General features: G+C 56.6%; 195 protein-coding genes, 2 tRNA genes, 3 rRNA genes and 1 riboswitch (1 of these 201 running past the window's edge). Of the genes, 111 read left to right on the top strand and 89 right to left on the bottom strand.

Annotated elements, in window-relative coordinates; translation table 11 throughout:
• From JYB85_RS11460 to JYB85_RS11400, 13 genes are all read right to left on the bottom strand, one after another.
• Nucleotides 1-220: the start of an efflux RND transporter periplasmic adaptor subunit gene (locus tag JYB85_RS11460; protein ID WP_407695892.1), read on the bottom strand. The gene continues 734 nt to the left of window position 1, outside the view; the window shows 220 of its 954 coding nt (coding positions 1-220); the start codon lies at nucleotides 218-220; its stop codon lies off the left edge, out of view.
• Nucleotides 221-436: 216 nt separating this feature from the next.
• The gene (locus tag JYB85_RS11455) at nucleotides 437-1,153 is read right to left on the bottom strand and encodes an SIMPL domain-containing protein (protein ID WP_207379409.1); all 717 of its coding nucleotides are present in this window, start codon (nucleotides 1,151-1,153) and stop codon (nucleotides 437-439) included.
• A 55-nt stretch (nucleotides 1,154-1,208) separates the two neighbouring features.
• The gene (locus JYB85_RS11450) at nucleotides 1,209-1,595 is read right to left on the bottom strand and encodes a VOC family protein (protein WP_207382052.1); all 387 of its coding nucleotides are present in this window, start codon (nucleotides 1,593-1,595) and stop codon (nucleotides 1,209-1,211) included.
• 116 nt (nucleotides 1,596-1,711) lie between these two features.
• On the bottom strand, nucleotides 1,712-3,016 hold the full coding sequence (locus tag JYB85_RS11445; protein WP_207379408.1) for an OmpP1/FadL family transporter: 1,305 nt from the start codon (nucleotides 3,014-3,016) through the stop codon (nucleotides 1,712-1,714).
• Nucleotides 3,017-3,355: 339 nt separating this feature from the next.
• Nucleotides 3,356-4,807 carry a sodium/proline symporter PutP gene (gene putP / locus JYB85_RS11440; protein WP_207382051.1) on the bottom strand — a complete coding sequence of 484 codons (1,452 nt, stop codon included), beginning with the start codon at nucleotides 4,805-4,807 and terminating at the stop codon, nucleotides 3,356-3,358.
• Nucleotides 4,808-4,998: 191 nt separating this feature from the next.
• On the bottom strand, nucleotides 4,999-5,703 hold the full coding sequence (locus JYB85_RS11435) for a DUF3379 domain-containing protein (protein ID WP_207379407.1): 705 nt from the start codon (nucleotides 5,701-5,703) through the stop codon (nucleotides 4,999-5,001).
• Complete coding sequence (locus tag JYB85_RS11430) at nucleotides 5,696-6,259, bottom strand: sigma-70 family RNA polymerase sigma factor (protein WP_207320152.1); 564 nt, start codon at nucleotides 6,257-6,259, stop codon at nucleotides 5,696-5,698. The genes JYB85_RS11435 and JYB85_RS11430 overlap by 8 nt, the downstream gene beginning before the upstream one ends.
• Nucleotides 6,260-6,272: 13 nt before the next feature.
• Complete coding sequence (locus JYB85_RS11425; RefSeq protein WP_207379406.1) at nucleotides 6,273-7,883, bottom strand: BatD family protein; 1,611 nt, start codon at nucleotides 7,881-7,883, stop codon at nucleotides 6,273-6,275.
• Nucleotides 7,877-9,862 carry a vWA domain-containing protein gene (locus tag JYB85_RS11420; RefSeq protein WP_207379405.1) on the bottom strand — a complete coding sequence of 662 codons (1,986 nt, stop codon included), beginning with the start codon at nucleotides 9,860-9,862 and terminating at the stop codon, nucleotides 7,877-7,879. The genes JYB85_RS11425 and JYB85_RS11420 overlap by 7 nt, the downstream gene beginning before the upstream one ends.
• Nucleotides 9,859-10,836, bottom strand: a complete 978-nt coding sequence (locus JYB85_RS11415; RefSeq protein ID WP_207379404.1) for a vWA domain-containing protein — start codon at nucleotides 10,834-10,836, stop codon at nucleotides 9,859-9,861. The genes JYB85_RS11420 and JYB85_RS11415 overlap by 4 nt, the downstream gene beginning before the upstream one ends.
• Nucleotides 10,830-11,336, bottom strand: coding sequence for a DUF4381 domain-containing protein (locus JYB85_RS11410; protein WP_207379403.1), 507 nt, complete (start codon nucleotides 11,334-11,336; stop codon nucleotides 10,830-10,832). Before JYB85_RS11410 ends, JYB85_RS11415 begins: the two co-directional genes overlap by 7 nt.
• Nucleotides 11,333-12,256, bottom strand: a complete 924-nt coding sequence (locus JYB85_RS11405; protein WP_207379402.1) for a DUF58 domain-containing protein — start codon at nucleotides 12,254-12,256, stop codon at nucleotides 11,333-11,335. The genes JYB85_RS11410 and JYB85_RS11405 overlap by 4 nt, the downstream gene beginning before the upstream one ends.
• Complete coding sequence (locus JYB85_RS11400) at nucleotides 12,253-13,209, bottom strand: AAA family ATPase (protein ID WP_207324176.1); 957 nt, start codon at nucleotides 13,207-13,209, stop codon at nucleotides 12,253-12,255. Before JYB85_RS11400 ends, JYB85_RS11405 begins: the two co-directional genes overlap by 4 nt.
• Before the next feature lie 227 nt (nucleotides 13,210-13,436).
• Here JYB85_RS11400 and fadI point away from each other — a divergent pair, with 227 nt between their 5' ends.
• From fadI to JYB85_RS11385, 3 genes are all read left to right on the top strand, one after another.
• Complete coding sequence (fadI, locus tag JYB85_RS11395; protein ID WP_207379401.1) at nucleotides 13,437-14,747, top strand: acetyl-CoA C-acyltransferase FadI; 1,311 nt, start codon at nucleotides 13,437-13,439, stop codon at nucleotides 14,745-14,747.
• Between the two features lie 6 nt (nucleotides 14,748-14,753).
• The gene (gene fadJ / locus JYB85_RS11390) at nucleotides 14,754-16,874 is read left to right on the top strand and encodes a fatty acid oxidation complex subunit alpha FadJ (RefSeq protein WP_207379400.1); all 2,121 of its coding nucleotides are present in this window, start codon (nucleotides 14,754-14,756) and stop codon (nucleotides 16,872-16,874) included.
• 166 nt (nucleotides 16,875-17,040) lie between these two features.
• On the top strand, nucleotides 17,041-17,244 hold the full coding sequence (locus JYB85_RS11385) for a hypothetical protein (RefSeq protein ID WP_207379399.1): 204 nt from the start codon (nucleotides 17,041-17,043) through the stop codon (nucleotides 17,242-17,244).
• Between the two features lie 195 nt (nucleotides 17,245-17,439).
• Here the strand turns inward: JYB85_RS11385 and JYB85_RS11380 are convergent, their stop codons facing one another.
• The 4 genes from JYB85_RS11380 to JYB85_RS11365 form a co-directional block, all read right to left on the bottom strand.
• Nucleotides 17,440-17,754, bottom strand: a complete 315-nt coding sequence (locus JYB85_RS11380; protein ID WP_207379398.1) for a hypothetical protein — start codon at nucleotides 17,752-17,754, stop codon at nucleotides 17,440-17,442.
• An 84-nt stretch (nucleotides 17,755-17,838) separates the two neighbouring features.
• On the bottom strand, nucleotides 17,839-22,134 hold the full coding sequence (locus JYB85_RS11375; protein ID WP_207379397.1) for an EAL domain-containing protein: 4,296 nt from the start codon (nucleotides 22,132-22,134) through the stop codon (nucleotides 17,839-17,841).
• A 231-nt stretch (nucleotides 22,135-22,365) separates the two neighbouring features.
• A protein-coding gene (locus JYB85_RS11370; protein ID WP_207379396.1) for an IS3 family transposase occupies nucleotides 22,366-23,441 on the bottom strand; the annotation gives its coding sequence in 2 pieces (ribosomal slippage) (nucleotides 22,366-23,192 and nucleotides 23,192-23,441; 1,077 coding nt in all).
• A 140-nt stretch (nucleotides 23,442-23,581) separates the two neighbouring features.
• Entirely contained in the window at nucleotides 23,582-26,371 is a 2,790-nt protein-coding gene (locus JYB85_RS11365; protein ID WP_207379395.1) for an insulinase family protein, read from the bottom strand.
• A 172-nt stretch (nucleotides 26,372-26,543) separates the two neighbouring features.
• Between JYB85_RS11365 and sixA the strand changes: the two genes are divergently transcribed.
• The gene (gene sixA, locus JYB85_RS11360) at nucleotides 26,544-27,014 is read left to right on the top strand and encodes a phosphohistidine phosphatase SixA (RefSeq protein ID WP_207379394.1); all 471 of its coding nucleotides are present in this window, start codon (nucleotides 26,544-26,546) and stop codon (nucleotides 27,012-27,014) included.
• 67 nt (nucleotides 27,015-27,081) lie between these two features.
• Here sixA and smrB read toward each other — a convergent pair whose 3' ends face one another.
• Nucleotides 27,082-27,612: an endonuclease SmrB gene (smrB, locus tag JYB85_RS11355; protein WP_207379393.1), complete on the bottom strand. Its 531-nt coding sequence runs from the start codon at nucleotides 27,610-27,612 to the stop codon at nucleotides 27,082-27,084.
• An 80-nt stretch (nucleotides 27,613-27,692) separates the two neighbouring features.
• Here smrB and prmB point away from each other — a divergent pair, with 80 nt between their 5' ends.
• The 5 genes from prmB to JYB85_RS11330 all read left to right on the top strand — a co-directional run bounded on the left by prmB (nucleotide 27,693) and on the right by JYB85_RS11330 (nucleotide 32,388).
• Complete coding sequence (prmB, locus tag JYB85_RS11350) at nucleotides 27,693-28,637, top strand: 50S ribosomal protein L3 N(5)-glutamine methyltransferase (protein WP_207320137.1); 945 nt, start codon at nucleotides 27,693-27,695, stop codon at nucleotides 28,635-28,637.
• Between the two features lie 93 nt (nucleotides 28,638-28,730).
• On the top strand, nucleotides 28,731-29,825 hold the full coding sequence (gene aroC / locus JYB85_RS11345; protein ID WP_207379392.1) for a chorismate synthase: 1,095 nt from the start codon (nucleotides 28,731-28,733) through the stop codon (nucleotides 29,823-29,825).
• Nucleotides 29,825-30,976, top strand: coding sequence for an MFS transporter (locus JYB85_RS11340; RefSeq protein ID WP_207379391.1), 1,152 nt, complete (start codon nucleotides 29,825-29,827; stop codon nucleotides 30,974-30,976). Before aroC ends, JYB85_RS11340 begins: the two co-directional genes overlap by 1 nt.
• A gap of 20 nt (nucleotides 30,977-30,996) precedes the next feature.
• Nucleotides 30,997-32,115, top strand: a complete 1,119-nt coding sequence (locus JYB85_RS11335) for an ATP-NAD kinase family protein (RefSeq protein ID WP_207379390.1) — start codon at nucleotides 30,997-30,999, stop codon at nucleotides 32,113-32,115.
• 3 nt (nucleotides 32,116-32,118) lie between these two features.
• Nucleotides 32,119-32,388, top strand: a complete 270-nt coding sequence (locus JYB85_RS11330; protein ID WP_207320133.1) for a YfcL family protein — start codon at nucleotides 32,119-32,121, stop codon at nucleotides 32,386-32,388.
• A 38-nt stretch (nucleotides 32,389-32,426) separates the two neighbouring features.
• Here JYB85_RS11330 and mnmC read toward each other — a convergent pair whose 3' ends face one another.
• Nucleotides 32,427-34,268, bottom strand: coding sequence for an FAD-dependent 5-carboxymethylaminomethyl-2-thiouridine(34) oxidoreductase MnmC (gene mnmC / locus JYB85_RS11325; RefSeq protein WP_207379389.1), 1,842 nt, complete (start codon nucleotides 34,266-34,268; stop codon nucleotides 32,427-32,429).
• Nucleotides 34,269-34,380: 112 nt separating this feature from the next.
• Here mnmC and fabB point away from each other — a divergent pair, with 112 nt between their 5' ends.
• The 10 genes from fabB (at nucleotide 34,381) to JYB85_RS11275 (ending at nucleotide 47,664) form a co-directional block, all read left to right on the top strand.
• The gene (gene fabB / locus JYB85_RS11320; protein WP_207379388.1) at nucleotides 34,381-35,592 is read left to right on the top strand and encodes a beta-ketoacyl-ACP synthase I; all 1,212 of its coding nucleotides are present in this window, start codon (nucleotides 34,381-34,383) and stop codon (nucleotides 35,590-35,592) included.
• Between the two features lie 97 nt (nucleotides 35,593-35,689).
• On the top strand, nucleotides 35,690-36,820 hold the full coding sequence (locus tag JYB85_RS11315) for a 4-phosphoerythronate dehydrogenase (RefSeq protein ID WP_207379387.1): 1,131 nt from the start codon (nucleotides 35,690-35,692) through the stop codon (nucleotides 36,818-36,820).
• Nucleotides 36,821-36,822: 2 nt separating this feature from the next.
• Entirely contained in the window at nucleotides 36,823-37,839 is a 1,017-nt protein-coding gene (locus JYB85_RS11310) for an aspartate-semialdehyde dehydrogenase (protein WP_207379386.1), read from the top strand.
• A 177-nt stretch (nucleotides 37,840-38,016) separates the two neighbouring features.
• Nucleotides 38,017-40,452: a FimV/HubP family polar landmark protein gene (locus JYB85_RS11305; protein WP_207379385.1), complete on the top strand. Its 2,436-nt coding sequence runs from the start codon at nucleotides 38,017-38,019 to the stop codon at nucleotides 40,450-40,452.
• A 108-nt stretch (nucleotides 40,453-40,560) separates the two neighbouring features.
• Complete coding sequence (gene truA, locus JYB85_RS11300; RefSeq protein WP_207379384.1) at nucleotides 40,561-41,346, top strand: tRNA pseudouridine(38-40) synthase TruA; 786 nt, start codon at nucleotides 40,561-40,563, stop codon at nucleotides 41,344-41,346.
• Between the two features lie 101 nt (nucleotides 41,347-41,447).
• On the top strand, nucleotides 41,448-42,704 hold the full coding sequence (gene folC / locus JYB85_RS11295; protein WP_207379383.1) for a bifunctional tetrahydrofolate synthase/dihydrofolate synthase: 1,257 nt from the start codon (nucleotides 41,448-41,450) through the stop codon (nucleotides 42,702-42,704).
• 2 nt (nucleotides 42,705-42,706) lie between these two features.
• Nucleotides 42,707-43,318, top strand: a complete 612-nt coding sequence (locus JYB85_RS11290) for an SPOR domain-containing protein (RefSeq protein ID WP_207379382.1) — start codon at nucleotides 42,707-42,709, stop codon at nucleotides 43,316-43,318.
• A gap of 105 nt (nucleotides 43,319-43,423) precedes the next feature.
• Nucleotides 43,424-43,912 carry a CvpA family protein gene (locus JYB85_RS11285; protein ID WP_207379381.1) on the top strand — a complete coding sequence of 163 codons (489 nt, stop codon included), beginning with the start codon at nucleotides 43,424-43,426 and terminating at the stop codon, nucleotides 43,910-43,912.
• Nucleotides 43,913-43,950: 38 nt separating this feature from the next.
• Nucleotides 43,951-45,465: an amidophosphoribosyltransferase gene (gene purF / locus JYB85_RS11280; protein ID WP_207379380.1), complete on the top strand. Its 1,515-nt coding sequence runs from the start codon at nucleotides 43,951-43,953 to the stop codon at nucleotides 45,463-45,465.
• A gap of 135 nt (nucleotides 45,466-45,600) precedes the next feature.
• Complete coding sequence (locus JYB85_RS11275; protein ID WP_207379379.1) at nucleotides 45,601-47,664, top strand: DNA topoisomerase III; 2,064 nt, start codon at nucleotides 45,601-45,603, stop codon at nucleotides 47,662-47,664.
• A 6-nt stretch (nucleotides 47,665-47,670) separates the two neighbouring features.
• Here the strand turns inward: JYB85_RS11275 and JYB85_RS11270 are convergent, their stop codons facing one another.
• Both JYB85_RS11270 and JYB85_RS11265 read right to left on the bottom strand, forming a co-directional pair.
• Nucleotides 47,671-47,865, bottom strand: coding sequence for a DUF4250 domain-containing protein (locus JYB85_RS11270; RefSeq protein WP_207379378.1), 195 nt, complete (start codon nucleotides 47,863-47,865; stop codon nucleotides 47,671-47,673).
• Nucleotides 47,866-48,130: 265 nt separating this feature from the next.
• Nucleotides 48,131-49,420 (bottom strand): alpha/beta fold hydrolase, encoded by a 1,290-nt coding sequence (locus JYB85_RS11265; protein WP_207379377.1) that lies wholly within the window; start codon nucleotides 49,418-49,420, stop codon nucleotides 48,131-48,133.
• Between the two features lie 203 nt (nucleotides 49,421-49,623).
• Here JYB85_RS11265 and JYB85_RS11260 point away from each other — a divergent pair, with 203 nt between their 5' ends.
• From JYB85_RS11260 to JYB85_RS11250, 3 genes are all read left to right on the top strand, one after another.
• Nucleotides 49,624-50,265 carry an MBL fold metallo-hydrolase gene (locus JYB85_RS11260; RefSeq protein ID WP_207379376.1) on the top strand — a complete coding sequence of 214 codons (642 nt, stop codon included), beginning with the start codon at nucleotides 49,624-49,626 and terminating at the stop codon, nucleotides 50,263-50,265.
• A gap of 105 nt (nucleotides 50,266-50,370) precedes the next feature.
• On the top strand, nucleotides 50,371-50,847 hold the full coding sequence (locus JYB85_RS11255; RefSeq protein WP_207320118.1) for a DUF1097 domain-containing protein: 477 nt from the start codon (nucleotides 50,371-50,373) through the stop codon (nucleotides 50,845-50,847).
• A gap of 85 nt (nucleotides 50,848-50,932) precedes the next feature.
• A complete protein-coding gene (locus JYB85_RS11250) occupies nucleotides 50,933-52,366 on the top strand; it encodes a methyl-accepting chemotaxis protein (protein ID WP_207379375.1) in 1,434 nt (477 codons plus the stop codon).
• Between the two features lie 89 nt (nucleotides 52,367-52,455).
• On the opposite strand, the gene xthA is transcribed toward JYB85_RS11250, so the two are convergent.
• The 10 genes from xthA to JYB85_RS11200 all read right to left on the bottom strand — a co-directional run bounded on the left by xthA (nucleotide 52,456) and on the right by JYB85_RS11200 (nucleotide 61,806).
• Nucleotides 52,456-53,268, bottom strand: a complete 813-nt coding sequence (xthA, locus tag JYB85_RS11245; protein WP_207379374.1) for an exodeoxyribonuclease III — start codon at nucleotides 53,266-53,268, stop codon at nucleotides 52,456-52,458.
• A complete protein-coding gene (locus JYB85_RS11240) occupies nucleotides 53,268-53,567 on the bottom strand; it encodes a YciI family protein (protein ID WP_207323194.1) in 300 nt (99 codons plus the stop codon). Before JYB85_RS11240 ends, xthA begins: the two co-directional genes overlap by 1 nt.
• The gene (locus JYB85_RS11235; RefSeq protein WP_207379373.1) at nucleotides 53,567-54,112 is read right to left on the bottom strand and encodes a septation protein A; all 546 of its coding nucleotides are present in this window, start codon (nucleotides 54,110-54,112) and stop codon (nucleotides 53,567-53,569) included. The genes JYB85_RS11240 and JYB85_RS11235 overlap by 1 nt, the downstream gene beginning before the upstream one ends.
• A gap of 86 nt (nucleotides 54,113-54,198) precedes the next feature.
• Nucleotides 54,199-54,765 (bottom strand): cysteine hydrolase family protein, encoded by a 567-nt coding sequence (locus JYB85_RS11230; RefSeq protein ID WP_228730090.1) that lies wholly within the window; start codon nucleotides 54,763-54,765, stop codon nucleotides 54,199-54,201.
• 214 nt (nucleotides 54,766-54,979) lie between these two features.
• Nucleotides 54,980-55,780 carry a tryptophan synthase subunit alpha gene (gene trpA / locus JYB85_RS11225; RefSeq protein ID WP_207379372.1) on the bottom strand — a complete coding sequence of 267 codons (801 nt, stop codon included), beginning with the start codon at nucleotides 55,778-55,780 and terminating at the stop codon, nucleotides 54,980-54,982.
• Complete coding sequence (trpB, locus tag JYB85_RS11220; protein WP_207379371.1) at nucleotides 55,777-57,009, bottom strand: tryptophan synthase subunit beta; 1,233 nt, start codon at nucleotides 57,007-57,009, stop codon at nucleotides 55,777-55,779. The genes trpA and trpB overlap by 4 nt, the downstream gene beginning before the upstream one ends.
• 78 nt (nucleotides 57,010-57,087) lie before the next feature.
• Nucleotides 57,088-58,488 carry a bifunctional indole-3-glycerol-phosphate synthase TrpC/phosphoribosylanthranilate isomerase TrpF gene (gene trpCF / locus JYB85_RS11215; RefSeq protein WP_207379370.1) on the bottom strand — a complete coding sequence of 467 codons (1,401 nt, stop codon included), beginning with the start codon at nucleotides 58,486-58,488 and terminating at the stop codon, nucleotides 57,088-57,090.
• Nucleotides 58,485-59,573, bottom strand: a complete 1,089-nt coding sequence (gene trpD, locus JYB85_RS11210; protein ID WP_207379369.1) for an anthranilate phosphoribosyltransferase — start codon at nucleotides 59,571-59,573, stop codon at nucleotides 58,485-58,487. The genes trpCF and trpD overlap by 4 nt, the downstream gene beginning before the upstream one ends.
• Nucleotides 59,570-60,199: an aminodeoxychorismate/anthranilate synthase component II gene (locus tag JYB85_RS11205; protein ID WP_207324149.1), complete on the bottom strand. Its 630-nt coding sequence runs from the start codon at nucleotides 60,197-60,199 to the stop codon at nucleotides 59,570-59,572. Before JYB85_RS11205 ends, trpD begins: the two co-directional genes overlap by 4 nt.
• Nucleotides 60,196-61,806: an anthranilate synthase component 1 gene (locus JYB85_RS11200; RefSeq protein WP_228730089.1), complete on the bottom strand. Its 1,611-nt coding sequence runs from the start codon at nucleotides 61,804-61,806 to the stop codon at nucleotides 60,196-60,198. Before JYB85_RS11200 ends, JYB85_RS11205 begins: the two co-directional genes overlap by 4 nt.
• 353 nt (nucleotides 61,807-62,159) lie before the next feature.
• On the opposite strand from JYB85_RS11200, the gene rnm reads away from it, so the two are divergent.
• The 6 genes from rnm (at nucleotide 62,160) to JYB85_RS11170 (ending at nucleotide 67,053) form a co-directional block, all read left to right on the top strand.
• A complete protein-coding gene (rnm, locus tag JYB85_RS11195) occupies nucleotides 62,160-63,020 on the top strand; it encodes an RNase RNM (RefSeq protein WP_207379368.1) in 861 nt (286 codons plus the stop codon).
• Nucleotides 63,017-63,637 carry an L-threonylcarbamoyladenylate synthase gene (locus JYB85_RS11190; RefSeq protein WP_207379367.1) on the top strand — a complete coding sequence of 207 codons (621 nt, stop codon included), beginning with the start codon at nucleotides 63,017-63,019 and terminating at the stop codon, nucleotides 63,635-63,637. Before rnm ends, JYB85_RS11190 begins: the two co-directional genes overlap by 4 nt.
• Nucleotides 63,638-63,725: 88 nt before the next feature.
• Nucleotides 63,726-64,514 (top strand): segregation and condensation protein A, encoded by a 789-nt coding sequence (locus tag JYB85_RS11185; RefSeq protein ID WP_207379366.1) that lies wholly within the window; start codon nucleotides 63,726-63,728, stop codon nucleotides 64,512-64,514.
• Between the two features lie 37 nt (nucleotides 64,515-64,551).
• Nucleotides 64,552-65,145 (top strand): SMC-Scp complex subunit ScpB, encoded by a 594-nt coding sequence (scpB, locus tag JYB85_RS11180; RefSeq protein WP_207379365.1) that lies wholly within the window; start codon nucleotides 64,552-64,554, stop codon nucleotides 65,143-65,145.
• A complete protein-coding gene (gene rluB, locus JYB85_RS11175) occupies nucleotides 65,138-66,016 on the top strand; it encodes a 23S rRNA pseudouridine(2605) synthase RluB (RefSeq protein WP_207379364.1) in 879 nt (292 codons plus the stop codon). The genes scpB and rluB overlap by 8 nt, the downstream gene beginning before the upstream one ends.
• Before the next feature lie 113 nt (nucleotides 66,017-66,129).
• A complete protein-coding gene (locus JYB85_RS11170; protein WP_207379363.1) occupies nucleotides 66,130-67,053 on the top strand; it encodes an exo-alpha-sialidase in 924 nt (307 codons plus the stop codon).
• 93 nt (nucleotides 67,054-67,146) lie between these two features.
• Here JYB85_RS11170 and JYB85_RS11165 read toward each other — a convergent pair whose 3' ends face one another.
• Nucleotides 67,147-68,052 carry a M14 family metallopeptidase gene (locus JYB85_RS11165; RefSeq protein ID WP_207379362.1) on the bottom strand — a complete coding sequence of 302 codons (906 nt, stop codon included), beginning with the start codon at nucleotides 68,050-68,052 and terminating at the stop codon, nucleotides 67,147-67,149.
• Between the two features lie 43 nt (nucleotides 68,053-68,095).
• A complete protein-coding gene (locus JYB85_RS11160) occupies nucleotides 68,096-68,833 on the bottom strand; it encodes a YciK family oxidoreductase (RefSeq protein WP_207379361.1) in 738 nt (245 codons plus the stop codon).
• A 260-nt stretch (nucleotides 68,834-69,093) separates the two neighbouring features.
• Here JYB85_RS11160 and JYB85_RS11155 point away from each other — a divergent pair, with 260 nt between their 5' ends.
• The gene (locus tag JYB85_RS11155) at nucleotides 69,094-71,598 is read left to right on the top strand and encodes a VolA/Pla-1 family phospholipase (protein WP_207379360.1); all 2,505 of its coding nucleotides are present in this window, start codon (nucleotides 69,094-69,096) and stop codon (nucleotides 71,596-71,598) included.
• A 128-nt stretch (nucleotides 71,599-71,726) separates the two neighbouring features.
• Nucleotides 71,727-72,740 carry a protease SohB gene (gene sohB, locus JYB85_RS11150; RefSeq protein ID WP_207379359.1) on the top strand — a complete coding sequence of 338 codons (1,014 nt, stop codon included), beginning with the start codon at nucleotides 71,727-71,729 and terminating at the stop codon, nucleotides 72,738-72,740.
• A gap of 124 nt (nucleotides 72,741-72,864) precedes the next feature.
• Here sohB and JYB85_RS11145 read toward each other — a convergent pair whose 3' ends face one another.
• The 3 genes from JYB85_RS11145 to JYB85_RS11135 form a co-directional block, all read right to left on the bottom strand.
• Nucleotides 72,865-73,284, bottom strand: a complete 420-nt coding sequence (locus JYB85_RS11145; protein WP_207320099.1) for an Hsp20/alpha crystallin family protein — start codon at nucleotides 73,282-73,284, stop codon at nucleotides 72,865-72,867.
• A 246-nt stretch (nucleotides 73,285-73,530) separates the two neighbouring features.
• Nucleotides 73,531-74,601 (bottom strand): DUF3083 family protein, encoded by a 1,071-nt coding sequence (locus tag JYB85_RS11140; protein WP_207379358.1) that lies wholly within the window; start codon nucleotides 74,599-74,601, stop codon nucleotides 73,531-73,533.
• Nucleotides 74,602-74,751: 150 nt separating this feature from the next.
• On the bottom strand, nucleotides 74,752-75,333 hold the full coding sequence (locus tag JYB85_RS11135) for an arylesterase (RefSeq protein WP_207382048.1): 582 nt from the start codon (nucleotides 75,331-75,333) through the stop codon (nucleotides 74,752-74,754).
• Between the two features lie 61 nt (nucleotides 75,334-75,394).
• Between JYB85_RS11135 and JYB85_RS11130 the strand changes: the two genes are divergently transcribed.
• Both JYB85_RS11130 and JYB85_RS11125 read left to right on the top strand, forming a co-directional pair.
• Nucleotides 75,395-76,120 (top strand): ABC transporter ATP-binding protein, encoded by a 726-nt coding sequence (locus JYB85_RS11130; protein WP_207379357.1) that lies wholly within the window; start codon nucleotides 75,395-75,397, stop codon nucleotides 76,118-76,120.
• Entirely contained in the window at nucleotides 76,111-78,561 is a 2,451-nt protein-coding gene (locus tag JYB85_RS11125; protein ID WP_207379356.1) for an ABC transporter permease, read from the top strand. The genes JYB85_RS11130 and JYB85_RS11125 overlap by 10 nt, the downstream gene beginning before the upstream one ends.
• Before the next feature lie 36 nt (nucleotides 78,562-78,597).
• On the opposite strand, the gene JYB85_RS11120 is transcribed toward JYB85_RS11125, so the two are convergent.
• A complete protein-coding gene (locus tag JYB85_RS11120; protein ID WP_207379355.1) occupies nucleotides 78,598-79,491 on the bottom strand; it encodes a TIGR01777 family oxidoreductase in 894 nt (297 codons plus the stop codon).
• A gap of 71 nt (nucleotides 79,492-79,562) precedes the next feature.
• Entirely contained in the window at nucleotides 79,563-79,931 is a 369-nt protein-coding gene (gene folX / locus JYB85_RS11115) for a dihydroneopterin triphosphate 2'-epimerase (RefSeq protein WP_207379354.1), read from the bottom strand.
• 77 nt (nucleotides 79,932-80,008) lie between these two features.
• Here folX and JYB85_RS11110 point away from each other — a divergent pair, with 77 nt between their 5' ends.
• Both JYB85_RS11110 and JYB85_RS11105 read left to right on the top strand, forming a co-directional pair.
• A complete protein-coding gene (locus tag JYB85_RS11110; RefSeq protein ID WP_207379353.1) occupies nucleotides 80,009-81,085 on the top strand; it encodes an AI-2E family transporter in 1,077 nt (358 codons plus the stop codon).
• A gap of 4 nt (nucleotides 81,086-81,089) precedes the next feature.
• Nucleotides 81,090-82,007: a class I SAM-dependent methyltransferase gene (locus JYB85_RS11105; RefSeq protein WP_207379352.1), complete on the top strand. Its 918-nt coding sequence runs from the start codon at nucleotides 81,090-81,092 to the stop codon at nucleotides 82,005-82,007.
• 89 nt (nucleotides 82,008-82,096) lie between these two features.
• Here JYB85_RS11105 and JYB85_RS11100 read toward each other — a convergent pair whose 3' ends face one another.
• Together JYB85_RS11100 and JYB85_RS11095 are read right to left on the bottom strand one after the other, a co-directional pair.
• A complete protein-coding gene (locus tag JYB85_RS11100; protein WP_207320091.1) occupies nucleotides 82,097-82,318 on the bottom strand; it encodes a hypothetical protein in 222 nt (73 codons plus the stop codon).
• A 573-nt stretch (nucleotides 82,319-82,891) separates the two neighbouring features.
• A complete protein-coding gene (locus JYB85_RS11095) occupies nucleotides 82,892-83,323 on the bottom strand; it encodes a hypothetical protein (RefSeq protein ID WP_207382047.1) in 432 nt (143 codons plus the stop codon).
• Nucleotides 83,324-83,764: 441 nt separating this feature from the next.
• On the opposite strand from JYB85_RS11095, the gene tnpA reads away from it, so the two are divergent.
• On the top strand, nucleotides 83,765-84,211 hold the full coding sequence (gene tnpA, locus JYB85_RS11090; RefSeq protein ID WP_207381945.1) for an IS200/IS605 family transposase: 447 nt from the start codon (nucleotides 83,765-83,767) through the stop codon (nucleotides 84,209-84,211).
• An 86-nt stretch (nucleotides 84,212-84,297) separates the two neighbouring features.
• On the opposite strand, the gene pta is transcribed toward tnpA, so the two are convergent.
• Entirely contained in the window at nucleotides 84,298-86,454 is a 2,157-nt protein-coding gene (gene pta, locus JYB85_RS11085) for a phosphate acetyltransferase (protein ID WP_207379351.1), read from the bottom strand.
• Nucleotides 86,455-86,549: 95 nt separating this feature from the next.
• Nucleotides 86,550-87,752, bottom strand: coding sequence for an acetate kinase (gene ackA, locus JYB85_RS11080; protein WP_207379350.1), 1,203 nt, complete (start codon nucleotides 87,750-87,752; stop codon nucleotides 86,550-86,552).
• Between the two features lie 149 nt (nucleotides 87,753-87,901).
• Between ackA and yfbV the strand changes: the two genes are divergently transcribed.
• Nucleotides 87,902-88,342: a terminus macrodomain insulation protein YfbV gene (gene yfbV, locus JYB85_RS11075; protein WP_207320088.1), complete on the top strand. Its 441-nt coding sequence runs from the start codon at nucleotides 87,902-87,904 to the stop codon at nucleotides 88,340-88,342.
• Between the two features lie 3 nt (nucleotides 88,343-88,345).
• On the opposite strand, the gene pflA is transcribed toward yfbV, so the two are convergent.
• Together pflA and pflB are read right to left on the bottom strand one after the other, a co-directional pair.
• Nucleotides 88,346-89,086 (bottom strand): pyruvate formate lyase 1-activating protein, encoded by a 741-nt coding sequence (pflA, locus tag JYB85_RS11070; protein ID WP_207379349.1) that lies wholly within the window; start codon nucleotides 89,084-89,086, stop codon nucleotides 88,346-88,348.
• Nucleotides 89,087-89,203: 117 nt separating this feature from the next.
• Nucleotides 89,204-91,486 carry a formate C-acetyltransferase gene (pflB, locus tag JYB85_RS11065; protein WP_207379348.1) on the bottom strand — a complete coding sequence of 761 codons (2,283 nt, stop codon included), beginning with the start codon at nucleotides 91,484-91,486 and terminating at the stop codon, nucleotides 89,204-89,206.
• A gap of 614 nt (nucleotides 91,487-92,100) precedes the next feature.
• Between pflB and focA the strand changes: the two genes are divergently transcribed.
• The gene (gene focA, locus JYB85_RS11060) at nucleotides 92,101-93,027 is read left to right on the top strand and encodes a formate transporter FocA (protein WP_228730088.1); all 927 of its coding nucleotides are present in this window, start codon (nucleotides 92,101-92,103) and stop codon (nucleotides 93,025-93,027) included.
• Between the two features lie 375 nt (nucleotides 93,028-93,402).
• Here focA and JYB85_RS11055 read toward each other — a convergent pair whose 3' ends face one another.
• Entirely contained in the window at nucleotides 93,403-93,894 is a 492-nt protein-coding gene (locus JYB85_RS11055) for a MarR family transcriptional regulator (RefSeq protein WP_207379347.1), read from the bottom strand.
• Between the two features lie 229 nt (nucleotides 93,895-94,123).
• Here JYB85_RS11055 and JYB85_RS11050 point away from each other — a divergent pair, with 229 nt between their 5' ends.
• The gene (locus tag JYB85_RS11050; RefSeq protein WP_207379346.1) at nucleotides 94,124-94,519 is read left to right on the top strand and encodes a hypothetical protein; all 396 of its coding nucleotides are present in this window, start codon (nucleotides 94,124-94,126) and stop codon (nucleotides 94,517-94,519) included.
• Between the two features lie 240 nt (nucleotides 94,520-94,759).
• Nucleotides 94,760-96,274, top strand: a complete 1,515-nt coding sequence (yfcC, locus tag JYB85_RS11045; protein ID WP_228730087.1) for a putative basic amino acid antiporter YfcC — start codon at nucleotides 94,760-94,762, stop codon at nucleotides 96,272-96,274.
• A 59-nt stretch (nucleotides 96,275-96,333) separates the two neighbouring features.
• On the opposite strand, the gene JYB85_RS11040 is transcribed toward yfcC, so the two are convergent.
• The 3 genes from JYB85_RS11040 to JYB85_RS11030 form a co-directional block, all read right to left on the bottom strand.
• Nucleotides 96,334-99,117 (bottom strand): TonB-dependent receptor domain-containing protein, encoded by a 2,784-nt coding sequence (locus tag JYB85_RS11040; RefSeq protein WP_207379345.1) that lies wholly within the window; start codon nucleotides 99,115-99,117, stop codon nucleotides 96,334-96,336.
• A gap of 709 nt (nucleotides 99,118-99,826) precedes the next feature.
• Nucleotides 99,827-100,813 (bottom strand): TDT family transporter, encoded by a 987-nt coding sequence (locus JYB85_RS11035; protein WP_207379344.1) that lies wholly within the window; start codon nucleotides 100,811-100,813, stop codon nucleotides 99,827-99,829.
• Nucleotides 100,814-100,979: 166 nt separating this feature from the next.
• Nucleotides 100,980-103,208 carry an aminotransferase class V-fold PLP-dependent enzyme gene (locus JYB85_RS11030; RefSeq protein WP_207379343.1) on the bottom strand — a complete coding sequence of 743 codons (2,229 nt, stop codon included), beginning with the start codon at nucleotides 103,206-103,208 and terminating at the stop codon, nucleotides 100,980-100,982.
• A 218-nt stretch (nucleotides 103,209-103,426) separates the two neighbouring features.
• Between JYB85_RS11030 and JYB85_RS11025 the strand changes: the two genes are divergently transcribed.
• Complete coding sequence (locus JYB85_RS11025; RefSeq protein WP_207379342.1) at nucleotides 103,427-104,095, top strand: TetR/AcrR family transcriptional regulator; 669 nt, start codon at nucleotides 103,427-103,429, stop codon at nucleotides 104,093-104,095.
• A 63-nt stretch (nucleotides 104,096-104,158) separates the two neighbouring features.
• On the opposite strand, the gene cysK is transcribed toward JYB85_RS11025, so the two are convergent.
• The gene (gene cysK, locus JYB85_RS11020) at nucleotides 104,159-105,127 is read right to left on the bottom strand and encodes a cysteine synthase A (RefSeq protein WP_207379341.1); all 969 of its coding nucleotides are present in this window, start codon (nucleotides 105,125-105,127) and stop codon (nucleotides 104,159-104,161) included.
• A gap of 210 nt (nucleotides 105,128-105,337) precedes the next feature.
• Here cysK and JYB85_RS11015 point away from each other — a divergent pair, with 210 nt between their 5' ends.
• Together JYB85_RS11015 and JYB85_RS11010 are read left to right on the top strand one after the other, a co-directional pair.
• The gene (locus JYB85_RS11015; protein WP_228730086.1) at nucleotides 105,338-106,438 is read left to right on the top strand and encodes an RDD family protein; all 1,101 of its coding nucleotides are present in this window, start codon (nucleotides 105,338-105,340) and stop codon (nucleotides 106,436-106,438) included.
• A gap of 14 nt (nucleotides 106,439-106,452) precedes the next feature.
• The gene (locus tag JYB85_RS11010; protein ID WP_207379339.1) at nucleotides 106,453-107,574 is read left to right on the top strand and encodes a beta-ketoacyl-ACP synthase III; all 1,122 of its coding nucleotides are present in this window, start codon (nucleotides 106,453-106,455) and stop codon (nucleotides 107,572-107,574) included.
• Between the two features lie 62 nt (nucleotides 107,575-107,636).
• On the opposite strand, the gene JYB85_RS11005 is transcribed toward JYB85_RS11010, so the two are convergent.
• Complete coding sequence (locus tag JYB85_RS11005) at nucleotides 107,637-109,991, bottom strand: carbohydrate binding family 9 domain-containing protein (RefSeq protein ID WP_207379338.1); 2,355 nt, start codon at nucleotides 109,989-109,991, stop codon at nucleotides 107,637-107,639.
• 209 nt (nucleotides 109,992-110,200) lie between these two features.
• On the bottom strand, nucleotides 110,201-110,974 hold the full coding sequence (cysZ, locus tag JYB85_RS11000) for a sulfate transporter CysZ (RefSeq protein ID WP_207379337.1): 774 nt from the start codon (nucleotides 110,972-110,974) through the stop codon (nucleotides 110,201-110,203).
• Nucleotides 110,975-111,198: 224 nt separating this feature from the next.
• Here cysZ and JYB85_RS10995 point away from each other — a divergent pair, with 224 nt between their 5' ends.
• From JYB85_RS10995 to JYB85_RS10935, 13 genes are all read left to right on the top strand, one after another.
• Nucleotides 111,199-114,588, top strand: a complete 3,390-nt coding sequence (locus tag JYB85_RS10995; protein ID WP_207379336.1) for a chromosome segregation protein SMC — start codon at nucleotides 111,199-111,201, stop codon at nucleotides 114,586-114,588.
• A 23-nt stretch (nucleotides 114,589-114,611) separates the two neighbouring features.
• Entirely contained in the window at nucleotides 114,612-115,547 is a 936-nt protein-coding gene (gene zipA, locus JYB85_RS10990) for a cell division protein ZipA (protein ID WP_207379335.1), read from the top strand.
• An 83-nt stretch (nucleotides 115,548-115,630) separates the two neighbouring features.
• A complete protein-coding gene (gene ligA / locus JYB85_RS10985) occupies nucleotides 115,631-117,655 on the top strand; it encodes an NAD-dependent DNA ligase LigA (protein WP_207379334.1) in 2,025 nt (674 codons plus the stop codon).
• Between the two features lie 168 nt (nucleotides 117,656-117,823).
• A complete protein-coding gene (locus tag JYB85_RS10980; RefSeq protein ID WP_207379333.1) occupies nucleotides 117,824-118,783 on the top strand; it encodes a collagenase in 960 nt (319 codons plus the stop codon).
• 225 nt (nucleotides 118,784-119,008) lie between these two features.
• A complete protein-coding gene (locus JYB85_RS10975; RefSeq protein ID WP_207382044.1) occupies nucleotides 119,009-119,425 on the top strand; it encodes a DUF2919 family protein in 417 nt (138 codons plus the stop codon).
• Between the two features lie 470 nt (nucleotides 119,426-119,895).
• On the top strand, nucleotides 119,896-121,107 hold the full coding sequence (locus tag JYB85_RS10970) for an HD-GYP domain-containing protein (protein ID WP_207379332.1): 1,212 nt from the start codon (nucleotides 119,896-119,898) through the stop codon (nucleotides 121,105-121,107).
• A 23-nt stretch (nucleotides 121,108-121,130) separates the two neighbouring features.
• Nucleotides 121,131-121,952 carry an SDR family oxidoreductase gene (locus JYB85_RS10965; protein ID WP_207379331.1) on the top strand — a complete coding sequence of 274 codons (822 nt, stop codon included), beginning with the start codon at nucleotides 121,131-121,133 and terminating at the stop codon, nucleotides 121,950-121,952.
• Between the two features lie 27 nt (nucleotides 121,953-121,979).
• Nucleotides 121,980-122,591 carry a thiol:disulfide interchange protein DsbA/DsbL gene (locus JYB85_RS10960; RefSeq protein WP_228730084.1) on the top strand — a complete coding sequence of 204 codons (612 nt, stop codon included), beginning with the start codon at nucleotides 121,980-121,982 and terminating at the stop codon, nucleotides 122,589-122,591.
• A gap of 249 nt (nucleotides 122,592-122,840) precedes the next feature.
• The gene (locus JYB85_RS10955) at nucleotides 122,841-123,107 is read left to right on the top strand and encodes a DUF4212 domain-containing protein (RefSeq protein ID WP_207320066.1); all 267 of its coding nucleotides are present in this window, start codon (nucleotides 122,841-122,843) and stop codon (nucleotides 123,105-123,107) included.
• An 11-nt stretch (nucleotides 123,108-123,118) separates the two neighbouring features.
• Entirely contained in the window at nucleotides 123,119-124,837 is a 1,719-nt protein-coding gene (locus JYB85_RS10950) for a sodium:solute symporter family protein (RefSeq protein ID WP_207379330.1), read from the top strand.
• A gap of 128 nt (nucleotides 124,838-124,965) precedes the next feature.
• On the top strand, nucleotides 124,966-126,813 hold the full coding sequence (locus JYB85_RS10945) for a DUF294 nucleotidyltransferase-like domain-containing protein (protein WP_207379329.1): 1,848 nt from the start codon (nucleotides 124,966-124,968) through the stop codon (nucleotides 126,811-126,813).
• Between the two features lie 11 nt (nucleotides 126,814-126,824).
• On the top strand, nucleotides 126,825-127,505 hold the full coding sequence (locus tag JYB85_RS10940; protein WP_207382042.1) for an exonuclease domain-containing protein: 681 nt from the start codon (nucleotides 126,825-126,827) through the stop codon (nucleotides 127,503-127,505).
• 120 nt (nucleotides 127,506-127,625) lie between these two features.
• Nucleotides 127,626-128,195, top strand: coding sequence for a lecithin retinol acyltransferase family protein (locus tag JYB85_RS10935; protein ID WP_207379328.1), 570 nt, complete (start codon nucleotides 127,626-127,628; stop codon nucleotides 128,193-128,195).
• A 79-nt stretch (nucleotides 128,196-128,274) separates the two neighbouring features.
• Here JYB85_RS10935 and JYB85_RS10930 read toward each other — a convergent pair whose 3' ends face one another.
• The 5 genes from JYB85_RS10930 to dapA all read right to left on the bottom strand — a co-directional run bounded on the left by JYB85_RS10930 (nucleotide 128,275) and on the right by dapA (nucleotide 133,728).
• Nucleotides 128,275-129,339 (bottom strand): ketoacyl-ACP synthase III, encoded by a 1,065-nt coding sequence (locus JYB85_RS10930; RefSeq protein ID WP_207324111.1) that lies wholly within the window; start codon nucleotides 129,337-129,339, stop codon nucleotides 128,275-128,277.
• Nucleotides 129,340-129,429: 90 nt separating this feature from the next.
• Entirely contained in the window at nucleotides 129,430-130,101 is a 672-nt protein-coding gene (locus tag JYB85_RS10925) for a GntR family transcriptional regulator (protein WP_207320061.1), read from the bottom strand.
• Between the two features lie 104 nt (nucleotides 130,102-130,205).
• Nucleotides 130,206-131,753 carry an aldehyde dehydrogenase (NADP(+)) gene (locus tag JYB85_RS10920; protein WP_207379327.1) on the bottom strand — a complete coding sequence of 516 codons (1,548 nt, stop codon included), beginning with the start codon at nucleotides 131,751-131,753 and terminating at the stop codon, nucleotides 130,206-130,208.
• A 34-nt stretch (nucleotides 131,754-131,787) separates the two neighbouring features.
• Nucleotides 131,788-132,789 (bottom strand): 4-hydroxyproline epimerase, encoded by a 1,002-nt coding sequence (locus JYB85_RS10915; RefSeq protein WP_207379326.1) that lies wholly within the window; start codon nucleotides 132,787-132,789, stop codon nucleotides 131,788-131,790.
• A 24-nt stretch (nucleotides 132,790-132,813) separates the two neighbouring features.
• A complete protein-coding gene (gene dapA / locus JYB85_RS10910; protein WP_207379325.1) occupies nucleotides 132,814-133,728 on the bottom strand; it encodes a 4-hydroxy-tetrahydrodipicolinate synthase in 915 nt (304 codons plus the stop codon).
• Between the two features lie 215 nt (nucleotides 133,729-133,943).
• Between dapA and JYB85_RS10905 the strand changes: the two genes are divergently transcribed.
• Both JYB85_RS10905 and JYB85_RS10900 read left to right on the top strand, forming a co-directional pair.
• Complete coding sequence (locus tag JYB85_RS10905) at nucleotides 133,944-134,984, top strand: proline racemase family protein (protein ID WP_207379324.1); 1,041 nt, start codon at nucleotides 133,944-133,946, stop codon at nucleotides 134,982-134,984.
• Nucleotides 134,985-134,987: 3 nt separating this feature from the next.
• A complete protein-coding gene (locus tag JYB85_RS10900) occupies nucleotides 134,988-136,271 on the top strand; it encodes an NAD(P)/FAD-dependent oxidoreductase (protein WP_228730083.1) in 1,284 nt (427 codons plus the stop codon).
• Nucleotides 136,272-136,381: 110 nt separating this feature from the next.
• Here JYB85_RS10900 and JYB85_RS10895 read toward each other — a convergent pair whose 3' ends face one another.
• The gene (locus JYB85_RS10895; protein WP_207379323.1) at nucleotides 136,382-137,725 is read right to left on the bottom strand and encodes an aminopeptidase P N-terminal domain-containing protein; all 1,344 of its coding nucleotides are present in this window, start codon (nucleotides 137,723-137,725) and stop codon (nucleotides 136,382-136,384) included.
• A gap of 174 nt (nucleotides 137,726-137,899) precedes the next feature.
• Between JYB85_RS10895 and gmhB the strand changes: the two genes are divergently transcribed.
• The 6 genes from gmhB to rrf all read left to right on the top strand — a co-directional run bounded on the left by gmhB (nucleotide 137,900) and on the right by rrf (nucleotide 144,319).
• Nucleotides 137,900-138,454: a D-glycero-beta-D-manno-heptose 1,7-bisphosphate 7-phosphatase gene (gene gmhB / locus JYB85_RS10890; protein ID WP_207379322.1), complete on the top strand. Its 555-nt coding sequence runs from the start codon at nucleotides 137,900-137,902 to the stop codon at nucleotides 138,452-138,454.
• Nucleotides 138,455-138,851: 397 nt separating this feature from the next.
• Nucleotides 138,852-140,394: ribosomal RNA gene (locus JYB85_RS10885) — 16S ribosomal RNA — on the top strand.
• Nucleotides 140,395-140,465: 71 nt separating this feature from the next.
• Nucleotides 140,466-140,542: transfer RNA gene (locus JYB85_RS10880), tRNA-Ile, on the top strand.
• A 130-nt stretch (nucleotides 140,543-140,672) separates the two neighbouring features.
• A tRNA-Ala gene (locus JYB85_RS10875) sits at nucleotides 140,673-140,748 on the top strand.
• Nucleotides 140,749-141,031: 283 nt separating this feature from the next.
• Nucleotides 141,032-143,924, top strand: a 23S ribosomal RNA gene (locus JYB85_RS10870).
• A 279-nt stretch (nucleotides 143,925-144,203) separates the two neighbouring features.
• Nucleotides 144,204-144,319: ribosomal RNA gene (gene rrf / locus JYB85_RS10865) — 5S ribosomal RNA — on the top strand.
• The 16S, 23S and 5S rRNA genes sit together here with 2 tRNA genes alongside, the layout of an rRNA operon.
• 198 nt (nucleotides 144,320-144,517) lie before the next feature.
• Here rrf and JYB85_RS10860 read toward each other — a convergent pair.
• Nucleotides 144,518-145,593, bottom strand: a protein-coding gene (locus JYB85_RS10860) for an IS3 family transposase (RefSeq protein ID WP_207379321.1) whose coding sequence is annotated in 2 segments (ribosomal slippage) — nucleotides 144,518-145,344 and nucleotides 145,344-145,593 — 1,077 coding nt in all. Because the reading frame shifts where the segments join, the coding sequence is not laid out codon by codon here.
• A gap of 412 nt (nucleotides 145,594-146,005) precedes the next feature.
• Between JYB85_RS10860 and corA the strand changes: the two genes are divergently transcribed.
• Nucleotides 146,006-146,953 carry a magnesium/cobalt transporter CorA gene (gene corA, locus JYB85_RS10855; RefSeq protein ID WP_207379320.1) on the top strand — a complete coding sequence of 316 codons (948 nt, stop codon included), beginning with the start codon at nucleotides 146,006-146,008 and terminating at the stop codon, nucleotides 146,951-146,953.
• Nucleotides 146,954-146,974: 21 nt separating this feature from the next.
• Here corA and JYB85_RS10850 read toward each other — a convergent pair whose 3' ends face one another.
• The gene (locus tag JYB85_RS10850; RefSeq protein WP_207379319.1) at nucleotides 146,975-147,289 is read right to left on the bottom strand and encodes a DUF3135 domain-containing protein; all 315 of its coding nucleotides are present in this window, start codon (nucleotides 147,287-147,289) and stop codon (nucleotides 146,975-146,977) included.
• A gap of 122 nt (nucleotides 147,290-147,411) precedes the next feature.
• Nucleotides 147,412-148,668, bottom strand: coding sequence for an HD-GYP domain-containing protein (locus JYB85_RS10845; protein ID WP_207379318.1), 1,257 nt, complete (start codon nucleotides 148,666-148,668; stop codon nucleotides 147,412-147,414).
• A 117-nt stretch (nucleotides 148,669-148,785) separates the two neighbouring features.
• Between JYB85_RS10845 and JYB85_RS10840 the strand changes: the two genes are divergently transcribed.
• On the top strand, nucleotides 148,786-149,481 hold the full coding sequence (locus JYB85_RS10840) for a 2OG-Fe(II) oxygenase (protein ID WP_207379317.1): 696 nt from the start codon (nucleotides 148,786-148,788) through the stop codon (nucleotides 149,479-149,481).
• Between the two features lies 1 nt (nucleotide 149,482).
• Here JYB85_RS10840 and JYB85_RS10835 read toward each other — a convergent pair whose 3' ends face one another.
• The gene (locus JYB85_RS10835) at nucleotides 149,483-150,826 is read right to left on the bottom strand and encodes an ATP-binding protein (protein WP_207379316.1); all 1,344 of its coding nucleotides are present in this window, start codon (nucleotides 150,824-150,826) and stop codon (nucleotides 149,483-149,485) included.
• Nucleotides 150,817-151,491, bottom strand: coding sequence for a response regulator (locus JYB85_RS10830; RefSeq protein WP_207320049.1), 675 nt, complete (start codon nucleotides 151,489-151,491; stop codon nucleotides 150,817-150,819). Before JYB85_RS10830 ends, JYB85_RS10835 begins: the two co-directional genes overlap by 10 nt.
• Before the next feature lie 172 nt (nucleotides 151,492-151,663).
• Here JYB85_RS10830 and JYB85_RS10825 point away from each other — a divergent pair, with 172 nt between their 5' ends.
• Genes JYB85_RS10825 through JYB85_RS10815 form a run of 3 tightly spaced genes read left to right on the top strand, consistent with a single transcriptional unit; the run spans nucleotide 151,664 to nucleotide 154,742 of the window.
• Nucleotides 151,664-152,518 carry a putative selenate ABC transporter substrate-binding protein gene (locus JYB85_RS10825; protein WP_207379315.1) on the top strand — a complete coding sequence of 285 codons (855 nt, stop codon included), beginning with the start codon at nucleotides 151,664-151,666 and terminating at the stop codon, nucleotides 152,516-152,518.
• Between the two features lie 2 nt (nucleotides 152,519-152,520).
• Nucleotides 152,521-153,192, top strand: a complete 672-nt coding sequence (locus JYB85_RS10820; RefSeq protein ID WP_207379314.1) for an ATP-binding cassette domain-containing protein — start codon at nucleotides 152,521-152,523, stop codon at nucleotides 153,190-153,192.
• Nucleotides 153,189-154,742, top strand: a complete 1,554-nt coding sequence (locus JYB85_RS10815; protein ID WP_207379313.1) for a PhnE/PtxC family ABC transporter permease — start codon at nucleotides 153,189-153,191, stop codon at nucleotides 154,740-154,742. Before JYB85_RS10820 ends, JYB85_RS10815 begins: the two co-directional genes overlap by 4 nt.
• Before the next feature lie 4 nt (nucleotides 154,743-154,746).
• Here the strand turns inward: JYB85_RS10815 and JYB85_RS10810 are convergent, their stop codons facing one another.
• Complete coding sequence (locus tag JYB85_RS10810; RefSeq protein ID WP_207379312.1) at nucleotides 154,747-155,085, bottom strand: hypothetical protein; 339 nt, start codon at nucleotides 155,083-155,085, stop codon at nucleotides 154,747-154,749.
• Between the two features lie 196 nt (nucleotides 155,086-155,281).
• A complete protein-coding gene (locus tag JYB85_RS10805) occupies nucleotides 155,282-155,938 on the bottom strand; it encodes a hypothetical protein (RefSeq protein WP_207379311.1) in 657 nt (218 codons plus the stop codon).
• Between the two features lie 379 nt (nucleotides 155,939-156,317).
• On the opposite strand from JYB85_RS10805, the gene JYB85_RS10800 reads away from it, so the two are divergent.
• Nucleotides 156,318-157,970 (top strand): sensor histidine kinase, encoded by a 1,653-nt coding sequence (locus JYB85_RS10800; RefSeq protein ID WP_207379310.1) that lies wholly within the window; start codon nucleotides 156,318-156,320, stop codon nucleotides 157,968-157,970.
• A 37-nt stretch (nucleotides 157,971-158,007) separates the two neighbouring features.
• Entirely contained in the window at nucleotides 158,008-159,354 is a 1,347-nt protein-coding gene (locus tag JYB85_RS10795; RefSeq protein ID WP_207379309.1) for a sigma-54-dependent transcriptional regulator, read from the top strand.
• Nucleotide 159,355: 1 nt separating this feature from the next.
• Here JYB85_RS10795 and JYB85_RS10790 read toward each other — a convergent pair whose 3' ends face one another.
• Nucleotides 159,356-160,009 (bottom strand): LysE family transporter, encoded by a 654-nt coding sequence (locus JYB85_RS10790; RefSeq protein WP_207382040.1) that lies wholly within the window; start codon nucleotides 160,007-160,009, stop codon nucleotides 159,356-159,358.
• A 223-nt stretch (nucleotides 160,010-160,232) separates the two neighbouring features.
• On the opposite strand from JYB85_RS10790, the gene nadE reads away from it, so the two are divergent.
• The gene (nadE, locus tag JYB85_RS10785; protein WP_207379308.1) at nucleotides 160,233-161,063 is read left to right on the top strand and encodes an ammonia-dependent NAD(+) synthetase; all 831 of its coding nucleotides are present in this window, start codon (nucleotides 160,233-160,235) and stop codon (nucleotides 161,061-161,063) included.
• 70 nt (nucleotides 161,064-161,133) lie between these two features.
• Here nadE and JYB85_RS10780 read toward each other — a convergent pair whose 3' ends face one another.
• Complete coding sequence (locus JYB85_RS10780) at nucleotides 161,134-163,332, bottom strand: sensor domain-containing diguanylate cyclase (RefSeq protein ID WP_207379307.1); 2,199 nt, start codon at nucleotides 163,330-163,332, stop codon at nucleotides 161,134-161,136.
• Nucleotides 163,333-163,707: 375 nt separating this feature from the next.
• Here JYB85_RS10780 and JYB85_RS10775 point away from each other — a divergent pair, with 375 nt between their 5' ends.
• The 13 genes from JYB85_RS10775 (at nucleotide 163,708) to JYB85_RS10715 (ending at nucleotide 182,580) form a co-directional block, all read left to right on the top strand.
• Nucleotides 163,708-164,424, top strand: a complete 717-nt coding sequence (locus tag JYB85_RS10775; protein ID WP_228730082.1) for an ABC transporter ATP-binding protein — start codon at nucleotides 163,708-163,710, stop codon at nucleotides 164,422-164,424.
• A gap of 6 nt (nucleotides 164,425-164,430) precedes the next feature.
• The gene (locus JYB85_RS10770) at nucleotides 164,431-166,800 is read left to right on the top strand and encodes an ABC transporter permease (RefSeq protein WP_207379306.1); all 2,370 of its coding nucleotides are present in this window, start codon (nucleotides 164,431-164,433) and stop codon (nucleotides 166,798-166,800) included.
• 51 nt (nucleotides 166,801-166,851) lie between these two features.
• Nucleotides 166,852-168,081 (top strand): efflux RND transporter periplasmic adaptor subunit, encoded by a 1,230-nt coding sequence (locus JYB85_RS10765; RefSeq protein WP_207379305.1) that lies wholly within the window; start codon nucleotides 166,852-166,854, stop codon nucleotides 168,079-168,081.
• Between the two features lie 627 nt (nucleotides 168,082-168,708).
• Nucleotides 168,709-169,188: a group I truncated hemoglobin gene (locus JYB85_RS10760; protein WP_207379304.1), complete on the top strand. Its 480-nt coding sequence runs from the start codon at nucleotides 168,709-168,711 to the stop codon at nucleotides 169,186-169,188.
• A gap of 398 nt (nucleotides 169,189-169,586) precedes the next feature.
• Entirely contained in the window at nucleotides 169,587-169,940 is a 354-nt protein-coding gene (locus tag JYB85_RS10755) for a cytochrome c3 family protein (RefSeq protein ID WP_207379303.1), read from the top strand.
• A gap of 117 nt (nucleotides 169,941-170,057) precedes the next feature.
• The gene (locus JYB85_RS10750) at nucleotides 170,058-171,266 is read left to right on the top strand and encodes a tetratricopeptide repeat protein (RefSeq protein WP_207379302.1); all 1,209 of its coding nucleotides are present in this window, start codon (nucleotides 170,058-170,060) and stop codon (nucleotides 171,264-171,266) included.
• A gap of 138 nt (nucleotides 171,267-171,404) precedes the next feature.
• Nucleotides 171,405-174,143, top strand: coding sequence for a nitrate reductase (locus JYB85_RS10745; RefSeq protein ID WP_207379301.1), 2,739 nt, complete (start codon nucleotides 171,405-171,407; stop codon nucleotides 174,141-174,143).
• Nucleotides 174,136-174,960, top strand: a complete 825-nt coding sequence (gene cobA, locus JYB85_RS10740) for a uroporphyrinogen-III C-methyltransferase (protein WP_207379300.1) — start codon at nucleotides 174,136-174,138, stop codon at nucleotides 174,958-174,960. The genes JYB85_RS10745 and cobA overlap by 8 nt, the downstream gene beginning before the upstream one ends.
• Entirely contained in the window at nucleotides 174,953-176,191 is a 1,239-nt protein-coding gene (locus JYB85_RS10735; RefSeq protein ID WP_207379299.1) for an ANTAR domain-containing protein, read from the top strand. The genes cobA and JYB85_RS10735 overlap by 8 nt, the downstream gene beginning before the upstream one ends.
• A gap of 232 nt (nucleotides 176,192-176,423) precedes the next feature.
• Nucleotides 176,424-178,973 (top strand): nitrite reductase large subunit NirB, encoded by a 2,550-nt coding sequence (nirB, locus tag JYB85_RS10730; RefSeq protein WP_207379298.1) that lies wholly within the window; start codon nucleotides 176,424-176,426, stop codon nucleotides 178,971-178,973.
• Nucleotides 178,970-179,299 carry a nitrite reductase small subunit NirD gene (nirD, locus tag JYB85_RS10725; protein ID WP_207379297.1) on the top strand — a complete coding sequence of 110 codons (330 nt, stop codon included), beginning with the start codon at nucleotides 178,970-178,972 and terminating at the stop codon, nucleotides 179,297-179,299. The genes nirB and nirD overlap by 4 nt, the downstream gene beginning before the upstream one ends.
• A complete protein-coding gene (locus tag JYB85_RS10720; protein ID WP_207379296.1) occupies nucleotides 179,299-180,762 on the top strand; it encodes a NarK family nitrate/nitrite MFS transporter in 1,464 nt (487 codons plus the stop codon). Before nirD ends, JYB85_RS10720 begins: the two co-directional genes overlap by 1 nt.
• A gap of 30 nt (nucleotides 180,763-180,792) precedes the next feature.
• Complete coding sequence (locus tag JYB85_RS10715) at nucleotides 180,793-182,580, top strand: bifunctional protein-serine/threonine kinase/phosphatase (RefSeq protein ID WP_207379295.1); 1,788 nt, start codon at nucleotides 180,793-180,795, stop codon at nucleotides 182,578-182,580.
• Here JYB85_RS10715 and JYB85_RS10710 read toward each other — a convergent pair.
• Nucleotides 182,563-183,402 (bottom strand): cytochrome b/b6 domain-containing protein, encoded by an 840-nt coding sequence (locus JYB85_RS10710; RefSeq protein ID WP_228730081.1) that lies wholly within the window; start codon nucleotides 183,400-183,402, stop codon nucleotides 182,563-182,565. The two genes, JYB85_RS10715 and JYB85_RS10710, sit on opposite strands and share 18 nt — an antisense overlap.
• A 265-nt stretch (nucleotides 183,403-183,667) precedes the next feature.
• Here JYB85_RS10710 and JYB85_RS10705 point away from each other — a divergent pair, with 265 nt between their 5' ends.
• Nucleotides 183,668-184,297, top strand: coding sequence for a LuxR C-terminal-related transcriptional regulator (locus tag JYB85_RS10705; protein WP_207322715.1), 630 nt, complete (start codon nucleotides 183,668-183,670; stop codon nucleotides 184,295-184,297).
• Between the two features lie 138 nt (nucleotides 184,298-184,435).
• On the opposite strand, the gene JYB85_RS10700 is transcribed toward JYB85_RS10705, so the two are convergent.
• The gene (locus JYB85_RS10700; RefSeq protein ID WP_207379294.1) at nucleotides 184,436-186,196 is read right to left on the bottom strand and encodes a M61 family metallopeptidase; all 1,761 of its coding nucleotides are present in this window, start codon (nucleotides 186,194-186,196) and stop codon (nucleotides 184,436-184,438) included.
• A gap of 225 nt (nucleotides 186,197-186,421) precedes the next feature.
• Here JYB85_RS10700 and hinT point away from each other — a divergent pair, with 225 nt between their 5' ends.
• The 9 genes from hinT (at nucleotide 186,422) to JYB85_RS10655 (ending at nucleotide 194,693) form a co-directional block, all read left to right on the top strand.
• Nucleotides 186,422-186,775, top strand: coding sequence for a purine nucleoside phosphoramidase (hinT, locus tag JYB85_RS10695; protein ID WP_207322717.1), 354 nt, complete (start codon nucleotides 186,422-186,424; stop codon nucleotides 186,773-186,775).
• Nucleotides 186,775-187,770, top strand: coding sequence for a PaaI family thioesterase (locus tag JYB85_RS19070; protein ID WP_207322718.1), 996 nt, complete (start codon nucleotides 186,775-186,777; stop codon nucleotides 187,768-187,770). Before hinT ends, JYB85_RS19070 begins: the two co-directional genes overlap by 1 nt.
• Before the next feature lie 103 nt (nucleotides 187,771-187,873).
• A riboswitch (TPP riboswitch) is annotated at nucleotides 187,874-187,979 on the top strand.
• Nucleotides 187,980-188,029: 50 nt separating this feature from the next.
• On the top strand, nucleotides 188,030-190,261 hold the full coding sequence (locus JYB85_RS10685; protein WP_207382037.1) for a TonB-dependent receptor: 2,232 nt from the start codon (nucleotides 188,030-188,032) through the stop codon (nucleotides 190,259-190,261).
• Between the two features lie 56 nt (nucleotides 190,262-190,317).
• The gene (locus JYB85_RS10680; RefSeq protein ID WP_207379293.1) at nucleotides 190,318-190,578 is read left to right on the top strand and encodes a YkoF family thiamine/hydroxymethylpyrimidine-binding protein; all 261 of its coding nucleotides are present in this window, start codon (nucleotides 190,318-190,320) and stop codon (nucleotides 190,576-190,578) included.
• A 17-nt stretch (nucleotides 190,579-190,595) separates the two neighbouring features.
• On the top strand, nucleotides 190,596-191,237 hold the full coding sequence (pnuC, locus tag JYB85_RS10675) for a nicotinamide riboside transporter PnuC (RefSeq protein ID WP_207382036.1): 642 nt from the start codon (nucleotides 190,596-190,598) through the stop codon (nucleotides 191,235-191,237).
• Entirely contained in the window at nucleotides 191,234-192,184 is a 951-nt protein-coding gene (locus tag JYB85_RS10670) for a phosphotransferase (protein WP_207379292.1), read from the top strand. Before pnuC ends, JYB85_RS10670 begins: the two co-directional genes overlap by 4 nt.
• 359 nt (nucleotides 192,185-192,543) lie before the next feature.
• Nucleotides 192,544-193,386, top strand: a complete 843-nt coding sequence (locus JYB85_RS10665) for a DUF6279 family lipoprotein (RefSeq protein WP_207379291.1) — start codon at nucleotides 192,544-192,546, stop codon at nucleotides 193,384-193,386.
• Between the two features lie 56 nt (nucleotides 193,387-193,442).
• Entirely contained in the window at nucleotides 193,443-194,051 is a 609-nt protein-coding gene (locus tag JYB85_RS10660) for an HvfX family Cu-binding RiPP maturation protein (RefSeq protein WP_207379290.1), read from the top strand.
• Nucleotides 194,052-194,144: 93 nt separating this feature from the next.
• Complete coding sequence (locus tag JYB85_RS10655) at nucleotides 194,145-194,693, top strand: NAD(P)H nitroreductase (protein ID WP_207379289.1); 549 nt, start codon at nucleotides 194,145-194,147, stop codon at nucleotides 194,691-194,693.
• On the opposite strand, the gene JYB85_RS10650 is transcribed toward JYB85_RS10655, so the two are convergent.
• On the bottom strand, nucleotides 194,690-195,421 hold the full coding sequence (locus JYB85_RS10650) for an oxygen-binding di-iron domain-containing protein (RefSeq protein ID WP_207379288.1): 732 nt from the start codon (nucleotides 195,419-195,421) through the stop codon (nucleotides 194,690-194,692). The two genes, JYB85_RS10655 and JYB85_RS10650, sit on opposite strands and share 4 nt — an antisense overlap.
• A gap of 20 nt (nucleotides 195,422-195,441) precedes the next feature.
• A complete protein-coding gene (locus JYB85_RS10645) occupies nucleotides 195,442-196,053 on the bottom strand; it encodes a chemotaxis protein (protein WP_207379287.1) in 612 nt (203 codons plus the stop codon).
• A gap of 103 nt (nucleotides 196,054-196,156) precedes the next feature.
• Here JYB85_RS10645 and JYB85_RS10640 point away from each other — a divergent pair, with 103 nt between their 5' ends.
• From JYB85_RS10640 to JYB85_RS10620, 5 genes are all read left to right on the top strand, one after another.
• A complete protein-coding gene (locus JYB85_RS10640; protein ID WP_207379286.1) occupies nucleotides 196,157-196,654 on the top strand; it encodes a GNAT family N-acetyltransferase in 498 nt (165 codons plus the stop codon).
• 204 nt (nucleotides 196,655-196,858) lie between these two features.
• Nucleotides 196,859-197,473 (top strand): 2OG-Fe(II) oxygenase, encoded by a 615-nt coding sequence (locus JYB85_RS10635; RefSeq protein WP_207379285.1) that lies wholly within the window; start codon nucleotides 196,859-196,861, stop codon nucleotides 197,471-197,473.
• A gap of 129 nt (nucleotides 197,474-197,602) precedes the next feature.
• A complete protein-coding gene (locus JYB85_RS10630; protein WP_207379284.1) occupies nucleotides 197,603-198,202 on the top strand; it encodes a GNAT family N-acetyltransferase in 600 nt (199 codons plus the stop codon).
• Between the two features lie 33 nt (nucleotides 198,203-198,235).
• Nucleotides 198,236-198,688, top strand: coding sequence for a GNAT family N-acetyltransferase (locus JYB85_RS10625; RefSeq protein WP_207379283.1), 453 nt, complete (start codon nucleotides 198,236-198,238; stop codon nucleotides 198,686-198,688).
• 44 nt (nucleotides 198,689-198,732) lie between these two features.
• Complete coding sequence (locus tag JYB85_RS10620) at nucleotides 198,733-199,134, top strand: hypothetical protein (RefSeq protein WP_207379282.1); 402 nt, start codon at nucleotides 198,733-198,735, stop codon at nucleotides 199,132-199,134.
• Nucleotides 199,135-199,191: 57 nt separating this feature from the next.
• On the opposite strand, the gene JYB85_RS10615 is transcribed toward JYB85_RS10620, so the two are convergent.
• On the bottom strand, nucleotides 199,192-200,010 hold the full coding sequence (locus JYB85_RS10615) for a substrate-binding periplasmic protein (protein WP_207379281.1): 819 nt from the start codon (nucleotides 200,008-200,010) through the stop codon (nucleotides 199,192-199,194).
• A gap of 338 nt (nucleotides 200,011-200,348) precedes the next feature.
• On the opposite strand from JYB85_RS10615, the gene JYB85_RS10610 reads away from it, so the two are divergent.
• A complete protein-coding gene (locus tag JYB85_RS10610) occupies nucleotides 200,349-203,177 on the top strand; it encodes an ExeM/NucH family extracellular endonuclease (RefSeq protein WP_207379280.1) in 2,829 nt (942 codons plus the stop codon).
• A 57-nt stretch (nucleotides 203,178-203,234) separates the two neighbouring features.
• Here JYB85_RS10610 and JYB85_RS10605 read toward each other — a convergent pair whose 3' ends face one another.
• The 4 genes from JYB85_RS10605 to JYB85_RS10590 form a co-directional block, all read right to left on the bottom strand.
• Nucleotides 203,235-203,555 carry a YdbL family protein gene (locus JYB85_RS10605; protein ID WP_207322733.1) on the bottom strand — a complete coding sequence of 107 codons (321 nt, stop codon included), beginning with the start codon at nucleotides 203,553-203,555 and terminating at the stop codon, nucleotides 203,235-203,237.
• 9 nt (nucleotides 203,556-203,564) lie between these two features.
• Nucleotides 203,565-203,753 (bottom strand): YnbE family lipoprotein, encoded by a 189-nt coding sequence (locus JYB85_RS10600; RefSeq protein WP_228730080.1) that lies wholly within the window; start codon nucleotides 203,751-203,753, stop codon nucleotides 203,565-203,567.
• A 14-nt stretch (nucleotides 203,754-203,767) separates the two neighbouring features.
• Nucleotides 203,768-206,860, bottom strand: a complete 3,093-nt coding sequence (locus JYB85_RS10595) for an intermembrane phospholipid transport protein YdbH family protein (RefSeq protein ID WP_207379279.1) — start codon at nucleotides 206,858-206,860, stop codon at nucleotides 203,768-203,770.
• 119 nt (nucleotides 206,861-206,979) lie between these two features.
• Nucleotides 206,980-208,083, bottom strand: coding sequence for an MBL fold metallo-hydrolase (locus tag JYB85_RS10590; RefSeq protein WP_228730079.1), 1,104 nt, complete (start codon nucleotides 208,081-208,083; stop codon nucleotides 206,980-206,982).
• Nucleotides 208,084-208,212: 129 nt separating this feature from the next.
• Here JYB85_RS10590 and JYB85_RS10585 point away from each other — a divergent pair, with 129 nt between their 5' ends.
• The gene (locus JYB85_RS10585; protein WP_207379278.1) at nucleotides 208,213-208,824 is read left to right on the top strand and encodes a TetR/AcrR family transcriptional regulator; all 612 of its coding nucleotides are present in this window, start codon (nucleotides 208,213-208,215) and stop codon (nucleotides 208,822-208,824) included.
• Between the two features lie 133 nt (nucleotides 208,825-208,957).
• Here the strand turns inward: JYB85_RS10585 and JYB85_RS10580 are convergent, their stop codons facing one another.
• The 4 genes from JYB85_RS10580 to JYB85_RS10565 all read right to left on the bottom strand — a co-directional run bounded on the left by JYB85_RS10580 (nucleotide 208,958) and on the right by JYB85_RS10565 (nucleotide 211,644).
• Nucleotides 208,958-209,803: a D-hexose-6-phosphate mutarotase gene (locus JYB85_RS10580; RefSeq protein ID WP_207379277.1), complete on the bottom strand. Its 846-nt coding sequence runs from the start codon at nucleotides 209,801-209,803 to the stop codon at nucleotides 208,958-208,960.
• A 131-nt stretch (nucleotides 209,804-209,934) separates the two neighbouring features.
• Entirely contained in the window at nucleotides 209,935-210,543 is a 609-nt protein-coding gene (locus tag JYB85_RS10575; protein WP_207379276.1) for a DUF938 domain-containing protein, read from the bottom strand.
• The gene (locus tag JYB85_RS10570; protein ID WP_207379275.1) at nucleotides 210,540-211,154 is read right to left on the bottom strand and encodes a VOC family protein; all 615 of its coding nucleotides are present in this window, start codon (nucleotides 211,152-211,154) and stop codon (nucleotides 210,540-210,542) included. The genes JYB85_RS10575 and JYB85_RS10570 overlap by 4 nt, the downstream gene beginning before the upstream one ends.
• A 10-nt stretch (nucleotides 211,155-211,164) precedes the next feature.
• Nucleotides 211,165-211,644, bottom strand: coding sequence for a L,D-transpeptidase family protein (locus tag JYB85_RS10565; protein WP_228289742.1), 480 nt, complete (start codon nucleotides 211,642-211,644; stop codon nucleotides 211,165-211,167).
• A gap of 259 nt (nucleotides 211,645-211,903) precedes the next feature.
• Between JYB85_RS10565 and JYB85_RS10560 the strand changes: the two genes are divergently transcribed.
• Both JYB85_RS10560 and JYB85_RS10555 read left to right on the top strand, forming a co-directional pair.
• Nucleotides 211,904-212,743, top strand: coding sequence for an ion transporter (locus JYB85_RS10560; RefSeq protein ID WP_207379274.1), 840 nt, complete (start codon nucleotides 211,904-211,906; stop codon nucleotides 212,741-212,743).
• A 9-nt stretch (nucleotides 212,744-212,752) separates the two neighbouring features.
• Nucleotides 212,753-214,231, top strand: coding sequence for an MATE family efflux transporter (locus JYB85_RS10555; protein WP_207379273.1), 1,479 nt, complete (start codon nucleotides 212,753-212,755; stop codon nucleotides 214,229-214,231).
• 2 nt (nucleotides 214,232-214,233) lie between these two features.
• Here JYB85_RS10555 and JYB85_RS10550 read toward each other — a convergent pair whose 3' ends face one another.
• The gene (locus tag JYB85_RS10550) at nucleotides 214,234-214,425 is read right to left on the bottom strand and encodes a DUF2986 domain-containing protein (RefSeq protein WP_207379272.1); all 192 of its coding nucleotides are present in this window, start codon (nucleotides 214,423-214,425) and stop codon (nucleotides 214,234-214,236) included.
• A gap of 187 nt (nucleotides 214,426-214,612) precedes the next feature.
• Between JYB85_RS10550 and yqfB the strand changes: the two genes are divergently transcribed.
• Complete coding sequence (gene yqfB, locus JYB85_RS10545; protein WP_207379271.1) at nucleotides 214,613-214,933, top strand: N(4)-acetylcytidine aminohydrolase; 321 nt, start codon at nucleotides 214,613-214,615, stop codon at nucleotides 214,931-214,933.
• A 52-nt stretch (nucleotides 214,934-214,985) separates the two neighbouring features.
• Here the strand turns inward: yqfB and JYB85_RS10540 are convergent, their stop codons facing one another.
• Complete coding sequence (locus JYB85_RS10540) at nucleotides 214,986-215,435, bottom strand: hypothetical protein (RefSeq protein ID WP_207379270.1); 450 nt, start codon at nucleotides 215,433-215,435, stop codon at nucleotides 214,986-214,988.
• Between the two features lie 90 nt (nucleotides 215,436-215,525).
• Between JYB85_RS10540 and JYB85_RS10535 the strand changes: the two genes are divergently transcribed.
• Nucleotides 215,526-216,215 (top strand): hypothetical protein, encoded by a 690-nt coding sequence (locus JYB85_RS10535; RefSeq protein WP_207382033.1) that lies wholly within the window; start codon nucleotides 215,526-215,528, stop codon nucleotides 216,213-216,215.
• Between the two features lie 134 nt (nucleotides 216,216-216,349).
• On the opposite strand, the gene JYB85_RS10530 is transcribed toward JYB85_RS10535, so the two are convergent.
• Together JYB85_RS10530 and JYB85_RS10525 are read right to left on the bottom strand one after the other, a co-directional pair.
• Entirely contained in the window at nucleotides 216,350-216,706 is a 357-nt protein-coding gene (locus JYB85_RS10530) for a glutaredoxin family protein (RefSeq protein WP_207379269.1), read from the bottom strand.
• Nucleotides 216,707-216,862: 156 nt separating this feature from the next.
• Nucleotides 216,863-219,919, bottom strand: coding sequence for a DUF748 domain-containing protein (locus tag JYB85_RS10525; protein WP_207379268.1), 3,057 nt, complete (start codon nucleotides 219,917-219,919; stop codon nucleotides 216,863-216,865).
• Between the two features lie 210 nt (nucleotides 219,920-220,129).
• Between JYB85_RS10525 and JYB85_RS10520 the strand changes: the two genes are divergently transcribed.
• Nucleotides 220,130-221,125 carry a 2Fe-2S iron-sulfur cluster-binding protein gene (locus JYB85_RS10520; protein WP_207379267.1) on the top strand — a complete coding sequence of 332 codons (996 nt, stop codon included), beginning with the start codon at nucleotides 220,130-220,132 and terminating at the stop codon, nucleotides 221,123-221,125.
• A gap of 61 nt (nucleotides 221,126-221,186) precedes the next feature.
• Here JYB85_RS10520 and JYB85_RS10515 read toward each other — a convergent pair whose 3' ends face one another.
• Entirely contained in the window at nucleotides 221,187-221,564 is a 378-nt protein-coding gene (locus JYB85_RS10515) for a VOC family protein (protein WP_207379266.1), read from the bottom strand.
• A gap of 189 nt (nucleotides 221,565-221,753) precedes the next feature.
• Here JYB85_RS10515 and JYB85_RS10510 point away from each other — a divergent pair, with 189 nt between their 5' ends.
• The 5 genes from JYB85_RS10510 to JYB85_RS10490 all read left to right on the top strand — a co-directional run bounded on the left by JYB85_RS10510 (nucleotide 221,754) and on the right by JYB85_RS10490 (nucleotide 223,918).
• Entirely contained in the window at nucleotides 221,754-222,182 is a 429-nt protein-coding gene (locus tag JYB85_RS10510) for a GNAT family N-acetyltransferase (protein ID WP_207379265.1), read from the top strand.
• Between the two features lie 70 nt (nucleotides 222,183-222,252).
• Entirely contained in the window at nucleotides 222,253-222,957 is a 705-nt protein-coding gene (locus JYB85_RS10505; protein ID WP_207379264.1) for a DUF445 domain-containing protein, read from the top strand.
• Between the two features lie 32 nt (nucleotides 222,958-222,989).
• On the top strand, nucleotides 222,990-223,340 hold the full coding sequence (locus tag JYB85_RS10500) for a VOC family protein (protein ID WP_207379263.1): 351 nt from the start codon (nucleotides 222,990-222,992) through the stop codon (nucleotides 223,338-223,340).
• Between the two features lie 2 nt (nucleotides 223,341-223,342).
• Nucleotides 223,343-223,687 (top strand): 5-carboxymethyl-2-hydroxymuconate Delta-isomerase, encoded by a 345-nt coding sequence (locus JYB85_RS10495; protein WP_207379262.1) that lies wholly within the window; start codon nucleotides 223,343-223,345, stop codon nucleotides 223,685-223,687.
• A 30-nt stretch (nucleotides 223,688-223,717) separates the two neighbouring features.
• The gene (locus tag JYB85_RS10490) at nucleotides 223,718-223,918 is read left to right on the top strand and encodes a DUF1289 domain-containing protein (RefSeq protein WP_207322756.1); all 201 of its coding nucleotides are present in this window, start codon (nucleotides 223,718-223,720) and stop codon (nucleotides 223,916-223,918) included.
• Between the two features lie 98 nt (nucleotides 223,919-224,016).
• Here JYB85_RS10490 and asnB read toward each other — a convergent pair whose 3' ends face one another.
• The 5 genes from asnB to purM form a co-directional block, all read right to left on the bottom strand.
• Entirely contained in the window at nucleotides 224,017-225,681 is a 1,665-nt protein-coding gene (asnB, locus tag JYB85_RS10485; RefSeq protein ID WP_207379261.1) for an asparagine synthase B, read from the bottom strand.
• A gap of 384 nt (nucleotides 225,682-226,065) precedes the next feature.
• The gene (locus JYB85_RS10480) at nucleotides 226,066-227,697 is read right to left on the bottom strand and encodes a M28 family metallopeptidase (RefSeq protein WP_207379260.1); all 1,632 of its coding nucleotides are present in this window, start codon (nucleotides 227,695-227,697) and stop codon (nucleotides 226,066-226,068) included.
• A gap of 158 nt (nucleotides 227,698-227,855) precedes the next feature.
• Nucleotides 227,856-228,602 carry an HAD-IIA family hydrolase gene (locus JYB85_RS10475; protein WP_207379259.1) on the bottom strand — a complete coding sequence of 249 codons (747 nt, stop codon included), beginning with the start codon at nucleotides 228,600-228,602 and terminating at the stop codon, nucleotides 227,856-227,858.
• 202 nt (nucleotides 228,603-228,804) lie between these two features.
• A complete protein-coding gene (purN, locus tag JYB85_RS10470; RefSeq protein ID WP_207379258.1) occupies nucleotides 228,805-229,449 on the bottom strand; it encodes a phosphoribosylglycinamide formyltransferase in 645 nt (214 codons plus the stop codon).
• Nucleotides 229,450-230,487 (bottom strand): phosphoribosylformylglycinamidine cyclo-ligase, encoded by a 1,038-nt coding sequence (gene purM, locus JYB85_RS10465; protein ID WP_207379257.1) that lies wholly within the window; start codon nucleotides 230,485-230,487, stop codon nucleotides 229,450-229,452.
• Between the last annotated feature and the right edge of the window lie 199 nt (nucleotides 230,488-230,686).

Genomic DNA, 230,686 nt, shown 5'->3' with positions numbered 1-230,686 from the left:
CGAGACCGGCGCCCTGTTCCTTGCTGGTGATTTCCAGCAGGGCAGCGCCGGCCGGAACCTTATCATTGACATCGAAATTGAGTTTGATGATCCGTCCCGAGGTTTGCGCCGACACGGTTGCAGCGCGCACCGGCTCAATGACCGCATCCAGTGTCAGGTACTGGGGGTGCACCTCGGCCTTCAGGATCTGAGTTTGTGGTTCGGCCGCGTAGGCAGCCATACTTGTGGGCAATGCGCTCAGGGTCCAGGCACCCAGGGTTAAGGTGCTTTGTGCCAGCAGGGTCAGCAAGAGTGAATTAGCCTTCATGGGGAACTCCAATTAAATCCATGAGAAAATTCTAATGGAATGTGGTGTATCCAGCAATCCATTTCATTAGAAAAAATTAATGGATTGTGGCCCAGCGCAAAAAAATGAAGGCGCATCAGCGCCTTCTTTTCAGTCTGTCAGGTAGTAGGTGACAGTGGAAACCACCCTGATGCGCTTTATTTGGGGGCTGTTACTGTCACGGTCACTGATGGTGAATTGTCCCTGGCTGGCACTCTTTATCTTGCCCAGGTGGGAGCCCGAATCATGGGCGAACTTGTCCGCCACTTCGCGGGCATTCTCTGTGGCCAGCTGAACCATGGCCGGCTTGACTGCGTTCAGGTCCGTGTACAGGAATTCGGTGCGGTTTTCGTAGTCATTGCCGCCAATGGCTATGCCTTCCCGGGCCAGGGTCGCCAGTTGTCTGCGGGTTTCCAATACCCTGGCCACCTGGCTGCTGTAGAGGGAGATGGTGACCTTGGCGGTGTATCGGTACTTGAGGTTGGGATCGGCATACCCCTGGGCCTGCCTGTCTTCTATGGCGGGTAAGCCCAGACTGATCTCGCTGTCATCAAACCCCTGTTGTTTGAGAAAGTCGAGCACCTTGGCACTTTTTTGCTCCAGGGTGTCGTACAGGCGGGGCAAATCGTTATCGACTTCGGTAAAGCGGATCGGCCAGATGGCGATATTGGCGTCGACGTCCTGTTCGGCCAGACCTTTGACGGTCACGGTACGCTCACTGGCCTTGAGTGCCAGTGCGGTTTGTTTGAGATATAAGCCGGTGGCCAACAGACCTGCGCTGAGACTCAGACCCAGTGCAAGGGCCGGCAAGGTAAGGGACTTTTCCATGTAAACTCCTGTAATCAACCGGGCTTCAGCATAACCTGTTGCCGCCTGGCAGGCATCAGTCCTGTTGACTATTCCCGGGCGCTTGCCAGAGTTCCACCTTGTTACCGTCTGGGTCGATAAACCAGCCAAAACGCCCCAATTCAGAGTCCTCGGTATTATTCAGCACCTGGGCTCCAGCCGCACGCAGCTGCGCCAGGGCTCCGGCCAGGTCATCCACCATCAGGTTGAACATGAACCCCTTGTTTGAGGGAGCGAAATAGTCGCTGTCGGCGTTGAATGGACTCCAGACATGGTAGCTGCCACTTGGCAATTGCGCGGTATGAAAAGCGCAACCGCCCCAGTGTTCTATATCCAGACCAAGATGTTGTTGATACCAGTTTGCCAGCGCTGCCGGATCGGGGCTTTTGAAGAAGATCCCCCCAAGACCTATGACTCGTGCCATTTCCATTATCGCAATGTGATTATTGTTTGCTTAAATGTAGGCAAGAAATTGAGTGGATACAAAAAAGCCGCCCCGGGGCAAGGGAGTCCCGGGGCGGCATTGTTGTCAGCAGGCTATCAGAAACTGCGACTGTACTGCATGGAGTAGTAAACGGCGTTGGAGCGGGTGTGGGCTATGACCTCACCAATCAGGGCGCTCATTTCGTGCACTTCCACATCTTCGCCGCGGACAAATGCCAGGCCAAAGTCGACGCTGGACTGCTTGTCCAAAGCAAAGGTGGTGCCGACCGTGTACCAGTTGCGGTCAGAATCAGGAATTGACAGTGAGCTCAATTGATCCACCACACCCTGATCGTGCATGTAACCGGCACGCAGGCTCCAGTCGGCGTTCAGTTTGTAGGTGCCGCCGACGCTGAACAACCAGGAATTGTCCCAGGCGTAGTGCTTGAGCTGGGCGTTGCCCACGGCCATGCCGTTTGGCAATGAGCCGTCCTTGACCGTGATTTCTTTAAAGTCGCCCCAACTGGTGTACTGCGCCGTGTAGTGCAGGGCAAAGCTGTCGCTCAGCTGATGGAAGCCGGCAACCTGGAAGATATCGGGCATGGGGATGGCAATTTCATCGAAGCTGACATTGGCCATGGCCTGGGTATTGAACACATTGATGTCACCGGAGGCGGTGAACTCGGGGCTCAGGCGGTAACTGGCGCCGATGCGGTGCTCGGCATTGAACTCGTACACCAGGCCGACAATCCCGCCCAGGGCCCAGCCATCGGCATCCACGTCAACCAGCTTGGCGTTCACCAGGGCACCATTGGGACCCAGCGGCAGGGTACCTTCGCGGCTCAGTTTGCCCTGACCATAGATAATGTCGATACCGGCACCGATACTCAGGTGCTCGTCGAAACGGTAAGACAGGCTGGTGTTGAGGTTGACCGTGGTGACCTCGGTGTTGCCGAGCAAATCAACGGGTGCCGGCACAGTGCCCAGACCCGGGATGGTCACCGCGTTGTTGGCCAGGGCCGTGGTGTCGGTGCCGGTGCCGAAGTTGCTGAAGGCGGCCATGCCAAAGGCCAGCTTGTCGCTGAGTGGGCGAATGTAATAAAAGTTGGGAATGAATTTGGCGTCGGCGGCATCATGTTCGCTGCCAAAGTCCAGCGGCATGCCGGCTGCCTGTACGTCTTTGACCTTGACGTCGATATCGGCGTAGGTCATGCCCAGTGACAGGGCGGCCTTGTCAAACATGGCCATGGCGGCAGGGTTACGGGCCAGTACCGAGGCATTATCGGCGATAACGGCATCACCGGCGAAGGCGCGGCCGATACCCGTGGCGGATTGGCTGTTCAGTTGAAATCCGGCAGCCATTGTCTGGCCACAGGCCAGGGCGAGGGCAGAAACCAAAAGTGTCTTGTTGAAATACGTCATTATTTTCATCTCTTGCTGGTTGTCCCGGCCCAAGCGGCGCAGGAAGTTGCTGCGGCATCTTAGGGAGTACAGTTGTATGCAACAAGTCCGACCAGAGCTAAAGCTCCATCGCAAGTGGTGAAAAGATAAACGGATTTTTGTACGGTATCTGGAAGTGTTGACTGCGGAGCGCTTGAATTCTGCGCCCGGGTGCCCGTGGTCAGGGTGTTTGCCGCGCGACAGTCATTTGAATTTGCCATTTGAATCAGGCAGGGCACCTTGGAGGTTTTAGGAGCGGACAAGCGGATAAATAAAAAGCGTACATATGTACGCTTTTTCTCTGGCTATTTTCAGCCGTGGTTAGAGGCTGTTGTGGAAGCGATCAAACTCCTGTTCCACCCGCTCACAGGGCTTGGCAAGCTTGCTGGCCAGCATACCGGCGAGGGTCGCCAGCACAAAGCCCGGCAAGATTTCATACAGATCAAACAGGCCGCCGCTCAGCTGTTTCCAGATAACCACTGTCAGGGCACCGCTGATGATGGTGACCACGGCGCCGGTGCGGCTGTAACCGCGCCAGAACAGGGACAAGAGCACCACGGGACCAAAAGCTGCGCCAAAACCGGCCCAGGCGTAGCTCACCAGTCCCAGCACGCTGCTTTGGGGATTGAGGGCTATCACTCCGGCAATAATGGCTATGGTCAGCACGCCGATGCGGCCCACCATCATCAGTTCGCGATCGTCGGCCTTGGGTCTGAGCCACTTGCGGTAGAAGTCTTCGGTGATGACAGATGAGCACACCAGCAGTTGCGAATCTATGGTGCTCATGATGGCCGAGAGAATGGCGGCAATAAGCAAGCCGCCAATCCAGGGATTGAAGGCCACCTGGGACAGGTGAATAAACACGGTTTCAGGATTGTCCAGGGGCTTGCCGGCAAAATACAGGCTGCCGGCAATGCCGGTGGCGAGGGCGCCCAAAAGTGACAGTATCATCCAGCCCATGGCAATGCGGCGGGAGAGCGGCAGATCTTCCACCTTTCCTATGGCCATAAAGCGCGACAGTATGTGGGGTTGACCGAAATAACCCAGGCCCCAGGCGAGCAATGAAAGCAGACCTATGACAGTGGTGTCGCTGCTGATCAGGCTCAACATTTGTGGCGGCAGGGTATCCAGATTGGCATGGCTTTCGGGGTGGGTGAAAATAGCCACAGGCACTATAAGCAGGGCAATCAGCATTAAACAGCCCTGGAAAAAGTCGGTCCAGCAGACGGCAAAGAAGCCGCCGATGAAGGTATAGCCGACAATAATGGCCGAACCTATGACCAGGGCGGCGTTATAGTCGAGGCCAAAGACCTTTTCGAACAGAATGGCACCGCCGACCATGCCGGAAGAGGCATAGAAGGTGAAAAACACCAAAATGGTGACGGCGGAAACCAGCTTGAGCGAGCCCTTGTCATCGTGGAAACGTTTCTCGAAAAAGTCCGGCAAGGTCAGGGCATTGTCAGTTTGCTGGGTGTAGACCCTGAGCCTTTTGGCTACCAGCAGCCAGTTGAGCCAGGCACCGACCACCAGGCCAATGCCGATCCAGGCTTCGCCAAGACCACCCAGGTATACGGCGCCGGGCAATCCCAGCAGCAGCCAACCCGACATATCCGAGGCTCCGACGCTGAGCGCCGTGACGCCTGGCCCCATTTTGCGGCCACCGAGAATATAGTCATCGACCGTATCCGTTGAGCGGTAGGCCCAAAATCCCAGGCCCATCATCAGGGCCAAATAGCCCGCAAAGGTGATTAAAACCGGTGTCGCTATCATTATGCTGTATCCGTTGTCGTTTAGTTATCAGTGATATGCATTGGTTTGGCATGCTAGCAGAAGTCGATGCAGGATCCCAATAGACAGGTTGTTGGCCCGTCAGCTCAGACCAGTATTGTTGCCAATCTCGGCCGGCAAATTAAAAAAGGCCGTGGGCATTGCCCCGCGGCCTTTTTGCAACTGTTTTGTCAGACCTAGATGAAATCCCGGCGTATGGTTTGTTGCAGTGCAGTCAGCGATTGCTGCTCATCGCCCACCAACATCAGGAAGGCATCTCGGGTGCGGAATCCCAGACCTTTCAGGGTGCTGTCGGCAAATCGCTCGCTCAATTGCATCCGCTCTTCCAGCGGCACGATAAACAGGGTGGTTTTGCCATTTTCACCTTCCAGCACCAGATGTATGCTCTGCACTCCCCGAAAATCGCAGAAGGCCTTGAATACCACCTTACCGGGGAGGGCATTGAAATGCGCTCCCTTAAGGCCGGAGATGCTGGCCAGGCTGGCATTGAGGGCGGGCAGGTCTACCGCCTGTTCCATGGTCAGGGCCTTGGGCTCATGGTGCACGTGGGCCAGGGCATGCTCACCCAGATCCACGGGCCCCAAGCGTAACCAACTGAATCCCAAACCAATGACAAAGGCGATTGATGCCGCCATGGCCATCAACCAGGTGGCGCGGCGTTTGCTTTGCCTGTGCGCCACCAATTGCTGGCGCAGCAGCAGACGCGCGGCGAGGGTTTCGGGAACGTCCACGTTCATGGCCCGGGCCAATTTGGCATCGAGCTGCTTCAGTTCCCTGACAAAGGCGCCACGGTTGTCCTCTTCGGCCATGGCTGCCAAAAATTCGGGATCCTGGCTTTGGGGGTCGCTATAGGCACGGCGGCGAAACTCAAGTTCATCCATTTGACTGACCTCGGATAGATGGATGTTCCAACAATTCTCTTAGCTGATTACGGGCCCGGAACAGCCGGGTCATGACGGTATTGCGGTTCAGCTCCAACATCTCGGCGATTTCCTCACCACTGAAGCCGCCGATAACCTGCAGCAGCAGGGGTTCCCGGTATTCGGGCTCCAGGGTCGCAATTTGCCGCCTGAGCCAATACTGCTCGGCGGCATCCTCGGTGGTGTGAGCGGCAGCATCGCTTAAGTGCTCCTGATCCACATCGGAATAATCAAACTGCTTGCGCTCGAAACGGCGGGCATTTTCGCGCCGCAAAATGGTGATCAGCCACGCCTTGGCCGCCTTTTCATCCTTGAGGGAGTCGAGGGAGCGCCAGGCCCGGAGAAAGGTCTCCTGGGTGATGTCTTCTGCCACCTGTCTGTCACCGCAAAGCCAGAAGGCATAGCGGAACACGTCGGTGTGCAGTGCCCGGACCAGGGCATCGTATCGTCGTTGTTTACTCAGCATGTCAGACATGACCGAGTCGGATTTGGATTTATTGCGCCCTTTGGCAAACATAATTTATTGCCCCTCAGGGATTCAACGGGCCAAGGGCCGGAGCCTGCCTGGCGGATGCGGCTTTTGGCAGGGCCAGTACCGCCTGCAGCAGCGCATCACCGTTAACGCCATGGGCACCTCGGGCGTAGGCGGCTTGCTGGATTTGCGCTATGGCCTTGGCAAGCTCCGGCGACAGCCCGGCGATATCGACCAGCCGACCGCTGTGGCCCTCGGCGGCCATATAACTGCAGAGGGCATTGAGCATGGCACCGCCATCCGCTCCGGCGCAGGCGCGGCGCAGTCCGGTTAAATCCGTGCTCAAAACCTCTGATGTGCTCTGCTGAAGTTCAGGCTCTGAGGTTTTTTTACGGTTTTGCCACCAAAGCCCCAGGGTTAACAGCCAGGCAATTGCAAATAATCCGGTCAGATAGGGCCAATAGCCTGCCGAGCCACCGGTTTGCACTGCCGGGGTTGTGGTCGCGGCGACCGCAACGGGTACCGCGCCCGTGACCACTATGGTGCGCGCCGGCAGCACCGCCAGCTCCTGGCGTCTGAGCCGTGAATTCCACCAGGGCACTTCCACCTTGGGCAGGGTATAGCTGCCGGGCGCGGTCGGCACTATGGCCTGGGTCAGGCTGATCTGGCTCACCAGTTTGCCGTTACGCATAAAGGTCTGGCGCTGCGGTTTTTCCGGGTAGGACTTGAGCGCTGGCGGTAAGGGGAGTTCCAGCTCCGGTAAACTGGTTTCATCTGTATTGGATGCCAGCAGGGTCACGGTACGGGAAATGGGGGCACCGACCTCGAATTCCTGCTTATCCTCGGTAAAGTTATCTTTCAGCAGCGCCAGATCGCTAACAAACCCTTTTGGATCGAATCCTGCCGGCAGGGGCAACACCTTAAGGCTGCTGTCCTCGGCCTTGGCCTGAATTGGGCGGCTTTCGTTGAAGCTGAACATGCCGCCTCGCCGGGGCGCTTCCACCAGCACATCACCCTCGAAGCGGGCGCCGCGGATGGCCTGTTCACCGGCTTGGTCGGCAATGATGCCATAGGTGCGCTCAATCACCCGCAGGCGGCGTCCATCGACTATCTCAGTGCCATCCTTGTCTTCGCCCAGTTGTTTGATCTGGGCGCCTTCCAGCACGGGGGCGCTGAGCACACCCCGTTGCAGCTCCTGGGCCAGGAACAGCTTGACCTTGTAGGTGATTAGCTGACCGACATAGGCCTCGTTGGTCGACAGGCTGGTTTCCAGGTACAGATTCTTCATCTTGACCGGCTCGGCGTCGGCGGCCAGTACCTTAAGCTTGATGGGCTCGGATGCCACGCCGTCCAGGCTGAAGGCGGGTATGGTCAGCTCGCCGACCTGTTTGGCCGCCAGCAGGATCTGCCAGCGGGTTTCCCTGTGGGTGTCGAAATTGAGCATCTGGGTCGAGCGACTGATACTGGTACGGCCGACGATAAAGTCCTTCAGCAGGGCCGAGGTGTCGAGCTTGCCGGCGTCAATCTCATCATCGGCCGTGATGTTCAGCACCAGGTATTCATCCTGGGTGACCGGATTCTTGTCCACCGTGGCTTCCAGTTTGCTGAGCGCCCAGGCCGGGGCGGCAGCAAGTGTGGCCAGCAGGAGAGCACATGCGATTCTTACCACTGTTCCTTTTCCTTCCTGTGTTCACCGCGCGCCCGGCGCAGTTGATATTCAAGTTGCATCTTATTGCGCAGCAGCACCGAGGGGTCGTCATTGATCACCCGCAGGGCACGCTCAGTCTGGGGTGACATTTGTCCGGGTTGTTCGGTTGCTGCCAGGGCGGCCGCTTTTTCCCCATCCTCTGATGCCTTGTCAGCGCCGGCCACGGCCTGTGTGGCCGACTGTGCCTTTTCCGGCTCTCCTTCGGCGGCCCCGGCTTGAGTCCCGGCTGCTTGCGTGCCTGCTTGCTGTTGTTTGTCAGCGGCGTTGGGGTCAGCCTGCATTTGCGCGTCGTTGTTTTGACTGCTGCCGGAGTTGCCTTGCCCGCTGTTCTGCTCGGACTCCCCTTGCTGCTGCCCTTCTTGTCCATCCTGCGGTTGACTGTCATTTGCCGCAGCATCATCCCCGGCGCCTTGGTTGTCGGATGAGGATTCCTGTTGCTCCGGGTTTTGGTTTCCCGAACCCTGACCCTTTTGCTGACTTCCCTGAGACTCTTGTCCCTGTTGATCATCATTGGCGCTATTATCACCCGACTGACCCTGTTGGTCATTGGCGTCATTATCGCCCGATTGGTTCTGGTCCGAGCCCGAGCCGTTTTGCTGCTGGGGGGGCTGCTTGGCGAGTTGTTCCGCCAGCTTGGCATTGGCCTTGGCCGCGTCCAAATCCGGTTGCTTTTCCAATGCCTGTTGGTAGCGTTTTTCCGCCTCCTGATATTGCCCCAGCTGCATCAGGCTGTTGCCCTGGTTATAGAGGCCCATGGCGGAGTCGTCCTGCTCAAAATCCTTGAGGGCGGACTCGTAATCTCCGGCCCGATAATGGGCAGCCCCACGCCAGGCGGGCAGGGTGAAGCTGTCCGCCGCCTGCTGGAATTCGCCCCGTTTAAATGCCTCCATTGCTTGTTGATCCTGGGTCTGAAACAGGGCGGCCTGGCTCTTGCCCAGTGGCAAGATACAGGCAAGCAGCACGGCGGCCGGCATGCCGAAGCGGAAACTGAGCAGCACCGGCAGCAACAGCAGCAGGGCAATGTAGGGACCGAGATCCTGCCAGCTGTCACCGGTCAGTTCTGTGGCCTTGGCATCTGTGCCGCGCTCAAGCCAGCTCAGTAATTGTGGTAATTCGCTGCCGTCATTTCTCGCCGCCAGCGCCATGCCATCGCCTTTGCGGGCAAGATCGGCGAGCCTGACCAAATCGGTTTTGACTATGACCAGCTCATTGCCGGCATCGCGCAGCAAATTGCCATCGGGCAACCTGATGGGGGCTCCCTGTGGGGTACCGAAGGCCAGGATAGACAGGCGATAGTGGCTGCCATCAAGCAGTTCGCGGGTCTCGCGATATTCGTCTTCGTTGATCCCATCGGTCAGCAGCACAATGTCACCCTTGAGGTGGCCACCCTGTTGCAACAATTCAATGGCCCGGCGCACGCCCTGGCTGAGACTGGAGCCGCGCACCGGCATGATGTCAGGTGACAGGGTAGGCAACAGATTCAGCAGGGTATTGCTGTCGCGGGTCAGCGGCGCAATGGTAAAGGCATCCCCGGCATAGGCCACCAGGCCGGTTTCACCATCCGACAGGGAGCGAATAAGGTCGGTGGCGCGGAATTTCGCCTGGGTCAGGCGATTGGGGGCGAGATCCGTGGCATACATGGACAGACTCATGTCCATCAGCAGCACCCGCCCGGCATCGGTAGCAAACACAGGCAAGGTCTGCTTTTGCACCGCGGGTCCTGACAGGGCCAGCACTGCGATGACCCAGGCCGCTCCCAGCATGCCCATGCCCTTGGGACGGGCGCTGTTTGTGCCGCTCAGCAGCAGGGCGGCCAGATGGGGTGCAATGTAAGCATTCCAGGTTCCGCGACTGCTGCGATGGCGGTACAGCCACCAAAGCAGCGCCAGCAAGGGCAGCAGCGCCAACAGCCACCAGGGGCGGATAAAATGCAGGCTCATGATTGTGCCTCCGCAAAACGTCCCCGGCCGCGCAGTGCCAGCCAAAGACTGAGCAGCAGTGCCAGGGACAGTGGCAGGTAAAAGAGATCGGCACTGGGCCTGAAGCTTTGCTGATCCCGACTCACGGGCTCAAGCTCGTCTATGGCCTGATAAATTTGCTCGAGCTCTTCGGTATTGCGGGCGCGGAAGTATTTTCCGCCCGTGGTCTTGGCCAGGGATTGCAGCTGGGCTTCGTCCAGGTCCATGGAGGGATTGACCCGCTCGCGGCCAAACAGGGTGCGACGCTCCATGGCTTCGGCACCCACCCCGATACTGTAGATCTTGACCTTGCGCTCGGCGGCAATGGCGGCAGCCTGATCCGGGGCCATGTCGCCGGCATTGTTGGAGCCGTCGGTGAGCAGCACCAGGATGCGGTTGCTGTCTTCGAGGTTGTCAAAGCGCTTCACCGCCAGACCTATGGCTTCACCTATGGCGGTCTGTTTTCCCACCAAACCAATTTGGGCCTCACGCAGGTATTGCGCCACCGAGCGCCGGTCCTGGGTCAGGGGCGCCTGCAGGTAGGCGTGATCGGCAAACAGGATAAGGCCCAGACGGTCGCCTTTGCGGCGCTCAATAAATTCGCTGACCACTTGCTGGATAAGGGTAAAGCGGTCGACGGTCGCGCCGTTCAGCACCATGTCTTCAATCTGCATTGAGCCGGACAGGTCCACAGCCAGCATCAGATCCCGCCCTTTGCTGGGCAGTTCTATGGGATCGCCAAGCCATTGGGGCCGGGACAATGCAAGTAACAACAGGGCCCAGAGCAACAGCAGGGTTTTGCGGCCGGAGGCCGATGTGCGCTGCAGCTTGGGCCGAGCCAGGCCTGCCACTCCGGGCAGATGCAGCCGGGCATCGCTGTCCCGGGAAGCGTTGTTTTTTATCAGCAGCGGCAGGGGTAACAGCGTCAGCAGCCAGGGCCAGGCCAGGGTCAGCATGGGAACCTCCCGGCAAGCCATCTGGGCGCCTGTTTAAGCCAGAGTTCGGCCAGAGACAGCAGGGTTTGGGCCTGCTCAGGGCTTAATGTTTGAGGTGTGTAACGACTGCCAAGCAGGACGGCAAAACCGGCATCGCCCGGGGGCAGTGCCTCGTCGAGCAAGGCGCTCCAGGCATCGCCGCCCAGAGCCGCTATTTTATCCCTGGGACCGTAATGCAGTGCGACGCGCTTGAGCAGGGTGCTGACCTGCCACGCCAGCTCTGGCGTTTGGGAGTTCAATTGAGTCAGTTCCCGCAGCGCAATTTTCTGCGGCGCCAGATGGCGCTGCCTTTTTCGTATAAACCAGGCCAGGGCCAGACACAACAACAGCGACAGTAGCATCAGCAGATACCAACCGGTCGCCAGAGGCCACAGACCGATGTCGGGCGGCAGCTGAATGTCCTGCATCTGGGCCAGCATGGGATTGCCACCCTGGGGCTGAGAAGGGAGTGATTGAGTCAACGCAAAACTTCCAGTTGGGATTGCAAGGTAGTGCCGGCACTGATGCTGCGGGTCTGGACCCCAAGGCTTGTCATCAGGCGACAGAATTCGTCACGTCGCTGCGATTCCCGTGCCAGCCAGTTGTGGTATCCGGCTCGGTCCAGCACTGTGTCGACGCCGGCTTCGCGTACCGGCAGTTGAATATCCGCCGGCAGCGGCAATTCTCCACAGCGCAAAGGATCGGTCAGCAGGAATGCCCCCAGTTCACAATGGCGCTTCAGGGCCGACAGCGGCGCCAGGCACTCGCTGTTGACGGCACTGCCGTCCGTGATAAGCCACACCAGGCTGCCGGGTTTGGCAATTCTGGCCAAGCGCTGGCAGGCTCGCAGCCAATGCTGACCATCGCCACTGCCCTTGCTGAAGTTGTTAAGCTGATGGCTGTGGGTGCGGCAAATGCCCTGGATCAGCTGCAATATGCCGGTGTGACGGCTGCGGGGTTTAAGTTCCAGATGTTCGTGCTCACAGGCAATAAGGGCGCCGAGGCGATCGCCGTGGCGCACCGCCTGCCAGCCCAGGGTGCTGGCCAAATGGGCCGCCTGCACCGCCTGCAGTAGCAGGCTGGAGCCAAAATACAGGCTGTGGCTCAGATCCAGCAGTATGATCACCGGCCGTTCACGTTCTTCCACAAACAGCTTGGTGTGGGCCTTGCCGGTGCGCGCCGTCACCCGCCAGTCTATGGTGCGGATATCATCACCCTGCTGGTAGTGGCGCACTTCGGCAAATTCCATGCCTCGGCCCTTGATTATGCTGGCTCTGTGACCGGCCTGGGCCGCACGGGCGCGGCTGGGGCGGTCGGGCAGGGCGCGGGCCAGATCCTGGGTCGCCAATAATTCCTTTTCACTCAGATGGATGCCATCAGCAAACAAAGGCAGCTTGTTCAAGGCACGGCCACCTGGGACAGAATGTGGGCAATGACGGCGTCGGCATTGATGCCTTCGGCCTGGGCCTGGTAGCTGAGCAGCATTCTGTGCCTGAGCACATTGGGCGCCACCGCCTGGATGTCTTCCGGCGCAACAAAGTCACGCTCATTGAGCCAGGCGCGGGCACGGGCGCAGCGCTCCAGCGCCTGGGTGGCGCGGGGGCTGACACCATAGGCGAGCCAGTTGCCCAGCTCTTCGCTGTACTTGTGGCCTTCGCGGGTGGCCATGACTATGTCGACTATATATTGCTCAAGGGGTTCGGCCAGGTAGAGTTCCAGCGCCTCGGTGCGGGCTTCAAATATGTCGGCCTGGGCTATGGGATCCATCTGCGGCGGCGCCTGGTGCAGCGCCTCGCTGCGGGACAGACGCATAATTTCCCGTTCCGTTTGCGCATCAGGATAGTCCAGGTTCAGGTGCATCAGGAAACGGTCCAGCTGGGCCTCGGGCAGGGGATAGGTGCCTTCGTTTTCCAGCGGGTTCTGGGTTGCCATCACCAGGAAGAAGGGCGGCAGCTTGTAGCTCTTCTTACCAACCGTTACCTGTCCCTCGGCCATGGCTTCCAGCAGCGCCGATTGCACCTTGGCCGGGGCACGGTTGATTTCATCGGCCAGGATCAGGTTGTGAAAAATCGGACCGGACTCAAATTCAAAGGTGCCGGTCTGGGCGCGGTAAATGTCGGTGCCGGTCAAATCCGCCGGCAGCAGATCCGGAGTGAACTGAATGCGGTGAAAATCCCCCTCAACCCCATCGCACAACGCCTTGACGGCACGGGTCTTGGCCAAACCCGGCGGGCCCTCTACCAAGAGGTGTCCATTGGCCACCAGGGCAATCAACAGATTTTCTGTGAGCGTTGGCTGCCCCAGGATCAGGGTGTTGAGGTAGTTCCGCAGTGCATGAAATCGGCTCAAAGGCATGATGCTACTCGTTTTATTCTGATTGTGAGCTATAGACCATAGCTATGGTAAAAAATTCCCGTTGTGCTTGGCTAGTGTTAAAAAAGCAAACAAGTGTTTAAAACCTGTAAAAAAGAAATTAGAATCGAATCACACTTTGATGGTCCGACCTGTTGTAAGCGGTTCAGGTCAGAAAGGAATAACCAGCCGGTGGCCCAAGGCCAGCAGGCATATAAAGAGGGTGGAAGATGAGTGACAGACAACAGGTAACCAACGCCCGCGGTGAGCGGATTGCCATAGTGGCGGGTCTGCGGACCCCATTTGCCAAGCAGGCGACGGCCTTTCACGGGATGTCAGCCCTGGACATGGGCAAGATGGTGGTCAATGAATTGATGGCCCGCAGTGAGCTGGACCCCAAGTTGGTGGAACAGCTGGTGTACGGTCAGGTGGTGCAAATGCCCGCCGCTCCCAATATTGCCCGTGAAATCGTGCTCGGCACCGGCATGAATGTGGCCACCGATGCCTACAGCGTGACCCGCGCCTGTGCCACCAGTTTCCAATCCACAGTGAATATTGCCGAAAGCATCATGACCGGCAATATCGAGATAGGCATTGCCGGTGGTGCGGATTCATCTTCCGTGCTGCCCATTGGCGTGTCGAAAAAGCTGGCACACGCCCTGGTGGATTTGACCAAGGCCAGAACCCTGGGCCAGAAACTGGCTATTTTCCGCCGCTTGGGACTCAGGGATCTGCTGCCGGTACCGCCGGCGGTGGCCGAATATTCCACCGGCTTGTCCATGGGCCAAACCGCTGAGCAGATGGCCAAGAGCCATGGCATCAGCCGCGCCGATCAGGATGCCCTGGCACACCGCTCACACACACTGGCAGCCCAAACCTGGGATTCCGGGGTGCTCCGTGACGAGGTGATGGTGGCCCACGTACCGCCCTACAAGCAATTTATCGACCGTGACAACAACATACGTGAAAACTCGGAATTGGCATCCTATGCCAAGCTGAGACCGGTGTTTGACCGCAAACACGGCAGTGTGACCGCTGCCAACAGCACTCCGCTGACCGATGGGGCGTCGGCCATACTGCTGATGAGCGAAGGACGCGCCAAGGCCCTGGGTTACACTCCCATTGGTTACATCAAAAGCTATGCCTTTGCCGCCATTGATGTCTGGGAAGACATGCTGATGGGCCCGTCCTATGCCACGCCGTTGGCATTGAAGCGTGCCGGTATGCAACTGGAAGACTTGAGCCTGGTGGAAATGCACGAGGCCTTCGCCGCCCAGGCTCTGGCCAACATGAAGATGTTTGCTTCGAAAAAGTTTGCCGAAGAAAAGCTCGGTCAAAGCCGCGCCATTGGCGAGATAGACATGAGCAAGTTCAACGTGCTCGGCGGCTCACTGGCCTATGGTCATCCCTTTGCGGCCACGGGTGCCCGCCTGATCACCCAGGTATGTAATGAACTTAAACGCCGCGGTGGCGGTGTCGGCCTGACCACAGCCTGTGCAGCCGGTGGTTTGGGTGCGGCCATGATAGTGGAAGTGGAGTAACAGAAAATGGAAAAGACTTTTAACCTGAGCCGCCGCGAGGACGGTATCGCCCTGCTGACCATGGATGTGCCGGGCGAGACCATGAATACCCTGAAAGCCCAGTTTGCCCCCGAGATCACCGCCATTTTGCAGGAGATCAAGAATGATACCAGCATCAAGGGTCTGGTGCTGATCTCCGGCAAAGCGGATTCTTTCGTCGCCGGTGCCGATATTTCCATGTTGGATGCCTGCCAAAGCGCCGAAGATGCGCGCCTGCTGTCGCGTCAGGGCCACCATGTGTTTGCCGAGCTGGAAGGGCTGAATATCCCCGTGGTGGCGGCCATTCATGGTGCTTGCCTGGGGGGCGGCCTGGAGCTGGCGCTGGCCTGCCATAGTCGCGTCTGCAGTGACAGCAGCAAAACCATGCTGGGGGTGCCAGAGGTGCAGCTGGGATTGTTACCCGGCGGCGGTGGTACCCAGAGGCTGCCTCGGCTGGTGGGCATTGCCAAGGCACTGGATTTGATGCTGACGGGCAAACAGGTTCGCCCAAAACAGGCGTTGAAAATGGGCCTGGTGGACGATGTGGTTCCCCAGAGCATTTTGCTGGACAGCGCCATTGAATTGGCCAAAGCAGGTAAAAAAGTCCGCAAACCCGTGAAGCAGTCTTTGGTGACAAAGCTGCTGGAAGGCACACCCGTGGGGCGCAACATCATGTTTGATCAAGCCGGCAAACAGGTGCTGAAGAAGACCCAGGGCAATTATCCCGCCCCGATGAAAATCATTGACTGTGTTCGCCAGGGTATGGCCAAGGGCATTGAGAAAGGATTGGAAGTTGAAGCCAGTCATTTTGGTGAGCTGGTGGCGACAGCTGAATCTGCGGCCCTGCGCTCCATCTTTTTTGCCACCACGGAAATGAAGAAGGAAACCGGTGCCGGCGATGCGACGGCCAGGGCGCTGAACAAGGCTGTGATCCTCGGCGGTGGCCTGATGGGCGGCGGCATTGCTTCTGTGACCACCACCAAGGCCAAGATCCCGGTCAGGATTAAGGACATCAACGAGAAAGGTCTGTCCAACGCGTTGGGATATGCCTATAAATTGCTCGATAAGGGCGTGAAACGCAGATATATGTCGGCGGCCGAACGGGATAAGCTGATGGCCTTGATGACCACTACGACCGAGTACAAAGGCGTCAAGGATGCCGACATAGTGGTTGAGGCGGTATTTGAGGATCTCAAACTCAAACACCAGATGGTGCAGGATATTGAGCGCGAGTGCAGCGAGCACACCATATTCGCATCAAATACCTCGTCTTTGCCTATTACTCAGATAGCGGAAGTTGCCAGTCGACCGGAAAACGTGATTGGCCTGCATTATTTCTCTCCGGTAGAAAAAATGCCGCTGGTGGAAGTGATTGCCCATGAGAAAACGTCGCCTGAGACCATAGCCACCACAGTGGCCTTTGCCCGCAAGCAGGGTAAGACCCCGATTGTGGTTAAAGACGGTGCCGGTTTCTACGTAAACCGTATTCTTGCCCTCTATATGAATGAAGCTGCGCAGTTGCTGCTGGAAGGTCAAAGTGTTGACCATTTGGACAAGGCGCTGGTGAAGTTCGGCTTCCCTGTGGGTCCCATGACCTTGCTCGATGAAGTGGGCATAGATGTCGGGGCCAAGATTTCCCCTATCCTGGAAAAGGAGTTGGGTGAGCGTTTCAAGGCGCCTGCCGCCTTTGACAAGTTGCTTGCCGATGAACGCAAAGGGCGCAAGAACGGCAAGGGATTCTATGTGTATGGCAAAGCCAGCAAAAAAGGTAAGCAGGTGGATGAAAGCGTCTATGCAGTGCTGGGACTGAAACCGGCAACCGCCAGAGAGCCCAAAGAAATTGCCCAGCGCTGTGTGGTGCAGATGCTCAACGAAGCCGTGCGCTGTTTAGAGGCCGGGATCATTGCTTCCCCCCGTGACGGCGATATAGGCGCCATATTTGGTATCGGCTTTCCGCCGTTCCTGGGTGGGCCGTTCCGCTATATGGATACTTTGGGGGCCGGCCAATTGGTATCAATCCTTGAAGGTTACCAAGCCAAGTATGGTGACAGGTTTGCGCCAGCGCCCTTGCTCAAGACCATGGCAGCAGAAAACAAACGTTTTTATTGAAACATTTCTGCAATGAACCGATAAAAAAGCGGCAACATTTTGCCGCTTTTTTATTGCCGGCGGCAGCAAATTGCCTGAAAAAACATCGCCGCTGTTGGGGTTTTAATGTACAATTCCGGCTCATTTTTGCCGCTTGGGCTGTTAAGCAAAGTGCCGGGGAGAAGTCATGGCTCTGTTATTGATGGTGTTGGCGAGTGTCGGCTCAGCCTGGTATTTGGGAATGACGGCCTTCCATTCAGGCATGCCTGTCAGGCGTTGGATCTGTGCCGGCTTTCTGATGGGACCTGCTGCCTATCCGCTGTTTTCGACCCATAAACACTTGGCGGAGCGAAAGCGCTTGCTCGGTGAAACAGCAGAAATATTGCTTTAAGCACAAATGATAAGGGAGCCTATGGCTCCCTTATCATTTGTCGTGAAACCTCAGTTCCACCAACCCTTGGCGGTCACTACCTGCAGTTCGGTAATACCCTTGGGCAGTTTGACTTTCTTACGTTCTGGCTTGGTCAGGCCCAGTACTTTCAGCATTGAATTCAACATAAGTAATCTCCCTTGACCTATCCGCTGTTTAGGCAGTTTGGTTGTTTGCAAATTTAATGTTTGGTGTGCCGGCGGTTTGAGTTTCAGAGAACTTAATGTTTGGTGTGCCGGCGGTTTGAGTTTCAGAGAACTTAATGTTTGGGGTGCCGGCGGTCTGAGTTTCAGAGAACTTAATGTTTGGTGTGCCAGCGGTTTGAGTTTCAGAGAACTTAATGTTTGGCGTACCGGCAGTCTGCGTTCCAGAAAACTTGATGTTGGGAGTACCTGCGCTTTGCATGTTCGCTTCTAATGCCATGGTCGCAACAGACACCAAGGCTACAGTAGTCAGAAATCCTTTAATCATTTCAATTCTCTCAGTTCAGTGATTGATAGTTGACACTGAGAGAATTAATGCAGGTGTTATGCCAACATAGCCCTGATTTTGAATTTATCTTGAATTGGCACTCAGGCGCTGACTTAGAAACTCGGCCATGTCTTGCTCGAGCAGAGCACCGAACTCGTCCTCGGGTAACGCTTTGCTGTAGATGTACCCTTGGATCTCTTCACAGTTCAGCGCCCGCAGTATATTAAGCTGCGAGGGGACTTCGACGCCTTCTCCTACCACTGTCAGGCCCATGTTGTGAGCTATGGTGATGATGGAGTCGACCATCTTGAGATCGCGGTCTGATTTATCAATGTCATCGACGAACGCCTTGTCAATTTTCAGGCTGTGGATGGGAAAGCGTTTAAGGTAAGACAGCGATGAATAACCGGTCCCGAAATCATCCAGCGCCAGGTTTACCCCCATCTTAGATAGCTGTTGCATAACCTTGATGGCTTTCTCTGGCTGCTTAATCACTGTACCTTCGGTGATTTCCAGCTCCAGATTGGCTGCCGGTAGCTGAGTCAGCCGTAAAATTGACTCAATGCGTTGTTGCAGATCGGGGAGTGCGAATTGCCTCGACGACAAATTGATGGCTACCCTGCCATTAAAAAGTCCCTTTTCACGCCATTTTTGCGCTGCGAAGCATGCCTTACGCATCACCAGCTCACCAATTTCAATGATAAGGCCGGTGTCCTCTGCCAAAGGAATAAAGTCCGAGGGCGGGATCAGACCATGCACAGGGTGATTCAGTCGTACCAGGGCTTCCATACCGGCGAGACAGGATCGCTTCAGGTCGATCTTGGGTTGGTAATAGACCTCGAACAAATCGTCCCGTAATCCTTCCCGGATCAAGTTTTCGATTTCCAATTGGCGGATGGCGTTGCGGTTCAAAGACTCTGAGTAGAATTGATATCTATTACCTCCCGCAGACTTGGCATGGTACATGGCAATATCTGCTTTGCGCAGCAATGCTTGTTCGTTCTGTTCATCTTCAGGGTAGAACACTATGCCAATACTGCAGCCTATTACCAATTTCTCATCGGCTAATTCGAAGGGCAATTTAAAGGCATCAATAACCCTGTGGGCAATGGCCGCGCTGGAACCTATGTCTGGGTTTTTATCGATCAAAATAGCGAACTCATCGCCGCCGAGACGATACAAACTGGTGTGGTCGGGAACTGTCGCCAGGATCCGCTCCGAAACCATTAACAGCAGATCGTCGCCTACCTTGTGGCCCAACGAGTCGTTAATCTTCTTGAAATTATCGAGATCGAGCACCATCAGGGTATGATGAGTATCCTTTTTTACCAGGTTACCCAAAGTCACCTGCAAGTTGGAGCGGTTGGGCAGACCCGTTAACAGGTCATTGTTGGTAAGTTTCCTGAGCTCTTCTTCCTGCTGTTTTCGACGGGAAATGTCGGAGAACACCCCGACATAGTGGGACAAATCACCCTGTTCGTCGTAAATGGCGTCTACCGTGAGTTCCATCAGAAAGAAGCTGCCGTCTCCACGCGCAGCTTCGACTTCAGCTGTCCAGCGGCCTTGCTGCTTGAGCAAAGCACGGATCTGAGCCGAAAAAGATTCCGGATAGCGCTGGAAATTGAACTGGCTGCCAATAAATTGCTCTCTGTCTTGCTGACATAGATTACAACAGGCATCGTTGACTTCAACGAATCGAAAATCACTGTCGAGAATAAACATGCCTTCAGAGATATTTTCGATGGCGCGTTCAAACAGCCTTAATTGTTCTTCTGCCAACTTGAACTGGTTGATATTTTTAATGGTCCCAGTCATCCGCAGAGCCTGATCTTTATCATCCCGTTCTACTATCTTGGCGCGGTCAAGGATCCATAACCAATGATCGTCCTTGCTCTTGACCCGATACGCGGCCTCAAAGTGATCGGTTTCCCCATAGAAGTGTCGATTCAGGGCTTCGCGGACCCTTTCCTGATCCAATGGATGTATATTGCTCTCTTCATCACTTGCGCCCGAGCGTTGGCCGTCACGGGGGAATTCCAACGAGCCCCAGATATTGGAACGATAAATCTTGCCGGTTTCTATGTCCCAGTCCCACATTTCGTCGCCACTGCCCCACAGGGACAGCTTCAATCGTTCCTCACTGATGGCAATTTGGCGCTGAACTTCACGCCGTCTCAAAATAGCTTTAGCGATTATTGCCAAAATAATAATCATTAATAATGCATATGCTATCTTTGCTTGTGTAGACATCCACCAAGGTGGGGTGATAACAACAGAGATAGACTTGATAGGGCCAGATATTTGACTTAAATTATCTCTTGCATACACTTCAAAGCTGTATTTTCCAGGGGATAAATTTGTATAGGTCGCCACTTTAGTTTTTTGAGCACTTATCCATTCGTCAGATAAACCCTGTAGTCTGTAAAAATGTGTTACATTGGTACTGCTATATTTGGGTGATGAAAATTGTATTGCAAATGGGTAATCAGAATACTTTAAAGTAATAATTTCTGAAGAATCGACAGACTTACTTATTATTTCAGAGTTGTTTTTTATTTCTTTATTGAAAAGGTATAGTCCGGTTAAATTAGTGTTTAATCTCTCCGAGGCTTTAGACATTACATACTGAAACTCCTTTTTATTGATAATGGATATACCCTGTATCCCACCTAGTACAACACCATCCCGGAAAACACCAAAGCCTTGGTTGTTGTACTCTCCCTGAGCACCGTTGCTAGATTGTAATGTATAAACTTTTTCTGGCGTAATTACAGTTATATTACTTATCGAAGATCCAAAAATCCAACCATCATAAATTCCCAAGCTATAAATTGGTTTGTCAGTATTAACAATGGGTTTTATCGAGTTTGTTGGCTCATTATACTCTATAATACCATTTTCAGTTGCGATAACTATATCTTCATTCAGAAACTCAACTCCATAGACTATATGCTTTGTGATAATGTCATCTATAGCAGTACTATTATTTTTCATAATAGATAGTCCGCCTTGATGTGATATGTATAGATTGTTATTTGAGTTACTAACTTTTAACTGAAATATAGGCAGGTTACTGGATTTTAAGATCTCTTCATTAAAATTATTTATATCTATTGAAATCAATTTAAGGTCATCGGTCCCAATATATATCTTATTATTTTTCTCACTGTACGCTAATGAGTAAGCTATACGTTCTGATATTTTTGTATGATCTCCACTAGAAGTAGTGTATTTAAATATTCCTTTAGAGGAACAATATACTATTTCATTATCATTTATAACGGCTAAGGCTTTGAATCCATTGGTTTCTGTTTCGATTTCATTACTAATCTCTAAGTTGTTGCTGTTATATATTTTAATCCTAGTAGTTTCGTCAGCAATTAGTAAATTATTTTTGTAATTAGCAATAAACCAAATGTTGCTATTCTTTTGAACGGTACCAGTCTTCACAATGTTTTTATAATCTTGGACGTATAAAAAACCATTGTTCATGCTTGCGATGATGATCCCATTATCAACTTGGAATATAAGTGGAGACAGTAGTGAGAATGTGCTATCAATTACACCTGCGGTTGTTAACTCTCCGTGCATTACTTTGACGATGTTGTTTTTAATTGAGATTTTATTAGAGCTTGAGTAAGTGACACTGTCATAAGTCGCATTATTTAACTTGACTAACTGTCCATTAATATACTCATACGTTCCATCTGTCCTATCTATTAGTAAACGTCCATTGTTATTACCAATAGAAATTGAATCCTTAGTAACTTCTATTACATTTTTAGAAGCGGTTACTTTTAAAACTGTTCCATTATGATTTCTTATTAGATAATAGTTTTCAAATTTAATTATCTGTTTTACAAAGTCAATTTTATCATCTTTTATGTCAAGTGTTATTTTTGAGTTTGAATCTAATACCTTAATAGATTTGCTTGAGCCGATGAAAAGATTGTCATCATGTTTTTGTAAAAATGTGATGGGCTCCTTTACTTCTAGAATAACCTCAAATTTCTCTGTGTCAGGATCCATTTCTAATAAATTACTATCAGTTCCAATCATTAACTTTTCATTAAAAAATTCCAAGCTATGAATAAAAGAACTACTAAGGTTTGTATAATCTTCTGAATAATATTTTTTGAATTCATTACCATCGAATCGATTCAGGCCATTCAAGGTTCCTAACCATATATATCCGTTTTTATCTTCGACTACGGACGTCACTGTATTTTGAGACAATCCCTGAAGGGTACTGTACACATCAGCATTTAAGTGCATTAGTGATGCGTCATAGGGATGCAATTCGGTCGCTTCTTGGTATGCACTTACAGACCAAGTAATCATCAGTAACAATTTTAGAAAATGAGAAAGGGCTTTTTGCATACGTTTTTGTTGGTCTTTATTTGTACAAAGATTGCACTTATATGTTACTCCACTTTTTCAGAAAGTGTGCGATTTGTCAAAATTCATAGCAAAAAAGTCTTTTCATAGCAGACGGATGGGCGAATTTTCTGCACCAACCAAGACTTTTTGTGCCGTGACTCGTTCGGTATTATCGGTTTCACCTGACCTTTCCCCGAGATTAGTACCAATCCCTTGATGAGATTTTCCAGCTTATGCTGCCTGCTTGGCATACTCAACAGGCGGCGTGTAGTTCAATGAACTATGTGGGCGAACATGGTTATAGTGTTCACGCCATAGCTCGATTTCATATCTGGCTTCGTCCAAGGTTCTGAACCAGTGCTGGTTCAGACATTCGTTCCGGAATTTGCCATTCAGGCTTTCCACAAAGGCATTTTGCGTCGGCTTTCCTGGCTGGATAAAGGCCAGTGTGACGCCCGTTTCCTTACTCCAGAAGAACATTGCCTTGCTGGTAAATTCTGTCCCATTGTCGCAAGTAACCTTGTTTGGCGTGCCTCGCTCTTCCATCAACTGGTCCAAGAATCTGGCGACCTGCCTGCCACTGATGGCTACAGAGACTAATTGACCGACCATTTCCCGCGAATAATCATCCATGACATTCAGTACCCGAAAGCGCCGACCATTGCTGAGTTGGTCTGACACAAAGTCCATAGACCAACGTTGATTCGGTGCTGTCGGCACCTCCATCGGCTGCCTTGGCCGGGTTAGCTTCTTGCGCTTCTTCGTTCTGACCTGCAAGCCTTCCTCCGTGTAGAGCCGATAGGTTCGTTTGCGGTTTTTGACCCAGCCTTCGCCTCTGAGCAAACCATGCAGCATTAAATACCCATAGCGAGGATATTGCGTCGCCAGCGCCTTCAGCCGCTGTCTGAGCCCATTGTCAGCCTTTGTCCTGGGCTGATAGCGAAACGCGGTCCGGCTCAACCCAGCCAGCTTGCAGGCCACACGCTCACTGAGACTGAAACCTTCAATCAAGTGCTGGGCAACAGGCTTTTTTGCCGCTGGCGTTACCACTTTTTTGACAGCACATCCTTCATGGCTTCGACTTCCAGCATCTTGTCGGCCAGCATCTTTTTGAGCTTGTTGTTCTCGGCCTCCAACTCCCTCAGCCGCTTCGCTTCATTCACTTCGAGCCCGGCATACTTGCTGCGCCAGTTATAGAAAGTGCCCGTAGAAATGCCCATTTCACGGCAAATGTCATCGACCTTTGCCCCTGCCTCATGCTGTTTGATGGCCTTAATGATTTGTTCTTCGGTGTAGCGTTTCTTCATGTTGAGATCTCCATTGGCTCCAGTGTATTGGAAATCTCATCAATGTCATGGTCTTAAAGTTGGGGGAGAGGTCACACCAAGAGCCAAAGGTATTTTGGCAAAAGTGTAGAGTAATGATTTGGCCAAACGCAGATGGAATGTTAGAAACTGAACTTGTCAGCCTGAAGTTTGAAGCTGCGAAGGTCTGTGATCATCTTGTCCGAGGTCAGGGGTTGCTGGTGCCTGTGTTGTTCGCCGCAGCTGAACAGTACCAGGCGGTCGCAATGCTTGGTGCGCATTTTTTGCATCATAAAGCGGATCAAATCGGCACGGGTCAGTTGTTCGATTTCCTCAACCACCAATTCCCTTTGATTAAATCCGTAGTCCTTGTTGCCTATGCTGGACCAATACCTCTGGCTGCGGGTCTTGAGGTTGGCATCGTGTTCCATGATTTGGTTGATTAGCCCCGACTTGGTGTCTTCCCACTGTTCCTTGGTGATCTGCATGATGGCGTAACTGAAGTCGGCAATGAACTCGTCTATGGCTTCCAGTAACTGTAGTGGTCCTGCGGTGGGGGACTGGATATAAAAGATCATCCCCGGGTGCCTGTTAAGTGGCAAATAACCCGTGCCTACCATGTAACCCAGCTGCTGTTTGGTACGCAGCTCGTGGAAGAAAGTGGATGACATGGCATGGTTAAGCAGGCTGAACAGGGCCATTTTTTGGGGATTGGCCACAGGTGATTGGTAGTAAACCAAGATGGCACTGTCCTGATGGGCAATGCTGAGTTCGCGAAGCAGGGTGCCATTGCCTCGTAAATCAATGAGCTCCCGCGCTGATTCGCCGCTGGGGCTGGACACCAGGGACAGCAGATGGCTCAGGCGTTTGCCCAGCGCCTTGGCTTCTTCCTCAAGCCAGTCACCGTAGACCAATCCTTCCAGATAGATGCGTTCATAAAAGCTTCTGACATGTTCGTGCAGATCTTCCAGGGTGATGTCTTCAAGCATCTCCGCCATTCGTCTTGGCTCATAACTGCGACGCTGCAAGGTCACCGTCAGGCTGGTGAACAACTGGGAAATGGGTTTGGCCTGGGCAGAGTTGTACCAACTGCGCAGCAATTGCCGCTTGATTATGTTGAACCGCTCTTGGGTGAAGTTGCGTTCCCTGGCCTTGTCTATCAACAGTGCCAAGAGGGTTTCCTGGTTACCCGTGAACCCCGTGAGGTGCAGCGTCAAGCCGCCCTGATGGGGATAAATGTTGTAGCTGAGTCCGGCAACCTCCGCCTGATAGGTGGGCTCCGTCAGATAGTCCAGCAACATCTCCACATAGAGGCGGGTGAGGGCCGCGTGACGCGGTGTCGGGCTGGCCTGCTCCGAGTCCAGCGACAGATACAGGTGTCCCTTGGGCACGTTGAACTCATCATCTTTTTTGTGCCAGATCCGGTAACCCGGCGCTTCAGCAACTGTAATGGGCACTGGGGCACCGGCCTTGTCCGGACGGGCCTGAGAGTCACTGACAATGAAGGGATTGGGCTCAGGCAATTTCAGTTCTGCTCTGATGCCGTCCACCCGCCAGCGCGCCATTTCCCCGGCACTGAAGGCTTTCACCTCGTAGGGGGTGTGGTACCACGCGGCCCTGTTTGATGTATCAACCTCCTGGCTGACCAACTGCAGACGCATGTTTTCCGCTGTCATCATATCCAGGAGTGTCAGTACTTCTGCTTTATCCAGGCCATCCATACGGTAATCACCGAAGACCAGATCTTCACAGTGGTAATGGTGCATGTTGATGCTGAGGTGACTGGCCAAATCCAGCACCTTGATTTGTTCCTGGTACCGAAACGCCAAAGCCAGCAGATTGCTGCGCTCTTGATAGCGCCAATCTTCCAGCCCCTGCTCACGCACCAGACTGATGTATTCAAAGCTGGCGAGAATGATGTCATCCAGGTGCTGCAGGCCACGATCAGTCAATTGAAAACTTATGTTGTAATCCTTGAAGTTGTAGCCGTTAATGCCGCCACCGGCCGACAGTTGATTTACCCATCCCTGCTCCTTGAGGTATGACAACAGACTGCCGGGACTTTCATTTCCCAGCAGATGGCTCACATAGGTGAGGGGCTTGTGGCGGTAATAGCGGTCAATTCCGGGCAGGGCGAAACTCATGGTCAGGCGCTTTTGCTCCTTGAGCGGCACTATCTGTACCCATTGGCAAAGCTGTTCCTTCCTGTACAGAGGTTCGTCAGGATAAGACTTGCTGAGGTTGTGATTGGAAATGGAGGCAAAATACTGCCTCGCCAGGCTTTCCTGACGCTCCAGGCTCAAGGGCGCCACCAGGCATAGGGTCATCAGGTTGGCGCTGTAATGCTCCCGGTAAAAGGCCAGCAGTTCTTCCCTCAGATCCGCTTGCTCACCGCCCAGGGTTTCCAGATTGCCCACCGAGAATTTGCTGAAAGGGTGGGCCGGATTAACGGTTTCCTTGTGCACCTGGTAGATGCGGCGCACATCATCCTTGAGTTTGAGGCTGAATTCGGACTCTATGGCCCGGCGCTCCCGGTCCACCAGTTCCAGGTTGAAACTCGGAGCAATGAAAAACTGGCTGAATCTATCCAGGGATTCTTCAAAGGCATCGGCATGAATGCTGAAAAAGAAGTTGGTGTGCTCGGTGCCCGTCCAGGCGTTGTTGCTGCCACCATGCTGATTGATAAAGGCGTGATACTCACCGGGATCGGGAAATTTTTCCGTGCCCAGAAACAGCATGTGCTCCAGGAAATGGGCCATACCAAAGCGGGAGGCAGGATCGTCGAAGTGACCCACATTGACCGCCATGGAGGCGGCGGCTTCACTGCTGTGTTTGTCTTCCACCAAGAGCACCCGCAGGGCATTGTCCAGCGTCAGATACAGGTAGCGGCGGTGATCGTTGGGACTGGCAATGAGCGAATTGCTGCTGGACAAGTGGGCGTCTCCCCGGGTGTTTTTGCTCGTTATATATTGAGCGGCGAAGCCCTTTTTAGCAAACATCTCTTGTGCTTATCGACCAAAGATTAAGACAAATGCAGTTTGTTCAATCAGGAATTCGGGCTACAATTGGCGCGAACACTGAGATATCCGGGTGACAATAATAAGCATGCAACTATTTTTGATGAGACACGGCGAAGCCAGCTACCAGGCTCAGACGGACAGAGACAGGATCCTGACCGACACCGGACGTTATCACACCCGCTTGATGAGCAATTTTCTTAACGGTCTGGTGACTGAATTTGATCTGGTGCTGGTCAGCCCCTATTTGCGGGCGCAGCAGACCTGGCAGGAAGTCAGCAGTCATTTTCCCGAGCCGCGCAAGTGGCTGGTGCTCGATGAGCTGGTGCCGTCTGCCGATCCCACGCTTGCGGCCGATCTGGTCAGGGCCTACGCCGAGCAATTCAAGGCCGACAAGGTGTTGGTGATTGCCCATATGCCGTTGTTAGGATACATGGTGAGTGAGCTGGTTCGCGGTATTGAGCCGCCGCTGTTTGCCACCTCCGGCGTGTGCCTTATCGATGTGCATATGGAGCAGGCACATCAGGTGTGGATGAAGGCGCCCCATAACATCAGCTGATTAACAACATTAAGCCGATAAAAAAGCAGCCCTGGGCTGCTTTTTTGCTTTCTCATCTCACGCGGCATCAGCGCCTGAAGGGCTGATCGCCTATATCCACCAGTACCAGCAAGGCGGCATCGCCACCCCATTCCTTTGGCGCCTGATGGAAAGCCTTAACCTTGGGATGCTGCGCCAGCCACAGGGGTAACTGCTGTTTGAGAATGCCGGTGCCATAGCCGTGCATCACGCAGCAGCATTGGCACTGTTCCCTGATACAGGCTTCCAGCAGGGCGGCGAGTTCCAGCTTGGCCTCGGTCTGACGCATACCGTGCAGGTCCAGGATCAGATCCGGAGGATAATCGCCGCGGCGCAGCCGCTTGAGTTCCTGCTTGTCCGCATGTTCGGCGCGCCAGCGCATGGGGCCGTCGCTTGGCAGCAACGGCTGAAAGGTATCGGAAAAATAATGCTGCACCGCCAATTTGGGGGCCAGTTCCTGGCGCGCGACCTTGGCCGGCAGCGGCGTACCGAAATGTTGTTTGTCCTGGGTCAGGGGTTTAATGCCCTTCACCAGTTCCTGGAAGGCCTCCAGGCCCTCGTATTCCAATGCTTTGTTCATCGGGCTATTTTATTGAATCCTGTGTCAACTGAACAGACTTCAGTTACAATGGCGGCAAATTTGGATTGCGGGAGCCTCCCTTGGATAAGATTTTTGTAGATGAAGCCGTCACCGAGCTGAGAACCATAGGCGATATGCTGCGCTGGGCCGTCAGCCGTTTCAACGACGCCAACATTTATTACGGTCACGGTACAGATAACGCCTGGGATGAAGCCGTCTCTTTGGTGTTTCACGCCCTGCACCTGCCGGACAACCTGGGCACCACGGTTATCAACGCCAATCTCACCAGCAGTGAAAAGCACAAGATTGTCGAGCTGATTATCCGCCGGGTGCGCGAGCGGATTCCCGTACCTTACCTGACCAACAAGGCCTGGTTTGCCGGACTGGAATTCTATGTGGATGAGCGGGTATTGGTTCCCCGTTCGCCCATCGCCGAGATGATAGAGCAGCGTTTCAGCCCCTGGCTGTACAACAAGCCGGTCAACCGTATCCTCGACCTGTGCACCGGCAGCGGCTGTATCGCCATCGCTTGTGCCCACGCCTTTGAAGAGGCCGAGGTCGATGCCCTCGACATCAGCGAAGATGCCCTGAACGTGGCGCAGATTAACGTCGAGACTCTGGGTGTAATGGAGCGGGTGTTCCCCATGGCCTCGGATCTGTTTTCTGCCATTCCAAGGGCGCCGCAGTACGATCTTATCGTCTCCAACCCTCCCTATGTGGATGCCGAAGATCTGGGCGATATGCCGGAAGAGTATCATCACGAGCCGGCACTGGGCCTGGCCTCGGGCCGAGACGGTTTGGACCTGACCAAGCGTATCCTCGCCAATGCCGCCGACTACCTGACCCCCAATGGGTTGCTGGTGGTGGAAGTGGGCAATTCCATGGTGCACCTGATTGAGCAGTTCCCCGAAGTGCCGTTCACCTGGGTCAGCTTTGAGCGTGGCGGTGACGGGGTCTTTGTTCTGACCCGGGATCAGCTTGTTGAAAATGAATCACTGTTCGCCATCTATAAAGATAGGGAATAATGTGTTGCAGCCGCCGGGCCCATAAGGCCCGGCGCTAACCCTTAAACGGGTTACTCCATCTCCTTTCGGTCAATCAAGAGGTACAGCAGGCGCATGGCGGGTAACAGCATAGGTCAGAATTTTGTCGTCACGACTTTCGGTGAAAGCCATGGCAAGGCACTGGGTTGTATCATTGATGGCTGTCCTCCCGGCCTGGAATTGACCGAGGCGGATATGCAGCTCGACCTCGACCGTCGTCGTCCCGGCACCTCAAGGTATACCACAGCCAGACGCGAGGCCGACGAGGTCAAAATTCTCTCCGGTGTGTTCGAGGGCAAAACCACGGGCACTTCCATAGGTCTGTTGATTGAAAATACCGATCAGCGCAGCCAGGACTATTCCAACATCAAGGATCTGTTCCGTCCCGGCCATGCCGACTACACCTACCAGCAAAAATACGGTTTGCGGGATTATCGCGGCGGTGGCCGTTCCTCGGCCCGGGAAACCGCCATGCGGGTGGCGGCCGGTGCGGTGGCCAAAAAATACCTCAAGCAGGTGCATGGCATAGAAATCTATGGCTTTTTGTCACAGCTGGGCCCTATAGGCTATGAGGCGTTTGACCGGGAGCAGATTGAGCAGAATCCGTTTTTCTTCCCCGATGCCGGCAAGCTCGATGCCCTGGATGAATTCATGCGCGAGCTGAAAAAATCCGGCGACTCCATCGGCGCCAAGGTGTCTGTGGTGGCCACCAATGTGCCCGTGGGCCTGGGTGAGCCGGTGTTTGACCGCCTGGATGCCGACATAGCCCACGCACTGATGGGCATCAACGCAGTTAAAGGTGTGGAGATCGGAGACGGTTTTGCCGTGGTGAACCAGAAGGGCTCCGAGCATCGGGATCTTATGTCACCTCTGGGGTTTGCCAGCAACCATGCCGGCGGTGTGCTCGGCGGCATTTCCTCTGGCCAGCCCATCGTTGCCCACATGGCACTCAAGCCCACATCCAGCATCAGCATTCCCGGCGAGAGCATGACGGTGCAGGGCACCAGCGCCGAGGTGGTAACCAAGGGCCGTCACGATCCCTGCGTTGGCATTCGCGCCGTACCCATTGCCGAAGCCATGCTTGCCATAGTGCTGATGGATCATCTGCTGCGCCACCGAGCGCAAAACCTGGACGTTCACAGCCAGACCCCCGCCATCGGAATGCGTTGATGACCCGAACCATGAGCACTGAGGCACAATTGCGCTGGCTCAGTGCCTGCTACTTTTTCTTTTTTGCTATTCTCGGGGTCATGGTGCCCTACCTTGGGGTCTTCTTTGACGCCAGGGGCTTCAATGCCAGTGAAATCGGTTTACTGCTGGCGATTCTGATGGCCACCCGCATTCTGGCCCCCAACCTGTGGGCCATGGTCGCCGATCGCACCGGTATGCGCGCCGAACTTATCAAGCTTGGCGCCGGGGCAGGGGCCCTGACCTATGTCAGCTTCTTTTATCCCGGCAGCTTTGGCTATATGGCCCTGAGCCTGGCCGTCTACACCTTTTTCTGGAATGCCATCCTGGCGCAACTGGAAGTGATCACCCTGGAAACCCTGGGAGACAGGGCCCACAGGTACGGCATCATCCGCAGCTACGGCAGCCTGGGCTATATCTGCCTGGTGGTAGGGGCAGGCTTTGCCATAGGCCAATGGGGCCCGGAAATTCTGCCCTACATTGGCATGACCCTGTTCATCGGCATGCTGGCCAGCTGTTTGCCCTTGCCGGCCAACCGGGTCAAGGTAGAGGCCAAAGCCGCTGGCGGCTTCAGCCTGCGGGGACCCATCGCCTGGTTTTTGCTGTCGGCCATCTTGCTGCAAATGAGTGCCGGTCCCTTTTACGGCTTTTTCGTGCTCTACCTCAAGCAGGCTGGTTACAGCGAATTTGCCGCGGGCCTGGCAGTGGCCCTCGGGGTGGTGGCCGAAATCCTGATGTTTATGCTGGCACCACGTCTGCTGGGCCGCTACGGCAGCAAACCGCTGATGTTTATCAGTATTCTGCTGACCAGTGCCCGCTGGTTGATGATGGCCTTTGGCGTCGATAGCCTGTTCTGGCTGTCCCTGGCCCAGTCGCTGCATGCTTTTACCTTTGGCCTGGTACACGCGGCTTCCATCCAGTTTATTCACCAACAGTTTGACAGCCGTCGTCGCAGCCAGGGCCAGGCCCTGTATGCCAGTCTGAGTTTCGGCGTGGGCGGCGCCATCGGCACCTGGCTCTGTGGCCATATCTGGGGCATAGATCCTTCTTTGTGCTGGGTTTTCGCCGCAGTGTGCGCCTTGCTGGCCGCCTTGGCCGTGCTCCCCCTGCCGGGGCGGGCCAAACCTAACTGATTTTTTGTTGGAGGCATTCCATGGGCAAATTTCGCCTGGGACTCATTATCAATCCATTGGCCGGACTGGGCGGCAGCGTCGCCCTCAAGGGCAGTGACGGTGTGGCGGCCGAGGCGCTGGCGCTCGGCGCACAGCCCAAGGCCGGGTTGCGGATGCAGACGGCCCTGGAGGAGTTGCTGGGCTTCAAGGACAGGATCATTGTCTATACCGCCTCCGGTGCCATGGGCGAAGATGTGTGCCGCGCCATGGGCTTTGAAACCGAGATCTGCTACCAGGCGCCTCTGAATACCGAAGCAAGCGACACCAAGGCGGCCGTTGCCGAGCTGTGCAAGCTGCAGCCGGACCTGCTGCTGTTTGCCGGTGGTGATGGCACAGCCCGGGATGTGTACGCTGTGGTCGATGAGCAGCAGGTGGTACTCGGCGTGCCTGCCGGGGTCAAGATCCACTCCGGCGTCTATGGCATCACTCCCAAGGCCGCCGGCATAGTGGTACGCCTGCTGCTGCAGGGTGAACTGGTGTCCCTGATGGACGCCGATGTGATGGACATAGATGAAGCCGCGTTCCGTGAGGGCACAGTCCGCGCCCGCCGCTTCGGTGAGATGCGGGTCCCAGCGGAGCCCCGCTATGTGCAGGCGGTGAAAATGGGCGGCAAGGAAGTGGATGAGCTGGTGCTTGCCGATATCGCCGCCGAGCTTATCGATGAGATGGATGACAGTCTCTATATCATGGGCTCGGGCTCAACCGTGGCCGCCGTGATGCAGGAACTGGGACTCGACAACACCCTGCTGGGGGTGGACCTGGTGCAGGACCGTCAATTAATGGCGTCCGATCTCACCGCAGCGCAATTGCTTGCAGCTACAGAAAATCAAAAGGTTAAGCTGGTTATCACCCTGATAGGTGGTCAGGGACACATTCTGGGGCGTGGCAATCAGCAGCTGTCACCGGCCCTTATTCGTCGCATCGGCAAGGACAATATTGTGATCCTGGCAACCAAAACCAAGCTGAAAGCCCTTGAAGGAAGGCCGCTGATCGTGGATAGTGGCGACCCGGAACTGGACAAGGCCCTGAGTGGCTATTACCGAATTGTCACCGGCTATCGGGATTATGTGATGTACCAGGTGGCCAACCCGTCGGAGTAAGAGATGTTTGAGAAGTATGAAAACGCCCTGGATCAGTGGATCGCGGGCATAGTGGCCAACGGCGATGACGATGCTATGTTTGCCAGCGGTTATCTGCAGGGCCATTTTGCCGTGGCGCTGGCCGAGCTGGAAGCCGAGGGGGATGTGGACAGCGAGCGCCTCGACACCAAGATGGCTGCCTGTCTTGACATCGCCAGGGGCGAGTTGGCACCGGCGGATTTCGCCCTGGTGGCCAACGCCTGGGACGAACTGAGAGCCAGTATCGCAGCCTAAGCGCTTGCCGGGCTGCAGCGCTTGCCGGGCTGCGGCTGTCAGTCCAGTGATTTACCCTTGAGCAGTTTACGCTGCCACATTCTGCTCGGGGCCATGGCATCGAGTAATGCCTGGCTCAGGGGCGGCACTTCGCCCTGCATCATATCTGCGAGGCACTCGGCCGCCAGTGGCGCCGAGCTGATGCCGCGGGAACCCAAGCCCGCCAGCATGTAGAGTCCCGGCAGTTCCGGCAGAGCCCTGTGCTGCCAAAAGCTTGCCGCTGCAGGGCCCACGCCCTGGGCCTGATACATGTCCATCAGGGCTTGAGTATCGGGCACGGCACCCATCATGGGGAAATGATCCCGGGTGACCATGCGCACTCCAACCCTGGCGCTTTGCGCCGAAATATCAAGATCCTCAAGCCACTGCTGCTGCGGGTAGCTGTCCCGCATCTTGTCCAGATTCCCCCGCTGCTCGGCTTCGCTGTAATGGCCATCCTGAGCCCCCTTAACGTAGCTTGCCCCCATGCAATGGCTGCCCATGTGCCCCGGCGTGAAGTAACCCTGGGAACAAAGCACGGTTTTCAGCTGCGGCAGCGCTCCCTGACTCGGTACATGGGATACCTGACCGCGGAAAGGACTCACCGGCAGGCTTCGGGTCTGGGCAAACTGCATTATGCCCTCGCCGCAGGCCAGCACCAGTTGGTCGAACTCCCCAAGGGCGCCTTCCGTTCCCTCAAGTTGCCAACCGTGTTCAAGCTGCTTAAGTTGTTCAAGTTGCTTAAGCGCCTTCACCCGGGTGCCCAGGTGCAAGTCCAACAGGCCGCTTTGTTGGGCCTGGGCCACCGCAGCGCGGCAAAACTCGGCCGGGCTGACCCAGCCGCCGAGGAGGTAGAAAATGCCGGGATTGTCTATGCCGAGCCCGGCAAGCTTTGCGCCTTCGGCCGCATCGACCCGTCTGGCTATCCTGTCCGGCCAATGGCTGGCCTGGATGATTTTTTCGAGTCGCTCCGCCGAGCGTTGATCATGGCCGGTTTGCAGTACGCCGCAAAAATCATGGGCAATGGCGTGACCGGCAGACTGCAACTGCTCTATTACCCTGCGACTGTAAAGGAAGGCCTGGATGAAGAAGCGGCACAGCTCGCCATCCTCAGGGGTCAGCAAGGGGTAAATTGCGCCCTGGCGATTGCCGGAGGCGGCACCCGCCAACTCATCTGTTGCGCAAAACAGGCTGACCCTTTGGCCCCTCATGGTCAGTGCCAGCGCCATGCAGGCACCGGCTATGCCGCCGCCGATAATGGCCGTGGTTTTGGGCTCTACTGTCCCGACCGTCAGCGGCAACCTGTGCTTGCAGCGGTATTCGTGCCACAGCGCCAGGCGCTCGGACAGATCCAGCTCATGCCTTGTACCTTCTGCCAGGCAAAGAGCCCCATCCCGGGACAGGCGCAACAGTTCCCGGCTGGGTAACAGTTCCAACCAGGCATCGACCGCACCCTGCGGGCCGCAGGGCAGGGCGGCGAGGGTAGTGGCAACATCGCCCAAATGCAGATCCAGCCACAAGCCACCGTCCTCAAGCTGTAACCTTTGCCCTTCTTTGAGTGCCAGCGGTTCACATTCGAGCAATTGCTTGAAAACAGAATGATCTTTTTCAAATTTTGTGTTGCTATAGAGTGTATTCAGCTTAGGCATACTGTCGCAGCACAGCAGCAGCTTGAGGCTTAGTCCCTCGGTCAGCAGCGCCCGTAACAGGCTGTCGGCACCGGCCAGATGTTCGGGCTTGCTGGCATGCAGTACCAGGGTTGCGCGCCTGTCCAGGGCTTGGTTTTTCAAGGGCAGAAGTTGTGCGTGATAGGAGAGGAAGCCGGGCTCGGTCGGGGTCAAAGCATTTACTCTGTGTTGCATAATAGGCATTATTTTACCTGCCTTTATGGAAAGCTGACCACTTAAAAGCGCCAAAGGGGATACTATTGGCGCACTAAAATTGGTACTGATTGTACGGAATGGATAGTAGAACATGAAAAGAGTCGTGATCACCGGCATTGGCGTTGTGTCAAGCATAGGTAACAACAAGCAGGAAGTGACCGAGTCACTGAAGGCCGGACGCAGTGGTATTACTCACTCTGCGCAATTTGAAGAAATGCAGCTGCGCAGCCATGTGTGGGGCAACATCAAACTGGATCCCGCTGAGCTTATTGATCGCAAAGCCATGCGCTTCATGGGCAACGCCGCCGCTTACGCTTACCTGTCAATGCAGGAAGCCATTGAAGATGCGGGTCTGACCGAAGAGCAATATTCCAACCCCCGCGTAGGTTTGATCGCCGGTACCGGTGGGGCTTCATCTTCCAACCAGGTGCAGGCTGCCGACATTCTGCGTGAAAAGGGCGTCAAGCGCGTAGGTCCATACATTGTGCCGCGCATCATGTCCTCCACAGCCAGTGCCTGTCTGGCGACACCCTTTAAAATCAAGGGTATGAACTATTCCATCAGCTCTGCCTGTGCCACCAGTGCCCACTGTATCGGTCACGCGGTTGAACTGATCCAAATGGGTAAGCAGGACATGGTTTTTGCCGGCGGTGCCGAAGAGATCGATTGGACCCTGACCATGGGCTTCGACGCCATGGGCGCCCTGTCAACCAAGTACAACGACACCCCAGAGAAAGCCTCCCGTACTTATGATGCGGATCGCGATGGTTTCGTGATCTCCGGTGGCGGCGGCATAGTGATAGTCGAAGAGCTGGAACATGCACTGGCCCGTGGCGCCAAGATCTACGCCGAAATCATCGGCTACGGTGCGTCTTCCGACGGCTATGACATGGTGGCCCCAAGCGGTGAAGGCGCGGTGCGCTGCATGCAAATGGCCCTGGCCGATGTGGATACCCCTATCGATTACATCAACACCCACGGTACTTCTACTCCGGTAGGTGACGTGCGTGAGCTGGAAGCCATCCGCGAAGTATTCAAGGACAAGGTGCCGCCAATTGCGTCCACCAAGTCTCTGACTGGTCACGCCCTGGGCGCAGCCGGTGTCCATGAAGCCATCTACAGCCTGCTGATGATGAAGGACGGCTTTATCGCCCCTTCGATCAACATCGACAATCTGGACGATGCCGCCAAGGATATGCCGATTGTGCGTGAATACCGCGATGCCGAGCTCAATACCATCATGAGCAACAGCTTTGGCTTCGGTGGCACCAACGCGACACTGGTAATGCGCAAGTACAAGTAAGCGGCAACGCTACACAAATACACAAAAAAGGGGAGCTATGCTTCCCTTTTTTATTGTTACAATGCACCCACTTAGTCCTTGGGAGTCTCAGCTTGTAATGAAAATCCTGGTCGATGAAAACATGCCCTATGTTGACGAGCTGTTCGGTGAACTGGGGCAGGTGGTCAAGGTGTCCGGTCGTACTTTGGATGCCGCGACAGTGGCCGCTGCCGATGTGCTGCTGGTGCGCTCCGTAACCAAGGTCAATGATGCCCTGCTGCAGGCCAACCAACAACTGCGATTTGTCGGCAGCGCCACCATAGGCATGGACCACGTGGACCGGGATTATTTGGCGAGCCGTAATATTCCCTTTGCCAATGCACCCGGCTGTAACGCCATCGCCGTCGGCGAATTCGCCTTCATTGCCATGCTGGAATTGGCACAGCGCTATGGCGGGCGACTCAAGGATAAAAGGGTGGCCATTGTCGGCGCCGGCAACACAGGCACGGCCCTGGCCAACTGCCTGAAGGCCTACGGGGTTGAGTATAGGCTGTGCGATCCCTTGCTGGCGCAAAGCGGCGATAAGCGGGAATTTTATGCCCTCGACGAGCTGCTGGGCTGGGCTGATGTCATCAGCCTGCATGTACCATTAACCCGCGAAGGCCCGCACCCCACCTGGTACCTGTTCGATGAGCAGAAGTTGGATAAGCTGCCACAGAATGCCTGGTTGCTTAACTGCTGCCGCGGCGAGGTGATAGACAACCGGGCGCTTATCCGGGTAAAGAGCCGGCGGGCGGACCTGCGCCTGGTGCTTGATGTCTGGGAAGGGGAGCCCAATCCCATGGCCGAGTTGGTTCTGCTGGTGGATCTCGCCACACCCCATATTGCCGGTTACAGCCTCGAAGGCAAGGCCCGCGGTACTTATATGCTCTACCAGGCACTGTGCCGGGAGCTTGGTATTACCCCGAGTGCCGACCTCAACAGCCTGTTGCCACCCTTCCATCTGGCCGGCGTGACCCTGTCTCAAAACATCGATGAACGACAACTGCTGGGTCTGTGTCGCAGCGTATACGACCTCCGTGATGATGACTGGGTCTTTCGCCGTGAAGGCCTTGATGGGCGCGGTTTTGACAATATGAGAAAAAATCACCGCCATCGCCGGGAATTCAGTGCCCTGGCGCTGGCACACACGGGGGCATCTGAGGTAGATTGGTTGTCCCAATTAGGTTTCACTGGAATCGGTTCATAAACATGTCGCAGCAATTTAACGTAGTCGTATTGGGTGCATCGGGCGCCGTGGGTCAAACCATGATTGAGATCCTCGAGGAGCGCAATTTCCCCGTTGCCAAACTTTTCCCCCTGGCCAGTGCCCGCAGCGCCGGCGATACCGTGACCTTCCATGGGAAACAGGTGGAAATTCTTGACGTTGAGAGCTTTGATTGGTCCCAGGCACAGATTGGTTTCTTCTCTGCCGGGGGCGATGTGTCGGCCCGTTGGGCCCCCATAGCCGCCGAGCACGGGTGTGTGGTCATAGACAACACCTCACACTTCCGTTACGACATCGACATTCCGCTGGTGGTCCCCGAGGTGAATCCCGAGGCCATTGCCGATTTCCGTAACCGTAACATCATTGCCAACCCCAACTGCTCCACCATTCAGATGCTGGTGGCCTTAAAGCCTATCCACGACGCCTATGGCATCAGCCGCATCAACGTGGCCACTTACCAGTCCGTGTCCGGTACCGGCAAGAAGGCCATCGAAGAGCTGGCCGGTCAGTGTGCCAAGCTGCTGCAGGGGCTGCCGGTTGAGCCCAGCGTTTACAGTAAGCAGATTGCTTTTAACGTTTTGCCACACATAGATAAATTCATGGATAACGGCTACACCAAAGAAGAAATGAAGATGGTGTGGGAGACCCGCAAGATCCTCGGTGACGATGAAATAGTGGTTAACCCCACGGCCGTGCGTGTACCCGTGTTTTATGGTCATTCCGAAGCCATACACATAGAGACCCGTGCCCAGGTGGATGCCGAGGACGTGAAAGCCGTGCTGCGTGATGCCCCGGGTGTGGTGCTGTTCGAGGATGATGACGATTATCCAACGGCAGTGACCGACGGTGCAGGTCAGGATCCTGTGTATGTGGGTCGGGTGCGCAAGGACATTTCCCATTCACACGGCATAAACCTCTGGGTAGTCTCGGATAACATCCGCAAGGGGGCCGCCCTCAACAGTGTGCAAATCGGTGAGATCCTGATCCGCGATTATCTGTAAAAAGTGAGCAAACTCAGTGAGTTTGTAGAAAAAGCCCGCAAGCAGCGGGCTTTTTTTGTTTTACAAATGTGAACAGTAGCAGGGCATGAATTTCTGGTTTATAGTAATCTGAATAAATACAATTGCCTAAAGCCTGTCGCCGCCCGGTGAACATGCGCGCTTGAAAGGGAAGGATTGATGAACTTTCGCACTTCTTATCTTGGTGGCCTGGTCGCTGCCGTTTTTATTACCCTTGCTGCCCCCCAATTTCCCGCTGTACAAGCCGCCGAGCCGCTGAAAATAACCGGCCCAGATGGTCAGACCCGTGAGAGCCAACGCCAGTATGGCCCCACCTCCTCGGCCGACACCTTCTGGAGCATAGCGCAGAAAGTCCGCCCCGATACCAATGTCACCATCTATCAGGTGATGGCGGCCATATACGATGCCAACCCCCATGCCTTCGCCACAGCCAATTACAACAGTCTAGAAAAGGGCATGATACTGCTGATCCCATCCCGGGAGGCCATGCTGGCCATTCCCAAGTCATTGGCAAAGGAGCGGGCAGAATCCCAGGATAAGGCATGGCGCAGTGGCGCTGTCGTCGCAAAGCCTGAGCCGGCTAAACCTGCCGTGGCCGAAGTTGTGCCTGAGCCAGAAGCCAAGATGCCGCCCAAACCTGTGTTGCCAAACCAGGATGAGACGGTCAAGCAGTTGAGCGCTAAGCTCGAGGAAGCCCAGGGGCAGAATTTGGCCCTTACCGACGAGCTGGGGCGGGTGAAAGATCAACTGGAAGTGCGTAACAACGATGTTGAAGGCTTGCAGGTCAAGGTTGAGGAACTCAATACCCGTATCGCCACCCTGGAAGAAGCCTTGGCGGCGGCAAGGGAACAAAATGCAAGTCTGCAGACCGACAATGAGGCTCTGAAGCAAGCTCAGGCGCTGGCTCAGATAGAATCCACCAAGGCCGGGGATCAGTGGCGCAGCCTGGTGGACAGCCCCTTGGTGTTGATCTTGGGCGCTTCCATTCCTGCGGTGCTGATATTGGCGCTGGTGTGGATGTTTATGCGTCGCCGCCGTGGTGCGCAGGAATCGATGACCGAGCCCAAGGTCATGGAGGCTGCTGCAGTGGCGGCACCTGTTGCCGCAGCCGTGGCCGCCACACAGCAGGAAGCCACCGACGAAATGGCCGTGCATCTGGATGAAGATGCCGACGACAGCATTGATTCCTTGCTGGACATGAGCAATGTCACTGTGGCGCCGGAGCCGTCTGAAGAGGCTGAGGTATACGTTGATAGCGGTGCCGATGAGGAAGGACAGAGTTTGGACGACCTCTGGGCCGAAGCCATGGGTGAGCAAGACGGCGAGGTCAGCGATGAGGATCTGGATGCCTTGATGGCGGGACTGGAGACCACAGAAGATAAATCTGCCGAGCCAAGTGAAGCCGAGGTCGAGGAAGATTTGGACGCCTTGTTGGCCGATATGGAAATTCCGGCCGATGACAGCATTGAACCGGACACGGACGAGTCAAGCCCTGCCCTGGATGAGCAGGACACCCGAGACTCAATTGCTGCCGAATTGGATGAGGAACTGGGGGAAGGGCCCGATGTCGGCGAAGAGGATTTGGATGCCCTGTTGGCTGGTTTTGATGCTCCGGCCGAGCCTGAGCACGACGCGGAACAGGAAGATCTGAGCGCTGAAATTGCGGCAGAGTTGGAAGAAGAACTGGGCAGCCAGGACATGGAAGAGGATCTCGACGCCCTGCTGGCCGAGTTCAATCTGCCACCGGAAACCGAAGAACCGGTAAAAGGTCCAAAGGCCCTGAGCCAGGATGAACTGGATCAACTCAAGCGGGAAATGACCAAGGCCGATGAGCCTGAAGAGGTTGAGACCGCTGACTTCGACCTGGACAGCCTCATTGAGGATACGCTTGCTGAAAGCGAGCCCACATTGGACGAGGTTGAGACCAAGGAAGATAAAAACGCGCCGCTGGAGTTCACTCTCGATAAGGAAGACAGGCCCAAAGCAAATAAGGAAAGGGATTCTGGTTTCTTCAACGATCTTAAGGCCGGCAAGCCAGGGGCGAAGACGCTGGAGTGGGATAGCCCGGATGAGGCAGAGGAGCCAAGTGAAGATCCCAAGGCCATATCCGCCAAGGACATCAGTGATGATGATCTGCTGGCAGCATTTGCCGAGCAGGAAGAAGAAGGTTTCAGCCTTGATAATGATGATTTGTCGATGGATGAAGCCCTGGCGGCCTTGACCGCGACGGAGAAGAAAAAGAAACCGGCGCGCAAGGTGGAAGAGGAAGATCTCAGCTCCTTCCAAAAAGAAAACGGTTTTATCGATATCGACCGTCTGCTCAACGAAGCAAGCGAGAGTGAAGCCGAACTGGAGCCTTATCCTGCGCTGGATGTGGACATGGATTTGGGCGAAATGGACAGTCTGCTCGGTAACACCTCCATGATTGATGTGGATGACGAGGAAAACTCGGTCAATGCCAAGCTGGATCTGGCCCGTGCCTATATCGAAATTGACGATACAGACAGTGCCAGAGCCCTGCTGCGGGAAGTGGAAATCGACGGCAATGCCCGCCAAAAAGAAGAGGCTGCGGCCTTGCTGGCGGAAATCGAATAAGCTCTGATTACAGCGGAAAACGGCGCCCGGGGCGCCGTTTTTTTTTCGGGAAAGGCGCCGTGACTATGCTAAAATCCGCCGCCTTGTTCGAGATATGTGAGAATAGACATGCGCATTGCCCTGGGAATTGAATACGACGGCAGTAAATTTTATGGCTGGCAGCGCCAGGCCCAGGTGGACTCGGTGCAGGCGCAATTGGAGCGGGCCCTGTCCATTGTCGCCAATGAACCCATAGAAGTGCAGTGCGCCGGTCGCACCGATGCCGGTGTCCATGCCACGGGCCAGGTAGTGCATTTTGATACTCAGGCCATACGCAAGGAAGGGGCCTGGACCTTGGGAGTGAATGTGCATTTGCCCGATGCCGTGGCCGTGCGCTGGGCCAGACCCGTGAGCGATGAGTTTCATGCCCGTTTCTCCGCCACCGCCAGGCGCTATCGCTATGTTATATACAACCACAATTTCCGCCCCGGGATCCTGCGTCACGGGGTCAGTCATTACCATGGCGACATAGACGAGCAAAAGATGCATTTGGCGGCCCAGGTGCTGCTGGGGGAGCGGGATTTCACCAGCTTTCGCGCCATCGGCTGTCAGTCGAAGACCCCGTTTCGCAACGTGCACAAGGTCAGTGTCAGCCGCCAGGGCATGTACATCATAGTGGACATCCAGGCCAATGCCTTCCTGCACCATATGGTGCGCAATATTGTTGGCTCCCTGTTGGAAATAGGTCTTGGCAATCAGCCCCTGGACTGGATGGCGACCCTGCTTGAAGCCAAGGACAGAACCTTGGCTGCAGCCACGGCCAAGCCCCATGGCCTCTATCTGGTGGATGTGACTTATCCCGAAGAATTTCAAATACCTAAATTGGCATTGGGTCCTTTGTTCATGCTGGACTGAACCTTGTCCCTGTGCTAATTTTTGAGCCATCCGGGCGCGGCTTGCATTGTTAATAAACCTTGATATCCAACACGCGCCCAATTCAACCGAGTTTGTTTTCTATGGAAAAGCGCCCCGGCAGGGATTCGAACCTGCAGCAATGGCTGGATTACCAGCTCTCCATTCATCCCACCGAAATTGAAATGGGCCTTGGCAGGGTGACCGCCGTGGCCAGGCGATTGGGCGTGGACAGCTTGCCGGACAGTCTGGTGATCACGGTCGCGGGCACCAATGGCAAGGGCAGCACCTGCGCCATGCTGGAATCTGTGCTCGCGGGGGCCGGCTACAGTGTCGGGGTATACAGCTCACCCCATATGCTGAAGTACAACGAGCGGGTGCGTATCGGGGGCAAAGACGCTGCCGATGCCGATCTGATAGCCGCCTTCGACGCCATAGAAACCGCCCGGGGTGAGATTTCCCTGACCTTTTTCGAATACGCCACCCTGGCGGGGCTGATGCTGTTTGCTGCCGCCAAGCCGGATGTGGTGATCCTCGAAGTGGGTTTGGGTGGGCGTTTGGATGCCACTAATCTGATTAATGCCGATGTGGCGGTGATCACCGCGGTGGATTTGGACCATCAGGCCTTCCTTGGCAACACCCGCGAGGCCGTTGGCCGTGAAAAAGCGGGCATATTCCGCGAGGACAAGGCCGCCGTGGTGGGGGAAGCTGATCTGCCCCATACAGTAATCGAAGTTGCCGCAGAAAAAGGCGCCAGGCTTTACCGTGTGGGTCAGGAGTTTTCCTATGGTGACGATGGCACGCTGTGGCACTTCCAGGGCCGGCAGCGCAGCCTGCAGAATTTACCCTTGCCCCAGTTGCCACTGCCCAATGCCGCAACCGTGATTGCGGTGCTTGAGCAATTGCCACTGAACATAAGTGATGAGCAGATTGCCAGGGGCATTGCGGCGGCGCGGCTCACAGGCAGGATGGAGCAGATTGCCAGTGCGCCTGACATTATCCTCGATGTGGCCCACAATCCCCATGCGGCCCGCTTCCTGGTCAAACAACTTGCCGCTTATGACGGCAAACGCATCCGCGCCCTGTGCGGCATGCTCAAGGACAAGGATATCGCCGGCGTGATGCAGATTATGACCCCCGTCATCAGTGACTGGTATCTGGTGAGCCTGGGTGGTGAGCGCGGGGCAAGCGCCGACACCTTGCGCGATTGTTTGCCGGCAAGTGCCAGTGTTCGCTGTTTTGCCGGGATGGACGAGGCCAGGGATGCCGTGCTTGCAGAAGCCGGCAAGGATGAGGTGGTAATTGTGTTTGGCTCCTTTTACACTGTGTCCGGGTTCAAGTCGTTGATGGGTGGTAACTAGGTTTGTCGAGTCAGTTTCATAACCGTTTGGTCGGTACCGTGGTGTTGGTGGCCCTGGGGGTTATCTTCCTGCCCGATATTCTTGATGGCAAAAAGGCGCGGGTGGAAGAGCAGTTCGCCGAGATCCCCCTGCGTCCGGAGGCCAGTGCCGAGCTGTTGCCCGCCAGTCAGTTTGAACCCGAGAGTCTGGCTGAGGATGACGATGCGGGTGCGCCGTCTGCGGCCGATGAATCGGTGACTGAAACCGCCACCGCCGAGCCAGAGCCAGAGCGCAAGCCTGCGGAGGCCGAGGTCAAGCAAACAGCGCAGGCTCAGCCTCAAACTCAGGCCAAGCCGGTACAGACCCAAAGCCAGCGCAGTGCCAAGCAGGCGGCCTGGACGGTGCAATTGGGCGCCTTCAGCAACGCCGCCAATGTGCAGGCCCTGGTGAAAAAACTGCGCAAGGCCGGCTTCAGCGCCTACACCCTGCCGGCAAGGCCCGTGGATGGTAAGTTGACCAAGGTGTATATCGGTCCAGATGTGTCCCAGGAGAAGCTCACTCGTTTGCTTACCGAGGTGGAAAAATTGACCCAGCTCAAGGGCAAGGTTGTAGCCTACGATCCACTGGAAAGCTGAGTGTTGCCACTTACGAACAATTTATTTGCCGTCGCGGGGGTGAGAATCTCCCGCTTCTCTGTTAGAATCGCGCCGTCCTGAAGCCTGTGCCGGAAAGCCCATTCCATGGTCTGGATTGACTACGCCATCATTTTTGTCATCGGATTGTCGACCTTAATCAGTCTGATCCGCGGTTTTGCCAAAGAAGCCATGTCTCTGGTGGTATGGTTTGCGGCCTTTTTCATTGCCAGCCAGTTTTATCTGGATCTCGCACAGCAACTGACCCAGATCGCCGACGAAATGCTGCGCAATGGCGTTGCCATTGCCATACTCTTTGTCACCACCCTCATCCTCGGCGCGCTCATCAATTATCTTCTTGGCCAATTGGTGGCCAAAACCGGATTATCGGGTACCGACAGGCTGCTTGGCCTGTGTTTCGGTGCCCTGCGCGGCGCTTTGATCGTCAGCGCCATGCTGTTTTTCCTGGATGCCTTTACCGGCGCGCCCAATACCCCATGGTGGAAGGCGTCGCGATTGGTCCCCGAGTTTGGGGTGGTCATCCAGTGGTTTTTCCATTACCTGGAAAATACCTCGAGCTTTGTACCCAAAATATAAAAAATACAATCACATCTTAAATACGAGGAAACTCTCACATGTGTGGTATCGTCGGAATTGTTGGCCATTCATCGGTTAACCAAACCATCTATGATGCCTTGACCGTGCTTCAGCACAGAGGTCAAGACGCGGCCGGCATAGTCACTGTTGATGGTGGCGCTTTCAGATTACGCAAGGCCAACGGCTTGGTGCGTGATGTGTTCGAGCCCAAGCATATGCAACGTCTCCAGGGTAACGCCGGCATCGGCCATGTGCGTTACCCCACCGCCGGCAGCTCCAGTGCCTCCGAAGCTCAGCCCTTCTACGTCAATTCGCCCTACGGTATTTCTCTGGCCCATAACGGCAACCTGACCAATACCCTGGAGTTGGCCGAGCGTCTGAAGCAGCAACGCCGTCACGTGAACACCACCTCGGATTCCGAAGTGTTGTTGAACCTGCTGGCCGATGAACTGCAGCAGGTGCAAACGGCTCATTTGTCGAGTGAACAGGTGTTTGATGCTGTGACCAAGGTGCATGCCCAGACCCGTGGTGCCTATGCCGTGGTGGCCATGATAGTGGGCGAAGGCCTGGTGGCGTTCCGCGACCCCTATGGTATTCGTCCTCTGGTGCTCGGCAAGCACGAAACTGCCAATGGTACCGAGTACATGGTGGCTTCCGAAAGTGTTGCCCTGGACGCGGTCGGCTTTGAGGTGATGCGCGATGTGGCCCCCGGTGAGGCCGTGTACATCACCCTCGATGGTCAGTTGTTTACTCGCCAATGCGCCGCGACGCCGAGCTACTCACCCTGTATCTTCGAATTCGTGTATTTTGCCCGTCCGGACTCCACCATAGACAAGGTGTCTGTGTATGCCAGCCGGGTCAACATGGGCGCCAAGCTGGGTGAGAAGATCAAGAAAGAATGGTATGACCATGACATTGACGTGGTGATCCCTATTCCCGAAACTTCCTGTGATATCGCGCTGGAAATTGCCCGTTGCATGGACCTGCCGTATCGTCAGGGTTTCGTGAAGAACCGCTATATTGGCCGGACCTTTATCATGCCCGGTCAGCAGGAGCGCAAGAAGTCGGTGCGCCGCAAGCTCAATGCCATCAACGCCGAATTCAAGGGCAAGAATGTGCTGCTGGTGGATGACTCCATAGTGCGCGGTACCACCTCAGAGCAGATCATCGAAATGGCCCGTGAAGCCGGCGCCAAGAAGGTGTACTTTGCCTCTGCGGCCCCGGAAATCCGCTTCCCGAACGTGTACGGTATCGACATGCCCACTTCCAACGAGCTGATAGCTCATGGTCGTGATGCCGATGAGATTGCCAAGCTTATTGGTGCCGATGGCATCATATTCCAGAATCTGACCGATCTGGTGGAAGCCGTACGTATGGAGAATCCGGAGATCAAGCGCTTTGAGACCTCGGTATTCGATGGTCACTACATCACCAACGATGTGGATCAGGCCTACCTGGATCACCTGACCCAGCTGCGCAACGATGACGCCAAGGCCAATCGCAACAAGGATATTGGCACCAACCTTGAGCTGCACAACGTCTGCCATCCTTGATAGATGTTGGCTTGAACAACGCCGGTCCCAGTGACCGGCGTTGTTGTTTTTGCGGTCGGATCCCTGGGGCCAACTTGCCTTGTCAGCGCAGCTGGTTTACATTTTACTGTAAATTCATCCAGTGCTTTAAACGCCATGATCCTCTATATTGCCGAGAAGCCCAGCCTGGGGCGGGCCATTGCCGATGTGTTGCCAAAGCCACACACCAAGGGCGACGGCTATATCCAGCTCGGTAACGGCGATTGCGTCACCTGGTGCATTGGCCACTTGCTTGAGCAGGCCGAGCCCGATGCCTACGATCCCGCCTTCAAATCCTGGCAGTTTGAACACTTGCCCATAGTGCCCCAGCGCTGGCAACTGGTGCCCAAAGCCAGTGCCAAGGGGCAGCTGGCGGTGGTCAAGCGCCTGCTGAAACAGGCAAGCACCATAGTGCATGCCGGCGATCCCGACCGGGAAGGGCAGTTGTTGGTGGACGAGGTGCTGTCCTTTGCCGGTGTCGATGCGGCGAGGCTCGCCAACACCCGCAGGCTGCTGATAAGCGATCTCAACCCCGAAGCGGTGAAACGGGCCCTGGCGCAGCAAAGATCCAACAAGGAATTTGTGCCGCTCGCCACTTCGGCCCTGGCCCGCAGCCGCGCCGACTGGCTCTATGGCATGAACATGACCCGGGCCTATACCCTGGCCGGGCGCAAGGTGGGCTATCAGGGGGTATTGTCCGTGGGCCGGGTGCAGACACCTCTGCTGGGACTGGTGGTGCGCCGCGATGCCGAGATAGCCAATTTCCAGCCCAGGGATTATTACGAGGTACTGGCCCATATCATCACTACCCGGGGTGAGCGCTTTTGTGCCAAGTGGCAACCGAGTGAAGCTTGTCAGCCCTACATGGATGAGGAAGGACGGGTCTTGTCCCAGCGCCTGGCGCAAAAGGTGGTGGACAGCATAGGCAATCAACCGGCGCAGTTGTTAACTTTGGAAACCAAACCCAAAAGACAGGCGCCGCCCTTACCCTACAGTTTGTCGGCACTGCAGATTGATTGTGGCAAGCGCTTTGGTATGAGTGCCAAGGAGGTGCTGGATACCGCCCAGGCCCTCTATGAAAAACACAAGCTTATCACCTATCCGCGCTCGGATAGTCGCCATCTGCCGAAGGCGCAGCTGGCACAGGTGCCGACCACCTTGGCTGCGATAACCCAGGGCGCCGCCGAGCTGACTGCGGGTATGGATGCGCCGGATCCCAAACGGGTGTCCAAGGCCTGGGACGATAGCAAGGTGGATGCCCACCATGCCATAGTGCCGACCGAGAAGGTTGCCAACCTGGCAAGCCTGGCGCTCAGGGAGCGGCAACTGTATCTGCAGATTGCCCGCCAGTACCTGGCACAGTTTTATCCCCACCATGAATATTATGAGACCGAGGTGCTGCTGCAAATCGCCGGTGGCCGCTTTGGCAGCAAGGCCAAACGGATAACCCGCCCCGGCTGGAAGCCGCTCTTCGGCCAGCAGCAGGAAGACGATGAGGGGCAGTCAAACCTGCCGGCCCTCAATGCCAATGAACCGCTGCACTGTGAGCGCGGTGAACTGCTCAGCAAGCAAACCCAGCCCCCCAAGCATTTTACCGATGCCACACTGCTGGCGGCCATGACGGGCATTGCCCGCTACGTACAGTCGGCCGACATCAAGAAAATCCTCAAAGAAACCGATGGTCTGGGCACAGAGGCGACCCGGGCGGGGATTATCGAACTGCTGTTCAAGCGGGGCTTTCTTGTGCGCCAGGGCAAGCAGATATTGGCCACCGACGCCGGCAAGGGGCTTATCGCCAGTCTGCCCGAGGTGGCCACCACGGCCGATATGACGGCGCTGTGGGAAAGCCGGCTCAACGGCATCAGCCACAGGGAACTGGCTTATCAGGCCTTTATGGCACCTTTGACCGAGCAGTTGCAGGGGCTGATCGCCGAGGCGGCCGCCAGTGTGCCGATGGCGCTAGCCGGCGTGAGCGCCAAACCCGCCTGGAAAAAGGGCCGGGGTGGACGCAAAGGCTATTCATCCAAAGGCAATTCTTCTAAAAGCTATTCTGGCAAAGGAACCACTGCGAAAGGTAATAGTGCCAAACCCAAGACAGGCGCTGCAGCAGGTAGCAGCACAAGGAGAAGTGCTGTCAAAGGGACGGGGGCAGGCAAAAGCCGTAGCAGTGCAATTGCCTGAGCTAAGTTATTTGGCTCGATATTGGTTGCTGATCGGATCGTAACGATAGCCGCAGCGGGCCAGACGCCTGTCCAGCTCGGCGCCATCCATATCCAGCTCGTACAGGAGTTCGGCCTTGTCCTTGCACTGCAGCCGCAATTTCTCATTGACTATGCCCAGCAAAATTTCCGGCGCCAGGGCTTGGGGATTGTGAATATCCATCTGCTTGGGTCTCCTTGTGAAAGGCTCTTTCACAGTATCGGTCAGCGTGCTGGCCCGGGCAAGCCACAGGCGAGGGCAGAAGGCCTGGCAGTGCGCAACAAGCAAAAAAAAAAAGAGCAAGCCAAAACGGGCTTGCTCTGAAAGCAATGATCAATTCACGGAACGGTTGGAACACTGCGATTGTGCCCCACGAGCCTTAACCGAGACTGAATCAGCTCGGTTTATCGGCAAGTCATGGGCTTTATCATCTGCTTACGCCATTGGCTCAGCGCAGCAGCTTGCCACGGTTAAGGGCGATTAGCCTGTCAAGCACCCGTTCGCCATCCATGCGGATGCCATTGTGCTCATATTCCGAGGTCAGCCAGTAGCGCAGTCCCTTGACCTTGGCCGCCGTGGCCAGGCTGTATTCCATCTCGACAAACATGTCTTCGCTGTAGATGGCCGCTGCGACGGGTACCTGGTTTTGCCCCAGTTGCTGTTCGTCATAGAGCGCCGGCCAGTCCTGCTTGGCTGCCAGCAGGTGTGCGGCATCGCGCAGGGGGCGAAGGCTGGCAAATTGCTCAAACATCCAGGGGTAAATCATTTCTCCGGTCAGCAATAAAGGCTTGTCGGCATCGTAGTGAAACTCGGGATAGTCGTTTCTTACCCTGTGGGCGGCCCAGTCGGACGCCTGGTCCTGACAATAGATGGCCTCGTGCAGCACGGCAAACAGCGGATTGCTGTTGTAATCCAGCATCTGACTGAATTGCACCGCGAAAAAGGGATTGAGCACAGTGCCCTGGGTGGTTTGCAACAGTGCCTGTTCCAGCAGGTAATACACGGCTTCGGGGCCGCCTTCCATACCCAATTGGATCCCGAGCAGCTGCAGCATTTCCACCGTCAGGGTTTCACCGCTGGCAAGCCTGGGCTTGTGCTGTGTTATATGGGCGGCAAGTTTGTCGAGCAGCGCCTGGGCATCGGGGAAGCGCTGGTGAAAGTTGCGGTTTTTTTGCAGTACCCGCTTATAGGTGGCGCGGTATACGGCTTCGGCATTGAGGCTCAGAGGCGGTATGCCGCCGGTGATATAGGCTTCTTTGAGTCCCTGTGGTGCAAAGCTTAAGTAGTTGAGCACACAGAAGCCGCCGAAACTTTGCCCTAATATGGTCCAGGGCGTGTCTGGGCTCAGTTTGCCCCGAACCCATTCTGCATCCCGAACTATGTTGTCGGCGCGAAAATGGCTCAGGTATTCGGCCTGTTCATTGGGACTCAGGCCGGCGAGGCTTTGGTAATTGATGGGCGACGACAACCCGGTACCACGCTGGTCGAGCAGCAGCACCCGGTATTCATCCAATGCCCTTTTGATCCAGCCTGAATCGCCCATGGGCCTTTGGGCCGCGAATCCCGGGCCGCCCTGGAAATACACCAGGAAGGGCAGTTCGGCATTTTCCTTACCGCAACGGACCAGTTCGCGCACGAAAAGGTCAATCTTGGCCCCATTGGGCTGACTGTGATCCACTGGGACCTGGAATTGGTGTTTGTGGGCAATAACGCCGGCGAGTTTTTGGGTGCTGTGCATTTCTGACTCCGAAAGACATGTGCGTCGAATTGTATACAAAAATACCGGCCTGTGGCAGCCATTAGCCTTTTTCAGCGCAAAATCGGTCGACGCGGACAGATCGCAGTTTGCAGGTTTTATCCGTTGCAGGCTGGCAATTTATCATTCGGCTGGCGTACTCTAGGGCCAGGTTTTCCAAGCAATAGTAGTTTTCAAAAGTGGTTATGAAGTATCTCATTATTCCTGTGACGCCCTTTCAGCAAAATTGCACCTTGCTCTGGTGTGAAAGCAGCCTCAAAGCTGCTGTGGTCGATCCCGGTGGTAATCCTGAGCGGATCCGCGCCGAAATATCCCGCCTTGGTCTGAGTCTGGAAATGGTGCTGCTGACCCACGGGCACCTGGACCATGTGGGCGCCGCGGTTGAAATGGCCGAAAGCTTTGGGGTAGAAATCCTCGGGCCCCACGAAGATGACAGTTTCTGGTTGCAGATGCTGCCGCAGCAGAGTCAACGTTTTGGTTTTCCCCCTTGTGCCGCGTTTGAGCCCAGTCGTTACCTGATTGAAGGGGATGTCATCAGCATAGGGGAAGAGCGCCTCGAAGTGTTGCATTGCCCGGGCCATACGCCGGGCCACCTGGTGTTTTTCCATCGCGCCGACATGCTGGCGCTGGTGGGGGATGTGCTGTTCAATGGCTCCATAGGTCGCACCGATTTTCCACGCTCCAACCATGAGCAGTTGCTGCACTCCATCAAAAACAAACTATGGCCGCTCGGCGACGTCAGCTTCATACCCGGTCATGGCCCCATGTCGACCTTTGCCAGAGAGCGCCTCAGCAACCCCTTCGTGGCTGATCCCCGATTTGGTTGATGTCGGGTTTGGTGTTTTATTTCACAAACTTTGCCCCAAGTCCGGTTTTTGCAGCCTGGATTGACGTATTTTTACCAAACTAAAATACAAAATCCGGGGTTAATCATGTGGAATCGTATGCCGGCGGCGATCGCTGCCGGGCTATTGGCGGCCGTTTGGGCCGCGTTTGCCGATCACTTCGGCCTGCTGACAGTGGCGGGCTTTCTCGGTTGCAGTGCCTTCTTCGCCCAAGGCCGGCTTGATGCCAAGGGCTGGTTATATTGCAATCTGACCTTAATATCGGGCCTGTTCTGGGCCTGGCTGATACTCAAGGGCGGTGGCGCTATGCCGACTCCCTGGCTCGGTTATCTGCTGACCGGTGTGGCTACCTCCGCCATGTGCCTGCAGGCTTGCCACAGGGCCCTGTCTTTTATTCCTGCCGCTTTTATCGGCTGCTGCGGCCTGTTTGTGGCCGGTGGCGAGCCTGTGGTGGCTTTGCTCCCCCTTATGTTGGGCGCGGCCTTGGGGCTGGCCATGGCCAAGCTGACCTCGGCCATAGAGCAACTGCTGCAATATCTGGGTATTGAAGGGCTTAAGGCATAGGACTTGGGAACATAGGTACGCTGTGTTCCGGTTGCGGCCAACTATACTTGGCAATGCAGCCGCGCAACGGTGAAGGAAGCATAAGATGAAACAAATCACCTTTCGTAAAATTGACGCTCTACTGATCAAGCTGAGCCTTAATGGCAAGTTCTGGGTCGTGTGCTCCATGGTGGCGGCCATCACGGCCGCTGTGGCGCTGGCCAATTACCGTCTTGAGCTGAAACTGATTGAAGATGGCAGCGCCCGGGCCGTGCAGGCTGCCCTGGATGCCAGATTGGCAGCCCTGGATTCGGTATCCGAAGATGCCAGACCGGCACTGATGACGGCGCTCGGGCTTGAACCCCAATCCAGAGCTGGGCGGCGCGGTGATACGGTCACGGCCACCGGGCAATGGCAGGGGCAAAGCCTGGGGTACAGCGCGCAGGTACGAAGTCGTGAGGCCGAGGCCCGCGGTGATGCCAGCTTGATGCTGTGGCTCGCTGCCCTGGGTTTGTTGCCCTTGTTTCAGCTCAGCTACTGGATTTCCACTTCCCTCGGTGGCGGCCTGTGGGACATGTACATGGCCATCAAGCGTCTGGCCGACGGTGATTTGACCCAAAGACTCAACTTTTTCGGTACCGATGATTTCAGTTTGATTGCCAGAGAAATCGATCGCTGCGCCGATAACATGAGTGATATGGTGGCCGCCATCGGCGGCAATGCCGAGACCCTGTCGAAGGCGGCCAGGGAGTTCAATCAGCAGGCCAAGGCCAGCGATGATCTTATCCGCAACCAACACCATTTTCTGGATTCGGTGACAGTGGCCATGTCTGAAATGGCCAATGCCATCGAAGAGGTTTCGGCCAATGCCAGTCTGACTTCAAGCCAAACCAAGTCTAATGCCGGCGCCGTTAACGCCAGTCAGCAGCGGATTGCGGCAACCGTGCAGGGCATAGCGACCCTGTCGGGCAAGATTGGCAGCGCGTCGGACTCGGTCAGTGCCCTGTCCCGTGAAGCGACCGAAATCAATGCGGTGGTGACCACAATCAACAGTATTTCCGAGCAGACCAATTTGCTGGCGCTGAATGCCGCCATTGAGGCGGCCCGCGCCGGCGAGCAGGGTCGGGGTTTTGCCGTGGTGGCTGACGAGGTGCGTACCCTGGCCGGGCGCACCCAGCAGGCAACGGTGGAAATTCAGGGCATGATAGAGAGTCTGCAATCCGGTACCCGGGGACTGGCGAACATTACCGGGGAGATAGTGACAGAGGCCGATACCCGCCGTGAGGCCATAGCCCTGGTGGGGGATGATGTGGCGCAAATGGCCGACTCGGTCAATCAGGTGTTTGACATGGCCAGTCAGATAGCCGCCTCGGCAGAGCAGCAAAGTGTGGCCTGCCGGGAGATAAGCCATCAGCTCAATGAGATCCGCAGTCAATCCGGGGTGATAAGCGACAACGCCCACAGGGCCCTGGCCCTGTCACAGGATCTCGACAAGGCGTCGGCCGGCCTGGATGACATACTGCACAGGTACCGTGTCTGATTAAGTGTTTGAATGAGTGTTTGAATAAATGTCTGAATTAAAAGGGGCGCTGTGAGCGCCCCTTTTTTAGCTGTGTCACGTTAGCCGTGTCAAGCCGGACTGAACTCGCTCCACACCGGGGCGTGATCCGAGGGCTTTTCCATGGCCCTCAACTCGTAGTCCACTCCTGAGGCCTTGAGCCTTTGGCTCAGGCTGGCTGTGGTCAGGATCACATCGATGCGCAGGCCGCGGTTGTCATCGAATCCCTTGCTGCGATAATCGAACCAGGAGTAAACCCCATCCTGCTCCGGGTGCAACAGACGGAAGCTGTCATCAAAGCCCCAGGATTTAAGCTTTGCCAGCCACTCGCGCTCTTCCGGCAGGAAGCTGCACTTGCCGGTCTTTAGCCAGCGTTTGGCATTCACTTCGCCTATGCCTATGTCGAGATCGATTGGTGAGATATTGATATCACCTATCACGGCAATGTCCTGATCCGGACTGAAGGATTCGCTGAGCAGGCGCTGCAGATCGGCGTAGAACTTGCGCTTGGCGGGGAACTTGGTTTCGTGGTCACGGCTTTCACCCTGGGGGAAATAGCCGTTGATCACTGTCAACAGTCGGCCATTGGCCTGGCGGAATTGGCCCATGATCAGCCGGCGCTGGGCATCCTCTTCATCCCAGGGGAAACCCTTGGACACGGATTCAGGCTCGTCTTTGGACAGCAGGGCAACGCCGTAATGGGCCTTGCCACCGTGGTAATGCACCTTGTAGCCCATGGCCAGCACGTCTTCCAGTGGGAAGGCCTCATCGTGTACCTTGGTTTCCTGCAGGCCTATGATATCCGGCTGCTGGGTGTCGATAAGCGCCTGCAACTGGTGCAGGCGAGAGCGCAGGCCATTGATATTGAAGGAAACAATCTTCATCAGGGCAGCACTCGCTTAAAGGGTTTGACTATCACGCTGGCGTAAACGCCGGCTGCAATGTAGGGATCGGCATCGGCCCAGGCCTTGGCCGCTTCCAGGGATTCAAATTCGGCAACCACCAGAGAGCCGGAGAAACCCGCTTCGCCGGGATTCTCGCTGTCGATGGCCGGATGTGGCCCCGCGGTCAACAGGCGACCTTCATCGGCCAGCTCCTGTAATCTGGCCAAATGGGCGGGACGGGCTGCCAGACGTTTTTCCAGGCTGTTTTCAACGTCCTGGGAAGAGATCATGTACCACATCATTTAAGTTCCTTCTGTTGCTCTTCGGGTAAATGCTTGTAGAGATAAAATACTGTGCCAAACAGGTTGATTAAGGTCAGGGCCGTGAGGCCAAACACCTTGAAATTCACCCAGACTTCCAGTGGCAGCTCAAAGGCCACATAGATATTGCCAAGGCCGCAGCTGACAAAGAATGCCACCCAGTACCAGCTGACCCTGGCCCAATATTTGTCTGCCACCCTCAGTTCCTGCCCCAGCAGTGACTTGAGCACCGGACGGCCCATCAGCTGGGTCACGACGAAGATAGCGGCAAACACGCCATAAATGATGGTGACCTTCCACTTGATAAAGGCATCATTGTGGAAAATCAGCGTCATGCTGCCGAACAGCAAGACCAGGGTGAAGGTGAACCAGAGCATCTTTTCGATTTTACGGTAGATAGCAAAGGTCGCGATCAATTGCAGCACACTGGCGGCGATGAGGGCGCCGGTGGCGGCATAGATATCGAAAAATTTATAGACGATGAAAAAGACCAGCAGCGGCAGAAAGTCCAGCAGTTGTTTCATGGAAATCCCAAACAAGACGGCAAAGCAGCGAGTGTAGCACGCCCGGGCAGGCCGTTAAACAGGCGCCCGGGCGGCTTGGCGGCCCATTATTCCGCCCGCCACTCGTGGGTGCTGACGCCGGTGGCAACCACACCGAAGCTTTTGATACTGCACAGGGTGGCGTTGTGGTGCGCGATTATGCTGGCGGCATCCAAATGGGGCTTGTTGGCTGTGGTATGGGCATCCGTTACCAGGGTCACGGGATAACCCAGGGCCAGGGCGCGGCGCACCGTGGTGTCAACGCAGAACTCGCTGGCATAGCCGCAGATCACCAGTTCGGTCACATCGAGCTCGTCCAGCAGAGATTTGAGCCCTGTGCCATTGAAGGAGTCCGGGGTGCTTTTGCCAACCCGAAAGTCATCGTCTTCGGCCACCAGCCCAGTGGCCAGCTGCCAGCCGTCGCTGTCACGGGCGATGGGCGTACCTTCCTGTTCATGCTGGATAAAGATCACCGGCATGCCGGAATCCCGCGCCTGCCGGCTGAGGCTGTTGATCCTGTCGATGACGGCGTGTGCCTCATGGGGGGGATTGCTGTTTTCAAACAGCAGCTTTTGTACATCGATAACCAATAATGCCTTGGTCAACAATGCCTCGGTCAATAATGCCTCGGTCATGGAACCGCTCCTTAGCTGACCCTGATTAGAACATGGGCCCGGGGTTAAGCTTCTTTTGTAGGGCAAGAGTCATAGAGAGTCAATCTTTTCAAACTGTTGGCCAGTTTCTGGGGCCAGATACAAAAAAGGGCTACCCGGTTTGTGGGTAGCCCTCAATCTCATCAGTCATTCTCTATATGCCTTGGAAGGCACAATAAGGGCTTGCTGGGAGCGCTTAAGTCGCGGCCTTCATGGCTTGGCTAAAGCCCTTGAGCTCGGCGATAAGGGCGGTTGGATTATCCCTGTGGGTCTCGATCAGCTTGACCACGGCGGAGCCCGATATGGCCCCGGCGGCGCCGGCGGCAATGGCGTCCCGGACCTGCTGTGGCTGGGCAATGCCAAAGCCCAGCAACGGCGGCGGGGCATCGAACTCCGCCAGGGTGCGGAGTATGGTCTCCACAGGTGTGCCGGCCTTGGTGTCCGTGCCCGTGACCCCGGCCCGGGACAGGAGATAGGTGTAGCCTTCACCCAGCTCTGCCACCTGCTTCAAGGTGTCGGCATCGGCATTGGGCGGGGCGATAAAAATCGGCGCTATGCCGTGGGCCTTGGCTGAGGCCACAAAGGGGGCCGATTCTTCCACCGGCACATCGGCTATCAGCACCGAATCCACACCGGCGGCCTTGGCCCGGGCGTAGAAATTATCTATGCCGTTGGCATACACCAGATTGGCGTACAGCAGCAGTCCTATGGGCAGCTCGGGGTATTTGGCACGAATTTCAGCAATCATGGCAAAACAGGTGTCCGGGGTGGTGCCCGACTGCAGTGCTCGCAGGTTAGCGCCCTGAATAACCGGGCCATCGGCCAGGGGATCGGAGAAGGGGAAGCCGAGCTCCAGGCAATCGGCGCCGCCCGCCACCAGGGCATCGACAATGGCCAGGCTGAGGTCTGGTGTCGGGTCACCCAGGGTCACGAAGGGCACAAAGGCGCCGCGACCTTCGGCCGCCAAGCGGGCAAAGCTGGTTTGATAACGGTTCATTGGGGCTCTCCCTCGCTGTTGTTTGCTTGGCTGGCGCTTGCCGACTCGCGGGCCTCCAGTATGTCTGACACTGTGAAAATGTCCTTGTCACCGCGACCGGACAGGTTGACCACCAATATCTTGTCTTCGGTGCATTCGCGGGCAAATTTCAGGGCATAGGCCAGGGCGTGGGCCGATTCCAGCGCCGGGATTATCCCTTCGCTGCGGGCCAGCAACTGGAAGGCATCGAGCGCCTCATCGTCGGTGGCCGACTCGTATCTGGCGCGGCCGGTGGCATTGAGATAGGCGTGTTGGGGGCCCACCGAGGGGAAGTCGAGGCCGGCGGAAATGGAGTAGGACTCCTCAATCTGACCGTGGCAGTCCTGCATCAAGGGCGCCTTCATGCCGAAGAAAATCCCCGTCTTGCCATGTTTGAGCGGTGCGCCGTGCATCGGCGTGTCTATGCCCTTACCGGCAGGTTCCACCCCGATAAGCTCCACCGAGGGCTCATCGATAAAGTCGGCGAACATGCCGATGGCATTGGAGCCACCGCCGACACAGGCAATGACGGCATCGGGCAGGCGACCTTCTTTTTCCAGCATCTGCGCCTTGGTTTCCTCGCCTATCATGCGCTGGAACTCTCGCACTATGGTGGGGAAGGGATGGGGACCGGCGGCGGTGCCAAGCAGGTAGTGGGCCCTGTCATAGCTGCCTGACCAGTCGCGCATGGCTTCGTTACAGGCATCCTTGAGGGTGGCTGAGCCCGAGGTGACCGGAATGACTTCCGCGCCCATCAGGCGCATCCGGAATACGTTTGGACTCTGACGGGCCACGTCCTTGGCACCCATGTAGACCTTACACTTGAGCCCGAGCAGGGCACAGGCCAGAGCGGTGGCGACACCGTGCTGACCGGCGCCGGTCTCGGCGATGATCTCCTTCTTGCCCATGCGTTTGGCCAGCAGCGCCTGGCCCAGCACCTGATTGGTCTTGTGGGCGCCGCCGTGGAGCAGATCCTCACGCTTGAGGTAAATTTTCACCCTGGGGTTGGGAGACAGGTTGCGGGTCAGGGTCAGTGCCGTGGGGCGGCCGGCATAGTTTTTCAGCAGATCGGTGAATTCGGCGGCGAAGGCCGGATCCTGCTGGGCCTCAACAAAGGCGCTTTCCAGCTGCTTGAGGGCCGGCACCAAAATTTGCGGCACGTACATGCCGCCGTATTCGCCGAAGTAGGGGTCGAGCTTCAAGTCACCCATGTGCTTGTCTCCGTTGATAATTAAACTTTCCAATCATATTCAAATTCTGTTGTTGCGCGCAGGGCTGTTGGCCGTTTGCTAATAGCGGCGCAGGGCGGCAAAGGCTGCGGCTATCAGGGCCGGATCTTTGACCCCGGGGGCGCTTTCCAGCCCTGAGTTGAAATCCAGTCCCCGGAAACCGGCCCCGGCGGCCTCGGCGGCGTTGGCGGGGTTCAGGCCGCCGGCCAACATGGCCTCATTGCGGCCCTGCAGGTCCAGTTGCCAGTCAAAACTGATGCCGGTGCCACCGAATTGCCCGGCGCTCTGGCTGTCGTACAGCAAGCGGTCTGCATTGCCGGGGATAGCGCTTGGTATGCTGCTGGCTATAGCCCCGGGCGGCTCATTGGTCACTGCCACCGCCTTCCAGATTTCAGTACCCTGGGGCAGCAAGGCTCGCAAGCTTGCAATATCAGCCTCGGACTCGTTGCCGTGCAACTGTACCGCGGCCAGCTTCAGTTCCCCTGCTATGGCGGCAATTTCCGCCGGCGCCGTATCGACAAAGACCCCGACCATGGCGAGCCGCTGCTGCGCCTTGGCGTTGGCGGCGCAAAGCGCCCTGGCCCTGGTTAAATCCACCGCCCGGGGGGATTTGGCGGCAAAAATCAATCCGCCATAGACGCCACCGGCCCTGGCCACAGTCTCAAGGTCGGCCTCCCGGCCAAGGCCGCACACCTTGTTGGCGCCGAAAATCAGCCTGCGACAGGCAAGATCCAAATCCTGCTCCGCCATCAGTGAACTGCCCACCAGGAAACCGTCCACCAGAGGTGCCAAACGGCGCACCTGTGCCTGGGTGTAGATCCCCGATTCGCTGATAATCAGCGTCCCTTCCGGGATGCGTGGCGCCAGCGCCTCAGTGGTGGCGAGATCGGTGGACAAGTCCCGCAAATTGCGATTGTTGATACCTATGATGGGGGCGCCCAAGGCAATAGCGCGCTCAAGTTCCTCATCATTGCTGACCTCGGTCAGGGTGTCGAGCCGATATTTGGCCGCCTCAACCGCCAGCTCCCGATATTGGGTGTCATCCAGCACGCTCAGCATCAGCAATATGGCATCGGCGCCCTGATGGGCAGCCAGCCTTACCTGATAGGTCGAGATAAAAAAGTCCTTGCACAGCACAGGTTGGCTGATGGTCGCCCGCACTCTGGGGATATAGTCCATATCACCCTGAAAATACTGCTCGTCGGTCAGCACAGACACGGCAGCGGCATAACGGTCATACACCTTTGCTATGGCTATCGGATCGAAGTCGGCGCGAATAAGCCCCTTGGAGGGGCTGGCCTTTTTACACTCCAGAATAAATCCGGCGCTTTCGCCCGAGAGCGCGTCTTTCAGGCTGCGATCGGATACCTTGGGTTGCAAAGAGGCTTCCGGAAAACGGGCCTTGAGCGCAGCTATATGGGCCTGCTTGCTGTCGATGATGCGGGTCAATACGTTGCTCATTGGGCTTTTCCCTCTTTTTTTGCTTCATCTTCCAGCCCAATAGTGACTGGTTCACAGGCCGCTGCCAGTGACAGGAGTTTGTCATAACCTTTGCCCGATGCCAGCACAGTTTTGGCGAGCTCAAATCCCTGTTTTGGGGATGCGGCGAGCCCCGCCAGGTAAATGCCACAACCGGCATTCACCGCCACCGCATTGGCGTGGGCGCTTTGGCCGCGGCCCTGCAATATGGCCTTGGTGATGGCGGCATTATGGGCCGGGTCGCCGCCTTCCAGATCTGTGACGGCAATGGGGGCGAGACCGAAATCCGCCGGACTCAGTTGATAGTCCTGCAGCTCACCGTTTTTCAGTTCACACACCAGGGTGTCGCCGTGGAGTGCCACCTCATCGAGGCCGGCACCGTGGACCACCATGGCTCTGGATACCCCCAGACCGCGCAGCGCCTCGGCTATGGGGCGGACCAAATCCGGGCTGTAAACACCGAGCAGCATATACTCGGGACGACTGGGATTAATCAGGGGCCCCAGCAGGTTGAACAGAGTGCGGGTTTTGAGCTTGGCACGCACCGGCACAGCGTGCCTGACGCCCCCATGGTAGTGGGGAGCGAACAGGAAACACAGGCCGAAGTTTTTAAGGCACTGGGCCGCAAGTGTCGGACTCATGGTGAGATCTATGCCGAACTGGCCCAGCAGATCCGACGAGCCTGACTTACTGGAGACACTGCGATTGCCGTGCTTGGCCACCTTGGCGCCGGCGGCCGCGGCCACAAAGGCGGCGGTGGTGGAAATGTTGATGGTATTGAAGCCATCGCCGCCGGTACCCACTATGTCGAGTATGCCACTGTCAAACTGCGGCCGGGGAAAGGGATTGGCGGCCTCACGCAGGGCCTCGGCGGCGCCGCAGATTTCTTCTATGGTTTCGCCCCTGACTTTGAGGGCGATAAGCAGGGCGCCTATGGTGACCTCGTCCAGCTCGCCGGCGATCAGGGCACCGAACAGGGTCTTGGCCTGGCTGCGATCCAATTGCTCGCCCCGATAGAGGCGCTCCAGCAAGGGGCCGACGTCGGCTGTGCTCTTTGCATTGGTCATAGGGCTTGCTCCCTTGTCTGGGTCACTTCCTGCTTCATTTTTTGTTTCGTATCTTGCATAAGATAATCCAGGCTCTGCACCAGCAGGGTGCTGCCCTGGGTGGTCAGGATTGACTCGGGATGGAATTGAAAACCCAGGGCCCTGTGCTGGGGGTGCAGCACGGCCATGGGCATGCCCTCGGTTTGGGCTATCACCTGCAGGCACTCAGGCACCCGGGTCGCCACCAGACTGTGGTAGCGGGCAACGGGCAGCGGGCTTGGCAGATTGGCGAAGATCCCCTGGCCATTGTGCTCTGTGGGGCTGGCCTTGCCGTGCACCACGCTCGGTGCCCGGGCCACCTTGCCGCCATAGTGTTCCACCAAAGCCTGGTGGCCCAGGCAGATCCCCAGTATCGGCCGCTTGCCGGCAATCAATTCAATCAGCGCCATCATGCAGCCCGCCTCGTGGGGAGCGCCGGGGCCTGGTGACAGCACCAGGGCCGAGGTTTCATCGGCGAGGATTTTTGCAGCGAGATCATTGGGGTCCACATCATTGCGGTAGATGAGCACCTGATAACCCAGGCTGCGGAATTGATCCACCAGGTTGTAGGTAAAGGAATCGAAGTTATCGAGCAAGTAAAGTTTCACAGGCCACCTCCCATCTTGATGGCGGCAATTACTGCCTGGGCTTTTTGACTGGTTTCTTCGGCCTCGGCCCTGGGATCTGAGTCATAGACCACCCCGGCGCCGGCCTGAATATGGGCCAGGCCGTCTTTGACAAAGGCCGAGCGAATAACAATACAGGTATCCATGTCGCCCAGACCGTTAAGGTAACCCACGGCGCCGCCGTAGCTGCCGCGCCTTTGCTGCTCCACCTCGCGGATAAGTTGCGAGGCCCGCACCTTGGGGGCGCCCGTGAGTGTGCCCATGTTCATGCAGGCCTGGTAGGCGTGCAGGGCATCGAGATCGTTTCGTAATGAGCCCGTGACCCGGCTCACCAGGTGCATCACATGGCTGTACCTGTCGACCTTGAGCAGCTCCGCCACCTTGCGGGTGCCGCTTTCACTGATGCGGGCTATGTCGTTGCGGGCCAAGTCCACCAACATCAAATGCTCGGACAGCTCCTTTTTGTCGAGGCGCAGTTCCAGTTCGATGCGGCTGTCGAGGTCGAAATCTATCTCGCCATTGGCTTTTTTACCGCGCTTGCGAGTCCCGGCGATGGGATAGATTTCCACCTGATTGTTATGGGCCTGGTACTTGAGGGCGCTCTCGGGGGAGGCGCCGAACAGGGTAAAGTCGGGACCCCGGAAGTAAAACATGTAGGGGCTGGGGTTGCTGCGCTTGAGCGCCCGGTAGGCACCAAGGGGATTGGGGCAGGGCAGGCTGAAGCTGCGGGAAGGCACCACCTGGAATATATCCCCGGCGATGATGTGTTGTTTAAGGGCATCTACCTTGGCCATAAAGGCCTCGTCGCTGACATCCACCCTGACCTCGGCCTGTACGGGTTTGAGTTCCGCCAGCTGCACAGGTTCGGCGCATTGTTGCAGTATGGCCTGACACCGGGTCTCAAGCTCTGCGGCAATGTCGGTATCCGCAGCCGTGTCACAGGCATATTGGGCGCTGATAAGCTCGGCCTTGCGACTTTGGTGATCCACCAAAATCAGGGTTTCGGCCAGGTAGAACAGGAAATCGGGACAGGTGTTGGCACTGGCCTCTACCTGGGGCAGCGGCTCCACCGCGTCGATAAGATCGTAGGCCAGCACGCCACCGAGAAACAGATCTTCAAAGGCGGGAGCTGCTGTACCGCAATCTATGCCGGACAGCAAGGTGCGAAGGGCATCCAGGGGGGAACCTGCCTTGAGGCGGCTGTCTTCATCCAATCCGGCGGCGGGCCTTGCCAAGGTCAGGTTCAGGCTTTGCCCCTGCAGCTTTGCATTACCGCCGAAATGGGCTTGCAGGCGGGGCAACAGCTGGGCGCCGTTATTGCTCAGGGCCTCGAAAGTAATGTCGTATCCGCGGGCTGTTATCCTCAGCGCTGCGGCCGTCATTATGATGCTCTTGAGATGATCTTTGCTGTCGATTTCCGCCGACTCCAGCAGCAGGGTGTCGGCACCATCGCCGGTGAGGCTGTGGTACAGGGTGAGCGGATCATCGCTGTAATCGAGCAGCCGGTGCTGCTTGACCAGTCTGGCGAGGGTTTTCCCTGGCACTGTCTGTTTCAGCACTGTCTGTTGCGACATTGTCTGTTTCTGCATTGCTTATCCCTTTGGCAGCCTCGGCTGCGATACTTGATGCCTGTCGCAGACCCAAATGAAAAAGGCCCGCAATTTGCGGGCCTTTTGTCGAATCCTGTTACTTTTCACACAAGCACAGAGAGTCACACCACCCGCGAGTTGGGGAAGTGCCACCACCAGTTAATCAGAAGCGCATTGCCCAAAAGGGCTGGAAAAATCCGGTTCATGTGAAATCGATACCTTACTTGTGTTGGCTTATAGAAAAACCCAGCACCGGATAATTGTCAATTGAATATTTGTCATGAACGGCGGGTTGGCAGGATAAACTGTGATATGACCAAGCTTTTGCAAGTAAATTCAAGTACAATGGCGCCATGATAACAGAATCCATTCTGGCAGATCTGCACTGCCACACCACAGCATCCGATGGCCAATTGGCGCCGGCCGATGTCGTTGCCCGAGCCCAGGCTATGGGCGTGCAAATGCTGGCCATCACAGATCATGACACTGTTGCCGGACTGGACGAGGCCCATGACTTCAATGCTGCCAGCGAGCGACCGCTGGTGCTGATAGATGGAGTGGAGATCTCTACCCGCTGGCACAGCTATGATATTCACATAGTGGCGTTGAATCTTGACCGGCAGGACTCGCGACTGCTGACCTTCCTGGAGCAGCAACGCATGTTGCGTGAGGTGCGGGCCCGTGAAATAGGCGAGCGTCTGGCCAAGGCCGGCATCGAGGGCTGTTACGACAGGGCAAGGGAGCTGGCCGGCAACGCCGCCATCAGCCGGGGCCACTACGCCAGGGTGCTGGTGGAAAAAGGCATAGCGCCGGATATGGCCTCGGTGTTCAAACGTTTTCTGGCCCGCAACAAGACGGGCTATGTGCCGAACAACTGGGGTGACATGTCCTCGGCCATCGCCGTTATTCACGCCGCCGGTGGGGTGGCCGTGCTGGCCCATCCCAGTGGTTACAAACTCTCGGCCAAGTGGCTTAAAAAGCTGGTGCGAGAGTTTAAAGAGGCCGGTGGTGATGCCATGGAAGTGGTGCTGGGTCAGCAGACCCTGGAAGACAGGGCCAATCTGGTTGCCCTCAGCCATCTCAATGGTCTGTTGGGGTCCATTGGCAGCGATTTTCATTTTCCCGGCAGTTTTGTGGAGCTGGGGAAAAATTTATTTCAGCCTCAAGGCGTTAACTGGATCTGGGGATCAGACCGGTGGAGAACAATATCATGAGTCAGTTTTTTTATGTGCACGAGGTTAACCCTCAGGTGCGCCTTATCAGCCAGGCGGTTGCGATTCTCAAAAGCGGCGGCGTTATCGTCTATCCCACGGACTCGGGCTACGCCCTGGGTTGTCTCTTGGGTGACAAGGATGCCATGACCCGCATAGTGCGCATTCGCCAAATGGAGAACGACCATCATTTCTCGCTGATGTGCCGCGACCTGTCGGAAATTGCTACTTATGCCAGGGTTGACAATCAGGCCTATCGCCTGGTTAAGCACTGCACTCCCGGGCCTTACACCTTCATCTTTAAGGCCACCAAGGAAGTGCCGCGCCGGCTGCAAAACGACAAGAAGAAAACCATAGGTATCCGGGTGCCGGACAATGTTATCGCCCGTGCCCTGCTTGATGCCCTGGATGAACCCCTGATGTCCACCAGTCTGGTGATGCCGGGAGAAGAGTTTGCCGAGTCCGATCCCGAGCATATCCGCGATCTGCTGGAGCATCAGGTGGATGCCATTCTCCACGGCGGTTATCTGGGGGAAAAACCCACCAGCATCATCGACATGTCGGAAGACTCGGTGGAGATTATCCGTGAAGGCGCTGGTGACCTGACGCCATTCCTTTAAAGGTGCTGAATACTCAGGTATAATCGCGCGTTTGGCGCAAGGCACGGGTAGACCAGTATCCAAGTGCGGTTTTGCGGGGAGAGAAAGAGTGCAGGGCGTGCAGCAAAGTTTGCCATTGGCCTTGGTACGCGGCGAACCCGTCAGGGAGTTGCCGGCGGATCTCTTTATTCCTCCGGAGGCGCTGGAGGTTTTTCTCGAGGCCTTTGAAGGCCCGCTGGATTTGCTGCTGTACCTGATCCGCAAGCAAAAGCTCGACGTGGTGGATTTGCCACTGACAGAAATCACCGCCCAATACCTGGAATACATCAATCTGTTGACCGAGGCCCGCATTGAGTTGGCGGCGGACTATCTGGTGATGGCGGCGACCCTGGCGGAGATAAAATCCCGTTTGTTGTTGCCCAAGATGGTGCAGGATGACGAGGAAGAAGAAGACCCCAGGGTGCGGCTGATCAAACAGCTTAAGGCCTATGAGGTGATCCGCGAGGCGGCCTTCTCCCTTGACGCCTTGCCAAGGCTGGAGCGGGATCTGCACCAGGCCAAGGCCCAGCCGGCACCGGGCATTAAGCCTGAGCTGATTGCGCCGGATGTGTCGCTGAAAGAATTGGCCTATGCGCTGGCATCTGTGATGCAGCGGATCCAGGCCAGCGAGCATCACCATGTGCGCAAGGAAGTGCTGTCGACCCGGGAGCGCATGAGTGAGATTCTGGCCAAACTCAATCACGAGACCTTTGTGCCTTTCGGTCAGCTGTTCAGCAATGAAGAGGGCCGGGCCGGGGTGGTGGTGAGTTTTCTGGCGCTGATGGAACTGGTCAAGGAGATGCTGGTGGAGCTGTACCAGGCGGAGCCCTTGTCCGGCATTTATGTGAAGGCGGCATGAGGTGGCGTGCATGATGCGGTGTGAGGCAGCGTAAATAGTGCAGATCAATAACCTGCAGCTGAAACAGCTTATCGAGGCCTGTCTGTTTGTTCAAAGCAAGCCCATGACGGTCAAGGCGCTGCGCGAGACAGTGTTGGCGCCCTTTGCCGTGTCCCGGGAACGGGTCAGTGCAGCTATCGCCGAGCTGACAATCGATTATCAGGAGCGCGGGGTCAATCTGGTGCGGGTGGCGGGCGGTTATCGCTTCCAGACCCAAGAGACCCTGAGCCCATACCTGCAAACCCTGTGGCAGGAAAAAGCGCCCAAATATTCACGGGCCACCCTGGAAACCCTGGCGGTGATTGCCTACCGTCAACCTGTGACCCGGGGGGATATTGAGCAAGTCAGGGGCGTGGCCTTAAGCAGCCACACCCTGAAAATATTGACTGACCGGAAATGGGTCAGAGTGGTGGGGCATAAGGAAGTACCGGGGAGACCGGCGCTGTATGCCACTACTTCAGAATTTTTAGCGTATTTTGGCTTGGACAGTCTGGCAGCTTTGCCTGCATTGGCCGATACCGAGTCATTGGAGGCACTCTTTGGTCAGAGGACCGAAGTGCCATCAGAGTCAGAAGAGTTAACTCATGAGTGAAAAATTGCAGAAAGTCTTGGCCCGTGCAGGCCATGGCTCCCGTCGTGAGATGGAGGCATGGATTGCTGCAGGCCGAGTGAGTATTGACGGTGAAATTGCCAATCTGGGTGACAGAATAGAGGCCGACGCCAAGGTGCGTATCGACGGCCGTGCCGTGTCACTCAAGTCTGCCGATGACATTATCTGTCGGGTGCTGGCTTACCATAAGCCGGAAGGTGAGATCTGTTCCCGTAAAGACCCCGAAGGGCGTCCAACCGTGTTCGATCGCCTGCCGAAGGTGCGTGATGCCCGCTGGGTGGCCGTGGGCCGCCTGGACATCAACACCTCGGGGCTGTTGCTGTTCACCTCCGACGGTGAGCTGGCCAACCGCCTGATGCACCCCTCCAACGAGGTGGAGCGCGAATACGCGGTGCGTACCTTTGGTGAAGTGTCCGATGCCACCATCCAAAAACTGCGTACCGGCGTAATGCTGGAAGACGGTCCGGCCCAGTTTGACTATATCAAGGCCGCCGGTGGTGAAGGCATCAACCAGTGGTGGCACGTGGGTCTGAAAGAAGGCCGTAACCGCGAAGTGCGCCGCCTGTGGGAATCCCAGGAAGTGCAGGTCAGCCGCCTTATTCGGGTGCGTTACGGTATGGTGGAACTGCCCAAATCTTTGCCCCGCGGCGGTTGGATTGAACTGCCGCTGGAGCAGGTCAACTACTTGCGCCAACTGGCCGGTCTCGAGCCCGAGACCCGCTCCATGCTGGGTACCGACAAGCACAGTGTGGCCCGCGCCCAGGTGCGCAGCGCCAAGATCCGCCGTGCGGTACGCAAGCACAAGGTGACAGGTGCCTCCGGCAGACCCAAGCCAACTCGCACCCGCAGCTAACTGCTTCTTCCCTCAGTTAAACGTCACTGTCAAAGGGCCGCGAATGCGGCCTTTTGTGTTATATAAAGCCTTATACCGTTTCAGAAACAAACTGTTATCACAGTGGGGCCGCGATGAAGATTCTGTCAGTGCAAAAGATTTGGGATAAGGCGGAGCACAACGCCTTTACCGATCTGGTCCGTTTTCGTGGTCAGCTCTATTGCGTGCTGCGAGAAGGCGATACCCATGTGTCCCAGGACGGGGCGCTGCGGCTACTGTGCTCCGTCGATGAAGGGCTGAGTTGGCACAGTGTCGCCCGACTGGCCATTGAGGGGGGCGATCTGCGGGATGGCAAGTTGCTGGTGGCAGGAGACAGGCTATACATCTTCAGCGCGGTATTTCGGAGTGAACAGCCACGTCGCTCTTTATTCTGGTCTTCTGCCGATGCTATCCAATGGGGCGAGGCGGAATTGCTGGCAGATGACGGCTACTGGCTGTGGCGGGTAAGCCGTGGTGCGGATGGTTATTATGGCGTCGGTTACAGACCCGGCCCGGATGGGGATGTGCGATTGTACCGGGCACCGCTTGAGGAGGGAGAGCCCCTGAGAGCCCAGGATTTCTCCGTTTGGGTCGAGTGCCTGTCGAACCAGGGTTACGTCAGCGAGTCATCCATGCTGTTTGAAGATAATGCGGCCCTGTGCCTGCTCAGGCGGGATCCCGTGTGGGATGAGCGGAATCTCGGGCTGCTCGGCAAATCCACTGTGCCTTACCAAGAGTGGCAATGGCTGGAGCTGGATTGTCGCATCGGTGGTCCGGTTGCTTTTCGCTGGCGGGGGCAATTGATGGCGGTCGTGCGGCTATATGATGACAAGGTGCGCACGGCGCTGGTGGAGATCTGCGAGACCACGGGTCATGTGTGCGAATTGCTGAGTCTGCCTTCCGGCGGCGATACCAGCTATGCTGGTGTGATATTGGAGCAGGATACTTTGCTGGTGACCTACTACTCCACCCATGAAGGCAAAACGGCGGTGTATTTCGCCAGACTGAAATTGGAATAGCGTTCAGCTAAATCAATAGCTCATATAAAGCTTATATAAATAGCGCCCAATAAAAACGGCAGCCTTAGGCTGCCGTTACTTTTTCCAGGTGTATCAGTTCTGGGTTAACAGATAATCCAGGGCGGCGCAGATGGCTGACACCTGAGCGGCATTGCACTCCTCGGCCGTGGCCTTGGGGCTGTCCGGGTACACTTCCGTGGTGGTGGTCAGCTTGGCACCTGTGATGCTCGCACACAAACCCAGCTTGTGCAGCGGGTAGTTTATCACCCCGTGCTGCACCACTTCCGAGCCGATGATCTTGCCATCGCTATCCGGTGGCGCTATATGGGTGACTTTTTCTACCGCGGCAATCACGAAGCGCTGGAATTCCGGCTGTGGATTTTCCGTGTCTCCCACCAGGTAAAAACCGTCGGGAATGCCATCGGGTTCATAGTCCTTGCCGTCACGGGCGGCCAGCGCCGGACGGAACTCGGTTTCGTCACTGTCAGTGGTTTCGTGCAGATCAATGTGCAGACCGAATTGGACGCCCTGGTCGGCTACCAGCGCCATCAGCGCGGCGGATTCTTCCGCTGGGCTGTTCTCTACAAAAGAGCGGTTGGGATCCACGGCCTTGGGATTCCAACGATGGATCATTTCGTAGGCCCAGGGGCTGACGCAGGGGGCTACCAATAGGTTGACCTTGCCCTGATAGTCCTTGGCCCTGTGCTCGAGGAAGTCCAGGGCGCCCTGAACACCACTGGTTTCATAACCGTGAACCCCACCTGTCACCAGGGCACAGGGCAGGCCGGGCTGCCAGTTATTTTTGGCGGCCCACAGTGGAAATTTTGCGGCATCCAGACTGAGAGCACCGTATTGTTGCCAGTTAAACTGCGCCTTGAGGGCATCAATGCGGCTCAGTACTTCCCCGGCATAGCTGCGCTTAACGTCGCGGCTGTTGAACCAGGCTAACTTTTCGGCATCGCCCCATGGGGTGCCCGGGGTACCTATGGGATAGCTCATAGTCTGTCCTCTGTTATTTGTGTCCATCTGGGGTATTGGTCCATCACTGGGCGTTGAAGGCCTTGCCGTTTTCCTGTTCGCTGTCATCGCTCATCAGGTAGAGGTAGGTTGGCATCAGATCTTCTGCCGTCTTCAGTGTCATAGGATCTTCAGCCGGATAGGCATTGGCGCGCATCTTGGTGCGGGTGGCGCCGGGGTTGATACTGTTGACCCTGACGCTGGTGCCTTCACATTCATGGGCCAGTACCTGCATCATGCCCTCGGTAGCAAACTTGGACAGGGCATAGGGGCCCCAGTAGGCGCGACCCTGGCGGCCAACGCCGCTGGAGGTAAAGAGGATGGAAGCCTTGGGGGCTTTGCGCAGCACCTTGAGCAGCGCCTTGGTCATGATGGCCGGGGCGGTCAGGTTAACCTTCATGACCTCGTCCAGTGACGATTGGGACATGTGCTCCCAGGGACCCAATACACCCAGAAGGCTGGCATTGTGCAGCACGCCATCAAGATGACCGAATTGTTCTTCAATGGTCTCAGCCATGTCGATGTAGTTCTGCTCTGTGGCGCCCTTGAGATCCAAAGGAATGATTGCAGGTGTCGGATAACCGGCGGCCTCTATGGCATCGTACACTGCCTCAAGCTTCCTGACGGTTTTTCCCAACAGGATAACAGTGGCACCGTGGGCGGCGTAGGTCATGGCGGCGACCTTGCCAATGCCATCTCCGGCACCGGTGACCAGTATTGTTTTGCCCTTCAGGGCATCTTTAGCAGCTTGATATTCCAACATGGATAGTTACTTCCTCATGGCACAACAGCCCGCCGTGACTGGCGGTCAATAGAGCTTAAACGGTTGTTTGAAACAAATGACTGATTATTGGCCCGGAGAGGCTCAATTCTTTGTGACAAATTTGTAGCTAACTCACTATTTTTACGTTAACTTGAGACGAGTTACGGGCTGGGAAAAGCCCGGATTGGTCTGCAATTTTGCTATTGTGACCAATTTCTTGGGGAAAACAAAATTATTAAAACAAGATTTGGGGAAAAAAGATGAAAAGACTCATTTTGGGTGTTGCTATCGCATCTGCTTTGGGGCTCACAGGATGTGGTGAAGACAGTGTCAACGAGCTTAAGGACAAGACCGAAGCCTTGATCCCTGAGTCCCATCTGGTATATGACCCTGGTAACGCCCTCTTGCCTCTGCCAAACGATTTGCTGTTCAGCGGCACCCTAGACGGCACCTTAAATATTCCTTCTTCGGCCACAGAACCCGGCGAAAACATAGAGCCGGGAGTACATCCGGACAGCGGTAATTACACCAATCCCCGTGTTGCCATGGGCTCATTGGATGGTTGGTCAACCACCATGCCCATCAGCATAGATGTTGCCCTGGCCAAAGACCATCAAGGTGAAAGCCTGAGTCTGATGGCCGCCTCCGTCGCCCAACCCGGCGCGGTCAGACTGTTCGAGGCCACCACGGGCGGCGCCCTGTCTTCCGATCCCGAGTGTAAAGCAGCCGCTTCAGTCTCCGCCTGTAAAATAGGTGACGAGCTGCAATTTGGCGTCGATTTCATTTCCATGGCGTCCGGCAGCAAGATAGTGATAGTGCCACTGAAGCCGCTCAAGGCCGGCCAGTCCTATATTTATGCCACCACAGATAAAATCATGGATTCCGAGTCCCGTCCGGTGAAGGCCTCGACGACCTACGCCACGGTTAAGATGGACATAAACACACTGCCGCTGGAAACCCCGGAGCAATTGTTGGTGCAGGGCCTGGTGAACAGCTATGAAAAGGCCCTGGAGTCCAAGGGTGTGGACAGTGCCGGCATCACCTTGTCAGGTCTGTTTACTACCCAATCGGTTAATCCCGTCTATGAAACCACCAAGTTGCTGATGGCCAGCCCTGCTCCCGAGCATGCGCCCTATAAACCGTCTTTAGTAATGCAGCCCACCTTTACCGGCATGACGGTAGCGCAGGCGGCAGGATTGACGCCTGCAGCTGGACCTGCTTTCTATGCGGCCGATATGGCCGACCTCTATATAGCCAAAATCAAGCTGCCCATATACGGTGATTGCTCCTCTGCTGCCTGTTTGACCGAAGACGGTGAGGCTGCCATCAATGGTCGGTGGGCTGCCTATGGTGACAGTCCGGTATCCGTGTTGCTGGCATTGCAAAATGGAACCTTGAGCCAGCAGAACTATGGCATCCAGGCCGTTGCCCAGGGGATTGAAGATCCTGCAGCAGCGCTGGCCAACCCTTCTTTGCTGGCGGGTAAGCACTTTAACCTGGACGATGACACTCCGGCAGACAAGACCCGCCACCTGACCAAGTTCAACCCCATACCCCAGATCAAAGGGTATGAGACTGTGACCGCTTATATCACTCTGCCCAACGAGGCCAAGACAGGTAAGGTTAAGCCAGCCACAGGTTGGCCCACCAACATAGCCATGCATGGTCTGGGCGGCGCCAAGGAAACCGTGTTTACCTACGCCGGCACCTACGCCGCGGCAGGGGTGGCAAGTATAGCGATTGATATGCCGCTGCACGGCGAACGTTCCTTCGACGCCAACAAAGACGGTGTTTATGAAGTCTCTGCAACCGATCCAAGGTTTGGTGCCGCCATCGGCAAGGCTGCTGAATATGCCAACGGTAATCCGCTGGTATTCGTGAACATTGCAAGCTCCCTGAGCGTGCAGGGTAACTTCCGTCAGGGGGTTATGGACCAACTGGCGCTGCGTTTGGTTTTGACGGGTTACGCCCAGGCTCTGGCTCAGGCCAATGCTCCACAGGTGTTTGATGTCAGCAAGATTAGTGCCCAGGGCCTGAGTCTGGGGGGCATTATTGGCACCGACTTTGCCACTTATGCCTCTACCGGTTTGTTTGACCCGGCCACTGGCACATCGCTCGGCAACCCCTATGCACTGGATGCAGTATCACTGGTGGCTCCAAGCGGTGGCTTGGCGGGCAGCTTTGTGGGCTCAGCCACCTTTGGTCCTTTGCTGTTTGACAATATCATGACCAATGAAACCTTCCTGGCCGCTGTTGCTAAAGCCAATACCGCTGGCTATGAACCAGGCAGCCCTGAGTACGCGGCCCTGGTGCAGGCGGTATATGCCGAATTCATACCGACATTTGCCTTTGCTATCCAGACTGCGGTGGACAGCATAGATCCTGTTAACCATGCTGCCACACTGAAGGCCACGCAATTGCCGGTGCATTTGATTGAGGTCGTGGGTGATGGTAACGGTAACCTGTCGGATCAAACTCTCCCTAATACTGTGGAAGGTTTCCCAACCTCAGGCACCGAACCTCTGATCGCCAGCCTGGGACTGGAATGCCGAGATAGCACCTTAGCTGGTTCGGGCGCGGTGCGTTTTGCCAAGGGACATCACAGTTCCATCATCAGTGCCAGTGAAACCGATGCCACAGATGGCAGGGCTGCTGAAGCTACGGTAGAGATGCAAAGGCAAGTGGCAGGCTTTGCTGCTACCGCTGCTGCCGGTCAAGCGACCATAATGGTGAATGATGCAACCCTGCTGGCGCCTTGTAGCTAACAGGCTTGTCTGAATTGAAAAACCGGCCTTTAGGGCCGGTTTTTTATTGGTTTTCGTTGCGACCTTGTTAGAATAGGCGCCACTTTTCCCGGGGCCAGAGGCCGCCGGCAGACAGATTGGAGTAGAGTTTGGAATTTCTATACGAATACGGATTGTTTCTTGCCAAGGCGGTAACCCTGGTGGCGGCCTTAGGCGCGGTGCTGGTGCTGATCATGTTGACCACAACCCGGCACAGACCCGAGCGCGGTGAACTCAGACTGACCCACATGTCTGAGGAACTGGATGCGCTTAAGCATCATCTCAAGGAGGAATTGCTGGATAAGGCAGCCTTCAAGGCCTATGAAAAAGCGCAAAAGGCCGAAGCCAAGGCCCGGGAAAAGGGCGATGTGCCGCCCAAACCGCGCACCTTTGTGGTCAATTTCCACGGCAGCCTGGATGCCCATGAGGTGGCCTCCCTGCGGGAGGAGATCACCGCGATATTGACCGTGGCTGAGAAAGAGGACGAAGTGCTGCTGATGGTGGAAAGCGGCGGAGGCATGGTGCACGGCTATGGACTGGCTTCCAGCCAGTTGGACAGGTTGCGTCAGGCCGGTATCCCCCTGAGCGTCTGTATTGACAAGGTAGCCGCCAGCGGTGGTTACATGATGGCCTGTGTTGCCGAGCGCATCTACGCGGCACCTTTTGCCATTGTCGGCTCCATTGGGGTGGTGGCCCAGTTGCCCAACTTCAATCGTTTGCTGAAAAAGCATGACATAGATTACGAGCAGCACACTGCAGGTGACTTCAAACGTACTTTGACCCTGTTCGGTGAAAACACCGAGGAAGGGCGGCAGAAATTCCGTCAGGAATTGGAAGAAACCCACGAGTTGTTCAAGGCCTTTGTTGGCAAGTACCGTCCCGAATTGGATTTGACCAAGGTGGCCACCGGCGAACATTGGTATGGACAGCAGGCGCTGGCGCTGGGCTTGGTTGACGAGATTGCCACCAGTGATGATCTCATCCTGAAAAAATCGACCGAACGCACTCTTATCAAGGTGCAATACCAGATGCGCAAGAAGTTGACCGATAAGATAGCCCACAGCGCTTCAACCACTGTCAGTGCCTTGATTAATCGCCTGGTGGAAAAAGATCGGGGTCTGTGAGTGTGAGTCAAATCTGAAAGGGCCCGCAATAGCGGGCCTTTTTTATGCCCTTTTTGTCAAAAAAAGGGGCATAAAAATCCCGGCCGGGCTCATGGATGAACACCGACCGGGGAGAGGGTAAAGGTTATTTGATGCTGATTTGTCTTGCCTCAGGGGCCTTGTGGGCCAGTTTGGGCACTGTCAGCTTCAGTACCCCATCACTGAATTGGGCGACAATATCGTGTTCGCCTATATTGGGTCCCAGATTAAACTGACGGCTGAAATGGCCGCTGTAACGCTCCTTGCGGATGACCTTGTCCTGTTCCGTGGTTTTTTCACTCTGGGTTTGGGCTTCAATGCTCAATACACCGTTGTAAACCTGCACCCGGACATCTTCTTTTTTCACACCGGGGAGATCGGCGATTATCTCCAGGGCGTCCCCCTTGTCGGTAATATCGACCCGGGGGCTGAGCATATTGCCCTTATCTTCCAGGCTTGCAGGGGTAAAAAATTGATCAAAGAACCGTTCTATGCTCGGCCATTGATGTTGGGAAGGCAGGCTCATATGGGGCTCCTTTTGTTCGAGGTTGCACAAATTTGACCCGTCGCCAAGCCGACGACATATAGTATAGGCCGCTATGCAACCGCCATTGGGGATATGTCAGGCGGTTTTGACCGGCGTCAAAACCGGGGTGAATTTTGGGCAGGCAAACAAAATTGGGCGCGTTTTAAGCATGGCTGAGCCCGGGGTGGGAGCGTAAAAAATAGCGCCGGCATTGCCGGCGCTATCTTGAGGTGGTCTTCGCGGAACTTATCGTTTGTAGCTGATGTGCTGATGGAAGCGCACAATCAGATCGTCACGCTCACCGTCCAGTTCTATGGCGCGGGCAAAGTGCTTCAGTGTGTCTTCCACCTGATTCATAAAGCGTCCGAAGCCACTGTCGCTATGATCTTCCTTACCGGCCACTATCATAAAGTGCGCCGACTCCACCAGATTGTCTGCCTGCCAATGGGCCACAAATTGCGGCTCACTGGCGTTGGGGTCAAAGCCGAGGTACTGCACGCCCTTATTGGTTTCCAGCTGCTCAAACTTGCTGTTGCGCACCAAGGGAATAAGGCCGTTGGCCACCATGGCACTGCGACTGAAGGCACCCGTGGTGACGGCACTGTGGAACCTGTCCTGCAACTGCTGATACAGGGCACTGTAATCGCCGTGGGTCATCTCAGCCCCCAAGAGTTTTTGCTTCAGACGTCGCCCCAGTGGCAGGGTGACGGTCACGTAACTCAGGGCGCTGACATCGTCGGGCAACTGACACTGACGGGCCTTGTAACGCTGGGGCAGACCGCGCAGCTTATAGCCATAGGTTTTTTTATTGCCTTTGGCACGGGCAAAAAGGTCATAGGTCAGGTGTTGATGATCGCGGATCTTGATGGGTTGCTCCAGCGCCAGCTTCGGCTGCAGTTCTTCCATCAGCCTTACCACCTGGGCGTGGAAACTGGCGGAGTTGGCGCGTATGTCTTCGCCAACGGCCAGGAACAGGAAGCGGATTTTGCGGGCCCGGTAATCGGGACGGGCAAACAGGTTCTGAGCTTCATGGTACTTGGGATTGTAAAAAAACAGCACCTGATGTTCGGTTTCCAGGCTGTAGGCCTCGGTATGAAAACGCACCAGCGGCAGCTTGTCGTTGGCAATGACATGCACATTGCGCAGGCCATGCTGATCGGCGGCTTCAAACACCTGGCGGGAAAGATCCCGGTAACAGCTCATCAGATCGGGATACTGGCTCAGCAGGGCGTCCGTGACTTTGATTTCTGCCGTGATGTACTGATTGGTGCGTGCATCCAGTGGCAAATAGACTTTTTGCTGATGGGTAACAGACATAGACACTCCTTGGTTTATTCACCCTGTCAGGGGTTGGCGCTATCCTAACGTGGATATGCTGCACTAATGTTGCATTGGCTCTAATAAATTAGCAATTGAATGACAAAAATGTGACCGACTTCGCCACCGATCATCACCGGTGTGGGGCCATCATTGGCCCCGGGTGGCGGGCACCACACTGCCGCTGGCCGTTGACGGTGTCAGCCAGGGCCGCATAAAGTCGCTGATTTGTTCCTGTGCGGCCTCGTTTGGGTGCAGACCGTCGGCCTGCATCAACTCGGGATGCGGCGCTATCTTGGTCATAAAGAAGGGCACCAGGGGCACATCCTGCTCTTTGGCCAGGGTTTGGAATACCTGATTGAATGCCTTGGCATAACGGGGACCATAATTGGGCGGCACCATGACATCTGACAGCAATACCTTGGCACCACTGGCCTTTGCCAGAGCGATGATTTTTGTAAGATTATTTTTCAGTTGTGCAATGGGGAAACCGCGCAGGCCATCGTTGGCCCCCAGTTCCACAAACACCAGGTCAGGCTTGTCAGAGTCAAGCAGGGCGGGCAATCGCCGCAATCCGCCGGCACTGGTTTCGCCGCTGACGGCCGCATTGACTATCTTGTGTTCGGGCATTTTGGCCCGCAGCAGGTTGACCCAGCCTATGTCTTCATTCATGCCATAGCTTGCACTCAGGCTGTCACCGAGGATTAATATGGTATCGGCTCGCAGGGGCATCACCCAACAGGTCAACAACAAGAGTATGCCCCGCAGTAACCTGGGCACAGAGAAGGACAAGATGTCAGATTTCAGCGTAATCAAAGTGGAAAACCTCAGTAAACAGGTCTCAACCCAGGAGGGGGCGCTTTCTATCCTGAGTGGCATCAATTTGGATGTCAAGCCGGGGCAAAGCCTGGCAATAGTGGGCCCCTCAGGCTCCGGCAAGTCGACCCTGCTGGGGTTATTGGCGGCCCTGGATACCCCAAGCTCAGGTGAAATTTGGCTCGATGGGGAAGCCCTGTCGGTGTTGGATGAAGAACAGCGCGCCAGCCTGCGTAAGGAAAAGGTCAGCTTTATTTTTCAAACCTTTATGTTGGTTGATACCCTTACGGCGCTGGAAAACGTCATGTTGCCGGCGGAACTGGCTGGGCGCGCCGACGCCAGGGAGCGGGCCATGGGCCTGTTGCAGCGGGTGGGATTGGGTCACAGGCTGAATCACTTGCCCAAGCAGTTGTCCGGCGGTGAGCAGCAGCGGGTGGCCATAGCCCGGGCCTTTATCAGCGAACCCAAGGTGCTGTTTGCCGACGAGCCCACCGGCAATCTGGATGCCGCCAATGCCCATAAGATTGCCGACATGCTGTTTGCCATGAACCGTGAGAGCCATACAACCCTGGTGTTGGTGACCCACGATCTGACCCTGGCGCAGCGCTGTCAGCGGCAACTGCTGATGCAGGCCGGTGAACTGTCCGAGGCCGCAACAGCGGCTACAACCCCAAGGACACAGGAGACCGGCACATGGGATTGACGCTGGCACTGAGATTACTGCGCCGGGAACTGCGTCAGGGGCAATTGCTGCTGATTGTACTGGCCATCGCCCTGGCGGTCCTGGCCGTGACCGGCTTGGCCCGGGTCAGCGAGCGCCTGCAGCTGGCCATCAATGGTCAGGCGAGCCGTTTTATTGCTGCCGATCGCATCATTGAATCCCCTCATCCCCTGGAGCAAGCCACCCTGGCGCTTGCCGATAACTTGGGCTTGCGCAGGGTAAACAGCCTGCAATTCAACTCCATGGTGTATGCCGGCGAGGCGTTCCAACTGGTGACGGTGCGGGCCGTGGCCGACGGCTATCCGCTCAAGGGGCATATTGCCATGATTGACGGGCCGGCAGATGGATTACCCGCAGCCGGCAGTCTCTGGTACGAAAGTCGATTGGGGGGCCTGCTCGGTTATCCGCAAAGCATTGAGCTGGGTGAGCGCAACTTCAAGATGGCCGGGGAAATCGCGCAGCTGCCCGATGCCGGTTTCAATCCCTTTGCCTCGGCGCCTGTGGTGCTGATGCGCCTGGAGGATGTGGCCGCCACCGGCGTCATAGGTCCCGGCAGTCGCATGACCTACAGATACCAGTTTGCCGGAGATACCGCGGCATTGGCAGACTTTGAAACCCAGGTCAAAGCCGAGCTCAGCAGCAGTCAGCGCTGGATAGACCCCACCTCGGGAGACTCCCCTGTGGCCCAGGCAGTGGTCAGGGCGGAGCGCTTTTTACTGCTGGCGAGTTTGCTCGGCATAGCGCTCGCCTGTGCCGCCATCGGCATTGCCGCCCAGCGTTATTGCCAGCGTCACTACGATGTGGTGGCCATGCTCAAGACCTTCGGTGCCAGTGCGGTGCAAATTCGCACCATCTTCGGCCTGCATCTGTTGCTGGTCACCCTGACCGGAGTGTGTTTGGGGTTGCTGGGGGGCCTGGCGTTGGATGCGGCCGTGAGCGCCTTTTTACCCCCCGCCATCACGGCCTACGACGCCCCTTTACTCAGACCATTGCTGCTTGGTTGCACCACAGGCCTTATCAGCGCCCTGATGTTTTCGGCTTACCCCATGCTCAGGTTGCTGCGTATTCCACCGCTGCGGGTGCTCAATGGCCAGTTGGAAGGCCTGACGCCGGGAATGTGGCTGCATCTGCTGCTGAGTCTGAGCGCCATGACGGCCCTCGGCTGGATTTATTCCCGCTCATGGGCCCTGACCCTGTCCGTGGTCGCCGGCGTGTTATTGCTGGCCTTGCTCTTGGTGGTGCTGGGACTGACCATGATCCGTCTTGGCCATGGCCTGGGAATGCGGACCACCAATCCGATGCAATTGGCGCTGGCGGGCCTCAGACGCCGTGCCAGGCAAAATGCCTTGCAACTGGTGGGTTTTTCCACGGCGCTGGTGTTGCTGCTGACCATTTTGGCGCTGCGCCAGGACTTGTTGCAGGAATGGCGCCAGCAGTTGCCCGAAGGGGCGCCCAATTATTTCCTGGTCAATATCGCGCCCGAGGATGAAGTGCCGCTGAAAGCCTTCTTCGCTGAACGGGGGATAGAGGCCACTGCCATCTATCCCGTGGTGCGCGGACGTCTGGCGGCCATTAACGGTGAGCCCCTGGTGAGCCGGGAGCAGGCAGAGGCCGAGGGCGGCAGGGTAGGGATAGGACGTGAGCTCAATCTCACCTGGCAGGAGCGTATTCCGGCCAACAATGAACTGTTGTCCGGGGAGTTTACCCAGGACGCCGACACTGTCTCGGTGGAATCCGGCGTCGCGGAGCGGCTCGGAATAGGGCTCGGGGACAAGCTGGAGTTCGTGATAGACAACAGACCCGTCAGCGTCAGGGTCACCAGTGTGCGTCAGGTGCATTGGGAAACCCTGCAGCCGAATTTCTTTATGATTTTCCCGCCAGAAGCACTGCAGGGCTTTGCCTACACCTCCATGGCAAGTTTTCATCTGCCGGCGGAGCGCCGTGAGCTGATCCTTTCCCTTATCAAGGGCTTCCCAACCATTTCGGTGATAGACGTGGACGCCATGGTGGGCCAGCTCAGGGACATAGTGGCCCAGGTGTCCATGGCCCTGTCACTGGTGCTGGCTTTGGTGCTCTGTGCCAGCGCCCTGGTGCTGTTCGCCCAAACCGAGGCGGGTATGGTGCTCAGACAACGAGAGTTGGCTGTGCTCAGAACCTTCGGCGCTCCCGGGCGCTTGTTGCGCCTGGCGACCGCCATGGAATTTGCCCTTCTGGGGGCCATTGCCGGGCTGTTGGCCGTGTTGGTGTCTGAGTTTTCCCTGTACCTGCTCAAGACCCAGGTATTCGAGCTCAAAGCCTTTTTGCATCCGCAGTGGTGGCCACTGGCCTGTGGCGGCGGAGCCATATTGGTGGCGAGCCTGGGCTATTGGCGTTGCCGGCAATTGCTGCAGCGCACCGCAGCCAGTCTGCTGAGGGCCGATTGAGCCCCTTGGTGATTGCGACTGTCAGGAAAGCAGTTATCAGTCGGGGAAGATGGCTTCCAAAGCCTGATCAATTTGGGGGAACAGGAAGCGAAAGCCGGCTTCCTCTGCCCGCTGTGGCAGCACATATTGCCCTTCGGTGACCATGGTGCTGGCTTCCCCGAGCAAGAGTTTCAATGCCAACTCAGGTACCGGCAGCAGGGCGGGCCGGTGCAGTGCCTTTCCCAGGGCGCCGGCAAAGTCACGGTTGCTGACGGGATTTGGGGCGCAGGCATTGTAAATGCCGCGACAACCGGGATTACCCAGTAAAAAGTGGATCAGACGGATCATGTCATCCATGTGGATCCAGCTGATCCCCTGATTGCCGCTGCCGATGGGACCACCCAAACCCAAGCGGAAAGGTGGCAGCATTTTGGCCAGGGCGCCGCCGCCCTGGGCCAATACCACGCCGGTGCGGACGACGCACACCCGGGTTTGGGGCGAGGCGGCTTCCAGGGCCAGTTGTTCCCAGGTGGCACAGATTTCATGGGCAAAGTCGTCCACCGGCAGGCTGGCTTCGGTGACTACCTGATTGCCCTGATTGCCGTAGAAGCCGACGGCAGAGCCGCTGATAAATACCGCGGGGGGATTGTCGCTCTGCTGAATGAGACCTGTGAGTGTGCTGGTGATATCCCAACGGCTGTGCTTGAGCAGGTGCTTTTGGGCGTCACTCCAACGTCGGCCCACTATGGGTTCACCGGCGAGGTTGATCACCGCATCGACGTCATTGAAATTTTCCAACCGGTTAAGGTCCGTCAGGTATTGGATGCCTTCACCGAGAATGTCCCTTGCCCGGCCCACATCGCGGGTTAAAACCCGCAACTCATGCTCGGCCAGGGTGGCCACCAATTGCCGCCCGATAAAACCCGTGGCACCGGTGATGAAGATCTTCATGGATTTGTCTCCTTTGCCCCTCTTGTATCAAGCATATACCCTGGCGGACACGCTGTTGGCCTCAGATGAATTTATTCGCCGCGGGTGTACCTGAGTTCCATGGATACCGAGTCAGCGAAACGCAGGGCATGGGGTTTGTCCACTTCGACACTGGCCGATTCAACCCAATCATGCTCGCAGGCAATGTCGAGCACCTTACGGGTCAGGTGTTCCAACAGTGAAAAGCGGTTATTCTCCACCAAGGCGATGATTTTTTTGGTAATGGTGCGATAATTGAGCGCGTCATCCATTTGGTCGCTTTGCATGGCACGGCTGGCCTGGTAATCGATGCGGACGTTGATAATCACATCCTGTTTGTTGTTAATCTCGTCTTCCTTGATGCCTATGTGGGTACGCAGGCGCAGGTTCTTGATCCTGATGGTGGCTGTATCTGATGTCATCTTTGTCAGCTGCAATCTATGTATGGTGGGGCACAAGAGTAGCAATTCAGGCCCCGGGAAAAAAAGGAATTTCTGGAATGTTTCCAATCGACCGACCTTCAATGGCCTTCAAGGGCTTTGCCATCATGGCGTTTTTAATAGTGATCCTCGCCGGGATCAAGGCGGCGAGCCCCATAGTGGTGCCCTTTGTGTTGTCGGTGTTTATTGCGGTGATCTGTAATCCCGTCATCGTTTACCTGATGCGCTTTCGGGTACCCAAGTGGCTGGCGGTAATGATGCTGATGCTGGTGATAGTGTTGGCGGGCTTGTGGCTGGCGACCCTGGTGGGCAGCTCGGTAAACGAGTTTTCCAAGCAATTGCCCCATTACCGGGGGCAACTGGTGCAGCAGTTTGCCTGGGTGCTGGAGAAGTTGCAGGCTTTGAATGTGCAGATTTCCAAGGATCAGGTGCTGGCCTATTTTGACCCCGGCATGGCCCTGTCCATGACCACCAACATGCTCTCCGGCGTGGGCAATGTGATGGCCAATTTGTTCCTGATTATCCTGACCATAGTTTTTATGCTGTTCGAGGCCCAGCAGTTGCCGAAGAAGTTGCACCTGGCGCTGGACGATCCGGATATGCGCCTCAAGCAAATCGACCGTTTCCTGCAGTCGGTCAATGAATACATGGTGATAAAGACCCTGGTCAGCCTGGCCACAGGTGCCGTGGTGGGTATAGGCCTGTCGCTTATCGGCGTGGATTACGCCCTGCTGTGGGGGGTTATCGCGTTCCTGTTCAACTACATTCCCAATATAGGCTCGATTATTGCCGCCATTCCGGCTATCCTCCTCGCCTTTATTCAGCTGGGCCCCGGCGCGGCCGGCGGTACGGCGCTGCTGTACCTGGGTACCAACATGGTGATGGGCAATGTCATTGAACCCAGATTCATGGGGCGTGGCCTGGGCCTGTCGACCCTGGTGGTGTTCCTGTCATTGATCTTCTGGGGCTGGCTGCTGGGCTCGGTCGGCATGTTGTTATCCGTGCCCCTGACGATGATCGTCAAGATTGCGCTGGAGTCCAGTTCCAGCGGTAACTGGCTGGCGATTTTGCTGGCAGATCAGGTTGATGACAAGCATGTAGCGCCCAAGGTTGAGGCCCCATCGAAAGAGCAGTAACAGCATGGATTTATTCGTTGAATTTTTGCAGCAGGTCGAGTTCCCCGCAGACAGTGGCCGTATGTTCCATGGCCGCGGTGGCCTGTATCCCGGTGTCGAACACCTGTGTCTGGACTGGTATGAGCCGGTATTGCTGCTGACCAGCTTCAGCGAACTGGGTGAAACCGAGCTTGCCCTTTATCAGCGGGCCATCAGCGAATTCTGGCTCCGTCATGGCAGGTCAGGAGAGCCTAATCTGGTCTATCAGCTGCGTGCCGGTGTCGACAGCCAAACCCTTATCCTCAGCGGCGCCGTGCCCGAGCCCCATATTATCACTGAGCAGGGGCTTAAATTTCAGGTGCACCTGCTCAGGGGCCAGAACCATGGACTCTTCCTCGATATGCGCGCCGGTCGTCAGTGGGTGAGGGAACAGGCAGCGGGCAAAAATGTGCTTAATCTCTTTGCCTATACCTGTGGTTTTTCGGTGGCGGCGCTCGCCGGTGGTGCCGATAGCGTGGTGAATATGGACATGGCCAAAGGGGCGCTTGCCATAGGCAAACAGAACCATTTGCTCAACGGTTTCGCCGCTGGGGCGCGTTTTCTTGGCCATGATATTTTCAAGTCCTGGGGCAAGCTCAGCAAATTGGGGCCTTATGATCTCATCATTGCCGATCCGCCGAGCAACCAGAAGGGCAGCTTTATTGCCACCAAGGATTATGTGCGCCTGCTCAGGCGTTTGCCCGAGTTGCTGACGCCGGGCGGCGACTTGTTGCTGTGTCTCAACGCGCCGGAATTGGGGTGTGATTTTCTGGCACCCCAGGTGCAGGAAGCCGCGCCTCAACTGGTGTTTATTGAGCGCCTCGCCAATCCTGCCATCTATGCCGACATGGACGAGCAGAAATCCCTCAAGGTGTTAAGGTACCGCTTACCCGCAGGACAATAAGCCAAGGCTGGCGGCGGGCGGCCACCACTCTTGATTTGCTGGCCCAATGCGTGCGCCGGGCCATCAAGTTCAGGTGAGTGAAGAAAGGGTCAGTTGCCGAGTCGCTCCGGCATGGTGGACTGGCCATGGGTTTCCAGCCAGCTGGCTATCCGAGAGGTATCGCCATCCAAGGTGGCCATTTCGGCAAACAACCTGTCCTGCACATCCAGGGGGATGTGCATGTGTTCCATAAACAGGCGGATCCCTAAAGTATCCCCATGGAGCATGAGGTTGGCGAGCCTGCCGGCTTCATATTCAATCAGCGCATTCATAATACAGTCTCCTGCTGTTGATGCTTTAACAAATAGCACCAGCCAAACCGGCCCCCTATAACATTTTCTTGTAACCAGCAAGCGCTAATACTTTTGACTGCTAACGAGCCGGTTAAAGGCGAATTTTGAGTTGTCAGCGTGAAAGGCTTTCAGTTTTATGGAGCTGAAATCGGCTGATTTCGGCATTTAAACTTTCAGCGCAAAACATTTCTGAAAGTTTTCTGTAATTCTTCTTTGTAATTGTAGGGGGCGTGCTGATATACTCCGCAACCATGAAATCCCGTTCTCACCGAATGGATTTCTCCAGGATACGATGTCTGCAAAGAATAGACCGACCTGTGTACCCGACCTCAACCAATCCGGAGCCAGTTATGGATATGCATGATTACGAAAGCGCCTACTACCAGGTACAGGATGAAGTGATTGCTTCTCTGCCTGTGGAACATGACGAAGAAGCGTTTTTGGATTAACGGATTGTGCTGTCCAAGGACAGCTGGACCATAAAAAAGCGCCCCGGTCGGGGCGCTTTTTTTTACCTAGGTTTTGCGGCACTGCAAAACGCTCCGGCAGCGTTTAGCCGTTAACAATCCGTTTTTCTTTCATGACTTCAACAATGATCCATTGATTGCCGCGCTTGTGCAGTCTAAGGGTTCTGTCGTCTATCCAGGGCTCTCCGGCCTTGACGCCCTTGAGCTTGACTATCACAGTAACGTCCTTGGTGAATTTGCGAAAAAAGTCGATGTCAATTTCATCAATTTCCATCTCCACATCCGTCATCGACAGATTCAACATATGACGTTGAACCGAGGCGGCGATGTAATAGTGCCGCAACACTTCCTTGAGTGGTGCATCCACAAACTGGGTGGCTTTTTCCACGTCCCGGTCCACATAGATGGCACGGAAAAAGCCCAGTGAAACCTGCTCGGGGGTCAGATTGGTAGCAGAGTCGTCCTGTTGGCGGCATCCGCTTAACAAGAGTAAAGCAATCAGAATGATACGTAACATTGGCGCCATGGGGTCTGATCTTTTGGAATGGGATCCAGTATCCCGATTTTTCGCCCCAGGGACAAGCATTGCCATAACTGCCTGCTTAAGTCTTGCTCTGGTGGGGATATCGTGTCATATATAAAAAGATAACCCGGCATGGTTATCCACAGAATCTGTGGAAAACTGTGTTGAAGACTCGGGGTGAATTAGTTAAGCTGCTGAATTAAGTGGATTATTGTTGCTGTTCAAAAAGTGACGCTATCTGCACCATCTGCTGCTGCGTTTCTGAAATGAGATCCCGGAAGCATAAAAAAGCACTGCCAAGGCAGTGCTTTTTTCGTTGTCACCCTAAAACCACCTCCTATGGAGGTGGTGATCGTTCTGGTGGGGCTTTGCCCGGAGAATGCCCATGCTAAATACTCCCTCGGTTTGTTACCAGCAAATCAAGGAGTAAGTAGCATGAGCAGATATGAATCCGCGTCTCACGTATTCTATCGTTGTCAGTATCACCTCATTTGGACACCCAAGTACAGGTACAAAATCCTGAAAGGTAATCTCGGCAGAGAGCTTTATCGAAGTATCTATGTTTACTGCAACATGAAGAAATGCAGAGTCGTGGAACTAAATGTTCAGGAAGATCATGTCCATCTAGTAGTCAGAACCCCACCCAGTCTAAGCGTGTCGGATTTAATGGGTTTTGTTAAAGGGAGAACCGCGATCAGGATGTTTGCCAAATTTCCTTATTTAAGAAAGCACAAGCTCTGGGGGAATCACTTCTGGCAACGGGGTTATTTTGTGGACTCAGTAGGAGCAAACGAAGACATAATCCGTAGATATGTACGGCACCAGGAAAAGACAGCCAAAGAAGAAGAGAAACGGCAAATAGCGTTAGGGTTGGAAGGTTAGTTTTTAAGCCCCCTTTTAGGGGGCTGTGTCAAAGCCACCTGCTATGCAGGTGGATTTTTACTTTCGGTCCGCAAACCCGCGTGAGCTTAATCTTCTGCTGTGCCCTGGTTTTGGGTGGCCTGAATGGCGGTCAGGGCTATGGTGTAGACTATATCGTCCACCAGAGCGCCCCGGGACAGGTCATTCACCGGCTTGCGCATGCCCTGCAGCATGGGGCCGATACTGATGAGATCGGCGCTGCGCTGTACCGCCTTGTAGGTGGTGTTGCCGGTGTTCAGATCCGGGAACACAAACACGGTTGCCTTACCGGCCACCGGACTGTCGGGGGCCTTGGAGCGGGCCACGTTCGGCATGACCGCCGCGTCGTATTGCAGCGGGCCGTCGATGACCAGGTCGGGCCGTTTCTGTTTGGCGATACGGGTCGCTTCACGCACCTTGTCCACGTCCGAACCCGTGCCCGAGTCACCTGTGGAGTAACTTATCATCGCCACCCTGGGCTCAATGCCAAAGGCCTTGGCCGATTCTGCCGATTGGATGGCGATGTCCGCCAGCTGCTCGGCATCGGGATCCGGGTTAATAGCGCAGTCGCCGTAGACCAGCACCTGATCCGGCATTAGCATAAAGAAGATGGAAGACACCAGGCTGGAACCGGGGGCAGTTTTAATCAGCTGCAGCGGCGGCCTGATGGTATTGGCCGTGGTATGCACGGCGCCCGAGACTATGCCGTCGACTTCGTCTTCGGCCAGCATCATGGTACCGAGCACCATATTGTCTTCCAGTTGTTCACGGGCAACCACTTCGGTCAGGCCCTTGTGGCGCCTCAGATCCAGCATGGGTTCCACATAGCGCTCACGCACTTCATCGGGATCCACTATCACCACATCTTCACCCAGCACCACCTCCTGCTGGGCGGCAATGCGCTGGATTTCCTCCGGCTTGCCGAGCAGAACGCAGCGAGCAATACCGCGCTCGGCGCAGATGGCGGCGGCCTTGATGGTGCGGGGCTCATCACCTTCGGGCAGCACCACGGATTTCTTGGCGGCCCGGGCCAGCTCGGTGAGCTTGTAGCGGAATGCCGGCGGCGACAGCCTGTGTTCCCGCGGTGAGTGTTCGGTGACGCTCTCAATCCAGCTTTGATCTATGTGACCGGCCACGTACTCCTGCACCAGTTCGATGCGCACCGCATCGTCCACCGGCACTTCGTGGTCGAAGCGCTGGATATTGAGCGAGGTCTGCCAGGTATTGGTGTCCACCAAAAACACCGGCAGGCCGGTTTCGAATGCCTGTTCACAAAGTTTCAGCACTTCGGGCTCGGGCGTATAGGAGCCGGTCAGCAGCAGGGCGCCAATCTTGACCCCGTTCATGGCCGCAAGACAGGCGGACACAATCACGTCCGATCTGTCCCCCGAGGTCACCAGCAGGGAGTCGGCACGGAAGTGTTGCAGCATGTTGGGGATAGAGCGGGCGCAGAAGGTCACCTTGCGCAGGCGGCGGCTGTTCATTTCACCGGCGTTGAGGATCCTGGCGCGCAAATGCTTGGCCAGATCCGAAGCCCGTGGTGATACCAGGTCGAGGTTATAGGGCACGCTGCCGAGGATACGCAGTGGGCTCTTGCCCGGCAGTTGGAACATGGCCTTGGTGTCGCTGCGCTGGTTTTCCTGGTGGTCAAACACCTCCGACAGATCAGGGCGGGCGCGACCTTCGTCGTCCACCGGTGCGCCAATCTTGTTGATAATGGCGCCGATAAGGCGTTTGTTCTTGTTACCGCCCCAGGACTTGAAGGCGATTTCCAGACGGTTTTTCAGTCCATTGGCGCTGTCGTTGCCCGGGGTGGCGACAAAGATCACGTCCGCATCCAGGGCCTTGGCGATGGCATAGTTAAGGTCATCGGCGAAGGTGTGGCTGCGGGTTGGCACCAGGCCTTCGATGATCAGGGTTTCGGTATTGCTGGCGCACTCGGCAGCGCGGGCAATGATCTGCTCCATCAGCACATCGGTCTGATCGGTACGGACCAGTGCCTCGGCATGGCTCATCTCAAAGGGTTCCAGCGGATTGACGGTCGGTGATTTGGCCAGAATAGTGGTGGAACGCTCGGGACCGTGATCGTGGGGGCGCAGCTGGCTGATGGGTTTGAAGAATTGCACCTTGACGCCGTGGCGTTCCAGGGCGCGCACCATGCCCAGGCTGAGGGAGGTCAGGCCAACGCCCGTGCCTATGGGAACCAACATGATGTTGCGGGACATAAAGTACCTCTGTCTTTTACTGTACCTGGTGTGTTGCTGTGGCAGTTCTCACCGCCGTGTATTAATTGGGGCCGCCATTGGGCGGCCCGGCTGACTCAGTTGTTGCCCACCAGACGCAGCGAGTCTTCGGCAATCACCCACTCTTCGTTGGTGGGGATAACCATGGCGATGGAGCTGCCATCGGCGGTGATAAGTCCACTGTTTCCGAAGCGCGCTGCCTGGTTGCGCTCGCTATCGACCCTGAAGTTAAAAATTTGCAGCAGGTTCAGCACTTTTTCGCGGATGAGGTCGGAGTTTTCACCAATGCCGCCGGTGAAGATCAGCGCATCCAGACGTCCCAGAGGCACGGTATAGGAGGCGATGTACTTGGCCAGGCGATAGCAGAAAATCTCCAGCGCCAGGGTCGCACCCTTGTGGCCCTTGGCATAACCTTCCTCAATGCCGCGGCAGTCGTTGGTCAGCTCGGAGATGCCGAGCAGGCCGCTTTGCTTATTCAACAGGGAGTTGACCTCATCCAGGGTGTAACCCAGTTGCTGCACCAGATGGAAGATGATGGAGGGATCAAGATCGCCGCAGCGGGTACCCATCACCAGCCCTTCCAGCGGTGTCATGCCCATGGAGGTATCGACGCTTTTGCCGCCCTTGACCGCGGTCACCGAGGCGCCGTTGCCCAGGTGGGCGCAAATCACATTGGTGTCCTCAGGGGCCTTGCCAAGCAACTTGGCAGCCTCGCGGCTGACATACAAATGACTGGTGCCGTGCATGCCGTAGCGGCGAATACCGTGCTCGCGGTACAGCTTGTAGGGCAGGGCATAGATATAGGCCTCGGGCGGCATGCTCTGGTGGAAGGCGGTATCAAATACGGCCACCTGGGGCAGGTTTGGGAAAGACGCCATGGCGGCACGGATGCCGATAAGGTGGGCAGGGTTATGCAACGGCGCCAGGGAGGCGCAGTCTTCAATGCCCTTGATCACCGCCTCATCAATCAATACCGAATCGGTAAAACGCTCGCCGCCGTGGACCACCCTGTGGCCTATGGCCTTGAGCTGGGCCTGCAGTTCCGGCGCCTGGGCCAGAATGTTACGCACGATAAACTCCACCGCCTCACGGTGGGCACTGAAGGCGCCGAGGGCGGCTTCCTGCTTGTTACCCGCCAGTTTCCACTTGATGCGGGCATTTTCCAGGCCAAAGCATTCGGCCAGGCCAGAGAGTTTCTCATCGCCGCTGACCGCGTCCAGAATGGCAAACTTCAGCGAAGAGCTGCCGCAATTGAGTACCAAAACCAGTTTATCGGACATGTAATAACCTTTTGAAGCAATTGAATCTAGTTTGTTCCCGCCTGCGGCGGGGTCTGAATGGCCGGTTCACTGACCGGCCGGGCTGTTACCTTGGCCTCCGGCTGTGCTAAGGTAAAAGCGTATGTCTTATGCAGCAGGTACCCGGGTCGATGTTTTCCTTATTTACCACCTTAAGAGATGGCCGCGCTTATATGAAAACCTGGCCCATGGTCAGGCAGCTTGGCTATTTCTTTCCCGAATACCGGGTGGTAAAGGCGACCTCGCTGGCCATCAAATGGATGCCTGCGCTGGCGCTGCCTGCCGCCGCCAGTCAGCTCTATCTGCACGGTTGGGACTTTTTGCCCCAGGCCATCACCATAGCGCTGTTTTTCATCAGCCTGCCGCTGCAGGGCCTGCTGTGGCTTGGCAAACGCGCCCGTCATCCCTTGCCGCTGTCCCTGCTCAGTTGGGGTAATCAACTGGGAGAGAAGCTGAACGCCATGGGCGTTGATTGCACTCTCCTCGGAGCCAAGGCCTGTTATCTGGACATGGCCCGCCTGCTGAAGATAGCCTTTGAGCGCCTCGATGCAAGTTACTGGGACGCGCTTTAAGCCTCAGTAGCTGGCGTTAATCCCTCTGCTGACAAATACCGCCTTGATTTTTTCCATGGTCTCCCGTGATGGCGGCCTGATGTCCTTCAGCGGATAATCCTCGCCCAGGGCCTCCCATTTGTGGCGCCCCAACTCGTGGTAGGGCAGTAACTCCACTTTCTCCACATTGGCCATGGGCCCGACAAATTCCGCGAGACGAATGGCGCTGTCCTCATCGTCGGTAAAGCCGTCCACCACCACGTAGCGGATCCAGGTGGGCTGACCCCGTTTGGCCAGGTAGTCGGCAAATTGCAATGTTCGCTGGTTGCTGACCGAGGTCAGATCCTGATGGCGCTTGTCATCCATCTGCTTGATGTCCAGCAGCACCAGATCCGTGTTGTCCAGCAGTTCGTCGATCACCGGGCTGTACTTGCGCACAAAGCCGTTGGTGTCGAGACAGGTGTGGATCCCTTCCCGGCGACAGGCCTTGAACAGTTCGGCCACGAAGGGCGCCTGCAGTATGGCTTCGCCCCCGCTGGCGGTGACGCCACCGCCGCTGGCCTCAAGGAAGGGCCGGTAGCTTTGGATTTGCGCCATCAGCTCATCAACCCCAACTTCGCGGCCGCCGTGGAGATCCCAGGTGTCGCGGTTGTGACAGTACTGGCAACGCATCAGGCAACCCTGCATAAACACGATAAAGCGTATGCCGGGGCCATCCACCGTGCCGAAGGATTCCACCGAATGGATCCTGCCTGTAACTGTCATTGCCTCTCCTGAAAACTGACCGGCAGATAGTGGGAATTGAAGACCCATCTGAACATAGGGGCTGAAGAACAAGGAGCGCATTGTCCTTCAGCCTCGGTTGCATTACCAGTCCCTGAACTACATACCTTTGGTAAAGGTGCGGGCGATCACATCCTGTTGCTGCTCCGGCGTCAGGGCGTTGAAGCGTACCGCATAGCCCGACACCCTGATGGTCAGTTGCGGGTATTTTTCCGGATGCGCTATGGCATCTTCCAGCATCTCGCGATTCATCACGTTGACGTTGAGATGCTGACCACCCTCACGTACCGGACTGTGACGGAAATAGCCGTCCATCAGCGCCGCCAGGTTACGGCGTCTGGCGCCATCCTCTTTGCCCAGCGCGTTCGGCACTATGGAGAAGGTATAGGAAATACCGTCCTGGGCGTGGGCGAAGGGCAGCTTGGCCACCGAGGTGAGCGAAGCAATGGCGCCTTTCTCGTCACGACCGTGCATGGGGTTGGCACCGGGGGCGAAGGGGGCGCCGGCGCGGCGACCGTCCGGGGTGTTGCCGGTTTTCTTGCCATACACCACGTTGGAGGTGATGGTCAGAATGGACTGGGTCGGAATGGCATTGCGGTACATCTTCTTGTTGCGGATCTTGCCCATAAAGCGCTCGACCAGTTCGCAGGCGATGTCGTCGACCCTGGCGTCGTTGTTGCCGAATTTGGGGTAGTCACCTTCGATGTCGAAGTCCACGGCAATGCCATTTTCATCACGTACCGGTTTCACTTTGGCGTACTTGATGGCCGACAGCGAGTCGGCGGCAATGGACAGGCCGGCGATACCGCAGGCCATGGTGCGGCGCACGTCGCGGTCGTGCAGCGCCATCAGCGCCGCTTCATAGGAATACTTGTCGTGCATGAAGTGAATGGCGTTCAGGGCGCTGACGTACTGGGTCGCCAGCCATTCCATAACTTCATCCAGTCGGCCCATGACCTCGTCATAGTCCAGCACCTCACCCTTGATGGGGTCGGCCTTGGGAGCCACCTGAATTTTCAGCTTTTCGTCGATACCACCGTTGATGGCATAGAGCATGGTCTTGGCCAGGTTGGCGCGGGCACCGAAGAACTGCATGTGTTTGCCAACCACCATGGGGCTGACGCAGCAGGCGATGGCATAGTCGTCGGACTCAAAATCCGGGCGCATCAGGTCATCGTTTTCATACTGGATAGAGCTGGTGTCAATGGAGACCTTGGCGCAGAAGTGCTTGAAGTTTTCCGGCAGTTTCTCGGACCAGAGCACGGTAATGTTGGGCTCAGGACTGGGGCCCATGTTGTACAGGGTGTGCAGGAAACGGAAGCTGGACTTGGTCACCAGGGTGCGGCCGTCAAGGCCCATACCGGCTACGGACTCGGTGGCCCAGATGGGATCGCCGGAGAACAGTTCGTCATATTCCGGGGTCCGCAGGAAGCGCACCATGCGCAGTTTCATTACGAAGTGGTCGATCATTTCCTGGGCTTGCTGCTCATTGATCAGGCCACGCTTGAGATCACGTTCGATATAGATGTCGAGGAAGCTGGAGGTGCGGCCCAGCGACATGGCGGCGCCGTTTTGGCTTTTGATGGCGGCCAGGTAGCCGAAATAGGTCCATTGGATGGCTTCGCGGGCATTGGTGGCGGGGCCGGAAATATCGCAGCCGTACTTGGCCGCCATTTGTTTCATTTGTCCCAGGGCGCGGTGCTGCTCGGCGATTTCTTCCCGCAGTTGCATGGTGGCCTGCAGATCCTCACCGGTTTCGAAGGCGTGCTGCAGCGATTCAAACTGCTTGAGTTTGTCGGCCATCAGGAAGTCGATGCCGTAAAGGGCGATGCGGCGATAGTCGCCTATGATGCGGCCGCGGCCGTAAGCATCGGGCAGGCCGGTCAGTACTCCTGACTTACGGCAGGCCATGATTTCCGGGGTGTAGATGTCAAAGACGCCCTGGTTGTGGGTCTTGCGCAGTTCGCTGTAGACATACTTAATATCTGGATCCAGCTCACGGCCATAGGCGGCGCAGGAGCTTTCCACCATGCGAATGCCACCATTGGGCAGCATGGCGCGTTTGAGTGGTGCATCGGTTTGCAGGCCCACTATGGTTTCCAGTGACTTTTCGATATAACCGGCATCGTGGGAGACGATAGTGGAAACCTTGTCGGTATCGAAATCCACCGGTGCATGGGTGCGGTTTTCCTGCTTGATGCCTTCCATCACCTTGGCCCACAGTGCCGTGGTGGCCTCGGTGGGGCCGGCGAGGAAGCTGTCGTCCCCTTCGTAGGGACTGTAGTTGCGCTGGATAAAGTCGCGCACCTTAACCTCTGAGCTCCATTCTCCGGGAATGAAACCTTCCCAGGCCTTGGCAAACTGCATTTGTTTGTCTGTCATATCGGGCTACCTTCTCATTTACCTGGCTCTGTGCTGCCTGGCCAGGTGTAAGTTTTACAATTCTGTCCTCTGACGTGCCCCGATTGTTGGGCTTGCCCCGGCCACTTGTTCTGAATTCACTGTAGCGGAAAAGTGTGGCAATTATGGGCTTGAGTCAGTTTATTTTTTAAAATGGTAATACCAATTGTCCATGGTGATAGTAGCACGACTGCAAGCAACTGACATCCGCTTATCAGGCTTTCATCTTGTCTGAGTGTGAATTTTGCTGGCAGCTTAACATTTTTATCTTTCAGGCTTGGATTGGGAACGGCGAAACTTTGCGCTGGCAGCAGTTTTATTGCCGGGGTTGGTCCGCCAGTCTTCTGCGATGAACACAAGGTGAGCGATATAATATTGGTAAGACCAATTTACATTAGTGTGCTCGACTTCAAAGAAATGCACTTGGGGTTGTGATGGCGGTCACGCTTTGGCGGGCCCTCTCTGTCCAGTCATTTTCAGGGCGGGATAATGCCTGCGAACCGGGGCACATCAAGGTTTATGTGTGAAGGCAATCAACAGCAAGCAGCAGTGAGCAGGCAATGACGACAAAGCAGGCAGTGGCAAGCAAAGCGCCGATGGCAGCCAATCAAGAGGTCGGGATATTTCATGGTCCAGAACAGAATGATGCGCCGCAGCGCGGCACAGGGGCGACGACGGCAGATAAACAGCAATACCCGGCGCCAATGGGTCTGGTGGCACAGGCAGAGCAGTACGGTGCCGGAAAAATTGCCAAATCCGCCACAGCGCTGACGGGGCTGGGGGTGTTTGCCGGCATCTTTATCTCCATTGCCTTTGTGTTTTACCTGACGGTCACCACGGGCGCCGGGGCTGCACCCTGGGGCCTGGTACGCCTGGTTGGCGGCATTGCCTTCAGTCTGGGATTGATTTTGGTGGTGGTCAGTGGCGGAGAACTGTTCACCAGCTCGGTACTCACCAGTGTCGCCTGGGCTGCAAAGCGTATCAATACCGCCCAGATGCTCACTTGCTGGGGCCGGGTGTTTGGTGGTAATGCCCTGGGGGCTGGGCTTATGGTGGCGCTTGTCATGGGCGCCGGCCTGTATCAACTGGATGGCGGCCAGTGGGGACTCGGTGCCTTGAAACTGGCGCAGCACAAGCTACACCACAGCTGGAGCCAGGCCTTTTGCCTGGGGGTCTTGTGTAACATGCTGGTATGCCTTGGGGTGTGGATGACCTTTGCCTGCCGCGATACCCTTAGTAAGGCCTTGCTGCTGGTGTTGCCTGTGGCCATGTTTGTCAGCAGCGGCTTTGAGCACAGCATTGCCAACCTGTTTATGGTGCCACTGGGGATTGCCATTCACAGTTTTGCCGGCAGTGAGTTTTTCAGCGTCATAGGTGTTGATCCCGCAACCTTTGCCGACCTGACCTTAAGTAACTTCATCCTGCATAATCTCATCCCCGTAACCTTGGGCAACATTGTCGGCGGAGCCTTGGTGGTTGGTCTGGGCTACTGGTGGATTGAGCAAAACGCCACTCATGGTTAATCGGATACGCACGCCAAGGCCCCGTCTATCCCGGCCGGGCTGAGGCGTCTTGTTAACGCCGCGTCTTTTTAACGCCACGTCTTTTTAACGCCACATTAGGGCTTGTGGACGTTTCATGGTTATTTTTGCAGCAGTCCGGTCGGTTTTTATGCAAGGCGGCGGGAGTGCAGTGTAGCTATTCTACATAAACGTGCACTAACGCTGCAGAAAGACCGACCTGGCGCCGCCCTTCGGGTTCGTCTGGCGGCTCCCTGCACTTTGTCACTCGTCGCTTATTTAGAATAACTAAACTTCGCTCTTCGTTTCGCGTTCAGAACGCCGCCAGAAAGAACAAAATTTAATCTCTAAACGTCAACAAGCCCTAGCAGGCTTACATCAAGACTTGCCGGAGCCATCGTCCCCAACGGCATTAATCCGCATCAACAACTCGACAAACAGTGACAGTTCGGCCGGGCTCAGGCAGCGGCCGATTTTGGCATTGAGTTCGGCGTAAACCACTTCCTTCGCGGTTAAAAATTGTTCCAGGCCCTGCTCGGTGAGGAGGATGTGCTGGGCCCGGGCATCGAACTGGCAAGTGACCCGGCGAATGAGCCCCTTTTTCTCCAACCGGTTGACCATGGCACTGGCGGAGGATTTTTGTACCTGCATCTCGGCGGCCAGCGCCGAGAGGTGACTGCTGTCGTCATGGTCCTGGCCATGGGGTTGTGCATGCGAATTGGAATTCATCTCTGCCAGCCCGGCCTGGTGTACGCACCAGAGATATTCAAACTCGTTGACTGTGAGCGGGGTTGCCTGCTGCTCTGTCGCCATATGCCAGGCACCGGCGAGACAGCGCTGAAATTGGATCAGTGCCTGTGTCAGTTCCATAGTGATTGTACTCAAGCCATAGGTGGCAATTAAGTTAGTTAGGCGAACAGTTTTAACCTTGTGACTGGCTCTGTCAAGTAAGGTTTTCAGCAATGTTTTATTTTAAAGTCATCATCTTTAAGTCAACCATGGCTCGATTGGTATTCAGATTTATAGTTTGACAGGCTAACTAAATTTCAATATGGTTAGTCAGTCTAACTAAATATGCAATCCAACATGAGGATAAACCATGGATCTGACACTCGCCCTGATGGGCCTCTCGCTGTATATACTCCTGTGGGAAAAGCTGCCGGATTGGGGCAATTGGTTCAACGCCTTGCTGGCAAGACTGCCAAGGCCTCTGACCTACCTATATGAAGCATGGCACTGTCCCTTCTGCTTTGGCTTTTGGGCCGCTTTGGCACTGCATGGTCTGACCGGCATAGTGACCATTGAGGCTCTATTCACACCTCCTGCCTATCTTGGCTCGTTTGGGCTTCCCATAGCCTGGTTTCTCGATGCCCTGGCGACAGCCACCCTGATCATGGCGGCTTCACTTGGCTTTAAGGCTATTTCCGGGCCTGCCATCAGGGGGCACCAGATGACCGAAGAGTTTCGCAACTCATTCAAGCAGACTCAGGGTTAGCAATTACACCGGGAAACCGGGCGCTGGTTTGTGGGCAGCACGTCGGCAGCCTTGCATCTGGCCTTGGGTGACAGTTTGTCTGCGCCTTGGCTGGATGTTGGTTTTTTCAGCCGGGGCAGGTAACAGGAATGGGCCTTATAAGATGGAATATTGAGTTATCCATCTTTGGCCTTGAACTTACTTTGGTTTATATTGCCAGCCCACAATGCCTAACCATTATTCTCTGCGAGAACAGCCTCAATGACGACCGCGACATCCCCGGGCAAAAAGCCCCTTGCCATGCCCGACACCCTGGTGCTTATCTTCTTTGTGGCCCTGTTTGCCGCCGCCCTGACCTATTTGGTGCCTACGGGGGCCTTTGATACCCAGGAAGTGCATTTCAGCCAGAACGGCGAAGAAAAAACGCGCACTGTGGTGGATCCGGGCTCTTTCCGCTATGACCTGGACGAGGGCGGGGAACCCAGGCTGGCACCTGTGGCCCTGTTTGATGCTTCCGGGCGCGGTTTGCTGAACTTCATGTTCGAGGGACTGGTGTCCGGGGACAAGTGGGGCAGTGCGGTCGGCGTCATCATGTTTATGCTGGTGATAGGTGGCTCCTTTGGCATAGTCATGGCCACGGGCACAGTGGATAACGCCATCCTGCGCCTCATTGCACACACCCAGGGGCGGGAGCAACTCTTTATCCCGCTGTTGTTCGGTTTGTTTTCCTTGGGCGGCGCCGTATTCGGTATGGGGGAGGAGGCCATCGCCTTTGCCATTATTCTCTGCCCCTTGATGATACGTCTGGGCTACGACGGCATTACCACTGTGATGGTGACCTATGTGGCCACCCAGGTGGGGTTCGGTGCCAGTTGGATGAACCCCTTCAGTGTCGCCATAGCCCAGGGGATAGCCGGCATTCCCGTGCTGTCGGGTGCCCTGGTGCGTATGCCCATGTGGCTCGGCTTCACCCTGCTCGGCACCCTGTTTACCATGCACTACGCCAAACGCATCAAACGGGATCCCACACAGTCCTACAGCTATACCACCGATGCCCATTTCCGTGATGCCCAAAGTGACCAGGACCATAAGGGGCGATTTAATCTCGGCGATACCCTGGTGCTGCTGACCCTATTGGCAACCATGGTGTGGGTGATTTGGGGCGTGCTGGTCAAGGCCTGGTTTATCCCCGAAATTGCCAGTCAGTTCTTTACCATGGGGCTGGTGGCTGGGTTAATCGCCTGCATTTTTGGTCTTAACGGCATGACCCCAAGCCAGGTGGCCAGACAGTTCAAACAGGGGGCCGCCACCATGCTGGAGCCCTGTTTGCTGGTGGGCGGTGCGGCCGGGGTGCTCATCTTGCTCGGCAACGGCGGTCCTACTCAGCCGAGTGTGCTCAACACCATTTTGGCGGCAGCGGGTGAACTTATTGGACAGCTGCCAACTGCGCTGTCGGCCTGGTTTATGCTGTTGTTCCAATCGGTATTCAATTTCTTTGTGACTTCGGGATCGGGACAGGCAGCCCTGACCATGCCCCTGATGGCACCCCTGTCCGATATAGTCGGTGTCAGCCGTCAGGTGGCCGTGCTTGCGTTTCAGTTGGGGGACGGTTTTACCAATGTGATAGTGCCAACCTCTGCGTCCCTGATGGCCACCCTGGGTGTGTGCCGGGTGGAATTCGGTGCCTGGCTGAGATTCATCTGGCGCTTTCTGGTGCTGCTAATGGTCGCGGCGAGCCTGATGGTGCTGGGTAGCCATTATCTTGGGTTTGTCTGACAGGTTAGTGAGAAATAAAAACGGCACCCAAGGGTGCCGTTTGATTATTTACCTACTGCTTAGAATTTCACGTCGTATTGCAGATAGGCGAAGCGACCTATGTTGTCATAGGTACCTTGACTATAGAACGGCCAGTCATTCGGAGCGCTGAATGAAGGCTGTCTGTCCAGCAGGTTGCGAATACCGAAGGTCAACTTGTTGTTGTCGGCAAAGTAGTAGGCCGTGGTCCAATCCAGCTGGAAGTAAGCAGCATTGTGCTGTGGCTTACCTGGGTTGACAACGTCACCGGTCTCTTCGTCGTATTCCACATCATAGTAACCGATCAGCTGACAGGTCTTGGCGGCTGTATTGCGTTTCTCGTAGTCATTGAAGCCTGGCAGGAAGCGCATGTTCAGTGAGGTTTCAATGTCATCCAGCTGATATGTTACGCTGCCATTGAGACGGAACTTGCGTGCGGCGTCATCGGCGATGTCATCACACAAAGGCTGTACTGCAGATGACTGCTGCTTGTAAGTCAGGAACTGCTCAGCATGCAGGTTGGCACTCAGGTTACCGAATGAGAACTCGCTGTTGTATTGCAGGTCGTAAATCAGACCGGTTGCGCTTTGCTCAGACAGGTTTTGCAAGTTGCTCTTTACATAACCCTGGCGGGCTGAGTCTGTCAGGCGACCCTCTGAGTTACGTACAACCAGATTCGTCAGATTGCCCTTGGCTTCTTCGTCAAGGATTTCCTGAATTGCCAGTGAACCAACCACGTCTTCAATCTTCAGTGACCAGTAGTCGAGCGAGAATGACAGCTCGTCGGTCAGCTGATAAACAGCGCCCACGTTGTAAGACACGGAGGTTTCTGGTTTCAGCTCTGGGTTACCGCCGCTCTTGGAGTTCAGCTCTACGCGTTTACAATCCGGATGAGCAGGATTGTTACCGGCCGCCTGGCACAGCTTGGTGTCGATAGCGCGTTGAACGCCGGCAGAGGTGCTGGTGAACAGATCGGACAGGTTTGGAGCCTTGAAGCCGGTACCGTATGAAGCGCGCAGCAACAGGTCATCGATTGGACGATAAGACACTTTGGCTGAGTAAGTGGTATCGCTGGCATCGCTCAGATCCCAGTCAGCCTTGTCGTGACGGACTGCCAGGTTAAGCTCCATGTTTTCCACCAGAGGCAGAGATACTTCCAGGAAGCCGGCGATATTGTCAAACTTGCCGCCGCCGTTGGAGCCGGCGCCACCAATCACTTCACCATTCACTGTGGCTGGATCGGAGCGGTCCTGGTATTTCTCTTTACGCATGTCGACACCGGTGGCGATACCCACTTCACCACCGGGCAGTTCCAAACCAACCAGACCATTCAACACCAGAGAAGAGAAGGTGACGTCATACTCACCGGTACGGTGGATGGCTGCCTGTAAATCACGACAGATTTCAGCCAGTTCGTCCGAGGAGCAATCGTTGACGATAAAAGGATTGAGTTTTGATTCAGGATCGTTGAACGCATCGGCGACGTTGCTGGCGAGCAGTTGACCAGCGGCACCAATCTGACGGTTGGTCAGCTTGGAGTGACCCAGATCGAAGTCCAATGCCCAGTTGTCATCGATGTTGTAGTTCATACCAACAACGGCTTCAAAAGTTTCGTTGGTATTGTCTTTCTGACGATTCGGGAAGTCGATATAACGACGTCCAACAGAGACTACTGCTTCACCGGCTTCGACCAGGCGGATGATCTCGTCGGCCTTGGCAGCATCATCTTTGTAACGATCGTTACGCAGGAAGTCTGCCAGGAATGGGCTTTGTGACACGTCAACCTGACCTGGAGCCGGAGCGTTTGAGGTCAGAGTATATGCGCGGGTATAGCGGAATTGACCATCGATAACCAGGTCGTCTGAGGCTTCATGGGTAATGCTGGTGAACAGTGACTGACGCTCGGTTTCAGGTTGGATCTGGTACAGAGATGCGAAGTCATAGGCGCAACGACCGTTGGACAATACATCATTTTCCGGGCAGTCGGACCAAGGTACTGAGCCTTCACCCTTAGCTGCGTTGTCCAGACGCTTACCGTCTTCACCCAGTGCTGAGTTGATGCTGGTAAAACCTGGAATACCCCAGGATGAGCGACCGTCGCCACCTGGATGACCTTCGATAAAGGCGGTACGGCCAAATTCACGATCTGTGGCTTGGATGGCTCCGCGGGAGAAGTGTTCGGCGGTGAACAGGATATTGGTCTTCTCACCTGATGCACCGGCTACTACGGACACGTTCAGTTCTTTACCGTCGTTGTGTTCCAACGCTGCACCGTACTTGGCAGACAGGGCAACACCTTCGAAATCCGTCTTGGTAATGATGTTGATTACACCGGCAACCGCATCTGAGCCATAAATGGCTGAAGCGCCGTCAGGCAGAATATCAATGCGGGCAACAGCTGTCATGGGGACTTGGTTTACGTCAGTAAAAATGCCGCCGGCAGAGTTTTTGGGCAGACGACGACCATTGAGCAGGATCAGTGTGTAATCACTGGCAAAGCCCTTCAGACCTACAGAAGAGGCACCCGCGGCTTGGCTCAGGGTGGATGATTCGTTAAAGCCGCCAGAAGCAGCGTTGGTACGCAGGAATTCGGCTACGGTAGAGAAACCTGATTTTTCAATGTCCTCAGCGTTGAACACTGTAATTGGGTTGGCGGTTTCCATATCGGTACGCTGAATGCGTGAACCGGTCACTGCGATACGCTCGACTTTGGCACCAGCATCTGCTTCGGCTGCAGATACAACTGACATTTGCATGGCAGACACTGAAGCGCCGCCAATCAGCGCAAAGCGAATGGCTTTGGCCAATGTATTATTGGTTTGCATGTTTTTCTCCCTGACACTTTATTGTGTTTTTATGCGTAATAAATTCGATTGCTCATGTTTTTTAGCATCAGAATTTATTTCGGGGAAAGATATAAGCACAGGGAAATAACAAGTTCAATACAAGGTAAATTCTTGTAAAAAGCAACAAATAATGAGCTTTGTGGCAACAATAAATTAAAGAATTTCAGATGTAAATTTCACGTGGATCAATAAATAAGCTGAAATATTACTGTCATGCTTACATTGTATTAAAATGGTTAATGGTGTGTGCTTTGGGTTGATATTTATTAGATTTATCTATGTTTAAAGTCTGTGATAGTTAAGCAAGTTTGCAACATTTTGCTGTCAGGTAATTATTGGTTTGTTCAGAAACTGAATGCTAAATATACAATGTAAAAAGGTTGTCATTCTGTATAACGAGGTTTTGGTTGTTATTTTTTCTTTGATATATGTTTTTCTCTGACCTATATAACAACATGCCATTTCGTTAATGCTTGATTGAATATTCAGTTTTATTGCGTTTATATCTGGCTTGGACGCATCTTAATTAAGATGCCAACTACATGATGAAATCAGTGATAGCTAATTTATGAACTGGTAAAGCTTTGAGACTGGTGGAAATGTGTCGGGGTTAGCTGAAGCCATCAGCTGCCGATGGTGCAGATTCTGCGTTTGGGCCATTGCAGATCTTCAACCTGTCAAACGCCTTTTATGTGGATAAGGTCGGTTGCCGGGTTTTGGCAAACGCAGTTGGAAAGAAATACCTGAAGAAGCAGATACTGACCCAGAGCACGGTCAGACAGGCAATCAGCAGCTCAACCAGTGCCAAATCATGCACAGTCACGCTCAATTCTGTCATGCCGTTGGCACTCATCCAGGCGCTGACTTTGAACAGGGCCGTTGCGCCTATCACCAGGGGAAAGGTAAATGCCGCATAGCCCGGACTGAACGGCAGGCGCAATAAGGTCGGAGCCGCCAGGTACACCACAGAGGTCATCAACAGGGCCAGCGGCAGCAGCAGGGCTATCACTATGGGATTGACTTGCTGGGTAACGCTGAGGTACCCGGCCAACGACAGGCTGGCGGGAGCCGCGAGAATGGCAAGTGAGGGCTGGGCGGCGGTGGCAAGCGGAGCACACACAATTAAGCGATACAGCATCAAGGGCAGCAGCAGGGCGTAGGAAATCAGGCCAAATCCGAGCAACCCCTGGGCGAGCGCCAGGTTGGCACCTGTGGGCATGGCAAATGCCGCGACTATGATGCCCACCGGTGGCACAAACCAACTGGGCGCCATATCTGTCAGTTTAAAGCGGCGGAGCCTGTGGCCGGCAAACAGTGTAAAGAAGCAGATATGTACCAGCACGGCAAAGGTCCACACTCCGCTTGCGACCCGGGGGGCATATTGACCCAGGCAGTTGGACACAGTCATTAATCCCATGGCAAAGGTGGGCAGTACGCTGCCAAGCAGAGGGTGACTCAATTCCTGCCACAATACCCTGGGATGCAACACAAACTTGGCCAGCAGCAACAGCAGCAAGGGCGTGGCCAACAGGGCGCCCATTAATTGGGCCTGACCATTGAATCCTGGCCCCAGGTTTTCCAGGCTCCAACCCAAACCGGCTATGGCCAGGGCCAGGCCCCCAAGCGGACTTGGTAGGTGCGCGATTCGGCTGACCAGAGCTGGAATGGAATTCATGGCAGGGTTCCTGAAGCATTAAAGGCTGCCATAGTATGCCCAAGGGGCGATTAAGAAAATTTGATATATCTTAATGGTTGAGTAATTAAAATTTACTGCAGCGATAAAAATGGCCCCGGAAGCAGAGCATCCGGGGCCATGGGCGTTCGACCGGCAAGGGATCCGGTTAGCCCAGGGCGTAGCCGCCGTTCACGTGGGCCACGTTACGGTAACCCAGGCGTTTGAGCGCCCTGGCCGCCACCAGAGAACGACTGCCACTGCGACAGATAAGTACCAGCATCCTGTCGTAGTCGGCAGCGTTTTCAGCCACAAAGCCCGCAAGTCGGCTCAGGGGCACATTGATGCAGCGCTCCTGTCTGTGGGACAACTGGTACTCGTGGGGCTCGCGGATATCCAGCAGCAAGGCTTCGGGGTCGCGTGCCAGCAAGTCATCCAGGTTCTGACCACGGTATTCCACCACGGACTGGGCCTGTTGGCACTGTTCATAGGCACCGCACATCAGCACTTCGCCCACCTGATCCTCCAGGCGGCTATCCAGATTATCCTTACGCAGGATAAATTCCTCCCGGCTTATCCGACCATCCAGCAGTCCGGCAAGCAGCGGGTTTTGTTGGATCTCGGCAGCAAAATTGGTGAAAAAGTCGTTGTGATAGTCATGGGAAGCCAGGAGCACGCAGGTTTCGCCCAGCGTCGAGTGCAACTGTTTAAGGCTGTCATACAGCAGGCCGGTATCTGAGCAGGCAAAATTACTGCGTCCCAGGCTGCCGGGCAGCACGGTATCACCAACGAAGGCAAGTTGCTGCGCACCACCGGCATCTTTGAGCAAATAGGCGCGGCTGTCGGCGGTATGCCCCGGCGTATCAAGGCGTATCAGGCTGGCATCGCCAAGGGACAAGCCTGCGCCTATATCCTGGGGCCAGCCCAGGTGATCGCAGTCGAATTCCAACCCCAGGGCCTGGCACAAGGCTGTGCGGCAGCTTTGATGATCGCCGTGTCCGTGTGTGTCGAGCACTGCCACCACCGGCAACTGCTGACAATTGACAATCTGCAGTAACCTGTCCATCAGCTCCGGCAGGGGATCGACAATTACTGTGGCGCGGCTGCCGGGTTCCACATACAACCAGCAGCAGGCACCATCGGATTTGAGCTGTAGCAATCCCTGCAATGGGGCCTTGGTCAGATTGCTGTCGCTGGATTCGGCGCTCAGCAGGCAGGAATGTTGCAGCGCACCGGCCGCCGCTTTGATTGCCGCGCAGGCCTCGGCCAGTTGCACTTCCGTCATGGCCGGACCAAAGGACAGGCGAATGGCAGACTCACTCTGCCAGCGTGGCAATCCCATGGCATCGAGTACGAAACTGCCGGTGACCTTGGAGCTGCAGGCCGAGCCTGAGCTGACCCTGATATTGGCCGCATCAAACAGGTCCATGATTTCTTTGCTGGAAAATCCGGGTACGGCAAAGTTGAGTGTTGTAGGCACACTGTTTTCCAGGCTGTGGTTGAGCACTATCCTGCCAAACGCCTGTTCCAGCGCGGCGATAAGGCGCAATCGGTAGTCGCTCAGGGTCGCTTTATCGGCAAATGGGGTATCCCCCTTGCCGTTGAGCATGTCCAGCACCACCTTGAGGGCCGCCATGGCCGGCAGGTTTTCGGTTCCTGAGCGCAGACCGCCTTCCTGACCACCGCCGGCAATAAAAGGTGTGAACGGGGCCGACTCGCGGATATAGAGCATGCCTATGCCCTTGGGCGCATAGAGCTTGTGGCCACTGAAGGGGGCATAGTCAATGCTGGTGCGGGCCAGGTCCAGATCGATTTTTCCGAGCGCCTGCACGCAATCCACCATCCAAAACATACCTGGATTATGGCTGCGGATGGCATGCTCCAACGCTTTCAGATCCTGGAACACCCCGGTCTCGTTGTTCACCGCCATGGTACAGATCATCAGGGCATCGGCGGCCTTGTCGGCGATAAAGGCCAGATCCAGTCGTCCTTCCCTGTCCACCGGGATGGCCATGACTTCGGCATTGAGCCCCAATACCTGATTCCAGTGTTTCAGGGATTCGGGCACTGCCTTATGTTCGGTCGCGCCATAGAGCAGCAGTCCTCCCGCCGCACCACCCTGATTTCGTGCGGCCACCAGGGCCGAGAGTATGGCGGTTTGAATGCCTTCGGTGGCGCCACTGGTGAACACCAGGCGTCCATTGCCACTGCCCAGGCATTGTTTGGCTGCTTTGCGGGTGTCTTCCATCAGGGCTTTGGCCTGCAGTCCGGTGATGTGACTGCTGCTGGGATTACCGTACATATCCTGCATCGCCAACATGGCTGCCTGCGCGGCTTGTGGCAGTACCTGGGTGGTGGCATTGGCATCAAGATAGATGGCTTGGGGGCGAGACGTCATGGGAGAAAAACCTTCTTATTATTATTAGGAATAACTTATGCAAAACGACATGCTAGCAGTTTTTATCGGCATTACAAGAGGGGAGATTTTATCCGGCGTCATTGAATGGTATGGCCGAAAAGAGTATGTTGTTGGGCCAATTTGGACGGGGTCATAGCCCTTTGTCCCTTAGGGCGGGATAAGTCACTATTTACAGTGCCTTTGTAAGGAAGATTCTCATGTCAGGCTCGCAGTCATATGTTGGACGCCAGACCAGTCGCAGCGACGGTCATGCCAGGCGCACCGCCATTCTGGAGGCTACCCTGGCGCTGATTGCCAGTGATGGTATCCGCGGCGTCAGACACAGGGCCGTTGCCAACATGGCCGGGGTGCCATTGGCATCAACCACCTACTATTTCAAAGACATCAAGGCTCTCATTCATGATGCGCTGGTGTACTTCGCCGAACGCTCCATGGAGCACAATATTGAGCTCAAGGAGCGTGCCTTTGCCGCCGTTCGCAGCTACACACCTGAGAGTCTGAGAGACAAAAAGAGCCGGGATATGTTGACCAACATACTTGCCCGGCTGATTTGTGAGCATATTCAGCGTCAGGTGTTCAATATCGAGAACCGGCTGTTACAGCTGGCCTTTCAGGAGGAAGCCCTGCGAAATCCGCAGTTGGCCAAGGTGATGATCCCCATGGATGATGCGGTGCTGGGGTCACTGGAAAGCTTCTTTGCCCAACTGGGCTCTAAAGCGCCCATGAACGAGGCTTGCCAGGTACTGGGGCTGATCCGTTTACTTGAATATCGCTATTCGGTGCGCCGGGCCCGGGTGGATATGGCCGAATGCGAGACGCTGATCCGTGGTATGTTGGAAGGATTGTTGCTGGGGCTGGCACGTTAGCCTTGCAAACAAATAAAACGCCCGGCAAGCCGGGCGTTTTTAATGCAGAACTAGTGCAAAAAGTTACTGCAGGTTTTCCAAATCGCTGAACTGGCCCTGGAACAATACAGAGGACAGATAACGTTCGGCTGCCGATGGCAGAATCACCACTATATTCTTGTCGGCGAATTCAGGCAGGGCGGCGATGCGGTTGGCGGCCACCACGGCGGCACCGGAAGAGATGCCCACCAAAATGCCTTCTTCTTTCATCAGTCGGTGCGCCATTTCAATGGCTTCGTCATTGCTGACTGTTTCGACCCTGTCCACCAGTTCCAGATCCAGGTTACCGGGAATAAAGCCGGCGCCTATACCCTGAATTTTGTGCGGTCCAGGTTGCAGTGGCTGACCGGCGAGGGTCTGGCTGATCACAGGTGAGTCTGCCGGTTCCACGGCCACCGAAGTGATGGCCTTGCCCTGGGTCTTCTTGATGTAGCGGCTGACACCCGTGATGGTGCCGCCAGTGCCCACACCGGCCACCAGAACATCAACCTGACCGTCGGTATCATTCCAGATCTCAGGACCCGTGGTCTTCTCGTGAATTTCAGGGTTGGCAGGATTATCAAATTGTTGCAGCAGCAGGTACTTGTCCGGTGCCGACTGGCGAATTTCTTCGGCCTTTTCAATGGCCCCCTTCATACCCTTGGCACCTTCGGTCAGCACCAGATTGGCGCCCAACGCCTTGAGCAGCTTGCGACGTTCCAGACTCATGGTGTTTGGCATGGTCAGGGTAAGCTTGTAGCCACGGGCTGCCGCCACATATGCCAGTGCGATCCCAGTGTTACCCGAAGTGGGTTCGATCAGTTCCTTGTCCTTGTTCAGCAGACCTTTCTTTTCAGCGTCCCAAATCATGTTGGCGCCGATGCGGCACTTAACGCTGAAGCTTGGGTTGCGGGCCTCGACCTTGGCCAGTACCTTGCCATTGCTGACACGGTTGAGGCGCACCAGAGGGGTGTTGCCGATAGTATATGAATTGTCTTCGAAAATTTTACTCATGGATCGCGTGCTCCTTTGGCGTTATCCACTAAAGCATAAACGTGAATGGGGCATTTAGAAGTGAATCTTTGTTCTTCTTTATTCTTTTTGGTTATTACGACCAAATCTATTATTCATAATGCCTAATTTGTCTGTCAGACGAATATGTTAGGCTCTCTGCAGCAGCAGGATAACAGTGGCATCGGCACCGTGGCCGTGACAGGGAGATATATGTTTAAACGTCTTCAACTCTTTGGCAGTAAAGAGAATAACCAGGTCAAAGATCCTAAAACCATGGTCACCCCCTATGCCTTCAAGGTGGCCGATGAATTGCTGTACATTCCCCTCGCCAGCCCCATGCGCCGGGGCGTTGCCATGGCCATCGATGGGCTGGTAGTAACTGTATTGGCGGATAAGGCCGGCCCGCTGTTTATGTTGCTGCTGGTGGCGGTTTTTTTCTATGTCCGCAAACACCATGACAGGCTGGAGCGTTGGGCCAAGCGCATTATCTACGCGATCTTGCTGCTCGGCATGCTCTGGTCTGTGGGCAATATGGTCTCGTCGGAATTGCCGGGTAAGGTAAATGACAAGAGTGTTTTGCCCCTCTCTGCTGCCCCAATCCTTATTCAAATGGCCAGTTGCGAGGATATTGCCTGTGCCCGGGAGCATGGCAATGACCTCAGCCAGTTGTTTAAAAAGCTGGAGGTCAGTCGCGAGGAAGCAGGCACCATCTTAAGTGGGGTGATTGATGAGTTGCCGCTGACGGCCGAAGAGAAAGGTCAACTGCAGGGCGAGTTTGCTCCCGCACTGTTGGCGCTGTCACAAGCTACCTCGGATGACAATTCCACTGACGTGGCCTTGGGCAAACAAACTCAGGATGGCGAACAGGCAACGCCTTTGCTGGTGAAGGACGATGCCGGGGAGCGTGATCCCTACAGTGTGTTAGGCTGGTTAAAGGGCGCGATGAACGATTTGGGGCTGGGATTTGGTTGGGCGGCATTTTATTTCACCGCCTTTACCGCCTGGTTTGATGGCCAGACCCTCGGCAAAAAGCTGACCGGGATCCGGGTGATTTCCCTGGCCGGCAAAAAACTCGGATTCTGGGATGCCTTTGGCCGCTACGGTGGCTACGGTGCCGGTTTCGCCACGGGGTTAATGGGCTTTTTACAGATTTATTGGGATGCCAATCGCCAGGCCATTCAGGACAAGATTTCCGGCACTGTGGTGATAGATTTGCTTCGTCCCAGGATGATCCCCGAAACACCGGGTGAATTGGGGCCGTTATCAACAACACCTGAGCCGACCGCTGAGCAGTCAGCAGATAAACAGTAACCAAGGATAAGCCAATGGACAGCATAGTGATTTCCGGCAGTGGCCTGTTTACGCCGCCCAATGGCATCAGCAATGAAGAGTTGGTCGCCAGTTATAACGCCTATGTGGATCAGTACAACGCCGAACACGCCGGCGAAATCGCCATGGGACACCTGGGTGCGCTGGCTTACTCCTCCAGCGAATTCATCGAAAAGGCATCGGGTATCAAACACAGGTACGTGATGGTCAAGGATGGCATATTGGATCCGGAGATCATGATGCCGCTGATCCCGGAGCGCAGCCCCGAAAGCCTGTCATTGCAGGCTGAGATGGGACTGGCGGCGGCGCGGATGGCCCTGGAAAGCGCTTCGCTGGCCGCCCATGAAATAGATTTGGTCATCGTCGCCTGTGCCTATACCCAAAGAGCTTACCCCGCCATTGCCATTGAAATTCAGCGGGAGCTGGGATGTGCCGGCTTTGCCTACGATATGCAGGTGGCCTGCTCCTCTGCGACCTTTGCCCTGGCCGCCGCCAGGGGCGCCATCCTCGGCGGCAGCGCCTCGCGGGTACTGGTGATCTGCCCCGAAATTTGCTCGGCGCAAATCAACTATCGCGACCGTGACAGCCACTTTATCTTTGGTGATGTGGCCACGGCACTGGTGGTTGAGAGCGCCGCCCAATGCCGTGCACCCCAGGCTTTTGAGATCCTGGGCCACAAGTGCAAAACCGAGTTTTCCGGTAATATCCGCAGCAATTTTGGTTTTCTCAATCGCTGCGATCCCGCCAGCGCCCATGCCGCCGACAAGTTGTTTCATCAGCAGGGGAGGAAGGTGTTCAAGGAATTATTGCCTATGATTTATCAGCATCTGGATGGGCAGCTGGACGAGTTGGATTTGACCGCCGATGCCTTCAAGCGCCTGTGGTTGCACCAGGCCAACATCAATATGAACCAGTTTGTGGTGAAAAAACTGCTGGGCGAAGAGGTGAGCCCACTGACCGCGCCCGTGGTGCTCGATCAGTACGCCAATACCGCGTCTGCCGGCTCAGTTATCGCCTTTCACAAGTATCGCGCCGATATGCAGGCGGGCGATCTGGGTCTGCTGTGCTCCTTCGGTGCCGGTTATTCCATTGGCAGCCTGGTGCTGCGTTGTTGTTAAGCAGGCAATAAAAAAGAGCCGCAATTGCGGCTCTTTTTTATTGCTGACAGGTCATCCCGGCCTCATAGGGCCCAGGCGTAGCTCAGCTTCATAAACACTGTCTGATCGGTACGGCTTAAGCCGGGGAAACTGTCATCGGCGGACATGGCATCCGAGTATCCCAGGTAGAAGACACTGAAGGGATTGAGCTTGTAACCGTACAGGAGTTCTGTGCCAAGTTGCTGCGACAGGCGGTCGGGGGTGAAGTACAGATAACGCGAGGGTTCCCGTTTGACATGGGTATAGATGGCCGACAGCCGGATAAAGCTCTCTATACTCAGTTGCCAGTTGAGACGCAGATCGCTCAGATTGGCGGTAAACAGGCGGCCCTCATCCACATCCAGAGTCTGGAAGGTGTGAGCGATTTTCAGTGACAGCCCTTCGGTCAAACGCAGTGTCAGGGTGGGATTAAGGTACAGCTTGCGCCCCAAACGATTATTGGCTTGGTCAATTTCATCGCCAAAGGCGCTGTCCAGCTGGGCAGTGAACCAGGTGAGGGGGCTCATGTTGCCGTAGAACCAATACTGGGTTTCATTGAATTCTCGGGTATTGCCCTCAATGGCAAGTTTACTGCCATCCAGACGGGGGCCGACCCGGTCGCGGTTGACCCAGCCCATAGCCAGATAGCTTTGCCAGCCGCCCTGCAGCTCCAGAAAGCCTTCCAGCTCCTGCTCCAGTTGCTCTCCGGCCTGGTTCAGGGTTCTGTCCCAGTCACCGCCGAGTTTTATCTTATTGAAGGGACCGGATTCGGGATACCAGACGTAGTTGCCTCCGGTGGTGAATTTGCGAAAGTCCACCTTGTCGACAAAGCCCAGATCGGCACGGAAATCCTCACCTATGTCGATATAGTCGGCAAACAGGTAATAGTTGCGATCGTTGTGTTCGTACTTGATGTTAAACAGGCGGTCGCCAAAACTGTCCTGTTTGCGGCTGCGCAGCACCCGCTCGTTGAGGGCGCAGTTACCCGGAGCACAGGCCGAGTCCGGCTCACTGCAATCTTCGCCACGGCAAAACTGTTGGAAAAAATCCTCGGGATAACGGGTATCCGATGCCACCACCTGGGCGATCACTGCATCCTGCTCTGTAAGCTGATACTTGAGATCCGCACTTGCCACAGTATTGTGATAATCGCCGGCGGATTTGGTCGTCACCAGGCCACCCAGGGCAAAATGATTGCCGGCGTCAAAGCGGTAACGGCCCGCCAGATTGATGCTTTCCTTGTCTATGCTGCCAATTCCCGAACCCAGGTTGCCCGGTACCAGAAAGTGGGTCTGGGTGTCATTGCTGCCCAGCAGGGCAAAGGTGTGTTGATCCGTCTTGCTGGTCAGCTTGAGACCGTAATCGGGATCGGCAATGTTGCGGGTGTGCAGCAAGTTAATGCGGGTATCGAAATAGTCCTTGTTGTCGAGAAAGAAAGCGCGCTTCTCATCGTAAAACAGGGCAAAGGTGGTATTCACATCCAGTTGGCCGGCATCGGCCTCCACCTGGGAGAAGTCCGGATTGAGGGTGGCGTTGACCAGGGTCGACGGGGTGACGGCCCAGCGCATATCGAGTCCCGGATCCAGGTCTTTTTCGTCCTGCCACTTGGCGCCATCCTCGGGACCGCGGCTGCGATGCCCCTTGGCCACCAGGGAGGGCGTCAGCTGAATACCTTTACCTTGTTCGGCTTGCTCCAATCCCCGGGCAACACCCAGCTGGCATAACTGGCAGTTGTTGTCTCTGGCTATTTTGTGGGTTGAAAAGCGCATATCCTCGTTGCGGGGATAAAAACGGATCAGCTCTATGCCCCATTCCTGCTCGTCCTTGTCGCTGTCAAAGCTGAACAGCGTCAGCGGCAGTGCCATCTCCACTCGATAGCCGGTGGCCGTGCGGGTGCCGGCGCTGTACCAAATGCCGTCCCAGGCGGCGCTTTCCTGTTTGGTCAGTTCATTCTCTATGGAGTCCAACTGGACCCCGAGCGGGTTGACGAAAAACTGGTACGCCAGCTTGGCGCTGTTGAAGGTGTCGAGCTTGATGCCGATGAGGTCATCCCCCCAGACATCATCCCTGGCCCGCAGGTGGGCCCGCATTTCGTCGGGGTTGGGGTCTTTGGCCTCAAATGCCACGTAGAGGGTATCTTTACTGGCATAAATAAAGGCATCGGTGGCCACCGGCGCCGGACCATTTTCGGATGGACGGGTTTCATAGGTAAGCGAGGCACGTCCGGCCTTGGCCCAGACGGCATCATCCAATTCGCCATCAATATTGGCCGCGGTCTCTATCGTGGGGATCTGGATACTGAACTGGCTGTCGAGGCCAGCATGGGCGCTTGAGGCTGCCAGCGGCAGCAGGCCTGCCAGCAGCGTGCGCCGCCACAGTGAAGTCTTGTTATGAGTCATGTGTTTGATTGTTATCGTTGATTTTATGGCGCTTCTGGAGGAAAGCCATGAGCGCAAAAGTGGGCCCAGTTTAGCGAAAGTGAATCAAGCTGACAGGGGCAATTTGTTACATAAGGTTAATGGCCTGTGTTAGACCGGCCTGTGTCAGTAACACTCTGGCTATTAAATGGATTGCAAAAAAAAGCCGGCAGTGTTGCCGGCATGGTGTGTTATTCGGGGGCTATCACCGGATGGCGATAGGCCTCGCGGTACTTGTCGACCCACATGGCGGTGGCGCCGCAGATGGCCACCGGCATGACGATAAAGTTCACTATCGGGATCATGGAAAACAGTGTCACCGTGGCGCCGAAACTCATGGCACTGCCCTTGGTGTTGCCCAGGGCAAAGCGCATGTCCTTGAAGGGCACCTTGTGGTTATCAAAGGGGTAGTCGCAGTATTGGATGGCCATCATCCAGGCACTGAACAGGAACCATAAAATGGGGGCAACTGTCTGACCCAAAATGGGGATCCAGAACAGCAGCAGGAACAGCAGGGCCCGCGGCAGGTAATACTTCAGCTTCAGCCACTCGCGGCCCAGGATCCGTGGCAGGTCCTTGATAAGATCCACAGTGGTTCCTGAATTGAGCGCCTTGCCGGTGAGCTTCTGCTCGACCTTTTCCGCCAACAGGCCGTTGAAAGGCGCCGACAGCCAGTTCATCACCGAGCTGAACACAAAGGCCATCACCACCAACAGGGTGATAATAGCCAGCGGCCACAGCAGCACATCGAGCCAGCCAAGATAATCCGGCAACTGGGCATCCATCCAGTTAAACAGGGCCTGCAATTCACCGATGGCAAACCACAGGGCGCCGGCAAACAGCACCAGGTTGATGGTCAAAGGCACAAATACGAAGGTGCGGATCCCCGGCTGGCGAATGAGGCGGAAACCATCCATGAAATAATTGACGCCACTCTTGGCGCCGCGCAGTGTTGCTGTGGGCATGGGACTCACTTTTTATCTACACAAAATCCTGACTGGCATTGTGAGCAAGGGGCGACCGTGAGGCAAGGACCAATTTAGCGCTAAGCCGATAAAAAACGTTACAAAATGCTGGCCGCTTTGGTACAGTTGCCCTCAGTTTAGCAAGGGCTTTATGGCTGTAACGCCCCATAAGAACATTCATAAAAAAACAATAGGCAATACCTGCGGGCGACCTGACTGGCACTATGAGACTCAAACAAATCAAACTTGCTGGATTCAAGTCGTTCGTCGATCCGACCAAAATTCCCTTCCCCAATCCCCTGACCGCCATCATAGGTCCCAACGGCTGTGGCAAGTCCAACGTCATTGACGCCGTACGCTGGGTCATGGGGGAAAGCTCTGCCAAGCACCTGCGCGGCGACGCCATGACGGATGTGATCTTCAACGGCTCCAGTGCCCGCAGGCCGGTGTCTGTGGCCGGGGTCGAACTGGTGTTCGACAACAGTGAAGGCCGCCTCGGTGGCCAGTATGCCAGCTATCAGGAACTGGCCATCAAGCGCCAGGTCAGCCGTGACGGGGAGTCCCTGTATTTTCTCAATGGTCAGAAGTGCCGCCGCAAGGACATTACCGATCTCTTTATGGGCACAGGTCTTGGCCCCCGCAGCTACGCCATCATAGAACAGGGCACCATCTCGCGGTTGATTGAGTCCAAGCCCCAGGAACTGCGGGTCTTTATCGAGGAAGCGGCGGGGATATCCCGTTACAAGGAGCGGCGCCGCGACACCGAAAATCGCATTCGTCACACCCGCGATAACCTGGAACGCCTGGGGGATATCCGCCTCGAACTCGGCAAACAGTTGGAAAAACTCGCCATCCAGGCGGAAGCCGCAAGGCGCTACCGGGAATACAAGCACAGCGAGCGGGAGACCCATGCCCAGTTGCTGGTGATGCGCTATCGGGAATTGCTGGACAGTGCCGAGCACCTGGGACGGGAACTGGAGCAGATACAATTTCAGCTGGATCTGGCCCAGGGCAACAGTACGGCCCTGGAAGCTGAGCTGGCCACCCGTCAGCTGGCCCTGGGCTCTCTGGTGGAAGACGAGCAGCAGACCCTGGAAAGCTTTTATCAGCATGGCACCGAAGTGGCGCGGCTAGAGCAACAACTGAGCCATCTGGATGAACGCAGTGCCAGCATCAAGGCCGAGCTCGAACGCCTCACCCACGATGCCAAGGCCCTGGCTGAAAGTCAGCAGCAGGCCAAGGTTGTCCTCGACAATCTCCAGGCCCGCCTGGCCGAAGGTGAGGCCCAACTGGCCCTGGCCACCGAGGCGCAGGAAGAATGGCAGGCAAGGCTCGATGAACTGCAGGACAAACTGCATGCCGGCCAGCAGGAGCAATTGACTGTGCAGCGCCGGGCGGCGGACGCCGCCATGGCCCAGTCCCAGTGCAACAACCAGCAACAGATGATACGCCAGCGCCTGGAGCAATCGCGCCAGCGCTGTGAGGAATACCGCCAGCAACAAGCTGCATTGCGCCATGGCGGCCACGCAGTGGCCGACGATAACGGTCTTATGGCTCTTGAGACCGAACAGCAATTGTTGCTGGAGAAAAAAGCCCTTGCCGCCGAGGCCCTGGAGGATGCGCAGCTGGCGCTCAGTCGCCATGAGCAAGCCTTGGCGGAGACCAATGAGGCCGTCAGCGGCGTCTCGGCCCGCCTGACCCTGCTGCAATCCTTGCAGGCCCCTGAGCCAGCCGAGGGCCTTGATGCCCTGTGGCAAGTCCTGGAGGTTGAGTCCGGCTGGGAGCGGGCGGTGGAAGCCTTGCTGGCACCCTTGCTCTCCAAGGCCGTGACGGAACAGCATGACGACGGCTTCGTGCTGGGGCCAATTGCTCACTTTGGGCCAGTCAGCGCTCCGGTTAATCTCGCGCCCTGGTTGGCCCGGGTTGAATTTGTTGAGGATTTGTCGGTGGCGCAGGTCAGATTGTCCTCGCTCCCCAAGGATGCCCTGCTGGTGACCCGCAGCGGTGAGTTGTTGGGGCAGGGGTTTTGCCTGCAGCCCGGAGGCAAGGGCAGTGTATCTCTAAAGGCCGAAGCCGAGGCCCTGTCACGGGAGCTGGAAGAACTGGAGGCCAGGCGCCAACAGCAAAGGCAGGTCCGTGAGCAGGCCATAACAGAGCGGGAGGCGTGCCGCGCGGCATTGGCATCCACCCAAGGACAACTCGACGAAGTACAGCGCCGCTTGCTGGCCGAGCAGGCAAGGCTCAGTGCCATCAGTGCCCAACAGGAAAGGGACAGTCGGCAGCTGGAATTTCTGGGCAATGCCCTGGCAGCACAGGCCACGGAGGCCGAGGCGCTGGCATTGGAGCTGGAGCTGCTGGAGGAAAAAGCCCAGTTGCTGGAGGAAGCGCGTGACGGGGCCGAAGCCGAGCGCCACCAGTGCGAGTTGGCCCAAACCGGACTCACGCAGCAGTTTGCCACCCTCAAGGGCCGCGGCGCGGAGCTTGAGCGTCAATGTGCCACCCTGTCGGCCCAGTGCCGTCAATGGCAGACCGAGGCCGCGCTGGCAAGGCAGCAAATGAGCCATGGCGAGCAGCGTCAAAGCGAGCTTGTGACCAAGGTACAAGCCCTGGAGCTTGAGCTGGAGCGCGCTTCCATGTCGGTCACCACCGAGGGGCGGGCCGCGCTGGAGGATAAGCTCAAGCTGTTACTGGCCGCCCAGCAGCAGCGGCAAACGGCACTGGCCCAGAACCGCGCCGAGCAGGCCGGTATTCAGGAACAGATCGACTCCTTGGTATTGAAGCAAAAACAAGAAGTTGGCAAGATAGAGCAGCTTAGTCGGCAATTGGAATCCCTGAAGCTGCGCCGCGAGGGCCTGCGGGGTCAGGCGGACAGTCAACTGGGTTTGATGACCGACGCCGGGGTGCAGCTGGCGGACACGGCACCGGGTATTCCCGCTCACGCCACGGTTGACGAATGGCAGGGGCGATTGGAAAAGCTCAGGCAGAAAATCAGTCGCCTTGGCGCCATCAACCTGGCCGCCATCGACGAATTTGAAGAGCAGCAAAGTCGCAAGAATTACCTGGATGAGCAGGACAGGGATCTGAACCAGGCACTTGAGAGCCTGGAAGAGGCCATCCGCAAGATTGACAGGGAGACCCGCACGCGTTTTAGGGCCACCTTCGATCAGGTCAATGCGGATCTGGGGCTCTTGTTCCCCAAGGTGTTCGGCGGCGGCAGTGCCTATCTGGCGTTGACCGATGATGATTTACTTGAGACCGGGGTCACCATCATGGCGCGGCCACCGGGCAAAAAGAATAGTACGATACATCTGTTATCGGGTGGTGAAAAAGCGCTGACCGCTTTATCATTGGTGTTTGCTATTTTCAGGCTCAATCCGGCGCCTTTCTGTATGCTGGATGAGGTCGATGCACCGCTGGATGACGCCAACGTCGACAGGTTCTGTCGTTTGTTGCAGGAAATGTCCGCCACGGTGCAATTTATTTATATCAGCCACAATAAAATTACTATGGAAATGGCTGATCAACTGGTTGGAGTAACGATGCATGAACCAGGGGTTTCACGCATCGTAGCCGTAGATATTGAAGAGGCGGTGGCCTTGGCCGACGCCGGATAATTTTGGGAATCACAGGGTAACCAATGGAAGATTTGCAACTGGTATTGTTTGTGTTGGGTGCGATCGCAATTATCGCCGTACTCGTGCATGGTTTTTGGTCTATCAGGAAGCAGCAACCCAGATCCATAAAAGAAAGTCGGCCACAGGCCTTTGTGTCAACGCAGCGCCGGGATGCCGAGGGATTCGATGCCGACGGCATAGGCGAAGTGCGGGTGCGCAAGGTCAAGCCGGCCGAAGCCCCGGCAGACACTGGCGAGCCAGAGTTTGCCCTTGATGCCCAGGCCAAGGTCACCAAGGTGCGCAGCCGTCAGGAACCCGTACTCGGTGGCAACAAAGCCGCAGCCGAAGCAGAGATGAAACGCACAGAGCCTGAAATCAGCCAGATGGAGTTGGGTCTTGGCAGTGAGCAACCGCAGCAGGAAAACCTGTTCGCCGAAACCCAAGAGTTGGTTGAGGTCGAAGATGCTCAGGTGGCTATCAGCGATGGTGCTGCCGCTCAACCTCAGGCCGAAGCAAAACCAGAGCCGGAGCCTGAACCTGAGTTGGGCGAGCCCCGTGACGTCTTGGTACTGCACGTGGTGGCGAGGGAAGGGCAGTCGCTCATGGGCGCCGAGCTGCTGCCGAGCCTGCTGACCCTGAACTTCAAATTTGGCGACATGGACATATTCCATCGCCATGAAGATAATGCCGGCACCGGCAAGGTGCTGTTTTCCATGGCCAACATGCTTAAGCCTGGTACCTTCGATCCCGACAATATGGAGCAGTTCACCACCCAGGGTGTGGTGTTGTTCATGACCTTGCCCTGCCATGGTGAGGCCTTGATGAACTTCTCCATCATGCTCAACTCGGCCCAGCAGTTGGCGGACGATCTCGATGCCCTGGTGCTTGACGGCCAACGCCGTCCCTGGGATGAGCATGCCAAGGCCGACTATCTGCGCCGTATCCGGGCTCAGGCCTGATCTAACTTTTTGTTTTATAATAAATTGATTTGTAAACGGGGCCGCGGGAGCGGCCTCATTCATTTGCAACGGAAATTTCTGCCATGTCCGAGTCCATGACTGTGCTTGACGAGATACTGTCCCTCACCGACACACTTAACCGCCACAATCACTCCTACTACAACCTGGATGCGCCCACCATTCCGGACGCCGAATACGACCGTCTGATGCAAAGGCTCAAGGCGCTGGAAGCCGAACATCCCCAATGGCAGCAACCGGATTCACCGACGCAAAGAGTAGGCGGTGAGGCGCTGGACAAGTTTGAGCAGGTCAGCCACCTCAAGCCCATGCTGAGCCTGGACAATGCCTTCAGTGAAGAAGACTTCCTGGCGTTTCACAAGCGGGTGGGCGATCGCATCGGCAGCCCTGTGTACTGCGCCGAGCCCAAGCTCGATGGCCTGGCTGTGAGCCTGCTGTACCGCAACGGCGTGCTGGAGAGGGCCGCCACCCGCGGCGATGGCAGCACGGGCGAAGACATCACCCAGAACGTCAAGACCATTAAATCAATCCCGCTGCGGCTCTATGGAGACGCGTTGCCTGCCCTGGTGGAAGTGCGCGGTGAGGTGTTTATGCCCAAGGCGGCTTTCGATGCCCTCAACGAGCGCGCCCTCAAGAGCGGCGACAAGCAGTTCGTTAATCCCCGCAACGCCGCCGCCGGCAGCCTGAGGCAGCTCGACAGCCGGATCACGGCCCAGCGGGCACTGGCCTTTTACGCCTATGCCCTGGGGGTGGTGCAGGATGAGGCCGGGGCCGCATTGGCGCTGGCGGATAACCACAGGGGCCAGCTGGAAATCCTCGCCTCCTGGGGTCTGCCGGTCAGCACAGAGGTGAAACTGTGCCCTACGCCCCAGGCCGTATTTGACTATTACCGCGACATATTGGCGCGCCGTGCCGAGCTGGCGTTCGAAATCGATGGCGTGGTGATCAAGGTTAACGACATGGCGCAGCAGCAGGAGCTGGGCTTCATTGCCAAGGCACCGCGCTGGGCCATCGCCTTTAAGTTTCCGGCTCAGGAAGAAGTGACAGTGCTGGAAGGGGTGGATTTCCAGGTGGGCCGCACCGGCGCCGTGACCCCTGTGGCCAGATTGAAGCCGGTGTTTGTCGGCGGCGTGACAGTGTCCAACGCCACACTGCACAATGCCGATGAAATCGCCCGTCTGGGAGTCAAAATAGGCGACAGCGTTATTATTCGCCGTGCCGGTGACGTGATCCCACAAATCGTTGCGATAGTGCCTGAGCGTCGTCCCGATGATGCCCGTGATATCGAATTTCCGTGTCAGTGTCCTGTCTGCGGCTCCTTGGTGGAGCGCCTGGAAGGTGAAGCCGTGGCTCGCTGCAGCGGTGGTCTTTTCTGCGAGGCCCAGCGCAAGGAGGCCATCAAGCATTTTGCCTCCCGCAAGGCCATGGACATTGACGGCATGGGCGACAAGATAGTGGAGCAGCTTATCGACAAAGAGCTGGTGCAGAGTCCGGCGGATCTGTTCCGTCTCAATGCCTCCATGCTGACCATGCTGGAGCGCATGGGGATGAAGTCGGCCACCAAGCTGGTGGAGGCCATAGCCCACGCGCGCCAGACCAGCTTGCCACGTTTTCTGTATGCACTGGGGATCCGCGAAGTGGGTGAGGCCACTGCTGCCAACCTGGCCCGGCACTTCCTGACCCTGGAGGCCATTCAGGCCGCCGATGTGGACGCCCTGATGCAGGTGGAGGATGTGGGCGAGGTGGTGGCCCGTCACGTGGCTCACTTCTTTGCCCAGCCCCACAACCTGGAAGTCATAGACAAGTTGCTGGCCGCCGGCGTTAACTGGCCCGCCATTGAAGCCCCTTCGGCCGATGCCCAGCCGCTTAAGGGCCAAACCTGGGTACTGACCGGCACCCTGACCAGCCTGGGCCGTACCGAGGCCAAGGCAAAGTTGGAAGCGCTCGGGGCCAAGGTGGCGGGCAGCGTGTCGAAAAACACCGATTGCCTGGTGGCCGGTGAGGCTGCCGGTTCCAAACTGGCCAAGGCCCAGGAACTCGGCGTTAAGGTGCTGGACGAGGACGGTCTGTTGGCCCTGCTGGGCGCCTGAACCCCGGCTACTTGAGATGGGCCGAATGAAAAGGGCACTGTAAAAGCGCCACATAAAAAAGCTGCATGAAAAAACGTCAACCTTAAGTTGGCGTTTTTTTATTGCCAAAGCAAAGATAATAAAATATACAATATCCCGTTAACAATAACGTAACAATGGGAGCAAGCCATGTTTAAACACACCTTAGTCTTTTCTACCCTGATGCTGGCACTGGCAAGCAGCGCCACAGTGGCGGCCAAGGGCCGTCCCGGCGGCGGGGGCACCACGCCACCGGACGTGGATCAGGTATTGCCGATACGGTTTGAATGCAGCCCCACCATCAAGGTTTGGGCCCAGGACATGACTCAACAACAGCTCATCGACAGCTGCGCCCAGTTGGCGGTGCAGGAGCAGGACTTTCACCAGCGCCTGGCGACCGGTAACCAGCCCGTGGCCTATGACTACAACGACAGCCTGAGGGTAGTGGTGTTTGATGACTACAACCAGTACAACACCTATGGCTATGATTTGTTTGGCATCAATACCAACAATGGCGGCATGTATATCGAGGGTAATCCAGCGGATCCGGCCAATCAGGCCAGCTTCTATGCCCACGAGGCCGATTGGCTCAGGCCCGAGTTCCAAATCTGGAACCTGCGCCACGAATACATTCATTATCTGGATGGCCGCTTTGTCAGCTACGGCGGTTTCAACCACTACCCATCCAAGATGGTGTGGTGGGCCGAAGGTTTGGCCGAATACCTGTCCCTGGGCACAGACAATGGCGAGGCCGTGAGCCTGGCCCAGAATACCCGTCCGTCACGTCGTCCGTCCCTGGGCGAAATTTTCCTGACCGATTACCGTGACAGCACAGACCGCATTTATCGCTGGAGCTATCTGGCGGTGCGGTTCCTGTTCGAGCAGCACTATACCGAGGTGCTGGCGATGACAGACAAGCTTAAGCAGAACGATTTCAATGGCTACAGTGCCGCCCTTAACCAGATGTCCAGCAACTACGGCACTGCGTTCAGCCAGTGGATTGATGGACTCAGTCCGGCGCTGGCGCCCAAGTCCAGCTCGCCACAGCGGGAACAGATGTTGCTGCGTCACAGCGAGAGCCACAGACAGGGCCACAATCAGAAAAAGTAGATTTCTCCCTTAATCGACCCGGCAGTTGCCGGGTTTTTTCTGCCCGTATTTTTTTGACCATGTCTTTTGCCTTGGTTTTTTCTGTTCATTGTGTGGCCCCTGGGGTTGAAATTCATGGCCACGGCATCCATCTCCCGATAACAAGTGATTCACTTAGGATCTTATGTGTTCAAATTTGAACATGTCCCCTGGCTGGACGATAAGGGCCACGTTCGGCCACCGCTGATGCTGTATCTGTTGCTGGCTTTTCTTGGCCGCGGCTGGCTGGTGTTTATTGCATCCCTGACTCAGGCCGATGACAGGACGGGGTTGGTCCGCCTGTTTTATCCGCTCAAAGATGACTTTTTGCTGGCGCTGTTGACGGGACTGGGGGCCGTGCTCTTGTATTTGCTGGTCATCGCCGAACGCAAACGCGCTTGGCGCTGGCCAATAGCTGTGTTTCGGCGCATGAAATGGGGCCTGTGGTTTTTGCTGGCCCTTGACGGCATGTTGCTCGGTCAGCGTTTGCTGCACAGTGATTTTATGTTCAGTCCCACCGCCGCCTTCGATGCCCTGATGCTGTTCTGGGGCGCGCTCTACCTGCTTAAATCCCTGCATCTGAAACTTTACCTTAAGGACTGGCAAGCTAACGCTGAAGACTGAGCCAGAGTTATTCCGGCGCTCAATATTGCCATTGCTGCTGAAGGGACAAGGTCTGACCGGAAAGGGCAAAAAAAAGACGCGATGAACATCGCGTCTGAATCGCAACCTGAATTGCCCTTGGGCAATTTTTTGGCCACACAAGAAGGAAATACACTGAAGGGTTCCAGCGTGAGAACCACTCCAGGGCAATTGACAGCAACACTGTCAGCGACCTGGCTCGGGGTGCACTCGGTCACTGACATAATGAGTCTAAAATGAGCGAATAAAATATACAATATAAAAATATTCAGGTTGTCGGTCGAAATAATGAGCTTAAACGCTAAGTGTCCGTGATTTCAGGATAAAATTGTGCACTAGTTCCCCAAAAATGTTTGCGCAAAACCACTTATGGATTTACGCTTTATTTTCAGGTAATTGGCATTAATCCATGATGTGGCCAGTTTTCACTTCTCAGACTCAGGAGGCGCCCGGTGGCCAAGGCTGAACCCATACAGCTCCCTGTTTCGGCTTTACGGCTGGGCCTGACAATCAAGTTGCCTTTGTCCTGGGCCGATCACCCCTTTCTGCGAAACCGTATTGAGATCAAAGAGCCGGCGCAGATTGAGATGATCCGTGGCCTCAATGTGCCCTATGTCATACTGCTGGACGGCCAGGAGTTGCTGGAGGCCGATAACCAGGAGGCGCCGCTGGAGGTGCCGGAAGAAATCGAACCCCAGCTGCAGGAGCCCGATGTCCGCAAGGAGACCCGCAAAGCCATTCGCCTCAGTCAAAAACGTTTTATTGAGTGCGTCAATAACAGTCGCAGCCTGTTTTCCAAGATCACCTCCGATCCCGAGGGGGCCTACCGCCTGGCCGCCACCCTGGTGGAAGATATGTTGGTGCATTTGCTGGAAGTGGAAACCCCGTATTTGGCTCTGGTGAGCCTGGGCGAGCAGGATGGCTCGGTCACCCAGCACGGCATCAGCGTGGCGGTATTGTCGCTGATGATCGCCAAGGCCCTGGACCTGCCCAAAAAAGACATGCGTGACATGGCACTGGGTGCCCTGTTGCATGACATTGGCAAACTCAAGGTGCCCGACATCATCCGCCGCAAGCGCACCGGGCTGACGCCAACCGAAACCCGCTTTATGCAGCAGCATCCCAATTTTGGCTATGAAATGCTCAGCCGCAGTGGCCTGTTTCCGCCTGAGGTGCTGCAGGTGGTCAAGCATCATCATGAATACATAGATGGCAGCGGTTTTCCAGACGGGCTCAAGGGCAAGAAGATCCCCATCATTACCCAGATAGTGAGCCTGGCCAATGATTTCGACAGTCAGTTGTCGAGCCAGAAGCTGATTTCGCCCCAGCTGGCCTTGGGCTATCTGTTTAAAAATCATTCCGACAAGCACGCCGAGACCCTGATCTCAGTGCTGGTCAAGGTGCTGGGTATCTATCCGCCGGGGACCCTGGTGCGTTTATCCGATGGTTCGGTCGGCAAGGTGATGATGACCACCAAGGAAGTGCGCCAACCTCAGGTTTGGGCCTGTGAGCCAAACGGTGCCAATCCTGCGCTGCGACTGCTCAGTGAAGAACCTGTGACCGTGGATCAGGTCATCAAGGCCGAAGAGTTGCATGAGGCTGCCTTGCGGGTACTGCAGGCCGACTCGGCCATCAATTTCTATTTCAGCGCCATGCAGGGCTGAGTCCGCTGTTTTCCGGAGTCACAATGAATAAAATTCACACAGTTGCCATTGTTGGCTGTGGCTGGTTTGGTTTGCCTTTGGCACGCCATTTGATGCAAAAAGGTTTCTCGGTAAAAGGCTGTAAACGCAGTCTGGAAGGCGCGGCAGAATTAACCCGGGAGGGGATTGCGGCCTTTGTGCTGGATCTTGAGCAGCCCGTGCCCGAGACGACGCAGGCATTGTTTGATGCCGATGCCCTGGTGATCAATATACCGCCGGGCCTCAGGCGCGGGGACAGCGGTTATTTGGCACGGCTTGGCCATCTGGTGGCAGCCCTCGGCGACAGGCAATATCAACGGCTGATATTTATCAGTACCACTGGGGTGTATCCCGAGTTGGCGCAAACCATGACCGAGAAGGATGCTGCGGCCCACAGTGATACCGCCAGAACCCTGTTGGCGGCCGAGGCCATGTTCGGTCAGCAGCCCAATGCTACCCTGATGCGTTTTGCGGGACTGGTGGGACCCGGGCGGCACCCGGGACGCTTCTTTGCCGGTCGTCAGGGCGTGGCTGCCGGTGGGGCACCGGTCAACCTGGTGCATCTCGATGACTGTATCGCTGCTGTCACCCTGGTGCTTGAAAGTGCCAATCCCGATAGCTGTTACAATCTTTGTGCGCCACTGCATCCAACCAAGGCTGATTTTTACCGGGCCGCCGCCGAAGCTTTGCAATTGCCGCCACCGCAATTTGCCGAGGAATTTGCAGGAGGCAAAGCCATTGACGGTGAGCATATTTGCGCTAATCTGGGCTTCCATTATCGCTATCCGGATCCGCTTGCAATGATGCTGAGTCCGGATGCTTTTTAATCACCAGAGACAAGAGGATTGTTGGGAATGGCATATGTTTCCCGTGTATTGGTACTGACCCTGTTGGCAATGATGTTGCAGGTCATTGGCGTATCGGCTCAGGCGGCCAATTTTATTGAGGGCAGGGATTATCTGAAGGTGGCCGGGATACCGGAGGCGCAGCAGCCGGTGCTGCGGGAGTTTTTCTCCTATAACTGCCCCCATTGCTATCGCAAGGATCCTGCTGTGGAGGCACTGACCAAGGCCCTTGGCAAGCAGGTGGAATTCACCCGTACCCCGGTGGCAGGCGGTCGTGCCGCCTGGGTCTTCAGCCAGAAGGCCTATTTTCTGGCGCAGCAGTTCAAGTTGACCGAGGTCAGCCATAAGCCCTTGTTTGAGCGGATCCAAAAGGCGCCGTTTCGCAGCGATGTGGAGTTGAAAGACTTCTTCGTTGGCTTGGGTATTGAGGCCGGTGTGGTGGAAAAGGCGCTGGCATCGGCGGATCTCACCCTGGCACTCAGCAATTATGACACTCTGGCGCAGTTGGCCGAAATCAAGGGGGTCCCGTCTTTGCTGGTTAACGGTAAATACCTGATCCGGGATCACGGTCAGAGCACGGAGGAAATGGCCCAACTGGTGCGTTTCCTCAGCGGAAAATGACAATAGAATGTTAATAAAACGCCCGGCTTGCCGGGCGTTTTTCATTTTATGGCTTGGTGACAGCCGCTGAGACTGCAAATATTTGCATTTACAACATTGTGGGAAATATTTTATACCACTGATATTAAAGATATATATGTGTATTGGTTGCATGTCGCAATCCATGCTTAGACTAAGGTGTGATTGTGGTCACACTCCCGCTTGCTAGATTAACCTGGACTTAACAATAAAATGCACAGGGGAGTCACTATGGCTTTTGAAAGCAACGACAAGGCACAAGGGTACTGGCGCGAGAATCTTCGTCTGGTGCTGGGGCTGCTGGCAATCTGGTTCGCCGTTTCATACGGCTGCGGGATCCTGCTGGTGGATGTTCTCAATCAAGTAAGCTTTATGGGATTCAAGTTGGGTTTCTGGTTTGCCCAGCAGGGTTCCATGTATGTGTTCGTGGTACTGATCTTTGTCTACGCGGCAAAGGCCAATGCGCTCGATAAAAAATATAACGTGCACGAAGACTGAGGAGCCCGGCAATGGATGTTCAAACCTTAACGTATTTAATTGTGGGCCTGTCATTTGCCCTCTATATCGGCATCGCGATTTGGTCCCGTGCCGGCTCCACCAAGGAGTTCTATGTGGCCGGTGGCGGTGTGCCTCCAGTCATGAACGGTATGGCGACGGCGGCGGACTGGATGTCGGCGGCGTCTTTTATTTCGCTCGCCGGTATTGTGTCCTTCGTGGGGTATGACGGCTCTGTGTACCTGATGGGTTGGACCGGTGGTTATGTGCTGCTGGCTCTGTGTATGGCACCCTACCTGCGCAAGTTTGGCAAATTTACCGTGCCTGACTTTATCGGTGAACGCTATTACTCCCAGGCAGCCCGTACCGTGGCCGTTGTCTGCGCCATCTTCATCTGCTTTACCTACATTGCCGGTCAGATGCGCGGCGTGGGTGTGGTGTTCTCCCGCTTCCTGGAAGTGGAAGTGGATACAGGTGTGTACATTGGTATGGCGGTGGTGTTCTTCTACGCCGTGCTCGGCGGTATGAAGGGCATCACCTATACCCAGGTGGCGCAATACTGCGTACTGATTTTCGCCTTCATGGTGCCTGCTATTTTCCTGTCGGTAATGATGACAGGTCATGTGCTGCCACAGCTGGGCTTCGGTGCGCAATTGCTTGATGCCGCTGGTAATGGCTCAGGTGTTTATTTGCTGGATAAGCTGGATGGCCTGCAAACCGAGCTGGGTTTTGCCCAGTACACCGAAGGTGCCAAGAGCACCATTGATGTGTTTGCCATTACCGCCGCATTGATGGTGGGTACAGCAGGTTTGCCACACGTAATTGTGCGTTTCTTCACCGTTCCCAAGGTGAAGCATGCCCGCTCCAGCGCTGGCTGGGCCCTGGTGTTCATCGCCATCATGTATACCACTATTCCTGCTCTGGCTGCCTTCTCCAGGGTGAACATGATTGAGACCATCAATGGTCCAGACTCTGCCGGTGTGGCTTACGAGACAGCGCCCCAGTGGATCAAAAACTGGGAAAAAACCGGTCTCATCAAGTGGGATGACAAGAACGGCGACGGCAAGATGTTTTATGCCAAGGGCGATGCCAACGAGATGAATATCGACCGCGATATCATGGTGTTGGCGACCCCTGAAATTGCCAACCTGCCTGCCTGGGTGATTGCCCTGGTGGCCGCCGGTGGTCTGGCTGCGGCCCTGTCGACCTCGGCCGGTCTGTTGCTGGTGATCTCCACTTCGGTATCACACGATCTGCTGAAGAAAAACCTGTTGCCGAACATTTCCGACAAGCAGGAACTGATGTACGCCCGTATCGCCTCAGCGGTGGGTATAGTGATCGCCGGCTACTTCGGCATTAATCCGCCCGGATTCGTGGCAGCAGTGGTGGCCTTCGCCTTCGGTCTGGCAGCGGCTTCGCTGTTCCCGGCCATCGTCATGGGGATTTTCTCCAAGAAGATGAACAAGGAAGGTGCCATCGCCGGTATGGTGGTGGGTCTGGCCTTTACCGCAGGTTACATTGTCTACTTCAAGCTGATTAACCCCAGCGCCAACGTTGCGGACAACTGGCTGTTCGGTATCTCTCCAGAAGGTATTGGCATGATTGGCATGCTGCTGAACTTCGGTGTGGCCCTGGCGGTAAGCAAGGTGACAGCACAAGTGCCGATGGCGGTACAGGAGATGGTCGAGTCGATTCGTTTCCCCAAGGGAGCCGGAGCGGCCGGGGATCATTGATCCTTGTCACAAGGCATTGATAAAAAAGGCGCTGCGGCGCCTTTTTTCATTCTCTTTGGCCTTTGGTCCTATGGTTCGATGGCGGTTACGGGGCTATAGTGATGACAGACCTTTCTGTGGAGCCTTGTATGGATGCCAGCGAAATCCAGCCTCTGATGCAATTTCTTGGGCAACTGGTGCCCTTTGACAGCCTCAGTGCCACCACCTTGTGTCACTGTGCCCGGCGCCTGCGGATAAACTATTACAGCCGGGCCGATGGACAGGTGCACTTGAGCCCCGATAACCCCATGCTTTATATAGTGCGCAGTGGTGCTTTTGAAGTGCGCGACAGTGACAACGAACTCCTGGACAGGTTGGGGGAGGGCGATTTCTTCGGCTTCCCTTCGCTGTTGTCGGGCGAGACCATCACCAATAAGGTGGTGATCCTCGAAGATGGTTTGGTGTATCAGCTGGACCTCGACAGCTTCAACGCCCTGCGCCAGGAAAGTCGCGAGTTCGACCGCTTCTTTAACCGCGCCTTTGCCAAAAGGCTGCGGCATCAGGGGCGCTTCAAGGCCAGGGAGTTGACCACCACCAGCCGTATCAGCAGCCTGATGTCCCGCAGCCCCAAGACCCTGGATTGCCACCTGAGTGTGGCCGAGGCAGCTGTCTGTATGCGCCAGGCCCGGGTTTCATCGGTACTGGTGACGGATAATGGCCGCTTGTGTGGCATTCTGACCGACCGGGATCTGCGTAATAGGGTACTGGCTGAGGGACTTGATGGCAGCCTGCCAATACATCAGGCCATGACGCCCCAGCCGGTGTTTATCGGCCCCCAGGCGCTGGTCTTCGAAGCCATGCTGCTGATGAGTGAACACAATATTCATCATCTTCCTGTGGTGGACGAAGGCGAGGCCGTCGGTGTGGTTACCAGCACAGACATACTGCGCAGCCAATCATCGCAGCCGCTGTTGCTGATTGGTGAAATAGAACGTCAGCAGGACCTGCCGAGTTTGATCTCTGTCAGTCGCCAGATCCCCTTGCTGCTGCAAAACCTTATCAGTGCCGATGCCAGGGCCGAAGAAATCGGGCGGGTGTTGACCTCGGTCACCGATGCCCTGACCCGGCGCCTGATTGTGCTCAACCAACAGCTGCTGGGAGAGGCACCCATGGCCTTTTGCTGGCTGGCCTTTGGTTCCCAGGGACGCCAGGATCAGGCGGCCTGCTCGGATCAGGACAATGGCCTGCTGCTTGCCCACGAACCGGATGAACAGGCCCAGGGCTATTTTGCCGCCCTGACCGAGAGAGTATGTGAGGGGCTGGATCAATGCGGTTATCGCTTCTGCCCCGGCGACATCATGGCGCGCAATCCCACCTGGCGCATGTCGCTGGCCCAGTGGCAGCAAAAGTTCTCCGATTGGGTACTGGCGCCCGAACCCAAGGCCTTGATGCACGCCAGTATCTTTTTCGATATGCGGCCCGTGTTTGGCCCCATGAGCCTGTTCGATAACCTGCAGGATAAGGTGCTGGAGCAAACCCGTCACAATGATATCTTCCTGGCTGCTATGACAGGCAACAGCCTGGATCAGGCACCGCCACTGGGATTTTTCCGCAAATTTGTGCTTGAGCGAGACGGCACCGAGGTTAAGGGCATAGATCTCAAACACAGGGGCAGCGCCCTTATCAATGACATTGCCAGGGTGTATGCCCTGTCGGCGGGGATCAAGGAAGTCAACACCGCCAGGCGGATCCGCGCCTTGATGGAGCAGGGCATACTCAACCGCAAAGATGCCCTGAACCTGGCCGATGCCCATGAGTTTATTGCCCATATGCGCCTGGCCAACCAAGGGGCGCAATATAGCCGTGGCGAGGCCAGCAGCAACTTCCTCAAGCCCCAGGAATTGTCATCCCTGGTGCGGCACCAGTTGCGGGATGCCTTTAAGGTGGTCCATGACGCCCAGTCGGGATTGAGACTCAGTTTTTTACGGAGTTTTTAGCCTTGTTCAGACTGAATGAACTGGCGCTCAATGCCAGAATGAGTTGGCGAGCGCGGAGATTGCACTCACAAAGGTTAAGGCATTTTTTCGACAGCCAGCGGCAGTTGTTGTCACGGCCTTTAGAGCAGGTACCTATATTGGCGCTGGATATGGAAATGACCGGCCTGGATCCTGTCAAAGACCAGATCCTTGCCATGGGTCTGGTACCGGTTTTTGAGCGGCAAATTCATCTCGAGGATGCCGCCTCTGTGCTGGTGAGCATTGACGGCAGCGTGGGGCACAGCGCCACCATTCATGGGATCACCGACCTTGATCTCAGCGGCGGTCTGACGCCGGCGGTGGCGTTGGACTGGCTGCTGGAGCGGGCCGAAGGGCATATATTGCTGGCCCACCATGCGCCACTGGATCTGGCTTTTCTTCAGCAAGCGGCGCAGCGGCAGCTGGGGGAAAGGTTACCATTGCTGGCCATAGATACCCTGGCGCTGGAAAGGCAAAGATTGCTGCGCAGCGAAGATGTGCTGAAGGAAGGCAGTTTGCGCCTTGACGCCTGCCGCAGCCGTTATGGCTTACCGCGCTATGCGGCCCACAACGCCCTGACCGATGCGTTGGCCTGTGCGGAACTGTTTTTGGCCCAGAGTGCCTGTCTTGGAAAGTCCCTCCATTGTCATGAGCTGGCCAGACTCTACAGGTAGGCGGCTCAGGCTCAGAAGGTGAGTCGGTTACACACCAGGTTACAGAATTTCCCTCCCTAAATCAGCGCAGTGCATCTACCTTAGCTCAATAGCACAAGGCGTTTTTTAACGGAGGATGCCATGGCTCTACCCTTGATTTGGCTTGGCGGTGCAGCCCTCGGAGCGCTGGCGCTTGCCGAGCGCGAGAACCGACGCAAGCTGCTGTTGGAGCGCAGCCTGGGACGCAGCGCCCGCGAACCCCATGAAGCCACAACTGTGTTGGCGCCCAGTGTCTGGCAGTTTGACGGCCCGAGTGTCCGGCCCGTGCCCGGCGCCATAGTCTGTTGCCATGTTTATGGTCTGGTGGAGCATACCGGAGTCTGGCTCGGTGACAGCATAGCGGAGCTTCATGGCAGCGGTCTTATCCGCGCCGTGTCAGCCAAGCGTTTTCTTCACGGTCGCACCGGCAGCCGCATTTTCGTTGCCTGCGATCATGATAATCAGCCTCTTGCCACTCAAGCCTGTGCCGACCGGGCTAGCGAGGCGCTGTTTCAGTTTCGGGATTACGATCTCTTTGCCAATAATTGCCACCGTTTCGTATGGCAGTGCCTGAGCGGCGAGGACCGTGAGGTCAAGAGCTTCGAGGCCTTCAATCAATTGCTGGCCAGCTTCTACAGTCGCGCCCTGTATTGGGATCCTGTACCTGTTTAGTGGGCAAAGAAAAAGCCACCCTAAGGTGGCTTTTTACGCTGTCATTCTGTTCTACTTACAATGACTTACTTGCAAAAGCTTACTTGCAAAAATAGTCCACGGCGCGCTTAACCAGCTCCAGACCCGTCTGGTCACAGGGTGGCAGCTCGGCGTCGGACTTATTGATAGGCGTCACGCGTTCGCCCCACTTGAACAGCACTGCAGCAGATGTCAGACCGGCACCGAAGGCGCAGGACAAAATGGTTTGGTTCGGCTTGATCAGACCCTTGTCCAGGGCGTCGCAGATGGCGATGGGAATCGTGGCCGCCGAGGTATTGCCGTAGTTGGCGATGTTGACGAAGGCCTTTTCCTTGGGAATACGCATCCGGCTCACCAGGGTATCGATAATACGTTCATTGGCCTGATGGGGGATTACCAGATCCACTTCGTCTTTATCAACACCGCACTTTTCCAGCACCTGGGCACTGAGTTTGCCCATGCCGTTGATGGCGCGCTTGAAGATTTCCTGGCCGTCGAACTGGATGTAGAAATCCAGTGACTCGGCGCTGAATCTGTCCATGGCGGTACCAAAGCCGGCCTTGAGTATGTCGCGGCCTTCGGGATCGTTATTCAATTCATATCCCAGCACACCGCCGGGAGTCTCGCTAGCTTCCACAACCACGGCACCGGCACCGTCACCGAACAGCACGGCGGTTTCGCGGCGGGACCAGTCCAGATAGAAACTCAGGCGTTCGGCGCCTATCACCAATACCTTCTTGCACTGGCCACTCTTGATCTGTGAGCTGGCGAGCCCCAGACCGAAAAGGAAGCCACTGCAGGCGGCATTGATGTCAAAGGCGGCACACCTGGCGCCTATGTTGGCCTGAACCGTGGAGGCGATATTGGGGATCAGGGTATCCGGACTGGCACTGGCCAGGATGATCATGTCCAATTCGCTGCCGTCGATGCCGGCGGCGGCCAGGGCATGCTTGGCGGCCACCGAGGCCATTTCCGAAGTGTTGACGTGGCTTATATGGCGCTGACTGATGCCGGTTCTGGGTTTAATCCATTCATCCGAGGTATCGATGAAGGTGGCCAGATCGTGGTTGGTCAACACGGCGGGAGGAACGCATTTCCCCCAGCCAGTAATAGTGGCGTACTGCATGTGGTTATCTCTCAAAATAAAAAAGGCAGAACCTTTGGCCTGCCTCAAATCATGACAATCATGCCTTTGGCATCGGCAATTTGTCGCTGATTATTTTACCTGTTCTGCGACCAGAGTGCGAATGGCTTCCGCGGCATGCAAAATATGCTGACGCAGCAGGGCCACGGCCTTATCGGTTTGTCGCTGACGGCACAGGGTCAACAGGTCCCTGTGGTCCTGCTCTGCCTGGGGGATCCCGCCGGCAAGCAGTAATTGCAAGCGAATATAACGATCGCAATTGGTATTCAAACCGTGAACCACTTCCAGGGTATGGGGGCGGTTGGCCGGTTTGTACAGACAGGTATGGAACTGGGTGTTGAGTTCGGCCCAGCTGCCCACCGCATCTTCTTGTTTGAAGGCGGATTCCAGCTGCTCAAGCACTTTTTCAGCTTGAATTAAGTCTTCATCTTGCAGATTCGGGATGGCTTTTGCAAGCAAATCGGTTTCAATCAGCGCCCTGAGCTCAAATAATTCTTTCACCTGTTCAACGGACAGCTCGGTGGCGGTGGCACCCTTGTGGGCTTCGAATTTCACCAGGCCTTCGGCTTCCAGTTGCAGCAGGGCTTCACGGACCGGGATCCGGCTGACGTTGAGTTCTTCTGCCAGGGCACTTTGACGCAGTGGTTCACCGGCGGCTATGTCGCCGGAAAGGATCTTCTCCCGCAGTACTTCGACCACAACCTGAGTGCGCGTTTTATGAACGATAGGCGTGTTTCGACTCATAATTTCCGTCTGTTAAATCGTTGTTTCGTTAATCCGACCAAGATTACCGCCAACGCGGGTATAAATAAAGGGAAACCATGGGTTCCCCTTTATTATTTATGCCTTTACCGCGCCCATATCATAGGGTTTCCATCCTTAAGCGGTTCGGGCAAAAGTGCCTGGGGCATATTCTGATAACAGATGGGGCGCAGGAAGCGCTTCATGGCACCGCTGCCCACCGAGGTGCTGCGGCTGTCGGTGCTTGCCGGGTAGGGGCCGCCGTGCTGCATGGCATGACAAACCTCGACCCCGGTCGGTGCCTGATTGAAGATAAGCCTGCCCACCTTGAATGCCAGCCGCTGGATATGGGGACCAAAGTCAGCGAGTTCTTCCTCCAACCCATGGACCGAGGCACTCAGTTGCCCCTCCAGCGCACTAATAACGTCCAGTAGCTCATCGGCACTGTCACACACGGCCAGCAGGGCAAAGGGACCGAAAATCTCCTGGCGCAGCGCCGGATTGGCGAGCAATGCCTTACCGCTGACTTTTGCAAGTGTGGGACGGGTTTGATGGCTTGCTTCGATGGCCTGACCCTGGGCCAGCAACTCCAGCTGTGGCAGCAGTGACTCCACCCCCTGGCGATAGGCATTGGCTATGCCGGCGGTGAGCATGGCGCCGGCGCCTTGCTCCGCCAGGGCCCTGCTTGCGGTGGCGATAAAGCGCTCCAGCCCCGGCCCCTTGATGGCCAGCAGCAGCCCCGGGTTGGTGCAGAACTGTCCCTGACCCAGCAACATGGCCGTGACCTGATTTTGGCCCAGTTGCTCGGCATGGGCTTCCAGCATTCCCGGCAGCAGTAACTGGGGATTGATTGAGCCCAGCTCACCATAGAAGGGGATGGGCTCGGCACGGGTGGCACAGCAATCGGCCAATATCCGGCCGACCTTGAGGGAGCCGGTAAAGCCGACGGCCTTGATGGCGCCGTGACCGACCAGCGCCGTCGACAAATTGGGGCTGTGGCCCTGCAACAGGGAAAACAGGCCCTGTGGCATATCGCACTTTTCAATGGCGCGGGCAATGGCACGGGTGCAAAGCTCACTGGTGCCCGGATGGGCCGGATGGCCCTTGACCACCACGCTGCAACCGGCGGCGAGCGCCGAGGCGGTATCGCCTCCCGGGGTGGAGAAGGCCAGTGGGAAGTTGGAGGCGCCGAACACGGCGACCGGCCCCAGTGGCAGCTGCCCCAGACGCATATCCGGCTTGGGCAGCGGTGTGCGCTCCGGCTGGGCTCTGTCGACTATTACCGGCTCCATTGGGTCGCGCAGCGCGGCAGCAAACAGCCTGAGCTGGTTGCAGGTGCGGCTCAGTTCTCCCTGAAGCCTGGCCTGTGGCAGTGCCGATTCCTGCATGGCCATGGCCACTATCTCTGCGCCATCGGCCAGCAATTCTTCGGCCATGGCCTCAAGCAACTCGGCGCGCTCTGCAGCGGATTTCTGCTGATACAGCCAGAAGGAGGCTTCGGCGGCGGTTACCGCAGCGTCCACATCGGTGTCGTTGGCATCATAAAAGGGCTCCGGCAGAGCCTGATTGCTCGCCGCCGCCATGCGATGAAAAGGTTCACCGCTTTGGTGCCAGCGGCCCTGAATGTAGTGACCGCCGTTGAGTTCAATTGTCATGCATGTTCCTTAGGGGGATCAGATCAAAGTGGGGTCAGATCACCTGAAAGCCGAAGGCATAGGGATCGGCATCATCGACCGTTATGGCGTTGTGACCATAGATCCTCGCCCAGCCCTGAATGCTGGGGCGAATGGCCGCAAAATCACCGACCCGGGTTTCGGACTCGATACGGCCGATAAACTGACTGCCTATGATGCTTTCGTGGGTATAGCTGTCGCCCACCTTGAGTTTGCCGCGGGCGTGCAACTGGGCCAGGCGGGCGCTGGTGCCTGTGCCGCAGGGGGATCTGTCTATGGCCTTGTCGCCGTAGAATACGGCGTTGGCACCGTCGGAGCCGTCAGTTATGGTGTCGCCGGTCCAGAGCACATGGGACACGCCGCAAACCGTGGGATCGTCCGGATGTACGCAGCTCAAGGTTTCGTGTGCCACCTGGCGCACTATGGGACTCCAGCGCAGGATCTCGGCGGCGCTCCAGTGGCGCAGACCGGGGAAGTTTTGCTGGGGATCGACAATCACGTAAAAGTTGCCGCCGTAGGACACGTCGACCTTGAGTGTGCCCAGACCCGGAATATCCAAAACCGCGTCCCTGTGTGCCAGGAAGGCGGGCACGTTATAGATGCGCACCCAGTCCACCTTGGCACCTGTCTGCTGAAAGTCGATTTCTATCTGGCCGGCGGGCACATCCAGCACCAACTTGCCGGGAGTGCGCGGTTGCAGCAGCCCCGACTCTATGGCCGCTGTCACTGTGCCTATGGTGCCGTGGCCGCACATGGGCAGGCAGCCGCTGGTCTCGATAAACAAAATCGAGGCGTCGGCATTGGCCGAGCAGGGCGGATACAGGAAGGAGCCCGACATCATGTCATGGCCGCGGGGCTCGAACATCAGCGCCTTGCGGATCCAGTCGTGGTGGGCCAGGAAATCCTGGCGTTTCTCGCTCATATTGCTGCCCTTGAGCTGCGGATGGCCGCTGGTGACCAGCCGCACCGGGTTACCGCAGGTGTGGGCATCGACGCAAAAAAAGGTTCCTTTGATCATAGTGTTCGGGCTCCGCGAAGACACTCAGTCGAGGTTGTACTTGGACAAATCCAGACGATTGGCAACGGATTTGTTCATCAGTTGCTCCACATAGGCGCGTTCTTCACCTATCAGCGTCATGCGTGGCATGCGCACCTGCTCGCTGCCGCGGCCCACCAGTTGTTCGGCAAACTTGATGCACTGCACCAGGGTTGGAATGGTGTCCAGACGCAGCAGTGGCATAAACCAGCGGTAGATCTCGCGGGCTTCTTCGATACGACCGGCACGGGCCAGCTTATACAGGGCCACGGATTCGCGGGGGAACACGTTGGTCAGACCGGAGATCCAGCCGGTGGCACCCAGCAGCAGGGATTCCAGCGCTATGTCGTCCACGCCGCAGAACAGGGTGAAGCGCTCACCGAAGCGGCTCTGCAGCTCGGTCAGGCGGCGGGTGTCCGTGGTGGATTCCTTGATGGCCACAATATTGGGCTCGTCGGCCAGTATGGCGGTCATTTCCAGATTGACATCAACGCCATAACCCACGGGATTGTTGTAGATCATGATTGGCAATTTTGTGGCGCGGGCGACCATCTGGTAATGGGTCACCACTTCGCGGTCGGTGCCGCGGTAGATCATTGCGGGCAGCAGCATCACGCCATCAACACCCAGGGCTTCGATATCGCGCACATATTTGATTGCCAGTTCGGCGGTATTTTCGGTGCAGCCACTGATCACCGGGATGCGGCCAGCCACAGTTTCGACCGTATGCTTGATGAAGGCGCGCTTTTCCTCTGCGCTCAGGGAGGCGTTTTCCCCTATGGTACCCAGGGCAATGATGCCATCGATACCGTCGCGGATAAGGTCTTCCAACATGCGGGCATTGGACTCGTAATTGATGCTGCCATCGTTGTTGAATTGGGTGGAGATTGCCGGAAACACGCCTTGCCAGTTAACTTTCATGTTCTAACCTCTTGAAAAATGTCTTTTATCTGCATCGTTGTCCCACCCATTAAGCTGAACATGTGTGATATAACGCCAAGTGTGACCTGAAGCATTGTGCAAAGTTATAGTATATTGTATACAATAGTGCAAGCATTACTCGGAGCGACGGATGCATTTTACATGGATGTAACAGTGAAAGTATATTGGATACATTATCTATAAAGGAAGACATGATGGGACCCTTGACACTCAACAGTGAATTATTGTCGCAATTCAGGCAGTTCACCTGTATCGATGCCCACACCGAAGGGGAACCGCTGAGGATTATCACCTCGGGTTATCCTGATATTCCGGGCGACACCATGCTGGCCAAGCGGCGCTATGTGAAAGAAAAGCTTGATGATTATCGCCGGGTGCTCATGTATGAACCCCGTGGCCATGCCGACATGTACGGCGCCCTGTTGACCGGGCCGGTGACACCCGGTGCGGATTTCGGCGTCTTGTTCCTGCATAACGAGGGTTATTCCAGCATGTGCGGCCATGCGGTGTTGGCCCTGACCAAGATTGTCTGTGAGACAGGCGCCATTCCTCTTGGGACCGAGCCGCGGGAAATCCGCATCGACGCGCCCGCAGGACTCATTCGGGCCCAGGCGGTGCGAAATGCCGATGGCAGTATTGGGGCGAGTTTTCTCAATGTGCCTTCCTGGGCCGAGGCGCTGGATCTGTGTGTCGGAGTGCCAGGCATTGGCCAGGTCAATTTTGATATAGGCTTTGGCGGCGCCTACTACGCCTATGTTGATGCCGATGCTTTGGGACTGGAGTGTACTCCCGACAATAGCGCCAGGCTTATCGATTGGGGACGGCGCATCAAGCTGGCCGTAATGGGATCTTTTGGGATAACACATCCGTTGGAGCCGGATCTGGGCTTTCTTTATGGCACCATCTTCTACTCATCCAGGGTCAGTGATGGCAACAATCATTCCCGCCATGTGTGCATTTTCGCCGACGGTGAACTGGACCGCTCACCCACGGGCACAGGGGTTGCCGGCCGCATTGCCCTGCTGCGGGCCAGGGGCGAGGTGGCCCTGGGCGAGACCTTGCGTATCGAAAGCATAGTGGGCGGTTGCATGGGCGTCAGCGCCACCGACAGCTGTGACTTTTATGGCAAGCAGGCGGTGATCCCCAGGGTCAGTGGCCGGGCCTTTATTACCGGTGAGCACAGATTCCTGCTGCATCCGGACGACATTTTCCCAAGCGGATTTTTGCTGAGGTGAGCCATGGAAGAAAATAATGATGCCCAAGAGAACAGGCGCGTCCAGATGCACAAGCGCGTCATAGTGGTCGGCGCCGGCATAGTGGGCTTGTGCTGCGCCCTGGATTTGCGGCGCAAGGGTTTTGAGGTCACAGTGCTGGACCGGGAAGGAGTCGCTGCTGGGGCATCAAGCGGCAACGCCGGACATTTTGCCACCGAGCAAGTATTTCCCCTGGCCGATCCCGCCATGTTGCCCAAGTTGCCGGGCATGTTGCTCGATCCCCTGGGGCCATTTCGGATAAAGCCCGCCTATTTCCACCGGGCCTTGCCCTGGTTTATGCGTTTTCTGGTCAATATGTTGCCATCAAGAAGGAAGCACAATGGCGAGGCCATAGCCGCCCTCAATCGCCGCTCAATTGCTGCCACCCAGGCCCTGGTGGACTTTTGTGGCTGCCCGGAATTGCTGGTGCTCAAGGGCTCGTTGCTGGTGTTCGAAACCCGGGATAAAGCTGTGATGGAGGCCGAATACCACAAGTACGCCGATGCCGGGGTGGCGGTCAGGCTGCTCAGCGGCGATGAGGTGCGGCAATTGGAGCCGAGCCTATCCCCGGCCATCACCGGCGCCTTGTATTTTACCGAGGTGGGCCATACGCCGGATCCCAAGGCCCTGTGCCAGGCGGTGGCCGCCAAGCTGCTCGCCCTGGGGGGCAAGATAGAACAACAAGGCGTTACCACTCTGCTGCCGGGGGACGGACTTGGGCTTGTCTGTGACTCGGGTGAATTACTGGCAACCGACAAGCTGCTGATTGCCACCGGAGCCTGGTCCAAGCCTCTGGCAAAGGCGGCAGGGAACACTGTGCCCCTGGATACCGAGCGCGGTTACCATCTGATGCTGCCACAGCAAAGTGGCCTCGGTCGTCCTGTGGCCTCGTTCGATCGCAAGTTCATCATTACCCCCATGACAGGGGGCACTTGCCTCGCGGGCACGGTGGAATTTGGCGGCCTTGAGGCTCCCATGTCGCGGGAGCGGGCCGATTGCCTGCTGCCACACGCCAAGGCGCTGCTGCCGAAGGTGTTCAATGATGCCAGGGTAGAGCAGGGGGAGCGCTGGATGGGCTTCAGACCCTCTTTGCCCGACAGTTTGCCGGTGCTGGGGCCGAGCGGCAAAGCGGGGGTGTTTTTTGCCTTTGGCCATCAGCATCTGGGCTTGACCTGGGCGGCGGTCACGGGGGAGCTGATATCGACCCTGATGGCCGGTGATGAACCTGAGCTGGATCTTGGGCCTTACAGCGCCAATCGTTTCGATTAACAGGGGCTTTAATAAGAAGCAAACGCTTCAATAATAAAGGCTGCCAGTGGCAGCCTCTATTTAAAATTGCTTAAGGTTTACTGTTGCTCAGGAATCGCTGTTGCTCCAGCTCAACCCACTTGTGCCATAAAGGCCTCGATCTCGGCGGCGCTGCGTGGTGCACCCCGCGACAGGTTTTCATGGCCATCCTCAGTTACCAGGATATCATCCTCAATCCGCACCCCAATGCCACGGTATTTCGCGGGGATATCCTCGGCATCGGCGGGAAAGTAGAGCCCGGGTTCCAGGGTAAAAACCATGCCGGCTTCCAATGTGCGCCACTTGCCTTCGCTGTCGTGATAGGGACCCACATCGTGGACATCCATACCGAGCCAATGACCCGTCTTGTGAACTGTGAAGCGGCGGTAACTCTCTCTGTGCATCACCTCATCTATGCTGCCAGTGATCAAACCCAGCTCGATGAGTCCCTCGGCCAGCACCCGCATACAGGTCTGGTACAGGCTGTCCCAGGGCATGCCTGGGCGAACCAGGGCGATGGCGGCATCCAGCGACTTGAGTACCAGGTCATGAATTTGCCGTTGGGCCGGGGCGAAGCGGCCATTAATCGGAAAAGTGCGGGTGATGTCGGCGCAATAGTGGCGGTACTCGGCCCCGGCATCGACCAGCAACAATTCACCGTCCTTAAGTTCACAGCAATTGTCCTCATAGTGCAGACAGCAGGCGTTGTTGCCGCCGGCGACTATGTTGGGGTAAGCCACGTCGAGACACTGGTTGTCGGCAATGGTTGCCATAAAGTGTGCCGCCAGCTGCGCTTCATTGAGGCCCGGCCGCACCTTGCGCAGCAGCGCCTTGTGTCCTTCCACCGAGGCCTTTACGGCGTGACGGATAAGGCCAAGCTCATGATCGGTTTTGATAACCCGCAGCGGATGCAACACCTTGGCCAGGGGCGTCAGAATGGGATAAGACTTTATCGCATCAAAGGGGCTGGTGTGGCGCTGCCGGTTGAGCAGGGGCCACAGTTTATCGTTGAGCCGCCCCAGTTCATCACCGAGGAATATGTAACATTTGCCCGCCAGTTTTTGCAGCAGCACCTCATCAAAATCCGCTATGGCATAGGCTTCATCAGCACCGAAATGCTCTATTGCGCCTTCGGGACCGCTGCGACGGCCAAAGCTGACCTCGGCCGCCGGATCCCGCGGGCGGCAAAAGAGCACCAGTTTGTCCTCGCGATCTTCACGCCACATAAGTGCCTGGGCATCGGGCTCGTTGAATCCCGTCAGATAAAGGAAATCATTGTCCTGGCGAAAATGATATTTGATGTTTTTGCTGCGTACCCGCTGAGGGTAGCCGGCCAGGATTGCCAGTGAGTCCCCGGGCAGACGGTTCAGCAGTTGCTGCCGGCGCTCGGCATACATGGTCTTATCCCGGGATCCAAAGTGTGTTGGGGGCTGCATCTTGATTGAACCCTTGCGGAGAATGAACTGTGAAAGGTTAGAATATTTGCATGCAATATACAAATCAAGACTGATTGCACTAAATACTTGGGCCGCACTTAGGCCGCAAGTTCGCGGTGCATTTCCCCAAAAGGAGTGGAATAATAGCGCCAGTGGCAATTTCGGAGTAACAAAGTGAATCGAGCGGTATTTTTGGACAGGGATGGGGTGATCAATAAAGATCACGGCTATGTGCACACTGTTGATGAGTTTGAATATATCGAAGGGGTGTTCGAGGCCTGCCTGGCGCTCAAGTCTATGGGCTACAAGCTGGTGGTGGTCACCAACCAGTCCGGCATCGCCCGCGGCATGTACACCGAAGATGAATTCCACAGCCTGACGGAATGGATGGACTGGAACTTTGCCGATAAAGGGGTGGATCTCGACGGCATCTATTATTGCCCCCACCATCCTGACAAAGGCATAGGTGACTACAAGCAGGACTGCGATTGCCGCAAGCCCAAACCCGGAATGTTTGTTTCCGCTGCCAAGTTTCTGAAACTGGATTTGGCCAATTCTGTCATGGTGGGCGACAAGGCCGATGATATGCGCGCAGCCGAGGCGGCCGGGATCCCCACCAAAATCCTGGTGCGTACGGGTAAAAAGCTGGATGCCGAGGGCGAAACCCTGGCGACCGTGGTACTCGACAGTATCAAAGATGTGCCGGCCTATCTTAAATCCAAGGCCTGAGTAATCAGGCCAATAGCAAGGTGTTAACTCGCCGTTGCGCAGCTGTTTGCAAGTATGTGGCTTTATAAAGCCTGAGTGTTGAATCTCACACATTTAGGCGAATTTATGTGCACTCGGGCCAGATGGGAGCACATTTCCCGATAAAGCCCTTGCAAGAAAGTTCAGGCTCCCTATAATGCGCATCCGTTGACCCAAGCGGGTCCGGCAGCCAAGGTTGCCGACAGTTCTTTAACAATTTATCAAGCAATCTGTGTGGACACTCGCAGAGCTGATGACATCGACAACGATATTCATCAGTGAATGATGTCCATGCAAACATGCAGTTTGCGACTGTTTACAGTTGCAAAATCGACAGAATTCATTGAGCAGTTTGGCGTAAGCCAAACACCAAAACTTTTAATTGAAGAGTTTGATCATGGCTCAGATTGAACGCTGGCGGCAGGCCTAACACATGCAAGTCGAGCGGTAACACAAGGGAGCTTGCTCCTGAGGTGACGAGCGGCGGACGGGTGAGTAATGCCTGGGAACTTGCCCATTCGAGGGGGATAACAGTTGGAAACGACTGCTAATACCGCATACGCCCTACGGGGGAAAGCAGGGGAACTTCGGTCCTTGCGCGAATGGATAGGCCCAGGTGGGATTAGCTAGTTGGTGAGGTAAAGGCTCACCAAGGCGACGATCCCTAGCTGTTCTGAGAGGATGATCAGCCACACTGGGACTGAGACACGGCCCAGACTCCTACGGGAGGCAGCAGTGGGGAATATTGGACAATGGGCGCAAGCCTGATCCAGCCATGCCGCGTGTGTGAAGAAGGCCTTCGGGTTGTAAAGCACTTTCAGTGGGGAGGAAAGGTTGTAGGTTAATACCCTATAGCTGTGACGTTACCCACAGAAGAAGCACCGGCTAACTCCGTGCCAGCAGCCGCGGTAATACGGAGGGTGCAAGCGTTAATCGGAATTACTGGGCGTAAAGCGTGCGCAGGCGGTTTGTTAAGCGAGATGTGAAAGCCCCGGGCTCAACCTGGGAATTGCATTTCGAACTGGCAAACTAGAGTCTTGTAGAGGGGGGTAGAATTCCAGGTGTAGCGGTGAAATGCGTAGAGATCTGGAGGAATACCGGTGGCGAAGGCGGCCCCCTGGACAAAGACTGACGCTCAGGCACGAAAGCGTGGGGAGCAAACAGGATTAGATACCCTGGTAGTCCACGCCGTAAACGATGTCTACTCGGAGTTTGGTGTCTTGAACACTGGGCTCTCAAGCTAACGCATTAAGTAGACCGCCTGGGGAGTACGGCCGCAAGGTTAAAACTCAAATGAATTGACGGGGGCCCGCACAAGCGGTGGAGCATGTGGTTTAATTCGATGCAACGCGAAGAACCTTACCTACTCTTGACATCCAGAGAACTTGGCAGAGATGCCTTGGTGCCTTCGGGAACTCTGAGACAGGTGCTGCATGGCTGTCGTCAGCTCGTGTTGTGAAATGTTGGGTTAAGTCCCGCAACGAGCGCAACCCTTATCCTTACTTGCCAGCGGGTCATGCCGGGAACTTTAGGGAGACTGCCGGTGATAAACCGGAGGAAGGTGGGGACGACGTCAAGTCATCATGGCCCTTACGAGTAGGGCTACACACGTGCTACAATGGTCAGTACAGAGGGTTGCGAAGCCGCGAGGTGGAGCTAATCCCATAAAGCTGGTCGTAGTCCGGATTGGAGTCTGCAACTCGACTCCATGAAGTCGGAATCGCTAGTAATCGTGGATCAGAATGCCACGGTGAATACGTTCCCGGGCCTTGTACACACCGCCCGTCACACCATGGGAGTGGGCTGCAAAAGAAGTGGGTAGCTTAACCTTCGGGGGGGCGCTCACCACTTTGTGGTTCATGACTGGGGTGAAGTCGTAACAAGGTAGCCCTAGGGGAACCTGGGGCTGGATCACCTCCTTACCTAAGCGATGCGTCGCACTGTTGAGTGTTCACACAGATTGCTTGATAGATGAAAAGAGACAAATGCGTGAGGGTCTGTAGCTCAGGTGGTTAGAGCGTTCGCCTGATAAGCGAGAGGTCGGTAGTTCGAGTCTACTCAGACCCACCAATCTCATTGATGCTGCGTTGGGCTCGTCGTCGTTTACTTCAGTAAACTTCCGCCGTTCCCGCCTTGCCTGAATGAGATTAATCATCCCGCATTGTTTCAGACTGTGATGACGGCGGATGCTGTCTGAAATGGGGCTATAGCTCAGCTGGGAGAGCGCCTGCCTTGCACGCAGGAGGTCTGCGGTTCGATCCCGCATAGCTCCACCACTTCGCTGCCACAGCGACAGTCTCAGGAATAGAGACGCCAAAGATAAGTATTGAATTTATCTTTGGCTTTTTTAAGCCCGCTCTTTAACAATTTGGAAAGCTGATAGTAGAAACTGGACCCTCTCTTAGAGATGGATTCAGTTAATACAAAAATTGAGTTCTCAAACACTTCAATCAAGTGTTTTGGGTATTCTTCAAGGCGGGTCCATTTCCTACCCTGGAAATGAGACCAAGTAAAACCAGCTGGTCGCAACAGCTCAAGTGAAACTCATTTGGGTTGTATGGTTAAGCGACTAAGCGTATACGGTGGATGCCTTGGCAGTCAGAGGCGATGAAGGACGTAGTAACTTGCGAAAAGCGTTGGTGAGGTAGTAACAACCGTTATAGCCAGCGATGTCCGAATGGGGGAACCCGGCAGCATAAGCTGTCATCACTACATGAATACATAGTGTAGTGAGGCGAACGAGGGGAACTGAAACATCTAAGTACCCTTAGGAAAAGAAATCAACCGAGATTCCCTAAGTAGCGGCGAGCGAACGGGGATTAGCCCTTAAGTCTTTGGGGTGTTAGTGGAATGTGTTGGAAAGCACAACGGTACAGGGTGATAGTCCCGTACACGACAACTAACCAGAGATGAAAACGAGTAAGGCGGCACACGTGATATGTTGTCTGAACATGGGGGGACCATCCTCCAAGGCTAAATACTCCTGACTGACCGATAGTGAACCAGTACCGTGAGGGAAAGGCGAAAAGAACCCCTGTGAGGGGAGTGAAATAGAACCTGAAACCGTATACGTACAAGCAGTGGGAGCGGTTCTTGAGACCGTGACTGCGTACCTTTTGTATAATGGGTCAGCGACTTACATTTAGTAGCGAGGTTAAGCGAATAGCGGAGCCGTAGGGAAACCGAGTGTTAACTGCGCGTTTAGTTGCTAGGTGTAGACCCGAAACCCGGTGATCTAGCCATGGGCAGGTTGAAGGTTGAGTAACATCAACTGGAGGACCGAACCGACTAATGTTGAAAAATTAGCGGATGACTTGTGGCTGGGGGTGAAAGGCCAATCAAACCGGGAGATATCTGGTTCTCCTCGAAAGCTATTTAGGTAGCGCCTCGGACGAACACCTTTGGGGGTAGAGCACTGTTAAGGCTAGGGGGTCATCCCGACTTACCAACCCTTTGCAAACTCCGAATACCAAAGAGTGCTATCCGGGAGACAGACGGCGGGTGCTAACGTCCGTCGTCAAAAGGGAAACAACCCAGACCGTCAGCTAAGGTCCCAAAGTAATTGCTAAGTGGGAAACGATGTGGGAAGGCTTAGACAGCTAGGATGTTGGCTTAGAAGCAGCCATCATTTAAAGAAAGCGTAATAGCTCACTAGTCGAGTCGGCCTGCGCGGAAGATGTAACGGGGCTAAGCAATTCACCGAAGCTACGGGTGTGCACGATAACGTGTACGCGGTAGAGGAGCGTTCTGTAAGCCGTTGAAGGTGAAGGGGTAACCCACACTGGAGGTATCAGAAGTGCGAATGCTGACATGAGTAACGATAAAGGGGGTGAAAAACCCCCTCGCCGAAAGACCAAGGGTTCCTGTCCAACGTTAATCGGGGCAGGGTGAGTCGACCCCTAAGGCGAGGCCGAAAGGCGTAGTCGATGGGAAACGGGTTAATATTCCCGTACTTCTGCTAACTGCGATGGAGAGACGGAGAAGGCTAGGCCAGCACGGCGTTGGTTGTCCGTGTTTAAGGTGGTAGGTGGTGTGCTTAGGCAAATCCGGGCACACATACACCGAGAGCTGATGACGAGGTGCTACGGCACTGAAGTGGTTGATGCCAGGCTTCCAGGAAAATCTTCTAAGCTTCAGGTTAGCAGGAATCGTACCCCAAACCGACACAGGTGGTCGGGTAGAGAATACCAAGGCGCTTGAGAGAACTCGGCTGAAGGAACTAGGCAAAATGGTACCGTAACTTCGGGAGAAGGTACGCTGCTGTTGGTGGAGGGACTTGCTCCCCGAGCTGACGGCAGTCGCAGATACCAGGTGGCTGCAACTGTTTATCAAAAACACAGCACTGTGCAAACTCGCAAGAGGAAGTATACGGTGTGACGCCTGCCCGGTGCCGGAAGGTTAATTGATTGGGTTATCGCAAGAGAAGCTCATGATCGAAGCCCCGGTAAACGGCGGCCGTAACTATAACGGTCCTAAGGTAGCGAAATTCCTTGTCGGGTAAGTTCCGACCTGCACGAATGGCGTAATGATGGCCACGCTGTCTCCAGCCGAGACTCAGTGAAGTTGAAATTGCGGTGAAGATGCCGTATACCCGCGGCTAGACGGAAAGACCCCGTGAACCTTTACTATAGCTTGGCACTGAACATTGACCCTACATGTGTAGGATAGGTGGGAGACTTTGAAGCGGGAACGCCAGTTCTCGTGGAGTCGTCCTTGAAATACCACCCTTGTAGTGTTGATGTTCTAACCTGGGCCCCTAATCGGGGTTAGGGACAGTGCCTGGTGGGTAGTTTGACTGGGGCGGTCTCCTCCCAAAGAGTAACGGAGGAGCACGAAGGTTGGCTAAGTACGGTCGGACATCGTACGGTTAGTGCAATGGCATAAGCCAGCTTAACTGCGAGACAGACACGTCGAGCAGGTACGAAAGTAGGTCATAGTGATCCGGTGGTTCTGAATGGAAGGGCCATCGCTCAACGGATAAAAGGTACTCCGGGGATAACAGGCTGATACCGCCCAAGAGTTCATATCGACGGCGGTGTTTGGCACCTCGATGTCGGCTCATCACATCCTGGGGCTGAAGTCGGTCCCAAGGGTATGGCTGTTCGCCATTTAAAGTGGTACGCGAGCTGGGTTCAGAACGTCGTGAGACAGTTCGGTCCCTATCTGCCGTGGGCGTTGGATGATTGAGGGGAGTTGCTCCTAGTACGAGAGGACCGGAGTGAACGAACCGCTGGTGTTCGGGTTGTCATGCCAATGGCATTGCCCGGTAGCTACGTTCGGAATCGATAACCGCTGAAAGCATCTAAGCGGGAAGCGAGCCCCAAGATGAGTCATCCCTTGGACCTAGAGTCCACATAAGAGCCGTTCGAGACCAGGACGTTGATAGGTCAGGTGTGTAAGCGTTGTGAGGCGTTGAGCTAACTGATACTAATGACTCGAGAGGCTTAACCATACAACCCAGATGGGTTTTACTGAAAATGTTCTACTTTAAAAATGCTCCAAGCATTTAAAGTATTTCCTACATCCTTGTAGGTCACCACATTTTCCAGCACTTCCTCCTTCCCTGGAGGTCGTACGTAAGAATATCCAAACTTGATTGAAGTCGAGACTCAAGGCTCGTAAGAGCAGCAGCTTTCCAAATTTAGGAACGAATTTATCAAATACATCCTTGTATTTGACCCTAACGGGCCGCGCTAAAGCGCGTTTAAAATTTGTTCCATACAATTTTATGTCTGGTGACAATAGCATTGTGGTCCCACCTGATCCCATTCCGAACTCAGAAGTGAAACGCAATCGCGCCGATGGTAGTGTGGGGTCTCCCCATGTGAGAGTAGGTCATCGCCAGACGCCTAATAAATGAAAAATCCCCAGCACTTAGTGTTGGGGATTTTTTCATTTATCAGCCTGTGAAAGTCTGCGCTCACATGGGGAATGACTCAGTGCATGCAAAGCATGCATCCTTACCATGTGATAGTAGGGTGAAGCTGTTGCGCTTACTGACCTTTCCCCGAGATTAGTACCAATCCCTTGATGAGATTTTCCAGCTTATGCTGCCTGCTTGGCATACTCAACAGGCGGCGTGTAGTTCAATGAACTATGTGGGCGAACATGGTTGTAGTGTTCACGCCATAGTTCGATTTCGTATCTGGCTTCGTCTAAGGTTCTGAACCAGTGCTGGTTCAGACATTCGTTCCGGAATTTGCCATTCAGGCTTTCCACAAAGGCATTTTGCGTCGGCTTTCCTGGCTGGATAAAGGCCAGTGTGACGCCCGTTTCCTTACTCCAGAAGAACATTGCCTTGCTGGTAAATTCTGTCCCATTGTCGCAAGTAACCTTGTTTGGCTTGCCTCGCTCTTCCATCAACTGGTCCAAGAATCTGGCGACCTGCCTGCCACTGATGGCTACAGAGACTAATTGACCGACCATTTCCCGCGAATAATCATCCATGACATTCAGTACCCGAAAGCGCCGACCATTGCTGAGTTGGTCTGACACAAAGTCCATAGACCAACGTTGATTCGGTGCTGTCGGCACCTCCATCGGCTGCCTTGGCCGGGTTAGCTTCTTGCGCTTCTTCGTTCTGACCTGCAAGCCTTCCTCCGTGTAGAGCCGATAGGTTCGTTTGCGGTTTTTGACCCAGCCTTCGCCTCTGAGCAAACCATGCAGCATTAAATACCCATAGCGAGGATATTGCGTCGCCAGCGCCTTCAGCCGCTGTCTGAGCCCATTGTCAGCCTTTGTCCTGGGCTGATAGCGAAACGCGGTCCGGCTCAACCCAGCCAGCTTGCAGGCCACACGCTCACTGAGACTGAAACCTTCAATCAAGTGCTGGGCAACAGGCTTTTTTGCCGCTGGCGTTACCACTTTTTTGACAGCACATCCTTCATGGCTTCGACTTCCAGCATCTTGTCGGCCAGCATCTTTTTGAGCTTGTTGTTCTCGGCCTCCAACTCCCTCAGCCGCTTCGCTTCATTCACTTCGAGCCCGGCATACTTGCTGCGCCAGTTATAGAAAGTGCCCGTAGAAATGCCCATTTCACGGCAAATGTCATCGACCTTTGCCCCTGCCTCATGCTGTTTGATGGCCTTAATGATTTGTTCTTCGGTGTAGCGTTTCTTCATGTTGAGATCTCCATTGGCTCCAGTGTATTGGAAATCTCATCAATGTCATGGTCTTAAAGTTGGGGGAGAGGTCATTACCAAACGAAGTTTGGTGCGACAGCTGAACGCGGAGAGCTTGCTCGAAGCTGGCCATCGCCAGGCACCTGATTCTGGTTTCCCGTTGCAACTGAAAATCAAACCAATCCGAAAGAAATGTAAAAAGGCCAGCCAAGCGAGTGACCCTTTTGCTATTCTGTGAGGGTAACTCCAATAAGTCCCAGACCATGCACGCCGGCGATAATTCTGAGCCAGATCTGACCAGTAATTAATTCAGTAGCTTTGAATCTTTACGCTTTTCATTGACATATTATCGGGTAAACTAGCGGCATTTTTATTTCCGGCCCTTTGGCCACCTCAGTTTCAGGGAGGTTGTATGATCACTGCCTATGTATATGAGCACCGTCGCTTGACAGTAACCGAGCTCAGTGTCCATGACAACCTGCCTCCCAATACTCTGTGGCTGGATCTCTATAAGCCAGAAGATGATGAGCGCGAGTGGCTGGCCAGGTTTTCGGTGGAAGAGTTGCCCGATGAAGAGGACATCAACGAGATTGAGGCCTCGGCACGTTTTTACCAAAACAGCGACGGTTTGCACATTAACTCCCTTTTCCCGCAGCGCGTTGGCCAGGACGTGCGCGGTGTCAACGTGTCATTCAACCTGCGCACCAATTTCCTGTTGACCATCCGGGAAGATGATGTGGGCCTTATCCGCCTGTTGCGCAATTATTTGCGTCTCGGCCGGCTGGAGGTTTCCACGCCCCAGGAGCTATTTCTGGAGCTGTTCAATCTCAAGGTGGATTATCTGTCGGATCTTATCGAAGACGTTTATACCGTATTGGAAAATGTCGGAGAGGAAGTCTTTGCCAGTGAAGAGCTGGACGAAGTGTTCAAGCTCATCACCATGCAGGAAGATGCCAACGGTAAGGTGCGTCTGAGTTTGCTCGATACCCAGCGCTCACTTCGGTACATGCAGCGCTACTACCGTGGCCAACTATCCGACGAAAACCTGAAAGATTTGAGAGAGATGCTGTCGGATATCGAGTCGCTTATCCCCCATAGTCAGTTTATTTTCGACAAGCTTAACTTTTTGCTGGATGCCGCCATGGGTTTCAGCGGTTTGCAACAAAACAAGATCATCAAGATTTTCTCGCTTGCGGCAGTCGTTTTCCTGCCCCCAACCCTTATTGCCAGTATTTACGGAATGAACTTTGCCCGCATGCCTGAATTGTCCTGGCAATACGGCTATCCCATGGCAATTCTGATGATGCTGGCCAGTGCCGGTGGTACTTACTTCTTCTTTAAGCGTAAAGGCTGGCTCTGAATCCCACTGCAGCTCTGGTTATCAGGGTTTCTGCGCAGGCCGGCGAAAAGGAATGATCTTCGCGGTTTCCAGAAATTCTTCCGGTTCGTTGATGATGGTGGAGAGGGTATAGAGCTTACTGCGCATCATGCCCATGGCGACCACGCATCTGTGGTAGGGATTGTCGCAGCGCGCCAGTTGTTGTTCCAGATTGAATACCAGGCAGGTAAGTTGTTCCTGATTACCATCGGAGGCGGCAATGGCTTCCTGATTGAGCTGATGCTGTAATTGCTCAAGCCTGTCGGGCTCGTGGTCGGCGAGCCAGCGCAAGGTGTCAAAGTCAGGCAGTGGTGTCATCTTGCCTCCCCACCCGCATTGGATTGTCGGGTGCTCTTACTTCAAGCTAGCCAAGTGGCGTCGGGGTGGCAAGATTTGTTGTGACTAAAAAAGCAGCAGGGTTTCCCTTTGGGTTATAAGGCTCAAGACTTGGATTCAGAACCAAAGAAATAGCTGACCCTTTCCCTGGGATTGAGGTAATTAAATACCTTTTCCGGCAGTGCCGATGGTGGCAGGCAGCGTAAAATACTCAGTCCCTCGGCTTCGAGATCCACTATAGGCGCCTGATCCTTGGGCACCAGGGGGTCATAGACCATGATCCTCGGAAACAGCAGCTTGGACACGTTGACCGACATCACCATGCCATATTGTCCGCTGGACAGTTCCACTACGCTTCCCGGTGGGTAGATGCCGAGCATCTTGATAAGCATGCCCACGTATTCCTGATTCAGCTTGGTCCTGAAGTTTTTATACAGGTAACCCAAGGCAGCATAAGGGGTTTTGGCATGGGTCATCACATCCGGATGGCACAGGGAGTCATACTGGTTGATGGCGGCAACCAACTGGGCCATCTTATCAAGATCTTTTTCTTTAAGGCCCTTGGGGCTGCCACTGCCATCGAGAAACTCATGGTGCTGGGTAATGGCGGGCAGGGCGGCTTCGGGAAAGTTGTCCGCCAGCTTGATCATTTCCGCCCCGAATAGTGGATGTTGCTTGATAAAGTTAATCTCGGGCGTGGTCAGCGGGCCTTGTTTCTTGAGGATTTGCTGCGGCACCTTGAGCTTGCCTATGTCATGGAACAGAGCTCCCAGGCCTATGGCTTCAATCTCGCCCCGGCCCCAGCCCAGTTCCTTGGCAATCAACATGCACAGCACGGCGACGTTCAGGGAATGGAAATAGATGCCATCTTCCTTCTTGGCATCATTCATCAGATGCAGCACCAGGTTATCGCTTTCGAGCAACTGTTTGGTGATGTCCTGCACCAGATCCTTGGCATCATTGACCGCATTCAGCGGCCGACTGCGCAGCTTGTTAATCAGATTGCGCATCATGGAGATGGAGCGATTGAAACTCTGCTCCGTCTTGTGCAGCTCACGGCGCATTTTTTTCAGCTGCTCAATCTTTTCCAGCTTCTCCTTGTCCATGGCTTCCCTGAGGGAGTCCAGCTTGTGCAGCGGCTGCGGCTCCGGCAGGGTATCGGGTGGCAAAGGGGGCACGTCGCTGCGTTCCAAATCGACAAAAACGTGGTTGATGCCCAGATTACGGATAAGCTGGATCTGCGCCTCTTGTTTAAGGCGAAAACTGTTGAACAGAAATGGATGATCCTTCCAGGCGACCGGCAGACGGATGAAATTACCGACCTGTAGCTGGTTGACCGTGACTTTACAGCTTTTTTTCATATTATGTCAGTCAGTTAACTCTCTTGTTAGTTTAACTCAATCACCCGACTTTACAATTACTTAAGTCACGTGTCAGCATAGCAGGCTAAAAGAGCGACAGCAGCGAGCGAGAATGCTATGGATTTTATCGAAATCTATCCCAATGCGATACCGGATGATCTCTGTGATCGTCTGATTGCCACTTTTGAGTCCCACAAGGGGGTCACAGACGGTCACACGGGCAACGGCGTGGACAAGGAGAAGAAGCTCAGTCGTGATCTGATGCTTGATGCCCATGCCGATCTCCAGCCTATCCGCAATGAACTGCTGGGGTACACCCTTAAGGGGGCCACCGATTACTTCAATAAATACGCCATGGCATTAATGGGGGCCGTGGCTGTCACAGTGGCCGACGCCAATGGCCAGCCGGTCACACTCAATCCGGACAACTACGCCGAATTGGGTGCTCCCCGTGCCGAGGCTCTGGTGAAGTATCTTTACCGCAGCGGCACGGTCAATGTCCAGAAGTACCCACAAAAATTGGGTGGCTATCCACACTGGCATTCGGAACAGTTTCCTCAGCCGGGGCACAATGAGGCGTTGCACCGGGTGGTACTGTACATGTATTACCTCAATGATGTGGCCGAAGGCGGCGAAACCGAATTCTATTACCAGCAGCGCAAATTCAAGCCCACCAAGGGCACCCTGGTGATAGCCCCGGCGGGCTTTACCCATTCGCATCGGGGCAATATGCCGCTGAGCAATGATAAATATATCGCCACGTCCTGGATCATGTTCAACCGCGCCGAGCAATTGTACGGCCAGCCGCGCTGATTCAGACCGGGATCCGGATCCGGAACAGGGCGCCCTCAAGGGCCGACTCTTCTATCGTCAGGCTGCCGTTGTAACTTTCGACTATTTCATGGCACACGGCCAGCCCTATGCCCTGACCGGGACTTTGACTGTCGGCACGGACGCCGCGCTCAAGAATCTTATACCTCAGGCTTTCGGCCACACCCGGGCCATCGTCTTCCACCCTGAGTTCAAATTCACCCTCATCTGTGATTGCCGCCGTCACCCGAACCTGACTGATACAAAGCCTGAAGGCATTTTCCATCAGGTTGCCACACAGCTCCATCAAATCCCCCTTGTCACCGGGAAACAGGATCAGCGGTGGGATGTTGGCGCTAAATTTTACCGACTTGTCACGGTGGATCTTGTACAGCATCTGTGCCAGCTGTTCCACCAGAGGCGCGACCTGGGTCTGTTCCTGCTTCAGGCCTTTGCGGCCTAGCATGGCGCGCTTGAGCTGGTATTTCACCAGATGATCCATCTGGCTGACCTGCTCCATGATTTTTTCGTGGCTGCTTGTTTTATCGAGTGCTGAATCGTCGGTGATGGCATGCACAGCCGCCAGCCTGGTCTTTAGGCTGTGGGCCAGATCGTTCATGGCATTCTGATAGCGTTCCTGTTGGGATTTGGTTTGCAGCAACAACTGGTTGAGCGCCTGGGTGATACCTTCCACTTCCACCGGATAACCACCGGACAGGGAACTGGCCTTGCCATCGCTAATGGCTTGCAGCTCGGCCTGCATCCGCGTCAGAGGTCTCAACCCCCAGTAGGCGGCACTGACCAGCAAAAGCAGTGCCAACGCCAGTACCAATGCCAGACGCAAATAGGTGGTGCGCGCATATTTGCTGGATTCCAGCTCCAGCCGGGCGGCATCTTTCATCATCAGCAGGTTGTAATGAACGCCGCTGATCTCCACCGACAACAGATAGATAAAATAACCCCGCTCATCGGCCAGGGTCAGGTAGTAGGGGGGAGAGTCGCCGCGGATTTCATTGAAACGTTCGCAGGTGTCGAACAAACCCTTATCCACCGCCAGCGCCGAGGTCCACACCTGCTTGAACCTGTCATCGCAGGACACCACCACAAAGCCGCCGGGCTTTTTGTTTTCATCCAGCCAGGCTGAGGTGTCGGGGATCAGATCATGCTCCCTCAGCTCGGCCGCCACCTGGGGAATTTCTGCAATCAGTTGCGCGGTTTCCTCGTTGTAGCTGTTCTGGGCATGAAGCATGTTGACCATCCAGGCGAGGCCGAAGCCCACCAGAGTAATGATCGACAGCGAGGTCAGATACATGCGCGTCAACAGACGCTTTTTGGGTTTTAATTGCATGGCAGATTGAACTTATAACCCTGGCCACGGATGGTGACTATGGGGGTATCCATGCCTTCCTTGGTGAGCTTTTTACGCAAGCGGCTGACCATGACCTCTATGGTGTTGGGATCGCCTTCCTTGTCACCGTAAATCACATCCAGCAGACGCTGCTTGGCGACAACCTCGTGACAGTGGCGCATCAGGTATTCGAGGATCAGGTATTCAAAGGCCGTGACCTCCATGCGCTCGCCATTGAGTGTCACCTGTTTGGCGGCAAGATCCAGCTCCAGATCACCACTGCTTATCCTGGGTTTAACAAAGCCCGCGCTGCGGCGCACCAGGGCATCGAGCCGTGCCACCAACTCCTCTTTCTGGAATGGCTTGACCAGGTAGTCGTCGGCACCGGCATTGAGACCCTCGACCTTGTCCTGCCAATTGACCCGCGCGGTGAGGATAAGGATAGGCGCCTTCAGCCCTTCGTTGCGTAATTGGGTGATAAGGCTGATACCATCCCCATCGGGCAAGCCCAGATCCACTATGGCCACATCTATGGGATAGTTGGTTGCCTGATAAAAACCATCACCTGCGGTGCGGGCGACCTGGACCTGATTGCCAAGCTCTGTGAGTTGCACCTTGAGATGGTGGGACAGCAGGGGATCATCTTCAACGACAAGAATTCTCATACCGGGTTTCCTGAATCAAACTGGACCCAGTGTACGCAAGTCACTGGTCACTGTAAAAACTTTGCCGCATTCTACGGCAAAAATGCTTAACCCGGGCTGACATGGCTGCATTCAGCCCTTGTGCCAGTATTTTAATGCTTTAAAATGCCAAAAATTTTAGGAGTATGTCCCCATGAAACGTCTGTCGGCCCTGTTTGGTCTTTGCCTTTCCCTGCTTGCCCCAATGGCAAGTGCAACTACTTTTACCTTTACCGCCATTCCCGATGAAGATGAATCCGCGCTGCGCAGCCGTTTTGATAAGGTGGCCGCCTATCTTGAGACTCAGCTCGGGGTTGAGGTCAAGTATGTGCCGGTGAAATCCTATTCCGCGGCGGTGACGGCATTTCGCAACAACCAGGTGCAATTGGCCTGGTTCGGCGGCTTGTCCGGTGTACAGGCCCGTCGTTTGGTGCCTGGCTCAGAAGCCATAGCCCAGGGCTATGAAGATCAGTTCTTCAAGAGCTTTTTGATTGCCCACCACAGCACAGGCCTGGCCAAGGGTGACGGTTTCCCCGCAATTGAAGGCTATACCTTTACCTTCGGCTCCAAGGATTCCACTTCCGGCCGCCTGATGCCCCAGTTCTATGTGGAGCAGCACCTGGGCAAGAAACCCGAGGATCTGTTCAAGCGTGTGGGTTTCTCCGGTGATCACAGCCGTACCATAGCCCAGGTGGAAGCCGGCGTGTATCAGGTCGGTGCCGTGAACTACAAGGTGTGGGAATCCGCTGTGGCCCAGGGCAAGGTGGATACCAGCAAGGTTTCAGTCATCTGGGAAAGCCCTGAGTACCCTGACTACCAGTGGACCGCCCGCGCCGGTCTGGATGCCAGCTTCGGTGCCGGCTTCAAGGACAAGCTCACCAAGGCGCTGCTGGAGATGAAAGACCCGGATCTGCTGGCCAGCTTCCCGCGCCAGTCCTTTGTGCCCGCCACCAATCAGGATTATGAGCCGGTGGAAACCGTGGCCAAGGCCATAGGTCTGCTGGACTGAACATGCTGCATCTGCAACACCTGTCGCTCGGCTATCAGGGGCGACAGGTCTTTGGTTGTGACTCGCTCAGTTTCCATAGGGGAGAGCGGGTCGCCATTGTCGGTGCCTCGGGCGCCGGCAAGTCCACTTTGCTCGGTCATATCCATCAACAGCTCGCGGCCGAGGCAGCCCTCTGTGCCCAGGCCCAGGGTTTGGTGGATGGCCTGAGCGTGTTTCATAACGTGTATATGGGCGCCCTGGCCCGTCATCACTGGTCCTATAACCTTTTGAATCTGGCATGGCCCCTGGCCGGCCACAAAAGCGCTATCCGTGCCCTGTGTGATGAGCTGGAATTGGACTGTCCCCTGACCACTGCGGTGGGGCGACTGTCCGGCGGTCAAAGACAGAGGGTTGCGCTGGCGCGAGCCCTGTATCAGAACAAAGACATTTTTATTGGTGACGAACCCCTGTCGGCTCTGGATCCTCTGATGGCCCAGCGATTGCTGAGCCGTATACAGGCAAGGCACCACAGCACAATAATGGTGCTGCACAATAAGCAACAGGCACTGAATTATTTTGATCGTATTATCGGTATAGCCGAGGGCAGGGTGATACTCGACAGTCCCACCGCCAATCTGGATGCCTCGGCCCTGGACAGCTTCTACCTGGACACCGCGGCCGACGCCACATCATGAACAAGCAGTTGTTTGAGTCATCTTCCCAACCCCCTGGGTCCTGGACCTTTGCCGGTCGCTGGACCCGCTTGACCTTGGCCCTGTGGCTGCTGTCGGCGCTGGCGTTCCTGGTGGCCGACACCGAGGTTATCGCCCTTGAGCCCTGGAACGAACTGAGGCGCATGCTCGCTGGCCTGCTGGCGCCGGATTTTTTCGCCACCGAGCAGTTGCTTGATGCCCTGTGGCAAACGGTGAGTTTTGCCTTGCTCGGGGTGAGTGGCGGCTTGCTGCTGGGCTCGGGCTTGGCGCTGGTGTATCACCATCCCTTGATAGCCGCGGCTTGCGCCTTTGTGCGCGCCATACATGAGCTGTTCTGGGCCCTGCTATTTTTGCAGATTTTCGGCCTGTCGCCGCTCACCGGGGTGATGGCCTTGATCTTGCCCTACGCCGGCACATTCGCCCGGGTGTTCCACGATATGTTGTGCCGGGCGCCAAGAGTCACCGACAGTACCTTGCCGGCGGGCGTGGACGGCATCAGTCGCTACGTGTTCGGCAAGGTGGTGCACGTGCTGCCGGAAATGCGTGCTTATGTACGTTACCGCTTTGAGTGCGGACTGCGCAGCAGTGCCGTACTGGGTTTTATCGGTATGCCGACCCTGGGATTCCATCTGGAAAGCGCCTTCCGCCAGGGCCATTATCCGGAGGGGATGGCGCTGTTGCTGCTGTTTGTGCTGTTGATTGGCACTATTTCCCTGTGGTGCCGGCGCTGGTTGGTGCCGCTTTACCTGCTACTGGCCATCTATACGCTGCCGCCACTGGCCCAGGTTGATGGCAGTTTGCTATGGCGATTTGTCAGTCAGGATATCTGGCCCGCGAGTGTGCAACAGTGGCTGCTGGCGGGCGCATCCTTGAGTCAAGTGCCCGCCGCACTGTGGCAGACCTGCGACTGGCTCTGGCGCTTGCTGCAGCAACAGGCGTTGCCGGGCATAGGATCGACACTGGTGTTGGCTCTGGCGGCGTTGGGCATGACCCATGTGCTGGTGATGTTGCTGCTGCCCTGGGGACGGAAAACCCGTGAGCCAAGGCGCTGGGACAGGGTGCCAAGAGCGCTGCGCTGGCTGGGACTGCTGCTGATGCGCGCCATTCCCGAATACGTGTTTGCCTTTGTGTTTATGCTGCTGCTCGGCCCTTCCATGCTGCCGGCCATGCTGGCGCTGGCGCTGCATAACGGCGGCCTGATTGCTTTTTTAACCGCCAGGGCGGTGGACAGGGAAGGTAAAGCTTTGCCGGCCGGCCTTGACGGCTTCGGCTATCGGATCCTGCCGGTGATTTACCCTGGGTTTATGGCCTTGCTGTTTTACCGTTTTGAGGTCATTTTGCGTGAAACCGCTATTTTGGGCATGCTCGGCATTGCCACCCTGGGTTTCTATATCGACAGCAATTTTGCCGAAATCCGCTTTGCCGGCGCCCTGGTGCTGATGATTTGCACCGCGCTGCTCAACATTGGGGTCGATATTCTGGCCAGAAGGCTGCTGACGCCGGGCCGCAGCCTGCTACCGGAGCGCTGCTGAGGCGTCAGTCGTTTGCTTCCTGTGGTCTGAGGTTATCGAGGCCGAAGCTGGCCCACAGCGCCAGACTCATGTAGGTCATGACCGCTCCCATAATCAGCAACAAGCGCATCCAAGGTACACCGGCTGCCATGCGTAGCTGCACATAGTCGAAGGTACTCATACCCCACACCAGGATCAGCATGGACAAGAGTGCCAGTTGCAGCAGTCTCAAGGCCGGTTTTGGCCCAAAGCACAGCAAAGGCAGCAGGGCACAACCCAAGGTCAGTAAAAGATTGTCATATCGGAGGAAGTGAGCCCCGGTCAGGAGGCAGGCCAAGGCAATGATAAAGGTACGCCACCACATGATAATTTCCCTTTTGCTAATCCAGTTGAGGTCAGCATAGTCCCCTTGACGGGCACGTAAATGAAGCTGCATCACAGAATGGATTTTCCTGGGTGATCCGGATCGCGCTTTTGCCGTTTCGTTTACGGTTAGGGAAATTCACGGGTTGATCTGAAGCAGAATGCGGGCACCGGGCCCGCATCCGTGACTCAGAGGATCAGTTCAGTGCCTCACGCAGCTTGGCTTTTTGCTCCTCGGTCAGCTTGTTGTGTTTGAGCATATCCAGCAGCGCTTCGGTGACATCGTGATGTCTGACCTGGAATACCCGCCTGCCATCCTGTTTGTCACCGCGGATGATTTCCAGCTCCATGCCGTCTTCATCATCCCATTCCAATACCTCATGGGGCATATGAGCCTGTACCAGAAGTTCGATTTCATGGCCGCGCTCCTCCAATTCCCTGGCCTTGGATTCGACGCGTTGTTCAAACTCTTTGGTATGAAATTCAATGACCTTTTGTCTCTCTTCCATCTCGGCTTGCAAGGCGGCCAACCTTTTGTCGAACTCGGGGTCCATCCCCGGCATCTTGCCTTCGCCCATGCGTTTGAGCAGCTTGCCGACCTTTTGCCTTTGTTCATCGGGCAGGGCACCGAGCTTATTGTCTATGGTGGCGCTGTCCTTGAGTTCGTCGTCACTGAAGTCGGCTTCGGTGACATTGCCATCGACTACTACCCGCACGTGGGTTTTTTCTTCCTGACTCCCATCCGGGACCTGGCTGGGGGCGGCGCAGCTGGCCTGACTGAGTAACAGACCGGCACTGAGCAATGAGGCCAGTAATATGTTCAGGCGACCGGGGATATTGAACCTTGTATTCATTTGAGCTTTCCTTGTGTTGATAGATGGGTGTTGCTTGTATCGCCAGGTTATCCCTGGTGCTGCCATGGATAAGGCGCAAATCGTGCCAACTTTGTAACTGATTGAATTAGTGGGAATATGTCTTGTTAGCTTGGGGTGGCAACACAGCCTTATGCCGCAAATGGGCAGATACATTTCCCCAAATGAGTAAATCCCGCGGTTATCCCATGTTACAGGTCCAAAGCCTGCCCGGTGCTGCAATGGGATAACCCTTTATTATTCAGTGAATTGATTGCATGATAGTGGGAAACTGGCTGCCGACGCCTTGCTGGCACCTTAATTGAATAGTGCCGGTAAGCTGAGTAATTTTCCGGCCGCCCATGGCCTGCGAGAGGTTCCGATGTCTATTAAGCGTTACCTGTTTATCCTGTTTGCCACCCTCATCCTGATGCTGGGGCTTAGCCAGATGTTGCTCACCGGCTATGTCAAAGGCCAGCTGGATGAAGAGCTGCAGCAAAGTTCGTTGTCCTTGTCCAGACAGCTGGTCAGTGTGGTGGTTAACAGCGTGGACGATACCGAACCCTCGGCCGAAGAGGTGGCGGCATTTGAGGCCGAAGTGGAGTGGTTGGACAAATCCGCTGTGCCGGAGCCGGAGCCAATTGCCACCCACAATGAGAGGCAAAGGGTAGAGCTGGACAGACAAAGTGCAGATGAGGAAAAACAAAATGCTCTCCAGGAAAGAGAAAGTGCCGAACTGGACAAGGCCATAGCGACACTGGAGCAAACCCTGTCACAGTGGCAGGCAGACAGCGGCAAACAGCATGAGCTTCCCGCCCATATCAAGCAGGAGTTGCAGCGCCAGTATGAGCAATTGCAACAAGAGCGCGAGCATTTGCGCCATGCCCGCGAAGTCATGGGCCGCGAATACCGCCAGAAAGTCGAACGGGCCCTGGAAAACCTGGAGCTGGATACCCGTCAGTGGCTTGACCGGGGCCAGGTGCAATTGATTGAAAGCGGCACTATCCCGCAGATCCACAGGATAGATGTCAGCCAGGACGGCGCCACCTCGGCTCTGACCCGTTTCCGCGAATGGACCTTGCTGTTAATCCTGGTGTCCTGCGGCGTCGGCATTTTGCTGGCGTATTGGCTCAGTCACCATGTCAGTCGGCCCCTGTCCGAGCTGGCAAAGGGACACAAATTGCTGGGTGAGGGGCAATTGGGGGTACAACTTGAGCCCCGTGGGGTTGAGGAGCTTAAACAGATGCTGGCGGGCTTTAATGCCATGAGTGCCAAGCTGGCGGAGCTGAGCCGAAAGGAACAACAGATGCGCGGTCAGCAGCATCTGGTGGAATTGGGGGAAATCACCCGCGGCATAGCCCACAGCCTGCGCAATCCGCTGCACACCCTGGGGCTCCTATCCGAGTCGTTGGCGAGCCGGGAAGACGCCCGGGAGCGGGAGCGGCTGGCCGCGCAAATTCAGCAAAAAATTGCCATGATGGATAAGCATATACAATCCCTGCTGGTGCTGAGCGGCAGTGGCGTGTCCGGGCGCAACTGGGTGCCGTTGGCGGCCGTGGTGCAGGATATACTGCTGGAACTCTCGGTCAGTGGCCTGTCCCCACAAGTCAACGTCAGCGGCCGCGAGCTGGGGCTCCGGGTGCGCGGACTGGAGTCCGAGGTGCGCAGCATTCTCCATGCTGTGATGGTCAATGCCTGCGAGTCCTATGGGACTTTGGCGACCGACAAGCCGCTGCGTCTGGATGTGGCGCTGGAACAGGATGACAGCGAAATACGGGTGAGGGTGTGCGATTGGGGCGCCGGACTGCCGCCGGCCGTTCGCACTCAGTTGGGCCAGCCCCATATCAGCAGTAAACCCGAAGGCACGGGCATGGGCCTGTATATTGCCATGCGCTTGCTGGACAGCCATTACGGGGGCCGTTTGAGTTTCGAGGACAATCCCGAAGGCGGCACTCAAGTCACTGTGCATTTCGCCCGCACTGATGAACAAGCCGCTGCAGTCCAGGCCGACGCTCAGGCGGGGGAGATCAAATGAGCCGCGCCCCGGAGCAAGGAATAAATAAGGAGTGGCCATGGCCGATACGCTGAAAATCCTGGTGGTGGAAGATGAGCCCGGGCAAAGGGAACTGATAGTGGCCATGTTGGCCGAAGCGGGCCATAGCCTGAGCGCTGCCGGCAGTGTCGAAGAGGCGATTGTCGCCATCAAGGCCGACATGCCGGATCTGGTGTTCTCCGACTGGAAACTGGGGCAGCTGTCGGGCATGGATTTACTCAATTACGTCAAGCGCGAACACCCGGATCTGGGTTTTATCATTGCCACGGCCTACGGCACCATCAGCCATGCGGTGGACGCGGTCCAGGCCGGTGCCGATGATTACCTTACCAAGCCTTACCAGCGTCAGACCCTGCTGCTGGCCATCAACAAGGTTGCCAGGGCTCAGGCGCTCAAGCGCCAGAATCGTGAACTGTCCAGCGCCCTGTCGGAGCAGCGGGCCCTGGTGGGGCTGGTGGGCAAGGCGCCCTGCATGCAACAGGTGTTTGAGCGGCTGCGGCGCATCAGCGCCACCGATGCCACAGTGTTGATTGGCGGCGAAAGCGGTACCGGCAAGGAGCTGGCGGCCAGAGCTCTGCACCAGCTGTCGGCCCGGCAGCATGGGCCCTTTGTGGCCATCAACTGCGGTGCCATTCCCGAAAGTCTGGCGGAGGCCGAGCTGTTCGGGGCCGAGAAGGGGGCCTTCACCGGCGCCAACAGCCTCAAGCTGGGAAAGCTGGAAGCGGCCAATGGCGGTACAGTGTTTCTCGATGAAATCGGTGAGCTGCCCTTGCTGCAACAGACCAAGCTGCTGCGCTTTTTGCAGGAAGGGGTGATCACCCGCCTCGGCGCCCAGCAGGAAATGACCCTGGATGTGCGGGTCATAGCCGCCACCCACAGAAACCTGCAGCAGGAAGTGGCCGAGGGCCGTTTTCGGGAAGATCTCTTCTATCGTCTCAACGTGGTACCCATCCGCATGCCGCCGCTGCGGGAACGACGTGAGGACATAGGCCGGCTGATCGAGCACTTTTTGAAATTACACGCCCGCCAATACGGTTTTGACGCGCCCGTGCTCGACAAGAGTACCCTCAAGCAGTTGCTGGATTATGCCTGGCCCGGCAATGTGCGCGAGCTGTCCAATCGCATTGAGCGCTTTGTACTGCTGGGGGACGAAGAGGAACTCAGGGCCGAGACCCGCCCGGGGGCCGTTACGGTCAAGGGCGGCATGCAGCTGCCCGAGGAGGGGCTGGATTGGGATGCCTTTGAGCGCCAGTGTCTGGCGCAGGCAATGGCGCGCTTCGAGGGCAATCGCACCAAGGCGGCCAGGTGGCTCGGCATGAGCTACAAGGCCTTCCTTTACCGGCTGGAAAAGCACGGCCTGGTATGAATTAGGCCAGCAACCCCAGCAGCAGATTGCCGAGAATACCGACAGACACCAAGAGGAACAGGCCGCCGGTCAGGGCATCAATCGGCAGTTGCATCCGCTTGAGCCAGGCCTGAAATCCAGGCTTGGTCAAAAGCAGTGCCAACAGGCAGAACCAGGCCAGCGACAGCAGCAACAACAGCACCGCCGCGGCACTTTTGGTGGCCAAGTTGACCTGTGGGGTGATCAGGGCCGAAAACAAGGTCAGGAAAAACACCAGTGCCTTGGGATTGAGCAAATTGGTAGCCAGGCCCAGGGTGAAGCCCTTGAAGGGGCTGAGCGGCAGCGGGGCTGCCCGGGAAAACGCGCCATCGCTGCGGGCGCGCCACTGGGCCAGGGCACCGCGCAGGGCCCCCAATCCCATCCAGCCCAAATACGAGGCGCCGGCCAATTGCACCAGGCCAAAGAGCCAGGGGGAACTCTGGATGATCAGGCTAAGGCCGGTGAGGCTGGCTAGGGTGTGCAGCAGTATCGCCAGGCTGATCCCGGTGGCGGTCAGCAGGGCTACCCTGGGGGGATTGCTGCTGGCAACCCGCAGCACCATGGCGACATCGGGCCCGGGGCTCATCAGGGCCACGCTGTGAATAACCCCCAGAGTGGCAAGCAGCGACAGGTCCAGCATCTTGTTCTCCTACTATTGGTGATGGGCATTATGCACCCGGATTTCAGGCCTTTGGCTGTGGCTTGCCAACAAGGCTCAGTACAGGGCATTTTCCAGTTGCATCTGTGGCCCGATATGAAACAATTCAGTCCATCTTATAGGGTGGCCAAGGCGCTCGGCCAGCACTTTATTGCCGGGACCCTATGGCGATTTCAGACAAAGACAGTCAGCGGAGCACACAGTGAAAGGACAGATTCTGCGTGAGATGAAAGTACTCACCTCCATTACCCCCGACTTTGAGGTCCAGCGCCGGGTGGCCTTTATCAAGGCCAGGTTGAAAGCGGCCCACAGCAAGACTTTGGTGCTCGGGATCAGCGGCGGGGTGGACTCCTCGGTTGCCGGTCGCCTGTGCCAGTTGGCGGTCGATGAACTCAATGCCGAGCATGACAGCGGGGAATACCGTTTTATCGCTGTGCGCCTGCCATACCATATTCAGCAGGATGAACACGAAGCCCAGATGGCCTGCCAGTTTATCCGGCCCAGCAAGCTGGTGACAGTCAATGTCCACAGCGGCGTCGACGGCGTGCATTTTACCGCCCTGGCGGCCATGGAAGAAGCCGGCATAGCCCTGCCGGAAGACGCCAAGGTGGACTTCGTTAAAGGTAACGTCAAGGCCAGGATGCGCATGATAGCCCAGTATGAAATTGCCGGCCTCACCGGCGGCCTGGTGGTGGGTACTGACCACAGCGCCGAGAACATCACCGGCTTTTACACCAAGTGGGGTGATGGTGCCTGCGATCTGGCGCCGCTCTTTGGTCTCAACAAGCGTCAGGTGCGCCAGTTGGCCGCCTTCCTCGGTGCTCCCGAGGTGCTGGTGAAGAAAGCGCCGACAGCAGACCTGGAATGCAACAAGCCTGGGTTGGAGGACGAAGTGGCCCTGGGGCTGAGCTACGACCAGATTGATGACTTCCTCGAAGGCAAGGCCGTCAGTCAGGAGGTGGAGGACAAGCTGGTGGCCATTTATAAGGCGACCCAGCACAAGCGCCAGCCGATCCCGACCATTTACGATTGATATTTTTTACGGCTGATTTATAGAGACTTAACAACAAGGGGGCCCAAGGCCCCCTTTTCGTATGCCCGGGTTATATGCCCAGGGCCTCATCCTGGAATTCGCCGTTATCCGGCCCCTTCAATATGCTGCAGAATACCTTATTGCGGCCGGCGTTCTTGGCACGGTACAGATTGTCGTCGGCAAGCTTAATCCAGGGATCCAACTCTCCGGCGTAGCTGGCATTGGCCACCAGGGCCCCCATGCTGACACTGATGCTGAATTCACGGCCATCGCTGGGACTGATCATTGTGGTGTCCTTGAGCCTGGCGCGGAAGCTGTTGAGGTGATCTTCAATCTTGAGCGCATTGGTCATGGGCAGCAATAACAAAAACTCTTCACCGCCGTAGCGGGCCACCACGTCCGAATCACGTTTGAACTCCTGCCCGAGCAGGGCGGCCACCTGGCGCAGGCATTCGTCACCGGCAAGGTGACCATAGGTATCGTTGACCTTTTTAAACCAGTCGATGTCAAGAATGGCCACGGTAATGGCTTCGCCGCTGCGCTCACACATGGCTTGCAGGGTTTCGAATTGGGAAACGGCATAGTGGCGGTTGTATAGCCCGGTGAGACCGTCGCGTTCGGCCAGTCGCTGCAGTTCGGCGTTGGCCAGCTCCAGTTCACGGGTGCGTTCGGCGACCTTTTCTTCCAGCTCCAGCTGGTAACCCCGCAGTTGCTGCTGGCTGTGCCTGAGGCGGTTGAACAGGGACTGCACCTCTACTGTGACATTGCTGTCATTGAGTTGGTCCAGCTCGTCAAAGCGCCCAACATGGTTGGCAATTTGCTCCAGCGGCTCAGTCATCAGCCGGCTTATCCGCAGCGCCATCCACAGCGATGCCAGAATCGCCAACACCATCAGCAAACCGGTGCGCAGGTACTGCACCTCAGCCAGTTCCAGCAAAGGTTCAAAGGGTTGCAACACGTATACTTGCCAGCCAAATTTGGTGGCAGCAGTTTCGTAGATATATTCGGGGTGAGTGTTATCCGGCTCGCTGATATTCATCATGGGCAGGAAAATCCGGTATCCGTTGCCACTGGGCTTCAAGGGGTGTTCTGCGAGGGATTCAAGGCCCAGTTCGGGCGATGCATAGATGACCTTGCGCTGCTCATCGGTGATGACAATGAAATGTTTGCTCCCTTGGCTGCTTAACTTGTTCAGCTGACCAAAGCGGCCAAGATCCAGCGACCCTTCTATTATGCCCCTGGGCTTTAACCGATTTCCCGGCACAAAGAGGGGGGCACTGATGGCAACTATGGGATCGGTGCCAAAACCGCGCCCCAAAAACACCGGCGACAGATATTGGCGCTGGTTATAAAAGGCCTCGATAAAATAATGGCGGTCGGCCACGCTGTAATCGCCGGATTGGATCAGGGGATCGAGCAGCCGCGCCGCCGGACTGGCCGCCACTATGTGGGCCCTGTCATTGGTCAGCAACATGGTGAGGAATGCCGGATAGTGACGGTGCAGGCGGGTCAACATTTCCTGTTGTTGCTCGGGTTCAGGTACCTCCAGACTCAACCAATCCGCCGCCTGGGCTATGGCCGTCCTGTGTTCGGAAATGTAGTTGTCTGTGGCCTGCACCAGATATTGGGTTTTATTCTGCAGATTTTCATCTATCAGTGCCTGTTGGGCTTTGAGAAAGAACTCGTTGAAGGTCAGGGTACTGCCCATCAGCGTCAGGGTCAGGAACAGGGTAAACACATAGGCCAGGCGGTTACTGAAGCGTACACGTCGGGTGCCATGGACCCGGTTGCCCAAGGCTGCCAGTTTGGGAATGAAAATCAGCAGTATAGCGCCGAGACTGGTATAGAGCAGGCCATTGACCGCCTGCTTGCTGACCGCAAACAGCAAATGGGCGCTGGGCAGTTCGGTGGCCAGCAGGCCGTACAGGTAGATGAGTGGAATACCCAGCAGCAGCCAGTAGGCCAGATCCGCATGCAGGGCATAATGACCCCGGCGCCTCGCCAGCGCCAGCCACAGGCCCTCCAGCGGAAACAGCATGAACACATAGGGCTCCTGCCAGTGCCAGTAGAGCCCCAGGGTGCACAGCAGCGCCGTGATCAAAGCAAGGCCGGGAGCCAGGCACAGGGCTGCCAATACATACAGGGTATTGCCAAAAATCAGCTGCACTGCCGCAAACAGTGGCAGTGGGAACAGGTTCAGCAGCAGGCCCGTCAGGCCAAAGGCCACAGCCAGACCGAATTGGCGCAGCGAAATTCCGATATGTGGCACCCGGGCTTCCTTTGGTAAAACAATGATGTCGGCATTTCTATGCTAGCCGTGAGCGTGGGGCGGCACAAGTAAATAAATCGGTAATTCAGTGGCTTGGTTGAGCTAAAACTCGGGTGTTTGAGCGGGGGCTGTGCAGTTGGGGCGCAAGGGTGGAGGTATTTATTCACTGGCAAGCCGACCGGGAATCGACAAAGCTGCCAGGTTGCATGCATGAGGCGTTATACAAGCTGCTATCGCGATGAGCATGGCCGCCGCAGGCTTTGCCTTTCTCTCACACCCGATTCAAGCGCAACCCAAGCTAACTTGGTGTTACACAAGGAATATCCCTTAATCCGGACTACACTTGAGTAAAAGCGCAGCCAGGGAATTGCGCCCGTGAACACTGCATCTTTACCCATCTACCGTATCTCGGCCCTGACCAAAATCTATGGCGAGGGTGAGGCGGCGGTGCACGCGCTGCGGGGCGTCGACCTCGACATTCCCGGCGGTGAAATCCTGGTGTTGCTGGGACCATCCGGCAGCGGCAAGTCCACCTTGCTCAACATACTCGGTGGCCTCGACCGGCCGAGCGCTGGCGAGGCCTGCTTCAATGATACTTCCCTGGTCGCCATGGACGAGGCGGCGCTCACCGAATATCGCCGTCGCCACGTGGGCTTCGTGTTCCAGTTCTATAACCTGATGCCGGCGCTGACCGCCAGCGAAAACGTGGAGCTGGTCAGCGATATTGCCGACAACCCCATGACGCCGGAGGACGCCCTGGCGCTGGTGGGCCTGTCGGAGCGCGCCGAGCATTTTCCCAGTCAATTGTCCGGCGGCGAGCAGCAGCGTGTTGCCATCGCCCGGGCCATCGCCAAGCAGCCCACCGTATTGCTGTGCGATGAGCCCACCGGGGCGCTCGACAGCGTCACCGGCAGGTCCGTGCTCAAGGTGCTGCAGGAGATCAATCACCGTCTTGGCACCACGGTCATCATCATCACCCACGCGGCGGCCACACAAGCCATGGCAGACAGGGTGATCCGCTTCGGTGACGGTCGCATCCAGGAGGTGTTTGTCAATGACACCCAGCTCGATGCCGACCAACTGGTGTGGTAAGCGGCCATGAGTCCCCTCAATCGCAAGCTGCTCAGGGATCTGTGGCGCATTAAGGGCCAGGCGCTGGCCATCATGCTGGTTATCGCCCTGGGGGTCATGGTCATGGTGATGATGACCAGCCTTATCAACACCCTGGAGCAAACCCGCGATGCCTATTACGCCCGCTTCCGCTTTGCCGATGTGTTTGTGGATCTGGTGCGGGCACCCAAGGCGCTTGCCGAACGGGTGCGGGAACTTGAAGGTGTGGCCCGGGCGGAAACCCGCGTCAGCGGCGGCGCGCTCATCGACCTGCCGCAATTTGCCACCCCGGTCTATGGCCAGATGATTTCCCTGCCGGACTTCAGCGAGCCGGCACTCAACCGGCTGTATCTCAGTGGCGGGCGCTTGCCCGCGCCCCACAGCGGTGATGAGGTGTTGCTGCTCAAGGGCTTTGCCGATGCCTGGCATCTGCTGCCGGGTGACAGCCTGCCGGTCACCATCCGCGGCAAACGCCGGACGCTGCACGTGGTCGGTATCGCCCTGGCGCCCGAGTATGTTTACACCACGCCGCCGGGGGAACTGGCGCCGGACGATGGCCGTTTTGCCGTGCTGTGGATGCGCGAGAAGGCGCTGTCCCAGGCCCTTGAGCTGGAAGGGGCATTTAACCAACTTTTGGTGCGGCTCACCCCGGGCATGCGGGACGAGGGGGTGATCCTGGCGCTCAACACCCTGTTTGAACGCTACGGCGGCCGCGGCGCCTTTAACCGCGACAGCCATTTTTCCAACCGCTTTGTGCGGGACGAAATTGCTGGCCTGAAGACCTCGGCGGCAGCCGTGCCGCCGATATTTCTCGCGGTGGCGGCCTTTTTGCTGTTTATCGTGGTTTCCAGGATGCTGGCCGCCGAGCGCGAGCAAATCGGTCTGCTGAAGGCCTTTGGCTACAGCCGCATCCAGGTCACAATGCATTACGTCAAGTTTTTGCTGCTGATTGCCTGTGGCGGCGCGGCTTTGGGTTGCCTGTTCGGCATTTTGGAAGGCACCCGCATCAGCCATATGTATCAGCTTTACTTCAAGTTTCCGTTTCTGCTGTTTCAAACCGAACCCAAGGCCTTTGTTATCGCCGCCCTGGTCAGCATAGGCTCGGCTTTGGCCGGGGCGTCACTGGTGCTGTGGAAGGTGTTTGCCCTGATGCCCGCCGAGGCCATGCGCCCGCCGACGCCGCCCGATCACAGTCGCACCCTCGATCTGGGGGCCTGGCTCAAACACCGGCTCGATCCCGCCGCCAAGATGGTGCTGCGCAATTTGCTCAGGCGCCCGAAGCGCTACCTGAGTTCTGTGCTGGGCATTGCCGCCGGCATGGCCCTGTGTGTGGCCATGCTGAGTACCCTGAGCGGCTTCGATGGCGCCATAGACGACTATTTCAACCTGAACGATCGCAGCGATGTCACCGTCTCCTTTGTTGAGCCCGCGCCCTATGCTGCCCTGTTTGAGCTCGCCCATTTGCCCGGGGTGCTGGCGGTGGAGCCGGTGCGGCAATTGCCCGTGGTGTTCAGGGCCGGGCTCAGGGAATACCGCGGTGCTCTCACCGGGCTGGATAATAAGGGCCAGGGTGCCTTTTACCGGGCCTTGGATGCGGCGGGTGATCCCCTGTATATCCGTGACGAGGGGTTGGTGCTGGGCCAGTCCCTGGCCCGGGTGCTGGGGCTGGCCGCAGGTGACTCTGTCCGGGTGGAATTGACGTCCGAGGCCCGCCGGGAGCTGGTGCTGCCGGTTATCCGCATCGCCGATACCTTGCTGGGCGCACCTGCCTACCTGTCATTGAAAGGGATGGAAACCAAGCTGCGGGACAGGCAAAGGGTGAGTGGTGCCTTCTTGCGGGTCGATGCCCTTGAGGTTGATGCCCTGTATCGTCGCCTCAAGGCGATGCCGGCGGTGGCCGGTGTCAGTGTCAGAGCCCAGACCCGCGCGGCCTTCGAGCGCATGATGAACGAGGGCGCCGGCGCGGTGCGCTACATCATGGCCCTTATCGCCGCTATCATTAGTTTCGGTGTGGTCTACAACAGCGCCAGGATAAGTTTCGCCGAACACGTGCGCGAGCTTGCCTGCCTGCGGGTGCTGGGCTACAGCCGCGGCCAGGCCGCCTATGTGCTGCTGGGGGACATGGGCTTGGCAACCCTGCTGGCGCTACCGCTCGGCGCCTGGGGCGGATTTTATCTGACCAAGCTTATCGCCGTACGCTTCAGCACCGAGCTGTATACCATACGCGCCGTGGTCGATCCCCACAGCTACGGCATTGCGGCCCTGGCCGTGTTGCTGGCCGCGGGCTTTTCGGCCTGGGTGGTTCGGCGCGATCTCGACCGCACCGATCTGGTCATTGCCTTGAAAACCTGGGAGTGACTCTTGTTAAAACCACAGTGGTTAAAACTTAAGTTGAAAACGCATCTGTCTTTGCAACAAGTCATCAAATGGGTCGCACTGCTGGCGGTGTTGGCCGCGTTGCTGTTTGCCTTTTGGCCGCGGCCTGTGCCGGTCGATGTGGCCCAGGTCGGCTATCGGGCGCTGGCTGAAACCGTGAGCGAGCAGGGCCGCACCCGGGTGCGCAATCGCTTTCAGGTGTCGGCGCCGGTGGCAGGGCACCTGCAGCGACTTGAGCTGGAGGCGGGCGATAAGGTGCAACAGGGTCAGCTGCTCGCGATGATCGCTCCGGGAGCCGCCAGGCTGCTCGACAGTCGGGAATACAGCGAGGCGGCAGCGGCCCTGGATGGCGCCCATGCGGCGAAATCCATCAGCCTCGCCCGTCTGTCCCAGGCCCGGGAAAACGTCCGCCTCGCAGAACAAGACAACGCGCGTATCGAATCTCTCTATGCCAACCACAGTGTTGGCCTGGCTGAGCTGCAACGAGCGAAGCGGGATTTTGCCAACGCCCGGGCCGAGGTCGCGGCGGCGCAATCGGAGCTGCTCCTGCGTGAGGCCGAGATCAAGGCCGCCGCCAGTCGCCTCGCCGGCCAGCAGACTCTTACCAATGCAAATGCCAATGGCAGTGGCACCGACATGGGCACCAAAACAAACACTGAGGCCGCTGTGCCCGTGTTGGCACCGATTAGTGGCACAGTGCTGCAGGTGCTGCAAAAAAGCGCCCAGGAGGTGCTGCCCGGCACCTTGTTGCTGGAGCTTGCGGATCTCGACCGTGAACTGGAAGTGCTGGTGGAGCTCTTAACCTCGGATGCGGTGCGGGTCTCTCCCGGCGATGCGGTGGAGATCAATGACTGGGGCGGCGCGCCGCTCAGGGGGACTGTAGATCGCGTCGAACCCGGCGGATTTATCAAGTTTTCAGCCCTCGGGGTCGAGGAGCAGCGGGTCAATACCCTCATTCGCTTCAGCGGCAGCGCCGCCGAGCGGGCCAGACTTGGCGATGGTTTCCGGGTTGATTGCACTATCACCACCTGGTCGGCGGAGCATGTGCTCAGTGTGCCGATAAGTGCCCTGTTCCGCCAGGGGGATGCCTGGGCGGTATTTAAGGTAGTTCACGACCGTCTGGAATTGGTACCACTGGAGATAGGGCATAAGAATGCCAGTTATGCCGAGGTGCTGGCAGGACTTTCGGAGGATGACATTGTGGTCCTGTATCCGGATCCCCAGTTGGCACCAGGGGTGAAGGTCATCCGGCGGGATGAATGACGCTTTGGGATGCGTGCAACATCCCAGGCGTTTGCTTTTGCCGTTAGCCAGGCTAGATGGTTATGCCTATGTTGGATTGGAACACCAAAGATTGGCACTGCGAAAGCGCACCGCAGGTGATTTAGCACTTCCCATTCAGGAAGTTGCATAGAAGCTCAAGATAGCCGCTGTGCCAGCAGCACAACGTCGTGGGTCCCAAACCGCGGGCGCCGAGCCCACCCCCGGGCAAGGTGCCTGGCTTGTCCACGGATAACTTCCTTTTTTAACAGCCAGCTCACCGTCCATGATTCGATTGGCGCTGCGGCGGCACTCATGCAGCCACTGCTGTTCTTCTTGTTATGTCGACATCCGGTTATGTCCCCAGATATAGGGAAGGCTACGAGTCATGCCGACACTGGGTATAGAGCCGGATGGGAGCAGGGAATAGCCGAAATCCATTCAATCAACAATCTGACCCCTGGGGATATTACCCCGGCAGTCGACTAAACTGTTTAATTAAGGTGTGTTTCAGGGCGCCGCCAAGCCATGGTGCAATGGCTGCCCGCGGAGCCTGCTGTCTGCGTCGGGACAACGAAAGCTGCTTTTGTGTGGGGATGTGGCGACGGGCTCCCCTGTGCCGAGGTGAATATGATTAAATCCAAGTTTTTCCTCTGGACCTGGCTGGCCGTCTCAATGGCGGTTTTCCCCGTGATGGCCGAAGGCGATAACGCCGAGCCGGCAACTCCGAGTCCTTCACTGTATGACAGGTTGGGTGGCCTCATGCCCATCAGCGTGGTGGTGAACGATTTTCTGGATGTGTTGGTGGTGGATGATGAGCTTAACCGCAATCCTGCCATAGATGCAGCCCGCAAGCGGGTGCCTGTAGCTTACCTTAAGTACAGGGTGACCTCCATGGTGTGCCAGGTCACTGGAGGAGATTGCGAGTATCGTGGCCGGGCGATGCGAGAAACCCATCAGCATCTAAATATCACCGAGAATGAATGGGACCGTATGATAGCGCTGTTCAAGCAAGTTCTGGCCAAGCATCAGGTGCCGGAGCAGGAAACAGCGGAGCTGTTGGATATCATGGCCTCAACCAAGGCCGACATAGTGATAAGCAAGTCTTAGCCTGTTTCGGGCATGAAAAAACGAGTCGCATGACTCGTTTTTCTACTTTACATAATCAAAAAGCCACCGCTTCAAGGGGCCGATATTAAATCGGCACGGGGAGAAATTCTTAGATGTAATCAGGGCCGAGTACCCACAATGATATATTTGGCTAAATAACCATTTTTCGTTTATGGTTAAGCCACATGGAGGTGATAGCCCGTGTAAAATACTCACTGAAGCAGTTGGTTACATGATAAAGCGCACATTTTTTCGTATGTTGGCTTGTTAAAGTGAGGACACCCGGATGGTGAAATTATTGGCCCGGCAAGGGCAAATAAAGCTCGCCATTGCACGGCGGCCGATGGCAGCAACCCCATAAGAACTGCCACAGACCGTCAAGATTGGAGGAATTGAACGTGAGCAAAATCCTGTTATCAGCCCTATTCGCAGCGTCCATGGCGGCGTTGTCCCTGTCACCCGCAGCGTTTGCTGCCGATGACCAATTGCAATCCGACTTCCATGCTGCCAAGGATGGTTGTGAGGCCTGCCACCAGAACGAGACCATGTCCGAAGACGGCATGTACGAAAACGACAAGTGTGTTTCCTGCCACAAGCCTTTATCTGAGGGCGATGAAATTCATAAGCCCCACGATAATGAGATTGTGTGTACCGACTGTCACGTACAGCACGAGATGAAAGTAGGCGAGCGTCCAACCTGTGACGAGTGCCATGACGATGGTCGTACTCCTGAGTCAACGCTGAAGAAATAACAGCGCAGCTAATGTTAAACGCCGGCCAACAGCCGGCGTTTTTTATTGTGGCGATGACCCGCTTCTGTGGTAGTTTGGAATTTGATGTAACGACATGGATTTAAAAGGAAGTTTGTCATGGCCACAGGAAAGACCGCTACAAGTAAAGGGACGCGCTTCAGATGGGGAAAGCTGGCTGCTTTGCTGGGACTTGTTGCTCTCATTGGTGGCTGTTCCCAGCTGAAAGCGGGTAAAGCACCACCAACGCCATTGCCGTTCAACAATGCGCTTTATACGCCGGTCGCAGTACCTGAGCCATCTCAGTTTATTACCCTGACGGACGCTCAACGTGCAGAGCTTGCTGATTTTGTTGTTCGTCCGGATATTGCCGGGTTACCAGTTTACAAACAGGCACAGCGTTTTCTGGTAACCAAATTGCAGGACTTTGGTTACGAAGGCAAGAATCTGGGGGCCTCTGAGGCGCTGGACTCACTCGGTGGCAACTGCATGAGTCTGGCATTGGTGACGCTTGCTGTTGCCCGGGAGCTTGGCGTGCCTGCTCAATTTCAGTTGGTGCATGAAGCACCAGTCTTGCTGGATATGAAAGACGACCTGATGGTACTTTCGGACCATGTGCGCAGCCTGCTTTACGATGCGCCGATGGACACACCTTTTTTAAGTCCATATTTTGGCGGCTATTCAATAATGGTCGTCGATTATTTTCCATCAGGTAACAATCTGTTTGGCGCTTTGCTTAAGCAAGAGACCTTTATCGCCATGTTTTATCGCAATTTAGCTTCGGATGCCTTGATAAAGGGAGATCTTGCTGCGGCTTATTGGCTTTCCAGAGAAGGACTGAAATGGGATAGCACTTACGTGCCACTCATCAATATTGCGGCCATTATCCACAGACGCAGCGATGATGATGCCTCCGCAGAGGCTTTGTATCGTCATGCCTTGATGCTTGAACCCAACAATCTCAATCTTTTGTCCAACTATCGAACATTGGCTATCCATAAGAAGGATGTGGTTCTGGAACAGTCATTGGTTTCGAGAATGGAGGCCATAGATGAGCACAATGGCTATGATTTTTATCTGCTTGGCCGGGATGCCTTGGTTCGGGGGGAGTATCTTGCAGCGGAGCGCTATTTAACCAAATTTTTAAATTCCACTCCCTATTTCCATCCTGCCTGGTTTGATATTGCCCGGGCCCAGGTCGCTCTGGGGAAAGAGGATAAAGCCAGGGAGGCCTTGCGCCAGGCAATGACCTTGGCATCCCAGGATGAAGATCTGCGAAAGTACCAGGCGAAATTGGCCATGATAAAGACTCAAGCGGTTCGTCACTGAACCACAAGGGTGCAAGCTTTGCACCCTTGTGGTACGTGGGGCGAATGATTGGTTTTTAAAATCACGTAAAATCAAATAGATAAATATTGGCTTATCCCTTGCCTGTCTCCTCTCTCCAATACGAGATGGGAGAAGCCTGTGAGAGAAGTCAACACTACCTGCGCTTACTGTGGCGTTGGCTGTGGTGTCAGCATTGCGCCGGATGGCAAGGGGTTGCATGGGGATGCCAGCCACAGTGCCAACCTGGGGCGCTTGTGTCAGAAGGGTGAGCGCCTGCTGGACAGCTTGCCACTGCCATCCGCCCTGAGATACCCCCGTCTTCACGGCAAGACTACGGACTGGGATTCGGCCATCGCCCTGATGGCTGAGCGTTTTTCTGCTGCCATCCGCGATCACGGCCCCGGGTCCGTGGCCCTGTACCTTTCCGGGCAACTCCTGACCGAGGATTACTTCGTCGCCAATAAGCTCGCCAAGGGCTTTTGGGGCTCGGCCAACGTGGATACCAATTCCCGCCTGTGCATGTCGGCGGCGGTCAGCGCCCATCAAAGGGCCTTCGGTGAAGATCTGGTACCCGGCTGTTACCAGGATTTTGAGCAGGCCGAACTGGTGGTCTTGGTGGGCTCCAACGCCGCCTGGACCCATCCAGTGTTGTTTCAGCGATTGCTGCGTGCCCGTGAGTCCCGTGGCACGAAAATAGTGGTGATTGACCCGAGGAAAACCGCCACAGCCGCCCAGGCCGATTGGCACATCTCCCTGCCACCCGGCGGGGACCTTGCGCTGTTCTCCCTGCTATTGCTGGAATTATCCCGTCAGGGCGCGGCAGATCCCGCCTATGTCGAGGCCCATACCCAGGGGCTTGATGCCACCCTGGCCAGCCTGGACGCTGCCTTGGCGGATACCGGCGCCGCCGCCCGGGCCCTGGGGCTGTCCCTGCCTGAGCTACAGAAGCTGGTGGATTTGTATCGCGGCAATAAGGTGGTCACCGCCTTTTGCCAGGGGGTAAATCAGCAGGTACAGGGCACAGACACCATCAATGCCATCATCAATTGCCATCTGCTGCTGGGACAAATTGGCAAGCCGGGCTGCGGTCCTTTCTCCCTCACGGGGCAACCCAATGCCATGGGTGGCCGAGAGGTGGGGGCGCTGGCGACCCAGCTTGCCTGCCACCTGTCCTTTGGCGACGCCGAGCGGCAGTTGCTGCACGGCTTCTGGCCCGGCAGTCAACTGCCGGATGCGCCGGGATTAACCGCCACCGAACTGTTCCGGGCCATGGCGGACGGTAAAATCAAGGCCGTGTGGATCATGGCGACCAACCCCATGGTGTCTCTGCCGGACCGGGAGCTGGTGCAGCGGGCGCTGCAAACCTGCCCCTTTGTTGTGGTGTCGGATATCACCCCAGATACCGACACGGCGCAGCTGGCGCACCTGCTGTTACCGGCGCTGGGCTGGTCGGAAAAGTCCGGCACTGTGACCAACTCGGAGCGCACCATCAGCCGCCAGCGGGCCTTCAGAGCGCCCAAGGGGGAGGCGAGGGCCGACTGGCAGGCGGTGTGCGCACTGGCCCAGGCCATGGGCTACGACGGCTTTGACTATCCCTCAGTGGCAGCGATTTTCCGTGAGCATGTGGCGCTGTCCGCCGTGGTTAAAGGCGTCTTCCCGGAAAAACACTTCGATATCTCGGCCCTCGCCACTTTGAGCGATGAGGCCTACGAGGCCATGGCGCCACTGCGCTGGCCCGTGGGCGCACAAGAGCCGCGGCTGTTCGCCGATGGCCGATTCGCATTCAAGGATGGCCGGGCGCGCTTTGTGCCTCCGGCAGTCATGCCGTCTTTCCCGGCAATCAAGGCGGCGCCGGCTATCAATGAAAGGCCGGCCAGGCTCACCTTGGAGCCGGGCAACTTCCAACTGAATTCGGGCCGCAGTCGCGATCAATGGCATACCCGTACCCGCACCGGCCACGTTGCCGCCCTGTGCCGCCAGGAATGGGAGCCGCAGCTTTATCTGGCCCCCAAAGATATGCAAGCGCTCGCGCTCAAAGAGGGGGACCTGGTCGCGCTGACTATGCAAAAACAGACAGAGCAGGCCGATGGTGTAGCGGTAAAAACCTCGGAGCTAAAGCCCTCGGAGCTAAAGAATGTGTCCAAGGCGGAACTGTTTTTGCCGGTGAAAAAGGACGACAGCCTGAAACCCGGTCATCCCTTTGTCTCCATGCACTGGACCGGGCAAGAGCTTGGCTCGGGTGTCAACGCCGTGGTTGCCGCCGAGGTGGATCCCATCTCCCGTCAGCCCGCTTTCAAGGGGCAAAAGGTGAGGCTCAACCCCCTCGGATCGGTCTGGAAGCTGGTGCATTACGGTGAGCTGGCATCCGGGCAACTGCAGTATCTGAGGCGCCAGAAACTGTGTCTTGAGTCCGGCGCTGCCGAGGTGTTCTATTTTCCACCCGGCGTCGCGCCCGAGGGCAACCCGGGCCGACAGCTGAAGGCTCTGCGCTGGCAGCTTAAGGCTGGCCAGAAGACGATTTGGTTGCAGGCCTGGATCCGCGACGAAACCCTGGCCGGTTTCAATATCGCCGCCAAGGGCGACCTGCCGCTGGACCATATTGCCCTTGCCGCCATGGTGGGCAGGCCGCTTGACGGTGCGCTGCTCAAGACGCTGGAGTCCCAGGTCCTGGCGGGTGACAGCCCCCTGGTATGCCTGTGCCGGGGCGTCAGTCGTCAGGGGATTGAAACGGCGTTGGCACAATGTCCGGACGGTTCGGAGCCATTGCTTTGGGCCAGTGAGCAAACGGGCTGCGGCAGTGGCTGTGGCAGTTGCCTTGGTGAAGTCAGGGCCATTGCCGATGAATTTCTTATGTCTGCGGAGGTATCCCATGGCTGATCTGACGTCCTTGATTGGCGCCCTTGGGGGCGAGTTTTTACCCGGCACTGTGGTACTGGCGGGGGCCGGCTGTGGTGATGTGGGCAGTCTGACCCTGGATGTGCTGGCGCTGCTGCGCCGCTGTGATGCCCTGGTGTATGACGCTCTGGTGGACGAGTCTGTGCTGGCACTGGCGAATCCCGGGGCCCGGCACATAGCCATGGGCAAACGGGCCGGTGGCCAATCGGCGCACCAGGATGAGATTAACCTGTGTCTGGCAACGCTGGCCGGTGAGGGACTCAGGGTGCTCAGGCTCAAGGGCGGCGACCCCGGCGTCTTTGGCCGCGGCGGCGAGGAAGCGGCGTTTTTGCTGACACGGGGCATTGATTGTCGCTGGCTGCCCGGTGTCAGTGCGGCCCTGGGCTGCGGTGCCGCTGCCATGATCCCCCTGACCCACAGAGGACTGTCGCGCTCGGTCACCCTGATCACAGGTCGCCAAATTGGCGGCGATGCCAGTCGTCACTGGCAGCAATCCCTGGCCCTTGGCAGCACCCTGGTGTTTTACATGGGCGCCACCCAGGCCGCCGCGATTGCCGCCAGTCTCAAGCTTGCCGGGGCCGATGGCGCCTTGCCCTGCGCCCTGGTGCGCGACGGTGGTCGTCCCGGACAAAGGCTCGAATTCTGTTGCCTTGATGAACTTGCCACCGCCGCCAGAAGCCTGGGGGGTGATGGCCCTTGCCTTATCATGGTGGGGGAGGTCTGCGCCATAGGTGAAGAGCTGACCGCACTGCGGGCGGAGCTGGGCAGGTTGACCGCGACGGAGGTGGCCCATGGCTGACGGATTTGATCACAGCGCCAAGGCGTTGCTTAGAGCCATCGCCTGCGGCCCGAAACGGGCACGGACCCTGACGTTGGAGGAAAGCCGCGCCTTGCTCCTTGGCTGGTCGGCGCAGGAGGTCACCGACCTGTCCCTTGGCGCCGCGCTGATGGTGATGCGCAGCCGCGGCGAAACCCCGGCCGAGGTGGCGGGGGTGGCGCTGGCGCTGCGCCACTTGATTGCCTCCGCTGCCGGGGAAGACGCAAATGCAACCCCTGGTGCCGGCGCCAGCTCTACTCCCTTTATCGATTGGCCCTGTTATGCCGGCAAGCGTGGCCAGTTTCCCTGGCTGCTGTATGGGGTAAAACGCTTGCAGGCCGAGGGCATTCCTGTGCTGTTGCACGGCGATGATGGCCGCGATGCGCAAGCGCCCGGCGGCTATAGCCGCCGCAGCCATGTGGGGCAGGCGCTGCACCATGTGGGGATCCCCACCGCAACTTCAGTTGCCGAGGCCCGCGCCTTTATTGGGGATGGTGTCAGTTGTTACCTGCCACTTTCGGCGATACTGCCGCGTTGGCGCGCGCTTGGCTCACTGCATGCCACCCTGGGTATTCGCAGCTTGCTGACCCAGGCGCTGAAATTTATCAATCCCTTGAATGCGCCCCTGGGCATGCGGGCCTTCTTTCACCCCAAACTGGAGCAGCACTACGCCGAGGTGATTGCCTTGATGGCCAGGGAGCAGGGGCACGGAGCGCGGCAGTTGTTGTTCCGAGGTTTTCAGGGCGAGGCCGAACCCAATCCCAGGGTGGAGACCGAGTTGTGGCACATTGATGCAGAGGGTGCCTGCCCGCGTGGGCCTTCCTGGTTGTTGCCCGCCTGTGCCCCCGAGGGCACCCAGGCCAGCCTCAATGCGTTGGCCGACGATGCAATGGCGCACCGGCAACTGGGGGCATCGGCCTTGCCGGGTGCCGGCGATGACACCTGGCAGGGGGCCTGTGTCCGGGCGTCCCTGGCCGCCGCCTATCTGCTGACGGAACGGGCGGACTGCGCCGACGCGGCATTGGCACTGGCCTACTCGGGCAAGGCACAGGGTTCCGGGCCCGTTGGCCGGCTTTGTGCCCTGATGATGGCCGAAGGGGTGACCGAGGCCGAAGCCCTGGGATTGCTGCGGCGCCACTCGATGCACACTGGCCAATCCATGGAGGTGCTGGCCGATAGCCTGCTGCGCCAAAGGAGTGCAGTTGCCCAATAATGACGCACCGGTACAGGGATGCGCACCCGAGTCACAATGAAATAGTAAGTAAAAACAGCAAGATAAAAAGTGGCACGGCCTGTGCCTTATGAAAAGTGGCTTCCATCGTTCGGTAAGCCTGACCTGCGGTCAATTTGGGGCGCCAAGCCGCCCCACTCAATTTGAATCTTATGGCAAAGGCGCCTCGCTCCCATTCCCGGAGCAGGTGCCTTTTTTGTTTTCTGGAGGTCTTATGTCCAATCACAAACCCCGGGTCGTCGTGGTCGGCAATGGCATGGTGGGGCACCACTTTGTTGAATATGTCTGTGAGCAGGGCTGGCAAGGCCGCTGGGACTTGCTGGTAATAGGTGCCGAGCGCCAGATTGCCTACGACAGGGTGCAGTTGTCGTCCTATTTTCAGGGCCGGGCCCTGGATGAGCTGGCCCTTGGCACCGAGGCCCAATACCGGGCCTGGGGCGTTGAGCTGAAGCTGGGTTGCAAGGTGGTATCGCTGCACCCGGAAGATAAGCAGTTGACCCTGGATAGCGGCGAGACCCTGGCCTATGACCATCTGGTGCTGGCCACAGGTTCTTACGGCTTCGTGCCGCCCATTCCCGGTGCCGACAAGGAGGCCTGCCTGGTGTATCGCACCACAGAGGATCTGCTGGCCATCGAAGCGGCGGCCAGGGATTCCCGCTCCGGAGTCGTCATAGGCGGCGGTCTGTTGGGACTGGAGGCGGCCAATGCGCTCAAGAGCCTGGGGCTCAAGACCCATGTGGTGGAATTTGCCCCCCAATTGATGCCGGTGCAGCTGGATGCCGAAGGCGGCGAGCTGCTGCGCAGCAAGATTGAAGCCCTTGGGGTGTCGGTGCATACCGCCAGGGCAACCAGTGCCATCCTCGACGGTGAAACCGCCCGCTTGCGGCTGTCTTTCACCGACGGCGAAATCCTGGAAACCGATATGCTGGTGTTTTCCGCCGGTATTCGTCCCTTTGATGAGCTTGGCAAGGTCGCCGGGTTGGCCCTGGGCGCCCGGGGTGGATTTGCCGTCGATGGCCTGATGCGCACCAGTGCGCCCGGGGTGTTTGCCATCGGCGAGTGTGCCAGTTGGCAGGACAGGATCTACGGTTTGGTGGCCCCGGGCTATCAAATGGCCCGCATTGCCGCCGACACCCTGATGCATGATGCCTTCGGCGCCGCCTTGCCCGAGGCTTTTGTTGGCGCCGACATGAGTACCAAACTCAAACTGCTGGGCATAGACGTGGGCGCCATAGGCAACAGTCGCGGCAACGACGAGCTGCCCTTTGTGGAGTTCAGTGATGCGGTCACGGGCGTCTACAAAAAACTCTGGCTCGACGAGTCCGGCACCAGGCTGGCCGGCGCATTGCTGGTGGGCGATGCCAGCGACTATGGGCGCCTGCTTGGCCGCTACCTCGGGGGCAGCGTCATCGACGGCAGCCCGGCGGCGCTGCTGTTGGGCGAGCCTGCCAGCACCAGCGCCGATGCCCTGGTGTGCTCATGCCATCAGGTAAGCCACAGCGCCATAGTCAAGGCGGTCAAGGACGGCTGTGAGACCCTGGGCGACATCAAGCGCTGCACCAAGGCCGCCAGCGGCTGCGGCGGCTGTGGTCCCGAGGTGCAGAAAATTATCGACACCGCTCTGGCTGAAGCCGGCAAGGCACGCGACAGCTCCCTTTGTCCCCATTTCGGTTACAGCCGCCAGGAGCTGTTTCACCTGTGTGCCCTGGAAGAGATCAAAGACTTCGATACCCTGCTGACGCGCCATGGACGCCCCGGCGCCCATCCCTATGGCTGCGCCGTCTGCCAGCCGGTGGCGGCCTCCATTTTTGCCACCCTGCACAACGATCATGTGCTGGGGGACGACAGGGCCAGGCTGCAGGACACCAATGATGCCTTCCTTGGCAATCTGCAAAAGGACGGCACTTACTCCGTGGTGCCCCGCATCGCCGGCGGCGAAATCACCCCGGAAAAACTGATAGTGCTAGGGGAGGTGGCCCGGGATTTTGATCTCTACACCAAGATCACCGGCGGCCAGCGCATCGATTTGTTCGGGGCCCGCCTTGAGGATCTGCCTGCCATCTGGACAGTGCTGGTGGAGGCCGGATTTGAAACCGGTCATGCCTACGGCAAATCCCTGCGCACCGTGAAGTCCTGCGTCGGCAGCACCTGGTGCCGTTATGGGGTGCAGGACTCGGTGTCCATGGCCATCACCCTGGAGCACAGGTACAAGGGGCTGCGCTCTCCACACAAACTCAAACTGGCGGTATCCGGTTGTGCCCGGGAATGCGCCGAGGCCCAGAGCAAGGACATAGGGGTGATTGCCACCGACAAGGGCTGGAACCTGTATGTGGGGGGCAACGGCGGCATGCGGCCCCGCCACGCTGATCTGTTTGCCAGTGATCTGTCCGACGAAGCACTCATCGACTGTATCGACAGGATACTGATGTTTTACGCCAGCACCGCCGACCGGCTGCAACGCACCTCGGTCTGGCTCGAGTCCCTCGAAGGTGGCGTCGACTATCTGCGTCAGGTGGTGCTGGAAGACAGCCTGGGGCTGGGGGCAGAACTCAGTCGCCGCATGCAACAGCTGGTGAACGGCTACCGCTGTGAGTGGAAGGCCGCCATCGAAGATCCCGCCATCCGGCGCCGCTTTGTGGAATTTGTCAATCCAGCACCAACCGCTGCGCCTGAGCTGCCCTACCGCAGGGTAAGGGGCCAGAAAATGCCGCTGACCCCAGCCCAGGCCAAAGATTTGCGAATTGATATCAAGGAGTTGTCATGAACTGGACCCAAGTGTGTGAAAAAGAAGCCCTGCCCGAGGGCGCCGGTGTCGCTGCCTGGCTCGGCAGCCGTCCGGTGGCGATTTTCAATTTGGGCCACCGCGGCCTGTACGCCCTGGATAACCGCTGTCCGGCCACAGGCGTCAGCCTGCTCGCCCGGGGCCAGGTGTGCGAGCTGGCGGGGGAGCTGTATGTTTGCTCGCCCCTTTACAAACAACATTTTCACCTGACAACCGGTGAATGCCTGGAAGACACAGAGCTCAATGCCATCCCCATTGCGGTGAAAGCCGACGCAGCAGGGGTGTGGCTGGCCGGGGAGGGCGCATAATGGACAACAGATTCAACCTCTTTTCCTTCAGCGGACGCATGCGGGTGCTGCATCTGAGCTGGATTGCCTTTTTTGTGACCTTTGTGGTCTGGTTCAATGCGGCGCCGTTGCTGGGCCCCATAGCCCAGAGCCTGGGGCTCAGCAAGGAAGAGGTTAAAACCTTGCTGATCCTCAACGTGGCCCTGACCATTCCGGCCCGGGTCATCATAGGCATGGTGACCGATGCCTATGGCCCCCGCCGGGTGTACACGGCGCTGTTGCTGCTTTGCAGCCTGCCTTGCTTTGCCTTTGCTATGGCGGACAGCTTCACCGAACTGGCCCTGTCGCGCTTTTTGCTGGGCTTTATCGGCGCCGGTTTTGTGGTGGGGATCCGCATCATAGGTGAGTGGTTCCCGGCGCGGGAACTGGGCTCCGCCGAAGGGATCTACGGTGGCTGGGGCAATTTCGGCTCGGCGGCTGCCGCCTTTTGCCTGCCGCTGGTTGCCCTCTGGTTTGGCGGTGACGATGGTTGGCGCTATGCCGTGGGCCTGTCGGGCTTGCTGTGCCTGGGGGCCGGCGCCGCCTTTTATTGGGGCGTGCGCGATACCCCCAAGGGTTCAACCTACTTCAAACCCAAGCAGTCCGGCGCCATGGAGGTCACCAGCAAGGGCGATTTTTACCTGCTGTGCCTGATGAAGTTGCCCATGTACGCCACCCTGCTGTTGCTGTGCTGGAAGTTGTCCCCCAGCGGCGTCGGCCTGCTCGGCAGTACCAGTGTCATGCTGTGTGTGGCCTTTTTGCTGCTGGTGCTGGCAGTGGATCTGCGTCAGACCTTCAGGGTCAACCGCAAGATTTTCCATGAGCCCGTGCCCGAGTATGAGCGTTATTCCTTCCGTCAGGTGGCTGTGCTCAACGTGCTCTATTTCTCCACCTTCGGCTCTGAGCTGGCGGTGGTGTCCATGTTGCCGCTGTTTTTCCGCGACACCTTTGGGTTGGGGCTCGCCGAGGCGGGTATGGTGGCCTCAAGCTATGCCTTTATGAACCTGATGTCGCGCCCCGGAGGCGGCTACCTGTCCGATAAGTTTGGTCGCAAGACAGTGCTGCTTATTCTCACCACGGGCCTTGCCGTCGGTTACTTCACCCTGGCCCAGATAGGCAGTGAGTGGCCGCTGACACTGGCGGTGGCCGCCGTGATGGCCTGCTCCTTCTTTGTGCAGGCGGGGGAGGGCGCGGTATTTGCCGCCGTGCCCCTTATCAAGCGCAGGTTGACGGGCCAGATAGCCGGTATGACCGGCGCCTATGGCAACGTGGGGGCGGTGTTTTTCCTGACCCTCTATTCCCTGGTGTCGGTGGAGGCATTTTTCTATGCCATTGCGGTGTCGGCGCTGTTTGGTCTTATCTGCCTGGCCTTTATGACCGAGCCCAAGGGACACATGGCCGAGGTGGATGCGGACGGAAGGGTGACACTGATCAGTGTCGGTTGAGGACTCATAAGTGTCGATTGAGGACAGGTCTTGAGTGCAGTAGCAGAGAACTTAAGCGCAGCAGAGAAAATGGACTTGCCCCTGGGGCATGCCCCGGGCGTGATAGCCGGGGCCTTTTCCTGTGCCGGGCGCAAGGCTGAGAATGAGGATGCCCTGGGGGTGCGCTTGCCGCCGGAGGGACTGGGGGCCACCAAGGGGGTGGCCGCCGTTATCGCCGATGGGGTCAGCGCCGCCGAAGGGGGCGGCGAAGCGGCACGGGTGGCGGTATCCGCCTTTCTTGGTGACTACTACAGCACGCCCCAAAGCTGGGGGGTGGAAACGGCGGCACAGAAGGTGATAGGTGCCATCAACCACTGGTTGCTGGGGCGGGGGCGGGACTACCGGGACGCGGGGCGCGGCTTTGTCTGTACCTTCAGCGCCCTGGTGCTCAAATCCCGCAGCGCCTTTTTCTTCCACGTGGGAGATGCCAGGCTCTATCGCTATCGCCGCGGCCAACTGGAGCGGCTGTCGCGGGATCATTGCGTGGGCAACAGACTAAGCGGTGGCCACTTTCTCACCCGGGCGCTGGGGCTGGATGCCAGTCTGGAGCTGGATCACCGGGTGCTGGCATTGGAGGAGGGGGATCTCTTTCTGCTGCTGACCGACGGGGTCCATGGCAGCCTGAGCGACAGGCAGATTATTGATGAACTCCAGCGTGACCGTGATGCTGCGCTCGACAGCGAAACCGCGCTTGATGAGCTCAGCGAAACTCTGGTGCAAAGGGCGCTGGCCAATGGCAGCGGCGATAACCTGAGTTGCCTGTGCCTCAGGGTGCAGCAGTTGCCCGCTGTCACCCGTGAGTCGATGTTTGTGCAGCTGTCGGAACTGCCGTTTCCGCCGCCCCTGGTGCCGGGGCAGAGCCTGGATGGCCTCAGGGTGTTGCGCATTCTGCACGAGAGCCGCCGCAGTCAGGTGTATCTGGTTCAGGATGAGGTCAGTGGCGAGCGCTTTGCCATGAAAACCCCCTCGGTCAATTTTATCGACGATGGCGCCTACATTGAGCGCTTCCTGCTGGAAAGCTGGATTGGCAGCCGCTTGAGCCACCCAGGTGTGATTCGCCACTTCCGTCCCAAGGGCGCGCAGACGGCGCTCTATACCCTGAGCGAGTGGTGCGAGGGCCTGACCCTGACCGAGTGGGCGAAGGCCTGTCGCCCGGGCTTTGAGGAGAAACTCAGGGTCATAGGACGGATAGAGCAGGGACTGCGGGCCTTTCACCGCAAGGATATGATCCACAGGGATCTTAAACCCGACAATCTCTTGGTATGTGCCGATGGCCGGGTCAAGATCATCGATTTTGGCAGTGTGCTGGTGCGTGGCGTCGAGGAAATTCACAGCACCATTGCGCGGGAGCAGGTTCTGGGCACAGCCGAATATTCGGCGCCGGAGCTGGTGCTGACCGGCCGGGCCGATGTGCGCTCGGATCTGTTTTCGCTGGCGGCGCTGGCCTATGAACTCTTTACCGGCGAGTCGCCCTTTGCGGGCAAGCTGGCGGGCTGTCAGGGCCAAAAAGATTACCAAAGGCTGGAATATATCCCTGCCCAGGTGTTTTGCCCGTCGTTGCCGGGGTGGGTGGACAGGGCACTGGAGCGGGCTCTGTCCCTTGATGCCGACAAGCGCTTTGCCGACAGCCACGAGTTTTGGTTGGCCCTGTCGACGCCAACTGTGGCTGCACAAGGGCCTTTACCCTGGGCGACCAGGACTCCCGAGCAGTTTTACCGCAGTCTTTGCCTGGCGCAGCTTTTGATCATATTGCTCTTGCTGCTACTGCTGCTTGCCTGAATGTGAGTTGAGGGCATCGGCCGGTGCGCCCCGCAGCCATTTTTTGCCCGAGAACATGGCAGAAATCAGCCCGCCCTGGCGTCGGCAATCTGTGTAAATGACAGCGGCGATGTGCAGCAGCGCGAGCAGCCACAGGCAAAAAACGCCGTAAAGGTGCACTGTGCCTATCATGGACTTGAGCGGCTTGAGCGCTTCGGCCTTTACTGGGTCCACATAGGTGTTGTCATAGGGCTTTATGGCGGCGGGATCTTCGCCATCCCTGACCAACTGCTGCTGGATACTGCTGCCAAAGGGCGGGAAATAGATATCGGTCCCGGCACGGAACAGGCCTGTGGTGGCAATCAGCAGCATCAGCAGCACCATGGCCCCCACAGCAAACTGCCCCTTGGGGTTATGACCCAGGTACTGGGGCGATTCGCCCCGGGCCAGCGCGGCTTTGTAGGCCTTGAGTTTTTTCATGGTGGCAGGGCCGGCGAACAGCTGCCCCAGGCTGCCATACCCCTTGGCAAACAGGCCATAGAGCAAGCGACAGACCAGATTGGCGACAAAACAATAACCCACCAGCACGTGGGCCGTCTTCAGTCCCACTCTGGCGTCTGTGCCATTCATACCCAGCTCGCCGCGGAACAGCATCAAGAGCCCGAGCACTGTCATCATCAGCACCAGCAAGAGATTTAACCAGTGAAACACTCGCACCGGCAGTGGCCAGACCCGGTACTCGTGCACCTGAAATTCTGCCGGTTTGTTTTCGGGGGCTGTGGTGTTCTTGTCCATGTTCATATCCATGTCGATGTCCGGTTGTGGTGGCAAGAGTTTCATCATAGGCTTGGGGGGCCGGAATAAAAAAGTCCTGGCCTCTCTTTGAATCGGAGACAGCTTAATATTAGCCGCTCCTACGCCCATGGTGGTAAGCCCGGTGCGTGGACCTTGGCCCCGATGTCGGAGATGGGGGCTTCTGCGGCACAGCAGACTGCCAAAATGAATTCTGTTGGCATAAGCTGTCGATTTAGTGTAACTTTTTGCCGTTATGCTAGGATGGGTTCCGGTACATCATGGTCTTTGCCGGACATACACGGAGGTTGTATATATGTTCAAAATCATTCACTGGATGGTGGTGTCGCGTTCGCAATTGCTGGCGGATCTGCTTGATTGCAGATGGCCCCAGGAATTTTTGGTCAAGCTCGCCAAGGTTCAGCCCGAAGACATGGCCGATCGTCTGTATCAAAGCCAGGTGTCCCTGGTGGTGATGGATCTGGCCACAGTGGATCTGCAAAAAGCCTATCAACTGCAACGCCTGATTGAGCGTGAACACGCCGGGATCAAGGTGATCTTTGTCCATTTTCCCCGTCAGGTGGATGGCCGCTTCCTGATCCATCAGTCGGTGACCGCGGGGGTGTTTTACGCCGATGCCAGTCTGGCGGACATCAGCGAAGGTCTGGGGGAAATCCTCAAGGGCCGCAGCCAGATCCCGGCCACACTGCAGGGCAATGGTGCCGATGAGGCTGAGCTGGACAGCGACAGGTTGACCATTCGCGAGCGTGAGGTGCTGCAGGCGCTGTTATCCGGCAGCACCAATCTGGATATCGCCAATCAGCTGTTTGTCAGCGAAAGTACCATCAAGACTCACCTGTACCGCGCCTTCCGCAAGATTGGGGTATCGAGCCGTGGCCAGGCCATCGCCTGGGCCCAGACCCATCTGCACGAGGTTCAATTGTAGAAAGGTGCAGTTGTAAAAGGTGCAGTTGTAGAAAGGTGCAGTTGTAACAGGTGCAGTTTTAAAAAGCACTCTGGTTCAGGACATAAAAAAACGGGGCTAGGCCCCGTTTTTTATTGTCTGCTTTTTATGGCCCAGGGCTTAACAATCGAGCCAGGCCTTGATTTTGCTTTCATCTTCCAGGTGCAGCGACACTGTATCCAGTGGCGCTGAGCGCAGCGGCAGTGAGCCCGTCATCAGCTCGTCACGGCGGAACCAGTGCAGGGTGATTTCACCGCCAGGCTCAAAGCCCTGCAGCAGGCTTTCAAAGTTGCCATTGACCTGCAAACCGTCGGCGGCGATCAGCAGATCGCCGGCGCTGAGTCCGGCACTGTGGGCGGCTCCGCCCTCGGCGACCGTCTGGATGCGCACCCCCAGGCCCTCGGCCTTGTACTTGGCGCCCAGGCTCAGCTTCAGTGGTGTTGGCTTGCCGCCGCCATTGTCGCTTTGACCCGAGGCGGCCCTCAGCTCCATCCTGACGCCAAATTCCGCCAGCAGTTCGGCAAGCGGCAAATCTTCTGTGTTATCAAGCCAGGCAAACAGCTCGGCGGCATCCCGTCCCAGCAGTTCACTCACCAGTTGCTGATGGGTGTCATCATCCGTGCCTATGGCGGTCAGGCCGTGGCGCTGCCACAACAGGCGCATCACATCGTCGAGGGACTTGCCGGCATCGCGGCGCAGCACCAGATCCAGCATCAGGGCAAACAGGGCGCCCTTGGTGTAATAGCTGACGATGGCGTTCTGGGCATTCTCATCCTGCTTGTAGAACTTGGTCCAGGCGTTGAAGCTGGAATCCAGCAGGCTCTGCTTGAAGCGGCCCGTGCCACGGTAGACCCGGGTCATGGTCTCGCTCAGCATGTCCAGATACTGGCTCACATCGACCCGGCCGGCCCTCAGGGTCAGCAGATCGTCATAGTAAGAAGTGATGCCTTCATAGGCCCACAGCTGACGGGTATAGCTCTCGGCCGCCAGTTCATATGGCAAGAAGCGCTTGGGTTTGATGCGCTTGACGTTCCAGCTGTGGAAGTACTCGTGGCTGCACAGGGACAGGTACACCCGGTAGTCGCGGTTGACCTCGGCATCCTGGGTCAGGGGCAGATCCTTGCGTGAGCATACCAGGGCGGTGGAGCTGCGGTGCTCCAGGCCGCCAAAGCCATTGTCCAGCACGGTCGTCATGAACAGGTATTCACTGAAGGGCGCCGGGGTGGCGAACATGTCTATCTGGGTTTCGCAGATGGCCTTGAGATCCTGGCACAGGCGGTCCATGTGGCAGCGATGGCGACCGCTCAGCACCACATGGTGTGGCACGCCGCGGGCCTCAAAGCTTGCCAGGGTGAAATCACCCATCTCCACCGGATGATCGATAAGGGCATCGTAGCTTTCGGCCTCGAATTCGCCAAAGCCCCAGGCCTCGCCGCTTGAGCGCGGCAATGTGGTGGCAAGGCGCCAGTGGGCCAGTGCGCTGTCCTTGGGAGCGCTGATGCTGACCCTGTGGGGCAGCTGCTCCTGACCTTCCACCGCCAGGAACACGCTGGAACCGTTGAAAAAGCCGTGGGTCATGTCGAGGTGAGCGCTGCGCACCGAGAGGTCAAAGGCATAGACCTGATATTTGATGCTGACCGGCGCAGTGCCGTTACAGTCCAGCTGCCAGGTTTGCTTGTCCAGTTGGGTAATTCCGACCTTGTGGCCCGCGGTGCTGGCGCTCAGGCCAATCAGGTTACGGGCGAAGTCGCGCACCATGTAGCTGCCGGGGATCCAGGCGGGCAGGGTGAGGCGCTGGTTTTTCGCCGGTTGGCTCAGCAGCAGGGTAACGGAAAACAGGTGGGCCTTGGGATCGCAGGCGTCAATCTGGTAATGGATCATGGGTATAAATCCTGGGGAAATTCAGTGGCAGCCATGCTGCCAAAAAAGCCGCTGCGACGCAAACGCCGTGCGGTCCGGCCAGCTCAATCCGGGCTGCAAAAGGGAAAAACGTCTTGACCCGTCTGCCTGTGCCGCTCGCGCAAGGCGCTGGCTTGCTATTATAATGTCATTGAATTCTATGGCAGAAGCCTAACTATCATCACTCAGCCCCAGTCGGAGTCCAAGATGGCCGAAGAAACCATTTTCAGCAAAATTATTCGCCGTGAAATTCCCGCCGAAATTCTGTACCAAGACGATTTGGTGACCGCGTTTCGCGATATTCATCCCAAGGCGCCGACCCACATTCTTATCGTGCCCAATCACCTGATCCCCACGACCAACGACGTCAAGGCCTCGGATGAATTGGCTCTGGGCCGTATGGTGACAGTGGCGGCCAAGCTTGCCGCCGAGGCGGGCATTGCCGAGGACGGTTACCGCATTATCATGAACTGCAACCGTCACGGCGGGCAGGAGGTGTATCACATTCACCTGCACCTGCTGGGCGGCGCGCCCCTTGGCCCCATGGTGAGCCTGCGCTGATGAAGGTCAATCCCGAGTTCTTTCCCCTGACCGAGCTGGCCAGCCGTTTTGTCAATCAGCTGGCCCAGTGCCGGCGCCTGGGCTTGTCGGTACTGGAGGCCAGTGAGCACCATGTGCTGATTGAACTGCCCTACAGCCGCGCCTTGATTGGCTATCCGGACACCGGGGTTATCCACGGTGGGGTGATCACCACCTTGATGGACACCGCCTGCGGCTGCGCCGTGGTCTGTGCCATTCAGCAGCAATTCGGTTCGCTGGAGATTTCACCCACCCTGGATCTGCGGGTGGACTATATGCGCCCGGCCGAACCCAACAAGAGCGTCTACGGTTTTGCCGAGTGTTACCGCCTGTCATCCAACATCGCCTTTACCCGCGCCATCGCCTACCAGGACAGCATAGATAAGCCAATCGCCCATGCCGTGGGCGCCTTTATGCGGATCAGTCCGGAAATGGTGGGTGAGAAGTTCCGCCAGGCGCTGCTGGAGCCTGGGCATGTGCTGGGGCCACAGGTGCAAAGCCTGCAGGCCGAAGCCCAGAAACCCGGGGATGGCGCGGCCGCGGCCCTGGATGTGAAGCAGATAGTGCGTCAGGTAACCGAACTTAACGACTTCAGCCCCCTGCTGGAGCAGGTGCCCTATGCCCGCTTTATCGGCATGGAGGCTTCGCGCTTTGGTGATGAACTGGTGTTCCGCCTGCCGGCCAAAGACACCAACATAGGCAATCCCGTGGTACCGGCTATCCACGGCGGTGTGATTGCCGGCTTTATGGAAATGTCTGCCATAGTGCAGCTGATGGTGTTTATGCAGACCTCCAGGGTGCCCAAGGTGGTGGATTTCTCCATCGACTACCTGAGGGCCGGTTACCACAAGGATACCTTTGCCGAGTGCCGCATCACCCGCCAGGGGCGCAGGGTAGCCAACGTCAACATCAACTGTTGGCAGACCAATCGCAAGCAACTGGTGTCCACCGCCAGGGCCCACTTCCTCATAGATTGAGCGACGGCCTTGAAGTGCTGAAATCGGCGCCGTGACAGGGCGCCGATTTTCATTAATGGCTTGCAACAAAAGTATCACTTTGCTTTTTGACTCGGGTATAATCCTCGCTGCCAAGGGGTGTCTGCCGATTGCAGACTGAGATGTCACATGACAAACCCTTAGAACCTGATCCGGCTGATACCGGCGTAGGAATGGGCCATCTGCACACTTCTAATCCGCTAAAGCGTTGCCGGATCTCAAACCAGACATTTGAGGTCCTATTTTGAGCAAGACATCGTTCAGTAAAAGTTTTTCTTCTCAGCTCCTGACCAAGGCGCCTGTGGCCCTGGCGATTGCGGCTGCCCTGGGCTCGGTCGCGGTACAGGCCGCCGACGCGCCTTCCGACAAGGCCGGTGCCGATCCCGAAGCCATGGAAGTCATGTTGGTGACCGCCGATTTTCGCGGTATTGCGGTGGAAAAAATTCCCTCCAGTGTGACCGTGATAGATGCGCAGAAAATCGAGGATGAGGGCGCCCGTCATTTTGAAGATCTGCTCGGCACTGTGGCCAACTTCAACTGGTCTGGCGGTACTTCCAGACCCCGCTATTTCCAAATTCGCGGTGTTGGCGAGCAGGAAGAATACAAGGGCGCGCCCAACTCCTCCATCGGCTACCTGATTGATGATATCGACCTGTCGGGTCTGGGTATGGTGTCCAGTATGTACGACATGCAGCAGGCGGAAGTGCTGCGCGGCCCCCAGGGAACCCGCTACGGCGCCAACGCCCTTGCCGGTCTGATTTACCTGAAAAGCAAGGACCCCACAGAGACCTTTGAGCACGGCGCCAGGGTGTCGCTGGGTAATGACAATCTGCGCACCTTCAGCGGTTTCAGCTCAGGCCCCATGATGGACTCGGGGGAACTACTGTATCGGGTGGCACTGGAGAAGCATTATCAGGACGGCTTCCGGGACAACCCGTATCTGGGACGCAGCGACACCAACGAACGTGACGAACTGTCGCTGCGGGCCAAGCTGCGCTGGTATGCCAGCGACACCACCCAGGCCGATCTGGTGCTGATGCACGCCAACTTTGACAACGGTTACGATGCCTGGACGTTGGACAACAATGGTTTCGATACCCTCACCGATGCGCCGGGCACAGACAATCAGCGCAGCACAGGCATAGGCCTCAAGCTGCATTTCACCGATATTGAGGGGGCCGAACTGACCTCGCTCACATCCTACGCCGCCACCGATCATCACCATGGCTATGACGGCGACTGGGCCAACCCCGAATTCTGGGCGGCGAGACAGTGCGTCGATGATTACGATGTCAATGGCAACGGCGACTATGAGGAGCTGTTGCCCTGTCAATACGATTACACTTGGGACAAGCGCGGTGACAGGGCCACAGTGTCCCAGGAATTTCGCCTGACCAGCACGGATGCGGGCCGTATCTTTGATGGCAGCACCGACTGGTTGCTGGGACTCTACGGCATGGATCTCAAGGAGGACAATAACACCGAGTCCTTCTACAACGCTTGGCCCGATGAAATGCTTATCTCCAGCTACGAGGCCCGCAACCTGGCGCTGTTTGGCCAGCTCGACAGCGATCTCGGCCAGGGCTACAACCTGTCGGTCGGTGCGCGTCTGGAGCGTCGTCATGCCGATTACAGTGACGATGCCGGTGATGCCTTTGACCCGTCCGAAACCATGTGGGGCGGCCATATTGCCCTTGGTAAGGCCCTCAACGACAACCACAATCTCTATCTGCGATTGGCCCGCGGCTACAAGGCCGGTGGTTTCAACATGTCGCTGCCGATGGAGCTGGCCGACAAGAAGGAGTTTGATACCGAGATCCTTTACAACTATGAAATCGGTCTCAAATCCAGCTTCTTCGAGGGCAATGCCGACACCAAGCTGGCGCTGTTCTACATGGACAGACAAGATCAACAGGTATCCGCTTCCCAGCAGGATCCCGATAAGCCGCAGCGCTTTATTCTGTTTACCGAAAACGCTGGCAGCTCCAGCAACTACGGCGCCGAGCTGGAAGGTAACTGGTACGCCAGCGACAACCTGCACTTTTACGGCAGTGTAGGCTATCTGCAAACCGAATACGGTGACTACAGCTATCAGGACAAGTACGGCGGTGAGGTGGATCTCAGCGGCCGTGAGCTGGCCCATGCCCCCAACTGGACCTGGGCGGTCGGTAGCACCTGGCGCAGCGATCGCGGTTTCTTTGTCAACCTCAATGCCAACGGCAAGAGCCAGTTCTACTATTCTGACTCCAATGATTCCAAGTCCAAAGGCTATGGGGTAGTGAACGCCAGAATGGGTTACGAGGCCGATGCCTGGTCCCTGTTTCTCTGGGGTCGCAACCTGCTGGACAAGGAATACGGGGTGCGCGGCTTCTACTTCGGCAATGAGCCGGACAATGGTTGGGCCGATAAGCAATACATACGTTATGGCGATCCAAGGGCCTTTGGCCTGACCTTTGATTTGCGCCTGATGTAATCCGCAGAAAACAGGGGGGCCCGGTTAACAGCGGGGCCCGCCGGAGGAAAAAAGTAATGAAACTGACAGCCGAAATCAGCATGTACCCGCTTAAGGAAGACTATGTGGCTCCCATCCGTTGGTTTATTCAGCGCCTGGACAGCTATCCCAATATTGAGCGCCGCACCAATGCCATGGCGACCCAGGTGGTTGGGGACTATGCCGAGGTGATGCAGATGTTGACCACCGAGATGCAGGCCGCCCACCAGCAGTTCGGCAAGGCGGTATTTGTCTGTAAATTTATCGGTGGCGCCCTGGATCTGGGCCACAGCGAGTGACGGACGTGGCAGAAGCAATGACGGCCTGGTTTGGCGCCCTGATGACCCCCTTGCAAACGGCGCTCGGTGAGATGCAGGCCATGACGGTGTGGGAAGGTGTGGCCGTGCTGTTGGCGCTGGCGTATCTGCTGCTTGCCATGCGCGCCAGCATCTGGTGCTGGGCGGCGGCGTTCCTCAGCACCGCCATCTACACCGTGCTGTTTTTCAAGGTGATGTTGCTGATGGAATCCTTGCTCAATGTGTATTACATGGCCATGGCCTTCTATGGTTATTGGCAATGGAGCAGGGGCGGGGAGCGACACCACGGGGTGCAGGTGTGCAGTTGGCCGCTGGCAACCCATTTACGCTTGATTGCGCTGACCTCCATCGTCAGCCTGGCCGTGGGCTATCTGATGGCCAACTTTACCCAGGCCTCTTTTCCCTATCTGGATGCCGCCACCACCTGCTTTGCCGTGATGACCACCTATCTGGTGGCCCGAAAAGTGTTGGAAAACTGGCTCTATTGGGTGGTGATAGATCTGGTATCCATTTATCTCTACCTCAGCAAGGGGCTGATGCTGACGTCCTTGTTGTTTGTGCTTTACGTGGGCCTGGCGGTGGGGGGATTCTTCCTCTGGCGCAGCACCATGGCCGAGGAAGCCGAGGCTGTTGCCGGATGATGTCAGTGCTGCCGGCCAATGCCTTGGCCTTTGTCGCCGCCCAGGGATTGGCACAGGCCACTGTTGAGCCCCTGACCCTGGGACTCAGCAACAGCAACTATCGCCTGAGCCTTGGTGACAGTCATTGGGTGCTCAGGGTGAACTCAGCCGCTTGCAGCGCCTTTTGCCAGCGCGAGTTCGAAGCCGCCAACTGGCGTCTGGCCAGCGATGCCGGTCTGGCCCCCAAATTATTAGCCGTCAGCGCTGACGGCCAGTGTTATCTGGCCCCCTGGCTTGAGGATGGCAACTGGCATGAGCTCAATACCGAACTGGCTTGGCGTGAGTGGCACTCAGCTGATACCGAGCAAGAGCATGATCTCGAGCCTGAGCGCTCGGTGCGGGCAAGGCTGTTGTTTGAACTGCTTCAAGGCCTGGCAACCTTGCCCGTGCCCGCCAATCACAAAGGTTTCAGCCAGCAGTGGCAGGATTATCAAGGGGCTTTGGCTGGCTGCTCGTTAAGCTGCCCGGATGCGGACGGCGAGTGGCTGAGGGCCCATGGGCAGTTGCAAGCGAGGCTGCCTACTATCGAAGCTCACCTGGCGCGTTTGGAGCACAGGCGTCTGCCGTTGCAATATGCCCACAGGGATCTGTCACCGCTCAATCTGCTGCATCACGAAGGCCGACTCTTCGCAATCGACTTTGAATTCAGCTGTGCCTCCCACCCGCTGTGGGATCTGGCGACCGTGCTGGCATCCCATCAGTTGAGCGCCGCAGAGCGTAGCGGATTGGCGCAGGATTATCTGGCCTGGCACCCACAGTTGCAGCCGCAAGATACCACTCTGCTGGGGGATGCCCTGGCCATGCACTGGCATTTCGCCGCCATCTGGGCGCTGTTGATGGCGGCCGGCAGTGGCGACAAGGTGTTTCTGCTGTGGTTTGACAGATACCTGCAACTGGCCAGTGCCTGAGCCGGCATTTGATCTGGTTTTCGTTATGCACAGCGTATTTTGCTGTCATATGCCGGGCGCTGTTGATGGCGGCCGGCAGTAACGACAAGGTTTTTCTGCTGTGGTTTGACAGATACCTGCAACTGGCCAGTGCCTGAGCCGGTATTTGACTCGATTCTCTCCATGCACAGGGTATTTTGCTGTCATATACCGGGCGCTGTTGATGGCGGCCGGCAGTAACGACAAGGTGTTTCTGCTTTGGTTTAACAGATACTTACAATTGGCCAGCGTCTGAGTCTCTCGCATTGATAGCCTTGCTCCCGTTCACTTGTTAGCCTTGCATTAGTCTGATTTTTCCGGAACAACAAGGAAGCTTGTCCATGAAGCGTGCCCTGGTGGTACTGATGCTGTGTGTTCTGGTGGGATGTTCCACCAAGATGTCCTATTACTTTCTCGACTGGGCCATAGAATGGCAACTGGACGATTATGTGACCCTGGACCGGAACCAACAGCACCAATTCGATGTGCTGCTTGACGATTTCCTTAAGTGGCACAGACGAGAGGAGCTTAACCGTTACGCAGAGCAGTTGACCGAACTCAAGACACAACTGCAGCAGGGCACCCTGACCCCCGCGCTGTGGGCCGAGCATATGGACAGAGCCCAGGCACACTGGTTCAGGTTGTTTGACTATGGGCTTGAAGGCCTGCTGCCGCTGATCCAGAGCTTCAACCAGGCTCAGGTGGATGAAATCATCGCTCAGCTGCGCAAGGATGAGGCTGAACTGGCCGAAGAATATCAGGGCAAGACCCAGGAGCAGTTGGTCAAGGAGTCCGACAAACGCTTGCAGCAACAGGCGGAAAAGTGGCTCGGCAAGCTCAGCGAGCGGCAAAAGGCCTTGATCCATAACAGCAATGCCAATCGTCTGGCCACCCTGGACATGTGGCTGGAGTACCGCCATGAGTGGCTCAGGCAGTTTGAGCAGGCCCTGAATCAGCGCCAGGATGCGGCATTGCTGCGCAGTCGCATGACCCTGCTGATGACCGCCCCCCAGCGTCTCAAGTCCGAGGCGCACCAGCAGGCGGTAAGGCAGAACACCGAAAACTTCGGTCGGCTGGTGCTTGATATTTACCAGGACCTGTCCGACAAACAGCGCCGCAAGCTGTGGCGGGAATACGATGATCTGATAGAAGATTTGCGTGAATTGGCGGCTGACGCGCAATAAATGCCGTAATTACCGGGTCAGTTGCAGCATGACATTTCCTTAGCCCTGAGGCCAATATGCTCAACTTTATCACCTCCAGCCTGAATAAATTCGTTGCTTTTGCCCGTGTGACGGGGGAAAGCAGCGGCCCGCTGTTATTGCGCCTTTATCTGGCACCGATCCTCTTGCAGGCGGGCTACAACAAACTGAGTCACTTTGAGGATACCGTAGCCTGGTTTGCCAATCCGGACTGGGGCCTGGGACTGCCGTTTCCCGAGCTGATGGCGGCCCTGGCCGCCGGCAGCGAGTTTTTCGGTGCCATATTGCTGCTGCTGGGATTGGGCACTCGCTTGATTGCCGTGCCCTTGATGGTGACCATGTTGGTGGCGGCAATCACAGTGCATTGGGGCAATGGCTGGTTGGCCATTGCCGATCCTTCCAGCTGGCTTGCCAATGAGCAGGTGATGGCCTCGGCCGAGCGCCTGGCGCGGGCCAGGGAGATCCTGCAGGAATACGGCAACTATGACTGGCTCACCGGCAGCGGTAAATTTGTGGTACTCAACAACGGTATTGAGTTTGCGATGACCTATTTTGTGATGCTGCTGGCGCTGTTTGCCATGGGGGGAGGTCGCTACAGCAGCCTGGACTATTGGCTGGCGCGGCGCTTCGGCCACACAGGTCACTGAAATAAGTCCCGCCCGTTGGCGGGATTTTTACGCTTTTGGGCGGGGGAATTTGGTATCCTTGCCCCTTCAAAACAGATCACAAGGATTATAAGAGTGGATGCGAAGACACTGCTGCTGACCCGTCAGTCCTGCCCGCGCCTGGTGGCACCGGCTCCCGATGAGCAACAACTGAAAGTCATTCTGGATGCGGCGGCGCGGGTACCGGATCATGCCGGGCTCAATCCCTACGAATTTATCATAGCCACAGGTGAAGGGCTGGACCGTCTGGCCGCCATCTATGTGGCGGCGGCCAAGGCCCGCGGCGCCGATGAAGCGGCGCTCAACAAGGCACAAACCATGGTGTACCGTGCGCCCATGGTCATTACCGTAGTGGCCAGGTGCCAACCCCACCCCAAGGTGCCTGTGCTGGAGCAACAACTGGCGGCAGGTTGTGCCGCCATGGCGATGCAGATGGCGGCCTTCGCCCAGGGGCTGGGCGGGATCTGGCGTACCGGTGACTTCGCCTTCGATGCCAATGTGAATCAGGCCCTGGGGCTGGGTGAGCAGGATCAGATAGTGGGTTTTCTCTATCTTGGCACTCCGGCGGTGGTGGCGCCCATCAAGTCGACCCGTGACGGCAGCGCTTTTGCCCGCTGGCTCTAGACGGCGATCCCCACTTCCAGCTTGGCGAACCAGTCCAGAAACTCCTGGACCTGTTCGCCGCGGAAGATGCGCCCGTGTTGGGGGCACAGATAGTCAATCTTGAGTTCCCGCACCCTGGCGACCCAGTCATTCTTGGCCCGATTGGACGGCATCCAGCGTTGATGGAAATAGGCCATCTTGGGGATGTGACTGGCCACATCATCGACGAAAATATCCGCTTCAGCCCCTTCGAGGGCGGCGCCCACATCCCCCGACATCAGCACCTTGGCCACGGGATCGTACACATGAAAGTTGCCCGAGGCGTGCAGGTAATGGGCAGGAATAAACTGCAACTCCACCTCACCGACCTGCAGCTTGCCACCCTTGTCGTCCAGCGGCTCGTAACTGATGTTGTGCATACCAAAGTGGCGAATAAAGCCCTCCCATAACCAGGGGGCATACAGCTTGGCCTTGGGCAGGGTTTGGTCCCACAGACCCAGTGAAGAGATGATGTCCGGATCCTGGTGGGAGGCGAACAGATAAGTGAGGTGGTCCACCGGCAGGTGGCGTACCAGGCTGGCCAGCATGGGGGCAAACAGCTCTATGCCGCCGGGATCCATCAAGAGTGATTGATTGCCACTTTGGACCAGGTACTGATTGGTATCGATAATTTTGTCATTTTTTTCAGGATCCCGGCCAAAATACAACCACTTGTGTGTCGGGGTTTCCACCAGTAACTGGCTTTTCATAGTGCCTTCCTTGGTATGGGTTAATGGGAATCAAACAGGGAAATGGCGCAATCGACCCGCTGGCGAATTTGGGCCGCCACTGTGTCGACCTTGTTGGCCACGTCCACGAAAATGGCTTGGGAGCGGCTGTCGATACGGCAGGCCTCCACCCGGCAGATGGAGGCGAGGGCGGTGGCACCGCGCAGGGATTGTTTGAGATCCGCCAGTTGTCCCTGCATCCGGTCGAGAATGCGCTGAAATTGTTGTTCCTGCTCACTGAGGCTGTTTTCGGTCTGCTCTATGGCCTCGTTCATACTGGCCCTGTATCTGGCGTCGGCGGCCTTGCGCTGCGCCAGGTGGAAGTGACTTAAGGCCAATGCGGTACGTGCGGTTTGGGTCGCCAACTTGCTGGCATCTCCGGCCAGTTGGTTGATGTCATTGGCGGCCTTTTTGGTGTACCCGGCCAGCTCATCTATGTAATGGGTCAGGGCCTTGAAGCCCAGGGCGGCGCTGCCGATGCGGGCCGAGGCGGCCTGGGCGTTGCTGGCGGTTAAATTGATTTCTTTGCAGCAGCCCAGGGTCTGGTTGAGTTCGGCGGCGACCATGGCTGCCGTAACGTAGTAGGGTCTGCGTCCTTGTATCAGGTCTTTCATTGTCTTTCATCCCTATGGTGACGGCTAAAGTATAGCCAGTACTGGAAAAAAGGTAGTGGTGAAGGCATGATGAACCCATGATGCCGCTTCCGGGGACAAGCAAATGGAACCCTTAACGACAGAGCGTTTGCGCCTGCGGGAACTGACCGCCGCCGATGCCGCTTTTATGCTGGAATTACTCAACACCCAGGGATTTATTACCAATATCGGCGATCGGGGCGTGCGCACCCTGGAACAGGCCCGCCAGTATTTGATGGACGGCCCCATTGCCAGTTATGCACAGAATGGCTTTGGCCTTTGGTTGATGGAGCGCAGCCTTGATGGCATGCCGTTGGGGCTGTGTGGCCTTATTCGTCGTGATACCCTGCCGCACGTGGATATAGGTTATGCACTGTTGCCGGCCTTTGAAGGTCAGGGCTATGCCTTTGAAGCGGCGAGGGCCACCATGGCCTTTGCGGTTGAGCGGGGTATCGATCCCGTGGTGGCCATAGTCAATCCCGATAATCAGGCTTCCATCCAATTGCTGCTCAAGTTGGGACTTAAATATCAGCGCCTTGTCACATTGCCGAACATTCCCCACGAGGTTGCGCTCTATGTGTGACGTAACGCATTGATATTAAACACAATTAATAGATTGCTTAATTCCTGTTTATCCCCTAGAATTCCGCCGATTTCTGTTTGAGCCAGTTCCTTTGCCCTCCAAAGGTGCTGGCTTGTATTGACGCCCTACCTCGAAAAATCAGGCCTTCTCCCTCCCGGCCTTTGAGTACAGAAAAAGCGTAGTCTCTTGTTGGATGTAGCATGTATGGTTTCGCAATTGAGTGAAGCGGTGCTGGATGTGATTGCGGATGCGTTGGTGGATAAAGGCTATTTGTGCTTATCCGAGGTATTTCCTGCTGAGTTGACCGATGCGTTGCGTCGTTGCCTGCTTGAGGAAGAATTGCGTCCGGCGGCCATAGGCCGTGGGGCTGAGCAGCAGCTCAACCGGGATATACGCAGGGACAAGATCCGCTGGCTTGAATCCCATTACGAGCCAGATTGTCGCTATCTCGATCTGATGGAGCAGCTCAAGCAGGGGCTTAACCGCCGCTTGTTTCTGGGTCTGTTCGACTATGAAAGCCACTATGCCCTGTACGAACCGGGCGCTTTTTACCGCAAACATGTGGATGCCCTCAAGGGGAGCCAGAACCGGATCCTGACCACGGTTTATTTTATGAATCCCGATTGGCAACCGGGACAGGGTGGCGAGTTGCTTATTTATGATGAAACGCAGCAGCTGTTGGAAACCGTGGCGCCAACTCACGGTAAACTGGTGATATTTCTGTCCGAGCGTTTCCCCCACGAAGTGCTGCCCACCGAGGTCAGACGGGCCAGCATTGCCGGTTGGTTCCGGGTTGCCGGCAGTCGCCATGGATTCTGAGCTGGTATCAAACTTTCGATTGGTTTGAATAAAAAATTCATAATTTTCAATGGAATTTTGCTGTTCATCCCCCACTCGAATTTGTTACAAAGAAGGCAGACTGTAGTAAAAGGAGGCGTCTGTCTGGATATGGTAACAAGTTCGAATTGCCTTGATGGCGAACTGGTAGTGTTGGAACCCCTGTCATTGGATCACGTACCTGCGCTTAGCCTGGCGGTGGCCGATGGCGAACTGTGGCAGATTTGGTACACCAGTGCCCCCCATCCGGATGAGATGAAAGCCTACGTGGAAAAGGCCCTGGCCCAGGAAGCGGCGGGGCAAGCGCTGGCTTTTGCGGTCCGATGCAAGCACAGTGGTGAAGTGGTTGGCTGTACCCGTATTTGCAATTGGGATCAGCCAAACCGTCGCCTTGAAATTGGCTACACCTGGTATGCCAAGCGCGCCCAGCGTACAGGCATTAACACCGAAACCAAGCTGCTATTGCTCGGTTATGCCTTCGAGGTGTTGGACGTAATGGCTGTGGAGTTTCGCACCCATTGGCACAATCAGCGCTCCCGCGCGGCGATAGCTCGCTTGGGGGCCAAGCAGGATGGGGTCTTGCGTAATCACCAGCTGCTGAAAGACGGCACGGTGCGCGATACCGTGGTGTTTTCCATCATTGACAGCGAATGGCCGGCGGTGAGGCAGAACCTGCGTTTTCGCTTACAGCAATTCCAGACCGCACACTAGTCCGGTCGCCATAGCCAACAGGGATGCAAGACTATGACGTTCAGGATACAGCAGGCCGGCAGCGAACATTTGGATCAACTGGCGCCGCTCTTTGACGAGTATCGGCAGTTTTATGGTCAGCAAGCGGATCCGGAGCGGGCAAGGGGGTTTATTGCCGCACGGATGGCCGAGTCATCTTCGCTGCTGTTCATTGCCACAGATCAGCAGGGTCTGGGGCTGGGATTTGCCCAGATCTATCCCAGCTTTTCATCCATTGCGGCCAGGCCCATCTTTATTCTCAATGATCTGTATGTGACTCAATACGCCCGTTGTGTTGGCGTGGGCAAGGCCTTGCTGGCCCAGGTCAAGGCCTGTGCCAGGGAGCGGGGCATAGCCGTCATCAAATTGGAAACCGCCACAAACAATACCCGGGCTCAGGCTCTTTATCAGGCTGAGGGATTTGTCAGGGAGCAGGGATTTTTCAGCTATCACCTTGATATTCAATGATGGCTAAAGTAGTTTGACCTCATTAACCCTGATGAGGATTACCTATGTCTCCAAACAAAAAGGCCCTGACGCTGGCGGTATTTTTCCTGAGTGTCGGTGCCCATGCCGGTGAGGCCGAACAGGCACTTGCCAATGAGCTGGTGGATTGTGCCGCCTATTACCAGATAAGCTCCGAAGCCATCAGTGCCATGAAGGATGCGCCGCAAATGCAGGTGGTAGGTGAAAGACTCAAACAGTCTGCGACCGATACCCTGTCACTGGCCGGAAAATATGCCGTTGGTTCGGATGTGGAAGCCATGCTCAAGGAAGCCCGTGAGCGCCAGGTAGCCTCCCTTGCCGGCTCCAGCAGCCTGGCGACTTTGATGGCCAAATACAAGGATCAATGCAAAGACATACTCGCCAATCCGGAGGCGCGGCTGGACTACTGGGTCATGTCAAAGATGTAACAAAAAGGAGACCTTGGGGTCTCCTTTTTGTTGTGCCTGATTACGGATTTGGCGCCATCATTTTTGCTTCGGGATGGCGACAGTGCCCACAGGCACACTGTTCCCCGATTGGGAAAGCAGATGATATTGACTGAGTAGCTGATGAAATGCCTGATCCTGCTGCACCTTGGCCAACAGACGCAGCAGTGTCGCCGATTTGATGGGACTTTCCGGGTGGACCAGGGCATAGTGTTGATAACGCTGATCCCAGCGTTGGGATACCGTCAGTTTGTCCTGCTGCTCCGGATGCTGTGCCAGGTAATATTGCAGATAAGACCAGGTGACAGGGGCCACATCTCCCCGCTCACGCAGTATCGCCTTGATGGCGGCCTCATTGCTGGGTACCAGGGAGGCGAGAAACCGGCTTTTGATGAATTGCTCGTCTGAACTGAACTCGGTCAGGCTGTAGTGATAGCCCCGCACCAGAACCAAACGCTTATCGGCGAGATTGTCGAAATAGCTGTCATCTTTCACCTTACGGCTCAGGGCGATATAGGGTTCGCCATCCTGCACATCCAGGGCCACGGTCTGATTGGCAATGTGTTGCCAGCCCCACTTTGGATTTTCAAACAGGATCAAATCAAAGCGATGCATTTCGAATGCCTGGTAGCGATTTTCTATGCTGGTGGGCACAAACTCGAATTGAAAATCTTTTTGGGTGCGATTGAGCAGCGCCAACAGATCCGGCACCAAGCCCTTGGTGGCTTCGCCTGCGCTTATCACATAGGGAGGAAAGGGATATCCGCCAACTATGACCTTTATCGGCTCAGCCGATACCCTGCCAGCCCAAAGTAGCAAGGATAACAGCAGATAACTCAGTCCCGGAGGTAATCGCAACAGCATTTCCTTCTTTAATGGCTGCTCGGCTATGGAATAAATATCTGTGACAGGAGCATATTGAATGCATTTTTCCAGAATAACAGATGCCCCTATGCTTGCCAAAGGGATCTTTGTACGGTAAATCGGCAGCAAATCAGCGCCCCCGCACCTGCAAAAATCCAGGATGCTTAAAAATGCACCTCAGGCGTCAAGCCGGTTTGCCATACGGTTTGGTAAATCTCATTTACATATGCAACCTGAATGTAACCTGGCTCGATTATAGTAGCGCCGTTTTCCGGGAAGCCGTTTCCGGCAACGCGAAATAATAATCAACTATAAACATTTAGGGGTTAATCATGAGATCCAGAGCAAGCTGGCTTGCACTGGCGCTGGGGAGCGCGTCTTCCCTGGCCCAGGCGGCCGATACGCTAATCATTTCCGAATATGTCGAAGGCTCAGGCTATAACAAGGCCATCGAACTCTACAATCCAACTGCGGCAGCGGTGGACTTGAGCCAGTATGAGCTCAAGTTCTTCTTCAATGGCAGCCAGACCGCCGGCACCACCATAGCCCTCGAAGGCACCCTGGCCGCCGGCGCCACCTATGTGGTGGCCGATAACGATGCCTCCGCCGAATTGCTGGCCAAGGCCCAGTTGTTGAGCACGGCGGCCTTCTTCAACGGCGACGATGCCATAGTGTTGCTGCACAACGGTCAGGCCGTGGACAGCCTGGGTCAGGTGGGTGTGGATCCCGGCACCGAGTGGGGCACGGGGGAGCTGTCTACTGCCGACAATACCCTGAGACGCAAGGCCGATCAGCTCTTGGGCGACAGCCAAATCGACGATGCAATGAGCTTCGACAGCTGGCAGGGTTTTGCCAAGGACGATATCAGCGATCTGGGCCTGTTTGCCGCCTTGCCACCGGAGCCGGAAAATCCACCTGCTGCCATGCAGTGTGGAAGCGATGCCACCGCTATCCACGCCTTGCAGGGCAACACCAATACCAGTCCACTTAACGGTCAGATTGTTGAAGTGGAAGCCGTGGTCACCAGCAATCAGGAAGCCGGTCTCAAGGGCCTGTTTCTGCAAATGGCCGATGCCGAGGTCGATAGCGATCCCGCCACCTCTGAAGGTGTGTTCCTCTACACAGGTAATGCCCCAAGCGGTTACCTGGCCGGTGAGCGCATCCGCGTCAAGGCCAAGGTCACAGAGTACCAGGGCCTGACCGAGCTGACCTCGGTTACCGAGCACAAGCTGTGCGCCGACAATCAGGCGCTGCCGAGTGCCGCCCTGATAAGCTTGCCTCTGGCCAACAGCGCCGATTTGGAAGCCTTTGAAGGCATGCGCGTCACTTTCAGCCAAAACCTGGTGGTCAACGAAGTCTATAACCTGGGCCGCTACGGTGAAGTGACCCTGGGCAGCAAGCGCCACTTTATGGGCACCCAGGTAGCCGCCCCCGGCGCCGATGCCCTGGCCGTGACTGCTGCCAACAAGTTGGACAGCATATTGCTGGACGATGGCCTGACCGCCCAGAACCCGGATCCTGTGCGTTATCCCGCCCCCGGTCTCAGTGCCGACAACAGCCTGCGGGTGGGCGACACTGTCACCGGCCTCAATGCCGTGATGCACTATGGCTTTGGTGTGTATCGCCTGATGCCGGTGGACACTGTCAATATAGTGGCCAGCAATCCACGCCTGAGCGCGCCGGAATTGGCCCTTGGCGGTAACCTCAAGGTGGCCAGCTTCAACGTGCTCAACTTCTTCAACGGCGATGGCATGGGCGGCGGTTTCCCCACCGCGCGAGGCGCCAACACCCTGAGCGAGTTTGAACGTCAGAAGGCCAAGATTGTCAGCGCCATGGTCGCCATTGATGCCGATATCTTCGGCCTGATGGAAATCGAGAATGACGGTTACGGTGCCGAGTCCGCCATTGCCGAACTGGTCGCGAGCCTCAACGCCGCAATCGGTGAGCAGAGATACCAGTACATTCAGCCCGGCAGTAACGGCATAGGTACGGACGCCATCAGCGTCGGTATGATTTACCGCGCCGATCGCGTGACGCCCCAAGACGCGGCCAGGGTGCTTTCCAGCGCCAACTCGGCCCTGGACGATGCCGGTCAGCCCCTGTTCAACGATGGCAAGAACCGCCCCATGTTGGCCCAGGCCTTCAGTCACAATGACAGCGGCGAGCCTCTGGTCGTGGCGGTAAACCACTTCAAGTCCAAGGGCAGCGACTGTGTGGCCGAGGGCGATCCCGATCTGAACGACGGCCAGGGTAACTGTAACCTGACCCGCAGCCGCGCCGCCAAGGCCGTTGGCGCCTTCCTCGGCAGCGAGTTCGCCGACGCGCCCGTGCTGGTGATTGGCGATCTGAACTCCTACGCCAAGGAAGATCCGCTGACCGAACTGGCCAACGCCGGTCTGACCGAGCTGTTTGCCCATCTGGCCAAGGAAAATGCCTATTCCTACGTGTTCTCCGGTGAGTCGGGTCAGTTGGATCACGCCCTGGCAAGCGCCGCCCTGCTGGACAAGGTGGTGGATGTGACCGAATGGCACATCAACACGGATGAGCCGCGGATTTTGGATTACAACGAAGAGTTCAAGACCCAGACCCAGCTGCAAAACCTGTATGCGCCGGATGCCTTCCGCTCCTCGGATCACGATCCTGTGGTGATCTCCCTGCTGCTGGAAGCGCCAAACCAGGCGCCGGTGGCCGATTTCAGCGTCAGCGTTGATGGCGGCAATGTCAGCCTGAGCTCCCTTGCCACCGATGTGGATGGCACCCTGGTGAGCCAGGTATGGGATCTGGGTGATGGCACCCAGGCACAGGGCGACAGCGTCAGCCACGCCTATGCCAAGTCAGGTGACTATCAGGTGACCCTGACGGTAACCGACGATGACGGCCTGAGCCACAGCCTGACCAAGACGGTCAGCGTGACTGTGCAGGGTGTGGCCCACAAGCCCGTGGCCCGCATAGTGCATTTTGACCTCTGGTTCTGGGATCTGTTTGTCTCCGACAGCTATGACGAAGACGGCGTCATCCGCAAGCAGCACTGGCAGTTCAGCGATAAGCGCCAGGGCGGTGGTAACTTTGTGCTGCGTCGCAAAGATGGCCGCGCCAACAGCGTCACCCTGACAGTGACAGACAATGACAAGCTGAGCGATAGCACCAGCCTGAGCTTCTGAGTTCACTAACAATGCAAAAAAGCCCGCGAATGCGGGCTTTTTTATTTAAAGCTATGGCTATTTTCGCAACCAGTTGCCCTTGGCATCCTGGATCCACTCACCCTTGTCGGCGGCGCGGATGGCCTTCTCGGCCGCCAGCTTGGCCACATCGTCGGTGGAAATCTGGTTTTGGGCGGCGATTTTCTGATAGTGGGCCCGGCGCTTGGCGTTGACTTCGTCCATGATGGCCCTGGCTTCGTCATTGGCCTTCACCAGTCCGAGGTAACCGTCATTTTGTTCGCCCAAATAGCCCATGGACTTGGCCTGGTGCAAATCCATGGCCATGGCCTGGAATGCCAGCAGGGCAGGGACCAACAACAGCAGCAATTTCTTCATCATTCTTCTTCCCTAAAAGAGTTCATCGTTGGCCAGCAGGGCGTCGAGCTCCTTGTCGACCTTGATCTTGATTTCGTGCTCAATCTTAACGTTGAGATTGATGACTATGGGCTTGTCCGGCGGCTCTATCTTTACCGTGGGCGTACAGGCTCCGAGAAACAGGGCTGAGATGGCTGCCGCACAACAGAGGAATTTTTTCACTGGCGATATCCTTGTTATTTCACCGATTGTTCGATCTGACTCTGCAGATCTTCACCTATGCGCAGGCTCTTGAGCAACTGCAATAGATTCTCTTCCTGAGAGTAGTTCAAGTGGATGGGCCGTTCAATCCCCGGGTTACGGCCCTTGACCTCCACCTTCATCAGGGCATCGCCGGCGGGGGCCATGTCGAAACTGCTGGCCAGGCTGGAATATTGCAGGTGCTCTAGGGCGGAAAAGGCAAATTCCAGATAGGGCTGGGAGGCGCGCATTTGCTCCACCGCCGGGTTGTTGCGCACCATGATAAGGCCGCCCGGCGCCCGCGCCGCCAGTTTGCCGCCGCTGACACTCACCTGGCCCTGGGCCAGCTTTACCGGCAGTACACCGTCGAATATGCCGTCGGCATAGATGCCGGTCACGGGCTGCAGCTCCAGCAGTTTTTCCAGGCTCAGGCCCTGCAACACCAGGTAGGCACTGGAGGGCTCGGTCAATCGCAGGGCAAATTCGGGCAACAGGAACTCACCATCAAGCAGCTTGCCTTCGCTGGTAAGATTGATATTCAGCGCCGACAGGCTGCCATCGGCGGCCTGACCCAGGGCGAGATCGCCCCGTCCCTGGATGTCGGACACTATCACCCCGGGATTGAACGAGGCCAGTTGCCATCTCACACTGGGACAACCCAGCTCCAGGGTGTGTTCCACCCCAGAATGCAGCAGCCGGCAGTTGGCTTCGGCGGAGCCGCCCTGAAGGGGTAAGTTGTCCCAGGCGCCTTCGAGTTCGGAAAGCTTGGGGGTTAAGTGGATTTGGGTCAGCGCCGAGGCAAAATCCATAGCCACGTCGGCGCGCACCGAGGTGTCGCCGCTGAGCCGCAGCGCCGGTGGCATAGGCAGCAGACCGGTGCCAAGCCTGAGCCAGGCTCCAAGGCTGTTGTCCGCCTGCCAGTTGGCCGTGAGTTTGGCCGGGTGCCAGGGGCTGGGCTTATCGCTAGCCTGGTCACTTGCTTGGTCACTAACCTGGCTTGGCCATGTGAGCTTGTGGCTGGAGCTGAGGCCGACATCATCCAACTGCCATTGCTCCGAGGTGGCGAGGGTCTTGCCCTCGTTCTCGGGGACCAATCGGCCTTTGAATGTCATCTGTCCCAGTTGCCAGTGACGATTCTCCAGCCGCTTGCTGCCGGGACGGGGGCGGCTGTAATCAAGCTTGAGCGACTTAAGCCGGAACTCCTGTTGCAGTTCGCCAAAGGTTTGCAGGAAAGGCTGGGGTGAATCCAATTGGAGCAGTGCGTCCAGTTGCGCCTTATCGAGACTGAATCCCGGGCCTGTCAGCTCAGTGCCTGCGCTTTGGACGCTGAGCTTGTCCTGGCTTTTGTCCTGAGTGCCCTTATTTTGAGTGCCCGTATTTTGAACACCAGGGTGCTGCCTGTCGGCCTTCAGACCTTCCAGTTGCAATTGCACTTGCCAGGCAGAGGCCTGCAGTTGCCACTCATCATCAGAGCCGTTTACGCCCAGATGGTTTAAGGCGTTACGGCTGAGGCTCAATCCCAGCGGCTGCGCCAATGACAGGCTGAGGGCGTCCAGAGTGAGCGACAGAGTCTCGCCCTGCTTCAGGGCTTGAGGCATGGCTGTGGGCTGAGGTTTGGCGTTCGCGGATCCTTGTGTGGAAGCAGGTATGGAAACTGGTGTGGAGGCCAGGGCCAGTTGCGTCAGGGCCAGCTCTAGATCGCTGAAGGACAGGCTCAGTTGTTGCCCGGTCGCTTCCCGCCCTGCGCTTATTCCACCTTGCTTGAGCTGCAGATTACCCGAGCCGGTGAGATTGATCGCGGCGTCATCGTTCAGTTGCCAGTGTTGTTGCCCGCTCTCCACGGCGTTCTGCACTGGCAATCGTTTTAGCAGTGAAGCGATTGAAGCGCCACCTTGCATCCGCCAATCACCGTGAAGCTGTATTTGGCCCAGGCCGTCGCGCTCAAGTTGCAGCTGAGACAGCTCAATATTTGCCTTGCTCTCGCCTTGGGACAGCGCCAGCCGGCCATCGAAGTTGAGGCTGCTGGTATCGGGTGCGTGCCTGGCACCCAGGCCCTTGGGCAGATTCAATGCCAGGGTGAGGGGCTGAACGCCGAGCCAGGCAGGCGCCGATGCCAGTCCGGCAAGTCTGGTCCAGGCCTCGGCACTTGGCTCCAGGGTCAAGCTCAGCGTCAGGGGCGAGAGATTGAATGACTGCCCCTCAGGACTGGAATCGGCGCTGAACTCCATTAAGGGCGGCCAGTTGGGTTCAAGACCCAGGCCCTTGAACTCAAAATTTTCAAGTTGGTGATGACTGCTGATGACGGCATCGGTAAGGCTCAGACTGACAGTGCTGGCAAGACTGCCACCAAGCCGTATGCCCCGGGCTTGATAGGCTTGTTCAAATTCGTCCAGTAGGGGCCAGAGGCTGTCGGTGCCGTCAACCTGTTTGATGGCGCGGGCCAGGGGCTCCAGATTGGCCAAATTCAGCTCACTTTGCAGTTGCCATTGCTCGCGACCAAGTTCGGCATCCAGGTTCAGCAGTGCCATGCCATCGAGTTTGAGCGCCGTGTGCAACAGCCGCTGTTGATCCAGGGACAGATAATCAAGACTCAGGCTTTGCCCGTTGGCGAGTGTTATGGTGACAGGCCCCAGGGCGATTTGCGGCAAGCTGGCAAGGCCTATGGCCAACCCCTGACCGCCTCTGTCCCGGGAGTTTCCGGGGGGCGCCAGCTGCACCCCGGCGCTGTCAAGGCTTAATGATGCCAACTCTTGCTGCACTGCCAAGGTCAGGGCGGAAATGGTTTGGCCGTTGAGCCCCTGGCGCCTGAGGGTGTCAAACAGCAGATCGGGAAGGGGTTTTCGCAGCCCTATTGCAACTTGTTTGAGTGCGATGTGACTGCCGTTATAGCTGAAATTGAGCCGTTCCAGTCGCAGTCCTTGCAGATTTGGGTCGAGGGCAAGTCCCTCGGCCGAGCCGTCAAAGGATTGCAGCGCGCTGTTGGCCAGGGATTGCAGCAACGCCTGGCGCTGGTACCAGAGCACAGAGGCCAGCATGATAAGCAGCAGCGCCATGATCCAGGCCAGATGGCGCAGACGAAATTTCAACACTTGTCGGTGACTTCCCTGAATATCCTTGCAATGCGTGCTGGGGCCAGTCTAGCACGGCGAGGCGGTGAGGGCACAGCGACAAGTGTTAACCAACACCCGAGGCCTGATTGCTTAAGCGCTTAAGTCTTATCAGGAAAAAGCCGCAAGGAGCATAAACCCGGCTCTTCCGTCAATGCCGCTATTGCCAGGTCTTGTTCGGGCATGAGTTCGCGCCACCAACGGTTCGTGGGCTTGGGACTGCGCAGCGACACGGGTTCACCGAATCTGGGGGTCAGCAGCACCACACCCTGACGCCTTGCCAGGGCCTCGATCCGCTCCAAAGGTTCATACCAGTCGTGCAGCGCCAGATCGAAGGTGCCGTTGTGTATCGGCAACAGCGCCATGCCGGCCACATCCAAATGGGCCTGCAGACTCTGCTGCGGATGCATATGGATATCGGCCCAGAGTTCGTTATAGGCACCTGTCTCCATCAGGGTGATATCAAAGGGACCAAAGTGCTCGCCTATCTCCCTGAAACCCTCGAAATAACCGGAATCGCCGCTGAAAAACACCCGCGCCTGTTTGCCTGCCAGTACCCAGCTGGCCCACAGGGTATGGTTTTTATCCCACAGGCCGCGGCCGGAAAAGTGCTGACTGGGTGTTGCCGTGAGCCGGATGCTGCCAAGGTTGATGCCTTGCCACCAGTCGAGTTCGGTAATTTTTTCCGCCGCCACGCCCCAGGCGCGCAGGCGCCGGCCGACGCCGAGTGGGGCGATAAACTGGTCTACCTTGGCATCCAGTGCCTTGATGGCTGCCTTGTCCAAATGGTCATAGTGATCGTGGCTTAATATCACGGCATCAATGAAAGGCAGTTGCTCAGGTGTCAGGGGGCTGTCATGGAAGCGTTTGGGGCCGGCCCATTGAACCGGGGAGGCGCGCTCACTGAAGACGGGATCGGTCAGCAACCATTTGCCGTCGAGGCGGATAAGCACGGTAGAGTGGCCGAGGCGATAGAGGCGGGCCTCATCACGGGCCAGCTCAGCCTCATCTATCTCGCACAGAGGCACTGCCACATCGGGTCTGGGGGCGGCGCGTTTGGCGCCAAGATACGCCTTGGTGACTTGCCACAGGTTGGCGGCATCGGTTTCAAAGGCTACCCGGGTATTGTGAAAGCGGCCCTGGTGAAATACCGCGCCTTCATTGTGAAACATTGGCTCAGCTGTCAGTTGCTGTGTGTGGCTCATACAACCCCCTTGGTATTCTGTTGGCAATAAATGCAAGTAAACTACACTGAGCAGTTTACTTATGGGTTTGATAAAAGTAAACCAGTCAGTGTAAAATCGTCTGCAAACCTTAATCGGGGATCCCCATAAGTGCAGAGCGGCAAACTTACCCGCAGTGAACTCAAACGCCAGGCCATACTGGATGCCGCCAGACAGGCGTTCCAGCAGCAGGGCGTGCAGGGCACCAGCATGGATGCCATAGCGGCCCTGGCCCAGGTATCCAAGCGTACCGTGTACAACCATTTCGCCACCAAGGAAGCCCTGGTGTTGGTGCTGATAACCGAAGTCTGGCACCGGGCCAATGCGGATCTCGGGGTGAAGTACCGGGCCGATGCAGCCCTTAAACCCCAGTTATTGCAAATGGCCAAGGCTCAGGTTGAGCTTATGAGTCGACCCGATTATCTGGAGCTGGTGCGGGTGGGCTTTGGCCACTTTCTGTTTCACCCGGAAGGCATGCGGGAGCAGATGAAAAATACCGATATGACGGATAACGCCATTGGGCGCTGGCTCAAAGCGGCGCTGGCGGATGGTCGGCTCAAGCCCATGGACGTGGGCGAAGCCATGGGGCAGTTGTCGGCCATGCTGAAGGGCGCGGCCTTTTGGCCGCAATTGACCCGCATGAGAGAACCTCTGACCAAGGAAGAGCAACATAAGGTGGCCGAGGCCGCCGTGGACATGTTCCTCAATTATTATCAGGTTTGAATTTCACACTGATAAAAAATGCCGCAGTTGACTGCGGCATTGTTGTTTTCAGCCCTAAGCCACCTTCTTCAGAAGGTGGGTTATTTACTGCGGCATTGTTATTTAAGGCAATTTGCCCGCATCAGCACCAGTATTAGCACCAACGGATGCGGGTGGTGAGGCAGTGGCTCTCGCCCGGCGCCAGCTCAAGTGCATCTTCCAGCACATTGGCCGCTTCCAGACACACCATGGTCAGGTAATCCTCATCATTGAAACGGGCAAGACGTTTGGACTTGTCTATCCAGGGATTCCACAGCACAGCCGAGTGGCTGTGTTCGCGGGACACTTCTATGGTGCCATCTGTGGTATGCAGCTGCTGCACCGCCCCCAGTTGGGTGTAGACCCGGTCGGTTTCTCTATCGAAGTGCACCTCATCGCCGTCCTGGGCATAGGGACCCTCACCGAACTCGATATAGCGGGCACCGGCAAAACCTGTGGCCCGCAGGGCATGAATGTCACCTATGGGGAAATAGCTGTGCAGAGCCTGGGTGATGCGCACCGGCTCCTGGCCCAGATTGCGGTTAATAAGGCTTACCGTCAGGCTCTCGCCAAGCAGAAAATGCAGTTCCACCTGGCTGTTATGGGGCCAGAAGCGGCGGTCGGCCTCCTGTATCTCCAGGCCGAATGCCAGCGCCAGCACTTCGCCTTGCCACTCATGGGACAACAACTGCCACTCCCGGGTGCGGGCAAAACCGTGTTGGGGAAAGCCGTCGCGGCCATCCATGCCGAACCAGGGCCAGCACACGGGAATGCCGCCGCGGATACCGTTGCCGGGACTGTAGTCATCGGCGTCTGAAACCCACAGCAAGGGCGCCTTGCCGGTGGGAATGAAGGAGTCTATCTGGGCGCCCTGGAAAAAAATCCGCGCCTGACACAGGGCGCTTTCAACCTGCAGATATTCCAGGCCGTTGGGGTGTTGGTGACGGGACAGCTTGCCCATAAGAAAATCCTCCCGGGATGAGATGCTTGTCTGGCTTAGGTAATTGGCTGCCAGCATAGCGGTTTTTTGCTGTGGGGATAAGCGCTTGGACGGCCTGATTTGCGAGCGGCCTGTTCGCAGCGGCAAACAGCTCAGCCTTGGCTGTCTTTGCTTACTTTAGTTAAGTGCAGCAGACGGTTGTTGGCCGGCATGGCATGGTCCTGCATCAGCGCAAAGCCGGCAGCATCCGCCAGTTGCAGTACCCATTCAATATCGCGGATGCCGCTGACGCTGTCCCTGGCCTTGAGCCAGGCATCGAAGTCGCGGTTGCTGGCACTGGTATAGTCGCCGCCATAGTTGAAGGGGCCGTAGATACAGAGTTGGCCGGTAGCGCCAAGCACACGTCCGGCACCGGCAAAGAAGCATTCGACCGAGGCCCTGTCCATGATGTGCAGGGTGTTGGCGCTGAAGATGCCATCCACTTCCAGTGCTGGCCAGGGCCCGCTGACATCCAGCACCAGGGCTTTGGACAGACGCCCCCGTCCCTCCAGCGCGAGGCGGGCATTGAGGGCAGCGAGATTGCCCATGTCACTGCATTGCCAGTTGATATGGGGCAGGGCGGCGCTGAAATACACCCCGTGCTGTCCCGTGCCCGAGCCAATTTCCAGCACCCGGGTCACAGAGGCAAAGCTGTGTCTCAGCACCTCGAGAATTGGCGCCTTGTTGTTTTCACAGGCCTGGGAGAAGGGCAACTGGCTCACGGCGCGGCTTTCTTATTGGCGCTCACGCTGGCTACCACGCTGGCATTTTCACTTGCAATGATGTCGCGTATGCCGTGGGGATGCAGCTTGATGCAGACCTTGTCATCACTGAAGGCCAAGGTGGGGTTGGCAAGGCGCTCATGCTCACCCTGGGGGGAGCTGGCCTTGATGCGCAGTGTTCCCGGGGCTTTAATGCGTTTTGCCACAGTGGGTAGCGCCTGTTCGAGGGCCGCTTCGAGGGCATCACAGTCGGCTGCCTTGCAGGGGAACACCAGTTCTATATGTTCCCAACCTTCTTTCGGATAACGCTTTTCGCCGGGGAAGGGCAGTTCTACACAATCGATGGACCAGGGACCCAGTTGCAGCGGTTCGTCCAGGGCTATGATAAGGATTGGCCTGCCGTTTATCAGGTTATTGCTGATGACAGTGCCTATGGCCTCAAATTCCTGCACCAGTGCCTCGGCAGCCGCCGTGCTGTTGACCCGCAGGGCCACATGATCGCAGTGCCAGCCTTGGGCTGTGTCCATCAGGTCGAGGGACTGTGCCAGTGCCTGAATATCATCGGCAAAGGGCTGCCAATCTCTTTGCAGTTGGGCCAGAGTCAGAGACATGGGCACTTCCTCAGGGCCAGATTTCTATCGGCGTACCTTCGTCTATCACCTGCCAGAGTTCATCCATCTCCGGATTGGTGAGGGCGATACAGCCATTGGTCCAATTATAGAGCTGGGCCTCTTCCGGGCTCAGTTCCGAATTGGGGTTTTGGCCGTGGATCATGATCTGGCCGCCGGGCTTGAGCCCCAGGGCCTTGGCCCGCAGCAGATCTTCTTCATTGGGATAGGAAATATGTATGGCGCGGTAAAAGGCGCTGTTGACCTTTTTATAGTCCAGCCGGTAACGCCCCTGGGGGGTGCGTTGATCCCCTTCCTTCAGTTTATGGCCGGTGGGATTGTCACCCATGGCGATATGAAATTGCTTAAGCAACTTGCCCTTGGCAAACAGCTTGAGGGTATATTCCGATTTATTGACCACCACCAGATCGGCCTTTTGGCCCGGGAGCCTGGAAGAGGCCGCTACCTGGGTGGCAAACAGCAGGGGCAGCATGGCAATGAACAGGGTACGAAACATGGACTCTCTCTGGGCAAAGGCCTCCTGGGCCGGTTGGGATGATTGTAACCATAAGCCGCTTTAAGGTGAACCGGCTGCAGAATCTTTTTGAGCTTGCCCGGCCGCCATGGCAAACTGGGCGCTCGATCACATTAAGCCACTGAAATGTCAGTTGCCATGCCCCATATGGCCGACAAGCGACCGGTGAAGGTACCGCCCATAAGAAACCCGGGCGGTTAACAGTGCAGGACAGTCAATGACAGAGCAAATTCCCGAGCCCCAGGAATCGCAATTTAAACGCCAGCTGCGGATCATCATATTCGGCACCGATACCACAGCCGGTCGCTGGTTCGATATAGGGCTGATTATCTCCATCATAGTCAGCGTGATCCTGGTGCTGCTGGACACAGTGCAGTCGGTCAACAGCCGCTATGGTACGCTGATCCACGTGCTTGAGTGGTGTTTTACCTTGTTGTTTAGCCTGGAGTATGGCCTGAGGTTGTATTGCAGTGCCAACAAGCGCCAATATGCCCTGAGCTTTTACGGTCTGGTGGACCTGCTGTCGATATTGCCCAGCTACCTGGCCATATTGCTGCCCGGCACCAACCTGGCGCTGGTGGTCAGGGTACTGCGACTGTTTAGGATTTTCCGGGTCCTCAAGCTGCTGCGCTATCTCAGCGAGGGCAACCTGCTGCTGCGGGCAATGATGCAGTCCAGCCGCAAGGTGTTTATCTTCTTCTTTTCGGTGAGCCTTATCATTATGGTGCTCGCCGCCATCATGTATCTGGTGGAAGGGCCTGCCAGCGGCTTCAGCTCCATTCCCAAGTCCATTTACTGGACCATAGTGACCATTACCACGGTCGGTTACGGTGATATCACCCCCAAGACGCCGCTGGGGCAGGCCATCGCCGCCTTTACCATGTTGCTGGGTTATTCGATCATTGCCATCCCCACAGGCATACTGACGGCGGAAATTTCCCAGGAAATGGGCCACAGACGGGATCTGCGCCGCTGCGACAACTGCCTCAAGACGGGCCATGAAACGTCCGCCCATTATTGCAATCAGTGTGGCAGCGAGCTGCCGCAGGACATTTAAGGGAAAGCCATGGCCGAAGCCAAGTTTGTCGAAGGCTCGATACTGCGCCACATTTTGGTGATGAGTTCCACCGCCGCCATCGGCATTTCCGCCCTGTTTCTGGTGGATCTGCTGGATATCTTTTTCCTGAGCATGCTGGGGGAGCATGAGCTGGCAGCCGCAGTGGGCTATGCCGGTACCATCAGTTTTTTCACCACCTCCATAGGTATTGGCCTCGCCATAGCCCTGGGGGCCCTGGTGTCCCGTGCCATAGGTGCACGGCAGGTGGAGCAGGCCAGGCGACTGCTGCTCAACTCGGGTCTGGTGACCCTGATAGTGGCCGTGTTGGTGTCCGTGCTGGTGTGCCTCAATATTCCGGCCCTGCTGGAGTTGGTGGGGGCCAGTGGCCATACCGCTGAGCTGGCGGCCAGTTATCTCTATATTCTGGTGCCGTCTTTGCCGCTGATTTGTCTGGCCATGGCCATGGGGGCCGCACTGCGGGCCGTGGGTGATGCCAAGCTGTCCATGGTGTCGACCCTGGTGGGCGGCGGCGTTAATGCGGCGTTGGATCCGCTGTTTATCTTTTTACTGGCCATGGGCATCGAGGGCGCCGCGGTGGCCTCTGTGCTGGCACGCCTGTCGGTGCTGTTGGTGGCAGGGCACGGGGTGCTGGTCAAACATGGCCTGCTGGGGCGCTTTGACTGGCAGGCATTTCGCGCCGATCTGGCGCCCATTTTCGCCATCGCCGGCCCCGCCATGTTGACCAACGTGGCCACTCCCATAGGCAATGGTTTTATGACCCGGGCGGTGGCGGAATTCGGTGATGCCTATGTGGCGGGCTGGGCCGTGGTTGGCCGGGTGGTGCCGGTTGCCTTTGGCATGATCTTCGCGCTTTCCGGTGCCATAGGCCCCATAGTGGGGCAAAACTTCGGTGCCGGTCGTATCGACCGTCTCAGGCAAACCCTGACCCAGTCTATTCTCTTTTGTACTGTTTATGTGTTGGCCATGTCCCTGCTGCTGTTCCTGCTTAAGGATGCGCTGATAGGGGCCTTTGAACTTGGGGTCGAATCGGCGGAGTTTGTGCGCTTCTTTATGAGCTATGTTGCCGTGTTCTTTGTCTTTTCCGGCATGCTGTTCGTGGCCAATGCCTCGTTCAACAACCTGGGTAAGGCCAAGTATTCCACCTTCTTTAACGTGGGCAAGGCCACCTTGGGGACCATTCCCTTTATTTGGCTTGGGGCCAAGTGGGGCGGGATTTACGGGGTGTTGCTGGGGCAGGTGGCAGGGTCAGTGCTGTTTGGTATTGCGGGTGTGCTGACCGCCTATGCTCTGGTGGACAGGATTGCCGCCGGACATGCGGCTGAGCACACGGAAGCGGCGGAGGAAGTGCCGGTGTCGGTTACGCCCATGTCATCGTCCTGCACCCAGATGGCGCAGCTGACCGAAGAGCAGGACTGTGTCGGCGCCACCGCCGCTACCGAGTTGCCGGGATCGCGTCAGGAAGCCTGAGCTCAGGCTTCGGGCGCGTGTTCGCTTGACTCGTTTTCAGCCTCGGCTTGTGCGGCTTCGGCAGCTTCCAGCTTGGCGCGTTCGGCCTTGGAGATGTAACGCTCCTTGGCGCCGACCTTGGGCTTTTCCTTCTTGTTGTCCCTGGCCTTGGCACGCTTGGCCAGTTTTTTGATGATAGCTTGTCTCTTGTTCATGGTATCGATCTACTGTGCGGGCCGCGCCCATGGCGGCCAAAAAGAGGCGGCATTCTACCCCAAAGTGGCCGCCGGGGCGACTTTTTGGGCGCCCGCTCGCGAAAATTGCCGTCGTTACCCTGTTGTTCTGGTCAAACACCCGGCACTTGGGTATACAGGTAAGCCTTGATTTCTCAGGAGTAATACCATGACGCCCATGTCATCCATTTCCTTTTTCGAACGCTTCGAAGCGGATATTCTCAGCGGACGCAAGACCATCACACTGCGGGACGAGTCCGAGTCGGGTCTGGTGCCAGGCCAGGAGCTGCCGGTCGTTACCTTTGAACAGGGGCGTTGGTTTTGCGATATCCGCATTCTGGCGGTCACGCCGCTGGCGTTTTCTGAATTGGATGAGGAGCATGCCCAGGCGGAAAACATGTCACTGCCCGAGCTTAAACTTTTGATTGGTGAAATTTATCCCGGGCTGGAACAGCTGTATCTGATACGCTTTGAATTGCTGCAGGGCTGAACAGGCACAGCCTGACTCAAGCTTGTTAAGCCTCTCAGCCTTGCGATGTCCTTCAGCGCTGTGATGTAAAGTGGCGCCTGTCTTCTTCGCTGGCGCCTTCCTTGCACTCGCCGCGGATCTCGGCCCTGTCGCTTTCCACCAGGCGGCTGATCTCAATATAGCCATCGCGGCAATAGCCATTCATTTTCAGGGTGTTGGCAAGACCCAGTTCCACCTGCTGCTCCCATTGCTCCAGCGCGTTGTCCCTGTCCCGGCGCCCGGCTTTTGGCTGTGGCTGGCGCTTTTGTTGCTCGAGCCTTATCGGGGCATTTTGAGCCTCCACGCCACTGCGCATCAGACTGTAGGTGAAGAGCTTCAGGCCATTGGCGCGAATATCCTGCTCGAACTTATCCCTGACCTTGCCAATCAGGGCCTCATTGCGCTCCGGCAGGCCTCTGTCTTTGGCGCAGCCTTGCAACAACAGTGGCAGAATGGCGAGGATAAACAGGGATTTGACTTTCACAGGCACAATTTCCTTGGGCGAGAGCGTTGGATTGCATGATAATTCAAGAGCAAGAGTAATGGCTTAGGCCACAGATTGGAACCCTCTCCCATGGTGGAATTCTGGCAACAGACCCTCAGCGGTATTCATTGGCAGCTTAATGGCGCCATGTTGCTCGCCTGGTGCGCTGCGGCATTCTGGCTTTGGCTGATTTGGCCCACGGCCGAGTTACGTGTTTGGCTGGGAGACAGGGCGGCACAGCGGCGCACCCTGGTGGCGCTGCTGGCCGTAACCGCGCTGTGGTTGATGCATGCCAGCGTGCAGCCGGCGATGCAGTTGCATTTCCTGGCCCTGGTGACCCTGATGTTGATGTTGGGCTGGCGCCTGGCCACAGTGCTATTGCTCTTGCCGGCAAGCTTCTATTGTTTGCTGGTGCTCAAGTCACCGGCGGAGCTCGGTGCCCTGGTGTTGCTGGGGTTCTGGTGGCCGCTGTTTATCGCCTTCGTTTTTTACAATCGTTGTTTCCACATTCTTCCCAAGCATTTGTTTGTGTTTATTTTTTGTGGTGCCTTTATCAACGCCGGTCTGTCACAACTCAGCCATGAGCTGCTGTGGGGACTTTGGTTGTGGTGGGGCCGGGACTATCAGCCTGGGGTGATCTGGGACAATTACTGGCAGTTAGCGCCCTTGCTGGCCTTTCCCGAGGCCTTGCTCAACGGCATGGCCGTGACCCTGCTGGTGGTCTATAAGCCGGAATGGCTGGCGGATTACTCGGACCGTGTCTATCTATGGAAGAAATAGTCTGTGGAAAAAATAGCCTGTGGAAGAAATGGCCTGTGGAAAAAATAGGCAACATTGGAAAGGAATAGAAGGCAGAGCCCAATTCCCGGAATCAACAAAAGGCCCGACATTGTCGGGCCTTTTGCTGTTTTGGCTCAGGCATAGCGCTGTTGCAGGAATTGGATAATTTCCCCTGACTCATATAACCAGCGCGTTTCTCCCGCTTCCTCAATGCGCAGGCAGGGCACCTGCACTTTGCCGCCGTGCTGTTGCAACAGTTGTTTATGTTCGGCTTGCTTGGCATCCACCAGGGCTATGTTCAGCCCCTGGCGTTTCATGGCGCGGCGCACCTTGACGCAAAACGGACAGGCAGCGTACTGGTAGAGCGCCAGCGGCTTGGTTTGCTCATCGAGCTGGGCCTGTTGCTCGGGGGCGCGCTTGGGGGCCCTGGGGCTGAAAAGGGCATCGAACAGCAGAATGAGCCGTCCGAGCAGCCAACGAATGATTGCCATAGAAATTCCTTTAATTACACATAAAAAAACCGGCCCATCAGGGCCGGTGGCAGTGTATCCGAAAGGGGGGCTATTGCAAGGCGCTTTCCGGTTTCAATAGTCCGGTTTCAATGTTCCTGATTCAATAGAGCGCTTCTCCAGCGCCTAATTGAGTGTTTAGTCGGCGCCCAGCTCCAAAGTGACCCTGGCGCCTTCCTTGGCCAGCTTGATGCGACTTTCCTTGAGGAATATCCGCTCCGGCGCCAGCTGGAACTGTTCCACCAGAGCCGCCTTGACCGCTTGCGCCCTTTGCTGTGCCAGTGCCCCCAAACTGTCGTCCGAGCGCGGCATGGCCTTGTGTTGCAGATTGTAGAGGGTGATGTGCCAACGCTTGTTGGTTTCCTGGGCCAGGGCATCCGGCGCGTTGGCAAATTCGGCTTCGGTGGCCAGCTTGGCGGCTATGTCGGCCTTGAGCTGGGCCGACCCCTGGTTGTTCTGGTTGTCAAAGCGACGAATCAGGGCATCGGCCAGGGGGCCATCCACGGGCCAGGCGCTGGCGCCGAGGGCTTCCGGCAGCTCAGCATCGCCTGCCAGGGCTTGCAATTCCTGCCTCAGGGCCAGTTCGGCCAGTGCCGGACCGTCGAGCTTGGGATCCACCTGGCCTTCGAGGGTGATCTTGAGTGCGGGCCTGGCGGTCAGTGCCTTGCTCAGGGCGCCCAGCTTACCGGTTTGGGCATCACCGAGGTTTGCCATGCCGGGGGCAAAGGCCAGGCTGTCCAATTCCTCGTCCGAGCCCACCAGCGCCGCCAGCAGTGAGAAGGGGGCCGTGACCGCCTTGGTGATCAAATTGGTAAAGGCCTTGAGCACTATACCGCCGATGCTGAAGCTGGGGTCATCCAGCTCGCCCTTAACCTCAAGCCCCAGATCTATCACCCCATTACTGTCCTGCAACAGGGCGATGGCCAGAGTCACAGGCAGGGAGGTGGCAAGATCGCTGTGGCTGGGTTCGCCCAGCTTGAGTTGATCCACCACCACATGGTTGCTGCCCACCAGGCGGTTGTTGTCGAGCTTATAGTTGAGCTCCAGCGTCAGTTGGCCCCTGTCTATGTAGTAACCGGCATAGGTGCCCGAGTAGGGATTGACCGAGGTCAGCTCCACGTTGCGGAACGACAGGTCGAGATCCAGATAGGGCTTCTCCAGCAAGGGATTCATTTCGCCCTTGAGCACCACGGGGGCATATCTGTCCACCTTGCCCTGGATATCTATGCTCGAGCGCACCTTGGGATCGCTCGACAGCTGGCTTATCTTGCCCTCCAGCAGCTCAATCCCCGAGGCAAAGTGGGGTGTCAGTGAGTTGTCGGCGAAGAAGGCCGAGCCCTGATGGATATTGATCTCGGTGACGCTGATGGTCATGGGCCTTACAGGCTCTGCCTCAGTGCTTGCCTTGGCGGGCTTGGGTGCTGCGGTTTCCGTGCCTTGGGACTCGGGCGCCTTCACCAGAAGATCGCTGATATTGGTGGTCCTGTCTTCGTGAATTATGATGCGGCCATAGGGCTCAAACAGGTCCAGCGAGGCAATCTCGATACTGTTGGCCGCCAAATCGATTTGCAGCCCGGCAACGTCGAGCTTTTGCCATTTCAGCAGGGGGACCTTGGCCCGGGTATCCAGCACAGCCAACTGTGTCAGCGTCGAGTCACCTTCAAACCGCAGCTGCCCTTCACCATCGAGCTTGAATTGACCCGCGACTCCCAATATTCCCTGCTGCAGCTCCAACTGCACCAAGGGCTCCAGATAAGGGGCAAACTGGCTCAGATCCAGCCCGGCCAACTTCAGTTGCCCTTCGGCCTGGCGACTGTCCGGGATCACAGTGGCGTTAAGGTTCAATGCCGCCTGCTCGGGTTTGTCATTGCGGCCCAGGTTCAGGGATGCGGCCAGGGTTACGGCCTGAGTCAGATCGCTGCCAAGGGCGCCTGTCTCAAGTTGGATATCGCTGATGCGCCAATCCACAACCTTATCCAAGCGGGAGGATTCATGGATAAGCAGCTCGCTGTTGCCCAGTTCAAAACGGCCAAGGCGCGCCGTCCAGGCGTTGTTCGCATCGGGTTCTATCGCCGACTGTGGCGCCTGTGATTCTGTGTCGGCAGCCGCTACTGTGTCGCCAATCTGTTCTGTCGTCTCCGGCGCCTGTGATTGCCACAATCTTTGCAGCCCCAGGCCTTGTTTATCGAACGCGGTGGCGAGCTTGAGACCGTCGATGGCCAGCAGTTCGGCATTAGCCTGTTTTTGGGCCAGGGAGACCCGGATACCGTCCAGCGCCAGGCTGGCAAGACTCAGGGGCTCGCCGTCTGCGGGCTTGAGCGCCACATCTGACAACACCAAGCGGCCCTTGCTGAATTCCACCTCGGGCTTGCTATCGTTACCCAGCCCCAGGGTCAGTTTACCTGCCAGGCTCAGGCGCGCACTTTGGGGTTCAAGCAACAGCTTGCCTTCCAGGGCAGGCCAGAATTTCAGCAATGATTGATTGGCGAGCTGGAACTCAACCTCGGCCCCGGGGTGATTCAGGTCAAAATGGCCATTCAAAGAAAACTGCCCCTGGTTGTCGTCCGCCAGATGCAGTTCAAAGCGGTTATGTTCGATATCGGCCAGGGCGGCCCGGCTGTCCAGGGCCATCAGGCTGAAATTGATGTCCGGATAGTGCAAATCAATACCGTGGACCTGATCCGTCACACTGAATTGGCCGCGGCCAAGTCGCAGCCTGTCGATAACGAAGGCGGGTATCGCCGCTGGCGCTGTGTCTGTGGGGGTTGAATCTTTGGCTGGCAGCAGGGAGCTGAAGTTAAAGCTGCCGTCGGCCCGTTGCAGCAAATGACCAAAAGGTCCCTCAAGTTCCAGATTTGCCAGGGTGGGGGCGCCATTGAAGATGCTTTGCCACAGGGAAAAGTTTACCCCGAGACGCTCAAACCCTGTGAAGGGGCTGCCGTCGGATTCGGCCAGGGCAAATTCCCGGGCCTCCAATTCGAGTGTGAACGGGTTAATGCTCAGCTGAGTGAGGCTGACCGGGCGGCCGGTGAGGTCGCTCAGCTTACCGGGCAGCATGGCACCGAGCAGTGCCGGCAGTGCCAGCCCAAAGAGGAAAGCATAAACCAGATAGCCAGACAGCAAATAGCCGGCGATGCGCAGACTGCGTGGCAGCTTTACAAAGCGCTGCCACAGGGATTTTACGGGGGAAAACATTATCAAAAACCTTGATAAGACAAGCGGGTTCCAGAGTCTAAGTGTAACCAATAGCCCGGTAATTTACCTAGCTTATTTCAGTTGAATGCAGCGCAATTACTCAGCACAAACTCAATTAAAACAATCTCTTTTCTTGACATTAACCTTTTGGGCTTTCATCTTGTGGCTGACATCAGCACCCGTCGGTATCCAAGGGACAAGCTCCAGGCAATGACACGTTTTATCCTCGATGACAGCAATTTTAACGCACTGCCCGGTGAGACAGTGTTGGCTGCCCTCAGGCGCCACGGCGCCACTGTGAATTATTCCTGCACCAAGGGCCAGTGCCGCAGTTGCTTGTTGCAACACAAGGCCGGACCCATTCCCAGACAAGCCCAGCGCGGCTTGGAAGCGGGGTTGAAACAGGCGGGGCTGGTGTTGGCCTGCCAGTGTCCGGCCAGGGATAAACTGGTGCTCGCCAGCCTCGACCAGGCCTTTTACCAGGCTGCCGTTATCGTCGACAAGCAATGGCTCACCGACTCGGTGGTGCGGCTGGTGCTCAAACCCGGCACTCCCCTGCATTTTCGGGCCGGTCAATGTTTAAGCCTGCTGGTACCCGGCATGTTCAGCCGTACCTATGGCATTGCCAGTCGTGAAAACGCCGACACCCTGACCCTGCACATAAGGCGCAAACACAATGGCAAACTCAGCCACTGGCTGTTTCACGAGGCCAAAGTGGGAGAGCAATTGCAGCTCAGTCAGCCCTGGGGGGAGTGCTGCTACCGTGCAGAATTCGTTGAAGATGAACTGATAGTGGTGGCCGGTGGCACAGGTATAGGGCCGGCGGCGGCCATAGTGGAGGAGGCCATGGCTTCGGGCCACAGGGGCAAGATTTACCTCTACCACCATGGTCGCAATCTGGAGGATCTCTATCTGCATAGGGAACTGCTGAGACGGATGCTGGAGCGGCGGGAGTTGCACTATCAGGCACTGATCAGCAGTCGCAGCGAGGCCGACAGGATAGACAACAACAGGGTTATCCTGGCCGAACCCCAGGATATTGTGCCGGCACGCCACAGTCTGGAGCGCCACCAGAGGTTGTTTATTCTGGGGGAACCGGCCATGGTGGCCGCCGTCCGTGAGATGGCGTTTCTTGCCGCCTTGCCCATGGACCGCATCCATGTGATGGGCTTTGAATACCGGGATTTGCGCCGCAGCCCACGTTGATGGCTTAGCCCTTTGGTTACTTAGCTCTTGGGGAAGCTGATGGCTCTTGGTCCTTGAGATATTAGTCCTTGAGGTAGCTGATGGCGGCAATCACAGCTCCCAAGGGATCCTCAAGCCAGCAAAAACGGCCAATACCTGCGATATCCTCCGGCCCATAGAGCAGTTTGCCCCCCAGGCTGCGGGCCGTGGCGGCCACGGCGTCCACATCTTCCACCGTAATATAGCCGGTCCAGCGGGCCGGTCCCGTACCCTTGTCGGGGGCAATACCCCCTATGGCCTCACCGTGATTTTCTATGATGTGATAGGGACCATCCTGCAATTTGATGGTCTTGAACTGCCAGCCAAAAACTTGACTGTAGAAGCTCATGGACTGCCTGGGATCCCGGCTGGCGAGCTCGTGCCAACCCAGGGCTCCCGGAGTGGTAAAGGGCGAATTCATTGGGTTTTCCACTCTTTCCAAGGGTAAGATCAAGTGTAGCCTTTACGTCCGCATGTGGTTGTAAAATAGCACTTTACCACCGTCAAAAATATGTTAAGGTGGCGCAATAACAACAAGATATTCCGTCTATTCACTGAATGGCACATGAGGGCACTGCCCATGGTCGTAGTATTAATTCAAGGATGAAGTATGCAGATACGTTTGGCTTCGGCTATCGATCTCGATAATCTGGTTCCCCTGTTTAACGCCTATCGTCAAAGTCTCGGACAAGTCTCGGATCCCCTGGCCGCCCGCGAGTTCCTTGGGGCCCGCCTGCGGGAAAACGATTCGGTAATTTTCCTCGCCCTGGACGAAAACAATGCCGTCGGCTTTATCCAGCTCTATCCCTCTTTTTCATCTATCCTTCTGAAACCATTATGGTATTTTGACGATCTCTACGTCACGCCGGCCTATCGGGAGCAGGGCATAGACAAGCGATTGATCCAAAAGGCCCAGGAATTGGCCCTGGAGGCCGAAGTGTTGGCCGTGCGCCGCACCCATGTCAGCGCCAGCACCTCGGTGGTGCTTGATGAGCACAGCGGCGATCGCACCGTCTATGAGCTGATGGGACCGGCCTGACCCCGCTCGACTCGTGTCTGAATTTTGCTAAAATGCCGCCATTTCAGCGAATTCCTGCAGGAGTATTCCAGTGAACAAGAGCCTGTTAACCAATGGCCTGGCCGCCGCCATGACCGCCGGAGGCCTGGTGGCCCACCAGCCCCTGCTGTTGTCCGTCGGTCTGTTTTCCCTCTCGGGTGCCGTCACCAATGAGCTGGCGGTGCACATGTTGTTTGAGAAGGTGCCCGGCCTGTATGGCTCTGGGGTGATCCCGGCCCGCTTTGAGGATTTCAAGGCCGCCATCCGCAACCTGATGATGGAGCAGTTTTTCACCGATGAGAATATCGACCGCTTTCTGAGCAGTAATGCCGGTGACAGGGCGCTCGACCTCTCAGGTGTTATCGAGCAAATCGACCTGGGGCCGGCCTTCGATGCCTTGGTAGCGACTGTGGCCCAGTCCTCCTTTGGCGGCATGCTGGCCATGTTCGGCGGCACCGAGGCGCTGATGCCCATGAAAGAGCCCTTTGAAGAGAAGATGAAGGCTTCCCTGGTGACCATATCCGGCTCCGAGGAGTTCCATGGCCTGCTGAAGGCCGAGCTGGAGCGGCCGGACATGCTTAAGGATCTCAAGGCCCAGGTGGAGCAGATAGTTCAGAGTCGACTCGATGAGCTGACCCCTGAGCTGGTCAAGACCCTGGTGCAGCAGATGATCCGCGAGCACCTGGGTTGGCTGGTGGTTTGGGGCGGGGTGTTCGGAGGTCTCATTGGCCTTGTGGCCGGACTGCTGCAGGCGTAAGCTGGTAATAAGCCAATCAACAGGGGAACAGTATGGAAAAACATCACAGTATCAATTACCTGGAGCTTCCTGCCCGGGATCTTGAGTCCACAAAAGGCTTTTTCAGCGCCGTATTTGGCTGGCAGTTTCAGGACTATGGCCCGGACTACAGCTGCTTTCTCGACGCAGGCATAGACGGCGGTTTCTTCCGTGCCGAGGCCGACTTCAATACCCAAAGGGGCAGTCCCTTGCTGGTGATTTACAGTGCCGACCTTGAGGCCACCGAGGCCAGCGTCGTTGCCAAGGGTGGCGAGATAATCAAACCGGTCTTTTCCTTCCCCGGCGGTCGTCGCTTTCATTTCACGGATCCCAGCGGCAATGAATTTGCCGTCTGGTCGGAGTAAGCATGCCCCATTGCGTCATTGAATATTCGGCCAATGCCCTTGCCGCAGACAAGGTTACCGCGCTGACCGATGCCGCCCACGGCGTCATGCTGAGCTGTGGCCTGTTTGAACCCGCATCGGTCAAGAGCCGCGCCATTAAACTGGAGCATTTCAGGCTGGGTGAGCAAGGCGGCAGCTTTGTCCATATCAGCATTGCCATCATGCCCGGGCGCAGTGATGGGCAAAAGCAGGCGCTGCTGCAGGCCATGGACGAGGCGCTTGCGCCCTGGCTTGGTGATTGCGACAGCCTGACCATGGAAGTGGTGGAATTGGTGCAAAGCGCCTATTTCAAGCGGCTTCGCCCCTGATGCTGCACACCTGTTGATAGTGAGGCCCAAATGAACCGCCAATCCTTGCCTTCGCCCTGTGTTCGCAACTGCTGCCTGGATGAGGCCGATGTGTGCCTGGGTTGCGGCCGTACCCTGGAAGAAGTGCTGCGCTGGCATCATGCGGACCTTGCCGAGCAGCAAGCTATTCTGGAGCGGGCCCAATCGCGGCTCGCGAAGCGCCAGCTGGCACAGCCGCTGCAGGATTACTGATAGCAGCCCCCGCAAAGATTTAAATGGCTTAACCATGAAAAAGAGCACACCTTGGTGTGCTCTTTTGCTATTTAGCAGTGGTCAGTTGTACAGGACCGTCAATAACTCTGGCTGTGCACCGAGCGCACCGCACGACCGGAAGGGTCTATGATCCCCTGCAGACTGGCATCCCAGGCAAGCGCCTCGGGGGTGGAGCAGGCCACACTCTTGCCGCCGGGCACCGTCAATGCGGCCGACTCCAGCGGAAACAGCTCTTCAAAGAAGCTGCGGTAGAAATAGGCTTCCTTGGTGTCCGGCGTGTTGTGGGGGAAGCGGAAGCGGGCGTTGGCCAGCTGCAGATCGTCCACCACAGAGGCGGCATGCTCTTTCAGGCCGTCAATCCAGCTGTAGCCGACACCGTCGCTGAACTGCTCCTTCTGGCGCCAGGCCACCTCGGCCGGCAACTTGTGCTCAAATGCCTGCCGCAGAATATGCTTCTCAATCTTGCCCTTGCCCGACATCTTGGCCTGGGGGTTGAGGCGCATGGCCACGTCCATAAATTCCTTGTCGAGAAAGGGCACCCTGGCCTCCAGTCCCCAGGCGGCCATGGCCTTGTTGGCCCGCAGGCAATCGTACAGGTGCAGCTTGTCCAGCTTGCGCACCAGCTCCTCGTGGAAGGCTTGGGCGTTCGGCGCCTTGTGGAAGTAGAGATAGCCACCGAAGAGTTCGTCGGCCCCTTCGCCGGAGAGCACCATCTTGATCCCCATGGCCTTGATTTTGCGCGCCATCAGGTACATGGGCGTTGCCGCCCTGATGGTGGTGACATCATAGGTTTCCAGGTGATAGATCACTTCCTTGATGGCATCCAGACCTTCCTGGAAGGTGAAGTTAATCTCGTGATGTATAGTGCCTATGGCATCTGCCACCTTGCGGGAGGCGGCCAGATCCGGCGCGCCCTTCAAACCCACCGCAAAGGAGTGCAACTGGGGCCACCAGGCATCGCTCTGGCTGTTGTCCTCGATGCGCTTTTTGGCGAAGGTCTGGGTAATGGCCGAGACAATGGAGGAATCCAGACCACCGGACAGCAGTACGCCGTAGGGCACATCTGACATCAGCTGGCGTTTGACCGCAGCTTCCAGCGCCTGACGCAGCTCGTCGATGTCGGCACTGTTTTCGGCCACGGCCTGATAATCGCGCCAATCCCTTTGGTAATAGCATTGGGGCTGACCTTGAACCGAGCTGTGGAAATGGCCGGGAGGGAAGGTGGCCACCTGACGGCACACGGGTATCAGGGCCTTCATTTCCGAGGCCACATAGAAGTTACCGGCGGCGTCGTGGCCTGTGTACAGGGGAATGATCCCCATGTGATCGCGACCAATCAGGTAACTGCCCTTGGCCTTGTCATAGAGCACAAAGGCGAAGATGCCGTTGAGCTTATCGAGAAACTCAACACCGTATTCCTGGTACAGGGCGAGGATCACTTCGCAGTCGCTGTTGGTCTGATAGCTGTACTTGTCGCCCAGCTCGGCCTTGAGTTCCCTGTGGTTGTAGATCTCACCGTTGACCGCCAGCACCAGACTGCCATCTTCGCTTAACAGTGGTTGGGCCCCGTGTTCTATATCGACAATTGCCAGGCGTTCGTGGGCCAGTATCGCCTGATCATCGGCGTAGATCCCCGACCAGTCGGGGCCGCGGTGACGCAACAGCTTGGACATTTCCAGCGCCGTTTGCCTGAGGGCCTTGGCGTCACCCTGAATATCCAGAATAGAGAAGATGGAACACATGCTAAGACTCCCGAATCGACAACAATGCTATGGGCACACTGTGCCAGCATTTGCCGGGAATGCCAAACTTAAAATTGATGAAAAATGGTGTTTTAGGTGTCTTATGATGTGAAAAAGCTGGCTGTAACGCTATTTAAAATGAATAAAAGCCAATTATATGATGCGTAAGATGAGATATGTTTATTTGTAGTGTCGCAATGTCGCCGGGGATTGTTTTTTCTCCATTGGATTGGTGAAAAAATGCATGTTTGCTAAAAATAACCGCCGTTGATTGATTTTTACCCTGTTGCGGCCGGCATTTTGATGGAACATCATCGCCCAAATATCGTCGCCCAAAAAAACGCAGCCCGGAGGCTGCGCTGTTTTTATGACTCAGCTTATGACTCAGCTGGCAGGTCTGAGGCTGTGGAATTCACTGCCCTTGACGTAACCCGGCCTCGCTGTCGAACTGGCCAGTGTCTTGGCTGTGTCGTAAAACACCGCCATGTCTTCCAACGCGCCACTCAGATCCCAGTCCTCGCGATAATGGTCACAGACGTTGTGGTAGCAGCCTTTCATCTTCAGTTTCATCTGTTCCTTGTAATCTGCGGTAGCCTGATCCACAGGTTCATCACCGCCCCCGGCGAATACCGCAGGAACCCCGTACTTGGCGAAGCTGAAATGGTCAGAGCGGAAGAAACCGCCTGACGCCGGATTCCTGTCGCCCACGGCCTTGCGACCCTGACGGGTGGCGGCCTCAATCAGATAGCTTTCCAGCTGTGATTGGCCCTTACCCACTATGGTGAAATCCTTGGTGCGGCCATAGACATTGGTGCTGTCCATGTTGAGCACGGCTATGGTGTCTTTCAGTGGGAACAGGGGATTGGCGGAATAATAACGGGATCCCAATAAGCCTTGCTCCTCACCCGTGGTGGCGACAAAGGTCAGTGAGCGGCGCAGCTTGTGTCCCATTGCTGCTTCGCGGGCAAACTGGCGGGCAATTTCCACTATGGCGGCGGTACCCGAGGCATTGTCGAGGGCGCCGTTATAGATCTGGTCCCCTTCTTTGGTCTCGTCCTTGCCTATGTGATCCCAATGGGCGGTAAAGAGAATGTGCTCATTGGCAGCGTCTGTGCCGGGCAGGGTGGCGACCAGGTTATAGCTGTCGCTGTAACTGGCCCCATTGGCAAATTGGATATTGGCCTTGCCACCTAATGCAACTTGGGTTGGCGCCTTGGCAGCCCGTCGCATCAGGGCGGGAAGATCCTGTCCCTGCTGCGTAAACAGCTTGTTGGCAAAATCCAGCGTCATCCAGCCTTCCACCTGCACCCTGGCATCGCGCTCGGCCTTGGACAGCACCAAGTCCTGTTGGGGACCGGTCCAGCTGTTTTCCACCACGGACCAGGGGTAGGAAGCCGGCTCAGTGTCGTGGATTATGATGGCACCGAGCGCCCCCTGGCGGCTGGCCTCTTCAAACTTATAGTTCCAACGGCCGTAGTAGGTCATGGCCTTGCCGTTGAATATGCCCGAGTCCGGTGCGGCAAAACCTGGGTCGTTGACCAGGATCACGGCTATCTTGCCCCTCATGTCGAGACCGGCATAGTCATCCCAATCGTATTCCGGCGCCTTGACGCCGTAGCCGACAAACACCAGCGGCGCATCCTTGATGTCGACACCGCCGTTATCATGGCGACTGCCGAGTACTATGTCCTTGCGATAGCTTGCCTGGAGTCCGGCGAGGCTGACGCTTTGGTTTTCGCTGGCGCTGTAGGTCACCATGGGCACGCTTTGCAGGAAGCTGCCCTGGTTGGCGCCCTTGAGTCCCATGGCCTTGAAGGCGGTGACCAGGTAATCCAGGGTCAGTTTTTCGCCCTTGGTGGTGGGGGCCCGGCCCTCGAACTCGTCCGATGCCAGTACCTTGATGTCGTTGCGGTAACGCGCCTCGTTAAATTGCGGCCCGGTAGAGGCCTCCTGATTGCCGGCATTGCTGCATGCACTGAGCAGTGCCAGCAGGGTGAGAGGTAACAAAGGTTTCATTGGGTTCCTGCTTTCTTATAATTTTTTAATTAACGCTTGTAGGGTTGAAGCGGCCCCATAATGACAAAGGCCGCCTGCCCAGTACAAGGCAAACGGCCACTTTTGTGTGACTTTTTGTTTCCGAATTTGTTACAGCTCTGGTCGGCGGCAAAGCTAAGCTAAACCACGTCAATGTCACCGGCGCAGGCAAACACATGGTTGGGCCTGAATGGCTCCCGCTCAATATCCTCCAGCTTGCTGACCCCGCTGGTGACCAATATGGTCTCCAGCCCCGCCTGGAAGCCCGCCAGAATATCGGTGCGCATGTTGTCACCTATGATGACGGTATTGTCCGAGTGGCCATTGATGTGATTGAGGGCCGAGCGCACTATCCAGCTGCTGGGTTTGCCGACATAGAAGGGCATCTTGCCGGTGATCCGCTCAATGGGCGCACACAGGGCGCCGCAGGCGGGGCTGTACGCCGGGCCATGGGTGTCCGGGTTGGTGGCGATAAAGCGGGCGCCATCGGCGACAAAGCGGGCGGCCTTGTGGATCATGTCCCAGTTGTAGGAGCGGGTCTCGCCGACGATGACAAAGTCCGGATTGATGTCGGTAATGGTAAAGCCGGCCTTGTACAGTTCGTGGGTCAGGGCGCCTTCGCCTATGACAAATGCCTTGCTACCCTCCTGGTGTTTGAGAAAATCGGCGGTGGCCATGGCGGCGGTATAGAAGCACTCCTCCGGCACCTGGATCCCGGCGGCGCCGAGGCGGTTTTGCAGATCCTTGCCCGTCTGCACCGGGTAATTGGTGAGGATCACCAAGGGATTGCCCTGCTCAAGAATGCGGTGAATAAAGCGGTCGCTGCCCGGCACCAGCTTGTTATCGTGCAGCAATACACCATCGATATCACAGATAATATTCTTCATTGCAACGTCCTGATTTATAGCCTGGGGGCTGGGGTATTTGTGGCTCGGATCATGGAATACAGCCTAGCGTCAAAGTGCGTGAGTTATCAATGGCAAAGCAAGAAAAGCGGGGCGGGCGTAACAAAAGCAGCAAAAAGTGTCAGGCATAAAAAAAGCGGCCATAGCCGCTTTTTAATTCATCCAGATGGACGGGAGTGAGTTATCAGTCCGGCGCGTAGCCCATGGGGCCGATGGCGTTGCCATCGAGCCAAGCCTGGCCGTCCTTCATGGCCAGTCGACCATTGGCGAACCACTTCACCACCAGGGGATAGATGGCGTGTTCCTGCTCATGGACCCGCTCGGCCAGCAGCTCTGGGGTGTCGTCTTCGTAGACGGGCACCTTGGCCTGCAGGATCACCGGACCCGCGTCCAGCTCAGGGATCACAAAGTGCACGCTGGCACCGTGTTCTGTTTCACCGGCCTCGATGGCACGCTGATGGGTGTCCAGACCGGTGAATTTGGGCAGCAGTGACGGGTGTATGTTAAGCATACGGCCCAGGTAGCGCTGCACAAAACCGTCGGACAGGATCCGCATAAAGCCGGCGAGCACGATAAGGTCCGGCTGATAGCTGTCTATGATGGCTGCGAGGCGCTCATCGTAGTCGGCGCGCTTTTCACCCTTTTGGGCAATGACGCAGCTGGTATCGATTTGGGCATGGTGGGCGCGAATAAGGCCATAGGCCTCGGGCTTGTTGCTGATAACAGCAACCACCTCGGCATGCTGTTTGTCCTGACAGGCGTCAATGATGGCCTGCAGGTTACTGCCATTGCCTGAAATCAATACCACTACACGACAGCTCGCAGCCATTTACACTATCTCCACTTGCTCTTCGTCACTGTTGCGGGCAGCGATGGCACCAATGTGCCAAGCTTGCTCACCTTCGGCATTGAGCAGGGCGAGGGCCGCATCCACCTTGTTTGCTGGCAGGGCGACAATCATGCCCACGCCGCAGTTGAAGGTGCGGTACATTTCGTACTCGGCGATGTTGCCGGCATCCTTGAGCCAGGAGAACACCGCTGGCCATTGCCAGCTGTCACCCTGGATCACTGCCTTGCAATCTTCGGGCAGAACGCGGGGGATGTTTTCCCAGAAACCGCCACCAGTGATATGCGCCATGGCGTGAACCTCGGACGCTTCAATCAGCTTCAGCAGCGATTTGACATAAATTTTGGTGGGTTCCAGCAGATGCTGGATCAGCGGCTTGCCGTTGAGATCCTGCTGCGGGTCGGCCTTGCTCACTTCCAGAACCTTACGGATCAGTGAGTAACCGTTGGAGTGTGGACCGCTGGATGCCAGGGCGATCAGGGCGTCACCGGCCTTGACCTTGGAGCCGTCGATGATGTCTTCTTTTTCAACCACACCGACACAGAAACCGGCCAGGTCGTAGTCTTCACCTTCGTACATGCCGGGCATTTCGGCGGTTTCACCACCGATCAGGGCACAACCTGACTGGAAGCAACCTTCGCCAATGCCATTGACCACGGCGGTAGCGATTTCCACATCCAGCTTGCCGGTGGCGTAGTAATCGAGGAAGAACAGTGGCTCTGCGCCCTGTACTATCAGGTCGTTGACACACATGGCCACCAGGTCGATACCGACTGTGTCATGCTTTTTGTAATCAATGGCCAGACGCAGCTTGGTACCCACGCCATCGGTACCGGACACCAACACTGGGTGCTTGTACTTGGTGGGCAGTTCACACAGAGCACCGAATCCACCCAGGTTGCCCATAACTTCGGGGCGACGGGTACGCTTTACAGCGGATTTGATGTTGTTGACCAGTGCGTTGCCTGCGTCGATATCGACACCGGCGTCTTTGTAGCTCAGTGGGGTAGGAGTGCTCACGGAGATCCTCTCGGGTACATCGTTATGGATTTTATGCGGGCGTATTCTAGCAGCTTGTGCAGGGGGTCGAAAGGAAAGTTTTGGTCAATCAGGCGTCTTTCCGAGGAGAGTTTCCGACCTGGGTCACGAATTGAACGTCATTTGCCGTAATGGTGAAACTTTCTGTTTTACCTATAGAACAAATAAACTAAAATCCCGA

Origin of the sequence: Shewanella sedimentimangrovi (genome assembly GCF_017354965.1) — a bacterium.
Taxonomy (GTDB): domain Bacteria; phylum Pseudomonadota; class Gammaproteobacteria; order Enterobacterales; family Shewanellaceae; genus Shewanella; species Shewanella cyperi.
Note: the sequence above shows the minus strand (reverse complement) of the source record. Positions and strands in the feature narration are given on the sequence as shown.

What these genes read in the sequence shown, in the direction of transcription:
- JYB85_RS11455 (WP_207379409.1), bottom strand. Translation starts at nt 1,153, where the DNA reads ATGGAAAAGTCCCTTACCTTGCCGGCCCTTGCACTGGGTCTGAGTCTC.
- JYB85_RS11450 (WP_207382052.1), bottom strand. Translation starts at nt 1,595, where the DNA reads ATGGCACGAGTCATAGGTCTTGGGGGGATCTTCTTCAAAAGCCCCGAT.
- JYB85_RS11445 (WP_207379408.1), bottom strand. Translation starts at nt 3,016, where the DNA reads ATGACGTATTTCAACAAGACACTTTTGGTTTCTGCCCTCGCCCTGGCC.
- JYB85_RS11435 (WP_207379407.1), bottom strand. Translation starts at nt 5,703, where the DNA reads ATGGATGAACTTGAGTTTCGCCGCCGTGCCTATAGCGACCCCCAAAGC.
- JYB85_RS11430 (WP_207320152.1), bottom strand. Translation starts at nt 6,259, where the DNA reads ATGTTTGCCAAAGGGCGCAATAAATCCAAATCCGACTCGGTCATGTCT.
- JYB85_RS11420 (WP_207379405.1), bottom strand. Translation starts at nt 9,862, where the DNA reads ATGAGCCTGCATTTTATCCGCCCCTGGTGGCTGTTGGCGCTGCTGCCC.
- JYB85_RS11415 (WP_207379404.1), bottom strand. Translation starts at nt 10,836, where the DNA reads ATGCTGACCCTGGCCTGGCCCTGGCTGCTGACGCTGTTACCCCTGCCG.
- JYB85_RS11400 (WP_207324176.1), bottom strand. Translation starts at nt 13,209, where the DNA reads ATGCCTTTGAGCCGATTTCATGCACTGCGGAACTACCTCAACACCCTG.
- fadI (WP_207379401.1), top strand. Translation starts at nt 13,437, where the DNA reads ATGAGTGACAGACAACAGGTAACCAACGCCCGCGGTGAGCGGATTGCC.
- fadJ (WP_207379400.1), top strand. Translation starts at nt 14,754, where the DNA reads ATGGAAAAGACTTTTAACCTGAGCCGCCGCGAGGACGGTATCGCCCTG.
- JYB85_RS11385 (WP_207379399.1), top strand. Translation starts at nt 17,041, where the DNA reads ATGGCTCTGTTATTGATGGTGTTGGCGAGTGTCGGCTCAGCCTGGTAT.
- JYB85_RS11380 (WP_207379398.1), bottom strand. Translation starts at nt 17,754, where the DNA reads ATGATTAAAGGATTTCTGACTACTGTAGCCTTGGTGTCTGTTGCGACC.
- JYB85_RS11375 (WP_207379397.1), bottom strand. Translation starts at nt 22,134, where the DNA reads ATGCAAAAAGCCCTTTCTCATTTTCTAAAATTGTTACTGATGATTACT.
- sixA (WP_207379394.1), top strand. Translation starts at nt 26,544, where the DNA reads ATGCAACTATTTTTGATGAGACACGGCGAAGCCAGCTACCAGGCTCAG.
- smrB (WP_207379393.1), bottom strand. Translation starts at nt 27,612, where the DNA reads ATGAACAAAGCATTGGAATACGAGGGCCTGGAGGCCTTCCAGGAACTG.
- aroC (WP_207379392.1), top strand. Translation starts at nt 28,731, where the DNA reads ATGGCGGGTAACAGCATAGGTCAGAATTTTGTCGTCACGACTTTCGGT.
- JYB85_RS11340 (WP_207379391.1), top strand. Translation starts at nt 29,825, where the DNA reads ATGACCCGAACCATGAGCACTGAGGCACAATTGCGCTGGCTCAGTGCC.
- JYB85_RS11335 (WP_207379390.1), top strand. Translation starts at nt 30,997, where the DNA reads ATGGGCAAATTTCGCCTGGGACTCATTATCAATCCATTGGCCGGACTG.
- JYB85_RS11330 (WP_207320133.1), top strand. Translation starts at nt 32,119, where the DNA reads ATGTTTGAGAAGTATGAAAACGCCCTGGATCAGTGGATCGCGGGCATA.
- mnmC (WP_207379389.1), bottom strand. Translation starts at nt 34,268, where the DNA reads ATGCAACACAGAGTAAATGCTTTGACCCCGACCGAGCCCGGCTTCCTC.
- fabB (WP_207379388.1), top strand. Translation starts at nt 34,381, where the DNA reads ATGAAAAGAGTCGTGATCACCGGCATTGGCGTTGTGTCAAGCATAGGT.
- JYB85_RS11315 (WP_207379387.1), top strand. Translation starts at nt 35,690, where the DNA reads ATGAAAATCCTGGTCGATGAAAACATGCCCTATGTTGACGAGCTGTTC.
- JYB85_RS11310 (WP_207379386.1), top strand. Translation starts at nt 36,823, where the DNA reads ATGTCGCAGCAATTTAACGTAGTCGTATTGGGTGCATCGGGCGCCGTG.
- JYB85_RS11305 (WP_207379385.1), top strand. Translation starts at nt 38,017, where the DNA reads ATGAACTTTCGCACTTCTTATCTTGGTGGCCTGGTCGCTGCCGTTTTT.
- truA (WP_207379384.1), top strand. Translation starts at nt 40,561, where the DNA reads ATGCGCATTGCCCTGGGAATTGAATACGACGGCAGTAAATTTTATGGC.
- folC (WP_207379383.1), top strand. Translation starts at nt 41,448, where the DNA reads ATGGAAAAGCGCCCCGGCAGGGATTCGAACCTGCAGCAATGGCTGGAT.
- JYB85_RS11285 (WP_207379381.1), top strand. Translation starts at nt 43,424, where the DNA reads ATGGTCTGGATTGACTACGCCATCATTTTTGTCATCGGATTGTCGACC.
- purF (WP_207379380.1), top strand. Translation starts at nt 43,951, where the DNA reads ATGTGTGGTATCGTCGGAATTGTTGGCCATTCATCGGTTAACCAAACC.
- JYB85_RS11275 (WP_207379379.1), top strand. Translation starts at nt 45,601, where the DNA reads ATGATCCTCTATATTGCCGAGAAGCCCAGCCTGGGGCGGGCCATTGCC.
- JYB85_RS11270 (WP_207379378.1), bottom strand. Translation starts at nt 47,865, where the DNA reads ATGGATATTCACAATCCCCAAGCCCTGGCGCCGGAAATTTTGCTGGGC.
- JYB85_RS11265 (WP_207379377.1), bottom strand. Translation starts at nt 49,420, where the DNA reads ATGCACAGCACCCAAAAACTCGCCGGCGTTATTGCCCACAAACACCAA.
- JYB85_RS11260 (WP_207379376.1), top strand. Translation starts at nt 49,624, where the DNA reads ATGAAGTATCTCATTATTCCTGTGACGCCCTTTCAGCAAAATTGCACC.
- JYB85_RS11255 (WP_207320118.1), top strand. Translation starts at nt 50,371, where the DNA reads ATGTGGAATCGTATGCCGGCGGCGATCGCTGCCGGGCTATTGGCGGCC.
- JYB85_RS11250 (WP_207379375.1), top strand. Translation starts at nt 50,933, where the DNA reads ATGAAACAAATCACCTTTCGTAAAATTGACGCTCTACTGATCAAGCTG.
- xthA (WP_207379374.1), bottom strand. Translation starts at nt 53,268, where the DNA reads ATGAAGATTGTTTCCTTCAATATCAATGGCCTGCGCTCTCGCCTGCAC.
- JYB85_RS11240 (WP_207323194.1), bottom strand. Translation starts at nt 53,567, where the DNA reads ATGTGGTACATGATCTCTTCCCAGGACGTTGAAAACAGCCTGGAAAAA.
- JYB85_RS11235 (WP_207379373.1), bottom strand. Translation starts at nt 54,112, where the DNA reads ATGAAACAACTGCTGGACTTTCTGCCGCTGCTGGTCTTTTTCATCGTC.
- JYB85_RS11230 (WP_228730090.1), bottom strand. Translation starts at nt 54,765, where the DNA reads ATGACCGAGGCATTATTGACCGAGGCATTGTTGACCAAGGCATTATTG.
- trpA (WP_207379372.1), bottom strand. Translation starts at nt 55,780, where the DNA reads ATGAACCGTTATCAAACCAGCTTTGCCCGCTTGGCGGCCGAAGGTCGC.
- trpB (WP_207379371.1), bottom strand. Translation starts at nt 57,009, where the DNA reads ATGGGTGACTTGAAGCTCGACCCCTACTTCGGCGAATACGGCGGCATG.
- trpCF (WP_207379370.1), bottom strand. Translation starts at nt 58,488, where the DNA reads ATGAGCAACGTATTGACCCGCATCATCGACAGCAAGCAGGCCCATATA.
- trpD (WP_207379369.1), bottom strand. Translation starts at nt 59,573, where the DNA reads ATGACCAATGCAAAGAGCACAGCCGACGTCGGCCCCTTGCTGGAGCGC.
- JYB85_RS11200 (WP_228730089.1), bottom strand. Translation starts at nt 61,806, where the DNA reads ATGCAGAAACAGACAATGTCGCAACAGACAGTGCTGAAACAGACAGTG.
- rnm (WP_207379368.1), top strand. Translation starts at nt 62,160, where the DNA reads ATGATAACAGAATCCATTCTGGCAGATCTGCACTGCCACACCACAGCA.
- JYB85_RS11190 (WP_207379367.1), top strand. Translation starts at nt 63,017, where the DNA reads ATGAGTCAGTTTTTTTATGTGCACGAGGTTAACCCTCAGGTGCGCCTT.
- rluB (WP_207379364.1), top strand. Translation starts at nt 65,138, where the DNA reads ATGAGTGAAAAATTGCAGAAAGTCTTGGCCCGTGCAGGCCATGGCTCC.
- JYB85_RS11170 (WP_207379363.1), top strand. Translation starts at nt 66,130, where the DNA reads ATGAAGATTCTGTCAGTGCAAAAGATTTGGGATAAGGCGGAGCACAAC.
- JYB85_RS11165 (WP_207379362.1), bottom strand. Translation starts at nt 68,052, where the DNA reads ATGAGCTATCCCATAGGTACCCCGGGCACCCCATGGGGCGATGCCGAA.
- JYB85_RS11160 (WP_207379361.1), bottom strand. Translation starts at nt 68,833, where the DNA reads ATGTTGGAATATCAAGCTGCTAAAGATGCCCTGAAGGGCAAAACAATA.
- JYB85_RS11155 (WP_207379360.1), top strand. Translation starts at nt 69,094, where the DNA reads ATGAAAAGACTCATTTTGGGTGTTGCTATCGCATCTGCTTTGGGGCTC.
- JYB85_RS11145 (WP_207320099.1), bottom strand. Translation starts at nt 73,284, where the DNA reads ATGAGCCTGCCTTCCCAACATCAATGGCCGAGCATAGAACGGTTCTTT.
- JYB85_RS11140 (WP_207379358.1), bottom strand. Translation starts at nt 74,601, where the DNA reads ATGTCTGTTACCCATCAGCAAAAAGTCTATTTGCCACTGGATGCACGC.
- JYB85_RS11135 (WP_207382048.1), bottom strand. Translation starts at nt 75,333, where the DNA reads ATGCCCCTGCGAGCCGATACCATATTAATCCTCGGTGACAGCCTGAGT.
- JYB85_RS11130 (WP_207379357.1), top strand. Translation starts at nt 75,395, where the DNA reads ATGTCAGATTTCAGCGTAATCAAAGTGGAAAACCTCAGTAAACAGGTC.
- JYB85_RS11125 (WP_207379356.1), top strand. Translation starts at nt 76,111, where the DNA reads ATGGGATTGACGCTGGCACTGAGATTACTGCGCCGGGAACTGCGTCAG.
- JYB85_RS11120 (WP_207379355.1), bottom strand. Translation starts at nt 79,491, where the DNA reads ATGAAGATCTTCATCACCGGTGCCACGGGTTTTATCGGGCGGCAATTG.
- folX (WP_207379354.1), bottom strand. Translation starts at nt 79,931, where the DNA reads ATGACATCAGATACAGCCACCATCAGGATCAAGAACCTGCGCCTGCGT.
- JYB85_RS11110 (WP_207379353.1), top strand. Translation starts at nt 80,009, where the DNA reads ATGTTTCCAATCGACCGACCTTCAATGGCCTTCAAGGGCTTTGCCATC.
- JYB85_RS11105 (WP_207379352.1), top strand. Translation starts at nt 81,090, where the DNA reads ATGGATTTATTCGTTGAATTTTTGCAGCAGGTCGAGTTCCCCGCAGAC.
- JYB85_RS11100 (WP_207320091.1), bottom strand. Translation starts at nt 82,318, where the DNA reads ATGAATGCGCTGATTGAATATGAAGCCGGCAGGCTCGCCAACCTCATG.
- JYB85_RS11095 (WP_207382047.1), bottom strand. Translation starts at nt 83,323, where the DNA reads ATGTTACGTATCATTCTGATTGCTTTACTCTTGTTAAGCGGATGCCGC.
- tnpA (WP_207381945.1), top strand. Translation starts at nt 83,765, where the DNA reads ATGAGCAGATATGAATCCGCGTCTCACGTATTCTATCGTTGTCAGTAT.
- pta (WP_207379351.1), bottom strand. Translation starts at nt 86,454, where the DNA reads ATGTCCCGCAACATCATGTTGGTTCCCATAGGCACGGGCGTTGGCCTG.
- ackA (WP_207379350.1), bottom strand. Translation starts at nt 87,752, where the DNA reads ATGTCCGATAAACTGGTTTTGGTACTCAATTGCGGCAGCTCTTCGCTG.
- yfbV (WP_207320088.1), top strand. Translation starts at nt 87,902, where the DNA reads ATGTTTTCCTTATTTACCACCTTAAGAGATGGCCGCGCTTATATGAAA.
- pflA (WP_207379349.1), bottom strand. Translation starts at nt 89,086, where the DNA reads ATGACAGTTACAGGCAGGATCCATTCGGTGGAATCCTTCGGCACGGTG.
- pflB (WP_207379348.1), bottom strand. Translation starts at nt 91,486, where the DNA reads ATGACAGACAAACAAATGCAGTTTGCCAAGGCCTGGGAAGGTTTCATT.
- focA (WP_228730088.1), top strand. Translation starts at nt 92,101, where the DNA reads ATGGCAGCCAATCAAGAGGTCGGGATATTTCATGGTCCAGAACAGAAT.
- JYB85_RS11055 (WP_207379347.1), bottom strand. Translation starts at nt 93,894, where the DNA reads ATGGAACTGACACAGGCACTGATCCAATTTCAGCGCTGTCTCGCCGGT.
- JYB85_RS11050 (WP_207379346.1), top strand. Translation starts at nt 94,124, where the DNA reads ATGGATCTGACACTCGCCCTGATGGGCCTCTCGCTGTATATACTCCTG.
- yfcC (WP_228730087.1), top strand. Translation starts at nt 94,760, where the DNA reads ATGACGACCGCGACATCCCCGGGCAAAAAGCCCCTTGCCATGCCCGAC.
- JYB85_RS11040 (WP_207379345.1), bottom strand. Translation starts at nt 99,117, where the DNA reads ATGCAAACCAATAATACATTGGCCAAAGCCATTCGCTTTGCGCTGATT.
- JYB85_RS11035 (WP_207379344.1), bottom strand. Translation starts at nt 100,813, where the DNA reads ATGAATTCCATTCCAGCTCTGGTCAGCCGAATCGCGCACCTACCAAGT.
- JYB85_RS11030 (WP_207379343.1), bottom strand. Translation starts at nt 103,208, where the DNA reads ATGACGTCTCGCCCCCAAGCCATCTATCTTGATGCCAATGCCACCACC.
- JYB85_RS11025 (WP_207379342.1), top strand. Translation starts at nt 103,427, where the DNA reads ATGTCAGGCTCGCAGTCATATGTTGGACGCCAGACCAGTCGCAGCGAC.
- cysK (WP_207379341.1), bottom strand. Translation starts at nt 105,127, where the DNA reads ATGAGTAAAATTTTCGAAGACAATTCATATACTATCGGCAACACCCCT.
- JYB85_RS11015 (WP_228730086.1), top strand. Translation starts at nt 105,338, where the DNA reads ATGTTTAAACGTCTTCAACTCTTTGGCAGTAAAGAGAATAACCAGGTC.
- JYB85_RS11010 (WP_207379339.1), top strand. Translation starts at nt 106,453, where the DNA reads ATGGACAGCATAGTGATTTCCGGCAGTGGCCTGTTTACGCCGCCCAAT.
- JYB85_RS11005 (WP_207379338.1), bottom strand. Translation starts at nt 109,991, where the DNA reads ATGACTCATAACAAGACTTCACTGTGGCGGCGCACGCTGCTGGCAGGC.
- cysZ (WP_207379337.1), bottom strand. Translation starts at nt 110,974, where the DNA reads ATGCCCACAGCAACACTGCGCGGCGCCAAGAGTGGCGTCAATTATTTC.
- JYB85_RS10995 (WP_207379336.1), top strand. Translation starts at nt 111,199, where the DNA reads ATGAGACTCAAACAAATCAAACTTGCTGGATTCAAGTCGTTCGTCGAT.
- zipA (WP_207379335.1), top strand. Translation starts at nt 114,612, where the DNA reads ATGGAAGATTTGCAACTGGTATTGTTTGTGTTGGGTGCGATCGCAATT.
- ligA (WP_207379334.1), top strand. Translation starts at nt 115,631, where the DNA reads ATGTCCGAGTCCATGACTGTGCTTGACGAGATACTGTCCCTCACCGAC.
- JYB85_RS10980 (WP_207379333.1), top strand. Translation starts at nt 117,824, where the DNA reads ATGTTTAAACACACCTTAGTCTTTTCTACCCTGATGCTGGCACTGGCA.
- JYB85_RS10975 (WP_207382044.1), top strand. Translation starts at nt 119,009, where the DNA reads ATGCTGTATCTGTTGCTGGCTTTTCTTGGCCGCGGCTGGCTGGTGTTT.
- JYB85_RS10965 (WP_207379331.1), top strand. Translation starts at nt 121,131, where the DNA reads ATGAATAAAATTCACACAGTTGCCATTGTTGGCTGTGGCTGGTTTGGT.
- JYB85_RS10960 (WP_228730084.1), top strand. Translation starts at nt 121,980, where the DNA reads ATGGCATATGTTTCCCGTGTATTGGTACTGACCCTGTTGGCAATGATG.
- JYB85_RS10955 (WP_207320066.1), top strand. Translation starts at nt 122,841, where the DNA reads ATGGCTTTTGAAAGCAACGACAAGGCACAAGGGTACTGGCGCGAGAAT.
- JYB85_RS10950 (WP_207379330.1), top strand. Translation starts at nt 123,119, where the DNA reads ATGGATGTTCAAACCTTAACGTATTTAATTGTGGGCCTGTCATTTGCC.
- JYB85_RS10945 (WP_207379329.1), top strand. Translation starts at nt 124,966, where the DNA reads ATGGATGCCAGCGAAATCCAGCCTCTGATGCAATTTCTTGGGCAACTG.
- JYB85_RS10935 (WP_207379328.1), top strand. Translation starts at nt 127,626, where the DNA reads ATGGCTCTACCCTTGATTTGGCTTGGCGGTGCAGCCCTCGGAGCGCTG.
- JYB85_RS10930 (WP_207324111.1), bottom strand. Translation starts at nt 129,339, where the DNA reads ATGCAGTACGCCACTATTACTGGCTGGGGGAAATGCGTTCCTCCCGCC.
- JYB85_RS10925 (WP_207320061.1), bottom strand. Translation starts at nt 130,101, where the DNA reads ATGAGTCGAAACACGCCTATCGTTCATAAAACGCGCACTCAGGTTGTG.
- JYB85_RS10920 (WP_207379327.1), bottom strand. Translation starts at nt 131,753, where the DNA reads ATGACAATTGAACTCAACGGCGGTCACTACATTCAGGGCCGCTGGCAC.
- JYB85_RS10915 (WP_207379326.1), bottom strand. Translation starts at nt 132,789, where the DNA reads ATGATCAAAGGAACCTTTTTTTGCGTCGATGCCCACACCTGCGGTAAC.
- dapA (WP_207379325.1), bottom strand. Translation starts at nt 133,728, where the DNA reads ATGAAAGTTAACTGGCAAGGCGTGTTTCCGGCAATCTCCACCCAATTC.
- JYB85_RS10905 (WP_207379324.1), top strand. Translation starts at nt 133,944, where the DNA reads ATGGGACCCTTGACACTCAACAGTGAATTATTGTCGCAATTCAGGCAG.
- JYB85_RS10900 (WP_228730083.1), top strand. Translation starts at nt 134,988, where the DNA reads ATGGAAGAAAATAATGATGCCCAAGAGAACAGGCGCGTCCAGATGCAC.
- JYB85_RS10895 (WP_207379323.1), bottom strand. Translation starts at nt 137,725, where the DNA reads ATGCAGCCCCCAACACACTTTGGATCCCGGGATAAGACCATGTATGCC.
- corA (WP_207379320.1), top strand. Translation starts at nt 146,006, where the DNA reads ATGATCACTGCCTATGTATATGAGCACCGTCGCTTGACAGTAACCGAG.
- JYB85_RS10850 (WP_207379319.1), bottom strand. Translation starts at nt 147,289, where the DNA reads ATGACACCACTGCCTGACTTTGACACCTTGCGCTGGCTCGCCGACCAC.
- JYB85_RS10845 (WP_207379318.1), bottom strand. Translation starts at nt 148,668, where the DNA reads ATGAAAAAAAGCTGTAAAGTCACGGTCAACCAGCTACAGGTCGGTAAT.
- JYB85_RS10840 (WP_207379317.1), top strand. Translation starts at nt 148,786, where the DNA reads ATGGATTTTATCGAAATCTATCCCAATGCGATACCGGATGATCTCTGT.
- JYB85_RS10835 (WP_207379316.1), bottom strand. Translation starts at nt 150,826, where the DNA reads ATGCAATTAAAACCCAAAAAGCGTCTGTTGACGCGCATGTATCTGACC.
- JYB85_RS10830 (WP_207320049.1), bottom strand. Translation starts at nt 151,491, where the DNA reads ATGAGAATTCTTGTCGTTGAAGATGATCCCCTGCTGTCCCACCATCTC.
- JYB85_RS10825 (WP_207379315.1), top strand. Translation starts at nt 151,664, where the DNA reads ATGAAACGTCTGTCGGCCCTGTTTGGTCTTTGCCTTTCCCTGCTTGCC.
- JYB85_RS10820 (WP_207379314.1), top strand. Translation starts at nt 152,521, where the DNA reads ATGCTGCATCTGCAACACCTGTCGCTCGGCTATCAGGGGCGACAGGTC.
- JYB85_RS10815 (WP_207379313.1), top strand. Translation starts at nt 153,189, where the DNA reads ATGAACAAGCAGTTGTTTGAGTCATCTTCCCAACCCCCTGGGTCCTGG.
- JYB85_RS10810 (WP_207379312.1), bottom strand. Translation starts at nt 155,085, where the DNA reads ATGTGGTGGCGTACCTTTATCATTGCCTTGGCCTGCCTCCTGACCGGG.
- JYB85_RS10805 (WP_207379311.1), bottom strand. Translation starts at nt 155,938, where the DNA reads ATGAATACAAGGTTCAATATCCCCGGTCGCCTGAACATATTACTGGCC.
- JYB85_RS10800 (WP_207379310.1), top strand. Translation starts at nt 156,318, where the DNA reads ATGTCTATTAAGCGTTACCTGTTTATCCTGTTTGCCACCCTCATCCTG.
- JYB85_RS10795 (WP_207379309.1), top strand. Translation starts at nt 158,008, where the DNA reads ATGGCCGATACGCTGAAAATCCTGGTGGTGGAAGATGAGCCCGGGCAA.
- JYB85_RS10770 (WP_207379306.1), top strand. Translation starts at nt 164,431, where the DNA reads ATGAGTCCCCTCAATCGCAAGCTGCTCAGGGATCTGTGGCGCATTAAG.
- JYB85_RS10760 (WP_207379304.1), top strand. Translation starts at nt 168,709, where the DNA reads ATGATTAAATCCAAGTTTTTCCTCTGGACCTGGCTGGCCGTCTCAATG.
- JYB85_RS10750 (WP_207379302.1), top strand. Translation starts at nt 170,058, where the DNA reads ATGGCCACAGGAAAGACCGCTACAAGTAAAGGGACGCGCTTCAGATGG.
- cobA (WP_207379300.1), top strand. Translation starts at nt 174,136, where the DNA reads ATGGCTGATCTGACGTCCTTGATTGGCGCCCTTGGGGGCGAGTTTTTA.
- JYB85_RS10735 (WP_207379299.1), top strand. Translation starts at nt 174,953, where the DNA reads ATGGCTGACGGATTTGATCACAGCGCCAAGGCGTTGCTTAGAGCCATC.
- nirB (WP_207379298.1), top strand. Translation starts at nt 176,424, where the DNA reads ATGTCCAATCACAAACCCCGGGTCGTCGTGGTCGGCAATGGCATGGTG.
- nirD (WP_207379297.1), top strand. Translation starts at nt 178,970, where the DNA reads ATGAACTGGACCCAAGTGTGTGAAAAAGAAGCCCTGCCCGAGGGCGCC.
- JYB85_RS10720 (WP_207379296.1), top strand. Translation starts at nt 179,299, where the DNA reads ATGGACAACAGATTCAACCTCTTTTCCTTCAGCGGACGCATGCGGGTG.
- JYB85_RS10710 (WP_228730081.1), bottom strand. Translation starts at nt 183,402, where the DNA reads ATGATGAAACTCTTGCCACCACAACCGGACATCGACATGGATATGAAC.
- JYB85_RS10705 (WP_207322715.1), top strand. Translation starts at nt 183,668, where the DNA reads ATGTTCAAAATCATTCACTGGATGGTGGTGTCGCGTTCGCAATTGCTG.
- JYB85_RS10700 (WP_207379294.1), bottom strand. Translation starts at nt 186,196, where the DNA reads ATGATCCATTACCAGATTGACGCCTGCGATCCCAAGGCCCACCTGTTT.
- hinT (WP_207322717.1), top strand. Translation starts at nt 186,422, where the DNA reads ATGGCCGAAGAAACCATTTTCAGCAAAATTATTCGCCGTGAAATTCCC.
- JYB85_RS19070 (WP_207322718.1), top strand. Translation starts at nt 186,775, where the DNA reads ATGAAGGTCAATCCCGAGTTCTTTCCCCTGACCGAGCTGGCCAGCCGT.
- JYB85_RS10680 (WP_207379293.1), top strand. Translation starts at nt 190,318, where the DNA reads ATGAAACTGACAGCCGAAATCAGCATGTACCCGCTTAAGGAAGACTAT.
- pnuC (WP_207382036.1), top strand. Translation starts at nt 190,596, where the DNA reads ATGACGGCCTGGTTTGGCGCCCTGATGACCCCCTTGCAAACGGCGCTC.
- JYB85_RS10670 (WP_207379292.1), top strand. Translation starts at nt 191,234, where the DNA reads ATGATGTCAGTGCTGCCGGCCAATGCCTTGGCCTTTGTCGCCGCCCAG.
- JYB85_RS10665 (WP_207379291.1), top strand. Translation starts at nt 192,544, where the DNA reads ATGAAGCGTGCCCTGGTGGTACTGATGCTGTGTGTTCTGGTGGGATGT.
- JYB85_RS10660 (WP_207379290.1), top strand. Translation starts at nt 193,443, where the DNA reads ATGCTCAACTTTATCACCTCCAGCCTGAATAAATTCGTTGCTTTTGCC.
- JYB85_RS10650 (WP_207379288.1), bottom strand. Translation starts at nt 195,421, where the DNA reads ATGAAAAGCCAGTTACTGGTGGAAACCCCGACACACAAGTGGTTGTAT.
- JYB85_RS10645 (WP_207379287.1), bottom strand. Translation starts at nt 196,053, where the DNA reads ATGAAAGACCTGATACAAGGACGCAGACCCTACTACGTTACGGCAGCC.
- JYB85_RS10640 (WP_207379286.1), top strand. Translation starts at nt 196,157, where the DNA reads ATGGAACCCTTAACGACAGAGCGTTTGCGCCTGCGGGAACTGACCGCC.
- JYB85_RS10635 (WP_207379285.1), top strand. Translation starts at nt 196,859, where the DNA reads ATGGTTTCGCAATTGAGTGAAGCGGTGCTGGATGTGATTGCGGATGCG.
- JYB85_RS10630 (WP_207379284.1), top strand. Translation starts at nt 197,603, where the DNA reads ATGGTAACAAGTTCGAATTGCCTTGATGGCGAACTGGTAGTGTTGGAA.
- JYB85_RS10625 (WP_207379283.1), top strand. Translation starts at nt 198,236, where the DNA reads ATGACGTTCAGGATACAGCAGGCCGGCAGCGAACATTTGGATCAACTG.
- JYB85_RS10620 (WP_207379282.1), top strand. Translation starts at nt 198,733, where the DNA reads ATGTCTCCAAACAAAAAGGCCCTGACGCTGGCGGTATTTTTCCTGAGT.
- JYB85_RS10610 (WP_207379280.1), top strand. Translation starts at nt 200,349, where the DNA reads ATGAGATCCAGAGCAAGCTGGCTTGCACTGGCGCTGGGGAGCGCGTCT.
- JYB85_RS10605 (WP_207322733.1), bottom strand. Translation starts at nt 203,555, where the DNA reads ATGATGAAGAAATTGCTGCTGTTGTTGGTCCCTGCCCTGCTGGCATTC.
- JYB85_RS10590 (WP_228730079.1), bottom strand. Translation starts at nt 208,083, where the DNA reads ATGAGCCACACACAGCAACTGACAGCTGAGCCAATGTTTCACAATGAA.
- JYB85_RS10580 (WP_207379277.1), bottom strand. Translation starts at nt 209,803, where the DNA reads ATGGGCAAGCTGTCCCGTCACCAACACCCCAACGGCCTGGAATATCTG.
- JYB85_RS10570 (WP_207379275.1), bottom strand. Translation starts at nt 211,154, where the DNA reads ATGTCTCTGACTCTGGCCCAACTGCAAAGAGATTGGCAGCCCTTTGCC.
- JYB85_RS10565 (WP_228289742.1), bottom strand. Translation starts at nt 211,644, where the DNA reads ATGCTGCCCCTGCTGTTTGCCACCCAGGTAGCGGCCTCTTCCAGGCTC.
- JYB85_RS10560 (WP_207379274.1), top strand. Translation starts at nt 211,904, where the DNA reads ATGACAGAGCAAATTCCCGAGCCCCAGGAATCGCAATTTAAACGCCAG.
- JYB85_RS10555 (WP_207379273.1), top strand. Translation starts at nt 212,753, where the DNA reads ATGGCCGAAGCCAAGTTTGTCGAAGGCTCGATACTGCGCCACATTTTG.
- JYB85_RS10550 (WP_207379272.1), bottom strand. Translation starts at nt 214,425, where the DNA reads ATGAACAAGAGACAAGCTATCATCAAAAAACTGGCCAAGCGTGCCAAG.
- yqfB (WP_207379271.1), top strand. Translation starts at nt 214,613, where the DNA reads ATGACGCCCATGTCATCCATTTCCTTTTTCGAACGCTTCGAAGCGGAT.
- JYB85_RS10535 (WP_207382033.1), top strand. Translation starts at nt 215,526, where the DNA reads ATGGTGGAATTCTGGCAACAGACCCTCAGCGGTATTCATTGGCAGCTT.
- JYB85_RS10530 (WP_207379269.1), bottom strand. Translation starts at nt 216,706, where the DNA reads ATGGCAATCATTCGTTGGCTGCTCGGACGGCTCATTCTGCTGTTCGAT.
- JYB85_RS10525 (WP_207379268.1), bottom strand. Translation starts at nt 219,919, where the DNA reads ATGTTTTCCCCCGTAAAATCCCTGTGGCAGCGCTTTGTAAAGCTGCCA.
- JYB85_RS10520 (WP_207379267.1), top strand. Translation starts at nt 220,130, where the DNA reads ATGACACGTTTTATCCTCGATGACAGCAATTTTAACGCACTGCCCGGT.
- JYB85_RS10515 (WP_207379266.1), bottom strand. Translation starts at nt 221,564, where the DNA reads ATGAATTCGCCCTTTACCACTCCGGGAGCCCTGGGTTGGCACGAGCTC.
- JYB85_RS10510 (WP_207379265.1), top strand. Translation starts at nt 221,754, where the DNA reads ATGCAGATACGTTTGGCTTCGGCTATCGATCTCGATAATCTGGTTCCC.
- JYB85_RS10500 (WP_207379263.1), top strand. Translation starts at nt 222,990, where the DNA reads ATGGAAAAACATCACAGTATCAATTACCTGGAGCTTCCTGCCCGGGAT.
- JYB85_RS10495 (WP_207379262.1), top strand. Translation starts at nt 223,343, where the DNA reads ATGCCCCATTGCGTCATTGAATATTCGGCCAATGCCCTTGCCGCAGAC.
- JYB85_RS10490 (WP_207322756.1), top strand. Translation starts at nt 223,718, where the DNA reads ATGAACCGCCAATCCTTGCCTTCGCCCTGTGTTCGCAACTGCTGCCTG.
- asnB (WP_207379261.1), bottom strand. Translation starts at nt 225,681, where the DNA reads ATGTGTTCCATCTTCTCTATTCTGGATATTCAGGGTGACGCCAAGGCC.
- JYB85_RS10480 (WP_207379260.1), bottom strand. Translation starts at nt 227,697, where the DNA reads ATGAAACCTTTGTTACCTCTCACCCTGCTGGCACTGCTCAGTGCATGC.
- JYB85_RS10475 (WP_207379259.1), bottom strand. Translation starts at nt 228,602, where the DNA reads ATGAAGAATATTATCTGTGATATCGATGGTGTATTGCTGCACGATAAC.
- purN (WP_207379258.1), bottom strand. Translation starts at nt 229,449, where the DNA reads ATGGCTGCGAGCTGTCGTGTAGTGGTATTGATTTCAGGCAATGGCAGT.